Source organism: Sphingobacterium arenae (assembly GCF_014692505.1).
Lineage (GTDB): Bacteria > Bacteroidota > Bacteroidia > Sphingobacteriales > Sphingobacteriaceae > Sphingobacterium > Sphingobacterium arenae.
Window position 1 is genome coordinate 115,343 of record NZ_JACNYK010000005.1, and the last position, 199,851, is coordinate 315,193.

At 41.3% G+C, this 199,851-nt stretch carries 146 protein-coding genes and 5 tRNA genes (1 of these 151 running past the window's edge); 77 read left to right on the forward strand and 74 right to left on the reverse strand.

Going from position 1 to position 199,851, the window contains the following annotated elements; translation table 11 throughout:
• The 3 genes in view from H8B17_RS16275 to H8B17_RS16285 are tightly spaced (at most 27 nt apart) and all read right to left on the reverse strand, a layout consistent with a single transcriptional unit that may run on beyond the window.
• Positions 1-995 carry the 5' portion of a M20 metallopeptidase family protein gene (locus tag H8B17_RS16275; protein ID WP_190310289.1) on the reverse strand. Its footprint begins 211 nt before the window's first position, so only the first 995 of its 1,206 coding nucleotides appear in the window; it begins with the start codon at positions 993-995; its stop codon lies beyond the left edge, outside the window.
• Positions 996-1,022: 27 nt separating this feature from the next.
• Positions 1,023-1,355, reverse strand: a complete 333-nt coding sequence (locus tag H8B17_RS16280; protein WP_190310290.1) for an iron-sulfur cluster assembly protein — start codon at positions 1,353-1,355, stop codon at positions 1,023-1,025.
• Positions 1,352-2,518 carry a glycosyltransferase gene (locus tag H8B17_RS16285; RefSeq protein ID WP_190310291.1) on the reverse strand — a complete coding sequence of 389 codons (1,167 nt, stop codon included), beginning with the start codon at positions 2,516-2,518 and terminating at the stop codon, positions 1,352-1,354. Before H8B17_RS16285 ends, H8B17_RS16280 begins: the two co-directional genes overlap by 4 nt.
• On the opposite strand from H8B17_RS16285, the gene H8B17_RS16290 reads away from it, so the two are divergent.
• Positions 2,498-3,565 carry a polyprenyl synthetase family protein gene (locus tag H8B17_RS16290; RefSeq protein ID WP_223816634.1) on the forward strand — a complete coding sequence of 356 codons (1,068 nt, stop codon included), beginning with the start codon at positions 2,498-2,500 and terminating at the stop codon, positions 3,563-3,565. The two genes, H8B17_RS16285 and H8B17_RS16290, sit on opposite strands and share 21 nt — an antisense overlap.
• Positions 3,566-3,652: 87 nt before the next feature.
• Positions 3,653-4,426 (forward strand): amidohydrolase, encoded by a 774-nt coding sequence (locus H8B17_RS16295; RefSeq protein ID WP_190310433.1) that lies wholly within the window; start codon positions 3,653-3,655, stop codon positions 4,424-4,426.
• A gap of 30 nt (positions 4,427-4,456) precedes the next feature.
• Here H8B17_RS16295 and H8B17_RS16300 read toward each other — a convergent pair whose 3' ends face one another.
• Positions 4,457-4,846, reverse strand: coding sequence for a hypothetical protein (locus H8B17_RS16300; RefSeq protein ID WP_190310292.1), 390 nt, complete (start codon positions 4,844-4,846; stop codon positions 4,457-4,459).
• Between the two features lie 118 nt (positions 4,847-4,964).
• On the opposite strand from H8B17_RS16300, the gene H8B17_RS16305 reads away from it, so the two are divergent.
• A complete protein-coding gene (locus H8B17_RS16305) occupies positions 4,965-5,405 on the forward strand; it encodes a MarR family winged helix-turn-helix transcriptional regulator (protein ID WP_190310293.1) in 441 nt (146 codons plus the stop codon).
• 31 nt (positions 5,406-5,436) lie between these two features.
• Here the strand turns inward: H8B17_RS16305 and H8B17_RS16310 are convergent, their stop codons facing one another.
• The 4 genes from H8B17_RS16310 to H8B17_RS16325 form a co-directional block, all read right to left on the reverse strand.
• Complete coding sequence (locus H8B17_RS16310; protein ID WP_190310294.1) at positions 5,437-6,987, reverse strand: FMN-binding glutamate synthase family protein; 1,551 nt, start codon at positions 6,985-6,987, stop codon at positions 5,437-5,439.
• Positions 6,988-7,157: 170 nt separating this feature from the next.
• Positions 7,158-7,922, reverse strand: a complete 765-nt coding sequence (locus tag H8B17_RS16315; protein ID WP_190310295.1) for a Rossmann-like and DUF2520 domain-containing protein — start codon at positions 7,920-7,922, stop codon at positions 7,158-7,160.
• On the reverse strand, positions 7,922-10,399 hold the full coding sequence (ccsA, locus tag H8B17_RS16320; protein WP_190310296.1) for a cytochrome c biogenesis protein CcsA: 2,478 nt from the start codon (positions 10,397-10,399) through the stop codon (positions 7,922-7,924). Before ccsA ends, H8B17_RS16315 begins: the two co-directional genes overlap by 1 nt.
• A 79-nt stretch (positions 10,400-10,478) precedes the next feature.
• Positions 10,479-10,904, reverse strand: coding sequence for a cytochrome c maturation protein CcmE domain-containing protein (locus H8B17_RS16325; RefSeq protein ID WP_190310297.1), 426 nt, complete (start codon positions 10,902-10,904; stop codon positions 10,479-10,481).
• Positions 10,905-11,213: 309 nt separating this feature from the next.
• On the opposite strand from H8B17_RS16325, the gene mnmD reads away from it, so the two are divergent.
• Complete coding sequence (mnmD, locus tag H8B17_RS16330; RefSeq protein WP_190310298.1) at positions 11,214-11,882, forward strand: tRNA (5-methylaminomethyl-2-thiouridine)(34)-methyltransferase MnmD; 669 nt, start codon at positions 11,214-11,216, stop codon at positions 11,880-11,882.
• 53 nt (positions 11,883-11,935) lie between these two features.
• Here mnmD and H8B17_RS16335 read toward each other — a convergent pair whose 3' ends face one another.
• From H8B17_RS16335 to H8B17_RS16375, 9 genes are all read right to left on the reverse strand, one after another.
• Positions 11,936-12,436 carry an FKBP-type peptidyl-prolyl cis-trans isomerase gene (locus H8B17_RS16335; protein ID WP_190310299.1) on the reverse strand — a complete coding sequence of 167 codons (501 nt, stop codon included), beginning with the start codon at positions 12,434-12,436 and terminating at the stop codon, positions 11,936-11,938.
• A gap of 5 nt (positions 12,437-12,441) precedes the next feature.
• A complete protein-coding gene (locus H8B17_RS16340; protein ID WP_190310300.1) occupies positions 12,442-14,469 on the reverse strand; it encodes a thioredoxin domain-containing protein in 2,028 nt (675 codons plus the stop codon).
• A 47-nt stretch (positions 14,470-14,516) separates the two neighbouring features.
• Positions 14,517-15,017 carry a SixA phosphatase family protein gene (locus H8B17_RS16345; RefSeq protein ID WP_190310301.1) on the reverse strand — a complete coding sequence of 167 codons (501 nt, stop codon included), beginning with the start codon at positions 15,015-15,017 and terminating at the stop codon, positions 14,517-14,519.
• Between the two features lie 12 nt (positions 15,018-15,029).
• Positions 15,030-16,001 (reverse strand): sugar phosphate isomerase/epimerase family protein, encoded by a 972-nt coding sequence (locus H8B17_RS16350; protein WP_190310302.1) that lies wholly within the window; start codon positions 15,999-16,001, stop codon positions 15,030-15,032.
• Positions 16,002-16,140: 139 nt separating this feature from the next.
• Positions 16,141-16,704 (reverse strand): ribosome recycling factor, encoded by a 564-nt coding sequence (gene frr, locus H8B17_RS16355; protein ID WP_190310303.1) that lies wholly within the window; start codon positions 16,702-16,704, stop codon positions 16,141-16,143.
• A 27-nt stretch (positions 16,705-16,731) separates the two neighbouring features.
• Positions 16,732-17,436, reverse strand: coding sequence for a UMP kinase (gene pyrH / locus H8B17_RS16360; RefSeq protein WP_190310304.1), 705 nt, complete (start codon positions 17,434-17,436; stop codon positions 16,732-16,734).
• Between the two features lie 81 nt (positions 17,437-17,517).
• Positions 17,518-18,654, reverse strand: coding sequence for an N-acetyl-alpha-D-glucosaminyl L-malate synthase BshA (bshA, locus tag H8B17_RS16365; protein ID WP_190310305.1), 1,137 nt, complete (start codon positions 18,652-18,654; stop codon positions 17,518-17,520).
• 276 nt (positions 18,655-18,930) lie between these two features.
• Positions 18,931-20,901 (reverse strand): heparin-sulfate lyase HepC, encoded by a 1,971-nt coding sequence (hepC, locus tag H8B17_RS16370; RefSeq protein ID WP_190310306.1) that lies wholly within the window; start codon positions 20,899-20,901, stop codon positions 18,931-18,933.
• Between the two features lie 6 nt (positions 20,902-20,907).
• The gene (locus H8B17_RS16375) at positions 20,908-22,104 is read right to left on the reverse strand and encodes a glycoside hydrolase family 88 protein (protein WP_190310307.1); all 1,197 of its coding nucleotides are present in this window, start codon (positions 22,102-22,104) and stop codon (positions 20,908-20,910) included.
• A gap of 343 nt (positions 22,105-22,447) precedes the next feature.
• Here H8B17_RS16375 and H8B17_RS16380 point away from each other — a divergent pair, with 343 nt between their 5' ends.
• From H8B17_RS16380 to arfB, 13 genes are all read left to right on the forward strand, one after another.
• The gene (locus H8B17_RS16380; protein WP_190310308.1) at positions 22,448-25,045 is read left to right on the forward strand and encodes a DUF4962 domain-containing protein; all 2,598 of its coding nucleotides are present in this window, start codon (positions 22,448-22,450) and stop codon (positions 25,043-25,045) included.
• A gap of 126 nt (positions 25,046-25,171) precedes the next feature.
• Positions 25,172-28,321, forward strand: a complete 3,150-nt coding sequence (locus H8B17_RS16385) for a SusC/RagA family TonB-linked outer membrane protein (protein WP_190310309.1) — start codon at positions 25,172-25,174, stop codon at positions 28,319-28,321.
• A gap of 11 nt (positions 28,322-28,332) precedes the next feature.
• Positions 28,333-30,009, forward strand: a complete 1,677-nt coding sequence (locus H8B17_RS16390; RefSeq protein ID WP_190310310.1) for a RagB/SusD family nutrient uptake outer membrane protein — start codon at positions 28,333-28,335, stop codon at positions 30,007-30,009.
• 27 nt (positions 30,010-30,036) lie between these two features.
• Positions 30,037-31,674, forward strand: coding sequence for a sulfatase family protein (locus tag H8B17_RS16395; RefSeq protein ID WP_190310311.1), 1,638 nt, complete (start codon positions 30,037-30,039; stop codon positions 31,672-31,674).
• A 4-nt stretch (positions 31,675-31,678) separates the two neighbouring features.
• Positions 31,679-33,178: a sulfatase family protein gene (locus H8B17_RS16400; protein ID WP_223816635.1), complete on the forward strand. Its 1,500-nt coding sequence runs from the start codon at positions 31,679-31,681 to the stop codon at positions 33,176-33,178.
• Between the two features lie 19 nt (positions 33,179-33,197).
• The gene (locus H8B17_RS16405; RefSeq protein WP_190310312.1) at positions 33,198-34,562 is read left to right on the forward strand and encodes a sulfatase family protein; all 1,365 of its coding nucleotides are present in this window, start codon (positions 33,198-33,200) and stop codon (positions 34,560-34,562) included.
• Positions 34,563-34,577: 15 nt separating this feature from the next.
• Positions 34,578-38,663 (forward strand): hybrid sensor histidine kinase/response regulator transcription factor, encoded by a 4,086-nt coding sequence (locus H8B17_RS16410; protein ID WP_190310313.1) that lies wholly within the window; start codon positions 34,578-34,580, stop codon positions 38,661-38,663.
• Between the two features lie 195 nt (positions 38,664-38,858).
• On the forward strand, positions 38,859-40,115 hold the full coding sequence (locus H8B17_RS16415; RefSeq protein WP_190310314.1) for an MFS transporter: 1,257 nt from the start codon (positions 38,859-38,861) through the stop codon (positions 40,113-40,115).
• A gap of 20 nt (positions 40,116-40,135) precedes the next feature.
• Complete coding sequence (gene hepC, locus H8B17_RS16420; protein WP_223816636.1) at positions 40,136-42,214, forward strand: heparin-sulfate lyase HepC; 2,079 nt, start codon at positions 40,136-40,138, stop codon at positions 42,212-42,214.
• Between the two features lie 32 nt (positions 42,215-42,246).
• Positions 42,247-44,391, forward strand: a complete 2,145-nt coding sequence (locus H8B17_RS16425; RefSeq protein ID WP_223816637.1) for a surface glycan-binding family protein — start codon at positions 42,247-42,249, stop codon at positions 44,389-44,391.
• Positions 44,392-44,407: 16 nt separating this feature from the next.
• The gene (locus H8B17_RS16430; protein WP_223816638.1) at positions 44,408-47,545 is read left to right on the forward strand and encodes a SusC/RagA family TonB-linked outer membrane protein; all 3,138 of its coding nucleotides are present in this window, start codon (positions 44,408-44,410) and stop codon (positions 47,543-47,545) included.
• Between the two features lie 18 nt (positions 47,546-47,563).
• Entirely contained in the window at positions 47,564-49,258 is a 1,695-nt protein-coding gene (locus H8B17_RS16435; RefSeq protein WP_190310316.1) for a RagB/SusD family nutrient uptake outer membrane protein, read from the forward strand.
• A gap of 104 nt (positions 49,259-49,362) precedes the next feature.
• On the forward strand, positions 49,363-49,770 hold the full coding sequence (arfB, locus tag H8B17_RS16440; RefSeq protein WP_190310317.1) for an alternative ribosome rescue aminoacyl-tRNA hydrolase ArfB: 408 nt from the start codon (positions 49,363-49,365) through the stop codon (positions 49,768-49,770).
• A 16-nt stretch (positions 49,771-49,786) separates the two neighbouring features.
• On the opposite strand, the gene H8B17_RS16445 is transcribed toward arfB, so the two are convergent.
• The 3 genes from H8B17_RS16445 to H8B17_RS16455 form a co-directional block, all read right to left on the reverse strand.
• Positions 49,787-50,062 carry a hypothetical protein gene (locus H8B17_RS16445; RefSeq protein ID WP_190310318.1) on the reverse strand — a complete coding sequence of 92 codons (276 nt, stop codon included), beginning with the start codon at positions 50,060-50,062 and terminating at the stop codon, positions 49,787-49,789.
• 179 nt (positions 50,063-50,241) lie between these two features.
• Positions 50,242-51,000 carry a LytR/AlgR family response regulator transcription factor gene (locus H8B17_RS16450; RefSeq protein ID WP_190310319.1) on the reverse strand — a complete coding sequence of 253 codons (759 nt, stop codon included), beginning with the start codon at positions 50,998-51,000 and terminating at the stop codon, positions 50,242-50,244.
• Positions 50,981-52,042, reverse strand: coding sequence for a sensor histidine kinase (locus tag H8B17_RS16455; RefSeq protein ID WP_190310320.1), 1,062 nt, complete (start codon positions 52,040-52,042; stop codon positions 50,981-50,983). The genes H8B17_RS16450 and H8B17_RS16455 overlap by 20 nt, the downstream gene beginning before the upstream one ends.
• Positions 52,043-52,196: 154 nt before the next feature.
• On the opposite strand from H8B17_RS16455, the gene H8B17_RS16460 reads away from it, so the two are divergent.
• Complete coding sequence (locus H8B17_RS16460; protein WP_190310321.1) at positions 52,197-52,568, forward strand: BlaI/MecI/CopY family transcriptional regulator; 372 nt, start codon at positions 52,197-52,199, stop codon at positions 52,566-52,568.
• Between the two features lie 7 nt (positions 52,569-52,575).
• Entirely contained in the window at positions 52,576-54,135 is a 1,560-nt protein-coding gene (locus tag H8B17_RS16465; RefSeq protein ID WP_190310322.1) for an energy transducer TonB, read from the forward strand.
• A 47-nt stretch (positions 54,136-54,182) separates the two neighbouring features.
• Here H8B17_RS16465 and H8B17_RS16470 read toward each other — a convergent pair whose 3' ends face one another.
• The 18 genes from H8B17_RS16470 to H8B17_RS16555 form a co-directional block, all read right to left on the reverse strand.
• A complete protein-coding gene (locus H8B17_RS16470; RefSeq protein ID WP_190310323.1) occupies positions 54,183-54,866 on the reverse strand; it encodes a phosphoribosylaminoimidazolesuccinocarboxamide synthase in 684 nt (227 codons plus the stop codon).
• Between the two features lie 53 nt (positions 54,867-54,919).
• Positions 54,920-55,201, reverse strand: coding sequence for a chaperone modulator CbpM (locus H8B17_RS16475; RefSeq protein WP_190310324.1), 282 nt, complete (start codon positions 55,199-55,201; stop codon positions 54,920-54,922).
• Between the two features lie 3 nt (positions 55,202-55,204).
• Positions 55,205-56,122, reverse strand: a complete 918-nt coding sequence (locus H8B17_RS16480) for a DnaJ C-terminal domain-containing protein (protein WP_190310325.1) — start codon at positions 56,120-56,122, stop codon at positions 55,205-55,207.
• Between the two features lie 58 nt (positions 56,123-56,180).
• Entirely contained in the window at positions 56,181-56,957 is a 777-nt protein-coding gene (locus tag H8B17_RS16485; protein ID WP_190310326.1) for a hypothetical protein, read from the reverse strand.
• A 2-nt stretch (positions 56,958-56,959) separates the two neighbouring features.
• The gene (locus H8B17_RS16490; RefSeq protein WP_190310327.1) at positions 56,960-57,316 is read right to left on the reverse strand and encodes a GntR family transcriptional regulator; all 357 of its coding nucleotides are present in this window, start codon (positions 57,314-57,316) and stop codon (positions 56,960-56,962) included.
• Positions 57,317-57,318: 2 nt separating this feature from the next.
• A complete protein-coding gene (locus tag H8B17_RS16495) occupies positions 57,319-58,044 on the reverse strand; it encodes a hypothetical protein (RefSeq protein ID WP_223816639.1) in 726 nt (241 codons plus the stop codon).
• 82 nt (positions 58,045-58,126) lie between these two features.
• Positions 58,127-58,969 carry an ABC transporter ATP-binding protein gene (locus H8B17_RS16500; RefSeq protein ID WP_190310329.1) on the reverse strand — a complete coding sequence of 281 codons (843 nt, stop codon included), beginning with the start codon at positions 58,967-58,969 and terminating at the stop codon, positions 58,127-58,129.
• A 127-nt stretch (positions 58,970-59,096) separates the two neighbouring features.
• Positions 59,097-60,086, reverse strand: coding sequence for an aldo/keto reductase (locus tag H8B17_RS16505; RefSeq protein ID WP_190310330.1), 990 nt, complete (start codon positions 60,084-60,086; stop codon positions 59,097-59,099).
• Between the two features lie 15 nt (positions 60,087-60,101).
• Positions 60,102-61,670, reverse strand: coding sequence for a M28 family peptidase (locus H8B17_RS16510; protein ID WP_190310331.1), 1,569 nt, complete (start codon positions 61,668-61,670; stop codon positions 60,102-60,104).
• A 53-nt stretch (positions 61,671-61,723) separates the two neighbouring features.
• Positions 61,724-62,161, reverse strand: a complete 438-nt coding sequence (gene rpiB, locus H8B17_RS16515; RefSeq protein ID WP_190310332.1) for a ribose 5-phosphate isomerase B — start codon at positions 62,159-62,161, stop codon at positions 61,724-61,726.
• An 8-nt stretch (positions 62,162-62,169) separates the two neighbouring features.
• Positions 62,170-63,042, reverse strand: a complete 873-nt coding sequence (tatC, locus tag H8B17_RS16520; protein WP_190310333.1) for a twin-arginine translocase subunit TatC — start codon at positions 63,040-63,042, stop codon at positions 62,170-62,172.
• Between the two features lie 81 nt (positions 63,043-63,123).
• A complete protein-coding gene (gene accC / locus H8B17_RS16525) occupies positions 63,124-64,485 on the reverse strand; it encodes an acetyl-CoA carboxylase biotin carboxylase subunit (RefSeq protein ID WP_190310334.1) in 1,362 nt (453 codons plus the stop codon).
• A 24-nt stretch (positions 64,486-64,509) separates the two neighbouring features.
• A complete protein-coding gene (accB, locus tag H8B17_RS16530; protein ID WP_190310437.1) occupies positions 64,510-65,001 on the reverse strand; it encodes an acetyl-CoA carboxylase biotin carboxyl carrier protein in 492 nt (163 codons plus the stop codon).
• A 259-nt stretch (positions 65,002-65,260) separates the two neighbouring features.
• Positions 65,261-66,259, reverse strand: a complete 999-nt coding sequence (locus tag H8B17_RS16535) for a beta-ketoacyl-ACP synthase III (RefSeq protein WP_190310335.1) — start codon at positions 66,257-66,259, stop codon at positions 65,261-65,263.
• A 6-nt stretch (positions 66,260-66,265) separates the two neighbouring features.
• On the reverse strand, positions 66,266-67,204 hold the full coding sequence (gene plsX / locus H8B17_RS16540; protein ID WP_190310336.1) for a phosphate acyltransferase PlsX: 939 nt from the start codon (positions 67,202-67,204) through the stop codon (positions 66,266-66,268).
• Positions 67,205-67,308: 104 nt separating this feature from the next.
• Positions 67,309-67,500: a 50S ribosomal protein L32 gene (rpmF, locus tag H8B17_RS16545; protein ID WP_148919306.1), complete on the reverse strand. Its 192-nt coding sequence runs from the start codon at positions 67,498-67,500 to the stop codon at positions 67,309-67,311.
• Between the two features lie 14 nt (positions 67,501-67,514).
• The gene (locus H8B17_RS16550; RefSeq protein WP_223816640.1) at positions 67,515-68,057 is read right to left on the reverse strand and encodes a YceD family protein; all 543 of its coding nucleotides are present in this window, start codon (positions 68,055-68,057) and stop codon (positions 67,515-67,517) included.
• Positions 68,058-68,110: 53 nt separating this feature from the next.
• The gene (locus tag H8B17_RS16555; RefSeq protein WP_190310337.1) at positions 68,111-68,773 is read right to left on the reverse strand and encodes an epoxyqueuosine reductase QueH; all 663 of its coding nucleotides are present in this window, start codon (positions 68,771-68,773) and stop codon (positions 68,111-68,113) included.
• A 139-nt stretch (positions 68,774-68,912) separates the two neighbouring features.
• On the opposite strand from H8B17_RS16555, the gene H8B17_RS16560 reads away from it, so the two are divergent.
• Positions 68,913-70,013: a hypothetical protein gene (locus tag H8B17_RS16560; protein ID WP_190310338.1), complete on the forward strand. Its 1,101-nt coding sequence runs from the start codon at positions 68,913-68,915 to the stop codon at positions 70,011-70,013.
• Positions 70,014-70,055: 42 nt separating this feature from the next.
• Entirely contained in the window at positions 70,056-71,180 is a 1,125-nt protein-coding gene (locus H8B17_RS16565) for a hypothetical protein (RefSeq protein ID WP_190310339.1), read from the forward strand.
• Here H8B17_RS16565 and H8B17_RS16570 read toward each other — a convergent pair.
• The 4 genes from H8B17_RS16570 to H8B17_RS16585 form a co-directional block, all read right to left on the reverse strand.
• The gene (locus H8B17_RS16570) at positions 71,164-72,012 is read right to left on the reverse strand and encodes a transglutaminase-like domain-containing protein (protein WP_190310340.1); all 849 of its coding nucleotides are present in this window, start codon (positions 72,010-72,012) and stop codon (positions 71,164-71,166) included. The genes H8B17_RS16565 and H8B17_RS16570 overlap by 17 nt on opposite strands.
• A gap of 332 nt (positions 72,013-72,344) precedes the next feature.
• Positions 72,345-73,004 carry an ABC transporter ATP-binding protein gene (locus H8B17_RS16575; protein ID WP_190310341.1) on the reverse strand — a complete coding sequence of 220 codons (660 nt, stop codon included), beginning with the start codon at positions 73,002-73,004 and terminating at the stop codon, positions 72,345-72,347.
• Between the two features lie 22 nt (positions 73,005-73,026).
• Positions 73,027-75,465, reverse strand: a complete 2,439-nt coding sequence (locus H8B17_RS16580; protein ID WP_190310342.1) for an ABC transporter permease — start codon at positions 75,463-75,465, stop codon at positions 73,027-73,029.
• A gap of 163 nt (positions 75,466-75,628) precedes the next feature.
• Complete coding sequence (locus tag H8B17_RS16585; RefSeq protein ID WP_190310343.1) at positions 75,629-76,792, reverse strand: MalY/PatB family protein; 1,164 nt, start codon at positions 76,790-76,792, stop codon at positions 75,629-75,631.
• A 476-nt stretch (positions 76,793-77,268) separates the two neighbouring features.
• Between H8B17_RS16585 and punC the strand changes: the two genes are divergently transcribed.
• The 7 genes from punC to H8B17_RS16620 all read left to right on the forward strand — a co-directional run bounded on the left by punC (position 77,269) and on the right by H8B17_RS16620 (position 87,776).
• Positions 77,269-78,480, forward strand: coding sequence for a purine nucleoside transporter PunC (gene punC, locus H8B17_RS16590; protein ID WP_190310344.1), 1,212 nt, complete (start codon positions 77,269-77,271; stop codon positions 78,478-78,480).
• Between the two features lie 433 nt (positions 78,481-78,913).
• On the forward strand, positions 78,914-79,459 hold the full coding sequence (locus H8B17_RS16595; protein WP_190310345.1) for an RNA polymerase sigma factor: 546 nt from the start codon (positions 78,914-78,916) through the stop codon (positions 79,457-79,459).
• A 67-nt stretch (positions 79,460-79,526) separates the two neighbouring features.
• Positions 79,527-80,648 (forward strand): FecR family protein, encoded by a 1,122-nt coding sequence (locus H8B17_RS16600; RefSeq protein WP_190310346.1) that lies wholly within the window; start codon positions 79,527-79,529, stop codon positions 80,646-80,648.
• Positions 80,649-80,752: 104 nt separating this feature from the next.
• The gene (locus H8B17_RS16605; protein WP_190310347.1) at positions 80,753-83,974 is read left to right on the forward strand and encodes a TonB-dependent receptor; all 3,222 of its coding nucleotides are present in this window, start codon (positions 80,753-80,755) and stop codon (positions 83,972-83,974) included.
• Between the two features lie 12 nt (positions 83,975-83,986).
• On the forward strand, positions 83,987-85,519 hold the full coding sequence (locus H8B17_RS16610; protein WP_190310348.1) for a RagB/SusD family nutrient uptake outer membrane protein: 1,533 nt from the start codon (positions 83,987-83,989) through the stop codon (positions 85,517-85,519).
• A gap of 26 nt (positions 85,520-85,545) precedes the next feature.
• Positions 85,546-86,262, forward strand: a complete 717-nt coding sequence (locus H8B17_RS16615) for a 3-keto-disaccharide hydrolase (RefSeq protein WP_190310349.1) — start codon at positions 85,546-85,548, stop codon at positions 86,260-86,262.
• 11 nt (positions 86,263-86,273) lie between these two features.
• Complete coding sequence (locus tag H8B17_RS16620) at positions 86,274-87,776, forward strand: Gfo/Idh/MocA family protein (RefSeq protein ID WP_190310350.1); 1,503 nt, start codon at positions 86,274-86,276, stop codon at positions 87,774-87,776.
• An 89-nt stretch (positions 87,777-87,865) separates the two neighbouring features.
• Here the strand turns inward: H8B17_RS16620 and H8B17_RS16625 are convergent, their stop codons facing one another.
• The 5 genes from H8B17_RS16625 to H8B17_RS16645 form a co-directional block, all read right to left on the reverse strand.
• Complete coding sequence (locus H8B17_RS16625; protein WP_190310351.1) at positions 87,866-90,238, reverse strand: ABC transporter permease; 2,373 nt, start codon at positions 90,236-90,238, stop codon at positions 87,866-87,868.
• A 5-nt stretch (positions 90,239-90,243) separates the two neighbouring features.
• Entirely contained in the window at positions 90,244-92,652 is a 2,409-nt protein-coding gene (locus H8B17_RS16630) for an ABC transporter permease (protein ID WP_190310352.1), read from the reverse strand.
• A gap of 11 nt (positions 92,653-92,663) precedes the next feature.
• Positions 92,664-95,078 (reverse strand): ABC transporter permease, encoded by a 2,415-nt coding sequence (locus H8B17_RS16635; RefSeq protein ID WP_190310353.1) that lies wholly within the window; start codon positions 95,076-95,078, stop codon positions 92,664-92,666.
• Positions 95,079-95,101: 23 nt separating this feature from the next.
• Positions 95,102-97,507, reverse strand: coding sequence for an ABC transporter permease (locus H8B17_RS16640; RefSeq protein WP_190310354.1), 2,406 nt, complete (start codon positions 97,505-97,507; stop codon positions 95,102-95,104).
• Between the two features lie 290 nt (positions 97,508-97,797).
• Entirely contained in the window at positions 97,798-98,016 is a 219-nt protein-coding gene (locus H8B17_RS16645; protein WP_190310355.1) for a helix-turn-helix domain-containing protein, read from the reverse strand.
• Between the two features lie 268 nt (positions 98,017-98,284).
• On the opposite strand from H8B17_RS16645, the gene H8B17_RS16650 reads away from it, so the two are divergent.
• On the forward strand, positions 98,285-98,797 hold the full coding sequence (locus H8B17_RS16650; protein ID WP_190310356.1) for a hypothetical protein: 513 nt from the start codon (positions 98,285-98,287) through the stop codon (positions 98,795-98,797).
• Positions 98,798-98,827: 30 nt separating this feature from the next.
• On the opposite strand, the gene H8B17_RS16655 is transcribed toward H8B17_RS16650, so the two are convergent.
• The 6 genes from H8B17_RS16655 to H8B17_RS16680 are packed head-to-tail and all read right to left on the reverse strand — an operon-like array spanning position 98,828 to position 110,441.
• Positions 98,828-101,221: an ABC transporter permease gene (locus H8B17_RS16655; protein WP_190310357.1), complete on the reverse strand. Its 2,394-nt coding sequence runs from the start codon at positions 101,219-101,221 to the stop codon at positions 98,828-98,830.
• 11 nt (positions 101,222-101,232) lie between these two features.
• Positions 101,233-103,602 carry an ABC transporter permease gene (locus tag H8B17_RS16660; RefSeq protein ID WP_190310358.1) on the reverse strand — a complete coding sequence of 790 codons (2,370 nt, stop codon included), beginning with the start codon at positions 103,600-103,602 and terminating at the stop codon, positions 101,233-101,235.
• A 12-nt stretch (positions 103,603-103,614) separates the two neighbouring features.
• A complete protein-coding gene (locus H8B17_RS16665) occupies positions 103,615-105,996 on the reverse strand; it encodes an FtsX-like permease family protein (RefSeq protein WP_190310359.1) in 2,382 nt (793 codons plus the stop codon).
• 46 nt (positions 105,997-106,042) lie between these two features.
• On the reverse strand, positions 106,043-108,469 hold the full coding sequence (locus H8B17_RS16670; RefSeq protein ID WP_190310360.1) for an ABC transporter permease: 2,427 nt from the start codon (positions 108,467-108,469) through the stop codon (positions 106,043-106,045).
• A gap of 26 nt (positions 108,470-108,495) precedes the next feature.
• The gene (locus H8B17_RS16675; protein ID WP_190310361.1) at positions 108,496-109,173 is read right to left on the reverse strand and encodes an ABC transporter ATP-binding protein; all 678 of its coding nucleotides are present in this window, start codon (positions 109,171-109,173) and stop codon (positions 108,496-108,498) included.
• A gap of 17 nt (positions 109,174-109,190) precedes the next feature.
• A complete protein-coding gene (locus H8B17_RS16680) occupies positions 109,191-110,441 on the reverse strand; it encodes an efflux RND transporter periplasmic adaptor subunit (protein ID WP_190310362.1) in 1,251 nt (416 codons plus the stop codon).
• Between the two features lie 890 nt (positions 110,442-111,331).
• On the opposite strand from H8B17_RS16680, the gene H8B17_RS16685 reads away from it, so the two are divergent.
• From H8B17_RS16685 to H8B17_RS16705, 5 genes are all read left to right on the forward strand, one after another.
• Positions 111,332-112,657: a TolC family protein gene (locus tag H8B17_RS16685; protein WP_190310363.1), complete on the forward strand. Its 1,326-nt coding sequence runs from the start codon at positions 111,332-111,334 to the stop codon at positions 112,655-112,657.
• 27 nt (positions 112,658-112,684) lie between these two features.
• Complete coding sequence (locus H8B17_RS16690) at positions 112,685-114,052, forward strand: sigma-54-dependent transcriptional regulator (protein ID WP_190310364.1); 1,368 nt, start codon at positions 112,685-112,687, stop codon at positions 114,050-114,052.
• A 3-nt stretch (positions 114,053-114,055) separates the two neighbouring features.
• Complete coding sequence (locus H8B17_RS16695) at positions 114,056-115,378, forward strand: sensor histidine kinase (protein ID WP_190310365.1); 1,323 nt, start codon at positions 114,056-114,058, stop codon at positions 115,376-115,378.
• Positions 115,379-115,496: 118 nt separating this feature from the next.
• Positions 115,497-116,033, forward strand: a complete 537-nt coding sequence (locus H8B17_RS16700) for a hypothetical protein (protein ID WP_190310366.1) — start codon at positions 115,497-115,499, stop codon at positions 116,031-116,033.
• Positions 116,034-116,063: 30 nt separating this feature from the next.
• Complete coding sequence (locus H8B17_RS16705; protein WP_190310367.1) at positions 116,064-116,543, forward strand: hypothetical protein; 480 nt, start codon at positions 116,064-116,066, stop codon at positions 116,541-116,543.
• A 3-nt stretch (positions 116,544-116,546) separates the two neighbouring features.
• On the opposite strand, the gene H8B17_RS16710 is transcribed toward H8B17_RS16705, so the two are convergent.
• Complete coding sequence (locus H8B17_RS16710) at positions 116,547-117,713, reverse strand: BamA/TamA family outer membrane protein (protein WP_223816641.1); 1,167 nt, start codon at positions 117,711-117,713, stop codon at positions 116,547-116,549.
• A 298-nt stretch (positions 117,714-118,011) separates the two neighbouring features.
• Here H8B17_RS16710 and H8B17_RS16715 point away from each other — a divergent pair.
• The 14 genes from H8B17_RS16715 (at position 118,012) to rpoC (ending at position 131,401) form a co-directional block, all read left to right on the forward strand.
• Positions 118,012-118,084 (forward strand) — tRNA-Thr (locus H8B17_RS16715).
• A gap of 26 nt (positions 118,085-118,110) precedes the next feature.
• Positions 118,111-118,194 (forward strand) — tRNA-Tyr (locus H8B17_RS16720).
• A gap of 65 nt (positions 118,195-118,259) precedes the next feature.
• Positions 118,260-118,332 (forward strand) — tRNA-Gly (locus H8B17_RS16725).
• Between the two features lie 89 nt (positions 118,333-118,421).
• A tRNA-Thr gene (locus tag H8B17_RS16730) sits at positions 118,422-118,493 on the forward strand.
• Positions 118,494-118,569: 76 nt separating this feature from the next.
• A complete protein-coding gene (gene tuf / locus H8B17_RS16735) occupies positions 118,570-119,757 on the forward strand; it encodes an elongation factor Tu (protein WP_190310369.1) in 1,188 nt (395 codons plus the stop codon).
• Positions 119,758-119,920: 163 nt separating this feature from the next.
• Positions 119,921-119,992, forward strand: a tRNA-Trp gene (locus H8B17_RS16740).
• A gap of 25 nt (positions 119,993-120,017) precedes the next feature.
• Positions 120,018-120,212, forward strand: coding sequence for a preprotein translocase subunit SecE (gene secE / locus H8B17_RS16745; RefSeq protein WP_105717076.1), 195 nt, complete (start codon positions 120,018-120,020; stop codon positions 120,210-120,212).
• A gap of 19 nt (positions 120,213-120,231) precedes the next feature.
• Positions 120,232-120,777 carry a transcription termination/antitermination protein NusG gene (gene nusG / locus H8B17_RS16750; protein WP_190310370.1) on the forward strand — a complete coding sequence of 182 codons (546 nt, stop codon included), beginning with the start codon at positions 120,232-120,234 and terminating at the stop codon, positions 120,775-120,777.
• Positions 120,778-120,979: 202 nt separating this feature from the next.
• The gene (rplK, locus tag H8B17_RS16755) at positions 120,980-121,423 is read left to right on the forward strand and encodes a 50S ribosomal protein L11 (RefSeq protein WP_105717079.1); all 444 of its coding nucleotides are present in this window, start codon (positions 120,980-120,982) and stop codon (positions 121,421-121,423) included.
• Between the two features lie 23 nt (positions 121,424-121,446).
• Complete coding sequence (gene rplA, locus H8B17_RS16760) at positions 121,447-122,145, forward strand: 50S ribosomal protein L1 (protein ID WP_190310371.1); 699 nt, start codon at positions 121,447-121,449, stop codon at positions 122,143-122,145.
• Positions 122,146-122,147: 2 nt separating this feature from the next.
• Positions 122,148-122,666 carry a 50S ribosomal protein L10 gene (gene rplJ / locus H8B17_RS16765; RefSeq protein ID WP_190310372.1) on the forward strand — a complete coding sequence of 173 codons (519 nt, stop codon included), beginning with the start codon at positions 122,148-122,150 and terminating at the stop codon, positions 122,664-122,666.
• A 75-nt stretch (positions 122,667-122,741) separates the two neighbouring features.
• Positions 122,742-123,119 (forward strand): 50S ribosomal protein L7/L12, encoded by a 378-nt coding sequence (gene rplL / locus H8B17_RS16770; RefSeq protein ID WP_190310373.1) that lies wholly within the window; start codon positions 122,742-122,744, stop codon positions 123,117-123,119.
• Between the two features lie 163 nt (positions 123,120-123,282).
• Positions 123,283-127,092 carry a DNA-directed RNA polymerase subunit beta gene (rpoB, locus tag H8B17_RS16775; RefSeq protein ID WP_190310374.1) on the forward strand — a complete coding sequence of 1,270 codons (3,810 nt, stop codon included), beginning with the start codon at positions 123,283-123,285 and terminating at the stop codon, positions 127,090-127,092.
• A gap of 31 nt (positions 127,093-127,123) precedes the next feature.
• A complete protein-coding gene (rpoC, locus tag H8B17_RS16780) occupies positions 127,124-131,401 on the forward strand; it encodes a DNA-directed RNA polymerase subunit beta' (RefSeq protein WP_190310375.1) in 4,278 nt (1,425 codons plus the stop codon).
• Positions 131,402-131,472: 71 nt separating this feature from the next.
• Here the strand turns inward: rpoC and H8B17_RS16785 are convergent, their stop codons facing one another.
• Positions 131,473-132,465, reverse strand: coding sequence for a sugar kinase (locus H8B17_RS16785; RefSeq protein WP_190310376.1), 993 nt, complete (start codon positions 132,463-132,465; stop codon positions 131,473-131,475).
• Between the two features lie 218 nt (positions 132,466-132,683).
• Here H8B17_RS16785 and H8B17_RS16790 point away from each other — a divergent pair, with 218 nt between their 5' ends.
• The 6 genes from H8B17_RS16790 to H8B17_RS16815 all read left to right on the forward strand — a co-directional run bounded on the left by H8B17_RS16790 (position 132,684) and on the right by H8B17_RS16815 (position 141,742).
• The gene (locus H8B17_RS16790; RefSeq protein ID WP_190310377.1) at positions 132,684-133,289 is read left to right on the forward strand and encodes an RNA polymerase sigma factor; all 606 of its coding nucleotides are present in this window, start codon (positions 132,684-132,686) and stop codon (positions 133,287-133,289) included.
• A 127-nt stretch (positions 133,290-133,416) separates the two neighbouring features.
• On the forward strand, positions 133,417-134,499 hold the full coding sequence (locus H8B17_RS16795) for a FecR family protein (RefSeq protein ID WP_190310378.1): 1,083 nt from the start codon (positions 133,417-133,419) through the stop codon (positions 134,497-134,499).
• A 96-nt stretch (positions 134,500-134,595) separates the two neighbouring features.
• A complete protein-coding gene (locus H8B17_RS16800; RefSeq protein ID WP_223816642.1) occupies positions 134,596-137,688 on the forward strand; it encodes a SusC/RagA family TonB-linked outer membrane protein in 3,093 nt (1,030 codons plus the stop codon).
• An 11-nt stretch (positions 137,689-137,699) separates the two neighbouring features.
• On the forward strand, positions 137,700-138,965 hold the full coding sequence (locus tag H8B17_RS16805) for a RagB/SusD family nutrient uptake outer membrane protein (RefSeq protein WP_190310380.1): 1,266 nt from the start codon (positions 137,700-137,702) through the stop codon (positions 138,963-138,965).
• 41 nt (positions 138,966-139,006) lie between these two features.
• Positions 139,007-139,945 (forward strand): phosphodiester glycosidase family protein, encoded by a 939-nt coding sequence (locus tag H8B17_RS16810; RefSeq protein ID WP_223816643.1) that lies wholly within the window; start codon positions 139,007-139,009, stop codon positions 139,943-139,945.
• A gap of 21 nt (positions 139,946-139,966) precedes the next feature.
• Positions 139,967-141,742, forward strand: a complete 1,776-nt coding sequence (locus H8B17_RS16815) for a BACON domain-containing protein (protein WP_190310381.1) — start codon at positions 139,967-139,969, stop codon at positions 141,740-141,742.
• A 111-nt stretch (positions 141,743-141,853) separates the two neighbouring features.
• Here the strand turns inward: H8B17_RS16815 and H8B17_RS16820 are convergent, their stop codons facing one another.
• The 13 genes from H8B17_RS16820 to H8B17_RS16880 form a co-directional block, all read right to left on the reverse strand.
• A complete protein-coding gene (locus H8B17_RS16820) occupies positions 141,854-143,206 on the reverse strand; it encodes a polysaccharide lyase 6 family protein (protein WP_190310382.1) in 1,353 nt (450 codons plus the stop codon).
• Complete coding sequence (locus H8B17_RS16825) at positions 143,193-145,382, reverse strand: chondroitinase-B domain-containing protein (RefSeq protein WP_190310383.1); 2,190 nt, start codon at positions 145,380-145,382, stop codon at positions 143,193-143,195. Before H8B17_RS16825 ends, H8B17_RS16820 begins: the two co-directional genes overlap by 14 nt.
• A 27-nt stretch (positions 145,383-145,409) precedes the next feature.
• Complete coding sequence (locus tag H8B17_RS16830) at positions 145,410-146,114, reverse strand: hypothetical protein (RefSeq protein ID WP_190310384.1); 705 nt, start codon at positions 146,112-146,114, stop codon at positions 145,410-145,412.
• Between the two features lie 26 nt (positions 146,115-146,140).
• Positions 146,141-147,427, reverse strand: coding sequence for a hypothetical protein (locus H8B17_RS16835; RefSeq protein WP_190310385.1), 1,287 nt, complete (start codon positions 147,425-147,427; stop codon positions 146,141-146,143).
• A 12-nt stretch (positions 147,428-147,439) separates the two neighbouring features.
• Positions 147,440-149,017, reverse strand: coding sequence for a RagB/SusD family nutrient uptake outer membrane protein (locus H8B17_RS16840; RefSeq protein ID WP_190310386.1), 1,578 nt, complete (start codon positions 149,015-149,017; stop codon positions 147,440-147,442).
• Between the two features lie 12 nt (positions 149,018-149,029).
• Complete coding sequence (locus H8B17_RS16845) at positions 149,030-152,224, reverse strand: SusC/RagA family TonB-linked outer membrane protein (protein WP_190310387.1); 3,195 nt, start codon at positions 152,222-152,224, stop codon at positions 149,030-149,032.
• A 72-nt stretch (positions 152,225-152,296) separates the two neighbouring features.
• Positions 152,297-153,049, reverse strand: a complete 753-nt coding sequence (locus tag H8B17_RS16850; protein WP_190310388.1) for an SDR family NAD(P)-dependent oxidoreductase — start codon at positions 153,047-153,049, stop codon at positions 152,297-152,299.
• A 9-nt stretch (positions 153,050-153,058) separates the two neighbouring features.
• Positions 153,059-154,327 carry an MFS transporter gene (locus H8B17_RS16855; RefSeq protein ID WP_190310389.1) on the reverse strand — a complete coding sequence of 423 codons (1,269 nt, stop codon included), beginning with the start codon at positions 154,325-154,327 and terminating at the stop codon, positions 153,059-153,061.
• 13 nt (positions 154,328-154,340) lie between these two features.
• On the reverse strand, positions 154,341-155,369 hold the full coding sequence (locus H8B17_RS16860) for a chondroitinase-B domain-containing protein (RefSeq protein ID WP_190310390.1): 1,029 nt from the start codon (positions 155,367-155,369) through the stop codon (positions 154,341-154,343).
• A gap of 10 nt (positions 155,370-155,379) precedes the next feature.
• Entirely contained in the window at positions 155,380-156,234 is an 855-nt protein-coding gene (locus H8B17_RS16865) for an alpha/beta hydrolase (protein ID WP_190310391.1), read from the reverse strand.
• Between the two features lie 4 nt (positions 156,235-156,238).
• Positions 156,239-156,583 carry a cupin domain-containing protein gene (locus tag H8B17_RS16870; RefSeq protein WP_190310392.1) on the reverse strand — a complete coding sequence of 115 codons (345 nt, stop codon included), beginning with the start codon at positions 156,581-156,583 and terminating at the stop codon, positions 156,239-156,241.
• Positions 156,580-158,733: a heparinase II/III domain-containing protein gene (locus H8B17_RS16875; protein WP_190310393.1), complete on the reverse strand. Its 2,154-nt coding sequence runs from the start codon at positions 158,731-158,733 to the stop codon at positions 156,580-156,582. Before H8B17_RS16875 ends, H8B17_RS16870 begins: the two co-directional genes overlap by 4 nt.
• Positions 158,734-158,761: 28 nt before the next feature.
• Complete coding sequence (locus tag H8B17_RS16880) at positions 158,762-159,484, reverse strand: FadR/GntR family transcriptional regulator (protein ID WP_190310394.1); 723 nt, start codon at positions 159,482-159,484, stop codon at positions 158,762-158,764.
• Between the two features lie 200 nt (positions 159,485-159,684).
• Between H8B17_RS16880 and H8B17_RS16885 the strand changes: the two genes are divergently transcribed.
• Entirely contained in the window at positions 159,685-160,506 is an 822-nt protein-coding gene (locus tag H8B17_RS16885) for an SDR family oxidoreductase (RefSeq protein WP_190310395.1), read from the forward strand.
• Positions 160,507-160,519: 13 nt separating this feature from the next.
• A complete protein-coding gene (gene uxuA / locus H8B17_RS16890) occupies positions 160,520-161,686 on the forward strand; it encodes a mannonate dehydratase (protein ID WP_190310396.1) in 1,167 nt (388 codons plus the stop codon).
• 6 nt (positions 161,687-161,692) lie between these two features.
• Here uxuA and H8B17_RS16895 read toward each other — a convergent pair whose 3' ends face one another.
• The 4 genes from H8B17_RS16895 to tyrS all read right to left on the reverse strand — a co-directional run bounded on the left by H8B17_RS16895 (position 161,693) and on the right by tyrS (position 167,312).
• On the reverse strand, positions 161,693-162,718 hold the full coding sequence (locus H8B17_RS16895; RefSeq protein WP_190310397.1) for a LacI family DNA-binding transcriptional regulator: 1,026 nt from the start codon (positions 162,716-162,718) through the stop codon (positions 161,693-161,695).
• A gap of 7 nt (positions 162,719-162,725) precedes the next feature.
• Positions 162,726-163,370: a LolA family protein gene (locus tag H8B17_RS16900; protein WP_190310398.1), complete on the reverse strand. Its 645-nt coding sequence runs from the start codon at positions 163,368-163,370 to the stop codon at positions 162,726-162,728.
• 1 nt (position 163,371) lies between these two features.
• Positions 163,372-165,966 (reverse strand): FtsK/SpoIIIE family DNA translocase, encoded by a 2,595-nt coding sequence (locus H8B17_RS16905; RefSeq protein WP_190310399.1) that lies wholly within the window; start codon positions 165,964-165,966, stop codon positions 163,372-163,374.
• A gap of 62 nt (positions 165,967-166,028) precedes the next feature.
• Positions 166,029-167,312: a tyrosine--tRNA ligase gene (gene tyrS, locus H8B17_RS16910; protein ID WP_190310400.1), complete on the reverse strand. Its 1,284-nt coding sequence runs from the start codon at positions 167,310-167,312 to the stop codon at positions 166,029-166,031.
• A gap of 85 nt (positions 167,313-167,397) precedes the next feature.
• Here tyrS and H8B17_RS16915 point away from each other — a divergent pair, with 85 nt between their 5' ends.
• From H8B17_RS16915 to H8B17_RS16975, 13 genes are all read left to right on the forward strand, one after another.
• Positions 167,398-168,072, forward strand: coding sequence for a hypothetical protein (locus H8B17_RS16915; protein ID WP_190310401.1), 675 nt, complete (start codon positions 167,398-167,400; stop codon positions 168,070-168,072).
• A 20-nt stretch (positions 168,073-168,092) separates the two neighbouring features.
• Positions 168,093-169,784, forward strand: a complete 1,692-nt coding sequence (locus tag H8B17_RS16920) for an amino acid permease (RefSeq protein ID WP_190310402.1) — start codon at positions 168,093-168,095, stop codon at positions 169,782-169,784.
• 633 nt (positions 169,785-170,417) lie between these two features.
• A complete protein-coding gene (locus tag H8B17_RS16925; protein WP_190310403.1) occupies positions 170,418-172,199 on the forward strand; it encodes a DUF1800 domain-containing protein in 1,782 nt (593 codons plus the stop codon).
• Positions 172,200-172,201: 2 nt separating this feature from the next.
• Entirely contained in the window at positions 172,202-173,467 is a 1,266-nt protein-coding gene (locus H8B17_RS16930) for a DUF1501 domain-containing protein (RefSeq protein ID WP_190310404.1), read from the forward strand.
• A gap of 207 nt (positions 173,468-173,674) precedes the next feature.
• Positions 173,675-175,516 carry a glutamine--fructose-6-phosphate transaminase (isomerizing) gene (gene glmS, locus H8B17_RS16935; protein WP_190310405.1) on the forward strand — a complete coding sequence of 614 codons (1,842 nt, stop codon included), beginning with the start codon at positions 173,675-173,677 and terminating at the stop codon, positions 175,514-175,516.
• Positions 175,517-175,522: 6 nt separating this feature from the next.
• Entirely contained in the window at positions 175,523-177,712 is a 2,190-nt protein-coding gene (locus H8B17_RS16940) for a DUF4954 family protein (protein ID WP_190310406.1), read from the forward strand.
• A gap of 523 nt (positions 177,713-178,235) precedes the next feature.
• Positions 178,236-179,612 carry an IPT/TIG domain-containing protein gene (locus H8B17_RS16945; protein WP_223816644.1) on the forward strand — a complete coding sequence of 459 codons (1,377 nt, stop codon included), beginning with the start codon at positions 178,236-178,238 and terminating at the stop codon, positions 179,610-179,612.
• A 19-nt stretch (positions 179,613-179,631) separates the two neighbouring features.
• Positions 179,632-182,790: a SusC/RagA family TonB-linked outer membrane protein gene (locus tag H8B17_RS16950; protein ID WP_190310407.1), complete on the forward strand. Its 3,159-nt coding sequence runs from the start codon at positions 179,632-179,634 to the stop codon at positions 182,788-182,790.
• 19 nt (positions 182,791-182,809) lie between these two features.
• Positions 182,810-184,831: a RagB/SusD family nutrient uptake outer membrane protein gene (locus H8B17_RS16955; RefSeq protein ID WP_190310408.1), complete on the forward strand. Its 2,022-nt coding sequence runs from the start codon at positions 182,810-182,812 to the stop codon at positions 184,829-184,831.
• A gap of 23 nt (positions 184,832-184,854) precedes the next feature.
• On the forward strand, positions 184,855-185,763 hold the full coding sequence (locus H8B17_RS16960) for a BT_3044 domain-containing protein (RefSeq protein WP_190310409.1): 909 nt from the start codon (positions 184,855-184,857) through the stop codon (positions 185,761-185,763).
• Positions 185,764-185,766: 3 nt separating this feature from the next.
• Positions 185,767-187,032: a BACON domain-containing protein gene (locus H8B17_RS16965; RefSeq protein WP_190310410.1), complete on the forward strand. Its 1,266-nt coding sequence runs from the start codon at positions 185,767-185,769 to the stop codon at positions 187,030-187,032.
• 84 nt (positions 187,033-187,116) lie between these two features.
• A complete protein-coding gene (locus tag H8B17_RS16970; RefSeq protein ID WP_190310411.1) occupies positions 187,117-189,108 on the forward strand; it encodes a calcineurin-like phosphoesterase C-terminal domain-containing protein in 1,992 nt (663 codons plus the stop codon).
• A 241-nt stretch (positions 189,109-189,349) separates the two neighbouring features.
• Complete coding sequence (locus tag H8B17_RS16975; RefSeq protein ID WP_190310412.1) at positions 189,350-189,973, forward strand: porin family protein; 624 nt, start codon at positions 189,350-189,352, stop codon at positions 189,971-189,973.
• A gap of 359 nt (positions 189,974-190,332) precedes the next feature.
• Here the strand turns inward: H8B17_RS16975 and H8B17_RS16980 are convergent, their stop codons facing one another.
• Positions 190,333-191,184 carry a DUF4886 domain-containing protein gene (locus tag H8B17_RS16980; protein WP_190310413.1) on the reverse strand — a complete coding sequence of 284 codons (852 nt, stop codon included), beginning with the start codon at positions 191,182-191,184 and terminating at the stop codon, positions 190,333-190,335.
• A gap of 243 nt (positions 191,185-191,427) precedes the next feature.
• On the opposite strand from H8B17_RS16980, the gene H8B17_RS16985 reads away from it, so the two are divergent.
• Genes H8B17_RS16985 through H8B17_RS16995 form a run of 3 tightly spaced genes read left to right on the forward strand, consistent with a single transcriptional unit; the run spans position 191,428 to position 194,317 of the window.
• Positions 191,428-192,084 (forward strand): protein-L-isoaspartate(D-aspartate) O-methyltransferase, encoded by a 657-nt coding sequence (locus H8B17_RS16985; protein ID WP_190310414.1) that lies wholly within the window; start codon positions 191,428-191,430, stop codon positions 192,082-192,084.
• A 24-nt stretch (positions 192,085-192,108) separates the two neighbouring features.
• Positions 192,109-193,914, forward strand: a complete 1,806-nt coding sequence (locus H8B17_RS16990; RefSeq protein ID WP_190310415.1) for a MutS-related protein — start codon at positions 192,109-192,111, stop codon at positions 193,912-193,914.
• 19 nt (positions 193,915-193,933) lie between these two features.
• Positions 193,934-194,317: an acyl-CoA thioesterase gene (locus H8B17_RS16995; RefSeq protein ID WP_190310416.1), complete on the forward strand. Its 384-nt coding sequence runs from the start codon at positions 193,934-193,936 to the stop codon at positions 194,315-194,317.
• Positions 194,318-194,408: 91 nt separating this feature from the next.
• Here H8B17_RS16995 and smpB read toward each other — a convergent pair whose 3' ends face one another.
• A complete protein-coding gene (smpB, locus tag H8B17_RS17000; RefSeq protein WP_190310417.1) occupies positions 194,409-194,864 on the reverse strand; it encodes an SsrA-binding protein SmpB in 456 nt (151 codons plus the stop codon).
• Positions 194,865-195,219: 355 nt separating this feature from the next.
• Here smpB and spt point away from each other — a divergent pair, with 355 nt between their 5' ends.
• From spt to H8B17_RS17025, 5 genes are read left to right on the forward strand one after another with little or no spacing between them, the layout of a single operon-like run.
• On the forward strand, positions 195,220-196,428 hold the full coding sequence (gene spt, locus H8B17_RS17005; protein WP_190310418.1) for a serine palmitoyltransferase: 1,209 nt from the start codon (positions 195,220-195,222) through the stop codon (positions 196,426-196,428).
• Between the two features lie 4 nt (positions 196,429-196,432).
• Positions 196,433-197,554, forward strand: a complete 1,122-nt coding sequence (locus tag H8B17_RS17010; protein WP_190310419.1) for a hypothetical protein — start codon at positions 196,433-196,435, stop codon at positions 197,552-197,554.
• 60 nt (positions 197,555-197,614) lie between these two features.
• Positions 197,615-198,607, forward strand: a complete 993-nt coding sequence (locus H8B17_RS17015) for an NAD-dependent epimerase/dehydratase family protein (RefSeq protein WP_190310420.1) — start codon at positions 197,615-197,617, stop codon at positions 198,605-198,607.
• A 10-nt stretch (positions 198,608-198,617) separates the two neighbouring features.
• Entirely contained in the window at positions 198,618-199,316 is a 699-nt protein-coding gene (locus H8B17_RS17020) for a CDP-alcohol phosphatidyltransferase family protein (protein ID WP_190310421.1), read from the forward strand.
• On the forward strand, positions 199,300-199,710 hold the full coding sequence (locus tag H8B17_RS17025) for a GtrA family protein (RefSeq protein ID WP_190310422.1): 411 nt from the start codon (positions 199,300-199,302) through the stop codon (positions 199,708-199,710). Before H8B17_RS17020 ends, H8B17_RS17025 begins: the two co-directional genes overlap by 17 nt.
• The last annotated feature ends 141 nt before the right edge of the window (positions 199,711-199,851 follow it).

Consider the following 199,851-nt stretch of genomic DNA (forward strand, 5'->3'; position numbering starts at 1 on the left):
TCTTTCACGTTCTCTACGGACAGTATTTCTGTCATATAATCACGGATATCCTGCGATAAGGATGGGTTGTTGTATAGAAATGGATAGCCATTTTTGACTGTTAACTCCACTTCAGCGCCAAACGACTTAGGCATCTCCCGGATTAAGTATTCAATTTGCTCAAGAGCTTCTTTTCGCCACTGTTCGTCCATCGTCCGAAAAGTGCCTTCCATATAGACTTCATCCGGAATAACATTAACTGCGCCGTTTCCGATGAAATGACCGAATGTAAGGACAGACGGAACTGCAGGATTCGAACGCCGACTGACAATATGTTGTAAAGACGAAACCAATTGTGTACCGATGTATATTGGATCAATGGCACGATGCGGTTCCGCGGCATGTCCGCCTTTCCCTTTGATACGAACATAAAACTCATCGCTTGATGCCATAAACTTTCCTGGACAAATCCCGACGTCCCCAACATCTAACTGTGGACTGACATGTAATCCCAGCACCGCTTTTATACGATCTCCATATTCATCAAAAATACCCGAACGTAAAACTTCCTGCGCTCCTCCCGGAATACGCTCTTCCGCGGGTTGAAAAAGAAATAGTATCTTGCCGGAAAACAAATGCTCTAGCTCTTGTAATATGGCTGCAACACCTAATAAATTACTTGTGTGGAAGTCGTGTCCACATGCATGCATTACCCCGTCATAATCAGATCTATACGGTACCTCGTTTAATTCCTGTATAGGTAGTGCATCGATATCGGCTCGTAAAACGATGACGTCGTTGGAGCTAGATTTTTTTCCCTCTACCGATGCTACCACACCTGTTTCTGCCACCGAAATATAGGGAATAGCCAACTTATCCAGTACCGCTTTAATGTAGGCCGCTGTTTGATATTCCTGAAAGGATAGCTCCGGATGTTTATGTAACTCCTGCCTTCTTCGTACGGTATCATTAAAATGTAAATCAGCAAGCTTTCTTATGTCATTGACTAGGCTCATAGGGCGATAATTTGCGAGTAAAGCTAATTATAGAAAACCTAATTCGAGCTTCGCCTCTTCACTCATCATATCTTTCGTCCAAGGAGGATCGAATGTAAGTTCTACAAGAGCCTCCTTAACGCCGGAAACATTCGCTACTTTTCTTTGTACCTCCTCCATGATCTCACCCGCTACAGGACATCCCGGCGCAGTCAACGTCATAATAATTTTCGCTGTGCCGTCTTCTTTTGTTATAATTTCGTATACCAGCCCCAAATCAACGATGTTTGCGGGTTTGAGTTCAGGGTCATATACTGTTTCCAATTGTTCCTGTATTGCAGGTGCGAGGTTTAGTTTGTCTATGATGATGATGTTGCTCATTGTTTTTCCTTTCGTTGTTGAATCGCTTCGTAATATATATCCATCAATTTGTCCATATTCTTTTTGACGGTATAATGCTTTTTGTACTCTGTGACACAATTTTCCCGAATTTGTCGTTTAGTCGTTTTATCAAGTTTTTCCCATTGGGTAACTACTCGTCCGATGTCGGCTTCCTCATAGGGATTAAAATGCATCCCTGTATACAAAGGTAATACCATTTTGTTTAAAATGCCAATATTGCTCGCCAGCACAGGAATTCCCTGCGCATACGCTTCGATGATCGTCATGGGCATACCCTCATAGCACACAGATGGTACGATAAGCGCTTCGGCATGCTTTATTGCTTTCGTCAATAAATCCTTAGACTGATACCCAAAATACCGTATGTTTTTATAATGTTTTGCGAAATCTTCTACTATATTTTGTTGTGGTCCTGAACCATAGATAGATAATGGAAATGGTAAAGTAGAGAATGCCTTCAACAAAGGAACAATGCCCTTTTCTTGGGAAAGTCTACCAATGTAAACAAAGCCGCTTCCCGCTGTCCGCACTGTAGGGATGATATCCGTACTGTTTGGTCGCACAATGAACCGTTCTTCCGCAATGGGCAAGGTAGATTCTACAAAGAGCGATTTCGAAAACTGGGAAAGAACGATGAACTTCGATATTTTATTCCATGTGCCCCATTTTCGGTGTATCCAATAAGTAAAAGCTGTGAAAAAGGTTTTTGTAAGTGAGTTATCCAATACCCGTAAGCGAACAGCCGTCCAAGGGAAATCTTGGTATATGCTGTTTGTGAAAATTCTCCCATGACAAAATAAGCTAGCTGAGGGGCAAAGTAAACGAAAATTGTGTAAGGTCATGATGACTGGAATACCTAATTGGTAGGCGCTCCTGATTAACAAAGGACCACTACTATAATGGAGATTATGAATATGTACGATATCCGGTGCAAAGCTCTTGATGATCTTTTTTACTTTCCAAGTGGCACGGATATTCCAAGGGTAAGCCAAATATTGTAATGCTCCCCTCCAGCCTTTTTTGTTTTGAAAGGTTAGCGTCTTTATATCATGTTCTTTTTCCAATTCCTCGACTTCTTGTCGGAAGACAGTGTCTTCTCCACCGGCATGTTGATAGAAATTATGAATAACAAGGATACGCATGTGCTATCGGGTTTCTACAAAGATAGTATTTCCCATTTTATCCTTATCTTCGCGTATCATTTTTTAGCTATGTTCCAAGAGTTAGTACACGCAAAAGCTTTTCAGGATTATTTAGAAACGACCAGTTTTCCTAAAACACCCCAACATTTGTATGATCCGATTCGTTATATATTGTCGTTGGCAGGGAAACGAATACGCCCGTTATTGGTCTTAATGGGAGCGGAACTATTTGATGAATCCACCGTAGAGCATGCTTTACCTGCAAGTGCGGCTATCGAATTTTTTCATAACTTCTCTCTCATTCACGACGATATTATGGATGTTGCTCCTTTACGACGGGGTAAGCCTACGGTTCACCAAAAATGGGACGCGAATGTGGCTATATTGTCGGGTGATGCGCTACTTATTAAAGCCTATCAGGAGTTAGCAAAGTGCCCTATAGATAAAATTCCAGCGTTGTTACAGCTTTTCAACACGACATCGTTAGAGGTCTGTGAAGGACAACAATACGACATGGATTTTGAAGGGCGTGCTCACGTCGGTGAAGCAGAGTATATTGATATGATACGGTTAAAAACATCCGTGTTGCTTGGTTGCGCTTTACAGATGGGCGCAATTATCGCTGGCGCAGAGGAGCCGTCGCAAACGTTACTTTACGACTTTGGCGTAAATCTAGGCGTTGCTTTCCAATTGCAAGATGATATATTGGATGTGTATGGGAACCCTGAAAGCTTTGGCAAGCAGATAGGAGGGGATATCTTATCGAACAAAAAGACAATACTTTTTGTAAAGTTGCAAGAATTGATTTCTCCCGATGATCAAAGCGAATTAACATATCTACTTCGACAGACCATCGATACGGAACCGGAAAAAATTGAGAAAATGATGAATCTATATGCTAAATATGATATTCAGACGTTAGCTATATATCAAAAAGAAAAATTTACCACTATCGCTTACGAAAAACTGGAGAATATTCCCGTGGAGGACTATAAAAAGCAAGCTCTTTTTTCACTTGCAGATGCGTTAATGCACCGTGTGCGGTAGGGGTTTTGCAGTAAAAATTGATAAAACTCTAGTTTTTTAGTAATTTGTCAACACATAAATAAAAATATTAAGTTGCGCATGGCAGATATGGAACCGGTCAAAATAACAACATTTCAAGCATACTTGTTTTGGGAAAATGTGGAAAAGAATTTAAATAATCTATCACTGCGTCTATCTGCATTGAGAGAAAAAACAGATTTAATTCTGCTGCCAGAGATGTTTAATACCGGATTTACAACGAATGTAGAAAAATGTGCGGAGAAGATGGATGGTCCAACCATGCATTGGATGTATGAACATGCAAAAACGTACAGTTGCGTCGTAGCTGGAACGTTAATCATTTCAGAAAATGGACATTATTACAACCGCTTTATATGGATGTCACCCGATGGTAGTTTTGTGCATTACGATAAGCGCCATCTGTTTGGGATGGCGGAAGAAAATAAAGTTTTTACCCCGGGGAATTCCCGTATTATTTTAAATCTTAAAGGGTGGCGAGTGTGTCCGATGATATGTTACGATTTGCGTTTCCCCGTTTGGTCTCGAAACTTGGGGAATTCTTATGATTTACTCGTCTATACTGCTTCGTGGCCAGATAAACGTTCCGCCCACTGGCGTGCACTCATTCCGGCACGTGCTATTGAAAACCAGGCGTATGTAATCGGTGTAAACCGTGTAGGATATGACGGTAATGAGATCTATTATTCAGGTGGTTCGATGTGTATCTCTCCCCATGGGGATGTTGTGTACTATAAGCCCGAAGATGAGGATCTGTATACATTTACGCTAAATCCTGCGGATCTGATTAAAGCTCGGGAACAATTTCCGTTTCTGGCGGATGCAGATGATTTCTCTATGTAAAAAATTCTCTTTTTTAGAAAGGAGAAACCATTATTGGTAGGGCCTGTTCAATATAGCAGCGTTAATAACAGCCTCGCGTAAATCAAAAGAAACTGCATCATTTCTTCCTTCAATTTTTGGTGTAATCTTCTTGAGCAGTTTCTTATCGTCTTTTTCAGTAAACGCTTCACTCGTGGTCACTTTTACTTCGGTCGGTATAACGGGTGCACTTTGTCTTTTTTTGGGAGGAACTGGAATAGGAATCGACATCGTGGGTTCGATTACCGTGCGCTGTGCAGGTTGTTCAGATGGTAGAGGAGGAGCTGGTATAGGTACCTGCGGCATACGTCGACGAGCTTTCTCTTGCTCTTTCTGATATTCAGCGTAGATTTTATAAATCACACCACCTATGATTAATAACGCAGGTAAAAAGTTCTCCATGAAAGTAAATTTAATTAAAATCTGGAGAAAAAAGATGAAATATTAGATTTTATTTGCATTATATTTAGTTTTTTGGTTTGTTTGTCTTTATAATTATTCTAACCCAATATTATCCGACATGAATGACAATTTTGAAGATACCGACGAGTTTTTTTCTTTTTTGACAGGAAAAGCTTATGCTGCCTTAGGAAGGCGTTTACAAAGAAACTTAAAAGAAGAGGGTATAAATATTACCTCGGAGCAGTGGTCCTTACTTTATTATTTATGGATTGAGGAAGGACGGACTCAACAAGAACTCGCTTGTTTAACTTTCCGAGATAAACCAAGTGTATCCCGTTTAATCAACAACCTGGAAAAGTTAAAGCTGGTGATTCGTGTCACAGACAAAGAAGATAAACGCACAAACCTTATTTTTTTGACAAAACAGGGGCGGCAAATGAAAGAGGTTAGTTTGCGTCAAGCAAAAAAAACTATTGATCAAGCCCTAGAGGGTGTAACACGGGAAGATATGATAAAAGCACGTAACACACTGGATGTTCTGTACAGCAATTTATCGTGATTTAAATCGATATGTCCCTTCAGGTCTTAAATTAGATCTCTTGCGTCTCAAATGCACTATGACTATTGACTAACTTACCTGTATCTCTAAAGTAGATTTCTTGAAAGCTCAGGGTGGTGATACTGTCGACTTTACGGAAAAACTTATCTGCTGACACGTCGTCCATTGTTTTAAATCCGCAAGCTTCCATAATTTCTACTGTGGCGCGTAAGGTGTTGCGGTGAAACTGTGCCACGCGTATATATTTGTCTTCTACATCGAGGGCCTTGTATAAATGAGGACGTTGCGTGGCAACGCCTACAGGGCAAACATCTTCGTTACACTTTAATGCCTGGATACAGCCTAAGGCGAACATCATCCCTCTCGCACTATAACATGCGTCTGCTCCCAAAGCCATGACCTTTAATAAGTCAAAACCGGTCACAATACGCCCAGAAACGATCAGTTTTATATGTTTTTTTAGGCCAAATTTAATAAGGGTCGTCGTGATAAAGGATAAAGCATCGTATAAAGGCATGCCGAGATTGTCTGTGAATTCCAGAGGTGCAGCACCTGTCCCTCCTTCTGAGCCGTCGACAGAAATAAAGTCGGGAAATATCTGCGTGGTTAGCATGGCGTGACAGATATCAATAAACTCCTGTTTATCTCCAATACACAACTTGAAGCCTACGGGCTTGTATCCCGATAACTCTCGCAATTTTTGGATAAAATTTACCATGCCTTCGGGAGAGTTAAATGCACTATGGGCCGGTGGCGACATCACATCTGTTCCCGGAATGACATGCCGGATAGCAGCTACTTCCGGTGTATTTTTTGCCGCGGGTAATATTCCTCCGTGGCCTGGTTTTGCACCTTGCGATAACTTGAGCTCAATCATTTTTACGTAAGGACGTGTTGCCTTTTCTGCAAATAACTCCGCGTTAAACATACCCATTTCATCCCGGCAACCGAAATACCCTGTCCCTACCTGCCAAATCAAATCTGCTCCGTTGATATGATATGGGCTAATTCCACCTTCTCCAGTATTATGGGCAAAGTTTTGTAAAGCGGCACCCTTGTTAAGCGCGGTAATTGCTGTTTTGCTTAGTGCGCCATAACTCATCGCAGAAATATTAAATACACTGAGACTGTAAGGTTGTTTGCAAAAATGATTGCCAACGGTCGTTCGTAAATCATGATTTTCAATATGACAAGGGAAAATAGAATGGGCGACCCATTCATTTCCCACAGCCTGCGGATCGGATTGCATCCCGAAAGCGACAGTTTCTCGTTCATTTTTTGAACGTTGGTATACGATAGAACGCTGTCTGCGGTTAAACGGCCGACCGTCTGTATCGGATTCCCAAAAATATTGACGCATTTCCGGCCGGATACTTTCAAAGAAAAATCTGAAATAACCTAAGATAGGATAATTGCGTAAAATCGCGTGTCGACTTTGATAGCTGTTGTAGAAAGCGAGTATCATCAATGGGAATGGAATAGTAAGTAACCAAAACCAGCGCGGTGTGAACACGACACCAAAAGAGAAGATAATGAGATTGATGACAACTATCGTTAATAGAATAAGTTTTCTAACTGCCATAATTTTGTATGATATGTTTTTATATTGCTAACTACCTAATGGCTAGCAAAGTGCGCGCCATTAATAACTATGATCTCACAGTTGTTTTACAAAATTAGGAAGTTATTAAATGAAAGTGAAAAAAGAAGCAGGTTCAAAGAAGATTTACTAGTTTACTAATATTTCCGCCCTTAGCGCTTGTTTCTAGTGATTTCTTCGGTTAGTTGTTGATATATTTTGAGCCAATGTGGGTTTTTGATGAGAAACTGTAAATGCTTTTTGATAGTTTCTGTGTCTCCACGTTCGGCAGGACCCGTTTGTACGTCTTTTGGCGTTCGTGTTTGCACATTTTGTGCGGTCTCCAAAACAATGGGCTTTAGCAAATCAAAAGATAAATTTTGTTCTTGCAGAATCTGATTCGCTACTTGGAAAAGCACATTGCTGAAATTGTTGACAAATACGGCAGCTATATGTAGCGCTAGGCGTTGTTTACTATCACATAAAAAAGATCTAACGGCAATATGCTGCATTAGCCGAAGAAGTGAATCGGAGATTTCCATATTATTACCCTCTATTCCAAATGGGATGTTCTCCAATGAAGTGGGAATATCCTTACGGAGACTTTGCACGGGGTAAACGACGCCGTATAAAGGGAAGCGTGCTAAAACATTGCTGTTTGTCGCACCAGAGCAATGCACGACAATCCCTGTAATAGGTTCAGCAAGTTGGTCAACTACTTGTTCTATGGCTTTGTCGGCAACAGCAATAAGATAGAAGTCGGCTTTGTCGGTGACGTCTGTGATGGTGTCCACGGCATCGGCATTTAAAAGAGAAGCCAATGCTTCAGCATTGGCTTTATCTCTGCTATACACCTGTAAAATTTGGTGACCAAATGTGTGGAACGCTTTTCCTAAATGGGTAGCGACATTTCCACTGCCTAAAATAACAATAGTCATTACGCAGGATTTTGTTTAGATAGCTTCGCGTCTTTTAGGCGGCGATAGATAGCCATAATGAAACCAATGGTCATTATAATTGTACCGGCCCAGAAGAAATTGATATAAGGGAACTTGATCGCTTTAAAAACAATCCATTTTTTCTCAGGTAGCGGCTTTTGATACAACATAATTTCGAGTTTGTCCTCTTTCGGCAAAATGTTGGTGAAACGGAAACGAAGTCCTTGTTCTTCAATATCCTTATTGAAATCATACGAATGCCCATCCTTAATCAGGAAAATGGGCTCCACAGTGTATTCCTTTTCGTCCACTGCAATGACTTTGATTTTCAATCCAACAATAATGTCATCCGCTCCTTTAGGAATGTTATTTAGCGTCGCCTCCTTATTAATTTCTTCAATGGTATAAAATCCATTTCTATAACGCAGGGTATCGCCAATGCTAACTTGATAGGTTGCCGGTTCGTCATAATCTTCATATCCGCTTTGTTCTTCCGACGGGACGTTTTCAGCTTGCTTTTGCGATTCTGCTGCCGCTGCGGTGATCAGCGTATAAATATCGTGCGTCAAGTAGTGTTTTGTGTCCGGTGTGCCGATAAGACCACCCATTTCTGGATTGTTTTGTGCAAATGGGCTCAAAACAAAAGATTCCTTTACGCTTCCGGTTTCCTCATCGATGCGCTCATATAGAATTTTATAATAAACGTTTGGCGGGGCTACACTATCGCCTACATAAGTGATCCGATAGTCACCCATCTGTTTGGGTTCGCCTTCAGTCAAAAATAGGTTTTCACCCGGATCGGAAAACTTATCGCCTTCCTGACCAAAGTTTTGCACCTGTATATAGCGGCTCTCGTTGATGGAGATAACCTCGTTTGTCGCGGCAGCAATGAGTGCTCCCAGTAGTAGCAGGGCGAAACCGATATGGGCAACTGCAGATCCAGCTAATCGCCATTTACCTTTCAATGCATCACCCAAAACACGCATATTTGCCAGTAAGCAAAATATACAAGCTAGCGTCAGCAACATATACATCACATTGGTGTATGTCTTCGTAAAATAAACAATAAGCGCGCTTAATACGATAGCAAATAGAAATGACGCCAAAGTGGATACCCAGAATTTTTTGTGATCTGTTCTTTTATATTTCAAAAATTGCGTGAACGCCGTGACGAGCATAATGACTACGGCAAAAGCTCCTTGCCATTTATTATAATGTGGAATCGGGTCCACGGGAGGTGCCACCTTGGTGCCAAATAATGCGTTGAATACCGGGATGGAAGTCGTCGCTATCATCTGTATACAAGCGACGGTTAATACTAAACCGCCGATAAACATCCAAAATTCGCGCGAATAAATATCTTCTTCTTGCTTAGAAGAGGGCATTTCTTTTCTACGCCATATCAACATAACGACCATCAGTATAAGATAGGCCAAGTTGAAGACGATAAGTTGCCCCGACATCCCTAAACTTGTGAAAGAGTGAACCGAGGTTTCCCCCAGTATACCACTTCTGGTAAGGTAAGAAGCATAAATGACAAGTACAAAACTTATCATTGTCAGGAGCGTCGCGGTAAAAAAACCATGTCCAGAATTACGGTATGCGAGTATGACATGCACCGCCGCAATGAGCGTTAGCCAAGGGATGATCGATACATTTTCCACCGGATCCCATGCCCAGAATCCGCCAAAATTTAGTGCTTCATATGCCCAAAATGATCCCATAATAATACCCGCACCCAAAATCATGACAGCAAAAAGTGCCCACGGTAACCCCGGTTTCATCCATTCTTTATAGCGTTTGAGCCAAAGCCCCGATGCAGCATATGCAAAGGGAACAATCATAGATGCAAAACCTAAAAATAGAGTAGGGGGGTGGATAACCATCCAGTAGTTTTGTAATAACGGATTTAATCCGTTCCCATCAGCGATCATATTCAAATAATCAGGACGACTAAAAATAGGAGCTTGGAGTGCGTCCCGTAGCAGAATAAAGGGCGAACTACCAATGCGCGAACCAAATATCTCCACGCCGATTAACATAGAACCCAAAAATACCTGACACAGCATAACGAATGTCATAACCGGTGCTTCCCAAGTCTTAGCCTTAAACACGAGGACAATGCCTAACACCACCTGCCAGAACATCCAAAGCCAGAAACTTCCTTCCTGTCCTTCCCAAAAGGAAGAAATGATATAGTGCGTTGGTAGCGATTTCGAGGAATGGGCCCAAACATAGTGGTATTCAAAATAATGATTGTAGATGAGATAGAACAGAATGGTTCCAATAGCAACGACGGAGATCAAGTTTGTCCAAAAGCCAATTCGGGCGAGTGTTTTCCAAGACTTAACTTCGGGTTCACGTGTGGCGAAGAAGTAGCTGATAAGAGAAAAAAGGGCTGCACCAAAGGAAAGAATCACAAAAAATTGACCAATTTTCCCGGGTAAAAGATGTTCTCCAACGTAATTAACGTCCATTATTCAAAATAAAATTATCTAACGATATCCACCTTGTTGGCGGTTTTGTTTAAAAGGCCTAACGAAATAACGACTGCCACTATTCCCTACCTAAAAATGCCGTTACAGGCGCTACACTTGTTTCGATGACTTCCACCTCATCTTCGTTATATTTAGAAGGGCATTTCATTAATATCTTACTCGCGTGGAATACATCGCCCTCCATTTTACCCGTCAGTACAATTTGTTCAGATCGTTCGATATCTTGAGGCTTCGATCCTCGGAACACCACTTCGCATTCCGTACTATCATTATCGTACATATAGAAAGAAAAATGATTAGCATCTTTAATCGGGTCATAATACAAATCTTTCTCTTTGTTGAGCACGCCGACCACATAAAGCTCTGTTTCTTTCTGTTTGGCTTCCGTAAACGTAGAATATGTGCTAGAGTCCGTATAAATAACGACAATCATCGCAATCGCCACAGCGATGATAACAATTAAGATAATTGAACTTTTTTTCATCTAATTATATTTTAAATGGCAATGAGAACTTAACGTGAATATTATATTTCCGTATTCCAATATTATTTATGTCTCTGTTTCCCATTGCACTATCTCTATATGAGAGATCTCTGTTGTAAGATACTAACGCAAATGAATATAACCTAGATATTCCATGTGTCCTTTAAAAGACAAATTATATATATAGGAAATACAAAATTACAAAATGCTTTTACAAGATAGGAATTTGCAAAATTTTGCACACTATTTAGAATTATTCTATATAGATATCCCGCTTTTTGTGTTATTTTTGTGGAAAAATACCTTAATATGCAATTTGTAGTAACGGGTGATGGGTCGTTCACCTTGTACCATCCTGAAGTTGGTGAGCATTATCATTCTAAACATGGCGCGGTACAAGAAAGTCAACACGTCTTTCTCCATTCAGGATTGGATTTTTTCATACAAAGAGAGAAAAGTACCGAAGTGGCCGTGTTGGAGGTAGGGTTTGGTACCGGATTGAATTTTTTGTTGACAGCCGACCATGTGGATAACCTGAATCTAAATTTGAGATATGTCGGTATTGAGGCATACCCCTTGGAAGAAGGTGTGATCATTAAAACTGGATATGACAATTTTGTAAAGCCGGTAATTTGGACGAATTTCAAACGTAGTTATGAAACAGCACAAAGACAAGAAGTAGCTTTTACAGACACTGTCAACCTATTTATTGCACATCAAAAAGCATCAGACTTCTACGACACACAAAAATTCGATGTGATCTATTTTGATGCTTTTGCTGCCGTACACCAACCGGAGATGTGGACAACCGAAATATTAGAACATCTCTGTTCTTTTTTACGGGTGGGGGGTGTTTTTGTAACCTATGCTATTACGGGGAATTTAAAGCGGACAATGAAAGCTTTGGGTTTTGCTATTGAAAAGGCACCGGGAGCTCCCGGTAAAAGGGAAATGCTGCGAGCCGTTAAAATGGTGTGATAAAGAGACTATGTGCCAATCCTTTTTTGGATGTACACATAGTCTTTATCTAATTAATGATCTGATTGACCGTCGATGCCATGTGCATGACCATGTGCCAATTCCTCTTCAGTAGCAGGGCGCACGGCTAAAATTTCCACATCAAAATTCAATGTTTTACCAGCCATGGGGTGGTTTAAATCAGCTACAACGGCTTCTGGAGTAACATCGACAACCACAGCACGGAATTGGTTGCCCTCATTATCTTGTAAAGGTAAGACTTCACCAACCGGAGGAAGTCCTGTTTCTTTAAACATATCAGCAGGCAACTGCGCAACGGCACGGTCATCTTTTTCTCCATAAGCATCGTTTGGCTCTAAAATAAAAGAAGTCTTATCGCCGATATTCAACCCCGCGATATTTTCTTCAAATTTGGGTAGCATCATACCTACACCATATAGAAAGGTCAATGGATTCTCTGTTGTGGTCTCTTCTACAAATGCTTTTTCTCCATCTGCTTCTAGAGTTTGAAGCTTGTAATTCAATGCAACGACATTGTTGTTTTCTATTGCCATTTTATTTAATTTATTTGGGACGAATCCCGGTTACCATGTATTAATGCAAGCAGTTCTACCACAGAATTTTGAGGTAAACTACACGCACGATTCTTACAAAGGTAGGATTTTGATTCCATTCCCCCTTTATCTTTTAACAACGATAAATTACTTTTTGTTCCACCCAGTGTTATTTTATTGGGGATATAATGTTTGTCGAGTTGTTTCCGCCAAGCTACTGCGTCCTTGCCGGTTAGTGCTATCGTATTATTCCCATGCACATGTTCCAATAGTTGGATAGCCCAATTGGAATAGGCTGATCCATATTGTTTGATATGCGGAAAGACATTGGCAAATACTTGGTCGGCTACATCTATGTAACCTTGCTTGTCCAGTAACTCGCCTAGTCGATAGAGCACGCGTACGATGACAGATGACGACGCTGGAATAACATTATCCATAATTTCACTTTTGCGGGCAATTAGCTTTTCGGCGTCTTGAGCGGTATAGAAAAATGCTTTTTCTTTGTTGTCATAAAACGTTTCTATAGCCTTCTCAGCTAAACTATGGGCATCGTGCAACCAATGTTCCTCAAACGTGGCCTCATATAATGCGATAAAACCTTCTATTGTAAATGCGTAATCATCTAAAAAGCCATAAATCTGTCGGTTATGGTCGGCGGGTTGGTGAAGTAAATTAGTATCCCAAAAACAATACTGTTTGATGAAATTTGCCGTTTGGATAGCCCTATCAAGATACAACTGTTTATCGAATACCCGGTATGCATCCACTAATCCTTTTAAAAAGAGTGCATTCCACGAGGTGAGTTGCTTATTGTCGAGGCTTGGTCTTATTCGTTTTTCGCGATAAACGCGTAGCTTTTCTTTTATTTCCCGGAGATAGTTTTCCCACTCATCGAGGAGAAAACCACTTTCTAAAGCCACATTGTCTCCATCAATAGCACAATATAGTACATTCGTACCTTCTTCGCTCCAATTTCCAACCTTCGTTACGTGAAAATAATCGATAAAAAGAGAAGCGTCTTCATTCAGTATGTTTTCTAGTTCTTCCTGATGGAACGTATAGAATTTCCCTTCTATGCCTTCACTGTCTGCGTCCAATGCTGAATAAAAACCACCATTTTTCGCAAGCATTTCCCGTAACGCCCAGTCGACAGTTTCTTCAACAACTCTTTCATATAACCGAATAGGGCGTTGCTGATAAGCTTCACTGAATAAAGAAATAAGCTGTCCGTTATCATAAAGCATTTTCTCAAAATGCGGAATATGCCATCGACCGTCTACGGCGTAGCGGGCAAACCCTCCACCTATTTGATCGTAGATACCTCCGTTTGCTATTTTTTGTAAGGTAAAGTGTACATGTTCTAATACCGATTGATCCTTAGCGAGAAATGCGTAGCGCAGAAAAAATAGCCAATTATTCGGTAAGGGAAATTTTGGTTCTCTACTATAGCCACCGTTTATTGTGTCAAATTGTGCTTTCCATGGGGTTACGATATGATGTAAGTCACGCTCTGTATAGGCTTCCGGGATAGGAGCTATAGGCAATCTTTCTGCTTGATGGATGCCTTTTGATAGACGTTCAGCATAGTCGAGAGCGATCTCCGGGGTCTCTTCCCACATCTTCGCTATCTGTAATAATACTTGTTGCCAATCATGAGACTTAAAATAAGTGCCACCGTATATAGGACGTCCGTCGGGAAGGCAGATACAATTCAACGGCCAGCCTCCAGCATTCGTCATTAATTGTACGGCGATCATATAGATTTGGTCAATGTCTGGACGTTCCTCACGATCAATTTTAATAGACACATACAGGGTATTCATCGTCTGCGCAATAGCGTCGTTTTCGAAACTTTCACGCTCCATGACGTGACACCAATGGCAAGCCGAGTAACCGATGCTCACAATAATGAGTTTGTTCTCATCCTTCGCCTTTTGTAATGCCTCTTCACCCCATGGCATCCAATTGACAGGGTTGTGGGCATGTTGTTTTAAATACGGTGAGCTTTCATTTTGAAGTTGATTTGCCATATCTTATACATATTCCGTCTTACAGCGAACGGACACTATTTGTCCTTTCAATAGTCGGTGATGATCTGTTTTAAGGTAGCGGTATTTGCCGATAACATCGAATAATCTATTCCTCGCTCCAATTCCAAATGAGCGGTATGGGCCGTTTTAAGATCGACGAAACGATCGGTGGTATATGCAACAAGATCAGAAATGCCGGGATTGTGACCGAACAGTAAAACGTGATTATACGATGCTGGTACGTCGTTTAAGCACTTCATCAAAAAAAGATAATGTGCTTCATAAACTTTTGGTGTCCACAAAATGAGATCTTCGGAGTAACCTAAAATGTCACAAAAAATTTTTGCTGTTTGTTTCGCGCGATTAGCTGGAGAGGAGATAACCAGTGTCTTGTCATCCACTGTAGGCAGTAGCGTTTTTAGTTTCTCCGCAATAAGTGTGGCACGATTAACACCCTTGGGGAGCAAATCCCTATCGAAGTCGTCCTTTTCAAAAGTAGGGAGCTCAGCCTTTGCATGTCGAATGATATAGAGCGATTTGGTTTCCATATTTACCTTTCCTCATTTTGTTAAATGCTTTTTTACGTAATCGTAACTTCTCTTTATACTTTCGAATTTATTGGGCAAATAAATGTCATCTTGTTCTACGAATGCATACTTTAACCCCGACTTATTCGCATATTCCGCAATTCGGGTGAAATCTATTGCTCCGGTTCCGACTTCGGTATATTTTATTTCCTTCATAATGTCCTCAAAGTCTACATCGTCATAGTCTTCTCCCACAACTGGATTTGTATGCCGTTTGTCCATATCTTTTATATGCCACATCGGAAATCGTCCCGGATATTTATCGAAATAAGATTGCGGGCTAAGACCGGCTTTTTCGATCCAAAAAAGATCGAGCTCAAAATCTACGAGGTCAGGTTCCGTAAAAGCAATAAGAATATCCAATCCTCGTGTGCCATTTCCAAAACGTCTAAATTCCCAGAAATGGTTATGATACCCCACTTTAATACCCGCTTTTTTTGCCATCTCACCAAACTTATTTAACTGTTCTGCGGCATATTGGTAATCTTCGGTTTTTAAATTGTTCAAATCGTCCATGGGCGTAACAGGGGCAACGATATAGGATTGACCTAGATGATGCGCAATCTCAATGTATTTTTCAATGTTTTCGTGTTCCGTTAAGCTTCTGTTCAGGTATTTCGATAGATCATAGTGTCCGCTATGTGTTTTCAAATTATGGTCGTCCAATATTTTTTTTAGTTCTGCAATTGGAAGTTTCCAATACGTACCCGTGACAACATCAACACCAAATGTTTCAACATGTTTGTATCCTATTTTAGCTACTGTACTTATTGTTTCCAAAGGATCTTCAGTCAATAAATCCCGGATGGAATACAATTGAAGACCTAAATTATGAAAAGGACCATTTCCCGATTTGTCGTCTTGACATGAGAATAAGTATGGACTAAGAAAAGCACTGGATATTCCTAAACCAGCCTGCTTTAAAAATCGTCTTCTATTTTGCATACTTTGAAATTTCTTTAAAAAAGCGGTAATCCGAGATGAAAGATATGAAAAAAAGGATTCTACTTTTTATAGAATCCTTTTTTTATTTTCTGTCTTCTCGTTTTTTTGAAGTTCTAAACTAGGAAGAAAAGAATAATGACTAGACTGTCATAACATCTTTTTCTTTCAATTCGGCGAGTTGATCAACTTTCGCAATGAAAGAATCTGTTAGTTTCTGCACTTCACCCTCACCCACTTTGATCTCATCTTCTGAGATACCTTCACCTTTTAATTTCTTAATGGACTCATTTGCATCTTTGCGAATATTCCGAATAGCAACACGACCTTTCTCAGCTTCTTCTTTTACTTTTTTTACTAAGTCGCGGCGGCGTTCTTCTGTCAACGGAGGTACTGCTAAACGAATGATAGCACCGTCATTTTGCGGATTTAATCCGATGTTTGAATCGACAATAGCTTTTTCGATTGTATTGATTAAATTTTTCTCCCATGGTTGGATAACGATCGTTCTAGCATCGGTCGTATTGATATTACTAACCTGGGAAAGTGGGGTCATGGTGCCATAATAGTCGATGGCGATTCCATCAAGCATGGTAGGAGAGGCTTTGCCTGCTCTGATTTTTGTCAGTTCAGATTCTGTATGAGTCACGGCCTTACCCATGTTCTCTTTGCAGTCATCTAATTCTAAGGATATCAGTTCATTCATATCTTTATAAGTTTCTTTTGTAACAAATTAACTAACAACTGTCCCGATATGGTCACCGTTGGCTAACTTCTTCAGGTTTCCTGGCTTGTTCATGTCAAACACAATAATTGGAAGGTTATTTTCCTGGCACAAAGTAAATGCTGTCATATCCATTACATTTAGTCCTTTTTCATAAACTTCATGGAAAGAAATCTTGTCATAACGTTGCGCTGACGGGTCTTTTTCGGGGTCAGCTGTATAGATACCATCTACGCGGGTGCCTTTAAGTACAGCATCAGCATTAATTTCGATGGCACGTAAAGAAGCGGCCGTATCTGTTGTAAAATACGGATTTCCTGTACCTGCACCAAAAATAACAATTCTTCCTTTTTCGAGATGCCGCACCGCCCGTCTACGAATAAATGGCTCACATATCTGCTCCATTTTAATTGCGGTCAGCAAACGAGTCTTTAAGCCAACTTTTTCCAATGCATCCTGTAGAGCCATACTGTTAATGACGGTTGCTAACATGCCCATATAATCAGCTTGCACCCGGTCCATCCCAGCTTTTTCTGCACTTAAACCACGGTAGATATTGCCTCCACCGATAACGATGGCAATCTCTAAACCTTGGCTGTGAATCTCTTTAATGTCGTTTGCATATTGCATCACCCTATTGATGTCGATGCCGTAACTTTGTTCGCCCATTAAGGCTTCTCCGCTGAGTTTGAGTAGGATACGTTTATATTTCATGATCGTTTTTTGGAATATTTCCAAAAGCCAAAGATAAAACTTTTTTCCAAGCCACCCATGATTATATTACCCTTTTTATCATTATCGCGATTTTCCTTCAATTACCTCTCTATAATAGGATTCATAAAGAGGGAGAATCTTGCTTAAATCAAATTCTTTTGCTCGTGCAAATGCCGCATCCTTGAATACCCGTAGCCGCTCACAATCTTCCAGGATATGAATGGAATGTTTTGCCATATCATCGATGTCCCCGATATTGCTAAGGAATCCGCTCACACCGTTCAGGTTCAGCTCAGGCAGACCATCGGCGTTAGAGGAAACAACAGGCACGTGGCATGCCATGGCTTCTAAAGCGGCTAATCCAAAGCTTTCGGAAGAGGAGGGCATCAAGAATAAATCTGAAACCGACAAGATTTCCTCAATAGCTTCCTGTTTCCCTAAAAAACGTACATTTTGGCTTACTTCCAATTGACGAGCTAGCTCCTCTGTATTTCGTCGTTCAGGTCCATCACCAACCATCAAAAGCTTGCTTGGAATAACATCATTTATTTTCTGAAAAATGCGGACGACATCTTGCGTGTTTTTAACCTTTCGGAAATTGGATGTATGGATAACAATACGTTCATTCTCTGGAGCTATAGCCCTTTTGAAATGTTCCCTGTTTTTATTGTGAAAGCGAGAGAAGTCTATAAAATTGGGAATCACACGTATATCGCGGGTAATCTCAAAAGATTCTAATGTTTGTTCTCGTAAATTTTCCGAGACGGCCGTGACACCGTCAGAATGGTTTATCGAAAACGTTACTACCGGATTGAAGCTTTTATCCTTTCCGACCAACGTAATATCTGTTCCGTGTAGGGTTGTTACAACGGGAATATGGATGCCGTAGGATGCTGCTAATATCTGTTTTGCCAAATAGGCAACAGATGCATGCGGAATTGCATAATGTACGTGTAGTAAATCCAGCTTTTCGAATCGGACGACATCGACCAATTTACTTGCTAAAGCAGATTCGTAGGGAGAAAAGTCAAATAATGGGTATTGCGCAACGGCAACTTCGTGATAATAAAGATTCTCTGAAAAAAAATCTAGTCTAGCGGGTTGAGAGTATGTGATGAAGTGGATTTCATGTCCGCTGGAAGCAAGCGCTTTGCCGAGTTCTGTTGCAACTACACCACTCCCTCCAAAAGTAGGATAACATACGATGCCTATTTTCATCTGTATATAATTATTGTTATGCGAATAAATCTCGTCGTGTAAATAAGTTTCATCACACGGCGGTTGTATTTAACTGTATGTAAAAGATACGGGGCAAAGATAAGGATGGTTTTATAATTGCTTTGCAATAATTATACAAAATAGAAAGTTATGCTGTTTTAATGATGTTTAGATAAAGAAAAACGAGCCAGTTTGAGTAGAACGGGCCCGTTTTTCTTAACATTTTAAATTATGTGAACTCGGCTAACAACGAAATAAAAGTATCTAACCGTGTCGTTAAAAATGATGTTGAATGGTTTGTTTTTTTCCATCTATTGAAATGGAGAGATGGATATTTCCGGTCTCCGGTGTATTTCCAGCTTCTTCTTGGAAAACTATTCTTGGTGCAGTTTCTCCTTGATAAGGATAAAGCACCGTAGCAAAGTGAACACTTTTCTGATCGGTTTTATTTTGTTCAAATACAAAAGCAGGACGTTCTACCTCAGTCCGGTAGAAGTAAGAAACTTTTCCCTCTTCTTCTGCTAATTGTGCTTGGTCTTGGTTAAAGTTGCGAATGAATAGGTTATTACCATCTTTAAACCTTGTGGTAACACTATTTTCTTGGTTATTGTATACCGGGTTACTATTCTCAACCAATTGGAAGTGAATACCGACCTTACCGACATCTTTTCCTTCGGCTTTATCTAAGATGATAAAATATTGTTGATCAATAAATAAGACCGTCCGGATATGATTCAATCCTGTATAACTTGGATTTTTATAGACCAGAACATCTAGTTTGTCAGAAGTATGCCAGTTAATGAGCTGCGCATCGTTGATTTCTATGTCTTCATTATTTAAAGTCAACGTCTTGTGGATTTTTGTCTGACGGTACCAATTCCGTAGCTTTAGGATTTCTTCGTCGCCACCATAAACAAATACGCCCGCATCAGGCATAAAGTTTCTACCCTTCACCCATAACTCAAATGTTCCGTTATCCGGTTGACTATGCCAGAAAGCCGGTGGGCTTGCTTTGAGTACCATAGTCGTGGCGTTATCTTTCCAGCTGTTTCGAAAGGTATAAAATCCACCATCTTTCAACCCGTGAGAAAGAAAGGGAAGTATTTCTCCTTTTTTACCGTCTGTAGCATAATAGGTTATTGTTTTGTTTTCTGGAAATACCTGCTGCCAATCCTGAAAGTTTCTAATAGAGACCTTCTTGTCGGCTACCCACGCGTCTCCAAACATTGGAAATGAATAGTCTGGAAAAGAAAAGTTTACTTGTGCCATGATCATTTTTTCTATAATATCTTTATAAGATGGCGGAAACTCATGGTCAATATTAGCCAATTGTGCCATTCGTAGTGCTTTCAAAAAGATATTAATGGCAGCGGTGTGGTAGTTGGGAGATAATTCAAACTGCATACCATCTGGATAGATCTGCTTTTTTATCTCTGTATTTAAGATTTCGATTCCGCTTTTACGCCAAGTAGGTGCATTTTTTAATTCCGGGAAAAACGCACCTGCATAAATCATACGTTGTGCTTCGAAAAGTAAATGGTTACCCTTTTCCGAGTAATTTTCTAATATATGGTTTGCATGCTTATTATAGTTGTTTAAAAACACCATCAGAAATTCGGGCGTGAAATGAGGCGAAGTCAAGAACATATTAAATAAGCCTGTCTGTTCTTGAATACGATGTGATACCTCCAATGGACGCCAAGCAAACCGGTCATTCTCTTTGGAAAGTCCTTTAGGGTTTTTCTTCACCCAGTCCACATATTGTGCGATCCATTCTTTAGCATATTTTTCATCTCCACTTGACCAATAAGCTAAACCCATTGGGGTCCACCAATAATGACGATGGAGTTGCCATCTTACTTCGTTGTCCTTAACAGGCCAGTATTCCCAGTTGATGTCTTTTCCATAGTCAAAGTAACCATAACCTTTATGAACATAAAAGTGATGATCTAGCCCTTTGTCGGCCTTTTCTTGATTATCTTTGGATAATTTCTTGCCCAAAAACCGACCTTTATCCGCAAGATTGTAATCTGGATGTTTAATGTCTGTACGCTTTTTATAATAATTCAACAGCGTTTTGGAAGCCTCCTGGTATTTTTGTTTGGAAACCAGTTGTTTAACTTTTTCTAATCCCGGGTGATCCAGATTAAGAATGGCAAAATCATCCTTAGAAATACTGGATTTCTTTTGCCCGATAACGGACAGTGGGAAAAGTAGGATAAACAGATATAGAAATTTCAATTTCATGGGGTTCTAATTTAAGGTTTTTAAATCTATATTTTTAGCTTTCGCATACCGTACAAGAGCTTCTAAATAATAATAGTCGGCATAGTTTAAAGGTGTATCTATTTCTGAATTATATAAAAATGCCCCTACACTATGTTTTAGGATAAAGTATCCATTGGTATCTTCTCCTGCCAAATATTCCGGAGAGGACAATGATTGTAAAATATCTTCTGCATATTCGAAGTAGGCATTATTCTCCGTAAACTGTGCTAGATCTATTAATCCTGCTGCGATAACGGAAGCTGCAGAGGCATCTTTTGGCGCTCTTTCTCCACCGTTATGAATATCATAATCCCAATAAGGTATTTTGTCTTCGTCCACGTTAGGGTGTTCCATAATGTATTTGGCAATATCGATGGCATGTTTTAAAAAGACGGGATTATTTGTTTCCTTGTATGCCATCGTGTAACCATATAATCCCCAAGCTTGCCCTCTTGCCCAAGCCGACTCATGCGTTAGTCCTTGATGGGTTTCTTTTTGAATAGCTCGTCCAGAAAGTGTATCATAACTAATAACATGATATGAACTGTTGTCGGGCCTGTAGTGATTTTTTAACGTAGTGAGCGAATGCTGCACCGAAGCATCCGCATATTCCGGTTTATTAAATGTTTTACTTGCCCAAAAGAGAAAATCAAGGTTCATCATATTATCTATAATAACAGGGAATTCCCAATGGCCGAAATCCCAAGAGCGGATTGCGCCAACTGTTTTGTTATAACGTTTGTAGAGATTATCAGAACCTTTCTTCAGCGTAGGCAAAAACGCCTTGTCCCTAGTGATTCTATATCCGTTTCCGAATGAACAGTAGATCATAAATCCTAAATCGTGCGTATGGGTGAAATCTTGTAAAGAATCCATAGCCAAGGTAAATTTCCGTGCACTACTGGCTAAAGCCTTATCACCAGATATCTCGTATCCATACCATAGGGAGCCGGGAAAGAAACCAGAAGTCCAGTCTTCTTGGTGTGCCAACCGTACAGAACCATCATGATTAATAGACCGAGGAGAGAATCCAGGGATATACGTGTCAGCAGCTTTTTTTAATTGATGTACAGCACGATGTTTCGCATCTTTAAGCCAATTCAAATCGTCTTGTGCCTGTGCTTGATTCCCTATAAATGATAAGGCAATACAACTCATTAGGAGGCTAGCAATTTTTTTCATCTGTATAATTTTGTTTTTTTTAATGTTGATGAAGCTATCAGATTTATTCATCCCACGATGTGATCTGAAAAATCATGATGGTCTCATAATAATCTTCGCTTTTTATTGAATCATAAAATTAGATAGCTTGTTTGTAATGCTCTTTCAGTTTTAAACAAAATCATTTTGATTTTGATGAATATCAGAAGGTTGGGGTGGTGATTAAGCGTTGCTCAGGCTGCCCTAAAAGACGCATAATTTGGTGTGATTAACCAAAATTAAAAGTATTCTGGATAAAATTTAAATAGCTGAGAAGTGATTACCGTTACTTTTGATGTAGTTATCACAATGTAAATCTAACATCATGAGAAGAATATTTATCCTTGCCATATTGGTGCAATTCTTGTCTTTTAATGAGGTGCTCGGTCAGGCGACGCTACGGCTTAACGATGTGACCTTGATGCACGAGATGCGGGCAACGCCATATCCATTAGACAGAGCCGTTGTAAAAAATAGAAAAGTAGCCTTTATGTGGCCTCTCGAAACAACAAGTAAAGCGCATGCTGCTTTAGATGGGATGGAGGAAGAGCATGGTGACCAAAAACCAGACCCCAATCAAATAAATTACCGACTGCGTATTTCCCAAGATAGTTTGTTCCGGAAAGAGGTGATTGAAGCCGATTGTCCCTGGGCATTCTATAATGCAGCGGAAATATACGAAAATGGGGAGTGGTTTTGGCAATATGGGTATGCAGATGGTGAAAAGACAGATTGGTCGCCGGTGTTGCGGTTTACCGTCATAAATGACGGCTACGTATTTAACCCGCCTACATTTTCTAACCTAATGGCGAAGCTGCCCGCTACGCATCCCAGAATTTGGGTCGAAAAAGACGCATGGGATGCGTTTATTGAAAAAAGCAAAAATAAGGAAGAACGCGATTGGTATATTGCGTATGCCAACAAAGTCGTCGATGAAGAAGTTAAACATTTAGCTGATGTTATCGATACAAGCAAAGTAGCCGAGCTGGATTTGGAAGTAAAGCGTAATGCATTGTTGGTACGCGAAAGTCGGAGAGTCGTTGATAGGGAAGAAGCAAATACCGAAGGCTTAATTCGGGCTTTCCTTTTGACGAAAGATGAGCGTTATTTTAAGGCGGCTATGTATAGGATCGAAGAAATGGTGAGTTGGAGAAATAGCCCTTATCTTAAAGGCGATTTCAATGCCTCTACATTGCTTTCGTTGAGTACGATGGCATATGACTCGTTTTATGATTTACTTTCGAAGGAACAAAAGGCTTTATTGCTTGAAGAAATAAAAGAGCATGGAAGCAATTTCTTTAACCGTTTCCATAATCATTTCGAAGCACATATAGCCGATAATCATTCTGTACAAATGACCTTACGTATCTTTACGATGGCGGCTTTCGCTACCTATGGTGAATTACCGGAAGCAAAGAAATGGGCAGATTATTGTTATAATGTATGGATAGCACGTTTCCCCGGTGTAAATGACGATGGTGGATGGCATAATGGTGATTCTTATTTCCATGTCAACATCCGCACGTTGATAGAAGTACCCTTGCTTTATAGCAAATTAAGTGGTTACGACTTTTTTAAAGATCCTTGGTATAAGGGGTCCGCGATGTATGTCATGTTTCAGCAGCCACCATTCTCCAAATCGGCAGGTAACGGAAGTGCACATCTACGTGTCGCTAAACCAAACGGACAGCGCGTGGGCTATGCGGATGCTTTGGCAAAGTTAACCAATAACAGTTATTTGGCGGATTATGTTCGGACAATCCAAGCGGATGAACCAGATGTCTTGAAAAGAGGCTTTGGAGCCAAACCGGGCGATCTATCCTGGTTCCGACTTCAAAATGATACCCCATTACCGATAGGAAAAGGCTTGGCAGATTTGCCATTATCCTACGTTTTTAGAAACACAGGCATTGCCACCTTTATGTCTAGCTGGAAAAATTTAAAAAGAAATGCTATGGCAACGTTTCGTTCCAGCCCGTACGGTTCTACCTCGCACGCCGTAGCAAATCAAAATGCGTTTAATACCTTTTATGATGGTAAGCCACTTTTTTACAGTAGTGGTCATCATGTCAGTTTTACAGATAAACATGCTGTCTATAGCCATAGAGGCACACGCGCGCATAATGCTATTCTGGTTAATGGCATGGGGCAGCGGATAGGTACGGAAGGTTATGGGTGGATTCCACGGCATTATACCGGTCGTAAAATTGGGTACGTCATTGGCGACGCGTCCAATGCATACGGAAAGGTAATCTCCCCACTCTGGTTAAAAAGAGGTGAGGTGTCTGGTCTTGACTATTCTCCGGAAAACGGTTGGGATGAAAATAAGCTGAAAATATTTAGACGGCATATTGTCCAATTGGGGGGCGCGGACTTGCTGTTTGTTTATGACGAGCTAGAAGCCAGTGAACCGGTAGTGTGGAATTATTTACTACATACCGTAGAAGATTCTATGCAAGTTCATTCGGATGGAAAGGTGATACATGTAAAAGCTACTAATCAACAAGGAGCGTCGGATGCTTATATTTTTGCACCTGAAAAGTTGGATGTTCAACAAACAGACCAATTTTTTGTTCCGGCAGTTAATTGGTTGAGAGCGGACGATAAGGGGCATTTTGCTCCCTATCCAAACCACTGGCATTTTACCGCAACTTCCTCTAAGCAGTCTGTTTATCGCTATGCGACAGTCATTCGTACCCATCATAAGAAAGAGGTGGTATCTGCTCCTCATTGGATAGATGAAAATACAATCGAAGTGGATGATTGGGTGATTCGTGTCAATATAAACGGCACAGGTGTTCCATCTTTTTCTGTACGAAATAAAAAAGGAGATGTTTCGCTCGAATATAATGATGTAACGACAGTTACCGAAAATGGGAAAACAACGGTATTAAAAGATCAACTACCGGATTTGGAAATTTAGAAAATAAGAATATGAAATAACGTTTAATCAAAAACGAAAGTATTTTGGACGATTTTAAAAGTATCCAAAAATCGTCATGACTACATTCGTTTATTCTGAATAGACTACTAATTTAAATCACAATCTATGAGACAGCTACTGTTTATATTATCCTTGCTATACAGTACCATATTGTATGCGCAGAAAATTACCGTGAATGGAGTCGTGACCAGTCAAACCGGAGAGGTGCTGGTGGGTGTTAGTATTAAGGAAAAAGGAACGAATAAAGAGACGACCACAGACGCAAAAGGTGGTTATGCGATGACAACGAGCAGCGCAGATGCGGTATTAATTTATTCGTATATCGGATACACGCCGATAGAAATAAAAGCGGGAGATAATGCCACACGAAGCGTCCAATTATTGGAGGAGACGAAGAGTATGGATGAGGTGGTTGTTATCGGTTATGGTTCCGTGCAACGAAAGGATTTAACAGGCTCGGTGGCTTCTGTTTCGGGCGAGGAATTGAACAAAGTTCCTGTGCCGGATGTGACGATGGCGCTGGCTGGTCGGCTTGCCGGCGTACAGGTATCCGCATCGGAAGGAGCTCCCGGATCGGAAATGTCCATCAAAGTTCGTGGAGGAGGATCTATCACCCAGAGTAACGAACCTTTGTATGTGATTGATGGTGTTCCCCAAACAGAAGGTATAAATTTCTTAGACCCAACCGATATCGAGAGTATCGATGTCTTGAAAGATGCGGCATCGACCGCTATTTACGGTTCCAGAGGGGCGAATGGTGTTATCCTAGTGACCACGAAGAAAAATAAAGCCGGACGGACCAATGTAACCTATGATACCTACATGGGGGGTAAAAGTATAAACAATACATTGCCGGTTTTGAAACCATATGACTATACCGTTTTGCAATATGAAAGAAGTTTGGCCGACGAGTCACGACTGGCAAGATTTGAGCAAACGTATGGTACATTTGATCAACTGGAAGAATTGTATATGAACCGGCCAGGTATAAACTGGCAAGAGCAGGTTTTTGGAGGTACTGCGAATAGTCAGTACCATAAAATAGGTGTAAATGGTGGAAATCAAGCTACGCGGTATAGCCTTTTCTATTCGATGAATAATGATGAAGGAATCATGTTGAATAGTGGGGCAAAAAAGCATGTGGCAAAACTCGCTCTAAACCATCAAGCCAATGAGCGGTTGAGTTTAAATGGAAGTGTTAACTATTCGGAGCAGAAAGTATACGGGTTAGGAACGAACGAAGGAAACACCTATCTCAATCAGCTACAGAATATCTTAACGTATAGACCGCTCTATGGGTTGGCGGGAACCGATGAAGATTTCCTAAACATGGAAGAAGATCCGGCACTGGAAGATGTACAAGGTAACACGTTGCAAAACCCTTTAGTCAATGCAGAATCGCAACACCGAGATATTCTGGGAAGGTTTCTTTATTTAAATACCGACGTACAATATAAACTAACAGACCATATCACTTATCGAGGTCTGGTGAATTACAGAAACATCTCGACAAAGACGGATTTGTTCTACGATAGACGTTCGATGATGGCAAAACGAAATAATGGTCCACAAGGCTCTATGGCAGATCAGGTACGAAGTGGTTGGAGTTATTCCAACACACTTATGTATGAAAATACATTCAATCAAGACCACAAATTTGATGTTTTACTAGGGCAAGAGCAGAACTACCTCTTGACCAAGTATAACAGAGTTACAGCAACGGGTTTTCCTGACGAGACATTGGGCTTGGATAATCTGTATGAAGCATCCACTTTTCTAGGTGAATCCAATAACCAAGATGAGCGGATGATATCGTTCTTTGCGAGAGCAAATTACAATTACAAAAGTAAATATTTGGTGTCTGCGAGTTTACGATCTGATGGATCTTCAAAGTTTGGCCCCAACAATAAATTTGGATACTTTCCTGCGGCATCTTTCGCTTGGCGAATCATTGAGGAGGATTTTATGAAAAACCAAGGTGTTCTTTCCGACTTAAAACTTCGTTTTTCTATCGGTACATCGGGTAATAACCGGATTGCAAACTATACTTCCCTTGCCTTATTGTCTACAGGTACTTACCCATTAAACGACCGAATTAATGTGACCGTATTTCCGAATACGTTGCCCAATCCGGATCTGAAATGGGAAGCTACAAGAGCAGAGAATTTAGGATTGGATATGGCATTTTTTAATCAGCGTATACAATTGACAGCTGAACTTTACCGAAATACTACAAAAGACCTTTTGCTGCAAGCGGAAGTACCGATGAGTTCGGGCTACTCGACAATGCTGATTAATGCAGGATCGACACAGAATAGCGGTGTGGAATTAAGTATAAACACAACCAATATCAATACGCCAAACTTTAAATGGACAACCGATTTTAACTGGGCATTTAATAGAAATAAGGTATTGGCATTAACGGATGGAGAATCGTTTAGGAATGTGTTTTCGGACTGGGGAGTATTGACCGAAAGCGATTATATCATCCAAGTAGGACAGGCATTAGGACAAATGTATGGATACAAGACAGATGGTTTATACCAAGTCGATGATTTTAATTTTGACTCCAATACCCAAACCTATACGTTAAAAGATGGAATACCATATGATAATAACAATATACCACAGCCCGGTTTTTTAAAGTTTGTTGACACGGATGGAAATGGAACAATTAATCCTGACGATAGAGCGGTTATTGGAAACGCAATACCCAAAGGTATGGGCGGGCTTAATAACACATTTTCGTATAAGGGGATTGATTTGAGCATTTTCCTCAATTGGGCTTATGGAAATGATGTGTACAATGCCAATAAGTTATATAGCAGTCAAACACAATTGGATTATCGCAGTACACTTTCTTATTTCGCTGATAGATGGATGTCTATCGATGCAAGTGGTAATAGAGTAACCGACCCTGCAGCCTTGGCAGCGATGAACGAAGGAAAAACCGTACCGGTTTATAACAGCAATACAGCACTACGTTTTTATGATTATGTGGTTGAAAATGGTTCTTTTTTACGAATCAATAATATCAGTATAGGTTATACAATTCCAAAGAGTTTCCTTTCTAGATTTAAAATTAATGGACTAAGGGTGTATGCAACAGCCTATAATCTGGGAACCATTGCAGGCTACTCAGGCTATGATCCCGAAGTGAGTTCGAGAAACAGTACCGGTTTAACACCGGGGATTGATTTTGGAGCTTACCCACGCGCTAAATCCTTTGTGGCAGGCATTAATTTATCACTATAAAAATGAAAATTATGAAAAATAAGAAATTAATCTTTATAGAGAACAATGTTGCGAGGTATGTCGTTTGGTGTGCTTTTGCAGTTTCAACCTGGACGCTAACTTCCTGTTCAAAATGGTTGGAAGAAGACCCTTATTCGTTATATGCGGCAGAGACTTATTTTGACAATACTGACGATGCAAAAAAAGCAGTACTGGGTGTATATGAAATTATGGCGAGTCAAAATACCTACGGATTTTATATGTCTTTGGTATTTGATATCGATTCGGACCTGGCTTATATGGAAGGAACAGGTTTCTCAAACGACAATAGAACATTGGCACATTATAACTTTGCTACAGGTCATAATTATATCACCGAAGCATGGCGGGCACTCTATGACGGAATCAATAGAGCGAACCTCGTGATCGCAAACATACCTCAAATGGATATGTTTGCGAACGGAAGTGAAACAGAGAAAGCTGAATTAAGAAGATGTCTGGCAGAAGCTAAATTTTTACGTGGACTCTACTATTTTGATCTGGTTCGGCTATATGGGGATGTTCCATTAAAAACAGAGTATACAAAAGCCACAGATGATATGAAATCGGCGCGAACGGATAAAGAAGAAATCTACGATCAGATTATTCAAGATATGACAGAGGCAATTCCCGATATTCCAGAAGCATCCGAAAAATCACTTGACGAACGCATAAGTAGGGGAGCAGCAAAAGGAATTTTGGCGAGAGTATATCTAGGACGAGGTGGATATTCGTTAAGACAGAACGGACAGATGGAGCGCCCCTCCAATTATTTGACATACTATGAAGAGGCGCGACGACTCACAAAAGAGATTATTGATGGTGGGCATCACGAATTGAATACAAGCTATGAAGCGATATTTAAAAATTATTGTGAATTGAAACTTGAGCCTAAAGAAAGTATGTTTGAGACCGCATTTTTTAATCCATCGGGTGCACGTCCATACAGTGGCTATATTGGTACATGGAATAGTCCACGTACGGCGGCGGGGGCTGTGTATGGAAGAGCTAATGCATTCTTTCGGATTATCCCGATGCTATATGACAAATATGAGCCCGCCGATCAACGGAAAGATATCGCCATTGCGCGATATGAAATTGATCGTAACAGCCAGAAAGTAGATCTCTCTGACCCTATTTTAGCGAACGTGCGATTATGGACACCCGGAAAATGGAGAAGGGATTGGCAAGGTACCGAACCGAAAGATTTAAATAATACCGATATCAACTGGGTGTTATTACGCTATTCGGATGTTTTGTTAATGTATGCCGAGGCCGAGAACGAAATAAATGGCCCGGGAGCAAACTCGGTGGGTAGTGCCTATTGGTCTCTGAACATGGTAAGAAGACGTGGATTTGGCATGCCTGTAGATCAGCCTTCGGCTACAGCCGATTTACCAAGCGGGCTTAGCAAAGAAGAATTTTTTGAGAAGGTCATGGAAGAACGTGCACTAGAGCTCTGTTATGAAGGGTTTCGAAAATTTGATTTGATTAGATGGAATAGATTAGGTACATCCTTGCGAGCGACGCAAGAGGACCTAAATGCGATATATGGAAACTTCCCGTATATAGCTGGAGATTATTTTACCGATAATAAGCACGAGCTATACCCTATCCCCCAAAAAGAAAGAGACATTAATCAAAATCTTACTCAAAATCCGAATTATTAACACATAGGGGTTACGCGAAATAAAAAAATGATAACGATAAGAAATAAGATCGGCCGTTTGTTTGCCCTTGCATTGCTTGTAGGAGCAACGGCGTGCTCATCTCCTCAGAACGAAGAGCAGAAGAAGTTGAACATCGTGTTCATCATGACCGATGACCATACCACACAAGCGCTGAGTGCCTACGACAAGCGCTTTATCTCCACGCCTAATCTAGACCGGTTAGCAGATGAAGGGATAAAGTTTAACAATTGTTTCGTCACGAATGCGGTGTGCGGTCCTTCTAGAGCGGTTATCCTAACAGGGAAACATAGTCACATCAACGGTTTTAAAGATAACCATAGTGTGTTTGACAGTACGCAGGTTATCTATCCACAACTATTGAAAGAAGCGGGCTATCAAACCGCGATGATTGGGAAGTGGCATTTGGGAACAATGCCTGTGGGTTTTGATTTTTATAGTATTCTCCCTAATCAAGGAGAGTACTATCAACCGGAATTTATAGAAAATGGGAAAAAAGTAGCGGAGAAAGGCTACGTGACCGATGTGATTACAGATAAAGCAATCCATTTTCTAAATGATAGAGATAAAGAGAAACCTTTTTTATTGATTTATCAGCATAAGGCGCCTCATCGAAATTGGCTTCCTGCACCGCGACACTTGGGTATGTTTGATAATACCACTTTTGAGGAACCTGCAAACTTGTTAGACGATTTTAGTAATAGAGGAAGAGCTGCGAAAGAGCAATTGATGAATATATCCTCCGACATGTGGGACGCATGGGATTTGAAACTGGCATCAGCAGCAGATTTAGATTCTCTAGCTGAAATTCCAAAAGAAACGATTGGTGATACAAAAGAAGACGATTTTACCCAAGCGAATAATAAATCAGTAGATAAGCAACGCTTTTTTCAAGTGTTTGATCGGATGACTGAAGAAGAGAAGAAAGCCTGGACGGATGTGTATGATAAACGCGTAGCAGAATATAGACGCTTAAACTTGAAGGGGGATGACCTGGTGCGCTGGAAGTATCAACAATACATGAAAGATTATTTGGCTTGTGTGGCTGCGGTGGACGAAAACGTAGGTCGATTGCTCGATTATCTGGAGCAAGAAGGGGAGTTAGACAATACGATTATTGTGTATACCTCCGATCAAGGGTTCTTTTTAGGCGAACATGGTTTCTTCGATAAACGTATGATGTATGAAGAGTGTTTGCGCACACCCTTGTTAGTACGATATCCAAAAGGAATTAAGAAAGGTCTTGTTTCAGATGCTTTAGCAATGAACCTTGATTTTGCACCTACCTTATTGGATTATGCAGGTGTCGAAATCCCCGCAGATATGCAAGGTCAGTCGTTAAAGCCGGTGATTGATAACGGCGGGAAAGAAGTAGAAAATTGGCGCGATGCCGTCTATTATCATTATTACGAGTATCCGAGTTGGCATATGGTCAAAAGACATTATGGCGTTCGGACAGACAGGTATAAGCTGATTCACTTTTATAATGATATTGATGAATGGGAGCTGTATGATCTTGAAAAAGACCCAAAAGAAATGAACAATGTGTATCAATCCGCAGCGTATGCTGATGTAGCGCAGCAGATGCATCGTAAACTGAAACAATTACAAGAACAATATCAAGATACAAACCCAACCGAAAAATAAAAAGATGATGAATACGATAACCCGTATAAAATGCTGTTGTTTATTGGCAATAGCTTTTTGCCTATCCTGTACCTCCGAAAAAGAACAGGATAGACCCAATATTTTATTGTTGATGTCTGACAATCAATCGTGGAATCACGTAGGAGTATATGGTGATTCCGTAGTGAAGACACCAAACATGGACAAAATTGCCGCTGAAGGGGTGCGTTTTACGCATGCTTTCTGTAATTCACCGTCCTGTACACCTGCGAGAGCTGCGTTACTAACTGGTCAAGATATTTGGCGTATAGAAGAAGGTGCGAACCTATGGGGAACGCTACCAACAAAATTCGAAGTTTTCCCCGAATTATTGGAAAAAGCCGGCTACCGCGTAGGGTATGATGGAAAAGGCTGGGGGCCCGGTAGCTATGAGGCCAACGGTAGAACACGAAACCCGGGAGGCGACCAATACCGGAACTTTGCAGATTTCATTAAAAATGCAAAAAAAGGCGAGCCATGGAGTTATTGGTTTAATAGCTTACATCCGCATCGACCTTATGAAGTTGGTTCTGGGCAAAAGGCAGGAATTGACATCCATAAAATCAACGTACCGGCTTATTTACCAGATACCGAAGATGTACGAATAGATATTGCGGATTACTACGCCGCTATACAAACGTTTGATACAGAAGTAGGAGAGATTATGCAGCAATTGGAAGAAAGCGGTCATTTAGAAAACACAATCGTATTGATTTGTAGCGATAACGGATGGCAGATGCCGAGAGGTCTTGCTAATCTTTACGATTTTGGTACAAGGGTGCCGTTGATTGTTTCTTGGCCAGAGAAATTTAAGACAGATGCTGTTACCGAGGACTTAGTCACATTACTTGATCTGGCACCAACTTTCCTCACACTGGCGAAAGCAGAGGTGCCCGATTACATGACCGGAAAAAGTTTGCTGCCGATATTGGAGAAAGATGGGGAAATAGCGGACGCCCGAGAATTTGTCGTCATAGGAAGAGAAAGACATGCTTTTGTAAGGCAGCATGGATTAGGTTATCCGGGGAGAGCTATTCGCACGAAAGAATATTTATATATTAAAAATTATGAGGCGGATAGATGGCCTGCAGGTGATCCGCCATTATATGGCGATGTCGACCCGTATATGTTAAACTACCCGGGACCGGCGAAATTTTTTATGTTGGAGCATAAAGATGAACCGATAGCAAAGCAAGCGTTTGAGTTGGCATTTGCAAAACGTCCGTCGGAAGAACTGTATCATATTGTAAATGATCCAGATCAATTGCATAATTTAGCCGACGATGCGGATTATCAAGCGATCAAGCAAGAATTGTCGTCTAAAATGATTGCCCATTTAAAAGAAACAAAAGACCCGAGAGAAACAGGTGGAGAGATTATATGGGATAGCACCGATTACTTTAGTGAGATAGACAAAACGCCGGTGCCAAGCAAAGAAGCCATAGAGAAATTTAATCTTGATACGATGTACAATTATCTGAAATAGATTAAAGCAAAAAAGTAACATGAAAATATGCATTTCATTTTTTATCGTATTTCTCTGGTGTGCTGTATTAAGTGCACAGACAGATCGTTCAGATCGTCCTAATATATTGATTATTATGACCGATCAGCAAACAGCTGAGGCGATGAGTTGTGCCGGAAACCAAGATTTGCACACGCCAGCCATGGATTTCTTGGCGTCGAACGGTACGCGGTTTACGGAGGCCTATTGTGCACAACCCTTGTGTACGCCATCACGTTCGTCGATGTTTAGTGGCGTTATGCCCAGTGAGAACGGCTTTATTGGGAATTATCCAGAAGAAGATGGACAATGGCCAGATTCCTTATTGTTTATGGGTAAAATATTTAAAGACGCGGGTTATAATACAGGTTACGTAGGCAAATGGCACATACCATTGCCGGCATCCAATATCGCTCAACATGGATTCGAATATATTGAAAATACCTGGACAGGTGATTTCATGGATGCTGCAATTCCTGCTTACAGTGCGCGGTTCATGAAAGAAAACAAAGACCATCCTTTTTTGTTAGTGGCTTCGTTTCTCAATCCGCATGATATTTGTGAATGGGCACGAGACGACTATTTAAAAATGGATTTTATAGACAACCCTCCGCCTCCGGAAGAATGCCCGGAGTTACCTTACAATTGGAAGATATCACCTCTTGAACCTCCGATTATACGTGAACAACAAAAAGTAAACCTGCGCACCTATCCGTCAATAGATTGGGGGGAAGGAAGATGGAGACAATATCGTTGGGCATATAATAGATTGGTAGAGCAAGTTGATGGATATGTGCAGATGATTTTAGACGGGCTTAAAAAATATGGTCTGGAAGACAATACGATTATTATCTTTACCAGCGATCATGGTGATGGATATGCTGCTCATCAATGGAACCAAAAACAGGTATTGTATCAAGAATCGATCAAAGTACCTTTTATTATTTCTAAGATTGGCGATTTTCAACCAGAAGTCAATGATCGACTTATTTGTAACGGGACGGATATCATGACGACTGCTTGTTCTTATGCCGGGATTGAAGGACCCTCTTACCTAAAAGGTAGAGATATCAGTCAAATTATGCATGGTAAACAGAGCGAATGGAGAGATACATTGGTCGTAGAGACCGATTTTGCGGATAATACCGTTTTGCTGGATATCAAAGGTCGAGCCGTTATTACATCGCAATATAAATATATTATTTACAGTAAAGGAGAAAGAAGAGAACAGCTGTTTGATTTAAAATCCGATCCGGGAGAAACAAAAAATTTAGTATACGATAAGCGTTATCAAACAACCCTCGCTGATATGCGAAATTACTTGAAAAACTATTCGGATACAGAAAGAGAAATATTTGGTTTGTAAATTTGAGCCATTCAAATGAAATTACACCTATTGAAAATATTCTTTCTGGCCTATGTGGTCTGTCCCTTGTGTGTATGCGCACAATGGACACAAGACACTAAACGGCAATTCAGAACGATTTCAATAGAACAAGGGCTTTCGCAAAGCACCGTCTATACCATTGTGCAGGATAGTTTGGGCTTTATGTGGTTGGGTACTCAAGACGGCCTTAATCGTTATGATGGAAACTCTTTCCAAGTATTTAGACCGGACAAAACGGATACCACCACCATTTCCTCCTCTTATATTCGAAGTTTGTATGTAGATAGTAAAGGAAAATTGTGGGTTGGTGGAAATAAAGGGGTTAGTTCCTTTGATTACGTTACCGAATCCTTTCATAATTACGATCTCGAAATTAAGGCAGGAGAGTGGTTTGTAACTGCTTTAGGTCAAGATATGGATGGTAAGTTATGGATGGCAACAAATGGCGGTGACCTGTATCAATTGGATGTGGTAGCCGACAGTTTTCACAAGGTTGATCTAGGCGATTTTGCTACTGAAGTTAACAGTATTTCGAGTATTGCCAGAATGGACCATTTGCTTTTGCTGAGTACCGATATAGGTATTTTGCAATTGGACAGCAATCAAAAGAAGGTCAGTAAATTTGCGTTGGATGCAAGACTAAATGTAAACTACATTGTTGTAGATAGTACATACGTGTGGATAGGCACGGAAGGAGATGGGCTTTTTGAATATACCCGTGTTACTCGTGGAATAAAACAATATAAACATAGGATTGGTTCGATCTATTCCAGTCTGGCGGATGATGATGTGCGGAGTCTCGCCAAAGATGAGGAAGGCAATTTATGGGTTGGAACATTTAAAGGATTGAGCATACTCGATGTAAAAACCAAGGTCATACAAAACTACTTTCAGCAACCGTCCGTTCCGCATACATTAAGCCAAAATTCCGTTCGATATATTTATCGGGATAAGCAAAATGGTATGTGGATGGGGACCTTTTATGGCGGTGTTTCCTACTTCCACAACGATGATATCCGGTTTAGCTTTTTGAATAGAAATACAGGTAATCTCTCTCTAAATGACAATGTCGTAAACGTTATTAAAGAAGATGCAGCCCAAAATATTTGGATAGGAACAAATGATAAAGGGTTGAATTTTTGGAATCGGAAAGAAAATATAGTTCAATTCTATTCACATAGCGAAGAAGACGCGACGTCACTTGCCTCTAATAATATCAAAGCTATCGCTTTTGATAATCAAGGGAATGTACTTGTCGGTACACACAATGCAGGTATGGGGATATTTAACCCTAAAACCGGAAAAACGGTTGTTTTTCGACATAATCCGGAGGATGGAACGTCTATTGCGGGCGACATGGTGTATGCGCTTTTAAAAGACAAAACGGGACGTATTTGGGTAGGGACAAGATCTGGTCTCGATCGATTTAATGAATCGAATCAGAATTTTTCCCATATCTATCTGGACAAAAAAGGAACTCGGCTTTCAGCTGATGAAATTACAACCATGGTGGAAGACAGTAAAGGAAGGATATGGATAGGAACGACCAATGGTATCAATATTCTATATCCCGACCAACTTGTTTTTGAGGTTTTCCCCGGATCAAATCTGAGTAGTGACGTTATTACAGCTGTTGTAGAAGATAAAAATCAGACAATTTGGGTAGCCACTCGAGATGGTCTGAATTACTACGATGAACAAAGTAAATCTTTTAAAATATTTGAAAACGGAAAGCGAATAGAAGGCATCATCTATGGGATGCTATGCGATAATGATGGAAATTTGTGGCTTACAACCGCCAAAAATTTATTGCGGCTTGATCCACAAAATGGCGAATACTTATTGTTTGACAATCGAGACGGTTTACAGATCAGTCAGTTTAACCTCTCTGCTACAGAGAAAACGTCTGATGGTATATTGCTTTTTGGGGGCATCAATGGTCTCACGTATTTCAAACCCGAGGAAGCCGTTCCCAAGAAACTCCAGCTTCGTATTATGTTCACCAGATTGGAAGTGTTGAATAGACCTGTATTTGCAGGAGATCACCATCAGATTTTAGACCAGCATATTGATAAACAATCTTCATTTGAGCTGAATCATGACCATAAGCAATTTACTATCTATTTTAATACATTCGATTATATCGCTCCCAGCAAGATTAGATATCGCTACCGGTTAGAAGGCTTTGATGAGGACTGGGTGGAGCGCACGGACGTATCAAGTGCCACATATACGAATTTAAAGGCGGGTACGTATAAGTTTGAAGTTGAGGCTGTTGGTCCCTTGGGAGAATTCAGCACCATGCGTAGTATAAAAATTAAAATATTGCCGCCATGGTGGAAAAGCAATTTATTTTATATCATTATATCGGTGTTTGGGCTAGCTATTGCTTATGTCGCTTATTCTGTTGTCACAGAACGTATGCGGACACTTCACCAACTCAAAATGGAACGTCTGCAACGTGAGTTTGCAAGTAGTAAGCTGCGATTAGAGAGGATAGAACATGAAAAAGTGGACACCATCAATAAGATGAAAACCAACTTTTTTACCAATATTTCACACGAATTTAGGACACCATTGACATTGATTATATCGCCATTGGAAGAACTCCTAAATAATAAAGATATAGATTCGACCATAAAAAAATATCTTGAATTGATGTTATTGAATGTCAAAAGATTATATCAGTTGGTGGATCAGCTATTGGAGTTTAGGAAGGTAGAAGCAGATACGAAAAGACTGAAGGTTGCGGAGATTGATATCGTACGTTTTGTGAAAGAAATCTACGAATCATTCAGTACGATGGCAGAAAAGAATAATATAGGCTATACATTTATATGTCCCGAAGAAAAGATGATCGGATTTTTTGATCGGGATGCGATAGAACGCGTATGTTTCAATCTACTATCCAATGCTTTTAAATATACCAAAGAAGGAGGGGAGATTAGTATCCGTCTTCAGAAAAAAGAGGAGTTACTCGTCATCAGCGTTTTGGATACCGGAATCGGTATTCCTTCGGAAGAGCAATCACAAATCTTCGAACGGTTTTATCAAGTAGATTCCCGCGAAATGAACCTAGGTTCGGGAATAGGGTTAGCTTTCACCAAGAAGTTAGTGGAATTGCATCACGGTAGTATTAATGTAGAAAGTGAAATAGGGAAGGGGAGTGTGTTTACCGTCCAAATTCCTTACGACGAAAAATATTATGCCCCAGAGGAACGGGTGGATTATGACGCCATTATTGGAAAAGAAGAGATACCAGATGCCGCTGATGCTCATCTGACCAGCCATTCTGAAGAAGTTGATGCATCCATGCAGGAGCGCGAAACCTTATTGATTGTGGATGATAATCGAGAGATTGTAGAATATCTAAATCATTATTTCGGAAAACGTTACGAAACAAGGGTTGCTTATAATGGACGGGAAGCGTTAGATATATTGACAAAAGAGGCGTTCGATTTGGTTATCTCCGATGTGATGATGCCGGAAGTTGACGGTATTCAACTGTGTAAAAAAATAAAACAGAATATCAATACATGCCATATTCCGGTTATCCTATTAACGGCAAAAACTGAAACAGGTGATCAAATACAAGGATTGGCCGTCGGGGCGGATGATTATATTGCTAAACCGTTTTCCGTAGCCATATTGGATGCTAAAATTCAGAATATTCTAAGAACCAGAAAACGACTAAAAGAATACTATTCTTCTAGCAACGAGATTATTCCGGAAAATATCGCTTTTAATGCTATGGATGAAGAGTTCTTGCGTCAGGCTATTACCATCATCGAATCCAATACGAGTGATTCTGGCTTTTCTGTAGATAAATTTAGTAAAGAAATAGGGATGAGCCGTTCCAACCTGTATCTCAAATTGAAAGCAATTACAGGAGAATCTGCAACAGATTTTATTAAACGTATCCGCTTTAAAAAAGCAGTGGATTTATTGAAACAAAAACAATATACCGTAGCACAGATCGCATATATGTGTGGTTTTAATTCCCCATCCTATTTTTCTACGGCTTTCAAGCAATATTATGGATTTATGCCTAGCGAATATTTAGAAAAAAATGTGCCCTAAGCTGTTTTTAAGGGGAAAATGAATCGATTTAACCAATATTGAAACATTAATAATCAAAATTGAAATGGGTCAATCTTCATCAAGTTTAATTTTGATGAAGTGTTAAGGTATTTAGCTTTCGTACAGCGGAAATGAATACCTTAAACATGAAAAGAGAAAAACCTAAAATTTTCACAGTCATAATCGTTTTTAAAGATGCAAAGAAGTAAGTTTTTAGTCGCGATCATTTTGGTTATTTGGTTTGTGATTTCTTTTGTCACCAATATCATAGGTCCGTTGATTCCGATTGTTATCGAGACTTATCAATTAAGTCTTACAATGGCTGCATTTTTACCTTTTTCTTTCTTCCTTGCTTATGGCGTAATGTCCATCCCGGCGGGAATGATGGTGGAGCGATTAGGCGAAAAAAAATCCATGCTTATTGCTTTTACGCTTAACTTTTTAGGATCTATCGCCATTGCCGTTTATCCAGTTTATGCCATCGCGTTAGGTTCCTTGTTTACGATTGGCATTGGAATGGCGATGTTGCAGGTTATTATCAATCCGCTAATGCGGGTTGCAGGAGGAGAAGAGAATTTTGCATTCTACTCCGTATTGGGGCAATTGGTTTTTGGTTTAGGCTCTTTTGTTGGCCCATTCGTCTTTACTTATTTAATGCAAGAAATCGCACAACCGGCATCCGCAGATGGGATAGCAAAATTTTTGTTCTCATTGATTAGAGGAGAGATGAACTGGACGGTGCTATATTGGTTGTTTAGTTTGATATTCATCGTGGTATTCTTAACCGTTGCCCTTATCAACATACCAAAAGTGAACCGAAAACAAGACGAAAAAGCTGGAACACTATCGCTGTATGCAGAATTGTTAAAAGATAAAAAAGTTATTTTGTTCTTTCTAGGAATTGTGGCTTACGTAGGTACAGAGCAAGCACTGGCAAACTGGATGTCTGAATTTTTAAAGCAGTATCATGGGGTCGATCCTACTACAGAAGGAGCTAGAGTGATTGCTTGGTTCTGGGGATTAATGTCTATCGGGTGTTTTGTAGGTTTAGGACTGCTAAGAATATCTGATTCAAGATTGATTCTTAAGATAGCCTCCGCCATTACGTTAGTGATGATAACGTTCGCGTTGTTTGGCGTGAAGGGAATATCGTACCATGCCTTTATGGCGTGCGGATTCTCCATATCGGTGATGTTTTCCATTATCTTTTCTCTGGCACTCAATTCCGTATTAAAGCATCATGGTTCATTCTCGGGAATACTGTGTTCCGGTATTTTCGGGGGGGCATTAATGCCTTTGATCGTGGGATCTTTGGGCGATTATATTGGGTTACGGTACGCCATGACCGTTCTGTACCTAACAATCGGTTATATTTTATTTCTAGCTTATTATGCTAAACCACTAATACCCAATAAAACCGTGGAAATAAAAGAATTATTTCGACCTAATTAATGAATAAAAATTTAACCAATATGATGATAACCTTAAAACACCTCGTTATATATTTTATGGCGTTGGTTTTTCTTGCTTGCACGAAAGAGCACCTCAAGAATCCAGGTTCAACAGCTGACGATGAAGAACAGAATAACTGGAATTTGGCGATAGATTCTCAAATATTTGAAGTAATCAATCTAGATTATCCGGGACTGGAAAATGCGAAGACATTCTATGAATCGGAAGCGTATGGACGTGCTGCACAAGCTATCCTAGCGTACTATCGGTCGCGAACCGGTATCGTGAATCCGGTAATTTCACTTATCAATCCATCGGCTAGTGAAGATGATAAACTCAAAGCGAGTTTTGCACTAGATAGTTATCGCTTTTTTGTGAACAATTATTTTGAAGATGCCCATGCTAAAATGCCTTACTCGTTAAATGATGGAGGTACAATTAATTGGGCGTTCGAGCCAGTAGGAGCAGATAACGAGTACCAACGGCAACTGCATAGGCATCAGTGGTTCGTGCCACAGGCTAAGGTATATCGTGTAACTAAGGATGAAAAGCACATTCAGTCTTGGATTAGTGTATATGGCGATTGGTTGGAAAATAATCCAAAACCAGCATCCGGAACGAACAATACGACTTGGTGGCAACTTCAAGTAGCGGAGCGGACATTGGGGCAAACGCAATTATTTGAGTATTATAAAAATTCGACAAATTTCACACCGGAATGGTTTACCAAATTTATGGTGCATTTTGCCGAGCACGCTGATTTTCTAGTGGAATACCCTTATGATAGTGGTAATATCTTAATATCACAGGCAAGCGCGTTGGTGTCAGCTGGCGTTTTGTTCCCCGAATTCAAACAAGCAGCGAGCTGGAGGAATACAGGTTTCCAGATTTTGGATACGGAAGTGAAAAACCAGTTTTTGGAAGACGGGATGCATTATGAATTGGATTTCAGTTACCATATCAGTGCCATAGCCGATTTTTATGAAATCATGAAATTGGCAGAAGCAAATAAAAAAATAGTCGGTGATGCAGCGGCAAATTTCAATCAATATTTGCATAAAGCAGCACAAGTGGTCATGCACTTCACATACCCTAATTATTTTTTGAACCCTCCGGGAGGTCAGCTTGTTCCGGGCTTCAATGATACACGGCAGAGCTCTTGGACGAGATCAGTACTTAATCGAAACTTCTCAAGATATAACGAGATGTTTCCGCAAGACAATGAACTGTTGTATATGAGTACATATGGTCAACGTGGAACGCAGCCCTCTACCGAACCCCAAGCATTCATATCTTCTGGTTACTATATGTTGCGTAACGGGTGGGATCGTTCTTCCACGATGTTGATTCATAGCAATAATTATGCAGAAGGACCCATTCAGGTATGGAGCCATAACCAGCCTGATAACGGAACGTTTGAGCTCTATCACAATGGACGGAATTTCTTTCCGGATGCTGGTGTATATGCGTATATGAGTGGTGGCGACAATAGCGCCAGGATATGGTACCGTCAGACGAGAGTACATAATACCATGACGCTTAATGAGCAAAATATTGTTAATGCAAGAGGTAAATCACTCGGGGTGTTTTCGAACGGCCAGCAGGAGGTTGTGGTAACGGAAAATCAAGGCTATAATAACTTAAAACATCGTCGTTATATCTTCTTTGTAGAAAAGAAATTCTTTGTATTGGTGGATGAAGGTATTGGGAACGCGGCAGGAACGGTTAACCTGAACTTCCACCTGTGCGAAGGGGAAGATGAAGTCGTGTTATCGACGGCACAGCATGGTGCACATACTCATTTTGCTGACGGAAATAATATCATCGCCAGAACATTTGGAAACGAAACGTTGACAACGACTCCGTTCGAAGGACGGGTTTCCTATGCTCCGGGCGTCATGACTAACCGCAAGGCCTATACGATCAATATGGAAAAAGGAGAAAATCAAACCGCCCGTTATATTACCGTGTTATATCCCGCTAACCAAGCAGCTTCCGTACAAATTAATGCAGCGTTTAAAGCGTCTTATCGAGATTCTGGAGTGAGCGTTGACGTTGTTGTGAATGGAAAAACATATAATTTAAATTGTAATCTCTAACATACACTATTATGAACCATATAAATATAAAAATGAAGTGGAAACAATACCTTATTATACTATGGGTATCCTTGTTTGTGACGACAGCGTGTGAAAAAACGGAGGTTGTTGACAGTACAGATTTTACATTATACTATACTGGGATGACGGATATAGGTCCGTCTATGACGGGGGTTATTAATCCGCCTTCATACATCGGAGCCGCACCAACAGATTTTAAGATTGCACATGTCATGCTAGACGATGTGACACATTCCGTAAATAACTTCGAAATCGATTCGGAAACAGGTAGTATTAGCATCAAAGAGACATCGGATATGCCCGTGGGGGTATATAAGCTTACCATTAGTTGTTCTTCGAATGGAACACGATATGAGTTTAAAGATGCGTTAGCAATCAATATGATGAAGCCGGTTCCCGATGGGATTACTGTCACGCCGAACAAGCTGACAGTGAGCTGGGCGGATGTCGTGGATGCATCCAGTCCGATTGAATTGCCTACAGCTCAGGTAACAACAGATGACGACCACGTTTCTATTACTAAATATGAAATAGCACGAAGTGATTTTTCTAAGTATTTTGCGATCTCTTCTTCCGGTTTGATATCCATTGTGCGGGGAGATGCAAGCCTATCTCCGGGCAAATATGTACTGGCTCTAAAATTGACAACTGGTGCGTCAAAAGAGGATGAAGGGATATTTGAAAATGCAATTGAAATTGATGTAACCTCCGAACCTTTAGCACTAACGTATACGCCTGCTCAGGGAAAATTAGAAGAAGAATCAGAGTTGAGTGGAAAAACAACGTTTCGTAGTAATACACCTGCGTTAAAAGGTTCGACTGAGGGAGTGCAATATGCCATCAAAAATATCCTGCCAGCAACAGATAAAATAATAATCAACCCACAAACGGGCGTCATTTCGGTCGCAGAGAACCATGGTCTTACAGCAGGGCAAAAATACACGGTGACTGTGAATGTGAAGAATGCCTATGCTACAGAAGGGGTCGATTTTGAAGATGTGTTTGAGTTAGACGTGGTAGAGTATATAGAACCAATAGCTAATTTTACTTACCAAAATGTAGATGCCATACAGGCGGTTGCTTTTGATATAAGTCTGGATGACGATTTCAAAGGGGATGAGGTGCGCTTTGAATTCCTTGATTTGCCATCTCCACTGCAAGGTAATATAACACTTGATCACGTGGGTAATATCAGTTCACCTAAGGGGAATACGATTCCTATCGGAAACTATACCATTAAGGTAAAAGCAACAAATCCGAAAAGTGAAGAAGCCAATCCGACGATTGCCTCTTTCACCTTGACCGTGCGTGCTAACCCGAATTACTTTACCTATGTAAGATATGGAAATAATTTAGGGCTATCGCCGGCTGAAAATTATGCAAACCAGTTTCGTATTGCAGTAGGCGCGCCGCTTTCTTCGGTTAGCCCAACGCCGACAACGGATGCAAAGGTATCAGTGACTTACGAAATTCAAGGCATTCATCAGGGCTCAGGAACAACAATAGATATAAACACCGGCAAAATTACCCTAGGAAATATTGCTGCCAGAAATTGTGGTGTCTTCATGGTGACGGCTACTGCAGGAAAAGGCACGCCATCGGAGTATTCCATACAAACACCAGTATTCTTCCATAATTCAGAAGCCTTGGCCTCGCCGAGCAACGCTTCTGAAATGGTTGTTGTTGAATATTCACCATTTGTTTTCCAAGTGAATCCCGGTGCAGGTGGACGTTCCATCCAGCCTAATATCAATGGTGCGAATAATATGAGCAGGTTCACATTGGATTACAGGCGGAACTTCAATTACTATAATTTCTTCGGAACGCACGGAAGCGGGCAACCAAATGGTGCGAATACATTCTTACAGAATCTTTGGAACACCTACGCACAAAATAGAGGAATAAATCCAAATTATGGGTCAAGAGATCCATTGTCTTATTTCGGAAATGTTAGCAGTAACACACATCATCAGACATTGGCGTATATAGATCCCAATACCTTTCAAGTAATCGTGAATCCGAATAAATGGACGTATAACGGAGAAGCTGCTAATGGTGTTATGGTGGGACAGGTCACTTTTGAAACCAATGGCAATGACCCTGCAAGTGGCGGACAGATATTTCCGATTGTTTTATGGTTTGACTCAAAATTTTAAGAAGAATATGTATAATATGATAATAAGGAAAGTATTGGACAAGAGGCTCATCATGTCCATTATCGCATTGTTGTTGTCCGTTGCGCTGTATGCACAACGTGTCACACTGAAAGGAACTGTGCTTGATGAATCTGAAACGCCTCTAAAAGGAGCGACGGTGGCGGTGGTTGGACAACCCGGAAGCACATCAACGGATGATAACGGTACGTTTTCTATACGGGTGAACCAAGGACAGACATTACAAATCAGTTATGTAGGATACATCGACCAGGCACTGCGAATCAGCGGACAGAATAACTTAGTTATTAGACTAGCACCTTCAGCTTCGGCGTTGGAAGAAGTTGTTGTCGTCGGATATGGAGAAGTAAAGCGTGGTGATTTGACCGGTTCAGTAGCATCGGTAGGAGCAAAGGATATCGAAGAGTTTAGAACAAGTTCTGTTTTGGGTGCTTTAGGTGGACAGGTAGCTGGTGTGCAGATTACGCAGGCTGACGGTGAGCCAGGTTCGGGTTTTAGCGTGAATATCCGTGGAGTGGGGACATTAACCGGAGATGCCTCGCCACTTTATATCGTAGATGGCTTCGAGGTGAGTAACCTGGATTTTTTAGCTAATACGGATATTGAATCAATTGATGTCTTAAAGGATGCCTCGGCTTCCGCGATATACGGAGCACGAGCGGCAAATGGCGTGGTGTTGGTAACGACAAAGCAAGGTAAAATAGGGAAACCAAGGATAACCTATACCGGAGCAACCAGCCACCGCGAGATATATAAGCACTTGGAACTGTTGTCGCCGTATGAATTTGTGAAGTTGCAAGCAGATGTAAACGATCGTTATGCCTCGACTTATTATAGGGAGGGAGAAGATGATGACGGTGTTCCGTTCAAATACCAATCGGCAGAGGATTACATTGGCGTTCCAGGTATTAACTGGCAGTCAGAAACATTTCGTCCTACTTGGTCGCAAGACCATAATGTATCGGTCAATGGAGGTGTTGAAGCAACACGGTATAACTTTTCCTTCAACCGATACAAGGAAGATGGGATATTCAATAACAGCGGATTTGGTCGGACAACAGCTAATATGCGGATCAATCAGAAACTGACCAATTCCATTACATTGGATGCGCGCGTTAATTATGCGATGGTCAATAGAGCGGGGGTGGGTACGACAGAAGATGCTGGACGATTTAATATGCTCGCACAAATTTTCAGTGCACGTCCTACTGGTGGATTACGTGTAGATGATCGAACACTTTTGGAATCTGCAATAGACCCGGAGATGTTGGAAGAAGGTCAAAGTCTAGCACAGGTGAACCCCGTCTTGCAAACCGAGTCGGTTACAAATGACAGGAGACAAGAGTTATGGGGAACAAATCTCTCTGTTACTTGGCAGATATTGAAAGGATTGACATTCCGATCGGCCGGAACATACAATACCACAAATTATCGAAATGATGTTTTTTACAAGCAAGATTCCAGACAAGCTTATCGTAACGGACAGAAACCATACGAGCAAACGCAAGCTGGAAAAAATCTAAGATGGGTGAACTACAATAACCTGACATGGAAACAGCAGATAGATGACAAACACAGCTATGATGTCATGGTGGGACAGGAGGCTTCTTTCCGAAGCACAGAATACCTATTAGGGCAAGCGATGGATTTTCCATTTGATAATCTTGGAAATAATAATCTTGGTGTAGGGGCTACACCTAGCCGAGTTACAACAGACTTTTTTGACCAAAAGCTCTTATCATTTTTTGCTCGTGCAAATTACAATTATGGTGATCGGTATTTATTAACAGCTACTATGCGTGCCGATGGTTCTACTGTTTTTTCTAGTAAGAATAAATGGGGTTATTTTCCATCCTTTGCGGCGGCTTGGCGTATTTCGGAAGAATCCTTCCTAAAAGATGTCAGCGTATTATCCAACCTAAAACTCCGTGCAGGTTGGGGGATAGTTGGAAATGATAGAATACCGAATTATCTTTCTTTGGATTTATATGAGTTGAGTAGATATGGTATCGGCACCACTACACATACCGTACTGACCCCAAAACATCTTCGAAATGAAAACTTGAAATGGGAGGGAGCTTCTACGATAAATCTTGGACTTGACTGGGGCTTTTTCAACAATCGATTGACAATGGTTACCGATTTGTTCGTAAAGGATACCAGGGATTTACTGCTAGCACAATCACTTGCGCATGTAACGGGTTTTGATGCGCAGTACCAGAATATCGGTAAAATTCGTAACAAGGGATTTGAGTGGACGGTTGTCGGCAGACCTATCCAAAAGAAAGACTTCACTTGGGAGTCGAGTTTTAACATCTCTTTTATCCGAAATGAATTGAGGGCTTTACAAGACGGTGTGGAAGCCATGTTTTCCCGCTCGAATTTTGATAGCAACTTTACGGAATACGATTATGTTGCGTACGTTGGGCAATCGTTAGGACTGATGTATGGTTATGAATTTGATGGAATCTATCAATACAGTGATTTTAATACAACGCCGGACGGACGATTACGATTGAAAGAAGGCGTTACAGACAACCGGCGGATGTCGAATCTGGCGCCGGGTATGGTAAAATATAAAGATCAAACCGGTGATGGTATCATTACGACAGATGATCGTACGGTTATCGGAAATGCTATTCCTAAATGGTTTGGCGGGTTTACGAATAGCTTTCAGTATAAAGGAATCGATTTAAGCTTTCTGTTCCAGTTTAATTATGGCAACGATGTTTATAATGCGACCCGTTTGTATTCAACACAATCCCGCAGCGGTCGCCGGAATATGTTAGCGGAGGTAGCCGATCGTTGGACGCCTACAAACGCTTCTAATAAAGTACCGTCTACGAATGGGTATGTGACGAACGATGTGTATTCCCGCTTTATCGAAGATGGTTCCTTTCTGCGGTTAAAAAATTTGGCGGTTGGCTATAATTTACCCATTACATGGATCAGCAAGGCAAAATTGTCTCGTGCTCGCGTGTATGCGGTAGGGCAAAATTTATGGACACTAACGGGATATAGTGGGTATGACCCGGAGGTGAGTGTAAACGCGAGTAATCCTATGACACCTGGACTTGATTGGGGAGCTTACCCAAGGAGTAAGGTGTTTACATTTGGATTGGAAGTGCAGTTTTAACGAAATACTTTAAGAAAGATGAAAAGAGTAATATATTATATCCTGACAGGCGTTTTATTAATGTTTAATACAGCTTGTTCAGACTATCTATCGGAAGAATCGTATACGGATATCGACAAAAATAATTACATGACGAATGCGGCAGAAGCACAAAATGTACTGTTGGGAGTATATCGTAACATGGTTGTAGACGCAGTGTATGGTTATCATTTATCTATTTTGTTTCCGCTGGGGACTGATATTTCCCAAGTGGAAGGTAATTCTAATGAGAACTTTCGGATTATACCAACCAATTCCTTTTCGGCAAATCAAGCTGAAATACAACGGACGTGGGCCGCATTATACAATGGTATATATAATGCCAATGATTTTATGGAAGGTATTGAGGAAAAGATGGAAAACTATTCCAATGAGGATCGGGAATTGGCAACTATATATATCGCGGAAGCTAGAAGTTTGAGAGCATTGTTTTACTTTGAGTTGTTGCGTCGATATGGCCACATCGCATTAATAACGAATACGGCAATGTCTAATCAACATCCGTCTACTTTTGTGCAAGAAGAGCCTGTTAAAGTGTACGAGTTTATTGAACAAGACTTACAGTATGCGGTAGAAAATCTGCCTTACGCAGTTGATGACACCAAAAGAAGTGATAATAGTTTCCGATTTTCGAAAGGTGCAGCTCTAGGATTATTGGCAAAAGTATATGCGACTTGGGCTGGATATCCTGTTAGAGATGAATCAAAATGGGAATTGGCAGCCAATACCGCGGAAATTTTAATAACCTCCAATAAACATGGTTTGCTCTCCGGTTACGAGCAATTGTGGGAAAATGCTGGCTCCGGTATCTGGAACCCGGCAGAGAGTTTGATCGAAGCTTCTTTCTATTCACCTACCGCAGTAAACGGGGCACAAGATCCCATTGGCCGGATAGGAAAATGGAATGGTGTCCGTGCAACAGAAATAGCGGGTCAACGAGGAAGAAACGCAGGAAACGTGCGTGTTGTACATACTTTTGTGCTTGATTGGCGAACGTATCCTGAAGACTTGCGTCGAGATATCGCGATTGCTAATTATCAATATAACCCGGCAAAAGTACTATGGGTAAAAGGAGCGAATGATACCGACGAACAAGCAAAAGCGGACGATGCTGATCCGACTAGAAAACAACCGCAAAAACAAAATTACACACCAGGCAAATGGGATACGGAGAAATATGTACCCCAAAGTAATGCGCTCATCAATAACGATATGTCAAATATCAATTGGTATGTTTTAAGATATGCCGATGTGCTATTATTGTACGCGGAAGCAGTAAATGAATGGAAGCAAGGACCTACGGCAGATGCTTATTCGGCTGTCAACATGGTGCGTAGAAGAGGGTATGGATTGCCAATGGAAGCAAGCAGTAATTTGGCCGATTTACCGTCTGGTTTAGATGTTAGTGGATTTCGGGACGCTGTTCGAAAAGAACGTGCATTTGAATTGGCCTTTGAAGGGCACCGTAAACTTGATCTTATCCGTTGGGGGATCTATTATGAAACCGTGCGGGCTACAGCAGTAAACTTAGGATTATGGTGGCAATCTGCTAATTCGCCGAATTATGTAGTTGGGCAACCAGGGTATACAACACAAGGTAAACATGAATTGTATCCTATCCCGCAACGGGATATGGACTTAATGCAGCAATTTGAACAAAATCCTGGTTGGTAGAGAAGAGATAAAAACAGTATATCAATGTTTTATTGCTCCACATAAGCTATATGATCTTGTGTGGAGTTTTTTATTTAACTGAGAAAAATACTTAAATTTAAATTATGAACAATGAATTGTTACAAAAAGAGCTTGCGTACAAAACCTCCCGTTCCGGTGGCGCAGGAGGGCAGCATGTAAACAAGGTGGAATCAAAGGTAACACTTATCTGGAATGTCAATGAATCAGAAAGTATGACAGAAGATGAGAAAATACGTGTTCGCCAAAAATTAGCCAACCGATTGAATAAAGACGGTCTGTTGCAAATGGAGGCTTCGACAGAAAGAAGCCAAGTCAAGAATAAGGAGATTGTCACGGTACGTTTCTTTAATCTTCTCCATCAGACATTAAAACTAGAAAAGAAACGAATTGCAACAAAAACGCCCAAGTCTCAAGTTCTCGATCGATTAGATCGAAAGAAAAAGCAATCCCAAAAGAAACAGAATCGTAAAAAGAATTTCAACTGGGAATAGTAATAGAAGCCAGTTTCTATTCTTGAAAATGGCTAACTACCAAAGGCCTTCCTTGTTCATCTTTTTCAAAAGCCGCTAAAAAGGCCACTTTATGTCCTTCTAAAAATAAAAATCTCGAAATAAAATCTTCATTGCGCTGCGTAGACTCAATGCGCAATATAAAGTCTTCGTCGTCCAGATCAATCGTTGCAAATTTGATGTCCTTTGATACTTGGTAAAGTTTTGAGATAAGATGAGACCGTTGTAAAATGGTTCGAATCGAGGTTTTAAAGATCAGTACATACTTTTTCATCAGGGTATACTATTTATCTAAATATTATTGTTTGTTAGATCACCTAGGATGGTAACCTAAAACAAATATGCAGGAAAAGTGGATGAATCTTTAAGGGAAATCGGCTGAAGCGGACAAAATATCGGTTGAACCGTCCGTTTTATCGGTGAACCGTTTTCTTTTCAAGGTAGTGTCTTAGGTTATCCTTCTAACCACTGGATAAAAATTTGGTACTTTTCTTTACTGACTGAAATTTTAGCTGGATGGTCAACACGTAAATTGAGAATAAGTTTACGAGATAAACCCAGATTTGCAAAAGCAATTGCGCTACGATTTAGAATATGTTGTCGGTTCACCCGAAAGAAATCATCCCCAAGAAGATACTCCATTTCCTCCAAACTTTTATTAATAAGATATTCTTTCCCAGTGTGCGTTTTTACAAAAACATTGTCGAATTCAATATAACAAAGAGCAATATCTGCTATTTGGACGGGGATAATTTTATCACCGTGTATTACAACCAAGGATTTTTTTGTTCTTTCCGTTATTTTATTGTTATTGCTAACCGAATGAACCATATCCAGCGCAGTGGAGTTAAAAGCCTGTTGTAAAAGATGATATTTTTCTAAGGTTTTTCGGATACTCTCATCCGAAAAGGGCTTTAAAATGTAATCAAGCCCAAAATGCTGAAACGCTTCCATCATATACTGGTTATAGGCGGTGCAAAATACTACCGGAGCTTTTGGCGGTATTGTTTTAAAAATATCGAAAGATTCGCCGTCACCCAGTTGAATATCACTAAAAATAAGATCGACAGTTTGCGCTGTCCTAAAATAGGAAATAGCCTCCCGTACGCTTGTTAAACGGGCACAGAGCTGTATATTGGGCTCTAATCGTTTCAGTGTTAAGCATAAGTCTTCGGCCGTTAAATCTTCGTCTTCAATGATGATTATTTTCATGTTGGATAAGTTTAAGCCGTACCTCAAAAGTCGTCTCATTCTCATAGATGATTACGCTGTCCTGCAGATAGTAGCTGAATCGTTCTTTAAGATTATTAAGGCCATAGTTGTTGTTGTCCGCCATAGAGGGCTTGCGTAAACATACGTTATTGCTGACTACCACCCACCCTAATTGTTCACGAATGGTGATGATTAGGGGATGATCAATTGTATAAAAATTATGTTTCAACGCATTATCTACCAATGGTTGTAAGGAGAAGATAGGGAGTAAATCCTGGTGTACACTTTCAGAAACCTGAATCTCAAACTGTATCGCTTCATTAAACCGCAGCTTTTGCATAGAAAGATAATCTTCACAAAGTCTGAGTTCTTGTTTGACCGATGCAAGCCCATCATCTGAGGTCATAAAACTCCCCCGTAAATAATCAGACAGTTGAAGCAAGTACGATTCCGCTTTGATGCTATCTTTTTTTATCAGCGATTTCAAACTCGAAAGAGCATTAAAGAGAAAATGCGGTTGTACTTGCTGCCTTAACATTTGATTCACCGCCCGTTCTTTTAATTTATCTAGTTTCGACCGTTCTAATTCTAATTGGTTTTTAAAATAATCGGTCATTAAGAAATACAACCATAAAAGCACAATAAAATTTAAAATAGCAGCTCGAAAACCAGCTAGAAGTAGTAGGTTAAAGATAGAACCTGTGATAATCTTATCTTCTTGAGGAGTGAGGATGCCCAAATAGGAAAAGGCAAGAAGGAGGCCTAAGCTGATGCTAAATGTCAACATAAAACTAAGCATCTTCACTTTTATAGGAGATTTGATCGGATCCTTCACATCAAAGTGGACATGAAGGGCGAGATTGGAAACTATAATTCCAAAGAACGCAAAAAATCCTGCGCACGTGTTGAACCAAAAATTTGCTTGATCTCTATATAGCAAGGCATCGATAATTGATATGGACACGATACACAGCGAGAATATCACACTGCGTTGCACCCAACACGTTAACGGATAGCGATGCCGGTTACGTATAAATCCCATTTATATTTTTTTTACAAAGATAACGGAATAATTTTTATGTAAAGGTAAAGGAAATTGCAATAAACTAATTTTTTAGTTGTATAACTAAAAAATTAGTTATACATTTGTTCTTACAATCAATTGCAGGCAATATTGTCTTTTAATAAATAGCGTTATGGACGAAATAAAAGAACTTACAAAGGCGGAGGAACAGATCATGCAAGAACTGTGGAACATAGGGGGAGGATTCGTGAAAGAAATCATAGTCCAACTGCCCGACCCGAAGCCGGCTTATAATACAGTATCTACCATTATTCGTATTCTAGAAACCAAGGGTTTCGTAGAACACGAGTCTTTTGGCAAAAGCCATCGCTACTTGCCTAAGATTAGCAAAGAAGAATATAAGAAGTTAATTACCGGAAAACTCTTGCAGAATTATTTCGATAATTCCACGTCGAGTATGTTATCTTTTTTCTTAGAAGAAAGGAAAATGGACGTAAAGGAATTGGATGAAATTATGCAAATTATCCAACGGAATAAAAAATAAAGAAGCTATGACCTACTTGATTTTAGCAAACATATCGTTGATTCTGTTCTTTGTAATATACGTACTGGTGTTGAAGCCTCTAACGTTTTTTCAGTGGAATAGGGGTTACTTACTCAGCTCAATTGTCATTTCGTTTGCCGTTCCGCTATTACAGTTTATCGATTTGAGCCAACACAAGGAAGTGTACCAGCCATTGGCTATAATCGATTTTGTAGAAATGGAATCTGTGCACATGACACAGACGGTATCGGGCAACTACTGGTCAGCTATGGATTGGGTTCGACTTGTCTATCTCGCTGTAGTGGGACTGATGTTATTTTGGTTAGGCCTCCGGCTATACCGTGTGTTTAAAAACTTTGAAGATACCGGTACCGGGCAAAGGAACTTTTCTTTCCTGAATCGAGTGCTGATTGCAGAAGGAATCCATCATCGCGATGTAATTGCTGCGCATGAACAGATTCATATAAAGCAAGGTCATAGCTACGACATCCTATTTGTAGAGGTTTTGCGTGCATTCAATTGGTTTAACCCGATTTTTTATTTCTACTTGAAAGAACTCAAATTTCAGCACGAATGTATTGCGGATAAGGTGTGTTCGGAAGACAAAGTGCAATATGCGGAATTACTGGTTGCACATGCATTGGGGGTTTCGCATAACGTATTGGCGCATGAGTTTTCTAATCAATCATTTTTAAAACAGCGTATTATGATGTTATTCAAAAATAAATCAAAGAAAATAAACCGAACGAAATATATATTAATGATTCCTGTAGCGCTATCAGTTTCAACATTTGCTTTAGCCTTTAATAGTTCAATTAAGGATGCTGTCGATAATCAAGTGCAGCGTCTGGAAAACATGGATATTTCGCTAATAGCAGTACAAGGAAAACGTGTTAGGCCAGAACCGGAAGACGGCAGGGAAATGTTTATGAAATGGTTTGTCGACAATTACAAGGTGCCGGAAACCATTGATCCTACGGATAATGACCCTTTTATAGGTATCGTATTTAATGTCAGCAAAACGGGGGATCTGAGTGATTTTACATTGAGAGAGGGAACACAGTTTAATAAAGCATTTTTTGATGAGGCTGTTCGATTGATTTCCCAAAGCAAATGGAAGCCCGCTGAACGGGATGGGGCGGCTATTGATAGTAGAGGTTGGGTCGGTTTCAAGTTTGATTCTTCCAGTAAGATAATTGAAAATCATACGCGCGTCGATGTCGCTCCTGAACCGAAGGGTGGACTAAACGAATGGAGAAGATACATTGGCAAATGGTATAACTTCCCGAAAAAGTTTGCAGATGAAAAAGGTTCGGGAGAGGTTGTCGTCAGCTTTGTCGTAGGCAAATCTGGAGAAATTAGAGATTTGAAAACCCTGAAAGAACCGGTTACGGGGGCCGGTAAAAGAGCACACGATGCAATTGCAAAGTTTGGTGCATGGAAGCCAGGCATCTTGGATGGACAAGCGGTAGAATACCGCTACGAACTTCCAATTAAATTAAGCGCACCAAATGCGTTAGGCGTTACCGAAGTGGGCTATTTGAGCAGCAGTAGAATAAAGGAGTAGTAATAATTTAGTGAAAATCGAATTAAGGTGGCATGCCACCTTAATTCTTAACTTAAAAATGCTTTTTCGAGTTCCAAAGGAACGATATAGGTGCCATTTTTATAAACACGCATATTCCCTCCGGAAATCTCATCAATCAGAATAAGCTGGTTATTGGAAATATCATGGCCAAATTCCAATTTAATATCATAAAGGTCCAATCCCTTTTTAGCCAGTTCAGCTTTTACGATATCGCAAATTTTACGGGTGAGGTCCGTCAGTTCATCGTATTGTGCTGCGGTCAAAATACCCAACATAGCTAAAGCCTCTTGCGAAATAACTGGGTCGCCCCGTTCGTCATCTTTAATCGTCACTTCAACAAAGCGATCCAGATCTTGCCCCTCTTGACAATATGCAGCGTACCGTCTGTAGAAACTTCCTACCGCTTTATAGCGACAGATTACTTCGAGTCCTTTACCTATAACTTGTGCATTTTTTACAATCATAGATACATCATCTATATCCGCAGAAACGTAATGTGTAGGGACTTGTAGATTGTTCAATAGTTCGAAAAAATATGTTGTCATTTTCAACCCTGATTTTCCTGCTCCGTCGATAGTCAGTCCTACGGTATTGGCTCCCGGATCGAAAATGCCGTTTTCGCCTGTTACATCGTCTTTAAATTTTAATAGAATACGGTCGTTGTCCAATTGATAAACATCCTTTGTTTTACCTTGATATATAAGCTGCATGGTGTTGATTTTATGATGTGCAAAATACGAAAATTCCATTAATTGTTGGCGACTTATTCTCGTATTTCAATGCGTAACAACCTAATTTCGTCTTGCAGTTGTTCTATTTTATGTAAAAGATGCTTTGCGACCTCAATGCCTTGCAGATTGATTTCTAGATCATAATGCCACGTAGCAAATTGTTCCAGCGCTTTCAGTTCTTCTTCTTTTACGAATTCCTCTTCGTCCTGCACCACCACTTCAATCAAACCATTACTCGAAAGATTTCTTATAAATTGTCGTTCTATCTTGTGTGATTGGCAAACGTCTATTATGCGGATTAAAGTCCTTTCCATCGTTTATTTCTTTAGATTAGCCAATTGTTGAAACAGTTCTTTCTCTTTATCGCTAAGACTAGTAGGGAGCTTCACGTGCAACGTTACATGCAAATCCCCAAACTGTCCGTCTTTCTTGTACACGGGAAAACCTTTTCCCTTGAGACGAATTTTAGTCTCATTTTGTGTTTCCGGCTTGATCTTCACTTTGATTTTTCCCGAAAATGTATCAACGACGGTCTCTCCACCTAAGAGTGCTGTATATAAGTCAATATCCTGTACCATATAAAGGTTATTTCCTTTACGTTGAAATCGAGGGTCGGGTAAAATATTGAACTCAATATAAAGATCGCCTTTCGGACCACCATTTACCCCCTCGCCCCCTTGTCCACTAAGTTTGATTTTTTGACCATTTTCTACACCTGCGGGAATCGTAATCCGAATATTCTTGCCGTTCACTGTAAACGTCTGTTGATGCGTATTATAGGCTTGCTGTAGGGTCAGTTCCAATATCGAATGATAGTCGTTCCCTCTAAACTTGGTTTGTCTGCCGCCGCCACGTCGGCTACCAAACATTTGTTCGAAAAAGTCCGAAAACTCACCGGTATCATAATTTCCCGAATAATCGAAATCAAAACCTTCAAAAGGATTCCCCCCAGTTTCTTGATTGGCGCCACGGCTACGCTGTTGCTGCTGTGCCTGTTCATAAGCGTCACCATGCTTCCAGTGCTCCCCATACTGATCATATTTTTTCCGTTTTTCCGAATCGGTTAATACCTCATTGGCTTCGTTAATTTCTTGAAACCTCTTTTTTGCGTCTTCATCATTTGGATTCAGATCGGGATGGTATTTTCTGGCGAGCTTTCGATACGCTTTCTTAATATCATCTTGGGAAGCATTTTTCTCTACCCCCAACACTTTATAATAATCTACAAAAGCCATACACTTATCATGTTGTCATTACCATAACAAGATAGGGGATTTTTTGTTTTTTTTACGGCTATGGCCGGATCGTGACAGTCACATTTTTTCCAGCGAATTTTTTCTGGAAATATTGCTCGTTACCCGAAACGATAAGGTGGTTTACCTGATTGATAACATCTCGGTTCTGAGAAATAACGGTACTTCTTTCTGTTAAAGCGACCATGAAGGAGTCTGCTTCGACAGTTGCATCATAATTTAATACCGCATTTTTCAATTTTACGGTCGCCGTTTTTATTTTTAATTTATGCAGATTGACATTGGAACGATCCGATGCTTGCAAATCAAGATGAGCGATAGTATCTGTTTTTTTGCGGTTATACCAGTTATTACCTAAGGTTAAACGACTGCCTCTTTGTACATCTACAGTAAGGTTTTCTTGATTAATACCTACAATGGATGCATTTCCTTCACGTAAAGTTATCTGTTCAATCGGAGTCTGTTGTCTGAGGTAAATGCTGTTGTAACTATCCGTTGCATAGATGAATAGCGTGTCGTTTTTTATTTCATGCGTAAAATTTTGTGGGCTCATACTAAAAAGACTTGGCTGTTCTGTCTTTTGGATATATAGATGCGTTTGGGATGCCCTATTGTTACCGATAACTTTTAAGTATTTGACAGACTGAGGAAGTTCGTGAGTAACTTTCAAATCGTATTGGTTCATCCACCATGCTGATAAGGTATTGACAGGTTGATTCTCGTGTGTCATTTTTGCATTTCCAATAGTGGTATGAAAGATAGCACTAAGTGTAGCCATTAGTATCGTGGAGGCAAATAATATATGTGATGTTTTCATATTTATTTCTGTTTTTGGTAATACGAATTGATTTCTTCCATCGATATATCCAACAACTCGATTGTTTTAAAGAATTGTGGTAAATCGATTTCGATAAATTGTTTTTTCTTTAAAGAAGTGATGGATTTTTTTGCATCTTTTGATACAAAAAAGCCGAGTCCCCGCTTGTTATAAATAATATCCTGATGCTGCAGTATATCATACGCTCGCATCACGGTATTGGGGTTTACCTCTAGCTCGCCCCCCAGGTCGCGTACAGAAGGGATTTTTTGGTCAGCGGACCATGCCGCTTTTAAAATTTTTTCCATTACAAACTCTGTGATTTGTATATATATAGCTTTTTCGCTTTTGAATTGCATGGTTAAATTTCTTTTTCTTTGAGTTTATGATAAAAAGTAGCCATCGCTAAATACCAGTAGCCTACTACAAGGAGAATATTTAACGTTAATGGAAAAAAACCTTTTATCGGAATAGAAATGCTGGAGGTTTCTTGAACTAATAACCAGCGAAGAAAGAATACAAGCGTTATGATGATAAGGACGAGCAGGCCTAGAAATAATATAAAGCTGTTTTTTCTAAAAAAGACCAAGGATAGGAAATAAAGCGGTAAGAACAGTATAATCATCATGAAGGCTACACCCAAAATATTCGTTGAGATCGGATACAGCGCCGTCCGATCACTGATCTTGGGATAAAGGTTGCCATGTGCCTCCAGATACCGAATGGCCTCCTCGTAATATAGATTGTTGAACCAAGCAGCTATCACGTGATCATAAAGTATAAAACAAGCAAAGGCGAGGCAAGTGAAACCAATGGCAAATAAGGTCAATCCAAACGTCCTTTCCAAACGGGTGATCGGTGTTAAATTTGTCCGCTCGGATTTGTTTAGTTTATCGAGAGTTGGTTTCGTGCAAATAACCAAATAAATCGGTATAACAAATAAGATGAGTACCCGTTGTGTGGTATGGGTAGTCAATAAGGCATTTAACCACGCATCCTGTGAAGAAAATGTATCGGGATTAACCCACTTTTCATAGAATATACCGCCTGGCCATAAATAGAATATAGCAATGCATAAAAGTATCATCAGAGGAAAAGAAAAAACCAGCATGCGATTGGAAATCCAAAACTCTTTTAAAGTTATAGCTAGGCGTTTTATACGCAGATATTTATTCATGGTTTTGGAGACTTGAGTTAGCTAATTTTGTTAATAGATCGGGATGAGTGGAAATCGCGTTAAAGAACAGTTCTATATTGAAGAGAGACTCTTCTCCATCTATATTGGAGCGTATATTGTTATTGCCGTTTAAGCCGATCTCTGAATACAGAGCATCCGCATACGTTCCCTGTTGGAATTTAAGTTTTCTCCCAAGCTCATATAAAGACTCGTCCAGTACTAATTTTGAATCCTGTAAAATCAGAAGATGATCAATGAGCTGATGAATATCCCGAATCTGATGTGTCGATATAATAATTGTCTTGTCGGGAGACACATGTCGCGCCATCAACTTTCGGAATTGTGTTTTGGATGGGATATCCAACCCATTGGTGGGTTCGTCCATTAAGAGGAAATTTGCATTGGTTGCTAAGGCAAAAGTAATGTTGACTTTTTTACGTTGCCCATAAGACAATGATTTTATTTTTTCGCTCCGATCTACCTGAAATGCAGCTAAAATATCGTCGAAATAGGATGCGTCGAAATTAGGGTACAACGGAGCATAAATATCGAGAAAATTAGCGATAGTCCATGGTGGTAAATCGACTTCATCCGTTACGAAATAGATGTCCGACAAGAATGTGACTTCACGATTTGAAGGTGTGAAATCATTTATTTTTACTGTCCCCGTTTTTGGAAACAGCAACCCGCAGATAAGTTTGAGGAATGTTGTTTTTCCTACACCGTTTAGACCTAATAGACCGTAAATGTGGCCGGGTGAAAGCGCCGCATTGATATTATCAAAAATGGTAATATCTTTTTTGTAATGGAAAGAGAGATTGTTAATTGCTATCATAACATAAAGTTTAGTGTATTAGTATATTAATACACTACAAATATAAGAGAGAGAATTGAAATTACAAGAAATAATTAAAAAAAGTCTCATAGTTTGGCTATGAGACTTTTTTTAATGTAAAGATTATTTAAAAACTATCCACCAACTGATTTATGGTTTCGATTTCTTCTGCCGTCAACTGCATGTCTATACTCTTGGCATTTTGAATTGCTTGTTGGGCGTTCCGAGCGCCGGCCAACGCTATGGTAATACCCGCCCGTTCGATTGTCCATCGCAGTACCAATTGCCCTAAGGAAGCATTTTTGCTATCGGCGATAGGTTTTACCTTTTCTAATAGCACATTTGTTTTGTCGATAAATTCAGGCTGGAAATGTGGTGAAGATACGCGATGATCACCCTCCTGAAAGGTGTAACCTGAATGGATTTTACCAGTTAATAGTCCGCGTTGAAGCGGACTATACGCTAAAATGGATTTGTTATGTTCTATACAGTATGGGACCGTTTCCACTTCAATACCGCGGTTAACCATACTAAAAGGAACTTGATTGGAAACGAGATTTACTATTTGCTGTGCTTCCGCCATTTGTGTACTGGAATAATTGCATACACCAGCATAACGAACCTTTCCCTGTTCTATTAACCGAGAGACAGCTTCGAAAGTTTCCGAAATAGGGCTAGTCGAATCCGGCCAGTGGATTTGATACAGATCGATGTAGTCTGTTCCCAAACGTTTCAAGCTTTGCTCACATTCGTATATAACACTCTCCTTTCCGGTATATCGGTAAACGTCCAACGCTTTTCCGTTATTGTCTTTTGTATGCATGGCGAAATCACCTTTTGCGGAATCTAAATCCCAACGCATACCAAATTTGGTCAAGAGCTGTACCTTATCTCGCGAAATACCTCGTATGGCTTCACCGACGATTTCCTCGCTTGTCCCCTGGCCATATATTGGAGCCGTGTCAATAGAAGTTACGCCGACATCATAGGAAGCCTGAATAGCCTCAATAGCTTCTTTTCGATCAGTGGAGCCCCACATCCAACCGCCTGCCGCCCAAGCACCGAAGGTAATGACAGATACTTCCAATTCGCTATTGCCTAATTTTCTATATTCCATGTCTGTTTGTTTTTCCTACTCCTTATTTGAATCCACAGGCAATCGTTTGTCGCGATTGGCAATTTCCCATGCAACATGGAAGATCAATTTTGCCCGTTTTACCATCATGGGGAAGTCGATTTTGTCAACCGTATCTTCCGGCGTGTGGTAGTGTGGGTGCAACCCCGAGAAAAAGAACGCGGACGGAATACCCTTTTCAGCAAAGTTGTAATGATCTGAACGGTAATATAAGCGCATCGGATCGTTCGGATCATCATACATATAGTCCAATTCCATTTGGGTGTACGTATTGTTTGCGCCTTCCGTAATCTGTTTTAATTCAGAGCTCAATTTATCCAACCCGATGGCGTGGATATAATTGTGGTTTCCTTTCAAATGCTTGTCGTCTATACGCCCAATCATGTCCATGTTGATACATGCAACCGTATTTTCAAGTGGGAAGACCGGGTTTTCTACATAAAACTTCGAACCTAAGAGCCCTTTTTCTTCCGCTGCTAAACCAATAAATAGCAAACTTCTGCGAGGGCCTCTACCTTCTTTCTTCGCTTGCGCGAAGACACGGGCAAGTTCCATCACGCCTACGGTGCCAGAACCATTATCATCCGCTCCTGGGAAAAATGTACCATCGGGTAATATCCCATCATGATCGTAATGGCCTACGATCACAACAATTTCCTCTTTTAAGTCTGATCCTTCCAATAAACCGAGTACATTAGGGTCTGCTAATTTCTCTTTTGTAATACCCATTTCGGCATCTACTTTTGTGGGAATGATGAAAGTAGATGGATTGTTTTTTTGCTGTTCAAGATTAGTTTGATGGGAAGCCAAGAGCTCATTTGCCAATTTTGTAGAAATATTGACTACCGGTGATTTGGTCGTGCCAGAAATCTTATTATTTCCGTCATCCAAAGCAAATCGACCGCCCGTCACACGTTTTCCAAATCGCTCCATATTTTGGTCGACATAGTCGCCTGTCGCCAAAACCATCTTTGGATTTTTTTTGAGAAGTTCCTGTACGCGCTTAAACCGACTACTGGCCCATTCAGACATTTTCTTATTTCCAGTGATAATGGAATTGCCGTTCGCATCTTTTGGTTCCCCTTCGTTAATAACCAAAACAACTTTATCTTGGATATCTATATCCGCTAAATCGTTATGTTTTTTGTCTTGAATGCCGTATCCAACAAACACGATATCATCAGCCCGATAGACAGTTTGTTTGTTATCACCTTGTATAAAGAAATCTATACCATTTTTATAAGCAAGGCCGTTAATCGAAAACTGTTGCACCTGATAAGAAACTTTTACCAAGTTTACCGGTTGGAAATAACTCCCGTTCACCGGTGCTTTCAAGCCGTAGGAAGCAAATTGTTCCGCAAGATAATGAGCTGTCTTTTCGCCCCCTTGCTGACCTGTTCCCCGTCCTTCGAATTCCGGTGAAGCCAATAGCGTCAAATGTTCCCTAGCGACTTCTTCGGTCAGAAGGTCCGCATATTTCAGCTGTACCGGATCTTGTTGTTGTGCTGTGGCACAACTATGCAGTGTAGGGATAAGTAGGCATGTTGTTATCCAATTTTTTATCATAATCAAACCTTAAAATCTGTGTCTAGTATCTGTTTTTACGTACTAGAATCAGGCTACGTACAAGCAATCTTATTCACACGGGTGCCGTGTCTCCCCCCTTCAAAATCCGTAGTCAAAAATGTTTTTACAATTTTTTTTGCGAGTTCGATATCAATAAATCGGGCGGGAATACAAACGATATTCGCATCATTATGTTGCCTTGCTAAGGCTGATATTTCGTTCTGCCAAGCAATAGCGGCCCGGATACCTTGATGTTTATTAGCTGTAATAGCAACGCCATTGGCACTGCCACAGATCAATACACCCAATTCATTTTGACCATTTTCAATGCTTGTCGCTACCGGATGAGCAAAATCAGGATAATCTACCGAATCTCCTGTTGCTGGACCGAAATCGTCGACGGTGTATCCCTCTTCTTTGAGGAATTCGAGTAGAATAGCTTTATATTCAAAACCAGCGTGGTCACTTCCTATTGCAATTTTTTTAGACATGATCGTATTTATTTTTGATTATAAAATTCTTTTTCTTTTTCCAATTTTCGCTTGTATACATTTGCAGAGACCATGATACTTAACTCATAAAGTAAGAACATCGGTGCGCTGACTGTTAATAACGTAATGATATCGGCTGTTGGTGTAATGATTGCCGCGATGATCAAAATAATAACAATAGCATATCGTCTGCTCGCCCGCATAAAGGCTGGTGTCATCAGACCGAGCTTAGACAATATAAATATCACGATAGGTAGTAAAAAGACAACGCCACAACCCAACGTTAAAGTCGCTATAAGCGATAAATAGGAGTCGATGGTGATCTGGTTGGTGATCTCTTCACTTAAAGATACATTGGCTAGAAAATTGACAGAAAGTGGAACAACAATGTAATAGCCAAATAATGCGCCAATAACGAATAGAACGGTTGCGTAAAAAACAAATCCACGTGCCGAACTCTTTTCAATTTCTGTTAACGCGGGTTTTATAAAAAGCCAGATTTCGAAAAGTAAATAAGGGAAGCCCAGTGCCACGGCCATCAATAAACAAGAATTTATCTGCAACATAAATTGTCCAGCCATCTCTGTATTAATGATATTAAAGGGGATGCGTTTTACACAAAAGCCATCCAAACTGAGCAAATCGCCTACTTTGCACATCATCCTATAGGTCCAGAAATCGAGATTTTTCGGTCCCATAATAATCTGATTAAACACAAAGTCATAAAAGGTGAAGGAGAGGATTGCAAATACCGCAATCGCGATCACGGAACGAATAATATGCCACCTCAGTACCTCCAAATGTTCGAAGAATGACATTTCTCCCTCGAGATTTTTTCCTTTTTGTTTTATAGCGTTGATTAACTCTTTTGATGTAGACATGCCAAATGTTCTAAAATAAAACAAACAAAAATACCATTCTTATTTAGAAGAATGGTATTTTAACCGTATGTAAAGGAAATTTTATTCAACCTCTTCGTCCGGATATTCCGTAAGGTCAAACGTTTCCATGAATTTTGTTGTAAAATTACCTGCTCTAAAATTTGGGTCGCGCATTAAGCGTATATGAAGTGGAATAGTGGTTTTTACACCCTCAATAACAAACTCACGCAATGCGCGCTCCATGGTGTTGATTGCTTCTTCACGCGTTTGTGCGACACATATTAATTTCGCGATCATTGAATCATAATTCGGTGGGATCGTATATCCGGCATATACATGTGTGTCCACGCGTACGCCATGCCCACCTGGTGAATGAAAATTCGTAATTCTACCGGGTGAGGGGCGGAAGTTATTAAATGGGTCTTCTGCATTGATTCGACACTCAATGGCGTGCATCGTCGGCTCGTAGCTTTTTCCTGAAATTGGGATACCTGCAGCCACCTTAATCTGTTCTTTGATCAAGTCAAAATTGATAACCTCTTCTGTAACGGGGTGCTCAACTTGGATACGTGTATTCATTTCCATAAAATAGAAGTTACGGTGTTTATCGACCAAAAATTCAATCGTACCGGCTCCTTCGTAATTTACTGCTTGCGCACCTTTAATAGCTGCTGCACCCATTTTTGACCGTAGTTCCGGTGTAATAAATGGAGAAGGCGCTTCTTCCACCAATTTTTGGTGGCGTCGTTGTATCGAACAATCGCGCTCCGACAAATGACAAACTTTGCCATATTGATCTCCAATCACCTGGATTTCGATGTGACGAGGATCTTCGACAAATTTTTCTAAATAGATTCCATCATTACCGAATGCAGCCCCGGCTTCCTGACGAGCAGAATCCCACGCGGGTTGAAATTCATCATCATTCCACACAATCCGCATTCCACGACCACCTCCACCGGCAGTAGCTTTTAAGATAACCGGGTAACCAATTTCATTGGCAAGTTTAACGCCTGTTTTTACGTCAGGGACTAAGCCATCAGAACCGGGTACAGTAGGCACACCTGCCTGTTTCATCGTTTCTTTTGCGGAGGCTTTGTCACCCATCTTCTCTATTTGTAGAGCTGTGGCGCCAATGAATTTAATTCCATATTCGGCACAGATGGCCGAGAATTTCGCGTTTTCAGACAAAAAACCATATCCGGGATGGATAGCGTCAGCATTTGTTAATTCGGCTGCTGCGATAATATTGGGGATACTTAAATAAGAATCTTTACTTGCAGGGGGGCCGATACAAACCGCTTCGTCAGCGAAGCGTACATGTAGGCTGTCGCGATCTGCTGTTGAATAAACGGCGACACTCTTAATACCCATTTCGCGACAAGTGCGAATGATACGAAGTGCAATCTCCCCTCTATTTGCTATTAATATTTTTTTAAACATCTTTTATTATACCTCACATCTAAACTAGGATGGATCAACTAAAAATAAAGGTTGATCAAATTCAACAGGTTCCGCATCGTTCACCAAGATTTTTACAATCTTGCCTGAAACCTCTGATTCAATTTCATTAAAAAGCTTCATAGCTTCTACGATACATAAGACTTTACCTGGTGTTATTTCATCACCTACGTTTACAAACAACGGTTTGTCTGGTCCCGAAGCACGGTAAAACGTTCCGATCATAGGCGATTTTACAGTGATGAGGTTTGACGACTCTGCTGCCGGTGTAGTCGGTGTCGACGCGACAGGAGTCACACTTGCCTGAGCAGCGACGGGAGCTGATGTCGCGGGTTGCTGAGGTATTGCTACCGAAGGAACAGTCGCGGTGACATAGGTTGGCTCCTGATTTGTTTTGATGGTGATTTTAAAGTCTTTTTCTTCGATGGCGACTTCGTTTACACCCGATTTAGCAACAAATTTGATCAGGTCTTGAATCTGTTTAATATCCATACTCATATTTCTAGTAGGTTTCATGTGTAAATATTTTTTTTTAAAGGCCACATGGAATATCCAGGTCTTTCATTTCGTGTTCGTATGTTGTCAACGTGGATAATTCATGTGTAAATAACTTTTTTAAGGTTCCATGGAATATCCAGATCTTTTATTCGTGTTTGCATGCTATAATCCAGATATTTTAATATATAAACCTCTTATAATAAACTTTAAAACCAGATTTAGGGATAATCCAAAACTGGGATAAAGTTAACTAATATTTTTATGCTTTTGTATAAGCCCATTTGAGATATACAGCTCCCCAAGTAAAACCGCCCCCAAAAGCAGCTAATATCAAGTTGTCCCCTTTTTTTAACTGGTTTTCCCACTCCCATAAACAAAGGGGGATGGTGCCACTGGTGGTATTACCGTATTTATGGATGTTCACCATAACCTTATCTTCGGAAAGTCCCGCCCGCTCAGCTGTGGCATCGATTATCCGCTTATTTGCCTGATGGGGTACAAGCCAATCCACGTCATCTGATGTCAGATGATTTCTTTCCATCACCTCTACGGCCACTTCAGCCATGTTGGTGACGGCAAATTTAAATACGGTACGTCCTTCTTGGTACGCGTAGTGAAGACCAGCCTCCACGGTCTGATGTGTTGCCGGGTTTAAGGAACCACCACCTTTTATATTTAAATAGGGCCCTCCTGAACCATCCGTCTTCAAAACGGCGTCTATAATGCCATTATCTTCATTGTTTGGTTCTAACAATACGCATCCACATCCATCACCAAATAGAATACACGTATTACGGTCTGTGTAATTGACTACGGACGACATCTTGTCGGCCCCAACAACCAAGACCTTTTTGTGTTTACCCGATTCTATAAATTGAGCACCTGTCGTTAAACCAAATAAAAAACCAGAGCAGGCTGCCTGAAGGTCATATCCCCAAGCTTTCGTTGCACCAATCTTATCTGCTAAGATGTTTGCTGTTGCAGGGAACAGCATATCCGGTGTGCTGGTACAAAAGATAATCAATTCAATTTCGTCGGCGGAAATACCACGCTTTTCTAATAATCCCTTAACAGCCGGAACAGCCAAGTCTGATGTAGCTTTCCCTTCTCCTTTAAGGATTCTCCTTTCTTTAATCCCTGTCCTTGTTACAATCCACTCATCGTTCGTATCAACGATTTTTTCCAATTCCTGATTAGTGAGGACGTAGTCGGGAACATACCCATTTACTGCGGTAATTGCAGCGTGTATTTTTGACATATATCATTAATTGAAAGCAGACCTGATTTTATCGATGATTTTCGATTCAATCATGTCTTTTGATAGTAAAACCATGTTCTTGATAGCTTCGGGAGTTGAAATACCATGCCCGATGATAACGGGTGCATTTACCCCCAAAATAGGGCTTCCGCCGTATCGCTCGTAATTGAACCTATCAAAAAAATCATCCTTCATTCCTTTTTTTAAGGTGACTATATAAAAAGATTCGGCAAGTTTCAATACTACATTCCCTGTAAAACCGTCACATACATACACATCGGCAGCGTCCGTGAAAAGATCACGCCCTTCGGTATTACCGATAAAATTTATCTTTTTATTCTGCTGAAGCAGGGGATAAGTTGATATGGTTAAATTGTTTCCCTTCTCCTCCTCTTCACCAATATTTAGCAAGCCAACTTTAGGGTTTTTTACACCATAGATGTATTCCATATATAGGCTACCTAACGTCGCAAATTGAGATAGCATTTCGGGCTTACAGTCCGCATTTGCTCCTACATCCAATAAAATACCATAGCCACTTTTAATCTTCGGCACGTTCGTTGCAATCGCTGGGCGGAGAACGCCGGGTATTGCTTTTACACTAAATACAGCTCCAACAAGCATGGCGCCGGTATTGCCAGCGGAAGCAAAGGAGTCAATTTCGCCGTTTTTTAACAGTTCAAATCCTTTGGCAATACTTGAATTGGGTTTTTGGGTAATGGCTTTGGTCGGGTGTTCATGCATGCTTATATTTTCCGGAGCATGTATGTAATCAAATTTTTCTGGATTCGCTCCAGCTTGTTTTAACCGTTCTATGGTGTCATATTGATCACCAATCAGGACAAGACGTTGTCCCTCCTGCAATACTCTTTGGGCTTCAATAGCTCCATTTATGGTGGAGTCGGGGGCGTAGTCCCCGCCTAAAACGTCTAAACCGATTTTCATTCGTTATTATTTATCATCAATAATACGCAAAAACATCCCAAATTAAAGTATAAAAATTGAACTTTACACCTATTTGGGATGTTTAATTTCGTCGAATGATCTCGTTAGACGGCAGCGGTGTTTTCAATAATCAATTTTCCGTTGTAATATAAATTACCGTCTACTGTATATGCACGATGTGGTGTATGTACTGCACCTGTTTCCTTGCATACAGTTAACGTAGGGCTTTCCGCCTTATAGTGTGTTCTTCTTTTGTCCCTTCTTGATTTAGAAGTTTTACGTTTTGGATGTGCCATCTCGTATTTTTGTTTTAGTTATTTTTAATTTTCTTTAATATATCCCAGCGTGGGTCTGTCTTTTCCCCTGTCTCTGTATCTAATTCTGATGAGTCGCTCAACTTTTCCAACATCTCCGGGTCACAACTTGTATTTGTACCCTGTTCCGAACATTTACTGTAATAAGGGACACGGACATTGATGTATTCATAAAGCAATCCGGCGATATCCAGTTCGTAATCAGTTTTGGATAATACCAGCACTTCCTCCGTTTCCTGATTCCAATCGTCGTCTGTAAACTTGACCAGCACTCTCTCTTGAAAATCTTGTGGTGCGTCAAATTCGGATAAGCAAACATCGCATTCCAATCGGATCGTGCCCCGGATATGGAAGTTGACAATCAGCATGTTTTCTTGCTTTTGTAATTCTACATCCGCTTTGAGTTGCCCCATTTTTACCAGCGAGTGTTCATAACAATCAAAGAACTTGTCATCGACCTCAAACTCGAAATTGTGCTTTCCAGTCGTTAATCCTGAAAAAGGAATTCTATAATATTTTAGATGTTTCACAATCTGCATTCGAGCGTGCAAAATTAATTATTTTTTCAGTAAAAAGGAAACTTTTTGCAAAATTATTGTTCGTCGTCTCCGTAATAATATTTACCCAGTTCTATTTTCTGTCGACCGTTTGCCATCCGCCAACGATTGGTATCACGCAATGAATAAGCACAACCGCAATACTCCTGCATATAAAATTTTTCGCGTTTACTAATCTCTAACATACGTGCCGAGCCACCTTTTTTTCGCCAATTGAGTGTCCAGTACGCCATATCTGGATGACGAGATGCTGCCCGTAGTCCACAATCATTGATTTGTTCCATGTTTTTCCAACGTGAAATGCCTAAGGAGCTTGATATAACGTCAAACCCGTGTTTTGCTGCATATTCTGCCGTTTTTTCAAAGCGCATATCGAAACACATCGTACAGCGAATACCACGTTCCGGTTCATTTTCCATTCCTTTTGCCAATTCGAACCAGTGATCCACGTCGTAATCTGCATCAACAAATGGAATACCGTGCTTTTCCGCGAAACGGATATTTTCTTCTTTACGTAAATCATATTCGTTGCGTGGATGGATGTTCGGGTTGTAAAAATAAATCGTGAAGTCAATGTCCGAAGCAATCAACGCTTCCATCACCTCGCCCGAACAAGGAGCGCAGCAAGAATGTAACAATAATTTCTTACCCTCGTTCGGCAGATTTAATTTCTCGCGTTCAAATTCCTTGTTGTTCATGATACCAGCGTATTTAATATTATGATGCAATTTTACGGAAAACCACCAGATTTTACAAAAGTTCCTTAACGGTTGTCGCGGGTTTACCGATATACCCGTTTATTTTTTACTTTTGTAACAGATGATACAATAAATCTCTATGTCTAAAATCTCACCCATATACTATATGTTCGCCATGCTGGCGATTATCCTTGGATTTTATGCCTGTGAACGAGACGATGCGGAACCCGATTTGGAGATGAGGAAATTTACCCGTTTATACGTTTCTTTTGAGGAATATACACCGACAAAAAACCCACCGGACACCAATATTCGGGTTATTTATCCCGCGGATTCGTCTGTTTTTTCGTTTAATGGGCGACATGTGTCGCAAGTGCAGGGTGGTGGACCGATTTATTTTGAACCTAGCCTGAACGCTATATTTCAGGCCAGTGTTAACCGTGCTGGTACCAACGATACATCGATTGCTGTGCTTAACATGGGCTCGTCGGGATCCCTGAATAACGTAGGGCTCGCGAAAAGTAGGTATTACACGAATGTGCGCGGTATGGTATATCACCATCGGACAAATGTGCTCTTTATTGTTAACGGTGCAGGATCCGATGCGGGGGTATATGTTATGGAACGCCCAAGATATGCAAACCGTGAAAGCCAACCCGTTAAGAAATTAAGGAACAGTAGTTTAGCGATGTGGGGTGCAGCCTATCAAAATGAAAAGCTTTTTACCACGAAAACGAGCTCAACAACAAGCTCCCCTGCGGGGATTTATGTTTTTGAGGGTATTGCGACTAAAGAAGTAAATCCGCAGGATTCCATCGGTCGACTGGAACCGACCCATCTATTAGAAATAGATGGTGCATCGAATCTACGCGGCTTATTCTACGATACTGTCAAAAATGTCATGGCTGTTGCGCAAATGGGCGAGCCAGGGACCTCCGGAAGTGGACGTATCCTTATTTTCGAAAACTTTTCTGAACTGTTAGCAGAACAGACTATCACACCGACGCGGGTGATTACGGGCGCTAAGACCGGGTTAGTCTCACCAGTTGATGTCGTCATCGATACGAGGGAGGAGGGGGGCTATTTATATGTTGCCGATCGCACCGAGCGAAAAATATCGCGCTTCCGATATACAGACGATGGGGACGTGGAACCGGACAAAGTGATTGATACTTCCACTTTAAAAGATGGCAGGACACCAGTTAGTCTGACCTTGGATACCCGGGAAGGTGAGCCGTGAAGATTCGCAGTCATTTGATAATTTATATATTATATACTTTTTATGTCTAAAATCTCCCCTATTATATACTACGTACTCGCGGCATTGGCGCTTGTCCTTGGATTTTACGCCTGTGAAGAGGATGATGATGTAGGACCAGGCCTGGAAATTTCAGAGATTTCCCGTCTTTATGTTTCGTTTGAAGAATACGGCACAACCGATGAACGGGCGGATACAAATATCCGTATCATCCAACCGGCGGATTCCACTGTTTTCACCTTTAGAGAAAGCCATGTGTCACAGGCGCAAGGAGGAGGACCTATTTATTTCAATCCATACGTGAAAACGATTTTTCAGGCAAGTGCTAACCGTGAAGAGGTTACTAACGGGCTTGATACGGTGATTTCTGCGGTGGAGGTGCAACAAACCGGAAGATTGAATAATGTGGGAAACGGTATTCGAAGCAGATACTATAGTCAGGTTAAGGGATTTGTGTATCACGCTGCTACGCGATCTCTTCTGGCCGTGAATGGTGAAGGGACAGATGCAGGAATATATGTAGTGGATAACCCCAGATCCACAGGGAATCAGAAACAACCGTATAAAAAGTTAGTAAACGAAAATTTGAACATGTGGGGAGCTGCCTATGAAAGTGATCGGCTTTTTACCTCTAAAATAAGTGCGCCGGCAGGTATTTATATGTTTCAGAATTTAACCACCATGCCGGTAAGGGCAAGTGACTCTGTTGCCACATTGAATCCTGTACGTACATTTCGAATTGAAGGTGCTTCGGAAAAGCTCCGTGGCCTATCTTACGACACCATTAAGAACGTAATGGCCATTGCCGAAATGGGGGACGGAACAACGGTAGGAAGCGGACGCATCCTTATTTTTGATGATTTTTCCAGTCTGATAGAGGGAAATACGGATGTTATCAAACCATCGCGTGTGATTACCGGACCCAACACCGGATTAATCTCACCCGTAGATGTGGCGATTGACATGCGAGCGAGCGGTGTATATTTATATGTGGCCGACCGTGAAGCCAAGAAAGTATCTCGTTTTAGATATAGGGATGAGGGTAATGTGGAACCTGCGGATGTAATCGATACTTCGGGCTTGCTATACGGCAGAACACCGGTGGGCTTGGCATTGGACGCGCGGGACGATTCTACGTTGGATCGATGAGGGTTAATAACAATTGGACTTCTTCCCGCTTTTCGAGATTGTCTACGTGCTCATAAGCAGCAATAAGATTGCGTAATACGCGTTTGATAATCTCCAAGTTACTGCAGGGCTTTATGTAATCATCTATAGGAGGGAGGTTTAATTGCTGAAGAAAGGCTGTGATGTCCACTTCCCGCATAATCTGCCCGCGGTTGAATACATTGATATAGAAAAGAACCTCGTCGGGTTTTTCTTCGTTCATGTAAGCTAAAACAAAGTGTTTCGGCAAATTAACGCCATAAATAGGAATGTCTAATCGTTGGGCGACGATGCTATAAATGCAGGCTAATGAAATCGGATTTCCTTTTTTAGATTCCAGTACCTTGTTGATAAAGGAATTTTGGGATGCATGAAAATCGGATGTGTTACCCGATAAACCAAACTCACGGAATAGAATATTATTCAGTAATTTTACTTTTTCGATCGGACTCATGTCATACATCAGATGATACCAAGCATTGCGACGCAGTTCAGCAAGTTTTCCATATACTTCGTCTTCGCCTAAATTGGGGTATTGGTAGCGGTTTACGATAAGAAGACCCTCCAGTAAATCTTCTTGGTTACTTAGCTTCCACAATTGCAGGTCGTTTTTTACTTGGTTGAACTGTATCTTGTGGATAATTTGCTCGACCCGTTCTTGTAAAAGAACATCAAAAGACTGTTCCCAAGATTCTTCCAATAAAGGTATCACCTCCGGTCCACAAGTAATCAGCTTGTCCTCCAACACCTGATAGATTTCCGCATCTGGATCGTCCAAGAGCGAAATTAATGCCTTTAACTCCTGCTCATTCATCTGTACTAATATACGGAATTTTTGTGTTCTTTTTTCCCTCAAAAAAGAACCAAAAAAATCGTCGCTTCAAATCTTTAAGGAAAGGGATAGTACTAAGGGTGGGTTTCTACAACCTCAAAAATTTGTACGCGACTTTATTGGTTAAAGAAGGGATAGTACAATTGTATTGTCCCATCCTTAAACGCTAATGCCACATGTAAAATTTTGAAATATGTAGAAATTTGATAGTTGCATTATCCCTCTTTCCAAAATTTTAAAGTGGCGAGTTTTTTTGCATACTTTTTTTGAGGTAAAAAAAGTATGAGCCCTGTCACGGCTTGAGTGGCATTTTACTATTTCACTTGCCCATCCAACAAATTAATCACCCGTTTCCCATATTCCGCATTTTTTTCCGAATGAGTGACCTGTATAATGGTCATGCCCTCTTCATTGAGTTGCTTGAAAAGAGCCATGATTTCCTCGCCCTGTTTAGAATTAAGGTTGCCTGTTGGTTCGTCTGCTAGCAATAATTTAGGTGAAGCAGCCAACGCACGTGCAATACCAACAATCTGCTGTTGCCCGCCGGATAGCTGCGCCGGAAATAAATCTTTCTTTCCTACAATTCCGAAGCGGTCCAGCATGTCACCGACGATGGCTTTTCTTTCCTTACCGGATAGATTCTTGTAAATCAGGGGTGTTTCGATATTTTCGTATACGGTGAGCTCGTCTATCAGATGGTAAGACTGAAACACATAGCCGATATGCGATTGGAATAATGTTATTCGCTTCTTTGGTTTTAAAGCCAGTACGTCCTCGCCCATGAAATAATAATGCCCTTCGCTGGGCTCATCGAGTAAACCGATGATATTCAGAAGCGTAGATTTTCCCGAACCTGAGGGGCCCATGATGGAAATAAAATCGCCCTGTTCAATCTCCAGATTGATATCTTTAATTACAAAAGACCGCGTCCCACCTATATTATACCATTTAAAAATATGTTCTAGTTTTATCATCTTTCTTCTTTATTTATCATTATTATTCATTTCTTAAACTATCAACAGGATTAGTACGAGCTGCTCGTATGGCTTGCGTGCTGACGGTGAACAGCGCAATAACAGTAGCAATTAAGCCGGTCAGTACAAATATCCACCAGGATATCTCTATGCGATAGGTGAAATCCTCAAGCCACTTGTTCATGCCCCACCAAGAAATCGGAGCAGCAATCAAAAGGGCGATAAGAACCAACTTGACGAAATCTCTACAAAGCATGACGACTATTCCTACCACGGAGGAGCCCAGCACTTTTCGTACGCCGATCTCCTTGCTACGCTGTTCGGCCATAAATGCGGCAAGTCCGAATAACCCGAGACAGGCAATACCAGTTGCTAACGCAGCAAAAGTCAAACTTAATCTGCTTATGCGGCGTTCCGCTCTGTACATGTTATCAAATGCGTCGTCCATAAAACGATAAGAGAAAGCGTATCCCGGCGCGAACTTATTCCAAGAATTCTCCATACGAGCAAGTAATGTTGGAATGTCTGCTGTTTCTATCTTAAACGCTGCCTCTACAGGATGGTTGCCTAAAAAAAAGCCCAGCGGAGTAACGGGATCGCGGAGTGACTCAAAATTAAAATCCTTGACCACACCGATAACGTCATACGCCATCATATTTTTATCCAATTGAAAATAGATTTTCTTGCCAATAGCCTCTTTTTCTGAACCAAACTCAAAATGTTTTACGGCGGTTTCGTTCAGGATGACCGAAGTCGAATCTGCCAAACGGCTGGAAGAAAAGTTGCGGCCCACTGTCAGTTCCAAATCAAATGTCGGCAGATACTGATCATCGACATACCAAGTCTGCATCGATACGGAATTTCGAGTCGACATAACCGTTTCTTTCGAGTAAGGGTTGTCGTTTCTACTGGAGCTCGACACGGGTAAATAACCGCTGACAGTGCCCATTTTGATGCCGGATAGATTCAAAACCTCGTCGCGGAAAGCCCTTGCTTGGTCTCCCAGAACATGATAATCACTTACTAAGAGAATATTATCCCGTTCATAGCCTATTTTTTTATGTTGAATATACTGCAATTGTGTCGTTATAATGAAGGTGCCAACAATCAATATGATGGATATCGCGAATTGAAAAATCACCAAACTGCTTCGAAAGAAGCTTTTCCCCGAAGTGATGACGGACCGTGATTTTATGACCTGCAGCGGCCGGAATGAGGAAAGGTAAGCGGCTGGATAATAGCCTGCTATCAGTCCGACGAAGAGTGTTAGAAGACCGATGAAGGGCAGTGACTTCCTGTTTATCAAATCATATATCATGAAGGTTTTTCCCGACAGATCGTTAAATAGCGGTAAGGCCGTTATAACAATGACGATTGCTAGGCAAATCCCTCCGAAAGACAACAGGAGGGATTCCGTTAGAAAATGACCGGCGACACCACTCCTCGATGAACCTAGTAGTTTATGTACTCCGACATCCTTCGCCCGGCTCGCGGACCGTGCGGTTGCCAAGTTGATAAAATTGACACAGGCGATAAGCAATATAAACAAGGAAATAGCACTAAAAATATAAACATATTGTATGTTGCCGTTAGGCTGAAGTTCACCCATCAAATTGGAGTGCAGGTGGATGTCCCTGATAGGGGTAATATCGTAATAGAATACATTTCCTTGTGTTCTAAACTCTTCCATGCTAGAGATGTCCATGAACTGTTTAGCCGCTGGAAGACAGTGTTTGTGCACATATTCATCGAGATGGGATGTTAACAGTGTTCGATCCGTTGGATCTCGCAGTAATATGTAGGTGGTGAAGTTGTGGGAAAGCAGTGCACCCCAATTTTCATAAGGTGCGTTTTCCATAGCAAACAGAAAGTCATAGTTGAAATGGCTGTTTTTCGGCATATCTTCTATTACGGCTGTAATCTGATAAACCGTGTTTCCAGCATCGTTCGTTTCTAACGTCCTACCCACGACGTCCGTCGTGTTAAAATAGCGTTCGGCGGCCGATCGGCTTAATACAACGGTATTTGGTGCTGCCAATGCATGGTGGAGATTCCCGTGTAGTCTCTGGTAGGAAAATAGGCGAAAAAAAGAAGAGTCGGTGTGTGCTACACGGGCTTCTTTAATCCAGCGATTACCATTTTTTACCAATTTCGCTCCGCTCGATATGTATAATCGCGTGTAGTCTTCTACCTCTGTATATTCATCCCGAAGTATCGGCCCCATCATGTCACTTGTTCGTGCCATATCCAGTTTGCTTTCGCCCATATGTATATGTGTATTGAGGCGAACAATACGATCTGCATTGGTCTGGAAGCGGTCATAACTAAGTTCATCAACTACATAAGTGGCAATAAACATAAATCCGGCGAGTCCGAAAGAAAGTCCCACAATGTTGAGCAGCGAGAACATTCGGTTCTTTGCCAGATTACGAAAAGCAATTTTAAAATAATTTTTGATCATCTTATATATTTCATTCCTGTTTTTATCGAGAACAATTGATGAGCCGAGAATGTATATTTCTTGTTTTTAGATGTTTATGTTTGTTTTGACGAAATTGAATTGTCCGATATCGGACAGTGGTTGTTCAATGCTGAACAGGTAGAAAATGAGATAAAATTGTGAATCAACTATTCAATAACCGTTTAGATTCTCGGGCTAAGCGCGTTAAACCTTCCTCTAACAGGTGTCTCGGACACGCAATATTGATGCGTAGAAATTGATCACCGGGCAAACCATATTTTATCCCTGCCTGCAACCATAAGTTTTCATGCTCCAGCATCTTGTCCGCGATGGTGGAAGAAGGCATCTCTAATGCCGTACAGTCTAACCAGACTAAATACGTAGACTCTAAGGGAATAACGGGGAAGTCGGGTAGGTGCTGGCTACAGAAGTCGGCTAAGTATTGATAATTAGCATAAAGATATGTTTTTAAGCTTTCCAGCCAAGGCTCTCCTTTTTCGTAGGCTGCAATTAGACTGTCAATAGCGAAGACGTTCAAGGCCGTCATTTCCCATTTTGTCAATATTTCCCTTACCATCTTCCGGAAAGCCTCGTTTTCGGTAAAGAAATAGGCAACCTGTAAACCGGCTAAGTTAAAGGTTTTGGAAGGGGAGGAGAACGTCATGGAGTTTCTGGCGTAAGCTTCCCCTAAAGAAGCAAACGGGACATGTTTGAAATCTCCATACACCAAATCCGAATGGATTTCGTCTGACAACACGACGACGTTATGACGAATACATATTTCGCCAAGCCGTTGCAGTTCCGCTTTACGCCATACCCGCCCTGCCGGATTATGTGGATTACTAAACAAGAGTAATTTTACGGCAGGATCGGCAGCTTTTCGTTCTAAATCTTCAAAATCGATTTGATAACTTCCGTTGTCATACAGCAGGTTATTCTCGACGAGTTCACAATGGCTTTGCTTTACAGTCATGAAGAAGTGGTTGTACACCGGAGGTTGTACGATTATTTTATCTCCTTCAGCGGTTAGTGCGTCTACGGCTGCTGCGAGGGCGGGCATGACGCCGGGTGTGGCTACAATCCAATCCTTTTCCAGACGGAAGGTATGCCTTTTCATCCACCAGCGTTGAATAGCATCATAAAAAGAATCTGATATTTCACTGTAGCCAAATATACCCTGCGAGGCACGGCTTATTAAAGCTTCCGTCACCTCAGGAACTGTTTTGAAGTCCATATCGGCTACCCACATGGGGAGCACATCGGGCTTCGACCATTTAACGCTTCCTGTATTCGATCGATCGATTAATTCGTCAAAGTTGTATTTCATCGTATAGTTTCCCTTATCGTTTTGTGTTATACAAACTTAAGGAATTACTCTTCTTCATTTTTCCCTTGATGAAAAAACGAAGCAAAAAAAACATTGCCTTACCCACGCGTCACCAATGCTTCACCCATAATAGGAGGTGCGCGGGTCATGCTAGGGAAATCTATCCACCTTATTACGTGCTGTACATGGACTCAAGGTGGACTCAAGATGGAGAGAACATGGACTCACATGCCCTCATTATTTAAGCATGTGCGAATCACCTGTGAATCGTTGCTGATGTATAGCCGCATCGTCTTCGATCGTTGCCCGTATCAAGAATGGATAAATAATTTTTTATCTTTGCGGCATCTGACAAAGGTGCGAAATGCACGACCGCGCTTAGGAGATCTTGTAGCAGATAAAGAATAGAAGTCTCTCCATTCCGTCACTTAAAATGCAAATCGGAAGGGCTTATTAATGTTAGGGAAACAAGTAGCATGAAGGTTAAAAATTCGGGAAAGACTGTTGTAGCCGATCAACAGAAAAATAGCTTTTTATTTTTAGCTTATTTAGCGGGGCTAAGTATTATAGGTTTTTTGGCTACGGATATGTATCTACCCGCATTCGACGTTATGCGTGTCGATTTAGATACATCCAAAAGCAATATCAGTGCCTCGCTTAGCCTTTTTTTGGGCGGATATGCTATCGCGCAGATCGTATGGGGACCGATATCAGATAAATTTGGAAGGCCTAAGGCCATTATATCCGGGCTGCTTATTTTTATAGTAGCTTCTATTGGTATTTACTTTACGAAAGAGGTCAATACACTGTTGACATTAAGGTTGATTCAGGCGGTAGGCGTTTGTGCGGCGGCTGTGAATTGGCAAGCTTTGGTGATGGAGCGTTACGCGAGTGCCGATGTAAATAAAGTATTGGCAAGTATTATGCCTTTAGTAGCACTTTCACCTGCATTGGCGCCGTTAGTCGGGGTGGCATTACTTGATTATTTTTCTTGGCGTGCTATATTTATTGTTCTGGCTTTGCTCGCTGTACTTTTGTTGATCTATACATTCACTTTAAAACAAAGCAATCGGATCAGTGTAGAAAAAAAGCCGCTTTCTAAAGAAAAAAAATCATATAGAGATATGCTCCGGTCGAAAAGATATGTAGGCAATGTATTGATCTACGCCGTATGTTCAGGCGCTTTCTTTGCTTGGCTGACCGGATCCCCATTCTTTTTAAAAGAACTGGGGTATAATGAAAGTCAGATCGGCTTTAGCTTTGTACCGCAGACCATAGCCTTTATGGCAGGCGGATACGGCTATCGATTAGTGTCGAACCGTATTGCAGGAGGTAGGTTAGTGCCCTTGCTATTGACGGGGTATGCTATCAGTTTAGTTGCGGTATTTTTAATAACGATTACCCTACAACCGACTTTGACCTTATTACTGATACCTTTCTGTATCATGGCATTTTGTAACGGCGCTTGCTATCCGATTGTCGTCGCACAAGCATTGAAGGTGTTTCCGAATAACGCCGGTAAAGCAGCAGCTTTGCAGAATACCATTCAGCTTGGTATTTGTTTTTTAGCAAGCGCTGTGGTATCTTTTTTTGCTCAAACACCTTTATTGACGACAAGTATCGTTATGCTCTGCACGATCCCTTTCGCATTGTTAGGTTATAAGTTAAGTTTAAAAAGTGGGATATAGGATCATTGTCTTCAACAGTGACCCATACTTTTCGGTAAATAGGTATTTTGCTGTAAAGCAGTTCTTTGAGCTTTGATGGTTGGCGTATTCTTCTTATATTAGCATGACCAATGATGTGTTAATGAATAGATAACGATGAGCACAACATGAGGTATTCAGATGAATTAATAGAGAGGCAATGATGCTAACAAATGCGAAGACCAAGAACAAATGATTTAATTCGTTGAGCCATAGATATGACTTTTTAAGGCTCGGCCAGTTAAAGACTGCAAGCAAAACATTTAATCCCGGATGAGGTTAAAAAAACTCATGAAGTAAATAGGGAAAAGTAATTTTGCAGTAGGGTATATGATAATTGTATCGATCGGAATAATTCTTCTTGTTTTAATGGTTGCATTGACAATGCAATTCAAGATCCAACGTATAGACTTAAATGATAGTATCTGATCAAGATTTATTTAATTCGATAAAGACTGACAATCAGCGAGCTTTAAAAGAGCTCATGGATCGATATTGGCGATCTATGTTTCTTATGGCTGCCTCTGTTCTAAAAGATCGTAGTTTGAGTGAAGAAATTGTGCAGGAAGTATTTATAAATATCTGGAATAAAAGAGCATCAATCGAAATTACCCATTCAGTTAAAATATATCTCTTCGCTTGTACGCGATATCAAATATATAAGCAAGTAAAACAAAAGAAGCTTGTCCAAATCGATATCAATCAATTTCACGAACTTATCCCGGATCCATACACTCCTCAACATACCTTGGAATATCGTGATCTTTTAGATAGACTGGAAATATTAATAAATAAACTACCTCCTCGATGTCGAGAAATTTATCAAATGAGGCGCGACGAAAACTTATCTCAAAACGAGATTGCAGAAAAGCTGCAAATTTCAAGAAAGTCTGTAGAGAATCAGATGACTATAGCACTGAAGAAACTAAAAGCAGGGTTGAGTAGATTTATGTTTTTTTGATTTTTTTTTTTAATGCTCTTGGGGGATAACCAACTATTCACACTCTATATCTATACACTGACACGATATGGAGCCGTCAATTATAAAAACAATCATAGAAATCCTTTCTCGTAGATCGGGCAAGAAAGATCAACACGAGGTCGATCAATATCTAGCCGAAGCATTCGAAAAAAACAAATGGAGTGATGAGTATGGTGATCCAGAAGAAGTAAAATCAGAAATTTCAAACGTTGTCACCAATAACATTAATCCTCAAACCCGTGTAAATAGAAAAGTATATTCCATGCTCTGGAAAGCTGCTGCAGCTCTTATATTAGTAGGATTTGTCGGATATTATATTTCTAAAGTCGATCGTGTAAGCAGATCGATTCCTGTAAGATTGTTAACATTTTCATCCAAAACGCCTGGACTCAGCACCTCTGAAGGTGATTTTAAACAGATAAGCGAAATGAAAATTGGTCAGATATATCAAACATCGTTATTTTCTATCGAAAGGTTATCGCAACGACAATTTCGCTACCTATCAAAAGTAAACATAGGTTCCAAAACCCTCATACGATTTGCAACAGATGCCAATGAGAGCTATCAAATTGAACTTGCTGATAAATCAAAAATTACGCTTGATTCAAATAGCGAGCTCATATTTCCGAGTGAATTTTCGGGAAATAGTCGGGAATTGGGAGCGTCTGGCAAGCTATTCTTTGATGTTGCCAAAGATAAGGCTCGTCCATTTTCTGTTAGTTCAGAAACCATCACCGCATTAGTCAAAGGAACGTCATTTGTTTTTCGTGCAGACGGCAGCAAAGAAAATTCCTTTGTTGCGTTGATTGAGGGCAGTTTAGAAATGAAAACTCCAAATTCACAGATACTTTTGAAACCTGGACAGAAAGGCCTTATTAAAAAGAACCGTTTATCTGTTGATAAATTCAACTTGGATGAAATGATAGCATTCGAAAGAAATGAGTTTTTTTTCGAAAACCAACCGATTAGCTATATCATGAATGAAATCGCTCGTTGGTATAAAATGGATTTGGAGCTTATCAGCTTTGATAAAGATCCCCATACACTTACCGTAAAAATAAACCGAAGTAAACCGCTTAATGAAGTCTTAGATATACTCGAATCAACTGGATCACTTAATATCAGCATGGAAGAAAGGAGGATTATAGTCAGAAAAGTAGAAAAATAACCCGATGGCTTAAAATGTCGGAATGCTGCAAACATCCCGACAATAAATTTAGGTCCTTAGCGAATATAGCAATCTAATTTATTTACTAAAAACCAAGTAAAACTATGAAAATTCCATGGAAAAGAGAACAATTTCTGTTCTTTTTAAAGACCATTATTATGATGAAAATCTTGCTTTTAATTAGTGCATTTACCTTCTTACATGCTAAGAACATCTTAGGTCAACAAATAAACTTCCGAATGAAAAACGCGAGTTTCGACCAGGTGCTTATTAGAATAAGTAAAGAGGTTAACTACGACTTAGCATTTGACCCGAAATTATTCGTCGATCAAAAGAAGTTTGATATCGATTTCAAAACAACAACAGTCAAAAATGCATTGAATCAGCTGTTTAATAATACCCCGTTTACTTACAAAGTGGTAAATGAAGTAATTGTGATACGAAAAGAAGAAGTTGAAAAGGAGGCGGATGCTCATTTAGGTAAACAGCAAAGAATTATAAAAGGACGAGTTTCAGACGCTGCTGGCAATCCGTTGTCAGCCGTTACAGTGACAGTAAAACACAGTCAAGTTGCTAGCTTGTCCGATAATCAAGGTGATTTCGAAATTGAAATTCCACCGAATAGTTCTACGCTCGTATTTTCGTTAGTTGGATATTTGAAACAAGAGATTATGCTACAACAACAAACGACAATTAACGTCCAACTTCAATCTTCAATTAATAATTTAGATGAGGTTGTCGTTGTGGGGTATGGCACGCAAAACAAAAGACTTATATCCGGATCAATAAGCAATTTAAAAGAAGAAGAGTTTAATAAAGGTGTTAATCGAAATGCTGTTGATTTACTACGAGGAAAGGTCGCTGGCTTAACGATTACGTCCGGGTCGGGTGATGTAAGCAAAGGTGAAACCATTCGGTTGCGCGGCACTTCATCCCTTACAGGAAGCTCCGCACCTTTTGTTGTTATTGATGGAGTCCCTGGGATGAATATTAATTCCGTTGCTCCTCAAGATATTGAGTCAATAAGCGTGTTAAAAGATGCTTCTGCCGCAGCAATCTACGGATCAAGATCCGCGGGTGGGGTTATCTTAATCACAACAAAAAAAGGTAAAGCAAATAATCCAATAATAAACTACGAAGGTTATGCAGGTGTCGACAAAGTGAGTAATAAACCAAAAATGCTAAGTGCTGATGGTTGGCGTCAATACGTAAAGGATAATAACCTAAATGTTTCTGGTCTCGATAAAGGGGCAAACACAGATTGGTTCGATGAAATATTAAGAACAGGGGTGTCTCAAAATCATAGTCTTTCTGTATCAGGCGGAAATGACAATAGTGTTTATAGAGGCTCGATAAATTACCTAGATCGGCAAGGGCTAGCGATTGGAAACGATTTAAAAATGTTAAATGGTCGCTTGGCATTTACTCAAAAAGCGATGGACAATAAGCTTGAGATTTCTTTAATCGGTGGAATTACACAGCGTGATTATAGTCCTACAAACGATCGGAATTTTGTTCTTGCATATAATATGCTTCCAGTTTATCCAGTAAAAAATGAAGATGGAAGCTGGTTTGATAGTCGTGGATACGATGAAGGGAATCCAGTTAGAAATCTAACGTACAATAGTATTGATAACAAAGAGAGTCGCTATTTCCTAAACGCACAGGGAAAGATCAATATTTTTTCAAATTTGATTGGACGCGTGAATCTCCTTAGAGAAAGGGGGGCTAACGATTATGGTTTATATAACCACTCAGAGACAGAAAGTGGAAGAGATGATGGTGGCTTTGCATCACGTCAATCTTGGACGAATGATAGAAATTTACTGGAAACAACCTTAGAGTATATTTTAGAAGATCAGTCTTTGCACAACCTTTCTATACTAGCGGGTTATTCATATGAAGATAATTACTATCAAGATGCAGGGGCTCAATCAAGACAGTTTGTTACTGACTTTTTCGAATACAACAATTTATCTGCTGGTGAAGTTCTTCGTGCTGGCGATGTTTGGTCAGGGGCGAATATGAATAAGTTAATTTCTTTTTTTGGTCGTGCAAATTATTCCTTCGATGAAAGGTATGTTTTAAGTGCATCATTGCGTCGCGATGGTTCGTCGAAATTCGGTAGAAATCACAAATGGGGACTTTTCCCGTCTGTTTCGGCTGCATGGAATATTTTGAGAGAATCATTCATTCAACAAAATGTATTTGATGATCTAAAATTAAGAGCAGGTTATGGGGTTATTGGAAATCAGGACGGCCTAAATCCATATCAAACATTAGAGTTATATGCCGCAAGTGGTAGATACTACGATAATGGAAGTTGGTATCAAGCTTACCAAATTGGGCAGAATGCAAATCCAGATCTTAAATGGGAAGAAACAGCGATGTTTAACGTCGGAATTGATTTCGCAATGCTAAAGGGTCGATTGAGCGGAACAGTAGAATACTATGATAAACAAACTAACGACCTGTTATATATGTATCAAGTTCCTGTTCCTCCTTTTTTATACCCTTCGATGATTGCAAACGTAGGATCAATGTCGAATCGTGGAGTTGAATTTTTATTAAACGGAACACCTGTGCAGAAAGACAATTTTACTTGGAATGTCTCTTTAAATTTTGCCCACAACAAAAATGAAGTGACGAAATTATCCAATGCGAACTTTTCAACTTCGTCCATTAAATTAGGGTCGGCTGCCGTAAGAGGTGCCGCACATACAACTACACACATTCTGGAAGAGGGACGCGAAGTAGGTACTTTCTTTGGTTGGAAATCATTGGGGCTTGATGCTGAAGGAAAATATATCTTCGATGATATGATAGACGGAAAGGCTGGCTTAACGGATGATGATAGAACTTACATCGGCTCTGCTCAACCGAAGTTCACATATGGAATCAACAATTCATTTAATTATCAAAATTTCGATCTATCCTTTTTTCTTCGTGGAGTCTATGGAAATGATGTTCTAAACTTTTCTAGAATGGCATATGCGACTACACTTTGGCTTCCGGGCGGAAATGTTCTTGAGGAAGCCCTCACCAACGGTCTAACAGACAATCCGAAATACAGCAGCTTTAATATTGAAAAAGGATCATTCTTACGTCTTGACAATGCCACCATTGGCTATAGTTTTCCAGCAAATTCTATCAAATATGTAAAAGGGTTACGGTTATTCCTAAATGGACAAAACCTCTTTTTGATTACAAATTATAAGGGAATGGACCCTGAAGTTGAAATGGGAGGACTAGCACCCGGCATGGAAGGACGAAATTATTATCCAAAAGCTAAAACCGTATCATTCGGACTTAATCTAACACTCTAGCACTTGATGAGCATGAAAAAGTTATTAAAATATGGGTTAGCAACACTGTTAACAATTCATATATGTGCGTGTACAAACTTAGACGAAGACTTGTACGACAAACTCCCTGCCGACAAATTCGGACAGAAAGAAAAAGAAATAAATGCTTTAATAGCACCGATTTATAGAACTTTAAAGCCTATTTGGAGTCCGGCATATTTTTGCATGGTAGACGGTTCTTCCGACATGGCTATTACCCCAACCCGTAAGGGAGGTGATGGATGGGAAGGTGGTTTATTTAAAGAATTTAGATTCGGAACCTGGACATCTGGAAACCGATATGTTACAGACTCCTATAACGGAATGATGCGCGGCGTTTCAACCTGTAATCAAATTTATCATATGGTAAATTCAAACCCCTCGGTTATCAATAAGGAACAAATACTAGCCGAAATCCGGGCAGTACGGGCGTTATGGTATTATTATCTAATCGATAATTACGGAAATGTTCCGATCGTTACGGATTTTACGGTTACCGAAAAGCCGAAAACATCGAGCAGAAAAGAAGTTTATGAATTCATCCTTGCTGAGCTGAACGAGGTGAAAGATCTGTTAAGAGCTGATGTAACCAGTAGTAGCTATGGAAAGATGACCCAAGGCGCAGCATATACGCTATTAGCAAAGATGTATCTCAATGCAAACATTTGGAATCCTACTGGTGGGACCAAATGGGACGAAGTTATTGCTAGTTGTGACAAGGTGCTTGAACTTGGTTACACTTTGGAATCCGATTGGAAAGCTAGTTTTGCGGTCAATAATCAAAATTCTAAAGAAATCATTTTCCCAATTGTGTTTAGTACGGTCGATGGTGGTAACATCATGCTACAACATACGCTCCATTATCTAAGTAATACTGCTTTGGGATTAAGTACTACGGGGTTTAATGGTATTAATGCCATGCCAGGCTATGTTCATGAATTTGATACCGACGATAGTCGCTTTGCAGGCTCCTTCCTTATTGGAGAAATGAGAGATCCTGCAACTGGAGAACTCTTAATTACAGCTCATGGACGTCCATTGATTCACCACATCGATTTTACATTCAAATACAGCGTAGACGCTGATGGCTGGGGCCAGGTAGAACAAGAAGACGGCGCACGTTGCTACAAATGGGAATTTCAAAAAGGCGTAAACGGAAATATGGAGAATGACTATGCCATTTTCCGATTAGCAGATGTTTACTTGATGAAAGCCGAAGCATTAGTGCGTTCAGGATTATCGAATGCTACGGCAACTGAACTCGTGAATGCGATAAGAAAGAGAGCTTTCACGGATCCTTCTAAATTACTTAACCAGGTAACATTGGATGATATCTATAAAGAGAGGCGTTTCGAGTTCGCTTGGGAATTAGTTAGCCGTCAAGATATGATCAGGTTTGGAACTTTTTTAAATCCAATCCCTGGGCCTGTTGGTAGAGGGGCAATTGACGCCACGCGATTGATATACCCTATCCCGCGGACGGCCATTGACGCCAATCCCGGCTTAACACAAAACCCCGGATATTAGTATTTTTTAAACCTAACATATCACGCATGACAAACTCAATTTTAATAAGCAGCACTATCTTCGCATTGTTCTCCGTTGGTATACACGAATCCCCTCAGGTCGTTCATAACATTCCGATGACCTACAGCATTGATTTGCAGCAAAAGGGACAGTGGATCGATCTATTAGCGAATAATTCGTTAGATGCTTGGCATCAGTATAATGGAACCGGAGTTAAGGGATGGAAAGTCGAAGAAGGTGTTTTATCCACGTCTGGGAAAAACGGTGATATCGTCACAAACCAAGAATTTGAAAATTTCGAATTAGAGATAGAATGGAAAATTGAAAAAGGAGGTAACAGCGGTATTTTCATCTATGTCGTTGAACATCCAGATAACAAGTACATGTATCAGACTGGACCGGAATTTCAGATAATTGATAATGAAAATTATCCGCAAAAACTCACCGAGCAACAAAAGACAGGATCAATGTCCGATGTAATCGCCCCTACGCGATCTGCTATGAATCCAGCAGGTCAGTGGAACAAAACCCGTATTTTATCTAAAAATGGTAGGGTACAACATTGGTTAAATAAAAAACTTATTCTGGAATACCAAATGGGCTCCGATGAATTAAAAGAGCAGATTGCGACAAGTAAGTTTGCGACGTTCCCCTATGCTAAAGTCTCAAAAGGAAAAATCGGCATCCAAGATCACGGAGACCCTGTGTATTTTAAAAATATCCGAATAAGCGAAATAAACTAAAACCAAATAACATGGAAAATAATTCAAGAAGAGAGTTTATCAAAAATGCTAGCTTACTAACTGGCTTTACAATTGTATCGAATACAGTCCTTGGCAAAAAGTTTGGGCACATTGCCCCTAGTGACAAGTTGAATATTGCTGGAATCGGTGTTGGAGGTATCGGTAGCAGAAATCTCAACAATATGAAAACAGAGAATATCGTGGCACTTTGTGACGTTGATTGGAAATACGCAGGCAAAACGTTCAATACGTATCCAAAGGCACAGCGCTTCAAAGACTGGCGGAAGATGTTCGATGAAATTGGCAACAGCATTGACGCTGTAATGGTAGCGACTCCGGACCATACCCATGCGGGCGTAACGGCACACGCTATTACCCTGGGAAAGCACACCTATACACAGAAACCTTTAACCCACAATGTATATGAGTCCAGATTGTTAACCAAATTGGCTAAACAATATGGCGTAGCGACCCAGATGGGTAATCAGGGTAATTCTTTTGACTGGTGTCGCGAAATTGCCGAATGGATCCAATCAGATGCCATTGGCGAAGTCTATGAAGTTCACTGCTGGACCAACCGTCCTATTTGGCCGCAAGGTTTGATGAAGCCAAAAGAAGGCATGTCAATTCCAAAAGACTTGGATTGGAACCTCTTCTTAGGGCCTGCTGAGCATCGCGAATACAACTCTGTTTATACGCCCTGGAATTGGAGAGGTTGGTATGATTTCGGAACCGGCGCTTTAGGTGATATGGCCTGTCATATTATGGATCCGATTTACTGGGCATTGAACTTAAAATACCCGACTAAAGTAAATGGCAGTTCAACATTAAGTAACCTATACTCACCTCCTCATGCAGAAATTGTGAAATACACTTTCCCGGCACGTCCTGAAACAGGCAAAGTCAAAATGCCGGAAGTAGATGTCTATTGGTATGATGGAGGGTTACTGCCAGACCGTCCGGAAGAACTTGCTCCTGGAACGATGATGGGGGATCCGGATGGTGGCATTATCTTCATCGGTAAAAAAGGCAAAATCATGACGGGCTGTTATGGCATGAATGCAACCTTGCTCCCGGTTGAAAATATGAAGGATTTCAAGAAACCTACCCCATGGATTCCTCGTGTTAAAGGTGGAAACGGTGATATCTGGAAAACCGATGCACACGAACAGGACTGGATTAGAGCCGCCAAAGAATCCACAGAAAACCGTACGGAAACTAGCTCGAACTTTCAATTCTCCGGTCCTTTCAATGAAATGGTTGTCATGGGCGTTCTTGCTGTACGGCTACAAGGTCTAAATAGAGAATTGCTTTGGGATGGTGAAAACATGCGTTTTACCAACATCAATCCGAATGATGAAATTAAAGTCGTTACTGTAGATGAGTTTCACGTAACGGATGGTCATCCGAAATTTAATCGTCAATCCATAACGCTGAATGCCGAGCAAGCCGCGAAAGAATGGATAAATAAGCCTTATAAAAATGGTTTTTCATTACCAGAAATGCCAAAATAAGCATTAACGAGTACTGGCAATGATATAATTAGCGTGTAGAGGCTGTCTTTTTGAGACGGCCTCTTTTTACTTTTATAAAAAGTATGAATTTACTCATCCCTTAAACTATCCACCGGATTGGTTTTTGCCGCTCGGATGGTTTGAACACTGATGGTTATCAACGTAATGAATAGACCGATCAAGCCAGCGAGTGCAAACATCCACCACCGCAATTCAATTCGGTAAACGAAATCATCCAACCATCTAGCCAAGAGATACCATCCTATGGGAATAGCAAAAAGAAATGCTAAGCCAACCCAGCTGATGAATTCCTTTGATAATAAAAGGGTAATACCCCTTATGCTGGCACCTAATACTTTTCGGATACCGATTTCTTTGGTGCGTTTAACCACCATAATGGATAATAACCCTAGAAAGCCTAAAGAACTTATTATTATGGAAATAGCCGCCGAGATCCATATCAATTTTTCCAACAGGGCTTCTTTTTGGTATAGACTGCCAATCTGTTCATCATAAAATCTATAATCGAAAAGTTCGTTTGGATACCATTGTTTCCATTCTTTTTCCAAATCTTTGAGCAATTGACTTGGATGGTTCCCTCGATATTTTATCGCTAGGTTTTTGATGCGCACTTTATTATATCCGATAACAGTAGGTGATATACCTTCTTTTAAAGAATTGGTGGTGAAATCGCGAACTACACCAACAATTTTTCCTTGATATTTGTCATTTAACCCGCCGGCATGTAAATCTTTTCCGATGATCTCGTGATAATTCTGGTAGCCTAGGTTTTTGGCCATCTTTTCGTTTATCAAAAACTCGGGATGTTGTTCATCGTCTTTGAAATTATGACCTGCCAGCAATTGTATACCAAACGTTTTTATGTAAGCGGAATCTCCGATGGCGTAACGTGGCGCCCAAGTTTCCCATTCTGCTCTGTTATCAAACTTAAAAGTCCCTCCCCAGACTTTATCATATGATGGAGGATTATCACAAAAAGTGAAAGCTAAAATATCACTACGATGCATTAGAAAGGCAGTTATCTTTTCGACATTGTCCCGCATGTCATGCTTTAAGGGAAAGACAAACACCGTTTCTCTATCAAAGCCCATGTCGGTATTTTTAAGATAACGAACTTGGCTAACGATAACAATAGTGGAGGCGATTAAGATTAACGCAAGCACATTTTGAAAGACAATCAATGCTTTTCGCCCTAATCCCCAGTTGCCAGCAACCTGTTTCTTTAACGCAACCTGAATCCTCGTTTTGTTAAGAAAATAGGCGGGAAATATGCTTGTTGTTACGCAGATGGAGAACCAAATGACTAGGGAAAGAAAAAATAATTTCCGGATCGATAATACCTGTAACGGTTCGTTGACGAACAGATAATAATTGCTCCAGTCAATGGCTGTCCATAGAAATAACCAGGCCAATAACAAAGCAAAGAAAGAAATCAATAACGACTCTATTAGAAACTGGAGGAACAATTGTCGTTTTGAACTTCCCAGCACCTTTCGTACCCCCATTTCTGTACTTCTATAGAGTTGTTGAGCAGAAACTATATTCGTATAATTTATGGCTGCCATAAACAGGATACCTAAAGCGACAACAGTCAGAATCCCTAAAAGTGACAATTGCGTAGCCTTGCCATAATCCATATCGAAATGGAAGGCCGTCAAAGGAAGTAGTTTATAGGTATAGTATTCCAGTACATCTTTATGCCAGTGTTTCGCTATCAGTTGTCGGATACTATCTTCTATACCGACTTTGTCCTCGGCATGGCGTAAGGTCAGCAGGATATTATTGGCTGAGTTGGTGTAACCCCAATTATGAAAGAAGGCGCTTTCTCGGAATTCATTTGCAGAGGCGAGTGAAAAATATATCTCTGACCGAAAATCGGAGTTCTTCCGGCTATCGTCGATAATACCGACGACCGTCGCAGGAAATTTGCTTTCTACCCATATGGTTTGTCCGATGGCTTCCTCGTCGCCAAAGAAATTTTTTGCCATGGTCTTTGTTAAAGCTACTGTTGCCGGCTCGTCCAACCGCTGCGGACTTCCGGCTAACCATGGGAAATCCATGATTTCAAAATAATCGGATGAGGTAAAACACGCTTTGCCTTCTGTTTTTCGAAGTTTATCGCCAATTTTTAGCGTAAAATCCTGTTTGTCTATATACAGCGCAGCTTTTTCGACCTGTGGTAATTCTTGTCGGATAGCGTTGTACATCGCATAAGAACCACCCTTATTATGTTCTGTCTGGTCGAGGTGTAAATCTTCTACGACGATGAAGGTGCGTTCAGCATGGGGATGAAAACGGTCGAAACTCAGTTGGTACGTATTGAACGCATAGATAAATAAACAAGTAGCAATAGCCAGACCAAGACCCACTACATTGAGTATGGAATGAAACCGATATTTCACTATTTGACGGAGCGCGGTTTTTATATAGTTCTTTAACATAATAACTACTCGTCCCTTAAACTGTTCACTGGATTGGCGCGAGCGGCCTGTGCAGCTTTGAAACTAACCGTAAGCAATGCGGTAATAGCTGTTGCGACGCCAGCTAACGCAAACATCCACCAAGCCAAATCGATACGGTACGCGAAATTCCGAAGCCATTCGTTCATCATCCACCAAGAGAGCGGCGCAGCGAGCACGAAAGCCAGTCCAACTAATTTTACGAAATCTTTCGAAAGCAGCATAACAATACCCGATACGGAAGAACCGAGTACCTTGCGGATGCCGATTTCTTTTACACGTTGGTTAATTGTTAGCAGCGCTAAAGCAAAAAGTCCTAAACAGGATATGGCAATGGCTACCGAAGCACCGCCAATAATGACCTTTGCAAAACGCTTTTCATCCTTATACATGTTTTGCGTATTCTCGTCGAGGTACGATGCTGCGATGTCTGCTTTGGGGTTCACTTCCTTCCAAGCATTTTCCACCTGTGTCAGTGTTTCATGTAAATTGCTTGTCTTCACACGCACAAAAATATACTCCAGCGTGAAGATACGCGGATTGATCGATAGTGTCAATGGCGCTATTTTACTGCGTAGATCCTGGAAGTTAAAGTCATCGATGATGCCAATAACTTGGGGGTTCCCATCTATCGATAAGGTTTTCCCTAGTGCCTTTTCCGGATCACCGAGTTGGACCGCCATCTGTTTGTTGATTAATACAGCTGCGGTATCATCTGAAGAGAATGAACGATCGAAATCACGACCAGCAATTAATTTAATATGCAGCGTTTTTAGATAATCGTAATCCACCCGCATGAAATTCGTCGATATCTGCTTTCCTTCGTAATCAAAACCAAACCTGCTATTCGCTTTATTGCCATCCCGACCGATACCCATATTCATATCCGAAGCACTCACGCCTTGCACCCAAGGTTGCGACGCTAGTTTGGCGCGCATTTTCTGCAAGGTCGACTCCGGATCGACACCGTCGCCGATCGGAATACTGATTACTTCAGATTTGTTGAAACCTAACGGACGTTCGCTGATATAGTGTAATTGCGTACTGATGACGATGGTCGCTGTAATCAATACAATGGCGATTGCAAACTGCACCACGGTCAAACTATTACGCAAACCACCAGCTTTGATGGTGGCTGTACCTTTCAAGCTATGGATAATATTCGTGCGGGCTAAACGCCATGCTGGATATCCGCCGGCAAAAAGGGTGAGCATTACGAACATGAGTAGGAAAAAGAGCAAGTTGATTGGAGAGAACAACTGCAATAGGCTAAGCTGAGCATGCATAGCAGCATTGTATTCGGGTAGGAGCACAGCGGCTAGCCCAAGACCAATGATCAGGGCAATGACGCAAAGTACCAACGACTCTGTCCACAATTGTCCGGTGAGTTGAGCAGTAGAGCCGCCCAGTGTTTTCCGTGTACCGATCACCTTGGTGCGGGTAATGGAATTTGCCAGCGACAGGTTGATAAAATTGGAGCAGGCGATAAACAGTATCAGCGCGGCGATTATTAACAATATCCAAGGAAATAGCGCTGATTTTGCTTGTCCCACTCCCAGATCATTCCGGTTGTACTGATCCATAGGCAACAGATGCAAGGAAATGTAGGCGCCATTTTTATCGGCTTTCGCCCCGTCTCGTTTCAGCATATTGCTGTTGTCTTTATAATACAGATCGATGAACGATTTTGTCTGCTGCGTAAAAGCAGCATCGTTTATTTTGTTAGTCATTTTAACGAAAACGGAATGATCCTCGTGTTCCCAGTCGTCGATGTGATTTTGGTAATCCGTCTTTTGTTCAAAACGCTGTAAACTGGTGAAAGTCAGGCTAGAATTCGATGGAAGAGGTTCGGCCACCGCTGTAATGGTTCGGAGTATCCATCTCTCTCCCCGAGAAATCTCCACTTGTTCGCCCACTACATCGGTTGTCCCGAAAAGGTTATTGGCTATGGTGCCGTCTAGCACGATTCCATTTAGGTCTTCCAGTGCTTTTGAATTCCCCTGGAGTAAGGGAAAGCTGAATATGGAAAGAAAGTCGGCATCGACGTATTTATTATTGGATGCAATTTGTTTGTCGCCGTGACGCAGGATAACGCTGGTGTTGTAATAGCGACTGATAAGTTCTATACCCGGCAATTCTGATTTCAACGCTGTAGCAAAAGGGGCTGGCATGGTCGCACTATGCGTTATCCCTTCTTGCGGCTCGCTTGTGGTATAAGCCAAACCGATACGCTCGCGATCGGGGTAAAAATTGTCAAACGACAGTTCGAACATGGCCGTGAGATAGAGCAATGTCGCCGTAGCGATGGCGAAGGACAATCCAAAAATATGGATTCCGCTTAATACTTTACTTTTCCGAATATTTCGCCAAGCGATTTTTATATGGTTCTTGATCATGTTTTTAGATTTTACTCATCCCTTAAACTATCTACAGGATTGGCACTCGCCGCCCGAAAGGCTTGTGTACATATGGTGAGAATAGCAATAGTAAAAGCGATGCCGGCTGCTAACGCAAACATCCACCACGCCAAATCGATGCGGTAAGCAAAATTATCGAGCCAGTTATTCGTTGCCCACCACGCGACAGGAAATGCAATAACGGCGGCAATTAAGATGGGTTTCAGAAAATCGTTGGTTAACATTTGCATAACGCCTATTGCAGAGGCTCCTAATACTTTTCGTATCCCGATTTCTTTGGTGCGTTGTTCTGCAGTATGGGTGGCTAAGCCGAATAGGCCAAGACAGGCAACAAATATGGTAAGTGCGCTGAAAATCTGAAGGATAACGGATGTTTTTTGCTCTGAGGTATAAGTCTTGGTGAAAAGATCATCCATAAAGGCATATGTAAAGGGTTCCTCCGTTTGATAACTGTCCCAATGTTCTTTCATGGTTGATAGTAGACCCGCAACGTCTGTTGTTTCTATCTTAAACATTAATCCCCCCTCGGGTTGTAGCGTCATGTACAAAGGGCTGATCGTTTCGTGTAACGATTTGAAATTGAAATTCTTTACAACGGCAATAACATGAAAAGGGACATGATCACCTTTGGCACTGTTTTGCCTTACAACCACTTTGCCTACTGCCGTTGAGGCATTCCAGCCAAACGCTTGGGCTGCCGTTTCGTTTAAAATAATAGCAGTAGAGTCCGTTGCAAAATCTTTCAAAAAATTCCTGCCGCTAACGATGTGCATGCCCATGGTCGGTATATAATCTTCATCCACGTGGTAATCCACGCCGTTTACAACATTTTTATCGTTGCCTTGTGTATAGGCTAAGGCATTATTGTAGTGACTTGGTCCTGCAGGTCTGTACCAGGAGGCCGTTGCACTGACAATTCTTGAATCTTGCAACAGTTGCTGCTTAAACACTTGCTCATTCCTACCTAATACGTACGAATTCGGAATTGTGATGAGCTGCTCCTTATCAAATCCGAGATCTTTGTTTTGTATATATTTCATCTGCTGATAGACGACAATCGTACCAATAATTAACACCACAGAGATGGTAAACTGGAAAACAACCAAGCGGCTTCGTAAACTGAAATTTTTGAAACGGGTTGTGTGTTTCCCTTTTAGAACGGCGATTGGTTTGAAGGAGGATAGGTAAAAAGCGGGATATATACCGGCGACAATGCCGACGAGCATGCCTAAACCCATAAAGGCAAAAATAGGTTTCGCGTCAAAGCTTAAATCTTTTGATGCGATATTGTTAAATATCGGTAAAGCCAGTTGTATCCAGATAAACGCAATGAACAGCGATAAAGATGTAATGAAGATAGATTCTGATAAAAATTGTTTGACGAGCTGAAATTTTCCTGAGCCGACGACTTTTCTGATGCCTACCTCTTTCGCCCTTTTCGATGCATTAGCGGTCGAAAGATTAACAAAATTGACACAGGCGACTACGACCATAAAAAGGGCGATCCCTCCAAAGATATACACATACATTTTATTGCCTCCCGGCTCAAGTTCGGTCGTTGTGAAGGCGTTGAGATGAATGTCGGTTAGTGGTTGCAGGGTGAATCCAAGCCTATTGCCTTTCGTCGTGAATTGTTCCAAGCTCAATCCCATCTGCTGTTGTATTTGTGGTCCCATGTACTTTTTTACCATTTCTGGGAACTTGGCTTCCATCTTTTCTATTTCACTTCCTGGTTTTAAAAGGAGATAGGTGTGAAACCCGCCATACATCCACGAATCGGATGTAGCGCCTGCAAAACCCGTCATGGAGCCAAATAGGTCAAAATGAAAATGTGAATTGGAAGGTATGTCTTTTATAACACCCGTTACTCGATAGGGTTGGCCTTGGTCTGCGGTCAATAAAATAGTTTTTCCTAGCGCATCTTCCTTTCCAAAATATTTCTTCGCAGTCGATTGGGTAATAACGACAGTGTGGGGTTCGCGTAAAGCGGTTGCCGGATTTCCCGCTATCATGGACAACGTGAAGATGTCAAAGATGTTGGGATCAGCGAAAGCAAACCGAAGATCTTTGAATACGTTGTTTTCGTAAGATATTTTTGGATGACCATAGTCGAGTAACCGTGTTGCGTCTTCGACCTCCGGGAAATCATTTTTCAAGGTCTGCGCGACCGGCGCCATCGTTACACTCTCGTTTATTTTGCCGCCATTTATATTTGCCTGAAACACCACCCTGACTATATTCGTCGCGTTCTGATGAAACTTGTCGTAGCTCAGCTCGTCTTGAACATACAGCATCATGATGAAACATGTCGATACACCGAGTGATAAGCCCAAAATGTTAATCAATGAAAACAACTTGTGCCTTTTGAGGTTTCGCCAAGCGATTTTTATATAATTCCGTATCATCTTTTTAACCTAAGTGTCCCATACTACTCATCTCTTAAACTATCCACCGGATTGGCCTTTACAGCGCTAACTATGATCGCGCCGGTGATGAAAAACAAGAGCAATATCAATCCCATTAGCGGAACTATAAACATACTCATGTTCAATTCTATTCGTGATGCATAGTTTGCCAACCACTTATTCATGACGATGTAAACCACGGGGCAGCCCACCAGCACGGCGAAGAAAAATGTGATATAAAACTCCTTGCTGAATAGCATGATAATTTGCCGTAAAGAGGCGCCTAGCACCTTTCGGATGCCGACTTCTTTTAAACGCAGATTAATGGCTAAAGCGGTTAACCCAATAAGGCCCAAAGCGATAATAATGACAGAAATAACGGTAGCGACTTGCGCAGCACGCTGCAGCTGTAGTTCGACGGTATACATGTTTTTAATCGTATCATCCATAAATCGAAACTCGAAAGGGGCCTCTGGCATAAGCTGTTTCCATTTTCTTTCCAGCGTGTTTAACGCATCAATCGTAGAGCCTGCTTTAAGCCGAATGGATAGAAAACGGTACTGATTATTGTTTTTGACTGAAAACCATATTACCGGCGGAGATATGCTGTGCATCGAATTCGCGTAAAAGTCTTCGGTTACACCGGAAATAGTTCCTGTAAATCGCCCGTTGAATAAACTGACTTGTTGTCCTATGGCTTCTGCTGCTGTTGGGTACCCCAATGCTTTTGCTGCTTTATCGTTAACGACCAATTTCGAATTGTCTGTGGTAGGCTCCTCCGGATCGTTAAAAAACTGACCAGCTAACAAAGGAATGTTGTAGGCATCCGAAAAGTATGGGTCGGAAGTAATCATCAGTGCGTCGACTTCGTCTTGGCTACCTATTTTTTTTACCTGTTGTATGCCATCTGCAAATGCACCGGGTATACCATACGAAAGACTGATATTTTCGACGTGCGGTAAGCCGCGTAATTCGTCACGTATCATCTCCATTTTATGCAAACCTGTTTCCGACCAGTCCCGTGGCGCTTGTACGGTAAGGAGAAAGTCCTTGTCATAGCCTAAATCACCTTTCATGAAGATATCAACTTGTCGGGAAATAACAACGGCGGCAATCAGAACAACGATAGTAACCGTGAACTGTGTGAATAACAATATGCGGCGGATAAGATGCTTTTGCTGTATGTTCGTCAGCTGGTTCTTCAGTGATTCCAATAGGTGGTTTTGGGACAGCTTCATGGCCGGATACAAACCGGAGAGCATACCTAAAAATAATACAGCAAGCACGAAATAGAGGAAGAAGGATGCGGGAAGCGTGGAGATGCCGGGCAACGTTGTGAGCATGATGGATTCGAACAAGGGCGCTAATACGGGATATAAGCCTAAAGCGCCCAAACCGGCGATCCATACCAACAGCATGTATTCGGTGGTCAATTGTAGTATCAATTGGAATCTGTTGCTTCCCATCATTTTTCGAACGCCAATTTCCTTTAGCCGTGTAAAGCTTTGGCTCACCGTAAAATTGATGAAATTGACCACAGCCATGAAGAGAAGAAATCCTGCGATGAGTACTAACACATGTGTTAGTTGCCTTATAGCGCCTTTATTATCGTCCAGATAGTAGGAGGAGAGTGGCTTGAGTTGCGGCATAAGATTGGCAGCAACTTGCTCGTCGGCGTGTTGCTTTAATAAGTCTTGTATTGGGATAGTTAATTGTTCCGGTCGTACGTTTTCCTGCAGTTCAATGAAACCCGCAATCCATAGATTGTTCCAATTGTCCACGTTTCTGCCGAAATACTGTTCGCTCGCCATGGGAAGGAATATCGAGCTGCTCAGGGCAGCATTCAATTCCATAACAGAATTTTGTACGGTAGGCTTCAATACGCCTGTAACAATGAAGTCCTGTTTTTCGCCTGCAAAATTCCGAATAGTTAGGTTTTCCCCGAGAACTTCTTTCTTGCCAAAATACTTCATCGCTGCCGGCTCTGTCAGGACAACCGAGAATGGAGCGGTGAGGGCTGTACTTGGGTTTCCTGCATAAAGCTCAAAACCGAACATATCGAGTAGTGTGGAATCTCCTAAAGAAACAGACTCCTCGTGTACAACCGTTCCATTGGATATGATACACGTTAAACCATCGATGCGGTAGTAATTTGCGACAAGGTGGGGGTATTCTTCCCGCAATGCCTTTGGAAGGGCACCAACGGTCGTGAGTTCCAAACCGATCCCCGTTTTTTTATATTCGCTTTGCAATAGATACTGTCGATCTTGATGACGAAGGCCGCTATTTACTTGATACGTTTGCCATACATAAGCAGCGATCAATAACACAAAAGCCATGCTCGAAACTAAACCGATAATATTGATGATCGCGTGAAATTTTCTTTTCCGGATATTCCGCCAGGCTGTTTTTATATGGTTTTTGATCATCTTATTGTTGCTTAGTCGTTTATTTGAACATCTGCGAATCTATCGTCTGCTGTATCTTGTCTAATTTTAGCTCACCGAATCTTTAACATGGTATCCATTACTGATCCGAAAAATTATACAGCTGTATATTAGGTTGTTATGTTTAATTTTTTAGGCTAAGGGTGTTCGGAATCGAACACTGATTGTTCGATGACGAACAATTTGGAGATAACTTTTGAGTAGCTTAATTACCGTAAAACGATGTTACTTCGCTTTGCTGTGATGTCGATTTGATTTGTGAACGTTATACGCTATTCCTCCGCTAACCGGAGGTCTTGACATAAAGTTTTCATCATTTCGCAAGGATCCGTATCAATAGCCAGCGCAATGAGATACATTTCATCCAAGCGTAACTTCGAAGTGGTGGTCATGGTCAGTTCATTTATTCTTGCCTTACTGAGCCCTGTCTTGCGTGCTACCATTGATTTATTTACTGATTTTTTTGCTAAATATTCTCCAAGATTAGTCATGCTTTTTTAGTTTATCTGTCGATTTGTATAGATAAATGTAGTAAATGTGACTATTAGTTTAACAAATGTTTTGAATACTGATTGTTTTTCTGTTCTTTTGTATAGATAAACTATATAAAAATAAATTTTGATTATGAGAAAAAAGAAAAATGAACCGAAAGTAAAGGTGTATTCACGTAAATGTTCACCGCTCAGTATTGCGATTTATTATCGTATGTTATTGCATAGGATTTCTCAGAATTTATCACCAAAAGAAATATCGTTTTTGATGGGAAAGCACCTAGATTTCATGGATAAAATGGAACGTTTTAAGTTGATCAAATGGTATATTTCTGATTTTTTTAGGGCAAAAGCTGCATTTGGGTTAGAAAATGTGGGCTTTCTGTTTCCCCACGTGAAAACTGATACTGAAGAAGCCGCCCTTTATCAGGTTTCTATTAAGACTTTTGATAGTTGGGTAGTCTATGATATGAAAAGATGGGATTCGGAGATTAATATGTTTGTCGATGAATTCCAGTTGGTAGACAAAAGGCACGACATAGACCTATACAAAGAATCGACCGAATCAGAACAAAAGGAAATAAGAGATTGGTTAAGAAAGTTGATCGAAGAATCGTACTTCACGGAAAATAGAGACCCAGATGAAATTTGTGAAAAATGTTGTGCTGACTTAGGTCATTATATAGAACCTAAAAACCTCTTTACAGTACTACACGAAGAAGTTCCTCCCATAATTAAGAGAATAGAACATAAGAACGGGGCATACTATATTGCCGTATAGTTGTTACTAGTAACTCCATAGTCAATGCCCTCACTCATTCCTCAAACTATCCACCGGATTGGCTCGTGCGGCTTTCCAAGCTTGATAACTTGTGGTCACCATAGCGGTCGATATCGCAACAATCGCGGCTAGGATGAATATGCTCCAATGCATATTTATCCTGTAGGCGAAAGAAGCAAGCCAGGCATTTCCGGCGTACCAGGACAGAGGTAAGGCGATACCAATAGCTATAGCTACTAGAATCAGAAAGCTTTTCGACAACAAATAGAAAATGCGACCAGTAGAAGAACCTAATATTTTACGTATACCTATTTCTTTGGTTCGCCTTTCAGCAATAAAGGAAGATAACCCGTATAGACCGAGGCAGGAAACGAAAATTGCCAAAACGGCAAAGAAATTAAACAAGTTGCTCAAACGCTCCTCTCCATGATAGAGCTTTTCCAAATCCTGATCCACAAAGCCATAAGAAAAGGGAAAGTTGGGGTTAAACTTTGCATGAACTTTTTCCAGTAAACGCAGTGTGGCGTCCAACTGAGCGATTTGCGCTTTGACGACCACCATACCGCCCCAGTCATTGTATTGCATGACAAGGGGTTCGATAGCTTGACTGGCTGGTTTGAAGTTGAAATCTTTCACCACACCGATGATGGTTCCTTTTTTGCTCCAAAGGATAAAGGGTTTACCGATCGCTTCCTCGGGTGATACACCCATGACTTTTGTCAGAGTCTCGTTCACGACAAAATTACTCGAATCACTTCCGAATTGAGGAGAGAAACTACGCCCGGCAATCATTTGCATATCGAATACTTCGAAAAAATGCTCATCTACATCCATCATCGGTAAGATAAGGGAAGAGTTAGGCGTTTTACCATCGAAATAGTAATCGATGGTGCCGCTACGTAGGTTGGTAGGGACATCATCTGTAACAGTGAAGTTAGCGGTCAGCGGATTACTACGGAGCGCATTCCGATAAGCTTGTTGCTGTCCCCAGATATCGCCGACCATTGGAATGTATAGCAGTCCCGATTGATCGAACCCAAGATTTCTGTTTTTAAGGTAGTTCAGTTGTTGATAAGCCACAAAAGTACCTACTAAGAGTGTGATCGAAATGACAAACTGCAGCACGACAAGCGTATTTCGAAACAGTAGATTTCCATTCCGCGCTGTTGAGAATATGCCTTTCAACACCTTTACTGGCGCGAATCCGGATAAGTATATTGCTGGATATATACCCGCTAGCAGTCCTGTCAAGGTTGCGATGGCAAGTGCCATCAAGAGAAAATCAACCTGGAAGAAAATAGTGTGGAAGCTGTTGTTCGCGAGTTGATTGAATAGGGGTAAGGCGATCCAGGCCAAGCCTATTGCCAGAAAGAACGAAAGATAAGCAATCAACAAAGCTTCGCTTAGAAATTGAATAACGAGCTGCGCACGATGGGCGCCGACGACTTTCCGGAGACCGACTTCCTTTGCCCGTCGTGCTGATCGGGCGGTTGCCAGATTCATAAAATTTATACAGGCTACTAAGAGGATGAAAATGGACACAAAGAACATCGTATCAACGTACTGGTGGTTACCATGGTCGGCAAGGTCAACCTGCAGATTTTGGGAGTGGAGATGGATATCCTTCAATGGTTGTAGGAGGAACGACGTTTTTTGCAGGGCACTGTTGGCATGTGCTCGATAAATCGTATTGATATGTTCTTCCAGTTTTTGACGCTTGACTGGATCGGCGGCTACATCCGGCTGAAATTGTATATAACTGTAGTGTTTAAAATCCCCCCAATCGTCCGGACTATTACCAGGATAGAGGTAATCACTTTTATTCAAAAAATCAAAGGGGATAAGAAAATCGATTTGCAGGTGTGAGTTTGAAGGGATATCGGCCATGACGGCGGTAACGGTTAGTGGTCGTGCCTGATCCATCTTTAATACTTTACCTACAGGGTCTTGCTGGTCAAAATATTTTCTAGCTGCACGTTCTGTAATAACAACACCGTCTGGACGTTGTAGCACGTTTGATAAATCGCCGGCAATAAGTTGGAAACTGAATACATCGAAAAAATTGGTGTCTGCATAGAATACTGCCTTTTCCTCAAATCGCTTCTCATCGTATTCGAAATAATGTGTTCGAGGAAGCGTGATGCGGGTAAAGTCAACTACCTCTGGCATTTTTTCCTTAAGTTCGGGGAGAAGCGGTGGCGGCGCAATGGCCGCTGTGAAATCTTCCCCGTCTAGTTTGGACAGGACACGATATATTTGTTTCCCGTTTTCGTGAAAGCTGTCGAAACTGCGCTCATGCTGTACCCAAGATAATATGAGTATGCTGGCAGCTAGGCCAACAGCAAGACCTGCAATGTTTAATAAAGCAAAAGATCTGTGGCGTATTATATTACGCCATGCTATTTTGATATAGTTCCTGATCATGGTTTTAGCTGTTATTCATCCCTCAAGCTATCTACGGGATTGGCAAGAGCAGCTCGTATAGCCTGTCCGCTTATAGTCAATAATGCAATTGCTATTGCTGTCACACCTGCTAAGGCGAACACCCACCATGAAATCGCTGTTCGATAAGAAAAATTTTCAAGCCACTTGTTCATAATCCACCAGGCAATAGGAGTGGCGAGGAGTAGTGATATCACGACCAGTTTGATAAAATCTCTCGATAGCATCGTGCTTATGCCTATTATCGAGGCGCCCAATACTTTACGGATACCGATTTCTTTGATGCGGGTCTCTGCGATATATGAAGCTAGTCCAAACAATCCTAAAGCGGATATGAAAATCGCCAGCATGGAAAATATAAATGCCAACATTCCCATTTGTTTCTGATCATGGAATTTTTGCGCATACTGCTCATCAACAAATTTATAGCTGAATGGATAATCAGGATTAAACTTTTTGACGATCTTTTCGATGCCTTGTATATTCTGCGACATGGAAAGCTGCGGGTTAGAACGAATCACTATATTATGTAGATACTGATTGTCTGCTAGAACGAGTAGCGGACCCACGTCTTCATACGGAGAATTGAAAATATAATCTTCAACAACACCTACAATAGTATAGAGGTTATCACCCCATTTCAAATATTTCCCCACCGGATTCTCCAACCCCATGTGTTTTATAGCGGTCTCGTTTAACAATACCGAAGCGCTGTCAGCAGGAACACGGGCGTAATCGATATCGCGTCCATCCGAAAGTGTTAGACCTAATGTTTTCGCAAAATCACTTTCTGTACGAAGCATATAGAAGAAACTGTTATCTATCTGTTCAGGTGTAGCGCCATCCCAAGAGAAGTTCATAGCCGTTGAAGAATAGCCGCCTGCAACTGTCCATCCGCTTGTTCGTGTAACATGTGTGGCTAACCGATTGCTTATCAGTTCGCCTTTAAGTGCATCGAAGTCATTGTCAATCTCTCCTTCGGCGGCTATCTCGATCAATTGGGCGGTCTGATAGCCGGCTTCCCGTTCTCCCGCAAATTTAACCTGTAGATGGATAACCAAGGTGGCTACAATAAGAAAAACAGCAATAGCGAATTGAACGACCACCAGTCCCGCGCGGAAGTTGAATGGACGATGTGATATGCTGACTATTCCTTTTAAAGTTTTGATAGGTCGAAAGGAAGACAATACGAATGCAGGATAGACTCCGGCGAGCAGCCCTGTGATTAGCATAAAAGTGACACCTGTACCCCATATCATGGGGTTTGCCCAATCCACTACTAAAGGCTTGTCGAGGAGCCTATTGAACAGAGGAAGGGAAATCAGGGTCAACACCACCGAAATAAGACCGGCAATAAAGGCTATTAAAATGGATTCTGACAAAAACTGACTGACCAATGTTTTCTTCGTTGCACCAATCACCTTGCGCACACCAACCTCTTTGCTTCGTTTTTGGCTGCGGGCGGTACTGAGATTTATAAAATTGATGCAGGCGATCAGTAAGATTAAGAAACCGATTCCCGCTACTAAACGGACTTGTTCTATTTTTCCACCAACAGGTATTCCGTTTTCAAAGCGGGAATAAAGATGTGTTTTGGAGATAGGATAGAGGAAAATGGATGTCCATTCTAAATAGGAAGCATTTTCCCTAATTAAAGGCTTTATCTTTTCATTAAAGGTGTGTACTTCTGCATTTTCTCTTAACGTGACGTAGGTTCTCAGGGAATAGTTATTCCAGTTGTTTAAAGATTTTTGTGCGCGTTCCGGACTCAGGGGCATCAGGTATTTAAAGTCAAAATCAGTATACGTCGGCAAATCTTTAAGAACCCCCGTTACTTTGTACGGAACGTTGTCTTCTAACGTAATGGTTTTATTTATTGGGTTCTCATAGCCAAAAAGACTTGCGGCGAAGCTCGCTGTCAAAACAATACTGTTGGGCTCATCCAACATGCTGTTTTTCATGCCGTATAGTACAGGGAAATCAAAGATATCCAAAAAGTCGGCATCCACCTCGAAGCCTCTAGACTTAATGCTTTTACCTTCATATAGAAAGAGATGTTCGTCCGTCCACGATACTCGTGCGGCAAATTCTACTTCGGGGTATTGTTGTTGCAACGCAGGCGCTGCCGCTGGCATCGTATAACCGTGTATATTGACATTTCCATCTTTATCTGTACGATTCATGAGTTGATAGATATGTGCTTTATTCGCATAGAAGTTGTCGTAAAGGAATTGGTTCTGCACCCAGATTGCTATCAAAAGGACAGCAGTCAAGCCGATCGCAAGCCCTGTGATATTAATGGCGGAAAAACTCTTGTTTTTCAATAAACTACGCCGCGCTATTTTCAAATGGTTCTTGATCATAATTTTAGTGTTTTACTCATCCCTTAAACTATCTACCGGATTCGCTCGTGCGGCCTTAATCGCTAACGCACTTACTGTAAGCAAAGCAATTAAAATAGCGAGCAGACCAGCGAAGAAGAATGTCCACCACTGTATATCAATCCGATAAACAAAATCCTGCAGCCATTTGTGCATAACCCACCAGGCAATAGGAGTGGCGACGACAATGGCTAGGACAACCAATTTTAGAAAATCTTTTGACAGCATCGCGGCAATTGTGGCAACTGAAGCGCCCAATACTTTTCGAATACCAATCTCTTTTTGTCTTTGTATCGTCGCAAAAGAAACTAATCCGAACAGCCCCAAACACGCGATAAAAATAGCTAATCCCGAAAATAGAGCTGTTAAGGTCGCGGTACGCTTCTGTTGGACAAATTTTAATGCATAGGCTTCATCAGCAAAATGAATGTCTGCTGGATAATCGGGATTATATTTTTTCAATATCGTTTGGAGTTGATCCATATTGGACAATAAACTGTTCGCGGTATTTAATCGGATATGTAGATAATTAAAATAACTGGCGGGACCTTTTACCATCATCGGTTCAATATTTTGATAGGGCGATTGCAGTATGAAATCGGCTATGATACCGACCACGTTCCAAGTTGTCTCGTATATAGTACCTTTGCCTTCTATAATAGATATGCCCAGCGGATTGGTAAGTTGCATACGCTTGACAGCTGCTTCGTTTAATAAGACAGCATTGGAGTCAGAAGGGTGCTTGTAAATATCAATATCCCTGCCGGCCAGTAACTTAATCCCCATTGTCTGTGTGAAACTGGCATCTGTACTCATGGTGTTGAACGTTACATCGTAGTCTTCTGGTCGCGCATTTGGCCAATGATAACCCCAGCTATTGCTATTATAAGAGGTAATACGCCCTGCGGATTTAACGACGCTGCTGGCAATCCCCTGTTGTAGAAGTTCCTGGCGTACAACCTCATAATTTTGTCCTAAACCTCCCTCCAAAGCGGTGTAAACGAGATTGTTTTGATCATAGCCACTTGCGCGATTCTGCCCATAATGTATCTGCTGGCCGATAATAATGGTGCAGATGCCTAAACAGATAGAGACGGTAAACTGTAATGTCACTAATACTTTCCGGGGTTTGAAATTTCCTTTCGGAGATAATAGATTACTCTTTAGACTTCTAATTGGTTCGAAAGCTGATAGTACGAAAGCAGGGTATACACCAGCGCCAAGCGTGGCGACAGCTATAACCGCGATCAAGAGCCCCCAAAATACAAAGGGCTGATCGCCGATACTGATGTTGCTATTGGTTAGGCTATTGAAGAAGGGAAGTCCGATAACGGTGAGCAACCATGCCATGATACCTGCAATACCTGTTATGAGAAACGATTCCAATAAAAATTGCTGAATTAGTGTTTTCTTGGGGGCGCCGACAACTTTACGTACACCGACTTCTTTAGCTCTTCTTTCCGCTCCTGCGGTACTTAGGTTGATGAAGTTAATACACGCGATAAGGAGAATAAAGAATCCGATCAAGGCGAACATACGCAGGGTGGTAATATTGCCAGCAACCATCTTCCCATTCTCTGATTTATTGTACAAATGCCAACGAGTTGCCGGATAAAGATAAATGCTCGCTTTTACCTGATTGTTGGTGTGGTTCTTGACAAGATTCGCGATATGTTGATTGGCAGCAGCTAGGGAAGTTCCCTCTTTCAATAAGGCATACGTTTGATGATTGTAGCTGGTCCAAGAATCATTGAAGGTCCAGCCTGCTGTTTTTAGAAAATCCCATGAACAAAAAAAATCATTGCTATGAAAGGTAGAATTACGGGGAATGTCCTGGATAACGCCTTGGACGGACATGGAAGCGAATGTCTCTATTTTCAATGTCCGGCCTATCACATCTGTGTGTCCAAACAACTTCTTGGCGAACGATTCGGTCAAGACGATAGCATCCGGTTTGGTGAGCGCATTTTCCGGATTGCCTGCTAAAAAGGCGAAATCAAATAATTTGAAAAATCCAGGATCACTAACGGTCCCCGAGGCTTTAAAGCGTTTTTCTCCGTCATGTAGGAGATGGTTGACATCTGCCGTTCTAACCACTTCCTCGATTTCCGGACGTTCCTCTTTTAGTATGGGACCCAAAATTGCAGGTGTACTTCCCCATGTATGGGATTTTCCCTCAAAGGTATCCAGTGTGTACACTTGCGTTATGCGGTCAGTTTTGGAATAAAAACGATCGTATTTTACTTCCGAGTTGATCCATAATCCTATAATGAGCGCTATGCTCATACCCAACGCTAAACCGAGAATATTGATCGTGGAGTTTCCTTTGTTTTTCAAAAGGTTTCGCCAAGCTATTTTTATGTGGTTCTTGATCATCTTATTCGTTTCCTTACATTATTATCAATTCATCCTTCAAGCTATTTTATTCATCCCTTAAACTGTCTACTGGGTTAGCCCTTGCGGCTTTAATTGCCCGGTAGCTCACCGTGAGCAACGCAACGATTACGGCCAGCAGACCTGCCAGCGCAAACATCCACCATTGGATAGCAATGCGGTAGGCAAAATCGGCCAACCAATTGTTCATCGCATACCAGGCGATGGGCGATGCGATAACAATGGCGATAACCACCAGCTGGACAAAGTCTTTGGACAACAAGCCTACAATGCCCGTCACCGAAGCGCCCAGCACTTTACGGATACCGATTTCCTTGGTACGTTGAAATGCGGTAAGTGTCGCTAGACCAAACAAACCGAGGCAACTGATAAAAATCGTAACCCCGGTAGCCAGATCAATCAGCTTCGCGGTGCGGTGTTCGGTTTCATAGAGGGTCTTTATCTTTTCGTCGGCAAACTTGTACTCGAACGGTGCATTCGGATAAAAGGTTTTCCATTCTTTTTCCATCGTCGCCAGCGTCTTTTTCCATTGTCTTCGGTCATTCGGCATTTTGATGTGGAATATTTGGAGTTCCCCTGGATCTTGGGAAGAACCTAATAGCAAAGGCTCTATTTCGGTGCGCAAGGATTTTTGATGGAAATCCTTGAACACACCTACCACGCGGAGACTGGCGCCTTCGTGCTGTATAAGGTGCTGCCCGATGATCTGTTCCGGCGATGACAAGCCCAGTACTTTAAGAGCAGTCTCGTTGACCATGACATTGCGCATGGTATCGGTCTGTTGGATATTGCGTCCCGCCAACAACTCGATTTGGTAAAGATTGAGGTAATCGTTGTCGATGTATTTTCGTGGGATATGCAATTGGATACGCCCAGTGTCTGCTGTGTAATAATACAAATTGCCCCAATGATTATCGCTCTGCGGTTCGTGTCCCATGGCGATACCCGCTATTTCGGGATATTTCTTCAGGGCCTGTTTGTACAGAAAAGGATCGACATCGTTATTTTGATACGATTTATAAGGCATCCGGATATTCACAATGGCATCATGTACAAATCCCAGGTCCGACCTTAACGTGTAATCCAATTGTTGCTCGATGATCAACGCACTCACGATAAAAAACTGTGCAATGATAAACTGAAACACAATCAAGGATCTGCGCAAGGTAAGACGGGTTCCCTTGATTTTCGTCTCTACCCTACCTTTTAAGGTTTCTATCGAACGTACCTTGTTGATCAGATAGGCGGGGTAGAGACCGGCGAAAAATGAAATTAATAGGATCAGTCCGAAAAGGAATATCCCCACTGGAAGACTGTTGTCGAAGTGCTCTATTCCGTTGGGCATGAGCTCCGGAAATACCCGTTGAAAAAAGAGTACTAATGGTCCCGACAGCAACAAGGCGCAAAATGTTATGCACAGGGTCTCTACTATAAAATTTGCCGTTAGCGAAACCGGTCTTGCGCCCAATGTTTTGCGAATGCCGATTTCCTTGGCACGTTGTGGCACCTGTGCGGTGCTGAGGTTGATGTAATTGATACACGCCAGAATAAGTAGGAATCCGCCAATGGCGATAAGGCCGTAAATCACCTTTTTGTCGGCGCTGATTCCCTCGGGATCGTATTGCCTTTCAAAGTGTTTGTCCACTAATGGGAATGCCCCGAATTGTATTTTAACGCCCAATGTAGCATGCTCTTCGTATGCCGTTTCCTTATAGCGTTTATGCACCACATCCAATAAGCGCTGGAGGGATGCTTGGTTTTTCGCTTTCACATAGAGAGTATGATTGGAATTCATCCCCAACCAGTCGTGGTTGCTCCATTCTTTTTCGGGAATGGGCATAAAGACCTGAGCGTTAAAACTACTAGGAAAAGGAAGACTTTTGACCACGCCAGATACAACCAATTGTGTAGTATCACGCATGATTACCTTGCCAATAAGTTCGGTCGGATGGCTTTTGGGGAAATACAGCTTTGCTCTGTCGGTCGTCAGCACGATATTGTTGGGTGCAGCAAAAGCTGTTTTGGTGTTGCCAGCAAGCCACTCATAAGGAAGCAGGTCAAAATAAGTTGTCCGCGTACCTATAATTCCGGTTTGCTCTTCCAGTAGCAAAGGCTCTTCTTCGCCCTCTTGCTGTATAGATAAACGCTCGATATATTGGCTATAAATTGGTACGACCAATGTGCCATCCAGGGATTCATCCGCCAATAGAGGTGCCATGCCCAAGGGGATGCCCGCGAAGCCACCTTTTTTGCCCTCAAATTCATTTTCGGATACGATTTGATAAATATCTATTGCATCCGGTATATCCTTATCGAAGTTAAATTCGTAATGCACGATGCTGAATACCATCCAGCAAGCACTAATACCTATGGAAAGCCCGACGATATTCAAGACGGTGAAGAGCTTGTTGCGCCAAAGATATCGAAGTGTTGTTTTAATGTTGTTCTTGATCATGTTTTTCGTATTTTCTACAACATTGCTCAAACATGCTCTGTCTCCATAATGACCTGCCCGTCCAGCATCCGTATAACACGGTCTGCGAATTTAGCATCATGTTCACTGTGTGTCACCATGACGATAGTCGTGCCGGCCTCATTCAGTTCGGTCAATAGCTGCATGACTTCGTTACCGTTGTTTGAGTCAAGATTACCAGTCGGTTCATCGGCTAAGATGAGTTTCGGATTGTTGACAACTGCCCGCGCAACGGCGACACGTTGCTGTTGACCTCCTGATAACTGTTGTGGAAAGTGGTTGCGTCGGTGCATGATCTGTACCTTTTCCAATACCTCTTCCACACGACGTTTGCGCTCTGCGGCGGGTACTTTTGTGTACACCAAAGGCAGTTCCACATTTTCGAATACGGTCAGTTCATCGATCAGATTGAAACTCTGGAATACAAAACCAATATTATGTTTACGCAGATTAGAACGATTGCTTTCTTTGAATTTCGCCACCTCTGTACCGTTGAATAGATAGCTGCCTTCGTCTAAATCGTCTAATAATCCGACGATATTTAATAACGTGGATTTGCCACAACCGGAGGGTCCCATGACAGCAACAAATTCACCTTCTTTTACGTGAATATTGACGTTGTTTAATGCAACTGTTTCGACCTCTTCGGTGCGGTAATATTTCTGCAGGTTTGTTATTTTTATCATGATTTATAATACTAGTTCTATCGAACATTCAATTCCTGTATCTTATCGTATGTTTCATAGCTCGACACGATAACTTTATCGCCAGGCTGTAAACCTCCGATTACTTCATAATATTCGGGATTCTGGCGCCCGAGCTGTATATCTGCCCGATAGGCAGTACTTCCATTTTTGTCCAATTTAAAGATCCAATTACCGCCCGTTTGTTGATAGAAACCTCCTTTTGCGAGCAGCAATGCTTTTGTTTCATCGCTCAAGGCCAAACGGATTTGTAATGTTTGGCCACGACGGACACTGGAAGGCGTCTCGCCTTCAAACTCCATATCGACTTGAAAACGGCCGTTGGTTACTTGAGTGTACACTTTTTTTATTTTCAGCTTATAGACTTTCCCACTCAACGTGAATTCACCGATCTGCTCGGTAAATATACGATTGATGTAATGTTCATCAATATCAGCACGTACTTTAAAACCCGTCAGGACATCAATTTGCCCAAGCCGTTCCCCCACATTTTTATTTTGGCCGATTTCTGCATCAAAAGATGTTAGCTGCCCGTCAACCGGTGCACGTACAATAAGATCGTCTACTTTCTTGCGCATCAGGTTTAGCGCACTTTGTGTACGTTCGTATGTCTTTTGGTCCTGAAGAGCTTTTTGATTATTGGAAATGGAATCTTGGCGGAGGATTTGCTTGGTCAACGCCACACGTTGCTTTTGATAGTTATATTCGTTGACCGATTTTTCGAATTCCTGCGAACCGATAGCTTTCTCCTTATATAACTTCTGATTTAAATTATATACCCGTTCCGCTTCACGGAATGCCTGTTGCACATCCGCCATCTGGTTACGGTTATTAACGGACATTTGCTCGGCATTGGTGCGGGCGATTTGTGCTTGCGTTAACAAATTAAGAACCTGCGTTTCTTGTTGTACCAAGCTCAATTCCTGATCGGTATTTGCCAACCGCATGATCGCATCTCCTTTTTTTAATACCGTTCCATCTTCCACATATTTTTCTTCTACGCGCCCCCCGACAGAAGCATCTAAATAGATACTGCTAATGGGAAGGACCGTTCCATTAATTGGAATAAATTCTTGAAAGGTGCCTTCTTTAACCTCCACAATACTGATGCGGTCATTGTCGACATTCAAACTGCTGTTCCCACTCGTAAAATAATAACTTGCACCTATCAGAGCGATGATTCCGACAATACCGGCAAGCGTTAAAATCCGCCTGCTGTTCCATTTCTTCTGCTGTATTGGTCTGTCCATTAAAAAGTAAAAAAGTTTATGCTTCTATACTTTTGCCTATACAATGTTATGCCAATATTGTAAGTTGCTTATATATAGGTTTTTATTTTTAATGATTGCATGGTGGTGTTCGTATTCGGACAGTATGTTGTTCATTGCTGGACAGGAATAGAAAGAATGCGAGCAAAGTAAATTTCTACGGCTCCCATGCTAATTGAGGAGAGCACAGAAGCCAGTAGAAATAGAGAGAGAAATAGAAAAGTATATTTTTAAATGACTATTTAGAATTATTTTAAACTGATGTAAAGATGAGAGTTATTTAGAAAGATTCCAAACAAAATGTAACGCAAAAGGAAATTGTTGTTTAAGAATTGGAAATAATGAAGTTTTTGTCCTTTTTTTAGAAAAAAGAACCAAAAAGCTCGTCGCTTCGGATGTTTGACAGGGAGGGAAAGTGCAAGGAGAGGATTTTTACAGTTGTCAAAAATCCGGATGCGACATTTAGGGTTAAGGAGGGGATAGTGCATTGCGTAGATGAACGCGTTCAATAATTGATACCGATGCCGCGGGGTAAAACGACCTAGCATTGTTCCGCGGCCAGCTTTACGCAGGCTATTCCGTTAAAACAGCATGTTGTTTGACCGAAGGGAGTTTCATGCTGTTTAGGAATAGGCAAGTAAAGGTAGCGTAACCATGCAAGTCTTGACTTTTTTTTGCTTCGTTTTTTTGTGTCAAGACAAAAAAATGAAGGACTCGGTTCATGTTCGTTGATGAACAGCAACTGTTCGATATTGGACAGCGTGCTGTTTATCTCTTTTGTATTTTATTCTATTATAGGTTGTTATATTTTTGGCACGTGCTATGGAAAGGATGATAAAAAGATTGTGGATGAAGTTGTCAGATTTATACGGATGAGAAATTTGGTTGTCGTTACGATGATATTTGTAATCAGTTATAGTAATATAAGTTCGCTGATCGGACAAACTTCTGCACGTTTGTCTCTAACCGAATGTGTGCGATTAGCGGTTGAACATAACCCAATTTTAAAGCAAACGGAATTGAACGTATATCGGAATCAGGTAAATTATAAGCAGGCGCACTATAACCGGCTACCCTCTTTGGAAGGAAATATCGAACATGGATATAATGAAGGGCGTAGCGTGAATGCCACGACCAATCAATTTGTGAATACGAGTTACTATTCGGGTGGACAGTCTCTTTATTTCAGTGCACCGATATTCAATGGATTCCAAGTTTTGCATGACATCCGGCGGAGAGCGAGTGCGCGGGAAGCCGGAAAGTTTGAGTTCGAGGGGGCTGTGAATGAATTGAAGCTGGATGTGATGGAAGCTTATGTAATGGTATTAACAGCACAGGATATGTTGCAACAGATGGAAGGACAATTGGCCGTAACGCAGGAAAATGTAGGCCGGATGGAGATCATGCAGCGGGAGGGAGCGGCAGATCCGGGAGATTTCTATGATCTAAAAGGGCAATTGCGGACCGATCAAAATCTGTTGGAAACAAACAAACAGGTGTTATACAATCGACGATTACGTTTAGCCGCGTTATTAAATATCGCCATCAATGAGTTGCCCGAACTCGAACCATTGCCATTCTCGATTGATCAGAATCGTTATTCCGAAATGGATCTATATTATACAGCGATGGAAGTCTTGCCCCAATTTAAGGCTTTGGATTGGCGGGTGGAGGAAGCCCAGCAACAAGTAAAGGTGATGAAAGCTGATTATTACCCATCTTTGTCATTGTCTGCTTCCATACAATCGCGTTTTTCAAGTATTGATGAGTCCGGGTTTACTTATTGGCAACAGTTTAAAAACTATCCTGCAAAAGGTGTCTCACTAAACTTACGTATCCCTATTTTCAATAAAATGAAGGTAAGGACGCAAGTGAAACTGGCAAAGTTAGACCTCGATGAGGTAAGTTGGGAGCGGAAGATCCTGGAAAATAGGGTACGGGAAGAAACTGCGAAAGCGGTGTTTAGCATGAAAACACTTCAGGAAAATGTCAATAACTTGCGTGAACAGGAACAGAGCTACCAAGAAGCTTTCCGCATTGCGCAGGTGCATTTTGATGCTGGAAACAGCAATTCTGTGTTATTTCTGACGGCAAAGAATAAATTGGATAACACCAGAAACGCGTTGGTGATCAAACAGTACGAGTGGATAATGCAAAAATATATCAATGATTATTACGCGGGAACATTAGATTTTTAACGCGAAAAAAAGTTACCTTAGTTTGTAATGAAAAAAGCCTCTATTTTAGTAGTTGATGATGACCAGGATTTGTTGACAGCTGTTCGGATACTGTTGAGACCGAAAGTAAAACAGATCATCGTGGAACCTAATCCTGAAAATATTCTTCGTACGTTGGAACGGAATACGATCGACATTGTACTGTTGGATATGAATTTCAAGAGTGCAATCAATACAGGTAACGAAGGATTATTTTGGTTGGGGGAAATCAAAAGTCAATATCCACATATTCAGGTGGTCATGATTACGGCCTATGGTGCGGTGGATCTCGCTGTACGTTCACTTAAGCAAGGGGCTTCTGATTTTATTGTAAAGCCTTGGCAGAATGAATACTTATTGCAAACATTGAAGACCGTTTTCGAAGAAGCCACGCAAACAAAAGGGCGAAATAAATCAATCGCACCGGTACTTCGTCAAGAAAACGATTTAATCGGCCGTTCGGCGATTATGGAAGATCTACAATATAAAATAGATAAGGTAGCACCGACGGAGGCAAATATTTTAATACTGGGCGAGAACGGTACAGGAAAAGACTTGATTGCGCATGCTTTGCATCGGCGTTCGTTGCGAGCAAAGCAAGCTTATATCAAAGTCGACGTAGGGGCATTGACGGAAACACTTTTCGAAAGCGAGCTATTTGGTTACAAGAAAGGAGCGTTTACCGACGCCAGGGAAGATAGACAGGGGCGTTTTGAGGCAGCAAACGGAGGTACGTTATTTTTAGACGAAATAGGGAATGTCGGTTTGCAGCAGCAAGCCAAATTATTAAGTGTCCTACAAAACCGACAAGTCGTCCCGCTAGGCTCCTATCAGCCTGTCTCGGTGGATATTCGATTGCTGAGTGCGACTAATGTGCCGTTAAAAGCGCTGGCTGATGAGAGTAGATTTCGTAAAGATTTGATATATCGTATCAATACCGTAGAGATACAGGTGCCCCCTTTACGAGAAAGGGGGGAGGATATTGTGCTCTTGGCAAACCATTTTTTAGCGTTTTACAACCAGAAGTACCATAAGCGTATAGAGGGATTTGAGCGTGATGCTATTCAAAAGTTAAACGCCTATCATTTTCCGGGTAATGTTCGCGAGCTTCAATACAGTGTGGAGCGTGCGGTTATTATGGCAGAACAACAAAGTATAGGGGATAGCGATATCCTGTTTTCTCCAATTGAACAAGCGATCCAGGAGAGCAGTAAGTTAAGTGAACCTACACACGCCAATCAGAGCTTAGAAGAAATGGAACGTCATGCTGTTCAATCGGCGATCGAACGTTATAATGGCAATATTAGCAAAGCTGCTAGGGAATTGGGGTTGACGCGCGCTGCACTATATAGACGCATGGAGAAATATAATATTTGATAGATGGGGCGACTCCTGGATTTTTTCTTCTGGAAATTATTGCTCATACTGGTAATCACGGTAGGCATAGCCTATTTATTCTTTCAAAAATGGTACTTGCCTGCAATCCTAACTTTTATCGTGCTTTTTGTACTCGCCTATCGATTGTTAGGCCAGCAACGGAAATTAGTTAAAGAAGTACTCGATTTTTCGGAAGCTGTACGTTACAGGGATTTTACGCGACGGTTTGTCATTAGGCGTCCGAAATCTGTTGAAGGCAAATTGTTTTTGGCGTTCAACGATATTAACGAGGTGTATAAGCGTATCAGTATGGACAAGGAAATCCAACATCAATACCTCAATAAGGTTCTCAATATGTTGGATTCCGCGATTATTTTTTACCAAGAGGATACGGGAAAAGTAATGTGGATTAATGATGCATTTAAACGACTTTTTCGAACACCGCATATCGGAAATATTCGTGGTTTGATGAAACGAAATCCCGAATTGTATGAAAAAACAATTCATATGAAACTTGGTAAACAGCAGGTGGAATCGGTGAGCCTAGCGATGGGGAAAATGAAATTACTCATGCATGGTTCCACGTTTTCAACGCAAGATGGAGCATTTCGGATTGTCGTTTACCAGAATATAAGCGAAGCCATAGATGAAACGGAAACGAAGGCTTGGCATAAGCTACTACGGGTACTGACGCACGAAATTATGAACTCTATTGCGCCGATCAGTTCACTGGCAGAGACGCTACATGCGCGGTTGGAACAGGGAAAGGGTGGAGAAGAAGATATAGAAGATCTTAAGGTTGGCATCTATACGATAAAGCGACGTAGTGAGGGACTTCTACAGTTCGCCAAGAGTTACCGGTTGATTAATAAAGTAGATCAACCTAATTTTGTAGAAATACCATTGAGGATGCTTTTTGAAAGCGTCTATCAATTACTCGAACCTACACTGTTACAGAAAAATATCGATTTGGATATTATTTTGAAAGATACACGTCTAGTTCTTCGCGCGGACGTTAATCTGGTGGAGCAGGCTTTGATTAATCTTTTACTGAACGCAATGGAAGCTGTCAAGGATTGTGCTCAACCTTATATCAGTATAGCGGGGTTGAAAAGAGAGGACCATGTGGTTATTAAAATCCAAGATAATGGAAGGGGGATGTCTCCAGATATTCAAGAACAGATTTTTACACCATTTTTCACGACGAAGAAATCGGGCAGCGGGGTAGGACTGACCCTTAGTAAGCAAATTATGCTTTTGCACAAAGGTAACCTCTTTGTGGAAAGCGAAGAGAGGGAGGGAAGTACGTTCACGTTACAATTTTAATTCTAAAATTGTAACGCCAATCACAACATATACCCGAATTTTACTGATGTATGTAGCATGAATCATATTTTTATCGTTTTTTTGAAAAGCGTTTAAATTATTATATTAAACTTGAATAATGAAGAAAAGACTAATCGTTCCGTTTCTTAGTGTGTCGTTTTTGTTCCTGCTATCCTGTAGTAGTATAGATCCTGCACCTCCCAAGCCGATCATTGATCCTATTGTCTATGTAGAATTTCCTTGTCCGCAAAAGGATAATATTTACAAAATATGGCCAGACACGATCTTGCTCAACAATAAAGGCGAGTTTTATGGCAAGCTGGGAGACGATATATTTGATTTAAAATATGAATATACTGAATTTGCATTGGGTACATGCGAAGGAAAGCTGGATTTGCGAAATAAAGCAATTAATAGCCCGCTTGCTTGGTCGGTAAAAACAGATGAGGGCGGGAAAAGAGAGCATATTCCAACACGATCTGGCGTTCTTTACGTCAAAGAAGTTTTCTTACAGAAAGATATCGATCGAATTTTGAAGTTTAAAAGCGAGGAGGAAGTTGATTTTGAAGTTGCTTTGTTGAACTTTAACCAGGATACGATACAGCATAGTACGATTAAACTTATCTACAATCCAGATTTCAAAAAAGAAGAATAGTCGCTCATTCTTAATGATTATCTTTGTGATATGCGCTACTACTGGGATCTGATAAAACATTTTTTTGTATCTAATAGCCGGCATGGTACGCATTCTCCGTTTGTTTACGATTTGGCGGTAAATGCAATTTATACGGTTTCACGTGTGCATATGTGCCATATCAATGTCCCTTTAGGTTTTAAACCACGTTATAAAAAGTTGTTGTTGCGCATCTTGGCACGTATGGAGAAGGAGGAGGTTGCCTATTTCGAACAAACAACGGATGCCAATGTGTTTTGGATAGAATTGAAAGAAACACCCCTTCGGGACATCATCGAAGCGGTGCGTCAGGGGAAGCTCATTGTTGTACATGAACCTTTTCAAACTCGCAAAACAAAACGGATATGGCAGCAACTGGTGCAAAGTGCAGACGTTGTAGTATCGATCAATCTATTTCATTTTGGCATATTAATTTACCGCAAAGAACAACGAAAAGAAAATTTTCAGCTACGTTATCCGTTTTGGAGGTGAACGTTAAAAAGCTTCGCTGATACTTAAATAAAATCCTGATTGTCTCTTCTCGCCTGGTCTTTTTTCTCCAAACGCATAGTCAAAACGGACAGTGCTGTTGTGCTCTAAGCTAAAGAAATAACGGATGCCACCGCCAAAACTAGGTACGAAGCGTAAATTATGCTGTTGGGAGAAGGTGCTGCCTGTTCCACCAAAGCCGACAATGCCCAAACGGGGGATGAACCGATATCGCAATTCCAATTGTGCCGCGGCATAATTCTTATCTTTGTATCGACCAAGGTAGTAACCGCGCATCGTCATGTCGCCGCCCAGATCGCGATAGGTATAAAAAGGAACATTTTTCCCGAAGGTGCCACGATAAAGCGCCTGCCCGGCAAGGGTTATCTGTGACGAAAGAGGATGAAACCCTCTGACATCAGCTTCCAATTGACTTCCTGTGAAATTATCTCCGCCCCAGAAATTAGGAGCATAGGCATATTTTAGTCGGGAATAGAAACCGCGGGTTGTATAGGTCGTATTATTTCGGGTATCATAAAGAGACGACACGCCCAGGGCCAAGTATTGCCCACCTGTTTTTCCGAATACGTCGGGCTGTTCAAAAATCCCACCAGATTCACGGTCTTCAAACTTGAAATATTCATAATTCGCGTTTATACCAGCATACCATCTAGGAGCTATTTTCTTCTCTACGTCTGCTTTTGCCCGTACGAGTTGTTGTTCTAAAAAATCTTCATCGGTGAGCCACGTGTTTGATCCTAGCCCATAGAAGTTAAAAGGCCAGTCTCGGTAACGTAGTTCGGATAGGATGTGATAAGCGTTATCTTGTGTCCATATATCGGTTAGCAATTTTATGTTTTTCTGCTTTTTCGTGGTGAGTGTCCCCATAAGCGTTATATTGGAGGTCCGACTATTTGGGTCGGTTTTATCTAAATAGAAATTGTATGTTCCAGCAATGCCGTACTCTACGCCGGTCTCTTGGGCATATCCCAGAGCTGGCAAAACAATCAGGCTGGCTCCCCGGGTCGAATCTTTTTCTGAAGAAAAGAACTTTTTAATCGTTCTTTTTATAAATGTTTGTTCCTGAGCATAAGTAGGGGAGAAAAATGACATTATTAACAATGAAGTCAATAGCAATATATTTCCGAAAAGCCCTTTTCGTTTTATGAGCATAAGTAACTGTCTTGAAAAATCCGGTGCAAGATGTAAATTATTTCGTTGCGTATCAAGTATATGGTGCAAACGGCCGTTTTTTTTTGTGAAATATTTTTGTAGTTTCGATGTAGTCGCTATCTTTGCCTCATCAAAATCGAATGACAATTAAAAGTTGTTTGAAGGAGATCATTAGCGTTCTTTAACACAAGAAAAAAGTTTTTAAAAAACTTGCAAATATCAAAATTAAGTTGGATTTTTGCACTCGCTATCTAAAAAGGTAGATGTTCTTTGGAGAGTTTTTTAAAATTAAAATATTGCCTCTTTAGCTCAGCTGGTAGAGCAACTGACTTGTAATCAGTAGGTCATTGGTTCGATCCCGATAAGAGGCTCTAAATGCAAATTATTTTGCAGGTATGGAGGGGTTCCAGAGCGGTCAAATGGGACGGACTGTAAATCCGTTGCTTCGGCTTCGAAGGTTCGAATCCTTCTCCCTCCACCATTTCGATTTTAGCATGATGGATGTTATTTCATAAAAAGATTGACATTTTCATATAAAATCATTCAGCGGAAGTAGCTCAATTGGTAGAGCGATAGCCTTCCAAGCTATAGGTTGCGGGTTCGAGGCCCGTCTTCCGCTCATTTTTAAAGTTTGATTTTAAGTCTCTGTCTTTTTGATGAAACGTCCAAATAGGTAGAGGCTATTATCTGTAGATAAGCTTTTTATAAGCCGAAGTAGCTCAGGGGTAGAGCACTTCCTTGGTAAGGAAGAGGTCGTGGGTTCAAATCCCATCTTTGGCTCGAGAAATATGAAAGTTTATTACTTTTGTAAAGGATTTAATAAAGAAACATTTTATAATTACTAATTCGCATAAACATGGCAAAAGAGAAATTTGACCGGAGTAAACCGCACTTAAATATCGGTACAATCGGTCACGTTGACCACGGTAAAACAACTACTACAGCCGCTATCACTAAAGTATTAGCTGATAAAGGTTTTTCAGAAGCGCGTTCATTTGATTCAATTGACTCTGCTCCTGAAGAAAAAGAGCGTGGTATCACAATTAACACGTCACACGTAGAATACCAAACAGCGAACCGTCACTATGCGCACGTTGACTGTCCAGGTCACGCTGACTATGTAAAAAACATGGTTACTGGTGCTGCACAAATGGATGGTGCTATCATCGTAGTTGCTGCGACAGATGGTCCTATGCCTCAAACTCGTGAGCACATCTTGTTGGCTCGCCAGGTAGGTGTTCCTGCGTTAGTAGTATTTTTGAACAAAGTTGATTTAGTTGACGACGAAGAGTTGTTAGAGCTTGTTGAAATGGAAGTTCGTGAATTGTTGTCATTCTACGAATTCCCAGGTGATGATATTCCTGTAGTTAAAGGATCTGCTTTAGGTGCATTGAATGGTGAAGAGCAATGGGTTGATAAAATCATGGAATTAATGGATGCTGTAGATAACTACATTCCAATTCCTCCACGTTTGACTGAGCTTCCTTTCTTGATGCCGATCGAGGATGTATTCTCTATCACAGGTCGTGGTACAGTTGCTACTGGTCGTATCGAAAGAGGTGTAATCAACTCTGGTGATGCAGTTGATATCTTAGGTATGGGTGCTGAGAACTTGAAATCTACAGTAACAGGCGTAGAGATGTTCCGCAAGATTTTGGATTACGGTGAAGCTGGTGACAACGTAGGTTTGTTGTTACGTGGTATTGAAAAAACAGATATTCGTCGTGGTATGGTAATCTGTAAACCAGGCACAGTAACTCCTCATACAGACTTCAAAGCTGAGGTATATGTATTGTCAAAAGCAGAAGGTGGTCGTCATACACCATTCTTTAACAAATACCGCCCTCAATTCTATTTCCGTACGACTGACGTAACAGGAGAGATCTCCTTGCCAGAAGGTACTGAAATGGTTATGCCTGGTGATAACGTAACAATTTCAGTAAAATTGATTAACGCAATCGCTATGGAAAAAGGTCTACGTTTCGCTATCCGTGAAGGTGGTCGTACCGTAGGAGCTGGTCAGGTAACTGAAATCGTAGCGTAATCTTTTTTTAAGATTATCCTAACATCATAAAAACAAGCTAATTGGCTTAGGCTAGTTAGCTTGTTTTTTCTATTTTCCAAATAAACATTCGTAAAGTAGAAAAAAAGTAAATAATATTTGCGCTAATAGCGTTGAAACGCTATATTTGCGTCATCAAAAACCAAGGGGTATAGTATAATGGTTAGTATAGCGGTCTCCAAAACCGTTGGTCTGGGTTCGAATCCTGGTACCCCTGCTAAAATAATTTAGGTAAACTAAAAATGGCTAAAGTACTTGATTTTTTAAAAAGCTCCTATGTCGAGGTTACAGAAAAAGTAACTTGGCCTACTTGGGCGCAATTACAAAACTCGGCGGTAGTGGTACTTGTAGCTTCTGTCATTATTGCGCTGTTGATATTTGTGATGGATAAAGCTTCAAGTAATCTGTTGGAGTTGTTGTACGGAATTACTTCCTAAATTTATCATTAAAAATTTTATGGCAGATCAAACGTTAAAATGGTATGTAGTTCGTGCCGTTAGTGGAAAAGAGAAAAAGGTGAAGCAATATGTCGAGGCTGAAGTGAACCGTATGGGAATTCAACACTTGGTACCTCAAGTATTGATTCCAATGGAAAAATATTATCAAATGCGTGATGGGAAGAAAGTGGCAAAAGAGCGTAACTACTACCCTGGGTATGTTTTGATAGAAGCAGCATTGGACGGAGAGATTGAGCATGCAATCAAGAACTTGAATAGTGTTATTGGGTTTCTTGGTGATAAAGCTGGTAATGCTATCCCTTTACGCCCTGCTGAAGTAAACCGCATTTTAGGTAAGGTGGACGAGATGGCTGAGCAAGGCGAAAGCATGAATGTTCCGTATTATGTTGGTGAAACAGTGAAAGTAAACGACGGACCGTTTAACGGATTTACTGGAGAAATCGAAGAGGTGCATGAAGACAAGAAGAAACTGACCGTTATGGTGAAAGTCTTTGGGCGGAAAACTCCATTAGAGTTGAACTACATGCAGGTAGAAAAAGAATAAATTAAAATTTGTATAGGAAAAGGGGGATCCATATGGTTGCCCCTTTTTATTTTGTGTTTTACTTTTTTTATTTCAGAAAATCTTATTATCTTTGCACCTCGTTTGGTCATATTATTTTATGTGGCTTTCGAAAAACAATAAATGTTACGTTATAATGCTTCCACCTTACTAACAAACATTTAACAATTAAATTCAAAACAAAATGGCAAAAGAAGTCAGTGCGTTAGTAAAATTACAAGTAAAGGGCGGTGCTGCGAATCCATCTCCTCCTGTAGGCCCTGCATTGGGTGCTAAAGGGGTGAATATCATGGACTTCTGTAAGCAATTTAACGCTCGTACGCAAGACAAACCAGGTCAAGTACTACCTGTTGTCATTACAGTTTACAGCGACAAATCATTCGATTTTATCATTAAGACGCCACCGGTAGCTGTTCAGTTAAAAGATGCAGCTAAACTGAAAAGTGGGTCAGGTGAACCTAACCGTAAAAAAGTGGCTTCCATTACGTGGGAGCAGGTTGAGGTAATTGCCAAAGATAAAATGCCTGATTTGAATGCATTTACTGTAGAGTCTGCCATGAAAATGGTGGCTGGAACAGCACGGAGTATGGGCATTACCGTTTCTGGTAGCGCTCCTTGGAACAATTAATTTAACGAAATCAGTTTAAGAAAGTGGCTAGATTAACAAAAAATCAAAAAGCGGCACTATCCAAAATTGAAGCTGGTAAGGCGTATTCTTTACAAGAAGCAGCAGCTTTGGTTAAAGAGATTACGGCGACGAAATTTGATGCTTCTGTGGATATCGACGTTCGTTTAGGCGTGGATCCTCGTAAGGCAAACCAAATGGTTCGCGGTATCGCTACATTACCTCACGGAACCGGTAAAACCGTGCGTGTTTTAGTATTGTGTACTCCTGATAAGGAGGAAGAAGCTAAGGCAGCGGGTGCGGAATACGTGGGGCTTGATGACTATATCAGCAAGATCGAAGGTGGTTGGACTGATGTTGATATCATTATTACTATGCCTAGTGTTATGGCTAAAGTGGGTAAATTAGGACGTATTTTAGGTCCTAGAAACTTGATGCCTAACCCGAAAACTGGTACAGTGACTACGGAAGTAGGCAAGGCTGTAACGGAAGTTAAAGGTGGTAAAATTGATTTCAAAGTCGACAAAACCGGTATCATTCATACTTCAGTGGGTAAGGCGTCGTTCGAAGCAGACAAGATTTATGACAATGCATTAGAGGTATTACAAACTATTGCGCGTCTTAAACCTACTGCCGCTAAAGGAACATACTTTAGAAGTATTCACATCTCTTCAACGATGAGTCCTAGTATTCATGTGGAGACTAAATCAGTAGCAGGAATTTAATCATGAGAAAAGAAGAAAAACAAGCAATTGTTCAAGCTTTGGCCGAACAGATTAAATCTTACGGTAATTTCTATATTACTGACACTGCTGATTTAACTGTGGAGAAAGTAAATAACATTCGCCGTAAGGGTTATGAGCAAGGTATAGCAATTCAGGTTGCTAAAAACTCCTTGATCGAGAAGGCTCTTACAGAAGCGGGAATTGATTCGGAAGAATTGCGTAGTGTACTTAAAGGTGCTTCTACGTTGATGTTCTCTGAAACAGGAAATGCGCCAGCAAAATTGATCAAACAATTACGTAAGGAAGGTGATAAGCCCGTTTTAAAAGCGGCTTACATCCAAGAAACGGCTTTTGTTGGTGATGATCAATTGAATGCTTTAGTTTCTCTTAAATCTAAGGAAGAACTTATTGCAGACGTTATCGCATTGCTTCAATCTCCTGCGAAAAATGTTATTTCTGCACTTCAATCAGGTGGAAATACAATTTCAGGTTTGGTAAAAGCTTTAGAAGAAAGAGGTTAACGAGCACCTCGTAAGAAACGTTCGTGTATTTTTATTAACAATCTTTATTAAGTACATTCAAAAATTCAAAATAAAATGGCAGATTTAAAACAACTTGCTGAACAGTTGGTTAACTTAACAGTAAAAGAAGTTAAAGAGTTAGCTGATATCTTAAAAGACGAGTACGGTATCGAACCTGCTGCTGCAGCTGTTGCAGTTGCTGGACCTGCTGCTGGTGGCGAAGCTGCTGCTGCTGAAGAGAAAACTTCATTTGACGTGATCTTGAAAGAAGCTGGTGGCCAGAAATTAGCAGTAGTTAAATTGGTTAAAGACTTAGCTGGTTTAGGCTTGAAAGAAGCTAAAGATTTAGTAGACGGTGCTCCTAAGGAATTGAAAACTGGTGTTTCAAAAGACGAAGCTGAAGCGTTGAAAAAACAATTAGAAGAAGCTGGAGCTGTTGTTGAGGTCAAGTAATCTCACCATAGAAACGCACCTTAACGGTTTAGACTCTGGCAACATACTGCTAGAGTCTATTCCTGTTTATATTATTACGTGTACCAAATGGATGCTGACATTTGGTGAAAACATGATTACAGCATAATTGGCTCAGTTTTTTTAAACTAAAATACTTATTCCCTTGGCAAACAATAATATTCAAAAAGAAAGAGTAAATTTTGCTATAAGTAAGAAGGTTATTGATTATCCCGATTTCTTAAATGTGCAATTGCAATCTTTCATGGAGTTTTTTCAACTGGAAACTACTTCTGACAACCGCCATCAGGAAGGGCTGTTCAAGGTTTTCTCGGAAAACTTCCCTATTTCTGATTCAAGAAACATCTTTGTACTGGAGTTTTTGGATTATTTTATCGATCCGCCTCGTTATGATATACAGGAATGTATTGAGCGTGGGTTGACCTATAGTGTTCCGCTCAAGGCAAAATTGAAGTTATCTTGTAATGATGAGGAGCATGAGGATTTCGAAACTATTGTACAGGATGTATATTTGGGAACGATTCCTTATATGACGCCAAAAGGTACCTTTGTTATCAATGGTGCTGAACGTGTCATCGTCTCCCAGTTGCACCGTTCTCCTGGTGTGTTTTTTGGTCAGAGTAGACACACAAATGGTACGAAACTTTATTCGGCAAGGGTAATTCCTTTTAAAGGTTCTTGGATCGAGTTTGCGACGGACGTGAATAACGTCATGTACGCGTATATCGATCGTAAGAAAAAATTCCCGGTTACTACTTTATTGCGTGCGATTGGTTACGATTCAGATAAAGATATCTTAGAGTTATTTGATCTTGCAGATGAGGTTAAGGTAAGTAAATCGGGTCTTAAAAAATATGTTGGTCGTCGATTGGCCGCCAGGGTATTGAAAAAATGGATCGAAGACTTTGTTGACGAGGATACAGGTGAGGTCGTGTCTATCGATCGTAATGAGATTATCTTAGAACGTGAAACTGTTTTAGAGGAAGACCACATTGAAATGATCATCGACGCCGGGGTAAAATCTATTATCTTGGCTAAGGAAGATGGTGCGAACAATGCGGACTACTCCATTATATATAATACTTTACAGAAAGATACCTCAAACTCTGAAAAAGAGGCTGTAGAACACATCTATCGTCAGTTGCGTAACGCGGAACCACCAGATGAGGAAACAGCGCGTGGTATTATCGATCGTTTGTTCTTTTCGGATAAACGCTATGACTTGGGTGATGTGGGACGTTACCGCATCAACCGCAAGTTGAAATTGGATACGGCCGACGATACGAAAGTATTGACGCGCGAAGATATTATCGCCATTGTAAAGTATCTCATTAATTTGATTAACTCCAAGGCAGAAGTGGATGATATCGACCACTTATCCAATCGTCGTGTACGTACGGTAGGTGAGCAGTTGTATGCGCAATTTGGAGTCGGTCTTTCGCGTATGGCACGTACCATCCGCGAACGCATGAATATCCGGGACAACGAGGTATTCACACCAACGGATTTGATTAATGCACGTACATTGTCGTCCGTGATCAATTCGTTCTTCGGAACGAACCAGTTGTCGCAATTTATGGATCAAACTAACCCATTGGCCGAGATTACGCACAAGCGTCGTTTATCAGCCTTAGGGCCGGGGGGGCTTTCACGCGAGCGCGCAGGCTTTGAAGTACGTGACGTTCACTATACGCACTATGGTCGTTTATGTACTATTGAGACACCTGAGGGACCAAATATTGGTTTGATTTCTTCTTTAGCGGTACACGCTAAAATCAATAATCTTGGTTTTATCGAAACGCCTTATCGTCAGGTAAGAGACGGTAAAGTCGTTGTTGATGAACCTGTGGTGTACCTGTCTGCGGAGGATGAAGATGATAAGACAATTGCGCAGGCTAATGCGCAATATGATGATAAGGGTAACTTTGAAGATCCGAAAGTAAAGGCAAGATATGAAGGTGACTTCCCGATTATCGAGCCGGAGAAATTGGATTATATGGATGTTGCGCCAAACCAGATTACCTCGATTGCGGCGTCGTTGATTCCGTTTCTAGAACATGACGATGCCAACCGGGCGTTGATGGGATCGAATATGCAACGTCAAGCTGTTCCTTTATTGAAACCACAAGCTCCTATTGTGGGTACAGGATTGGAAGCTCGTGTGGCCTCCGATTCCCGTACATTGATCAATGCAGAAGGTGAAGGTGTGGTAGAGTATGTGGACGCAAACGAGATTAAAATTCGTTATGAGCGTACCGATGATGACCGTTTGGTTTCGTTTGATAACGATGTGAAAACATATACACTCACGAAGTTTAAGAAAACCAACCAGAATACCTGTATCAACTTGAAACCAATCGTTACGAAAGGTCAGAAGGTAACCAAAGGGCAGGTATTATGTGAAGGTTATGCGACAGAAAACGGTGAGTTGGCGCTAGGTCGTAACTTGAAAGTGGCTTTCATGCCTTGGCAAGGATATAACTTTGAGGATGCGATCGTAATTTCTGAACGTGTGGTTTCGCAAGACTTATTCACATCCTTGCATATTGAGGAGTTTGAACTGGAAGTGCGCGATACGAAACGTGGGGAGGAAGAATTGACATCCGATATTCCGAACGTTTCGGAAGAAGCAACTAAAGATTTAGATGAGAATGGTATTATCCGTGTCGGCGCCGAGGTGAACGGAGGTGATATATTGATAGGTAAGATCACACCTAAAGGTGAATCCGATCCGTCACCGGAAGAGAAATTACTTCGCGCTATCTTTGGAGATAAAGCGGGTGATGTAAAAGATGCTTCATTGAAAGCGTCACCGTCTCTGAAAGGTGTTGTTATCGATACGAAGCTATTCTCCCGTGCGAAAAAAATGTCTAAAGATGTAGAAAGAAAAGCTTTAGATAAATTGGAAGTCGGACACGATAAAGCGGTGAAGGTATTGAAAGACCGTTTAGTGGAGAAACTCTTTACTGTCGTGAACGGTAAAACTAGTCAGGGGGTATATAATGTGTATAGAGAACTGCTTGTACCGAAAGGTGCTAAATTCACACAGAAAATCCTGATGGATTTGGACTATGCACACATCAATCCCACCGGCTGGACGACCGATGAAGATAAGAACGAGTTGATTAAGTTAGCCCTTCATTTCTATAATATTAAAATTAACGAAGAGCTGGGTGCGTTTAAAAGAGAGAAGTTTGCTATTTCCGTCGGAGACGAACTCCCATCGGGTATCGTTCAGATGGCGAAAGTGTACGTGGCTAAGAAACGTAAGCTGAAAGTAGGAGATAAGATGGCGGGACGTCACGGTAACAAAGGTATCGTTGCCCGTATCGTTCGTGATGAAGATATGCCGTTCTTGGAAGATGGTACACCCGTAGACATCGTGTTGAACCCATTAGGGGTACCGTCGCGGATGAACTTAGGACAGATTTACGAAACTGTTTTGGGATGGGCAGGTCAGAAGCTTGGAACCAAATTTGCAACGCCAATCTTTGACGGAGCAGAAATGGATGAGGTGGAAGAGTGGATCGCTAAGGCCGGTTTACCGATGTCTGGTAGAACATACCTATACAATGGTCTAACAGGTGAGCGTTTTGACCAACCGACTACAGTAGGTGTTATTTACATGTTGAAATTAGGTCATATGGTGGATGATAAAATGCACGCGCGTTCTATCGGACCGTACTCGCTGATTACACAACAGCCACTGGGTGGTAAAGCACAATTTGGTGGTCAGCGTTTCGGTGAGATGGAGGTATGGGCATTGGAAGCATTTGGTGCATCAAATATCTTACAGGAGATCTTAACTGTGAAATCAGATGATGTTGTCGGTCGTGCGAAAACCTACGAAGCTATCGTTAAAGGGAATAACCTACCAACTCCATCTGTACCGGAATCGTTCAATGTACTGGTACATGAGCTACGCGGTTTAGGATTAGATATCACATTAGATTAATCAAGCATACAGCTTTAACTTTTTATAAAGTATGTCTTACAAAAAAGATAATAAAATTAAAAGTAACTTCACATCGATTACGATCAGCTTGGCTTCTCCGGAAACGATCTTGGAGCGGTCTAGCGGAGAGGTTACAAAGCCAGAGACGATTAACTATCGTACGTACAAACCTGAGCGTGATGGTTTATTCTGTGAGCGTATTTTTGGTCCGGTAAAGGACTACGAATGTCACTGTGGTAAATACAAACGTATTCGTTATAAGGGCATCGTATGTGACCGTTGTGGTGTAGAAGTAACAGAGAAAAAAGTACGTCGTGAGCGTATGGGGCACATCAACTTGGTTGTACCTGTAGCACACATTTGGTATTTCCGTTCCCTTCCTAATAAAATTGGTTATTTATTAGGTCTGCCAACCAAAAAGTTGGATATGATCATCTACTATGAAAGGTATGTGGTTATTCAGGCAGGTATCAAAGAAGATGATGGTATTTCCTATATGGATTTCTTGACGGAAGAAGAGTATTTAGATATTTTAGATACTTTACCAAAAGAGAATCAATATTTGGAGGATACCGATCCGCAGAAATTTATCGCCAAGATGGGAGCTGAGGCGATGGAAGAACTTTTGAAACGTATCAACTTAGATCAATTATCGTACGACTTACGTCACCAGGCAGCTAACGAAACTTCGCAACAACGTAAAAATGAAGCATTGAAACGTCTTCATGTTGTGGAAGCTTTCCGTGGTGCAAATACCCGGATCGAAAACCGTCCGGAATGGATGATTGTAAAAATTGTGCCGATTATTCCACCGGAATTACGTCCATTGGTACCATTGGATGGCGGTCGTTTTGCAACATCCGATTTGAACGATTTATACCGTCGCGTGATTATCCGCAACAACCGTCTAAAACGTTTGATCGAGATCAAAGCTCCTGAGGTTATTTTACGTAACGAAAAACGGATGTTGCAGGAAGCTGTGGACTCTTTATTCGATAACTCGCGTAAAGTCAATGCGGTGAAAACCGAAGGTAACCGTGCATTGAAATCTTTGTCTGATATTTTAAAGGGTAAGCAAGGTCGTTTTCGTCAGAACCTGTTGGGTAAACGTGTTGACTACTCGGCTCGTTCGGTAATCGTCGTAGGCCCAAATCTGAAATTACACGAATGTGGTCTGCCTAAAGATATGGCTGCGGAGCTTTATAAGCCATTCATCATTCGCAAGATGATTGAAAGAGGTATTGTAAAGACGGTTAAATCGGCAAAGAAAATCGTTGATCGGAAGGATCCGGTGGTATGGGATATCCTGGAAAATGTATTGAAAGGACACCCTGTATTACTCAACCGTGCTCCGACGCTTCACCGTTTGGGTATCCAAGCTTTTCAACCTACGTTGGTAGAGGGTAAAGCCATTCAATTACACCCGTTGGTGTGTACCGCATTCAACGCGGATTTTGACGGTGACCAAATGGCTGTTCACTTACCTTTAGGTAATGCTGCTATCTTGGAAGCCCAAATCTTAATGTTGGCTTCACATAACATCCTTAACCCGGCGAATGGTTCTCCTGTAACAGTACCGTCTCAGGACATGGTATTGGGACTTTATTATATTACAAAGGGACGTAAATCTACGAAGGATCATATAGTACGAGGGGAAGGGATGACATTTTATTCTCCCGAAGAGGTTATTATTGCCTTGAACGAGAATAAAATTGATTTGCACGCTTTTATTAAGGTAAAAACAAAAAATAGAAATAGAGAAGGGCAGATCTCCGAAGGTATTATCGAAACTACCGTTGGTCGGGTTATCTTTAACCAGATCGTACCCGATGAGATGGGCTATGTCAACGAGTTATTGACCAAGAAATCTTTACGTAATATTATTGGAGATATTGTGAAGAGTACGGGTATGGGCCGTGCAGCACAGTTCTTGGATGATATGAAGGAGTTAGGTTTCCAAACGGCTTTCAAAGGTGGTTTGTCATTCAACTTGCAAGACTTGAATATTCCGGCTGCTAAAGCTGATTTGATTGAACAAGCGACAAATGAGGTTGACGAAGTAATGAATAACTATAACATGGGGTTCATTACGAATAACGAACGTTATAATCAGATTATTGACATTTGGACGCGTATCAATAATAGGTTGACGGCATACGTGATGGATATCCTTTCGAACGACAACCAAGGATTCAACTCGGTTTATATGATGTTGGATTCGGGTGCTCGTGGTTCCAAAGAACAGATCCGTCAGTTGTGTGGTATGCGTGGTTTGATGGCAAAACCACAGAAATCGGGTACTTCAGGGGGAGAGATTATTGAAAACCCGATTCTGTCGAATTTCAAGGAAGGTTTATCGGTATTGGAGTACTTTATTTCTACCCACGGTGCACGTAAAGGTCTTGCCGATACGGCGTTGAAAACGGCTGATGCGGGATACTTAACTCGTCGTCTGCACGACGTTGCGCAAGATATGATCGTCGTGGAAGAAGATTGTAATACATTACGTGGTCTATACAAAACAGCACTTAAAGAAAATGATGATATTGTAGAGCCATTATACGATCGTATCCTAGGGCGTACACCGCTAAATGACGTTTACCATCCGGAAACAGGAGAATTGCTAGTTGCTGCAAACGAAGATATTACAGAGGAAGTTGCAACAGCGATAGAAGAGGCAGGTATAGAGGGTATTGAAATCCGTTCGGTACTGACATGTGAAGCAAAACGTGGTGTTTGTACAGCTTGTTATGGACGTAACCTCGCATCGGGTAAGCGTGTTCAAATGGGCGAGGCCGTTGGTGTTATTGCGGCACAGTCTGTGGGTGAACCAGGTACCCAGTTGACACTACGTACATTCCACGTGGGGGGTACGGCGTCGAATATCGCGGCAGAATCTAGTATTGTTGCAAAATACGACGGCAAGATAGAATTTGAAAATGTTCGTTCTGTAGCCAAAGAAGGCGAGGAAGGACCATATCAAATAGCAATCGGTCGTTCGGGAGAACTTCGCATTGTAAGCGAAGATAGAAAAGTACTATACACCCAGATTATTCCTTACGGTGCTAATGTATACGTGAATGAAGGTGATAAGGTAGAAAAAGGTAGGGTATTGGCAGACTGGGATCCATATAACGCTGTAATCATCTCTGAATTTCCAGGTAAGATTGAATTCGAAGCTATTATTGAAGGGGTTACTTTCCGTGATGAGTCGGATGAACAAACCGGACACAAAGAGAAGGTCATTATCGAGACACGGGATAAAACGAAAAACCCGACGATCAAGATCGCGGATTTGACTGGTGATACGTTACGTTCATACAACATTCCAGTAGGAGCGCACGTCTCTGTTCAAGATGGACAAAAAATAAAAGAAGGGACGATCTTAGCAAAGATCCCGCGTGCGACAGGTAAGACACGTGATATCACGGGAGGTCTTCCTCGTGTAACCGAATTGTTTGAAGCACGTAATCCGTCGAACCCGGCTGTTGTTACGGAAATTGATGGTGTTGTTACATTGGGCGGTGTAAAACGTGGTAACCGCGAGATTTCGATTGAATCCAGAGATGGACAGATCAAGAAATACTTGGTTCCGCTTTCTAAACACATTCTAGTTCAGGATAATGACTTTGTAAAAGCAGGTATGCCATTGTCAGATGGTTCTATCTCTCCGGCGGATATTCTTTCTATCAAAGGTCCTGCGGCTGTTCAAGAATATATCGTGAATGGTATCCAAGAAGTTTACCGCTTACAAGGGGTGAAAATCAACGATAAGCACTTCGAGACTATCGTTCATCAAATGATGCAGAAAGTGAATATTGAAGATCCGGGCGATACCCGCTTCTTGGAAAAAGAGGCCGCTAACAAATGGGACTTCATGGAAGAAAACGATTCGTTGTTTGATAAGAAAGTTGTCGTGGATGCGGGAGATTCGAAAGAGTTGAAAGCTGGTCAAATTGTAACGATGCGTAGACTTCGTGAAGAGAACTCTATCTTACGTCGTCAAGATTTGAAAACAGTGGAAATTCGCGATGCTATTCCAGCAACTTCAAGTCCTTTATTGCAGGGGATTACCCGTGCATCATTGGGTACGAAATCGTTCATCTCGGCGGCATCGTTCCAAGAGACGACAAAAGTCTTGAACGAGGCTGCTATTGCAGGTAAACGTGACGATTTGTTAGGTTTGAAGGAAAACGTCATTGTAGGTCACTTGATTCCATCAGGAACGGGTTTACGCGAGTACAGCAATATTATTGTTGGTTCGCGTGAGGAATATGATCAGTTACTAGCTTCGAAAGAAGAGGATTAGTTGGTCTACAACCAAATAAAAAAGGGCAGCAATTAACTTTTGCTGCCTTTTTTATTATCTTATTTTTCCGTTTAATTTATCTTTCCGTTGCCAAAATCTCCTTTGACAAATAGCTTTTGAAATCCTGCGCCCGTTGCTGTATCAATAATATCCTGTGCAGACATATTTTTGACCAAGCCGTGGATGTATCCTGCCATAAATGCATCTCCACTTCCGATGCGATCAATGACTTCGTTAGTTTCCATAACCTCCGAGTTGACATTTTCTGTAGGCGTATGATATGTTCCATAAAACAGGTTGTGATTTGGGCTATCCATAAAGCGGAACGTGTAAGCCACGTGTTTACACTTGGGATATTTTTCGAAAATTTCTTTAGCAGATTTCTGTGCAGCAGCAAGATATGTTTCTTGGAGTGTATCTCTATTTAAAGACTCGTCGACCGTGGTGCCAAGCATCTTGTTCGCAGCCCAGATATTCCCCATAACAACATCGCAATGAGCAACTAATTGGGGCATGATGTCTATCGGTTCTTGGCCATATTGCCATAATCGATTTCTATAATTTAAGTCTACAGAAATGGTAATATTTCGGTTGGAAGCTTCTTGAAGCAAAACCCCTGTGAGGTCGGCCATCTTTTTGTTAAGGGCGGGCGTAAGGGCTGTCCAATGAAACCAGGAAACGCCTTCGAAGAACTTGTCTATATCCATATCTTCGATAGTTAACTGGCTGAAGCTAGAATATTTTCGATCATAAATAACCTCGCCTTTAGAAAGGCCGTTGGCAGACATTAAGATATAAGTACCAAGTCGGTCGCCCGTACGGAGTGCCTTTTTGGTATGCACGCCTAAATCATTGAGAATTTCTACTATTTCATCGGATAGCGCATTTTGTGGTAAGGCACTGCAATACGCCACGCTGTCGCCCATTTGGGCCAACGATGCTGCCACGTTGGCTTCTGAGCCTCCTGGAAAAATCTCTAAACGATTGTTGTTTTTGTCGAAGAATGTGTTCCCGAGACTCTGTTGCCGAATCAATATCTCGCCAAAGGATAATATAAGGTCCATGAATAATTTATTTTGGTCGTTAAATTAGGGTTATTTTTTTAAACTTTATAGTGTTGTTTGCGAAATCGTTGCCATTCCTTGATTGTATAAGAGGGTACGCTGTCTGTGAAAATTCATAATTTCATAACATCATTTTTGTCTGAAACGCGCGGTCTTTTAAATACTTTTGTCCCTGTTGTTGGATTTTGTACATTTGTTTAGTACACCAGTTAACTTTTATGATGTATTCGAAGCTGTCTGATAAGAATTTGGCCAATGCCCTTATGGAGGGTTCAACGGGTGCGTTTCGTTCTCTATACGATCGATATAACCGGCCGGTTTATGCCAATATTCTAAAAATAGTAAGACAACCAGAATATGCAGAAGATATTCTGCAGGAAGTATTTGTTGCTTTATGGGAATATCGGGTTAAAATCAAACCAGACCAATCGTTGGGGGGGTGGCTGTTTGTCGTCAGCTTTAATAAGGCCACCACTTTCTTAAAAAAGAAGCTGAGGGAATCGCTTGAGTACGTCGAAGAATACACGGACTATGAACATATATTCCCCGAAGAGACTATTAATGAAGACGAATATCTTTCTCAATGGACAATTGTTGAGGAGGCGATCAATGCGCTACCTGCTCGAAAGAAGGAGGTGTTTAAACTTTGTCGTTTTGAAGGAAAAGCGAAGGAGGAAGTCGCGTCCATGATGGGCATATCGCCCGTCTCTGTAAAGGATTACCTCAAACAATCCAATCGTGCTATCAAAGATTATATCTCCCTGAAATACCCACATCTTTATACGGCTATCTTAATTACAGGTGCTTTTTCAGACAAATTTTAACTTTTCTCAAAAAAACTATCCCCTTTTAGCCAAATCGGAGTATTTATAATAAAGAGCTGGATAAACGTCGTTCTTTCGTAGCAACGTGCACTTTTTGTAGTGGATTGTTGTGTTTAAGTAGAGGTCAATGGATAGGATTACATATTTGATTGAGAAATTTTGGGAGGGGAAGGCAACTGAAGAAGAAAAGAAAGAAGTCCTTCAGTATCTGGAACGACATCATCCTGAACAACAGGTACGTATGGAGCAGGAGTTTTGGGCAAACGAGTCTTCTGAAGACGACATAGAGATAGCGCGTGCTGAGGATATTTTTTCGCAGATACAATCGGTTACAGGTGCGGGTAACGCTGCACATCGTTTGTCGACAAGTTATATCCGGACTTTTGCACGACTCGTAGCTGCAGCCGTGATATTAGTCTTCTTAGGTTGGGGGCTGTCGCTTTATTTGATAAGAGATAGTGAACCGATACCTAGGACGGCCTCCACCCATTTGTGGGCGCCCGACACAATTTTACATGAAAATATACACCAAGAGAATCTTATTGTTCTATTGGACGATGGTTCCAAAGTGTCGCTGGCATCCGGAAGTTCTATTCGATATCTTTCTCATTTTGAGAAAGATAAACGGGACGTCTTTTTGGAAGGAAAAGCCACATTTGAAGTGACGAAGGATACGTTAAGGCCTTTTACTGTTTGGGCAGCAGGTTATTCTACAACAGCTTTAGGTACGACTTTTTCAGTTGCTGCGCGCCCCAAGGAGGTCTTTAAGGTAAATCTCGTTTCCGGTAAAGTCGTTGTGCGGTCGTCAACTCAAAGTTCGGTAGCATTGTCTGATGTTTATTTGGAACCGGGCGAAGAGCTTCGTGTCAATTCACGCAGCGGTCTCTGGGCAGTTTCGAATCGACTTAACCAACCTATTTCTGTTTCTAAAAAGAAGGTACGAAGCAAGAAGATAGAAAAGATATCCGAAGAGGAGGGAAGTGATTTACTGCGTTTTGATAAAGCCCCGCTAGATGAAGTATTTCGTTGTATTGCAAGGGAATTTGATGTAAATATCGATGTCTTAGCGCGGGAGGTACACCAATTGTCGTTTACAGGCGAATTTCAGCCTACGGATTCTTTGGAAGTGGTACTGAACATTATATGTAATATGAACGATTTGATTTATCATAAAGAAGAACGTACAATCCGAATAGAGAAAAACAATTAAAAAATGATGATATGAATAAAAAGTATGAGTCGACCGGAGTAGGTCGGAAAGAACCGTTTTGTCCAATTTTTAATGTTTAAAAATGAACTAGATGTTATGAAGCAGAAGAACAAAGTATTGTTTATGATGGGGAAATATGCGGTGATGCTATGGTTAATGGTACCCCTGATGTCTTTCGCACAACAGTCTACTATCATCCGGGGAACCGTTATGGATAACAGTGGGCAGCCGCTGGCGGGCGTTACGGTGGAAGTCGTGGATAGTTTACAAAGTCGGCGTTTTCAAGCCTCTACAAACGACAAAGGTATCTTTTCTCTGGCGGGTTTAACGGCTGGAAATTCTTACCAGGTAGCGTTCAATAGAATAGGATATGAGCGGTACCTCGAGCGCAACTTTTTGGTGCGGGCTGGCGATAATAATTCTTTGCTTGTCCGGATGTCAGAAGTTAGTGAAAAAGTAGAGGAGGTCGTGGTCGTTGGGTATGGTACACAGCGAAGAGCATTGGTTACGAGTGCTATTAGTAAAATGGATGTAGATGAATCTACGATGCGTCCTGTAAATAGCCCTGCTCAATTGTTGGATGGTCGAATCGCTGGGGTTTCTACGGCAACAGGATCAGGAAATTTAGGGAGCGGAGAGCGGGTCAGTATACGAGGGATATCCTCGCTGAGTGCAAGTAATGAGCCGCTGTATGTCATTGATGGCGTGCCGATTACCAATACGAATAGTAACCTGTATGATTTTGGTGAATCTATGAGTTCTTTGGCTACGTTGAACATAGCCGATATCGAGTCGATCGAGATATTGAAGGATGCTGCTTCGGCCGCCATCTACGGCTCCAGGGGAACCAATGGGGTTGTGGTGATTACGACGCGTTCGGGAAAGGAGGGGCGTGCAGATATACGTCTCAATGTGAATGGCGGTATGACACAATTCCCTTATTTGAATAAAATTAAAATGGCGGATTCCGAACTGTATGTAAAAAGTATGAATGAAGGGATTGCCAATTACAATGAACAGTACGGGCTACAGATCGGTAACTCTGGATACAAATTACCTATTTCTAATCCATTTGGCAACCTACCTGACACGGATTGGATGGATGTTATTACGCAAACAGGTTCTTTTTTTACAGTAGATGCAGCGGTTTCGGGCGGAACACAGAAGATGAAAAACTACTTCGCCGCAGCGTATACCACACAGGAGGGCGTTATCAAGACCAACTCCATGGACAAAATCAACCTACGAGGGAAGATGAGTTATGAAGTAGCACCTTGGTTGGAAATTGGAACGAATAATTCAGCGAATTATGTGCGGAATAATCAAATTCCCGGAGCTTCTCTTGGAACGACTATTATAGGTCGATCTATACAACAGCGCCCGTTTGACAGACCTTACAAACCAAATGGCGATTATTACGTTGGCGGTACGAACGAGCTGGTATATCACAATCCGATGCAGATCCTTAACGAGCAAACAGTATATATCGAAGATTTACGCTATTTGGGGAATTTCTATACCACATTGAAATGGAAAGATAAGCTGTCTTGGAAATCGTCGTTTAATGCGGATGTGACACAGACCTACGACCATACCTATTACAACGAGAACCACCCTTATGGTATGGGAGTGGGAAGATTGTTGGACCGTAACAGACTGATTCGAAACTATTTGTTTGAGAATGTTTTGACTTACAATGATAAATTTGGTGATTTTTCGCTGAATGCTATTGCGGGGCATTCTTTCCAGAAAATTGATACGCGTACCACCTATATCGATGCCCGAGGATTTCCTTCTCCGTCTTTCGTCGTAGCGAGTGCCGCTGCAGAGACGATATCTTCTTCCGGACGTGGTATTTATACCCTGGAATCTTATTTTGGTCGCGCGACGCTTTCGTACTTGGATCGTTATATATTGACAGGTACGTTGCGAACCGACGGGTCTTCTCGTTTTCATCGGGACAATCGCTGGGGCTGGTTTCCGTCGATATCTGCGGGATGGAATATTTCGGAAGAAGAATTTATGCAGGGAAGTGGTACAGATCTTAAGTTCAGAATGAGTTACGGTCGTACCGGTAATCAAGACGGCTTAGGCAGCTACGTTTACCAAGCCTTAATGCAGGGTGGGTATAATTATCTTGGTAACAGCGGTATTGCCGTCAATACTTTTGGAAACGAAACATTGACATGGGAGAAGGCCGGACAGTATGATGTCGGGTTTGATCTCGGACTGTTGAACGGTAAAATAAACGTCATGGTCGATTGGTATCAGAAGAATACAACCGATCTGATCTACTCTATGCCAGTACATGCAACGACAGGTGTTACTTCCATTACGTCCAATATTGGGTCGATGCGAAATCGCGGTGCTGAATTCACAGTTAATACACATTTTAATTTCGGTCAGTTCCAATGGCTGTCCCAATTTAATATTGCAACGAACAAAAATAAGATCACCGCACTTATTGGGGATGATGAGCCGATTAGTATCGGGGGTAATAGGGCATTGCAGGTCGGCAAAGAGATTGGTGCGTACTACCTGTTCAAAATGGAAGGAATCTATCAATATGATGGAGAGGTCCCAAAATCGCAATACGATATTGGCATACGGGCCGGCGATGTCAAGTGGCAGGATGTGGATGGCAATGGTATTATCAATGACAACGATCGAGTGGTCATGGGATCATCTAACCCGGATTTTTCCGGGGGATGGAATAATACCTTCCGGTATAAAGGATTTTCCTTAGATGTGTTTTTGTCTTATGTCTATGGCAATGATGTCTTTGCACAATGGCAGGGCGAGGTGGCGCGATTAGGCCATAATAGTGCAGTTATGGCAGAACATGCTGAAAACCGATGGACTGGCCCAGGTTCTACGAATAAATATCCACGCGCATTGAACGGCGACATCAATAATACACGTAACTCCGACCGTTGGTTGGAAGACGGGTCTTTTATACGGTTGAGAACGCTTATGTTAAGCTATAATTTTCCAACACCTACATTGAACAAATATCACATCAAAGGCTTGCGGACTTTCCTCCAAGCAGACAATCTGTTTCTGATTACCAATTATCCGGGATGGGATCCACAGGTTAGTAACAATATGGACCCACGTTTCTTTAGTGTGGATACGTTTAATGTACCCCAACCTCGAACATTTACGGTAGGACTCAATGCAAACTTTTAAAGATGAAAGTGATGAAAAAATATTTCATAGCCATGATGGCAATAGTACTATTTGGATCTTGTGCTGACCAGTTAGAGCAGTTTTCGTTCTCGGCGATTTCGCCGGATGCGGTAGATATACGCGATGTCCCTGCGGTACGGAATGGTATGTACAATAGCGTGCAAAATGACCCGACTGTTCGCTCATTTATCCTGTTTGATATGCTCGGTGGAACGATACAGACTAATTCGGGCACCTCTAGAGATTTGATTAACGCGACATTGAGTCCGTTGAACGCTACTGTCGGGGCAAGCTGGAACGGTTACTTTAGCGCGCTGTATCAAGTGAATAATATGCTTGCGGTGGCGGAGCGTTTCCCGGAAGCGGAATTGGCATCCTTATCTAAAGGAGAGGCTCATTATTTTCGGGCGTACATCTATTTTTGCTTAGCAACTCGATGGGGCGATGTGCCGATTTTACGGAACAATACGATGGAACGTGTTCATCGGGACCCTATAGCGAATGTCTGGGCGTTTATCGAAGAAGAATTAGATGCAGCGGCGGCGTTGCTCGGTAGTTCTTCAAGTTACTACTACGTTTCCCGCGGTGCGGCGATTGCCCTAAAAGCACGGGTAATGCTCAGCCAAGGGAAAATGGAACAAGCGGCTACCTTGGCTGAAAGCTTAATTACCGATGGAGCCTATCGGTTGGATACCTTTGAACGTATTTTCCGTGATGCCAGCGATACAGAAACCATTTTTGCGTTCGCGAACCGTACGGAAGAATCAAGTATCAATATCAGTGATCTATTCTATACTTATGGGCACCCGAACAGAGGGCAGGGCGCTTATAAGCCTACACCGGAAACCATCGCATTGTTTGCTGATGACGATAAGAGAAAAGCTATTTCATTGATCAATATCGCTGGTACGGAATGTATCAATAAGTACCCCAGTGGACAAACCGGCCGCGACCCTTTTATCGTTTCTAGAATAGCCGAAATGTACCTCATTAGTGCAGAAGCACAAGGAAGATCGTTAGGCGTTGAACGGCTGAATGAGCTGCGTCGATTCAGAGGTTTAGGGGATATCTTTCCTGCTAATGATAATGAATACCTGACAGCTATATTAAGCGAGAGAAAACGCGAATTGTTGGGAGAAAACTTTATGTATCACGATCTGGTAAGAACAGAACGGGCGAAGGAGGAATTGCAGTTACTCGATCATCAGCACGTGTTGCCTATTCCCGGTAGAGAGTTACAGCTCAACCCTAATCTCGTGCCTAACCCAGGTTATTAATGTGTATAAGTTTGATTGGAAATCAAATAAAATATAAGCAGATGAATAAGATTAAAAATATATGCTGGATGATGATAGCGTTGTCGTTTGTCGTCGTTCAATATGGTTGTGATAAGAACGAGTATCATTTCGAATATAAGGCCGAGCCTAAAACGGAATTTGGTAAAAAACTGGTAGAAGGAACGGACCTTTTTGCCCAGATATTTACAGATACTTTGTATACGGTGACGGATGGTGTTATCGCTAGTGAAATAGAATATCTATCGCAGAAAGGATTAGCCATGAAGATGTTTGTTTTTGAAGTTGATCTTAGCCATCCGGATATCGATATCGTCGCTTCTTCCCCAAATGATGCGAATACCTTTGGCATGCAACGCATGACCGTACAGGCAACGCATGTAGATTCCGAAGCTAAACGTGTGTGGGCAGGGGTTAACGGAGATTTTTACAATATGGATAACGGTACGCCGCGGGGTGTGTTTTATAAGCAGGGCGTTGCGCTACGGACAACGTTCGATAGTGGGGAACGAAGCTTTTTTGCTATTGGTCACGACGGAAACGCGTTCGTGGCTACCCGAGATGAGTATCCTAGTATCGCTGCGACCGGTGTGATCAAAGAAGCTGTCGGCGGTAGCGTAACGCTGGTGCGCGATGGAGCTGTGCTTACACACATGGATACTACGGTGGAGCCTCGTACCTGTATCGGCGTTTCTGCCGACGGTCAGAAGGTATTCATATTGGCCGTTGACGGCAGAAATTTCTGGTATTCCAATGGCATGTTGTTCGAAGAGTTGGGACATTGTTTGAAGGCATTGGGAGCGGAAAATGGGATTAATCTCGATGGGGGAGGTTCTACCACATTCTTCATCCGCAATACGCCCGATTTTTCTGCGGATCGTTTTGAAATACGCAACTGGCCGACAGATAATGGCGGTCAGGAGCGTTCTGTGGCCAACGGTTTATTAATCACTTCTGAATAAGGACATTTTAAAGAAAATAATATGAACAGATATTTGAATCAGTGGACTGGCATACTCTTCGTGTTACTACTTGGTGTTTGCTTTTCCTGTTCGAAAATTGATGATTTAGGTAGTTTTACGCCGCAAGAACCAGCGTTTTCATTGGAGACCGATGCTATCGAAGTGAGTAAAGAAGGTGGAGAATTTACAATCAATGTAGAATCGAATTTACCTTGGCGTGTAAAAAGTAATGCAGACTGGGTTAGTTTTTCTTCTGAAAATGCTTTGGCAGATGGAAAGATTACATTTAGTATCGCTCGCAATAGAAGTACCAATCCAAGGAATGCGGAATTGACCGTTTGGATTACGAAAGATAATGAAAAGAAAATACAGGTTATCCAAGCAGCTGCAGAACCAAGTGATTTAGTTACACATTTCTATGTGAAAACTACGGGAACTGAAGAAAATTCGGGCCTTTCGTGGAATGAGGCTACTACTTTAGACAAAGCATTGGATGCGGTAGTGCCTGGGGATGTTATCCATATTGCGGCTGGTACGTATATACCAACAAAAGTTCTTACAGGTGGGAGTGCTAGTAACGCCGCTGATAGGACATTTGAGATACATAGTAATATAGGTCTAATAGGTGGATATCCGAATGATGCGGTGGAAGGAGCCGTATCTGATCCTACCTCGTATGAAACTATTCTGAGTGGCAATACGTCTTCAGGAAAGGTCTATCACACCGTGGCTATTACTGCGCCACCTCAGAATGGACAGAAAGTTGTTTTGCAAGGTCTTTCAATTAAGCACGGACAGGCGGCTAACAGCGGAACAGGACATATCACGCTAAACGGCGCCCAATATTATCGTTTCTATGGAGGTGGATTGATCGTGGCCCGCTCGACCGTAGATATTTTTGATTGTGAGATATCCGAAAATACAACGGGCTTTCATGCCGCGGGCGTGTTCGCCTTTTCGGGGGCTACGGTGCGATTTGAACGAAGCACAATCAAAGAGAATAAGGGAACACATAATGGCGGTAATGGAGGAGGTATCTTTAACGAGGCAGCGACGGTTTATTTTAATGATTGCGAGATATCAAATAATACCATCAGCGGTGTAGGTGCGGGAATTTATGCTTTTAGCGGCTCGCAGCCCACTTATACTTATATTTATAACAGTACTATCGCATATAACAATAACAACGGCGCCGGTTTAAGTGAAACTCGTCGTGGAGGCGGTTTTTATGGAAGGGAACGTTCGGTAACGGTGATCGTAAACTCTACTTTCTACGAAAATATTGGTGGCCATGGAGCGGGTATTAGTCTCTATGGAACAGCAGCGGCTCCCTCTCGGTTAGATGTGATCAGCACATCTATTACTGGAAATAAGGGCTATAACAATGGAGGAGGCATTGAACTAACATCCAATACCACACTCCGTATCTATAATTCCATTTTATCAGGTAATACGGCTGTTAGTGGTGGGGATATATTTACTGGCTCAGGTGCCAATCCGGTATTTTCGTCAAGTGTCCGCGGCAATCAATTGTTGGATGGAAACGGTGACATCATCTCCGGTCAATCATTTGATGCGGAAACGATGCTAAGCAGATTTGCTAACTATGGAGGGTATGGGCGGACTTTACCGCTATCGGCTGGTTCACCTGCTTCGACACAGGGGATGTCGGCCAGTCAGTTGGAAAATTTGGGTACGACCTATACCCCTGCAATTCCAACCGACGTTATCACCAATGACCAGAATGGAAAATCGCGTCAAAATATTGCAGCTATGGGGGCGAGTATTTCGCAATAAAAGTTGTTTTGCGAAACGATATCATATCGTTTTATTAGAGAAGTTGGGTGTAAAATCCCCTGTGCATCGTGCACAGGGGATTTATTTTAGAGATTTGTACGGAGTACTTATTTATTTACCTACTAGTTTGGTTTGATTTAGATTTATCCACTCTGGACCTATTTTATTGCTCTTGTCTAGCCAAAAAACAGGCATATTGGTATATATACCGTATTCGTTGACCTTCAATAAGTCATTTAGTTTCAAAAAGCCGTTTTCTGATATAGAAGTATTTGTTTGGTTATTATTAATGCTTATCCCAATTGGCTTTGCTTCATATTTGATGACGGTAGAAACATCTTGGAAAATATTATCGTGTATCGTAATATTTTGGGGAACGACAGTACGGGTGGTATTGGCACCAGCACCGATAACGATACCTTCTGTACATCCGATAACGATATTGTTCTTGATTTGTGCGTCCTGTACTTGAAAATATTCATTAAGCTCGGGACTTTCTACAGCATTCATAATCGATAAGGCAGCTCGCAAAGATTTTCCTTTTAATTTGTGTAGGTAATTACCTTCTACAAGATGACGTTCACCGATGACACGTATTCCGCCAGAGTTGACTTTTTCGTTACCGATAAAGAAGTTATTTCGGATGATATTATCATTTCCATGACGAAGCGTTAATGTTCCCGAGCATTCATAGAAAAGATTATTCTCGATGATATTATGACATGACTTGACAGAAATGATCTCGATTTCACCATCACAATTGTCGAAGATATTATTGGTGACAAGTGTGCTGGATGTATGCATAGACCAATGACTTGTTCCTATTCGTATGGTCTCCCCTCCATTTGTTCCCAGTTCAGGACGATGACCAAAATAATTTCGGGTAATAATATGATGATTGGGATTTTCTGCTAACCATACCACGAGGGTCGTTCCTGAATGGTTTTTACCTGTAAATTCACAGTTTGCTACCGTATTATGTGTGCCGTAGAGAGAAACCCATTTGTAATCGATATCCTTGTTGTTCGGATTGTAATGTAGAATAGCTGAATTTACCAAGGTACAATGTGACGATTTTTTGGAAAATGTGATTACGTCCTTACCGGTCGAAAATCCGTCCTTGAATACAAACCCATCTGCTATAATCCATTTTCCATCTATCGTCAAATTGGATTTTTCGGAAAAGTGTGTGTTTTTTGGATCAGCTACCCGAAAAACAATTGGTTGATCTGCTGTTCCGCTACCTTTCAGTGTTATCTGACTGTTTTCCCATTGGTTGTCCACAAGATATACGGTATCTCCGGGGCTGGGACGTAAGGCATGAAGTTCATCAACGTTTTTAACTTCGATTCTTATAGCTCGATCGAGTTTAAGATCAGCTTCAGGGATATCGATGGTCGCCGAACAGTTGCTATAGAACAAAATGAAGGTTAAAAATATAATGGTGTTTTTATATAAGTTCATGGCTGCCTATTATTTGATTGATTTTAAAAGATTTTGGGAGCTGCTTGTTTAACGCTTTGAACTCCATGAGAATTGGTTTTTCTCCACTGTTTCCCCCACTATTTTGTGGATAAAAAGTTTCGATTTTTCCAGATTCGAAAAAATTTGAATTTTCGATAAGAATATCATGATATCGAAATTCACGGCATTCAATACTTCGTCCTCCTTGGCCGGACTGGTATACGTTATTGTTCTGAAAGCGAATATATTGCGGGCCTATTAACCTGATGGCTGCTCCCTGTTCTTTATTATCGACTTCATTGAATGTACAATGGTATATCTCCACAAAAGGGCCGGTGGTACTTTCGTCATTTCCACCTCTATAGATATCAATAGCACTATTTAAAATATTCGAAAATATACAATCTTTAATCCATACATTTTCAACATTGTAGATACCTTTGTCTTCACGTTCAGCGTTATACGCTATGCCGGTACCCGATATGTTATAAAACACACAGTTTTCTATTTGAAGTGAATCAGCAAAAGAAGCTTTCTCCGCCTTTATTCCTGCAAAGGTACTTTCGTTAAAATCCGTAAATGTACAGTTTTTGACTTTTAAGGTGTAGCGCTGTAATACACCGTCTATATCTGTATTGATTCCCGAACGAACATTTCCGTAGCTTTCATATGTGCCTAAAAAATAAATATTTTCTACATGAAGAGAGCCGTTGTTGGCGATAACAATAAATGCCGGCAGTGTCTTGTCTGCGTTACTGACAAAGGTATATTTTTGATTACCGGTAATGATCAATGGTTTGGTAATAAGGAGTGGTTTTTCCAAACCGAAGATCAGTTGGTCGGATTGAAGGAAAAGCGTATCGTATGCATGTGCATGTTGAATAGCGTCATATAGTTCTTCTGTGTTTCGGATGATATGCTTCGTAGAAGCATAAGCGTCTGCTTGTACATTTTTGGAAACTAAAGTGGAACCAAAGCTATCACTGTTCACTTGTACATCCTGAAAAATATCGGATGTGTCGTTGTTTGCAAGTAGTATTCCTTTTTCATTGTTGTTCAGGTACCATTTGTTGCCGTATTGAGCGAAGGTGTTGTTCTCAAAACGGATGTTTTCAGGTGCGACAGTCCGTTCATTGTCTTTTCCCCCACCAAATACCAGACTTTCAGAATTTACGAATGTATTGTGATCGATCTTGACATCCTTCACCGGCATGTAACGGTTTATCAGTGAATTAGGAACGCCATTCATAATCGTTAATGGTGATCTGAATCCCTTACCACGAAGATTTTTAAACATGTTGTTTTTGATGACATGGCCGGAATTAACCATTCGGACGCCTCCGGTTTCCTTTTGGAAGTTACCATCAAATATATTCCCGTCTACGACATTATTGTCACCATGACGCAATACCAAAGAACCTTCGCATTCGAAAAAATAATTTCCTGCTATGTAATTGGTGCCAGATTTTATCGAGACAATTTCCGTTTCTCCTGAGCAATGTTCAAAAAAATTGTTGGTCAATTGCGTATTGGAATCATGCATGGAGTAGCGGGAAACGCCTATTCGTATTGTTTCTCCTCCATTGGATCCTAAACGATACCGGTTTTTAAAATGATTTTTCTCGATAAGATGAAAATTCTTTTGGCTTCTTTCATCATTTAACTCGACAATAAGTACTGGACCTGCATTTATTTTTCCGTCAAAAGTACAGCCGGCAATACGATTATGCCGTCCCCAGAGCACAACCCAATTATCATTATCGAAGCGATTCGGCTTGTTGTAATGGTCAATAACAAAATTTTCAATCGTACAATGGTTGGCCAAATCATCACTTATTCGAAATGTAATCACGGAGTTTTTAGCCGCATGCCCTTTCCGGAAGTAGAAGTTTTTGAGGTGGAGATGTTCACCGGCTATGGACAGCGACGATTTATTCTCTATGAATAAAGGGGCGTCATCGTTGGTGGTGATAACGATGGGTTGCTGTGCTGTTCCACGTCCACGTATCTTCAAGCTGACATCTTTCCATATACCAGCATTCGTAATGGTGATCCTGTCGCCAGGATTTGCTTTCTTTACTGCCTGCTCAAGCTCCTGCGGTGTTGCTACGGATATATCGTTACCGAAGATAACTAACGGTAGCAGGAGTAAGATGCTGCCAATTATTTTTTTCATGTTTTTCTCTTATTACTCCCTAATAAATTAACCTTTTGATACAGCCAAATCAAACTTTAAAGCCGACAAATTCGCGTTTTCTGTCACTTCTCTCATGCGTATCAAGACGTTCATACTTCCTCGCTCTGTAGGAATTTTTGCCCAAATTAGATAGGTATCTATCGTATTGAAAACATTGGATGCAGGTGTTTCGGTTGCTGAATATCGTATTGCCGAACTCGACGGTTCTGGGATTCCCTTGAAGAGGTCGTCGGAAAGCTGGGTGATATCTCCGGAATTAAATGCTTCATAAATGGCGCGCTGTCTTTTGTTCGATGGAAGCAGCACCCGAAAACGGGTCGCTGTCCACTCAGCAGGTGCCACTAGTGCTTCGTATGAAACTCCATTGCACCTGTAATTTTTGATGATATTCGTTGCGTTATTGGGCGAATAAATAGATACACCTTTGCTTGTATAGTAGGCGAGCAGTGCTATTTTCTTTTCATTATTGTTCAAAGCACACGGACCGATCAACTGGAACTCCGGCAATATAAGCGCATTATTGTCGAAAGTAGTTTTACTGTTGCCTTGTGTATTCATCGTGATATCTTGGTGAATTTCATAACCTTTGGCATGCACCACCTCTTCTACTATCTCTTTTGTATTAAATACATCGGATATGGAAGTAAGCACGCCTCCGTGGAATGACAATAGAGGCAATGTAATCAGTAAGCTATTCATGAATGTTTTCATACTATTTTTGTTTAATATGTCTATACTTAATTTTTGGGCACCAAAAGATCAAACCGTATCGAAGATTCATTGCCATTTTCTATCACTTCGCGGATACGTAGCAAAACATTGATGGTGCCTTGAGGATTTGGTATGGTTGCCCAAATCAAATAAGCCTCTTGGGTGAATATACTCGCCGATGCTTCCGCTGTAGACGAATACCGCGGAGCAGAGCTGGAAGGAGCTGAGATACCATCAAAGAAATCATCCGATAAATCGGGGATACTGTTGGTATTGTAGGCATCATATACCTCTTGTTGCCTTGAATTTGATGGCAGCAATACGCGGAAACGTGTCGCGATCCAGTTCGACGGAGATGTAATAGGTGTGTACGGTGAGCCGTTGCATCGGTAATTTCCAATAATATTTGTGGTGTTGGTAGGCGCATATAAGGATACACCGCTGCTGGTAGCATACATAAAGAAAGATATAGCTTCCTCTTTATTAACGAAATTACAAGGGCCTGTCAACTCAAAACTAGGTAATAGTAAGGCGCTATTATTAAAGGTTACCGCATTAGTACCTTGTGCGCTCATGGTTACATTGGTGTATATCTCGTAGGGAAGGACAGGAATGGCTATTGAGGCTTCTGATGACAGCCCATAGGCGTCGTACATGATGAGTTTTAGATTTGCTGCATTTGGTCTATATGTATAAGCGTAATCAAAAGTGTGTGTTGTTTCCCCATTTAAATCCATTTCGTGCACTTTTACAAAAGCCCCTTGATAATCATCATACAGTTCAATTTTCGTAATTCCGTTTTCCGATTTCGCGGTGGCGGTAACTTGGATTACGTTTGCATCATCAGGCACCAATGATTCGGGGACGTTCTCCCAAAAAGGAAGCGGGGGCGTAAAGCTTTGGATGTTGATAACAGCTTCGTCGGAGCTATTATCTGTTCGTTTAATCATCAGTTTTAATCCGGAAACATCCTGCATGGGTATATGCTCAAATAAATCAGCTTCCATCACAAATTGGATACTTCGTTTGCTGTCGAGGTCTTGTGTATAGGTGATATCTACTAATGAATCACTCACGCCTTCTCTGATAAGATAGGTATATATAAAGTTGATATCTTTTTGGGAAGTAATTTGTGCTTCAATATTATTCTGGGGCGTAAATGTTTTCGTTGCGGTGTTAAAAGTATAATCTTGTGCTTCGACAACATCTTTTGCTCCCTTATCGTTGAGAATCACGTCCTCACTTTTTTTAGAACAAGCCAGTATGCCGAAAATACATACGGTTATGGCTATGATATGAATTATAGTTTTCATCACGTTTATGGTTTAATATCCAGTATTTTGTTCAAGTTCTAATTCATTGTTTGTGGTAATCTCCCGAAGCGGGATAGGCAAAAGCAATCGCTGCTCCGTCACTTTTGCTTTTAAATCTTCCAGGGAAATTGCTGGAACAATTCGGCTGTAATGCTCGGGATATTCGTTCTCGAAATGTTGTTTCAAAGTTTCTATCGCTTTGCCAAATCGTACAAGATCGAAGAAACGTTGGTTTTCAAATGCCAATTCTAACTTGCGTTCGTTCAGCAAAGCGTCGATAAATCGCGACTCGCTATCGATACTGTTTGTACCTGTGGTCGGGTAGGTGAAGAATTGGGCGGAAAAAGCAGAAGAACCATCGTATTCTACGGCGCCTGCTCTTTCTCGAACGGTGTTGATGAGCTGTACAGACTCTCCATTTGGCCCGTCATACCCAAGTGCTTCGGCTTTCATAAGCAATATATCTGCATATCGTAGAACAGGAAAATCGTTTTCCGCGTCATAACGTGTCATTATAGGCGAAACGTACTTCTTTACATAAGGCTTCGTAGGGCTATAAATGGCGAGATTGGCAGCATATCGGGTATCCTTGTTGGTTGCATGTGAAGTATAATACATGGACATGGCTTCATAGGTCGGGAAATTTAGACCATCACCATCATTGTTTACAACAGCCGATCCTGAGCCAGTGGGAGCGAAAAGATTAGCAAATGGAGAGCCCAAACCAAAACCGCCGGCCTTGTATCGAACGGCGAATAGGATTTCTGCATTCGTTTCATTTCCAATCGAGAAAACATCGCTATAACTCGTTGCTAATTCATGTCCGCTTTTGCTGATTATTTCATTCAATTCTGATAAGGCATCGTTTTTTCTGTCGAGTGTCAGGAATACCTTAGCTAACATTGCTCGAGAAGCCCAGTGGGTGACGCGCCCTAAATCGTCCGACGGAATGTTCTGATATTGTATTGCAGGAAGAACTTCGATGGACCTTTGTAAGTCAGCGATGATTAAATTATAGACATCTTCTTTGGTATCGTAATTTTTTGATTTTGATGTGTTGGGGTTTACGGGTTCTGTTACCATAAAGATATTCCCAAATAACCTGACCATATTAAAATAGTGATAAGCCCGAATGAACAATGCCTCTCCCACAATATGTTGCCATTCCGTTTCCGTCATATTGGCATTTCGTTGGATTTGGTGATCGCCGTCTATATACTGAACACCCATATTGTTTAATAGGTAGTTTACTGCACGGATGTTTCGGTATGTACTTATCCAGTAATCATACACTTGGAGATGATCGGCATTTAGGGTGAACATATCCAATTCGTTTTGTTCTATTCTAGGTGCAGCACTGCTATTTGCCACGCCTTGTAAGGAGAGATCAGAACGTAACTCCGTCATCATCCACTCATTATATAGTGGTGCATGCATCCCATTGTAGCAACCCGTAAGTGCCGTATTAGCTTCTTTGTAGTCACGATAGAATGCACCAACGCCGACATTGGATATAGGGTCTATATCAATTATTCGTTCGCAAGAACTTAGCGCAACGACTAACATGCTGTATAACAATATTCTTTTCATGATTTTGTCAGTTTAAAAATTGAAATCTAGACCAAACGTGTATGTACGCATCAGGGGGAAGGCACCACGTTGATAGCCATTTACTAATGGATTATTATAGTTACCCGAGGTGGTACGGGCTTCTGGATTAATACCCCTGTAGTTGTTACCCATAAAATAAAGTAGGTTTTCTCCGGAGGCGTACAGTCGTAGCGCTTTGACCCCGAGCTTGTTTAGTATTTTTTGTTTGAATGTGTAACCGAATATAACGGATCGTAGGGAAGCATAAGAGGCACTTTCCACAACATAGTCCGTTAACATCCAATTGACGCCGTTGGTAAGATAAGGCGTTTTGCCATCGCCGGGATACATTTCACTTATCCATCTGTTTTCGACTACGTTGCGGTTAAAACGTTTAGACTCATTATAGTTATGATCGCCATTGACTAGCTGGCCACCTTGTACCCCTTGTACCAAAAAACTCAGATCTAAATCTTTGTATTTAAACGTGTTTGTGATGCCCCAAGTGAAATCAGGGAAAGGAGAGCCGATAACCGTACGGTCATTTTGATCGATCATATTGTCATTGTTCACATCCACGATTTTAAGTCCGCCGGCCATGAGATAATTACTGATGTTGGTTGTCAATCCATTAGCCACCGCTTCGTCTATTTGAGATTGTGAAAGCCAAACGCCATCTGTTTTGTAACCGAAGAACTGAATAGAAGGTTGACCTATAGTGGCCGCATAAACCTCATTTCTTTCCCCAAAACTATATTGGAAAGGCTCACCGCCTAAATCAATCAGCGTATTTTTATTGTGACTGATGTTTAAATTAGTTGTCCATTCAAAATGAGGTTTTGTCATATTTTTGGTCGTCAATTCGATCTCTATACCTTTATTTTGAACTTTTCCGGCATTATTAATATATTCATCTGAACCACTAAATGCCATAGTGGCTTGATTGTAAAGTAGCCGATCCGTTTTTGAATTGTAATATTCAACCGTTAGCGCGATACGGTTCTTTAAAAAAGCGACGTCAAGACCGGTGTTGGATTCAAATGTTCTTTCCCAGGTGATATTCGGATTTGCCAACAATGCTCCATTGGGAGAGAGACCTAAATTTATATTGCCTGTACCCGAACCAAAAGCATAGTTTGCGGGATACATTAGATCTTGGAAGGCAAAACTATTAATCCGGTTATTTCCTGTGGCACCGTAGCTTGAACGAACTTTTAATGAGCTCAGCCATGATATGTCCTTCATAAAGTTTTCTTCCGAAAGCATCCATCCTACGGAGATGGACGGAAAACTACCGTATTTGTTTCCTTTAGCAAAATAGGAGCTGCCGTCAATACGATAAGATGCTGCCAACATATATTTATTATCAAAATCGTATGTAATCCGGCCGAGATAGGATATCAATCCAATTTGATCTTTCAGCGTATTTGTTAAACTTTGATCGATCTGTCCTGCTTGATTTAATGTTTTAAAATCTTCGGTTGGGAAATCTCTACCGACCATATTGGCATCATCGATCCAAGTTTGTTGTGTCGTGAAGCCCAATAGGCCTGTGAAGTTGTGTTTTTGAATATTCTTTGTATAGTTTAGGGTGTTTTCCCACAGCAAGTCCTTGTAGTGGCGAGTAAAAAGTGTCGCTTGATTAACTGCACCGTCTTGTCTGGCATCACTCTGTGTAAATACCTGGTGTTGGTCAATGTTATAATATCCACCCACAGAGGTTTTGAAGATTAGATTTTTGATGATTTCATAATTGAGATCCATGCTTCCAAGCAAACGATACCGGATACGGGAATCATCTACGCGATCGGCAATCGAAAGTGGCGTGTTGTTGGCCGTATTCCAAGGATCTAAAGTGCCTGAACTCGTCCATAAAGTGCCATCAGGCATATGACCCGAATACCGTAAACTATTAAAATGTCTTGCTTGCGCATAGTCTCCGGCTTTTATATTTGCCCATTGCGAATTCTGGTTTACATATGCTGCTGAAAATTCAGTGTGATAAGCTGGAACGGAAGAGTACCAGCGGTAATAATCTGTGTAATTTACACCTGGTCTTTGTGTTTTATTGTAAGATGGATTGATGTTAAAGTTTAGTTTCAGTTTTGGGCTAAGTGTCGCATTAATCTTGGCACGTATTGACATGCGGTCATTTTCATTGTAACGCATTGCCCCTTGATCTTTCTGTGCGTTGGCAGTCAAGAAGTACTTTATTTCTTTTTTACCTCCCGAAAGACCAACCTGTAGATTGCTGATGGTAGCCGGTTGTAAAGCAAGTTCCTGCCAGTTTGTTGATTGTCCAATGATTTGATTTTCGATAACGTACTGCGCTCGCTCATTATTATTGATTAAATTTCTTCTATTTTCCGGTACGGAGGGATCGTTTTCGCGCAGCGCGGCTTCATCGTATAGTTTGGTGACATATTCAGACATGGTCATAATGGGATGCAGCTCCAAGGTATTCCGTACACCTGTGTATGCTTTTACGGAGTATTGCGGACGATCTGCCACACCTTCTTTTGTGGTAATTAAAATAACGCCATTCGCGGCCCTCGAACCGTAAATGGCAGCAGATGCAGCATCTTTTAATACTTCTATGGACTCTACATCTTGTGGATTCACAAAGGATAGACCGTCGGGTACAGGGTAGCCATCTACGACGACCAAAGGCGAGGTGTTTGAACTGATAGAATTAAATCCTCGTACACGTACGACGGGTTCCGCGCCGACCTCCGAAGAAACGTTTTGGATCGAAACACCCGCTATTTTCCCGATTAGCGCATTATCTAGGCGAGAGGAGGGCATTTCGTCGAGATTGGTATTGACCAGTTTGCTGACGGAGCCTGTTACGGAGGATTTCTTTTGTATACCATAGCCGATTACGACGACTTCTTCAATTTCTTTTTCTTCAGGATCCAAAGATATTTTTAGATTTTCTGTGTCGTTAATCTGTTTTGCATAACGCTGATACCCTATTGCAGATATGAGTAATATTCCCCCTTTTTCTACTCTTATTTCAAATTTACCCTGTTCATCTGTTTTTGTTGCTTGCTTGCTGTTCTGTACAGAAATGCTTGCTCCCGATATAGGAGATCCTAACGCATCTCTTACTTCTCCAGTGACTTTTACCCTCGTTTGTCCATAAAGGTTTCCAGATGATATGGAAAATAAGAAGGTGAATAACATGATGTAAATCGATGTTTTCATGATCATATGGTTTATAATGTATTTGAATAGCAAATGGACACACATGGGTTAGATGTCCATTTGCTTGTCTATTTATGAGAAACTTAATCCTCCGTTGATATCCACGTTCGTTCCGCTCACAAAGCTCGATTCTTCTGATACCAAATATGCAACTAGATCGGCTACTTCCGATGCTTGCCCTTCGCGTCTGAGCGGAGTAGCATTCGCTGTATTTTGACGTGCTTCCGGTTTTGTAAACGTATCATGAAAAGTTGTAGCAATCATGCCCGGAGCGACGCCATTTACGCGAATGCCTTTGGGGCCTAATTCTTTTGCTAAGGAACGGGTATAGGTCATCAATGCTCCCTTTGAAGTAGCATACGCACTTGCTCCTGGACCACCGCCATCTCGTCCGGCAAGCGAGGTAAAGTTGACTATTGCACCTCCTTGAGGCATATAGGGTAGCGCGTTTTTTACAGCAAGGAAAACACTCTTTAAGTTTAGGTTGAGTACATAGTCCCAAAATTCCTCATCCATTTCTTCGGTTGTTTTCCTAGCGACCAGTCCGCCAGCTACATTCACCAAAATGTTGATTTCATTGCCATATTTGTCAGCAGCAGTCTGCACGATCTTTTCGATATCTTCGGGTTTCGTCACATCAGCGTAGACTAACGTTGCTTCTCCACCAAACGCTTGAATTAGTTCCAGGGTTTCTTTTGCTTTTTCTTCATTACCGAAATAGTTTATAACGACTTTTGCGCCTTCTTTTGCTAATTTGATAGATACTTCTCTACCGATGTCTCTTCCTCCTCCTGTCACAATGGCGACTTTGTTTTTTAATTTCATATCTGTTTTTTATTTTTTTGAGTAAATATATTTTATGCTAATCCATGATAGGGGTACCAGAGCGGCAGCTAATGCGAAAAACGATATATAGCTTGTCTGTGTGATAATGGGCACAGCCCAGGTTGTAATAAGCGTTCCTAATACAGCCGCAGTTCCTCCCATTCCCGATACGGTACCTACATTTTTTCCATTGAAATAATCACTAGGTAATGTTTGGATGTTGTTGATTAAAAACTGAAAGCCAAACAAGGTCATCCCGATGAGGCACATGGCGAGGATGGGGGACTCCCGTAGATTATCCAAACGTAGTAATATGATGATTAATGAAATTATCATAATGACTGCGCCGATGGTTACCGCTTCTTTTCTTGCTTCTACAGCCGGTAAATTTTGCCGGATGCGGTAAGAAGAATAATAACCTCCGCTCAGGGAACCCAAAGCCGCAAATAAATAGGGAACCCATGCAAAAGCTCCGATTTGCTTGATGTCAAAATGGAATTGTTCCTTTAAAAATGTGGGAAGCCATGTGACGAACAGCCACCATACGGGATCAATAAAAAAACGTGAGAGTATAATTCCCCAGGTGTTTTTGATTTTCAATAATGCTTTCCAATGTAGTTTCTCTACTGTTGGTGATACTACATTATCTTGAACCTGCACAATGTGCTGTTTCTCTTCTTCTGTAATAAACGGATGCTTTTCGGGTACGTTTCGATTGAAGTAAAGCCAAGGTATGAGCCAAATTATACCTAAAAAACCAATAAGGACAAATGTTGCTTTCCAACCAAAAGCAAGGTATAATAAAACGATAATTGGGGCTGAAATCACGGATCCTAAGCTTGCGCCTGCGCCAAAAATCCCTTGGGCGATTGCCCGTTCTTTAGGAGGAAACCATTCCGCATTGCTTTTTGTTGCACCCGGCCAATTACCGGCCTCAAAAAATCCCAGAAAAAGTCGGAAAATGCTAAAACTCATGATAGATCTGGCGAACGCATGTAATGCTATGGATAAGCTCCATCCCAGTATGGAAATGGTCATTCCCAAACGTGTACCGATCGCGTCCATCATTTTGCCAGTAGCCGTTTGACCGATGGCGTAGGAGATCATAAAGAATGTCGTAATAGCCGCTAGCGCATTTTTCGAATCAGCGGCATCAATTCCAAAATCTTCGTGTATATAGGGCCAAAGGATATTAATAGCACTCCTATCGATGTAGTTGATAACCGTCGCAATCGCGATTAACGTGATGATATACCATCTTAAACCTTTTATTTTCATTTGAATATTTTGTTTATTTATTCGTTATGGTAATGTTGGTTAAGCCTTTTTGGGCACCTTCCTGTTCGTTTGTATCGTCAATAATATTACCCACTGCTTCGCCCTTACTGCTTTTGAGCCGTACGTTGATGGCATAACCTGCTGCATTAACTTGAAAGCTGTTGTTGCTGAATATGTTATAGCTGCCCCAACCCTCATAAGCGCAATTAACCTGTATGCCGTCCAGAAAGTTTGTGTTAGAACCGTCGTGATACCCTTGGTTGTTCTCTATCTGGTAGCTGTTTCCTTTAACATCTAACCAGCTATCTGCACTGTTTTCACCAGAAATTCCATCGGCGTAAAACGCATTATGCGCAATCAAACCATAGGACGTGCCTTCTTTTATATCGATACATTCCGCTGTGATACCCGGTCCGATTTTATTGTGTATAACCGTGTTGTGATCACATTTGTCCGGTTCTCCATCCGTGTATCTTGCCCAATTGCTATTCGCCGTTCCGATATAGATGCCTTCGCCGTAGCCTGGTCTTTTTAGGCCAGTAGCCGAGACATCGCAATGTTGTACCACATTATGGCTACTGAACTTCCGTAGATGTATAGCTTCCTCGCCGATTTTTTTGACAGTAAGGTAGGCTAGGGTATTGAAAGAAGCATTATCAGCCATGAAACCTTTTAACCCATTTTGTAACGTCATCTTTCTAATTTTACAATGGTTACCTTGTAAATGAAATACATATCCGGTATGGGTATCACCTGCATCTAAAATAGTCGCTGTCCCGGCACCCTCTACCACGATAGGCTGTGTTTCGGTTCCACTTTTTGAAAGTATAAATTTACCCTCGTATCTGCCTGGAGCAATTACAATAGAATCTCCCGGCTGTGCCTCCGCCAATGCCTTTTTCAGCTGAGCAGTACTTTCTACTTTAATGAGTGTATAAACGTGGGGATTTTGAGGTTGACTTTCGTCTGTCGGCAGTGGAACCAGCGATGTTGCCCCACAGGAAACACCTGTTAAGAAAATCAAAAAGATGAGCTGTTTCATACGGATAGATTTAAATAATGTTGAGTTTCTTTATAAATAGTATAATTCGTTTGCTGATCTCCCGATTCTCCTCTTGCGGAAATTTACCATGGAGGCCGTCTTTAACGATATATAGCTCATGGTATACTCTTGCTTTGTCCAATTTCTTTTGTAGATCGTAAGACATTTCGATCGGGACAATGGGATCTGCGTCTCCATGAACAATAAAGGTAGGAGGGGAGTTTTCGCTGACATAACTGACGGGAGCGACGGACGCGATAAATTTATTGTTATGGTGATTTTCGCCCAACCATTGCTGCGCAGATTTACTTTTCCATGCTTTCACTTCGGTGATACCATACTTGTCTATAATAGCTGCCACGCGCATGTCCTCAACAGGAAGACAGTTTTTGTCAAATCTCTTGTCATTGCCCAATAAGCCGCCCATTAGTGCTAGATGTCCACCAGCTGAGCCGCCCATAATGATAACCTTGTTAGGGTCGATGTTCAGTTCTTTGGCGTGGTACTTTACATAGGCGATGACGGCGCGGACATCCTCAATGGCTGCGGGCGCTGATGCAGTTTGGGATAAACGATAACCCATATTGGCGACGGCAATATCGTTTTTGAACCAAGACCCAAACCCACGTTGTGTTTCTTTAGAGCCTTTGTTCCAACCGCCACCGTGGATATTGATAACGATAGGTGTGGGCGTTGGATTTGTCGTATTAAAATAGATGTCGACTAATCCAACCCAATCATTGACTTTAGCATATTCTACATTAAGTTTCTTGGAAAAACTTGCAGGATGAGTGACCGTATCCATCTGGGCGTTACTATATGACCAAGAAATTATGAATAATAGTATAAAAGCAATCTTTTTCATCTTGTTATTTCTTGGGTAAAAAGTCCTCCCGTAATGGCGAGAATACGTCGATTAGCATTCCTGGTTCGATACAAACACATCCGTGTGTGGCATGTGGTGGTACGTAATAACCATCTCCCTTGCTTATGATTTTTTCTTCATCGTCTATGGTCATTTTGAAGAGACCACTTTCTACATAAGTAACTTGTGCGTGAAAGTGACTGTGCAGTTCGCCTATGGCTCCCGCCTCAAATTGTGCTTTTACAAGCATAATGGTGTCATCGTAACCGTACACCTGACGTTTTATTCCATTTCCAAGGTCTTCCCACTGGATGTTGTCGTTGAATTGAAAGTTTTCGCTCTGTATCATAATTGTTCTATTTTTATGTTGGAAATTATATTATCTGTTAAATCGGTTTCCAATTGAAATACGCGCGCACCAACTTCAAAACTTATATTGAAGTTGTTTTTTTCTGCCGGCGTGATTTTGAAGTTTTTTACAGCAGGATTTGCATCACTGATCGTTTCGTCTGTTGGGTTAATATCGCCGTATGTTTCTATTAATTGTGCAAATACAGCCTCATGTAAATTTTCTTGTCTTAATACGATCCCCCGTGTCGGTATGAGATTGAGCTGTGGATCATCGGCACCTAGATGCACGTGATTTAGTATGTTATGTGGACTTTGGCTGGCAAAATGGACTTTATAAAATTTATAATTGCTCAGTAATGTAATATAATCACCGTGGGATTGAAGAGCATACGAGCTATTAAGCCATAAATGTTGGTAACCGTTTTTCTCACCAAAAGCGTGTAACGAAACCTTTGCTTCTACATCTTTTTTACGTTGATCGACAACTTGTCCGATATAATAATAAGGGAGATCAACCGTTTTTAGTGCATTGTCACTGTGTATATAGCTGACATCGACAATAAGTGGTTTCTTTAATTCATTTATTTGGATCGTTATAAGAGCGCGTGAAATTTTCGTCTGTGGGTAAGAATGGCTTTCAGAAGCAATAACGTATTTCAATGTATCGTGATCGTATAACGTTATATGCGTAGGGGCAAAGTGTTCCGCTCGATCTACATTTCCGTCAAACTGCGAAGCCTCATTGATAACAATCGTATTATGCGCGATGCTTTGTTTTGCCCACGTATTGTTTTCTTTTAAATAATGACCACCAGATTTGCTTTCGATATTTAAGAAGCGCGCTGCGCCATAATCAGGAAATACTTCGAAGCCATTGTCATAGAGAAGGAAGTTCAGGCGATCAAAATGCCCATGCCCCATTCCGTGTGTCGTGTTTTTAAGAACCAGTGTCTGTTGTGTATCTTCGTCTCCATGACGGAGAATACCTATCCCCCCCTCTTTTCCATCCTTACCGTCTCTTATAAGCGTAGTTTTGTAATCGAAGTTCTTTGATTTACCCAAAAATATATCCCGTGCTACCTTTAATCCTGCATCGGAGATAATTACTTTGTTTTGCCTTTTAGCCATTCCTAACAGCGTAGGATTCGTGTCAATATCGCTATAAGCAATGTTGTTGGCCAATATTAACTCGTTACTCTTTATAGACTTATCCTTGATAGCATCATTTAATGGAAAAAGAAGACCATTGGTATAGCTGGTCTGAAATACGGTTTCTATGGCTTTAGCAAGAAGACGATTCCGATATTCGAATATGTGGAGTTCGGGTTTATAGTTATGCAATGCTTTAGCAAATAAAACGAAGGGCGACAGCGCATACCGTTGATAATAGGGGCCTTCCGCATAGTATCCGTCAGGTGAGAATAATTCGTCAAGCTGTTTCAGAAAACCTGTCTGTTTGTCCAGTGCACTGCCGTATAGGGACTTGTTAACCCATTCCGGCTTATTTAATATTAGACCTGTGATGCCCACGGCGGCAATGCTCCACGTACCATGATTATGGATTTTATCGAATACCGCTTTGTGCGAAATCATCAGGTATTCTGCCATAGGAATAAAAAGATCTTTTTCAATAATCTCCCGTTCTTGTGAGGAGAGTTCTGAAACAATTAGATCGTACGCTTGAATGGCATTTACGAGCCATACACAGTCATTTAGATTCTGCCAAAAGATACGTCCACTGGGATGATTCTCTTTTCTTTTAGGGTGTTCCGGCCAGTCCTGATACTTTTCGGCGTAGGCTGTCAATATATTTTTGCTCAGATTAAGGTATTTGACGTCCTGCGTCACCTGAAAACAAATTGCGCTATTTAGGAGTAGTTGGTAATTTTTTTTGTGTAATTCGTGTGTATAACCGCCACCTGCATCTTGGGGTGTTGGAACGAGTAACTCGTTAATTAATTCATCATCTACAGATTGCTGGATATCCAAAAAGCTATTTTTTAGCAACGGGAATTCTTTCACACCTTCTCTTAATGCAGGGAGATTCGCTTTTGTCACCAACAAGCTAGGGTGCTCCTGTGCAGAAATAATCAGCGGAAAAAATAGAGCAAAAAATATCCTGACCACATGTTTTATGTAGTTTTTCATGGTTTATTTGGATTATGAAATTAAATTACTATCTGTTTTTTATCTCTCGTTGGCTTAGCTCCCAGATATCGTTCAAGTGCTTCCGCATTGCTTCTTTTGCAAGGTTTGGATTCTGTTGTTCGATAGCTTCATATATAGCGCGATGTTCGTCGATCGCTTTATATACTTGATTTTCTCCACACACTTTCTTCTCGGTAATGTTTTTCACTAAATCTGGTATGAGATGAAGAATCATGGACGATATAACATTGTTTTGTGTCGCTTGTGCAATTTTGGTATGAAAAAGCATGTCTTCTTCGACGCTCGATTGATTGTTTTTCGTTTTTATCTCGAAACTTAGCATCGTTTCCTTTAAGACTTTTAGATCTTCTTCGGTGCGTCGAATAGCTGCCAATTGTACCGCGGTAATTTCTAGATGAAAACGTGCTTCAATTAAGGCATAGAAATCATCTTGATTAAAGTTAATGAGATCACCTATCATACTATCAATGATGTTAATACCCAGACCCGCTACATACGTTCCACTTTGTGGGTTTGTTTTTAGTAGTCCGTAGAATTGTAATTTTAGGATGGCTTCTCTCACATAGCTTCTGCTCGTTTGAAATCTCTCACTCAATATGCGTTCAGAAGGTAGCTTATCGCCAGGTTTCAATTGTCCTGAAACAATGAGATTCCTCATTTGGTGAATGATAATGTCCACCGGGGATTGCCTTTGTATGGCAGAAAGACTTTCAATAATACTGTTGTTCATATAACATCTGACTAAATTGGTAAACCAGTTATTGGTTGACCAATTTAGAGATAAATATGATATAAACAAAAAAAAAGTAAATATTTATTTTGCAAGTAGGCATATACGAAATCGTTATCGTGAATAAAACTATGGTAAATACTTGAGAATGACTAAAAAATGGCTATCATTGAATGTTATAAACTTACGACTATAATAACATGAATATTTTAGAGAGATTCTCATTAAAAGGAAAAGTTATCGTGGTAACCGGCGGTACAGGTATTTTGGGAAAAGCGTTTGTCAAAGCATTAGCGGAAGCAGGTGCTAAAATCTGTATTATCGGACGAAGCCAAGAAAAAGCAGACGAGCGGGTAAAAATGGTGGAAACATTGGGCGGTGAGGCGTTAGCCGTTGTTGCGGATGTCATGGATGAAAATTCTGTTAGAATTGCTAAAGAGCAGATTTTAAATAAATGGAATACGATAGACGGCTTGGTGAATGCAGCGGGCGGAAATATTCCTGGCGCTACTATCGGACCGGACGATAATTTGTTTGATAACAAAATAGGAGATACGATTAAGGCCATCGAATTGAATCTATATGGTACGATTATACCAACACTTGTCTTTGGGGAGGTTATTGCCAAGCAGGGAAAAGGTTCTATTATCAATATATCATCCTTAGCAGCAAGTTTACCTATTACACGTGTTTTAGGATATACCGTGGCGAAGCACGGTGTAGATGGCTTTACGAAATGGATGGCAACAGAATTGGCCTTGCGATATGGCGATAAGGTACGTGTAAACGCAATAGCACCGGGTGTATTTCTTACGGAACAAAATCGTGCTTTGTTAACCAATCCTGACGGCAGTTATACGGATCGAGCAGGTAAATTTGTGCAAGGAACACCTTTTTCTCGGTTGGGAGATCCGTCTGAGTTGGAGGGGACACTGGTGTATCTATTAAGCGATGCCTCTGCTTTTGTGTCCGGGGAAACCATCTTTGTTGATGGAGGTTTTAATAGTTGGTGTGGCGTTTAGTTTTTTATATAATATGGATAAGCGATTTTTAGAACAGACGTGGCGTTGGTACGGACCCAATGACCCGGTATCCTTGCAGGATGTAAAGCAGGCTGGAGCGACAGGTATCGTATCGGCATTACACCATATACCACATGGTGACGTATGGCCGAAGGAGGATATTTTGGAGCGGAAGAGAATAATAGAAGAAGCCGGATTGGTGTGGTCGGTTGTGGAAAGTGTAACCGTTCACGAAGCCATAAAGACACGTTCAGAGCAGGTTGATTTTTATTTAGAGAATTATCGTCAAACACTGACGAACTTGGCAGCGTGCGGAATAAAAACAGTTTGTTATAATTTTATGCCGGTACTCGACTGGACTCGTACGCAATTAGATAAGGTGATGCGAGATGGGTCTAAAGCACTTTATTTTGATTGGATTGATCTGGCCATCTTTGATATCTTTATTTTGGAACGCCCTGATGCGAGAACATCGTATGCTAAAGAAATTGTGGAACAAGCGGAGAGCCGTTATGCCACTTTTGATGAAGAGGATAAGAAATTTTTACTATCCAATGTGTTAATGGGAATTCCCGGTGAGAAGGACCCTTCATTGGAAGATCTGCAACGGAGTATTGATGTTTATGGGGAGATTGGATTTGACGGTTTACGGGATAATCTGACTTATTTTCTTTCTTCGATTGCGGATGTCTGCGAAAGAAATGGTATAAAAATGACGATCCATCCGGATGATCCTCCATATCCTATTTTAGGACTTCCGAGAATTGCCGGAAATGTGGCTGATTTTGAGTATATCATCAACACGGTCGATAAACCGTTTAATGGGGTTTGTTTTTGCACGGGGTCACTCGGTGCTGGGCCTGATAACGATTTGGTTCAAATATTTAAGAAAGTACAGCATCGCGTGAATTTTGTGCATTTACGTAACGTAAAGAAAGACGCCTTAGGAAGTTTCTATGAAGCAGACCATCTGGATGGTGATGTGGACATGTATGCCGTTATGAAAGAGCTGGCCGCTGAAAACCAAAAACGGGAGATTCCCATTCCGTTTAGACCAGATCACGGACATCAAATGTTGGACGATTTGAATAAAGTTACGAATCCTGGATATTCTGCAATAGGTCGGCTGCGAGGACTGGCTGAGTTGCGAGGGTTGGAGTTAGGTATTCTAGGGAGTTGATAGTTACTATCCTAATGTAGAGCGTCGAAGCTGGATAGAGGTGGGGAGTTTAATATCCTCCCACTCGATTTGGCTTCGATTCTTTTTTTGCATAATCTCCACCAACTTATTAACGGAGATTTCCCCTATTTCGGTCGTAGGTTGCCTAACGGTGCTTAAGGATGGATTTAGCGAAAGAACCAGATCGGTGTTTGCAAAGCCGATGACTGCAAGGGTTTCTGGTACTTTTATCTCCAATTTAGCTAAAATGCCCAATAGATGTGTGGTGATTGTATCGGCAACGCCAACAATGGCATTTGGAGGCTTAGGCAATTGCAAGAGACTTTTAACATGTTTTTCCATGTCATCTTGTAAATCTGCTAGACTTTTCACATTGCAATGTACGATATATTCCGGCGTGACAGGTATTTGAAAATCGTGATGAGCTTCCATGTATCCTGACAGTCGTTTGGTTGTGATGCCCTGGTGCGCTCCACAAAATATAGCAATTTTCCGCCGGTCGATATCAATGAGATGTTTGCATGCATTATACATCCCTTCCGCATTAAGCACACCTACTTTATGAGTTTCTACCGGATAATGTGTTCGGTCAAAGATAACAATAGGTGTTGTTTTAAGGATTTGCCTGGCCAGATCTGTATTTGATTCTTCATGAATAGGGCAGAAAAGAATACCGTCTACTGATTTGTCTAGCATGGACTGAAGAGCTAGTTTCTCTAAATCTTCATTTTCCATGGTGTTCATGATGATCGTTCTGTAATGATGCGCCGTAGCGGCTTTCTGCATGCCTGCAATAATTTGCGCTTCGAAGGATCCGGTCATTTTGGGGAGAACAACCCCAATCGTATTTGTTTTTCCTGTCTTCAGAAATTTCGCGTGAACGTTGGGTTGGTAGTTATGCTTTTTTGCAAACTCCTGTACGGTTTTTTTTGTTACCTCACTAATTTCATAACTATCATTCAACGCTTTTGATACCGTGGAAACAGACATATTTAGTGCCTGGGCTAAACTTTTAAGTGTTATCTTCGCCATCGTTATCTTATCTAAGGTCGACTATCTCATAACGGGGATAATCTGCTGCTTTGAATGTAAATGTTGCAGTCGGAATTTGATGATTGACATATAAGGTATTCATGGTGTAGGTATATTTTGTTCCCGACTTGTCGACTACCACAACATCATGAATATGCCTGTTTTTATTTATCCGTAGGGTGATTTTTGCATAGTTTGTTTTCGTATCTATAGGCTTTAACTCGATGACATGCAAAATGTCATTGCCTAATGGTTCGTCCTTAGAACGGATATAGGTGAACCCCCTTTTGTAGAATGTAAAGAGATTGTTTGGGCCGATGCTTTCCGAATTTTTTTCTGCGTCGCTTACTTGTACCTCTTCGTCTTCTTTGAGGATAGACCAAGTGCTTTTGCCGTCATTTATGATATCTTGCTCGCTCAACACTATGCGGAACTGACTTTTTGGTTTGTTCAGGAACAGCGTGCCCTTATCCGCATGGTTCCCTCCTTGTGCTTGCTGTACGGAAAAACTAAAGTCCGACTGTATGGTCTGATACGCATCATATTTTGCAGATACTTCTTCCAATAACTTTTTTGCTTTGGTATCCGTTTGTGTGAATGCTATTAGTGACGTACAAATGAAAGCCGTCAGAACTATTATTTTCTTCTCCATCTTATTCGTTGTTTCTTAACGTTTCCAAATACTGTTCTAGCGAATATTCGTCGGGATAAAGTACTTCGCGTGCCTTACTTCCCTCGAAAGGACCTACAATACCGGCAGCCTCCAATTGATCGATGATTCGTCCGGCTCTGTTGTAGCCTAGCTTTAATTTACGTTGAATCAATGACGTTGAACCTTGTTGATGCATGACAATCAGTCGCGCAGCCTCTTCGAAAAGTTGATCGCGATCACTCGAATCAAATTCCAGGCCGCCGCTTCCATCTCCATTTTCATCAACGTATTCGGGCAGCATAAAAGCAGATGGATAACCACGTTGACTTCCGATAAACTCCGATATTTGCTCTACTTCCGGCGTGTCTACAAAAGCACATTGGATACGTGTTAAATCACTTCCTGTTGCCAAGAGCATGTCCCCACGACCGATCAGTTGGTCAGCACCCCCCGCATCCAGAATGGTGCGGGAGTCGACTTTCGACAATACCCGGAAGGCTAAGCGTGCAGGAAAGTTCGCTTTGATCGTACCTGTAATTATATTTACAGACGGTCTTTGGGTGGCAATAACCAAATGTATTCCCACGGCCCTTGCCAATTGGGCGAGACGCGCAATCGGCGTTTCCACCTCTTTTCCTGCGGTCATCATTAAATCCGCAAACTCATCCACTACCAGAACGATATAAGGTAAGAATCGATGTCCCTCTTCAGGGTTTAATCGGCGATTCACAAATTTTACGTTATACTCTTTTAAATTACGTACGGCTGCATTCTTTAACAGGTCGTAACGTTGATCCATTTCAATACAGAGCGAGTTTAGCGTGTTGATTACTTTTTTTGTGTCGGTAATAATGGCTTCATCTTCATTCGGCAATTTTGCCAAAAAATGACGTTCTATCGTTTTGAAAAGCGAAAGTTCCACCTTTTTGGGGTCAACCATAACGAATTTGAGTTCGGCAGGATGCTTCTTGTATAGTAAAGATGTTAGAATCGCATTGATACCGACTGATTTACCCTGACCTGTGGCACCGGCTACCAGCAAATGAGGCATTTTAGCCAAATCCGCTATATAAACCTCATTTGATATCGTTTTACCCAATGCAATAGGTAAATCCATATCCGTTTTTTGGAACTTCTCTGTTGCTAGAACAGAACGCATGGATACCATTTCTGGCGAACTATTAGGTACCTCAATACCAATAGTTCCTTTGCCAGGCATCGGTGCGATGATGCGTATGCCTAATGCTGCAAGGCTCAATGCAATGTCATCTTCCAGATTTTTGATTTTGGAGATGCGTACACCTGGTTTGGGTATGATTTCATATAATGTTACCGTTGGGCCGATTGTAGCTTTAATGTGTTCAATTTCAATACTGTAGTTGCGCAACGTTTCCACGATACGGTTTTTGTTGGCTTCCAATTCCTGCTGGTTGATAGTGATCTTGCCGCTTCCGTATTCTTTTAGCAAATCGAGCGTTGGATACTGATAGCCCGACAAGTCCAACTTGGGATCATATTCACCGAACTCGGCAACAAGGTCGTTGGCTGTAATCGCTTTTTCTTCCACCACTTTCTCCACACTAAGTACAGGACCGTTAGTAACCGGCTCTTGTTTGCTATCTACCGGTCTATCAATAATCTCCGGTGTATCTACCGTAAATGTAATTTCATGTTCATTATTCCGCTGTGGTTCATCCGGTATATTCTGTACTAAAGGAGCCTGCGATTGCGATTCAAAGCTCTCATTTAACAAGGATTCGTCTTCTATAGCAGTTTCTATGGGACGATGAGCCGTGTTACGTGCAACATTCGAAATAGTGTTTGATTTGTTGGCGAAAGTATCAAAATTATCTTCTTCGTCTGCCACCTCTTCATCTTCATCGGTTTTTTTAGACGCCCAAGTCCATTTCAAATCTAAGTTATAAATAAGGATGAGGATCGCTAAGTACGCAAAAGCGAGGAGGGCAGCAATTCCTGTACTACCTATCTGAATTTTTAGCAACTGATTTGTCCAATAACCAAACTTCCCTTCCAATATATGAGGTGAATCGGTGAGAAAATCCTGTAAAAAACCAAGTGTTACGGATAAATAAATGATCGCCGTTGCGGAATAAATGATGGTTTTCCATACGGGTAAAAGAGATTTCCGATAAAGAAATTTATACCCTACAATAAAAAGGATAAAGGTGAAAAGGAAGGAAGCTATACCAAACCATTTGTAAATAAACTGATTGGCAAGCAATGCCCCCAGTTTTCCCAGCTTATTTTCAACAATGGGAAGTTCGATGGCGTCATCAGCCATTTCATCCGTACTTCGAAATAGCGTGGACCACCCACCATTTGTTTCCGTTATATAACTTTGGTCTTGTTTCCATGTAAAAAGATAGGAAACAAACGAAACAGCCATGATGAATGAAGCGAATAGCAAGAAGATGCCCAATATTTTCAGAGCCTTGCGCTGTCCGTCCGAAAAATTAATGCTTTCAAACGAATTAAACCGTTTTTTCTTGCTATATGATACTTTCCCTGTGGTACGTGCAGCACGTTTAGTGCCTGCACTACCGGAATTTTTAAATGTATTTCCTTTGTTTGACATGAAAATCAGCTACCTTTCCTAGCTACAAACTTAGGAAAAATAAAGGAAATGCTATCGTCCTCTTACTTTACAAAAACTAAAAAATAGTTTTTCTTGCCGCGTTGCGCAACAATGTATTTATCATTAATCAAGTGTGTGGTATCAATCGTTAACTCCATGTTATTGATTTTCTCTTTGTTGATCGCTACGCCACCTCCCTGCAACATTTTTCGTGCCTCGCCTTTTGACGGAAAAACGGATGTGTTTACGGCTAGAAAATCCAGTATATTGATGCCCGGTGTAAGTTGACCTCTATCGATTTCAAACTGCGGGACCCCATCGAAAACCTCAAGCACGCTATCGTGCGTTAATTCGGTCAAAAACTCAAGAGAACCGTTGCCGAATAGAAATTCTGACGTTTTTAGAGCCGTTTCATAATCCCTTTCTGAGTGTGTGCGTATGGTGATATCTCTTGCCAATGCTTTTTGTACCGCTCGGGTATGAGGAGCAGCATCGTGTTCTGTAATGATGGCGTCGATCTCTTCTTTTGTCTTTAGTGTGAAAATTTTAATCCAATTTTTCGCGTCATCATCGGTGGTATTCAGCCAAAATTGATAAAATTTGTAAGGAGAAGTTTTCTTTGGATCTAACCAAACTGCTCCTGACTCGGTTTTGCCAAACTTCTGCCCATCTGCTTTTTTGATCAATTGTGTCGTGATCGCATAAGCTGTTCCTTGGTCTTGACGACGAATCATCTCACTACCTGTTACAATATTTCCCCATTGGTCTGATCCCCCCATTTGAACCTTACAATCGTGATGTTTCCACAAATAATAAAAATCGTAACCTTGTATCAGTTGATAGGTAAATTCCGTAAAGGAAAGACCACTGTCGCCTTCCAGACGTTTTTTGACGGAGTCCTTTGCCATCATATAGTTAACGGTAATCAGCTTACCAACGTCGCGAATAAAATCCAGGAATTTAAAATCTTTGAACCAGTCGTAGTTATTGACCATCTTGGCATCGGTCTCACCGTCTCCGAAATGCAAAAATTTGGCAAGCTGTGATTTTAAGCTAGCAACATTGTGTTGTAACGTGGCTTCATCTAACAGATTTCGTTCGGCAGACTTAAACGAGGGGTCGCCAATCATCCCCGTAGCTCCGCCCACTAATGCAACTGGTTTATGTCCCGCGTTTTGAAAATGGATGAGGGTCATGATTTGTGTTAAATGGCCCACATGCAGTGAATCTCCTGTTGGGTCGAAACCAATATAGCCGGAAACGTTTTCTTTATTCAGTAATTCTTCTGTTCCGGGCATGATATCTTGTAACATCCCTCTCCAACGCAGTTCTTCTACAAAGCTCATCTTTTTGTGGTTAAATTTTTTTCAATAAGATTGCAAAGATACGAGATTAAGCCGTATCTTACGATAAATAAAGAAGTTTGGGCTCGTGAATTTTTTGTCGCATTATTATTTTGAACGCTATAGCCCGCATTCCGAACGAATACTAGGTGCACTGCTCCCAGATTTACTTAAGAATGTGGATAAGGGTTACAATTTTCACCCTCAGCGATTTGAAGAGGTGCTTTTTGCCCACCCAAAAACGATGTGGATATCAGAAGGGTGGTACAGACATGTCGAGGTTGATAAGCTTTTTCATTCCTCTAGTTTTTTCTTGGACCATACGCATGCGTTGCGACGTAAATTGGATCCGGTCGTGGAGCATCTCCCCATACGGGCGTCTTTTTTAGCCCATATCTCGATTGAACTTTTGTTAGATCATCTGCTAATAGAACATGTGCTCATCAATCCTGTCAGGTTGTACGAACATTTGGAACAAGTCCAGACAGCAACGATTGAAAAATATCTACGGGCTATTGGAGACGTGGATGTAGCGCGTTTTCTGACCTTTTATGACCGCTTTGTGACTTCTCGCTATGTTTTGGATTATGCAGACCTGGGCAATCTTTCTTATGCACTTTTCAATATATGTAAGCGTGTTTGGACATTTGAGAATAATGCCGAAGATTATGAAAGGTTAACAGCTTCCCTGCGATTATACAAAGAACATTCTCTTGTGAATTACATGGATATATTTCAGCAGATACAAGATAAAATCGTCTAGTTTGGGTTACTTTTGCATATATGATAAATAAACTTTTCCGAAAGAAGAGTGTCGACCAGATCGTTGCAGATGCTCAACAGGGGACGGGACTTGCTAAAGTTTTAGGTGTTCGTGATCTCGTGTCATTGGGAATTGCGGCAATAGTGGGTGCTGGAATATTTAGTACCATTGGTCTAGCGAGTTATGAGGGAGGTCCCGCTATCTCTTTACTTTTTATTTTTGTAGCCTTCGCTTGCGTATTCACCGCGCTGGCCTATGCACAATTTGCCAGTACTGTTCCGGTGTCTGGCAGCGCTTATACATATGCTTACGTCACCTTTGGAGAACTCTTTGCTTGGATTATTGGTTGGGCTCTCGTTTTAGAATATGCCGTTTCTAATACGGTCGTCGCGATTTCTTGGTCTCAATATTTTGTGTCCATGTTAGAAGGTTTTGGAGTGTATATTCCAAAGTGGTTGACGATGGCTCCTGGATATGCCACGGATGCGTATGAAAAGTTTCTTTCGCAAGGGATGAATGCGCTCAGTGCGTCGGATAAGGTGGGGCTCCACGCCTATATGTCTGCGCCACGGGTGGGGAGTATTCCGATTATTTTTGATTTACCTGCGGGTTTAATAACGGTGCTTGTTACCTGGTTGGTATATATTGGCATTAGAGAATCGCAGCGGGCAAGTAATATTATGGTTGCTGTTAAAGTTGGGATTATCTTATTGGTTATTGCCGGAGGGGTTTTCTTTGTTAAACCTGAGAATTGGACACCCTTTATGCCTAATGGTATTCCGGGTGTGATGGGGTCTGTCGCAGCGGTATTCTTTGCTTTTATTGGCTTTGATTCTATATCCACGACGGCAGAGGAATGTAAAAATCCACAACGTGATTTGCCTCGTGCGATGATAATATGTTTGGTGATATGCACCCTGTTATATGTCGCCATTGCCTTGGTTTTGACAGGTATGGTAAACTATACAGAGCTGAATGTGAAAGATCCCTTGGCGTTTGTTTTTAAGTACGTAGGCTTCGATCATATGGCGGGTATTGTGTCGGTTACCTCTGTTGTAGCTATAACAAGTGCTTTGGTCGTGTATCAATTGGCACAACCGCGAATCTGGATGACAATGAGCCGCGACGGTTTGCTATGGAAAAAATTTGCTCGAGTACACCCAAAATACAAGACACCGTCTTTTGCAACTATTGTAACTGGCGTTGTAGTGGCAGTTCCATCGTTGTTTTTTAAAATGGACTTTTTTGTCGATTTGACGAGTGTCGGAACATTTTTCGCTTTCATCTTGGTATGTGCTGGTGTACTGTACATGGATTATACCGGGTTATCGGCGAAATCTAAATTCAGAGTGCCTTATATAAATGGTAAATACTTAATCGGGCTGGGATTTGTTGTCGCTTGGATTTTCCTATATCGTTATGGGCAGGATGCGATACAGGAATGGAGAGAGATGCCTTGGCTGGAGATAGCAGAGCACAAATCCCTCATCTTGATTTTTTGGTTGGTTTGGGTAATACTCGCTGTGATGGGATATAAATATAAATTTTCCTTGTTGCCTGTTACAGGGATTTTAATTAATCTTTACCTAATGAGTCAGCTCGGAGCAAGCAATTGGATTATATTTTTGGTATGGTTGGCCGTGGGGCTGGTACTCTATTTTATATACGGGTATAAACACTCGAGATTGAACGTTAGGGAAAATAAAAAGTAAATATACAACACGTGCTTCCTTAATTTGGGGACTCTCCGCGCCAATTTTTCCGCAGCGGTGTACTTTTTGTTGACCGTTTTAGTCACCTTTGCCTAAAATTGGATAAAAACATTGGTTTAACGCGGCTAAAGGCTCTTTTTGTGGTGAGTATATACTTACCGAAAGGTATACGTAATGAGCCAAATGTTATACCTGATGAGCCAACGTGTGTACCTGACGTAACGAACGGTATACCGGATGAGCCCAAACGAATACCTTATATGCTAAAATGTAAACGTGATGTAACAACCCGTATACCGAATGCGTCAAAAATAATACATTCGGCGGTAAAGGGTATACTGGCTGAGTCAACTCGTATAGCAGATGAACCAAAACGGATACCATACATGTCAAAACCAATACCTTACGCGCTCAAGTGTATACGTGATAAGGTAAATAGTATACTGTAGAGGCCACAAGTAATACGTTATGTGAAAAAGTGTATACGGGATGGCACGACAGCATAGCGAATTTGTCAAAAATAAAAACGGATTACTATTCCTAATTTTAAAAAAAACACTAACTTTAATACAATATAGGAGGTTGAATGCTAGGTTGTTGGGTGGATTTCTCTATAAACGGGCAAATGATGTTATGTTATATCAAGGAAAAAAAATAAGCGTATTTTTTCTATTCTTTTTAGGATTGTGTTTTTCTTATGCGCAAAAAAATCCGGAGGTTTTTCCATATAAGGCAGCGGGCTTAAGTGAAGAGGAAGCGGCGATACACCTGCTAAGCAGATTTACCTATGGCTATAATGTCAACGACGTACGGCAAATTCAAAAGGAGGGATTGGAAAGATGGTTTTTTAGGCAATTGCGGGGAAAAGCAACGGATAAGGAATTAGTTGAAATGCTGGAACCGTATGCAGACGCGATGTTGGATAATAAAACACTGGCTGAGAAGTATCCTCGAAATACGCGCGTCAGAAGAATGATGATTAATGAGGGATATATTCCGAAAGATTCGGTCCTTAATGGAAGTGCCTTTTTTAAAGAAGCATATAAAAATTATCTAGCGGAAAAAGGGTTTAAACCGGAGCAAGAACTCTATAGAAAATTTATTGCTGCAAAAGTACTTCGAGCAGCATTCTCTGCTAATCAATTGCAAGAAGTCATGACAGATTTCTGGTTCAACCATTTCAATGTATCGTTTACCAAGCCGCAATCAGCCCCTTTTATCCCTTCCTATGAGAATCATGTTATTCGTCCGAGGGCTTTGGGTAAATTTGATGAACTTTTGTTGGCAACAGCTAAATCACCAGCGATGCTGCTTTACTTAGACAATGCCTCTAGTGTAGCCGAACGGCCTAATGCAAAAAATAAAATAGGGATTAATGAAAACTATGCGCGGGAACTTCTGGAGTTACATACATTGGGCGTAGACGGTGGTTATACACAAAAAGATGTTTCGGAAGCAGCGCGTATATTGACGGGCTGGACCATCTATCCCTTGAATGGATATGGAAATCAAAACTTGATTAAGCAAATCACCAAGGGAAATGAAGTACAACGTCAAAGTTTAATTGAAGAGGATTTTGTCTTTGCAGCAAATAGGCACGATAAGCGACAGAAAACGGTGCTGGGAAAAGATTTTGAAAACAACGGGTATGAAGAGGGCGTTGAGCTGATCTTCTATCTGTCTTCTAGACCACAGACCGCCCGTTTTGTTTCCAAGAAGATAGCCGTTCGTTTTGTCAGCGATACACCCCAAGAAGCTTTGATAGAGAACATGGCGAATGCTTTTTTAGCATCTGAAGGCGATATTAAGAAAATTTTGACGGCAATGGTTTATTCCCCGGCGTTTTGGCATCGGGATAATGTATATAGTAAGGTGAAAACCCCTTTTGAATTGGCCATTAGCAGCGTTAGGGCTTTAGATGCTCAAGTCGAAAATCCCAATCGTTTGATTAACTGGGTTACGAGGATGGGGGAAAAGAAATACTATTATATCGCCCCTACAGGTTTTCCTGATAAGTCAAGTTATTGGATCAATACGGGCTCGCTATTGAACAGAATGAATTTTGGATTGTCCTTTGCTTCCAATAAAGCGTCAGGTATAAATATAGACCTTTTGGAACTGACAAGGCATCATGAACCGGAAAGCCCGGAACACGCATTGGATGTCTATGCAAAGCTACTGTTGCCCACAACAGATATTATCACATTGAAAAATAGACTTTCGCCGCTTTTGACGACGCAAAATTTGCAGAAAAAAGTAGCAAAGTCGTCTGGTGGTGATCGTCATGGACAAGACGAGGACATGCTGGCTGTCAACACCAGGAAAATAAACAACAGAAACAGTAAATCAAACAATGCGATGCTGGCACAGGTGGTTGGTCTCATTATTGGGTCTCCGGAGTTTCAAAGACGTTAACGATGTATACACGCAGAGCATTTTTAAAATCTTCCGGATTAGGCTTGTTGGGAATAGGTCTGATGGGTGGAGTTCCTGCTTTTGTAGCGGAGGCGGTGGCAAGGGAAAAGAATAATCCACTTTATAGCAAAAGACGGGTGATTGTCTGTATATTCCAACGAGGAGCGATGGATGGTTTAATGGCTGTGAGTCCTTTTGAAGATGTCTACTTTAGAGAAGCTCGACCTACGTTGTTTATGGACGTGGTACAAAAAGCATCGGAGAATCCATTGATAGATTTAGATGGACGCTTCGGTTTACATCCGAGCATGAAAGCGTTTGAACCGGTGTTTAGAGATAAACGATTGGCTATTGTCCATGGAATTGGATCTCCCAATACAACAAGATCTCATTTCGATGCGCAAGACTATATGGAATCGGGTACACCCTTTCAGAAAAATACAAGTAGCGGTTGGTTAAATCGAGCGGTGGGGTTGCTAGGACACGACAATATCAGAACACCGTTTTCCGCCGTAAGCGTAACACCAGCACTTCCCCGATCGTTGTATGGAGAACAAGAAGCGTTAGCCATCAGTGACTTAAAAACATTTAAAATCCAAGGAAACACCGCCTTAGTCAATCAAAATGCCAAGAGTTTTGAAGACCTGTATGACAAAGCGACCAATGACTTATTGCGTGATACAGGAAAAGAAAGTTTTGAAGCGATGAAGCTATTGCAAAGTAATCTGGCTAAGCATTACAAACCCGCTAATGATGCAGTGTATCCGACTAGTGGTTTGGGAAATTCACTGAAACAGATAGCCCAACTTATTAAGATGGATGTCGGATTGGAAGTTGCCTTCACAGAATCTAATGGATGGGACACACATTTTAATCAAGGTAAGGAAACAGGGATATTTGCCCGGAATGTAGGAGACTTGTCTCATGCTATTATGGCTTTTTGGAACGATATAGAAGCCTATCAAGATGATGTATTGGTGATGACCATGACGGAATTTGGTCGGACGGTACATCAAAATGGTACCAATGGTACAGATCATGGAAGAGCATCCTGCAATTTTATCTTAGGCAATCATGTAGATGGAGGTAAAGTGCATGGTATAGTTGACGCTTTGGCAAAAGAGAATTTGGAAGATGGACGGGATTTACCTGTTACGACAGACTTTAGAACGGTGTTTTCGGAAGTTGCCGATAAACATCTTCGGATAAAAAATAAAAATGAACTTTTCCCAGATTGGAATGGTGAGGGAATGGGTGTTTTGCGGTAAATATGGAAGTGGTAATGCTACGTTTTGTATATTTTCCTGTTAAAAAATCGTTAATCAATCGATTGCGTTTCTAATTTTTTTATATTTACGACCGATTTAAATTAAAACTATGGAAACCTGGATGGGGTTGTCTATATTCTGCTGTGAATGTGAACAATCCATGCAAGCTTCATCGCCATTAAAAGGAAATTAAAAAAATAAAAAATTATGTGTGGAATCGTTGGTTACGTAGGTAGCAACCTAGCATATCCGGTACTTATTGACGGATTAAAAAAATTGGAATACAGAGGTTACGATAGCGCAGGTGTAGCGTTACATACCGGGAATTCAATTGAAGTTTATAAAAAAGAAGGTAAGGTATCTGCGTTGGAGGGGTCGGTTTACGGAAAGAATATTCAGGCGACTATAGGTATTGGACATACACGGTGGGCGACGCACGGCGAACCCTCTGATAGAAATGCCCATCCTCATTCTTCTAACTCAGGAGATATTGCCATGATACACAATGGTATCATTGAAAACTATGCGCAGCTAAAAAATGAACTTCTTCAAAAGGGGTATACATTTAAGAGCGATACGGATTCTGAAGTACTTGTTAATTTTATTGAAGATATTAAAATTAACAACGAATGTTCGTTGGAAGAAGCCGTCAGAATCGCGTTGAAGAGAGTCGTAGGAGCGTATGTGATTTTATTGTTGGACAAAGATTTGCCAGATACCATTATTGCTGCTCGAAAAGGAAGTCCGCTGGTTATTGGTATCGGTGATAATGCGCATTATCTAGGATCTGATGCTTCACCTATGTTGGCTTATACGAAAGAGGTTGTCTATATTAATGATTACGAGCTAGCGATTGTACGTCCGGATGAACTGGTCCTAAAAAATCTCGGAAACGAACGCATAACGCCCTTTGTGCAGAAACTGGACATCGAATTGGCATCAATTGAAAAAGGTGGTTTCGACCATTTTATGCTGAAAGAAATATTTGAACAACCGCAAACTATTTTTGATTCTTTGCGCGGTCGTATGGATGCCGAACAACAATCTATTACATTAAGTGGCGTGGATAAAATTGCCGACAAGTTATTGAAAGCAAACCGCGTCATAATTGTCGCATGTGGAACAAGCTGGCACGCTGGTCTATTGGCCGAATACGTAATAGAAGAATTATGTCGCATCAATGTCGAGGTGGAATATGCTTCGGAGTTCCGGTATAGAAATCCCATCATAACAGATCAAGATGTGATCATCGCTATTTCTCAAAGTGGTGAAACAGCGGACACCTTAGTTGCATTGGAAAATGCAAAAAAACAAGGGGCTACGATTTTCGGCCTAGTGAATGTGGTTGGGTCGTCTATCGCTCGAATCGCTGATGCAGGTGCTTACACCCACGCCGGGCCAGAGATAGGTGTGGCGAGTACCAAAGCATTTACGGCGCAGTTGGCTGTACTTTATTTAATCGCATTGAAAGTTGCGCAATTGAAAGGAACAATCGAGGCAACGTTATTTAATAAGTTACTTGCAGATTTGGCGAAAGTTCCAGAGCATGTAAAGGAAATTTTGGAAGATCAGGATGCTATTATTCAGGAGATTGCAAGGAAATATAGCGATGCAAGAGATTTTCTTTATTTGGGTAGGGGCTATAATTTTCCAATTGCATTGGAAGGTGCTTTAAAATTGAAGGAAGTCTCCTATATTCATGCTGAGGGATACCCGGCGGCAGAAATGAAACACGGGCCTATTGCATTGGTAGACGATCAACTGCCGGTTGTTTTCGTTGCGACGAAAGACAGTTATCATGAAAAAATTATCAGCAATATTCAGGAAATAAAGGCGAGAAAAGGTAAAGTCATTGCCGTGGTTTCGCACGGTGATGAGGTTGCGGCGGACCTAGCGGATGATGTGATGTTTGTTCCACAAGTCCATGAAATAATTGCGCCAATTTTATCTGTTATTCCATTACAGCTCTTGTCCTATCACATCGGTGTAAATAGAGGATTGGATGTGGATAAACCAAGAAATTTAGCGAAATCGGTAACTGTTGAATAGGAAGGCATGTCAAAGATAATAAAAGAAAAGCTGGCGGACTTGGGGTATCATTTTATTCCCCCAGCCTACCTGCAAAATGATGACGAGTACTTTTACCGTAATCAGCAGTTCTGCTTCGATAGGAAATTTAGAAATTTAACGCAAGAAGAGATTAAGATCTTAATCAAAAATGATAACCATTCCCATAATTGGGATGATGTGTTGGTCACGGATAAGTTTCTTCCTGAACAGATTCAGCATTCCAAATTTTACGGACTTGTACGTATTGGTGATATGGACGATGTTTATCTTAATTTCCGGGATCTTCGTCTGCCTTGTGGCATATACAACTCCACCATTATCAGCAGTGATTTTGGAAGTACGGTGGCTATTCACAATGTGCGGTATATGGCCCATTTTATTATTGGTGATGAAGTGATGTTGGCGAATATTAATGAAATGGAAACCAGTAGCAGTGCCAAATTTGGGAACGGCATTCTTAAAACCGATGATGTCGAGGAACGTCGAATTCGCCTCGAACTCTGTAATGAAAATGGAGGCCGTTCCGTATTACCTTTTGATGGTATGCAGGCGGGGGATGTTTACCTATGGTCTCGCTACAGAAATGATCAGGAATTGCAAACTCGTTTTCAAGAAATGATGGAAGCACAATTCTCACCTCATCATGGTTTTTATAGTGAGATTGGTCATCATTCTGTAGTCAAAAATACCCATACTATTAAAGATATAAAAATGGGTTCACATGCTTATGTAAAGGGAGTAAATAAGCTGAAAAACCTAACCATTAATTCGTCGGCGGAGTCGTATACACAAATTGGAGAGGGATGTGAGCTGGTCAATGGGATTATAGGATATGGATGTCGTATTTTCTATGGAGTAAAAGCCGTCCGCTTTATCTTGTCTTCAAATTCCCAACTGAAATATGGCGCAAGATTGATTAACTCGTTTTTAGGAGATAACTCCACTATTTCCTGCTGTGAGGTTCTAAATTCATTGATTTTTCCCGCACACGAACAACATCATAATAATTCTTTTCTTTGTGCAGCACTTGTGAAGGGGCAGAGTAATATGGCGGCGGGGGCCACGGTGGGATCTAACCATAACTCGCGGGCAGCAGATGGCGAAATCATTGCCGGGCGTGGGTTTTGGCCAGGTTTATGCGTAAGTCTTAAGCACAATTCCCGCTTTGCATCGTATACGCTTATTGTGAAAGGAGACTTTTTGCATGAATTGAATATACGGTTTCCTTTCTGTTTGGTAAGCAATGAAGCGGCTACTAATCGTTTGATTGTATTGCCGGCATACTGGTTTTTATATAATATGTATGCCATGATGCGCAATACATCGAAGTTCCAATCGCGTGACAAACGGAAATTCAAGAACCAATATATTGAGTATGATGTATTGGCGCCAGATACCGTGAATGAGATGTTCGTGGCTTTAGCCGAGATCGAGAAAGCAGTTGGTAAAGCCTATCGTGATGAAAACACGGAGACGGAAATACAAGCTTTGGGAAGAAGTATTTTATTGTCTGAGGAGCGTCTTGCTGGAAAAGATGTTTTATTAGACAATGTCGAGTTTTCTAGACGGAAGGTGGTGTTGGCTAAGCCTAAAGAAGCGTACACGACGTACCAGCGGATGATTCGCTATTATGCGGTGACGCAGCTTATCGAGTCCATGGAAAGTAAATCGTTTACCGATTTGTACACGCTTGTTGGTTCCTTTCCGACAACACGTAGTCAATTTGAAAATATCGGAGGTCAATTGGTGCCACAAGCAAAATTGGATAGCTTGTTAACAGATATTCGCGACCGTAATGTTTTATCCTGGAAGGATGCACACACGTGTTATCATACTTGGAGCGAACAATATTTAGATGACAAATTTAAGCATGCAATTGCTTCTTTGGCCGAGGTGACAGGTCGAATACCGTCGTCTTGGGATGAGCAATTTATGAAAGAACTCCTGGAGGAGGGGTTGGAAACCCGTCGTTGGATTTTTGCAGAGATTGAAGGGTCACGTTCTAAGGATTATCAAAATCCATTTAAACAGATGGTCTATGATTCTTATGAGGAAATGGAAGAAGTCGTGGGCCACCTGAAAGATAACGACTTTATTAATAAGGAGCGCGAGGGGCTTATTGATTTTGAAAGATCGGTGAAAAAGATCCTGACTTCCTTATCTTTTGTTTATTAATCTTTTAAAGAGACGCATATTGCGTCTCTTTTCGTTTTGCTTTATCTAGTTTTGAAAATCTATCGTTAAAAACTTACGTTGTTAAAAAAATAAACGAGGATATGATGATAGAGCTCTTCAAGTTCGTAGAATTTTTTATTAACCTTCTCTATGGGTGGAGGCTTTCTTAAGCATCCTTTTACGTCCCTTAAACTGTAATTTCGTTTATATTCCTTTTTTATTTTGTTTTTTTTGACATTCTGTTACAAAAAAATACTAAAACTTTAACGTGTTGTTTTGAATATAACGAAGCAAAATGGCTGCTTAAGGCTTCGTTTGTGAGATTGATGTATTCGAAAATTTATTTTTTATTTCTTTTTGTTTCGTTTTGTGAAAAAGATTCCTATTTTTACCTTGTTCTTGTAAAGAAGCAAAAGCTAACTAATCGTTGATGTAGCGTTAATCTTAAGTTAACAACATCGCTCTACTTTTGCACGGAAGAAAATTATAGAGTATATAAATACTGACAAATTAAATTGATGTTATGAAAATTATGAAAGGATGCTCTTTACCAAGAGTAGGAATTTTAAGCTTCCTAATTCCACTAATTCTGTTTTCCTCCTCCTGTAAAGACGAAGATAAAGCTTCGGTAGGTAAGGACTATGATCCGTCTAGACCAATTACTTTAACTTCTTTTTATCCATTGGAAGGTGGCGCGCGTGATAAAATTCTGCTAGACGGAGAGAATTTTGGAACGGATGCTTCCAAAATCAAGGTTTATTTCAATAACGCTCGGGCTTCGGTCGTTTCTTCCAGTGGGGAACGAATCTATGCTATTATCCCACGTTTACCAGGAGACGATCCGCGTATTTCTGTCGTTATCGGAGAAGACTCCGTGATTTACGACAATTCGTTTACATACCACGTCCAAGCACAGGTGAGTACAGTCACGGGAAATGGTGAGCCTGCTTTTCAGTCCGGTACGCTTAGTGCGGCCCAGGTTAGTGCTAAATATTTAGAGCTGGATGCTGAAGGCAATATCTTTATGTCTTGGCGGGATGGTGGTTCATTTGGTGTGGCACGGGTTAACGAGCAGCAAAATATCGTTACGCCGCTTTATTATGTAGAAAATACGGCTGATCGTGTCTTATATGCCAATGGTCTCACTGTAGACCGTGCGACTGGTGTGCTAACCGCTTCTCACGAATCCGTTGTAGATGTGTTTTTCTCCTTTGATCCGCGGGAGGCTTGGTATCCTCGTCAGCGTAACACACAATTCGCAACGCCCCATGGTATTCCAAATGGTGATCAATATATGAACTTTGTCTCTTTCTCTCCGTATGATGGTATGCTCTATACTCGATCTCGCGATGGAAGTGTGGTCAAAATTCATCCCGATACATACGAAGCGTCCGTTGTACATAATGGATCCAGAGATGCCGGATCAAAATGGCCGTACGGATCACAATATGGGCAGGCGATCAATCCAGCCAGGCCGTGGGAGCTTTGGATGACACTCCATTCAAATGCCGTTCCGAATGAATATAGACAAGGTCTCATGATGTTGGATCTGCGGCCGGAGCATATAAATGAAGGTTTCAAACGGGTTAATGCTGTTGGGGGATCCGCTTTTCGAGATGGTTCGCTGTCAGAAGCCCTGTTTAACTTACCGAAAGATATCAAATTTGACAATGACGGAAACCTGTTTATCGCGGACTTTGGTAACCATTGTATTCGTATGGTATCACCAGATGGTATCGTCACGACCGTAGCGGGACAGCCAGGCAACGCCGGCTACAGAGATGGCGGGCCCGTAGAGTCTCAGTTCAGAGAACCTTGGGGGGTGGCCGTCAACGAGCAAGGCGATATCTATATCGCTGACTTTGGTAATAAACGTATACGTAAACTAGTTATTGAATAATAAAGTAAACCTATTTATAATGAAGATCATTCAGATTTTGTGCATGTTGCCGCTTCTATGGCTTACGACAGCATTTGCACAGCAAACGAAAGAAGTGACGATTGCCGGAACCGCGGTTAATGAAAATGGCGAACCTTTATCCAGTGTATCAATTTATGTCAAAGACAAACCTACTGCCGGTACATCTACCGATAACGATGGAAAGTTTAGTATTAATGCAATTTATGGCGATAGGGTTGTATTCAGTTATGTAGGATACGAACCTGTAGAACATTTGGCCATTGAAACGAATATCAATTTAACCATTTCTTTTACGCAAAAAAGTGACGCTATAGAAGAAGTCGTTGTGGTCGGTTTGGGTGCCGCACAACGGAAGATCAGTTCAGTGGGTGCGATTACGACTGTCGATGTGAAGGATCTGCAATCTCCGGCTCCATCTATTGCCAATCTATTGGGAGGCAGGGCCGCGGGGGTTATTTCCTTGCAAAGCAGCGGTGAACCGGGACAGAATCTTGCGGAGTTCTGGGTGCGTGGTATTGGGACATTCGGTGCCAACAGCAGTGCCTTGGTGCTTATCGATGGACTGGAAGGCGACTTGAATACCATCGATCCGGCGGATGTCGAGAGCTTCTCGATACTGAAAGATGCGTCGGCTACCGCCGTATACGGGGTGCGTGGTGCGAATGGTGTGGTATTAGTGACGACCAAGAGAGGTCTCGTAGACCGTATCCAGATAACCGGACGTGCAAATTCAACCTTATCCCACCTCAATCGATTACCTGAATATTTACGTGCATATGATTATGCGCAATTAGCTAACGAGGCGAATATTGTCCGAGGTGCCGGACCGCTGTACGATCAAACCGAGATGGGGATTATCCGGGACGGTCTGGATCCGGATATGTATCCAGACGTAAGTTGGCAGGACGAGATCCTCAATAAAAATTTCTGGCGCCAAAGTTATTATGTTAGTGGTCGTGGGGGATCTGATATTGCCCGCTATTTTCTAAGTTTGGGTGGTAAAAGTGAAACGGCTGCCTACAAGGTGGACGAAAGTAGCGTGTATAGCTCGAATGTGGGCTTTAACACCTACAATTATCGGGTCAACTTAGATCTCAACCTGACCCCTACAACGAATGTCTTTCTGGGATCAGATGGTTTTTTATCCGAGTTGGCTCAGCCTGGCGTCGCCAATACGGATTATATTTGGGGAGCACAATCACGGCTCTCTCCGTTGGCCATTCCTACGCAATACTCCAATGGTCTGTTACCCGGTCGGGGAGGAGACGATCGATCATCGCCTTACGTGATGATCAACCGCACAGGGCAAGCCTCTGAACAAATATACAAGGGCAAAGTGACCCTTGCGCTCAACCAGAATTTGTCAAGTGTGCTGGACGGACTGAAGTTCCGCGTGCAGGGCGCTTATGATATCCATAGTTATTTTAAAGAACGAAGATCGGTGCAACCGGCGCTTTATTATGCCATGGGCAGAAATTACAACGGTGATCTCATGATGCAGGAAGTCGTGCAGGAACGGGCGGCATGGTATGAACAGCGAACACGCCAGTACCGCAAATTTTTTATGGAGTCTGTTGTCAACTACGATCAGGTTTTCAATGAAGATCACCGGACATCGGCGTTGCTATATTATTACGTCCAAGATGCGAAAGATACCAAAGACGCTACGAACAACCTATCCGCTATTCCTTTACGTTATCAAGGGGTGTCTAGCCGGTTTACTTATGGTTTCCGTGATACCTACTTGCTGGATGTGAATTTTGGATATACCGGTTCCGAGAACTTTCAACCGGGTAGACAGTACGGTTTCTTTCCGTCGGTCGCGTTGGGTTGGGTACCGTCGAGCTATAAATCAGTCCAAGAGAAAATGCCTTGGCTTAACTATTTCAAGATCAGAGGATCTTATGGAACGGTGGGTAATGACAGAATCACCAACGCCGTTCGGTTTCCTTACTTGACGAAAGTTGACCAAGGTACTGGAAGCGCCTGGGGTGTAGGCGGTATTGAAACGATTACGGAAACCCGTATTGGGGCGGATAATCTCGCATGGGAACGCGCCATAAAATCGAACATTGGTATAGAGGGAAGGCTCTTTGACGATAAGATAGATTTTGTGATCGACTTTTTTGAGGACCAGCGAAACGGAATCTTCCAACAACGGGTACAGGTGCCGGGTTACGTGGGGGTAATCACGAATCCCTTTGCCAATGTAGGACGTATGAAAAGCTCGGGGGCTGATGGAAATATCAGCTATAACAAGCAGCTTACACCCGACTTCGGTTTTACATTGCGGGGTAACTTCACCTACTCCAAAAACGTAGTTCAGAACTGGGAACAAGCTTATCTAGAATACCCTTATTTGGAATTTAACGGTTATCCACACAATTCTATCCGCGGCTATCAAGCTGTAGGACTGTTTAAAGACGAAAACGATATTCGATACAGTCCGCAGCAAACTTTTGGTGTGGTTATGCCTGGTGACATCAAATATAAGGATGTAAACGGGGACGGTATTATTGATCAGTTGGATAAAGTACCGTTGACGCACAGCAACTACCCCCTAACGATGTATGGTTTCGGCGGTGAATTCCGATACAAAAACCTAAGTTTAGGGGTGTTGTTTAAAGGGACCGGAAAGACATCCTTTTTCTATGTAGGACAGTCTATAAAGCATAGAGATAGAAGTGACTGGGCTCCTTGGGATGGTGTTGAACGAGACATCACGAACGGAATGGGCTATATGCCATTTTTTGAAGGCGAGCTTGGTAACGTGCTGACGACGGTAGCCGATCCGAAAAACCGCTGGATTCCTAGGGATTATGCCGTGGAACATGGTATTGATCTGTCTTTGGCGGAGAATCCTGATGCCCGTTTTCCGCGCCTGCAATATGGTAACAACCTCAATAATTCCCAGTTATCCACATTTTGGGAAGGAGATGCGCGCTATATACGGTTGCAGGAAGTAACTTTAAGTTACCATGTAAGTCCAGCATTTCTCCGAAGATATGGTCTTAAATCTATGGATCTTCAATTTATAGGCAATAATCTCTACATCTGGGATAATGTGAAGATTTTTGATCCAGAACAAGCCGCCTGGAACGGTCGTAAATACCCGATACCATCCACCTATTCACTGCAAGTGTATGTCAACTTTTAATACAGATAGAATGAAGGATATGAGAACATCAATCATAAAAAAAATAACGAGAGCAGCGATTATTGTCCAGCTGATTGTCATGGCGTCATCCTGCAAGGATTATCTGAATATTGATGATTACTTTGACGATGAATTTAATATCGACGAGGTATTTAACAATGTTCGGTATATGGAAGCCTATATGTGGGGAGCTGCGGGGATGTTTCCTGACGAGTCAAACACCATTCGCTTGGGCTATACGCCTGGACCTATGGCTACCGATGAGGCTATTAACGGACTCACAGGAGGCGGTTCAAATAATGTCTATTATGGAATGGACTTTGCTAGCGGACGTATCACACCGGACTTTTTCGGAGATTCCAACCCCAACCTTAACCAATGGGACAATTACTATAAGATTATCCGAAAGTGCAACCTCATCCTAGAAAATTTGGAACGCCCGGAAGACATGACCAATATGGATCGGATCCGGATTGAAGGCTACACACGTTTTATCCGCGCGTATGCTTACTACAATATATTGGTCGATTACGGTCCTGCCATCTTACTGGGCGATGAAGTGGTCAACACCAACGAACCCATTGAATACTATGATCGTCCGAGAGGTACCTACGACGAAACCATGGAATACACCTGTGAGGAGCTGGAAAAAGCAGCGCAGCTGCTTCCGGTTGAAGGTAATATCCTAGATTTCGGACGCCCCACTCAAGGTGCCGCCTATGGACTGATAGCCCGTTTACGATTGATACATGCCAGCCCGCTGTTCAATGGCGGACCAGTCGCCGCATCCTACTTTGGAAATTGGAGACGGAAAACGGATAATGTACATTATGTATCTCAACAATATGATGAAAGACGGTGGGCAGTGGCAGCAGCAGCAGCTAAAAGAGTGATCGATATGGGACGGTACAGGCTCTATACGGTACTAGCGGATGATAGGACGCCGGTTCTTCCTTCGGGCGTAACGTCGGACCCTAATTTTTATAATCCCTATCCGAATGGCGCTGGCGGCATTGACGCGTTTAGATCCTATTCGGATGTATTTACTGGAGAAGCAGTACCTGCTGTGAATCCGGAGCTTATCTGGGGTAGAAATACATCTTATATGGTCACTGCCATTAGCCGTGGGTCTATGCCACCTTCGCTTGGTGGTTGGGGACGTTTTAGCGTTACCCAGAAAGTCGTGGATGCCTACCTGATGGACGATGGCCGTACCAAAGAAGAGGCGGCCAATGATGGCTATTATTCCGAATCGGGTTTTACAACGGCGCCTCGAAACTTTTCGGGATATCCACTCAATTCTGGCGTGTATAATATGTATGCTAATCGTGAAATGCGGTTTTACGCATCCATCGGTTTCAACGAAGCGGTGTGGCAGGCTGGATCCAGCCAGTCACCTAATAATCATACGGCTAAATACTACTACCAGGATTTGGATGGAAGGGGTGGTGTTACGGCTACTTCTCCGAATTATCCGCTTACCGGATACGTGATCAAGAAATTCAACCATTATATGGATGCGTTCAATGGTACCGGTGCCCGACATTTGGATAAAGCTTACCCCATCATCCGTTATGCCGAAATCCTCTTGTCTTATGCGGAAGCACTTAATAATTTGACCGGTAGCCATACGGTGCAGCTCGGTAATACACAGTATACCCTTAGTCGAGACATAGAAGAGATTAAAGCGTCGTTCAACCTCGTGCGTTACCGTGCAGGACTACCCGGATTAACAGCCAACCAGCTCAACAGTACGACAGAGATGCAAAAACAGATTGAACGGGAACGCATGGTTGAATTTCTGTATGAAAACAGACGTTTCTACGATGTGCGCCGCTGGGGGATTTATGAGGAAACCGAGCGTGAGCCAATACGCGGTATGAACCCAGATGGAGCTACCAGAGAGACATACTACCAGCGCGTCATCCCTGGTACTTCCTCTTTCCTCACGAGGTTAGTCAATAAACGGTCTGTTTGGGTACCGATACCACGTGCAGAAATGAGAAGATTGCCCTCCCTCGATCAGAATCCGGGCTACTAGGTTAAACCATAAAGAAGAAAAAAATGAAAAGGAGTTATATAGCGATGCTTGCTCTTTGTACGGTGCTCTCGTCGTGCAAAGACAACGAATTGTTTGAAAAAGAAATGTACAAAAATGAGGTTGCTTTAATTAGTAGTGACTATCATAATACGTTTGCGGAAATTGTCTCGTTGACAGGCGAAGAGGTGATCGGATATATCGCTGCTTCTGCCGGAGGAACGCATGCTACGGGAAGCAATCTGGTTATCGGGCTGGAAGAAGATCCCGAACCGTTGCAGAACTACAACTGGGCACTTTTTGATGCGGATGAAAGCTTATATGCGAGGGCGTTGTCTACGGACAGATATGAGATTCCAGAATACAAAATCCAGATTAATGCAGGAGAACGTACTGGGCGTACGATGGTGAGGCTGCGCCCCGATGGCTTGTCGCCAGATTCGACTTATTTTATCGGATTAAAAGCAACCGATCTCTCGTCCGGCGTTGAAATTAACCCGAAAAAAAATACCATTCTGTATCAGGTCATTCTTAAGAATGATTATGCCACGCAGGCAAATGAAAATACCTACGCCATGATCGGAACGGCAGACGGTATGCCGGCTGCAGCAAACAAAAGATTGTTCCCGCTTTCTCGCAACAGCGTGCGGGTAATAGCTGGTACGGAAACATTCGAGTCCGAAGTGGAAGATATCAGCAAAACAGCGATCATACTGGAGGTTAGCGATGACAATTCTGTGTTAATAAAACCCTATAAGGATATCCAGGTTAATCAACTAGATAACGATCCGACTTACCCTAATCTATTCAGAACAGAGACAATTTTTGGCAGAACATACAATGTCTTTTTGCTTTCTTATGCGTATACTATAAACGGAACCACTCGGGTGATGAAAGAAGAATTACGAATAGAGACTCACGATTTAGATAATTAAGTTATGAAAACGAACAATTATAAACCAGTGGCGCTGTCGAATGTTATTTATGCCTTTTGCCTGCTTTTTGTGACATTATTTTTGTCATGCGACAAAGATAATGATGAAAAAGGTGGTTATTTTGAACTGACAGATAGCGCTTCGGAGCTGGAAGCTTCTGCGCAAGGAGCATCCGAAACTTACAATTTCAGATCCAGTGGGAATTGGAAAATTGAAGCCCTGCGCAAGGAGAAATGGGTGAAGATCAGTCCTGAGGAGGGTTCCGGAGACGGAACGTTTACGCTGACCGTCGCTAGGAATATCACACCGGAAGACCGTTCGGTCGTGTTGACTTTTATGGTGGATGGAAGGTTGCAAAGCAACGTGTTCAAAATCGAACAAAAGTCAAGTACAAGTAATGGAGAGGAAAAAGATCCCTATCTTATGCTGGACGATTTGACGAGCTTGGAAATTCCGGAGACCGGTGCCACGTCACGCCATACCATACGTTCTACAGGGGCATGGAAGGTTGCGCTCTCGGATCAAGAAGCCGATTGGGTCACGATGGAACCCATGGAAGGAACAGGCGATACACCTGTTGTACTGACCGTCGGTAAGAATTCGAGTGCTGCCCGAAGCGTTAATTTAAATTTTTATCTGGACGACGTATTGCAAGCAAATGTGTTGCCCATTAATCAGGCGGAAGCACGTGCAATTCTTAATGAAGATTTTAGCTGGTTGACCTATGGAAGTCCTATTTTTTATACTACAGATGATGAGGCAAGAATAGACAATTGGACTACCGAAGAAAAAGCAAAAGGCTGGACAAGTACAATTAATATGGTGGACAAAAGTGGTGAAACACCTTTGGTATATGCACGCTCAGGTTTTGTGAAACTAGGCAAAACAAGTTACGGAGGAGATTTAATTTCGCCTAAGTTGACTGCGGTGCAAGGGGTTGATAATCTATTGGTTAAGTTTAAGGCTGTTCCTTACCAAACAAAAGCCGGAACACGAGATGATACTTTACTTAAAGTAGAAGTAATAGGACCGGGCGAGGTTAGTGTGAAAGAATTTAATATCACTAATTGGCCGGACTACGATGCTGACCCAACCTGTACAGCTATATGGGAAGCTGCGGAAACAGAACGTTCCTTTGTCATCACAGGAGCTACTGCCGAAACACAGATTAGGTTTCTGGGAAACGATTTTGATTTACGTTCGAACGTCGTACCTATTAATAAAAATCGGATATTCTTGGATGACATCGTTGTCACCGTGCAAAAATAACCTAACATTAAATAATCTGACCTCTCCCGGTTTAAATCGGGAGAGGTCAGATTATGCATTTATAAATCTATTATAATCCTTAAAATGAAAGTGAACCGCCATTACACTCGACGAGATTTCATTCAAAACTCCTTTATTACGGGTCTTGGATTAACATTTAGCTTATATAGTTGTTCAAAATCTTCGCCGCAACCCGATCCGCAACCAACTCCCGATCCAGGTGGAGAAGATGATGGAAAGCTGGCTATTATCGGTGCTATTATACCTTCGCGTATTGATACCAATAAGGGAGCGGATCTGATTATTCAGGGCAAGGGATTCATGGCTGGAGATCAGATCATACTCGAATACTTGGCCAACAGATATACTGTTGATGCTAAGGCGGTCACGGATAATAATATTACTATTGTCTTGCCAGAAGATTTAATATCGGGCAGCACGTATAGGCTGACTGTAAAGCGCGGTATACAGTTATCCATGTTGGGCTCGACGGTGATTAATATATATTTCAATGCCCATATTCCAGACAGAGAAGGAATGACCATAAAAGGCTCTGTATACGCAGCTGGTGTCGGTCTAGCGAATGTCGTCGTGTCGGATGGTTTTGAAGTAACGAAAACCGACGAAAACGGTATTTACTATCTGCCTTCGACCAAAAAAGGCAAATATGTTTTCGTGTCTATTCCGGGTAACTATGAGGTAGCCACAATCGGAAAAGCACCTCAGTTTTTCCAGCGGCTCGGCCAAGCGGCGAATGTGGTAGAAATCAAAGATTTTGAGTTGACAGCCGTTAACAACGACAAGCATGTCGTTATGGTATTGGGTGATATGCACTTGGCCAATCGCAACGGTGATATTAACCAGTTTCAACAAGGTTTTTTAGCAGATGTCAACCAATCCATCCAAACCCATAAAAATGCTGGCACAAAGGTATATGCCTTGACCTTAGGCGACATGACCTGGGAGACCTACTGGTATCAAAACAATTATGGTCTTCCACAATACCTTACGGAGATGAATAAGATTGACGCTATGGTATTCCATACGATGGGTAATCATGATAATGACCCCAACTTTGTCGCCGATTGGGGTGCCGAAGATAGATTCCGAGATGTCATCGGACCTACTTATTATTCGTTTAATATCGGAAAAGTACGCTATATCGTGCTGGATAACATCGAATATCTCAATACCAACAACAGAAACTACAATGCCAAGATCGTTGCCGATCAAATTGCCTGGTTAAAAAAAGATTTAGCGACGATAACAGACAAGAATGCACCATTGGTGATTTCTATGCACATACAGCTTCATACAAATCCGGGATTGTCTGGTGGAAACGAGACGACGGGCTACCGCCTTAGCAATGCGCAGGAATTTATTGATGCACTGAACGGATTTACAAAAGTACACCTGCTGACCGGGCATACCCATATCAATTATAATGTCGAACGGGATGCTACCCCCGCTATCATGGAACATAATACGGCAGCGGTCTGTGCGACATGGTGGTGGACAGGACACCCTAGTTATGCAGCCCAAAATCACATCTGCAAAGATGGCGCACCGGGAGGATATGCCATATGGGAGATGGATGGAAGTGATTTAAAATGGACATACAAGGGCATTGGTCACGATACAGATTATCAATTCAGAGCGTATGATCTAAATACGGTGCACCTTACAAAAGGGGCGTTTGCACCAAATTATACAGGCTCCGCATGGAATACCTACGCGGTGGAATATGCCAACGCGAATTCAAACAACGAAGTGTTAATCAATGTCTGGAATTACGACACTAAATGGAAGGTAGAAGTGACGGAAAATGGAACGTCTTTAGTCGTCAACCGTGTAAGTGTATTGGATCCATTACATATTGTATCTTATTCTGCCCAAAGGCTTAACGTGAATGCTGTACCAACAGCTGATTTTGTGACCAGTAAGACAGCCCATATGTTTAAAGTGAAAGCATCGTCTCCCACTAGTACGTTGGAGATAAAAGTTACCGACCGTTTCGGTAAGGTTTATCGGGAAACGATGGTTAGACCGAAAGCATTCGGATATCAGATGTCATAGAATAGTGGTGATTTGAAAATTGAAAAATGATAAATAGTGTTTAAATAAGGATCCGGCACCTCTCTATAAATAATCAAAATCGCTATTGGCAGAACTTTTATAAAAGTATGTTAATTCAAAAAAATGATTAGAGTGAATCTATTATAAAACTATAGTATTATGACAAAATCTAATCATGGTTGTTTTGCAACTTTAATTTGCGTTCTATTTTAAATAAATGGTCATTAAATATTTAGATTATATGAAAAAGAAGTTTCTCTCAATAGGCGTCATATTATTGTCCTTTTTTAGTGTTCAGGCACAGACCGAGTTTGGGCTGAAAGCCGGTGTTAATTTCGCGTCATACAGTTATGGCGACACTGAGCAGCTTGTAGATGCGAAACCTAGGGCAAGCTTTTATCTGGCCGGATATCTCGATGCGCCGATTGCCAAGAACATTTATATTCAACCTGAATTCTCTTTGCAAGGGAAAGGAGCCAAACTCATCGAGGACATCAATTCGGGGGGCGGCGAAATTAACCAACGTGTCATGTGGCTAGACGTCGCGGTTAATCTTTTAGGGAAGATGCCGTTAGACAATTTCGGTAATGTTTTTGTAGGAGCGGGACCTTATATGGGATTCGCCATCAACGGAGAAAATGACTATGCGAGTGGCACGACGACTTCCGTCATCATATATCAAGATAACGCACTCAAAAGTGTTGACTATGGACTCAATTTTTCGACCGGCATGAAATTCGGGAAGAGACTCTTTTTTAACGTGAACTACCGGATGGGGCTCGCCAATATTGCCAATAAGAACTATAAATGGTCGGACACGATCAAAAATCGGGTTTTCTCGGTCGGAGTTGGTGTCGTGCTTTAATTGAGATGATAAATATAGACCCTCAGCAAAGTATTAGAATCTTCATATAAATTTGAATTCAATCTCGATGGCGTTTTTTACGAATGTACCCCAAAGATAAAATAGGTTACCTTGTTCGAGAAAACCACTATTTGAACGATTTCAGAATAAGTTATTTGGATTATCATATATATATATATGATAATTGGGACGAGGAGCTTCTGGCGATGGACAATATCTTTCCTGTTTTCCCCGCTGGTTCACCCAAGATTAATTTCAAACATTTCCAGTAGCAAATGATATAATTTTGGTGATTCGTAACCAGTGATGGGTTCCCAAAGGGCGCCGCTAAGGAATGCGGCGCCCCATAATATTACGGATTACCATTTAACCTTAGAAACACTATACGGTTTTTTAACGGCCTTATGGGCTGCTTCTTTCGCTATTTTTGCCTGGAGTTCCGTTACCTTCTCCGGTTTATAGGAATTTTTACGTACATCCTCTCCAAAGATCTTCTCATACCAAGTACAAGCTGCCGTAAAACGACCGTAGTCTAATTGTAAATGATAACCATCTCGGGTAAAGGTGTCGCCCATGGAGCTGGTCCGTGCATTCTGGATCGCCGTACCGGCAGGAATAATATATTTAAAATCACCTAGTTTAGACACTTTCTTTGAGACATCAGCAATCGCCTTATACATTGTCAACTGGTCACGATTATAGTTTGCGAAACCCTTATGGTTTGAATCATGTTGATAAGCCCATGTCTGGTGGTAAACAAATTGTGCTTCGGGATTTACCTTTCCACGTACGTAACTGACGAGTTTCGGTAGGCTTTCGATGACCACATCGAACTTTCCTGATAGCGGACTCGCTTGTTGGAAGCTTATGTAATCCCAATTTTCATTGCTTAATGCTTGTGAAATACGGACATCTTTAGTCGTTATCTTCTTCCCATCGAGACCAATTTTTCTATACTGGTATTTTGCAGCATCTTCGTTCGCATTCTTTACATGCAAGGATAAAGGTGCGCCGCCAATATAAAGATTGCCAATAATCATCTTTTTTCCGTTAGCTGTTCCTAATTCGTGAAGGTAATTTTCAATGCCATCTTCCGAGAAGCTATTGCCTATCGCTAAAATTTTGATAACCCCATCATCTTTCGGTGACACTTGGGCAAAAGCAATTAGATGTGTGAAGATGACGAATAATAGAAGTATGGATTTTCTCATGGTCTTTAATTTTATGTGTTCGTTGTAACTTATTGATATATAGAAACGGTTATGTCGCGAATATAACGAAACTACATTTTTTTATCGTATTGAAATTAAACATTTTATATTTTAATACAAGAAACCGAGATGTGAATAAACATTGATACGCTTGGGAATGGTGCTTTACTTGGGCTCTCATCAGTCATAAAAAGAAAAATAAATAGATGAAATGTCTACTAACAATGGTATTTTTGGAATATAATGGCTTATAAGTTTGTAGACAACTACCGGGAAAGAGGCGCAAGGAAGCAGCTCGTAAACCAACTGAAAAAACGAGGGATAGAGGATAAGCGTGTGTTGCAGGCGATCGGAAAAGTACCTCGTCATTTTTTCTTTGATGAAACCTTCTGGAATCAAGCGTATCGGGATATCGCGTTTCCTATTGGTGACGGCCAGACCATCTCCCAACCCTATACCGTTGCTTATCAATCCGAGCTTCTCCATATAAAAAAAGGAGACAAGGTATTGGAGATCGGTACGGGATCGGGGTATCAAACTTGTATTTTAATGGAATTGGGCGCAGATGTATTCACTATCGAACGGCAAGAGAACTTATACAATCGGACAATACAGGTGCTACCGTATATGGGATATAGACCACATTTTTTCTTGGGAGATGGTTCAAGAGGAATCGTTGAACATGCACCCTATGATAAAATTATTGTCACAGCCGGAGCCCCATTTGTACCCGAAGTCATGTTGAAACAATTGAAATACGGAGGGCTTTTGGTTATTCCAGTAGGGGATGAGAAGTCCCAGAAAATGGTGACTATCTTGCGTGTAGGTGAAAATGACTTTGAACGTATAGAACTGGACACATTCCGTTTTGTTCCGTTAGTAGGGGATCAAGCTTGGTAAAATGGTAAGAAGTATTAATGAAGAATGATCTATAATAAATATCAAGAACGTATTCAAAGGACAAAAGAAGAAATTCAAGGTCTGCATAAGTCGATAAATAAAAATAGTTTTGCCCGTTTATTTGTCATAATCGGTGGAGGTGCTTTATTATTCTATCTGGTTCAGAAGGAGAACCTATTGTTTTTATTATTAGCTGTTTTGACCATTGTATTCCTATTTGCATTTCTAATACGAAGACAGAGTAAATTGGAAAAGCAGCGTGCTGAGGCGGAGGCTTTTTTAAAGGTCAATGAAAACGAAATTACACTGCGAGATACCCGTCGAACACTCTATAATGAGGGGGCAAATTTTGAAGACGATCGCCATCCTTATACATCTGATTTAGATATTTTTGGCCAATTTTCCTTGTTTTCGCTGCTTAACCGTTGTGCAACAACGCTTGGAATTGCGAAATTGGCAGATTGGCTGCAACGCGCCGCCACCAAACAGGAGATAGAAGAAAGGCAAAGAGCGATAGCGGAGATAGCCGAGGATTTAGATTGGAGTCAAAACCTCCAGTCAAGACTCTTGTTTAATGTCCATCAGAAAATAGAAGTCAAAACCTTCTTGTTACGCTATTTTGAGGGGTCTAGTTTGGCGTTTGGTAATGCATTTATGCGCTTTTATGTCCCCGCTGCTCCTTTTATTTTACTTATAGGCTTGTTGTTTTCATTGTTTGTGACCCCTATATGGACGGGCTTGTTGTTATTGGGATTAATACATTTGTTCTGGACGTTAGGATTGGCAGGCAAAGTAGGTTTGTTTTCCAGCAGAATAGATAAAGTTGGGAAAATTTTGGCGGCCTATGCGGAAGGACTGACTTTGGTAGAAAGGAAGGCATTTGCGGAGTCAGAAAATAAACGTTTACAACAACAATTAGGTATTGAAGGAAAGCCATTGTCTGGTGCCTTTCGAGAACTGTCAAAACTCATCAATAATCTTGATGCAAGAAATAATATGCTCATGGGCGCTATTCTCAATATTATTTTGCTGTGGGATTTTAAATATGTGATGAAGATTGTACATTGGAAATCGAAGTACGAAGCAGATATTCTGGAAGCCTTTGATGTTATTGCAGAGTTCGAAGCACTAAATTCATTGGCGATATTAAAACGCAACCATCCTTCTTGGACGATTCCTGAATTGTTAGGCAGTACAACGGATGATAGCGTTTTAGCCGTGGAAATTGCGCATCCGTTAATTCCTGTAGCGCAATCTGTCGCGAACGATTATTGCAATGCGCATCATCAAATTGCGTTAATAACTGGGTCGAATATGGCAGGTAAGAGTACGTTTCTTCGAACCATCGGTATTAACTCGGTTTTGGCTTATGCCGGAGCAGTAACATGCGCTGCTACATTTAAATTGCCTATATATAACCTCATCTCGTACATGCGGATTAGAGATTCTTTAAATGAAAGTACATCTACTTTTAAAGCAGAATTGGATCGTATGAAGTTTATATTAGATACGGTAAAACAGGATAAAGATAGTTTTTTTCTTATTGATGAGATGTTGCGTGGAACCAATTCGGTAGATAAATATTTAGGATCTCGAGCCATTATTCGTAAACTGATTGCAATGAAAGGTAAAGGAATGGTGGCTACGCATGATTTGCAACTGGCTTCACTTGAGGAGGAAAATGTAGGTAAGGTGCAGAATTATCATTTTGATATCCGAGTAGAAGAGGGAGAAATGCTTTTTGATTATAAATTGAAACATGGCCGCTGTACCATCTTCAATGCATCACTATTATTAAAAGGTATAGGAATTGACGTAGAAACGACTTGATAATCATCATCATTTAAAAATGACACTAGAAGAAAGAATAGAGGCTTCGGAGACGCGTGTATGTACCACCGTTTTTCCGTTTCTGACTAATCATCACGACACATTATTTGGTGGAAAAGCGATGGCCATTATGGATGAGGTCTCGTTTATGGCGGCTACACGCTTTTGTCGAAAGCAGCTGGTGACCGTTTCTACTGATCGGATTGACTTTGAGAAAGCTATTCCTTCGGGAAGCATTATCGAAGCTGTGGCGCGGGTGCACAGCGTCGGACGGACGAGCGTCAAAGTGAAAGTCGAAGTTTTCTTAGAGAAAATGTATGAAGAAGGACGGGAATTGGCTATTCAAGGCATGTTTACGTTTGTTGCCTTAGGACAAGATAAGAATCCCATCCCGGTATTATAGAAACAGTTGTTATTTTATACGCCTGTTTAAACAACGGGAGGTCACGACACCTAGACAATATATAATATAAGCTATTATAGAAGGATAGCCATCATCTCTTCATGACGCGGTCGAGTTCCCTTTTGCTTTCCCGTTCCTTGATTGTTTCTCGTTTATCGAAATCCTTTTTGCCTTGCGCTAACGCAATTTCTATCTTAGCATAGCCCCGCTCATTGATAAATATACGCAGCGGAACGATAGTGAAACCTTTCTCTTCACCCTTTTCCCTCAATTTTTTCAATTCCTTTTTTGTAAGAAGGAGTTGACGATCTCTTTTAGACTCGTGGTTATAGAAAGAACCAAATGAATATTCAGCAATGTGCATGTTTCGAATATACAGACCATCTTCGAAAAAAGAACAGAAACTATCGTTGATATTGGCTTTCCCTTCCCTGATAGATTTAATTTCTGTACCCAATAAACATATTCCTGCTACATATTTGTCTAATAAATGATACTCGAAAGATGCACGTTTATTTTTAATATTTATATTTGCCGATATTGCCATTCCAAATTGATTTAAACGCAAAAATAATGATTTTATAGGTTTATCGAAGTTTTCGTGAGAAACTGTTGGTAATATCTTAACAATAATTTAATTTTATGATATTTATATGGTTTTTCGATGGGAGGGAATCGGGAGAATTTTGTATGTTTGCTCCGATTTTTTTGGACGAAAAGTATGCAGAAAATATTCTGAAAGAGGACGCCAATTAATAACATGGTGGTTAACAGCTTGATTGGGAAGGAAATTGTATATTTTCGTTTTTTTAGTTTATTTTTGACGATTAAATACGGATAGTCAAAAGGTAAGTTAGGTTGGATTAAGAAATTATGTCACATACAATACAAACACCTACAACATGAGTAAGGGAAAGTTAAGTGAAAGAACATCTAAGTTCCTACAAAGTGAACTGGAGCCTATTAAGTCTAATAACCTTTACGCTTATTTTAGACCAATTCAATCAAAACAGGATACGGAGGTTTTGATTGATGGGAAACGTGTGTTGATGTTCGGCTCAAACTCTTATTTAGGGTTGACAACAGATACAAGGATCATAGAGGCCGCGCAGGATGCGTTGGAAAAATATGGTACAGGTTGTGCTGGATCCCGTTTTTTAAATGGAACGTTGGATATCCACGTGGAATTGGAGGCAAGGCTGGCAAACTATGTAGGTAAGGAGGCAGCTATATTATTTAGCACTGGTTTTCAATCTAATTTAGGACCGCTGTCTTGTCTGACGGGCCGGAATGACTATATATTGTTGGATGACAGAGATCACGCTTCCATTATCGATGGCAGTAGGTTGTCATTTTCTAAAGTGATCAAATACGCGCATAACGACATGGATGATTTGCGTAGTAAAATAGCACGACTTCCAGAGGACAGTTTCAAGTTGATCGCTACGGATGGTATCTTCAGTATGGAGGGAGATATTGTAAAGCTTCCCGAGTTAGTCGCTGTGGCCGATGAGTTTGATGCGGCTATTTTATGTGATGACGCTCATAGCTTAGGGGTGATAGGGGATCGAGGAGCAGGTACCGCGTCTCATTTTGGTCTGACAGATAAGGTCGATCTGATTATGGGTACATTTAGTAAATCCTTAGCATCGTTGGGCGGTTTTGTAGCGGCAGATACAGATACTATTGAATATTTAAAACATCGTGCACGTTCGTTAATGTTCAGTGCGAGCATGACTCCGGCTTCTGTCGCCTCTACATTAAAAGCTTTGGAAATTATAGAGACAGAACCTGAACATATCGAAAGATTATGGGCAAATACGGAATACGCAAAGCGACTTTTGCTTGAGGAGGGTTTTGATCTTGGGCAGACGGAAAGCCCGATTTTGCCGATCTTTATCCGCAACAACGATAAAACGTATTATGTGACTAAATTGCTTCAGGATAACGGAGTCTTTGTGAATCCAGTCGTTGCGCCGGCCGTGCCGGCTGAGGAGTCACTTATTCGTTTCTCATTGATGGCAACGCATACTTTTGATCAAATTGATGAAGCTGTGGATAAGATGTCTAAAGTTTTTAAGACGTTAGAGGTTGAGTCTTTCATAAGCTAACGAGATGATAGAGATAGTTCTTGTCCAATCGAAAAAACAAATCACGCAATTTATCGACTTGCCGCATGATTTGTATGCGAATGATCCCAACTACGTACCTGAGTTGTTTTTAGGACAACAGGACTTACTCTCGCCACATAAGCATCCATTCTATAGACATTCGTCGGCACAAGCCTTTCTTGCTTATCAGGACGGGCGTATCGTAGGACGTGTGTTGGCTGTTTGGAATACCAATCACAATACGTTTAACCATGTATCTGAAGGTCAGTTTGGTTTATTTGAATGTATTAATGATCAATCGGTCGCAAATAAATTGCTGGACACGGCTGCTGAATGGGTGAAATCCAAAGGAGGAACGCGTATCGTAGGGCCTATTAATCTCACAACGAATGACACTTGTGGGCTTTTGGTGGACGGATTTGATAGGCCGCCTATGGTCATGATGCCGTATAACCCTCCTTATTATTTAGAGCTTATTGAGCATGCGGGTTACATTAAGAAAGTAGATTTACGTGCCTATCTCGTAAAGACCGAGACTGCCAATCGACGTTCTGTGCTATTATTAGAGAGATTAACAGAAAGGTTGCGGAGATCGGGTATCGTCCTACGTCAGATCAATTTAAAAGATTTTGCAAACGAAGCGAAGAAAATAAAAGCGGTGTATAATAAAGCTTGGGACAAAAATCTAGGCTTTGTTCCGATGACGGATGAAGAGTTTGACTATACCGCCAAAGAATTGAAAATGATTGTGGATCCCAAATATTGTATTGTGGCTGAGCGAGGAGAGGAGATTGTAGGTTTTGCCTTGGGGATTCCGAATATTAACGAAATTTTAATTCATATAAAAAAAGGCAGACTATTGCCATTTGGTATATTCAAATTGCTTTTTGGCTTAAAAAAGATCAAGATGATTCGGGTTTTGATGTTGGGGGTGTTGGAAGAATATCGAAAATTAGGTATAGAGGCTTGTCTGTACGGTCTTATCATAAAAAATGCAATTCCGTCGGGAATTGAGGGTGCAGAATGTTCCTGGATGTTGGATGATAATTATATGATGAACCACGCGATTGAACAAATTAATGCAGAACTCTATAAGCGCTACCGTCTTTACGAAAAATCGATATAGAGATGCTAATTTCTAAATACTTGGAAAAGCACCTATTGGCCGATAGAAGAAAATAAGGGAATGAAAAAGATTCTAGTGACTGGAGCAAGTGGTTTTGTCGGATTTCATTTAGTGTCGGCAGCTCATGAAGCAGGTTATGAAGTTCATGCTGCGGTGCGTAAAACAAGTCAAGTTTCCGATATTGAGTCTTTTGTTGATAAGTTCGTCTACCCCGATTTTAATCAGTTAAACTCATTGGCGACATTATTTACTTCTGAAAAGTATGATTATATTATTCATGCAGCAGCAATGACAAAGGCAAAATCAGAAGATGAAATGATGGATGCGAATGTTCGCGTAACGGAACGACTAACGCAAGCTGCCTTCGAATCACCCAACCCACCTCAACGGTTGGTGTACGTGAGTAGTTTGGCCGCTATTGGCCCGTTATCTTATCTCGACGGACCGATAACAGAATTCACACCTTATCATCCGGTGACGATGTATGGTCGTAGTAAGCGGGAGGCGGAAAAAATGATCTGTGCGAATTTTGCAGATAAGCCAATTTCCATTATTCGCCCTACTGCAGTATATGGCCCACGAGAGAGGGATTTGTTTATTTTGTTTCATACGATGAATAAAGGGATTGATGCCTATGTGGGGAGGGCACCTCAAAAACTTTCGTTTGTTTACGTAAAAGATCTGGTAGAAGCTTTGTTGCAAGCGTGTGTGTCTCCTCAAGAAAGACTGGATATTTTTAATATTTCTGATGGAGGTGTTTATTCCCGTTACGAAATGGCTGAAATATTTAAGCGAACGTTTCGTAAAAAGCTTATGCGTATCCACGTGCCTTATGCGATAGTCAAGAGCGTAGCACGTGTGTCCCAATGGTTATATAGCAATTCTGCCAAAACGCCGGTAATTTACCCAGAGCGGTTGGAGGAATTGACGGCGGAGAATTGGGAATGTGATATCAGTCATGCACAAATAGTGCTAGGGTACAGGCCTTCATATAATTTGGATAAGGGCTTGACAGATAGTTTACAGTGGTACCAGAAAAACAATTGGTTTTAAAGACTATAAGATGAGTCAAAAAATAAATAAAAAACTTTTCCAAGATCGGAAGAGGACAAATGTTTTAAGTTCTTCAGAGCAGAAATTGATTTCTTATTTTGTTCCGCGTGTGCCGAATTGGATTTCGTCAGACGGTTTAACGGCTATCGGACTTTTTGGGTCCTTCATGATACTGGGGAGTTTTTTATTAGCTGAATATGTCGCTCGTCCTTGGTTGTTGTTGGGAATTGTTGGTTTTTTTGTGCAATGGTTCGGAGACTCTTTGGACGGACGTATCGCATACTATCGAAATAAATCACGTAAATGGTACGGTTTTGCACTAGATATCGTCATGGATTGGATTAGTACGGTCATGATAGGGTTGGGATATGTGTTTTACGCTCCTGATGATTTTAAGTATTCTGGCTTTGCGCTCGTCGCGTTATATGGTTGGGCGATGATTATTTCGCAACTACGGTATCGCATAACAGATAAATATACTATTGACGCCGGATTATTGGGCCCGACGGAGATTCGAATAATTATTTGTGCTGTGTTGATGAGCGAAGTTCTTTTTGTAGGAAGTATTAATTACCTCGTAATCGTAATTTGCATTGCGCTTTTTGTTATAAATTGCGTTGATACCAAAAAACTGCTTAATATGGGGGATGAACGAGATTGGGCGGAAAAAAAGAATAGGGAGGCGTCCTTAAATGAGGAGAAAGCGTAAGACGAAAATACGCGACTTTTTTCTTTCCTTTGGGAAAGCGCAGTTGTCTGCTTTTCTGGGGGGACTATTCGACTTTGCTGTTTATTCAGTTGGTATACAAGTATTAGGTTTTACAGCATGTATATCAAACATCATTAGCGGCTCGTTGGGAGCCGTTGTTAATTTTACCATTAATCGGTATTGGACTTTTGATAGCACGAGCACGCCTGTTGGCCAGCAATTGGGAAAGTTTGTTGTCGTTGTTATAGGTAGCATATTTTTGAAATCATTGGGTATATTCCTTTTAGTCGACCATCTTTTAATGAACCCATATTATTCGAAAATCATAATTGAAATTCTTGTTTCACTGGGTTTTAATTTTTTAATGCAGAAATATTGGGTGTTTAGAAAATAGTTGATCAATTCTCCAACGAATTGTATATTGAAAAAATATCTTTCAGACTTCCAGTCAATTGTGTTTTTTGTTTAGGAAAAGGTTCCGAAACTGTTGGAGCATAAGGTTAAAGTTTCTACCTTTGCACCACTCCGCGAGGGA

Excerpts from the sequence above, each read along its gene's own strand:
- H8B17_RS16485 (WP_190310326.1), bottom strand. The coding sequence starts at position 56,957 with ATGAAAACATCACATATATTATTTGCCTCCACGATACTAATGGCTACA.
- H8B17_RS16300 (WP_190310292.1), bottom strand. The coding sequence starts at position 4,846 with ATGGAGAACTTTTTACCTGCGTTATTAATCATAGGTGGTGTGATTTAT.
- H8B17_RS16535 (WP_190310335.1), bottom strand. The coding sequence starts at position 66,259 with ATGTCAAAAATACACGCTGCAATTACCGCAGTAAATGGGTATGTTCCC.
- H8B17_RS16795 (WP_190310378.1), top strand. The coding sequence starts at position 133,417 with ATGGATAGGATTACATATTTGATTGAGAAATTTTGGGAGGGGAAGGCA.
- H8B17_RS16805 (WP_190310380.1), top strand. The coding sequence starts at position 137,700 with ATGAAAAAATATTTCATAGCCATGATGGCAATAGTACTATTTGGATCT.
- H8B17_RS16640 (WP_190310354.1), bottom strand. The coding sequence starts at position 97,507 with ATGATCAAAAACCATATAAAAACAGCCTGGCGGAATATCCGGAAAAGA.
- H8B17_RS16920 (WP_190310402.1), top strand. The coding sequence starts at position 168,093 with ATGATAAATAAACTTTTCCGAAAGAAGAGTGTCGACCAGATCGTTGCA.
- H8B17_RS16670 (WP_190310360.1), bottom strand. The coding sequence starts at position 108,469 with ATGATCAAGAACAACATTAAAACAACACTTCGATATCTTTGGCGCAAC.
- H8B17_RS16375 (WP_190310307.1), bottom strand. The coding sequence starts at position 22,104 with ATGAAAAAAATTGCTAGCCTCCTAATGAGTTGTATTGCCTTATCATTT.
- H8B17_RS16690 (WP_190310364.1), top strand. The coding sequence starts at position 112,685 with ATGAAAAAAGCCTCTATTTTAGTAGTTGATGATGACCAGGATTTGTTG.
- H8B17_RS16620 (WP_190310350.1), top strand. The coding sequence starts at position 86,274 with ATGGAAAATAATTCAAGAAGAGAGTTTATCAAAAATGCTAGCTTACTA.
- plsX (WP_190310336.1), bottom strand. The coding sequence starts at position 67,204 with ATGAAAATCGGTTTAGACGTTTTAGGCGGGGACTACGCCCCCGACTCC.
- accB (WP_190310437.1), bottom strand. The coding sequence starts at position 65,001 with ATGAGTATGGATATTAAACAGATTCAAGACCTGATCAAATTTGTTGCT.
- H8B17_RS16290 (WP_223816634.1), top strand. The coding sequence starts at position 2,498 with ATGAATAACAAGGATACGCATGTGCTATCGGGTTTCTACAAAGATAGT.
- secE (WP_105717076.1), top strand. The coding sequence starts at position 120,018 with ATGGCTAAAGTACTTGATTTTTTAAAAAGCTCCTATGTCGAGGTTACA.
- H8B17_RS16450 (WP_190310319.1), bottom strand. The coding sequence starts at position 51,000 with ATGAAAATAATCATCATTGAAGACGAAGATTTAACGGCCGAAGACTTA.
- H8B17_RS16665 (WP_190310359.1), bottom strand. The coding sequence starts at position 105,996 with ATGATCAAGAACCACATAAAAATAGCTTGGCGAAACCTTTTGAAAAAC.
- hepC (WP_190310306.1), bottom strand. The coding sequence starts at position 20,901 with ATGAAATTGAAATTTCTATATCTGTTTATCCTACTTTTCCCACTGTCC.
- H8B17_RS16850 (WP_190310388.1), bottom strand. The coding sequence starts at position 153,049 with ATGAAATTAAAAAACAAAGTCGCCATTGTGACAGGAGGAGGAAGAGAC.
- H8B17_RS16825 (WP_190310383.1), bottom strand. The coding sequence starts at position 145,382 with ATGAAAAAAATAATTGGCAGCATCTTACTCCTGCTACCGTTAGTTATC.
- H8B17_RS16350 (WP_190310302.1), bottom strand. The coding sequence starts at position 16,001 with ATGCAAAATAGAAGACGATTTTTAAAGCAGGCTGGTTTAGGAATATCC.
- rpoC (WP_190310375.1), top strand. The coding sequence starts at position 127,124 with ATGTCTTACAAAAAAGATAATAAAATTAAAAGTAACTTCACATCGATT.
- H8B17_RS16340 (WP_190310300.1), bottom strand. The coding sequence starts at position 14,469 with ATGGCAAATCAACTTCAAAATGAAAGCTCACCGTATTTAAAACAACAT.
- H8B17_RS16630 (WP_190310352.1), bottom strand. The coding sequence starts at position 92,652 with ATGATCAAGAACCATATAAAAATCGCTTGGCGAAATATTCGGAAAAGT.
- H8B17_RS16815 (WP_190310381.1), top strand. The coding sequence starts at position 139,967 with ATGAACAGATATTTGAATCAGTGGACTGGCATACTCTTCGTGTTACTA.
- H8B17_RS16680 (WP_190310362.1), bottom strand. The coding sequence starts at position 110,441 with ATGGACAGACCAATACAGCAGAAGAAATGGAACAGCAGGCGGATTTTA.
- H8B17_RS16585 (WP_190310343.1), bottom strand. The coding sequence starts at position 76,792 with ATGAAATACAACTTTGACGAATTAATCGATCGATCGAATACAGGAAGC.
- H8B17_RS16785 (WP_190310376.1), bottom strand. The coding sequence starts at position 132,465 with ATGGACCTTATATTATCCTTTGGCGAGATATTGATTCGGCAACAGAGT.
- H8B17_RS16385 (WP_190310309.1), top strand. The coding sequence starts at position 25,172 with ATGAGACAGCTACTGTTTATATTATCCTTGCTATACAGTACCATATTG.
- H8B17_RS16830 (WP_190310384.1), bottom strand. The coding sequence starts at position 146,114 with ATGAAAACATTCATGAATAGCTTACTGATTACATTGCCTCTATTGTCA.
- H8B17_RS16470 (WP_190310323.1), bottom strand. The coding sequence starts at position 54,866 with ATGCAGCTTATATATCAAGGTAAAACAAAGGATGTTTATCAATTGGAC.
- H8B17_RS16510 (WP_190310331.1), bottom strand. The coding sequence starts at position 61,670 with ATGATAAAAAATTGGATAACAACATGCCTACTTATCCCTACACTGCAT.
- H8B17_RS16835 (WP_190310385.1), bottom strand. The coding sequence starts at position 147,427 with ATGAAAACTATAATTCATATCATAGCCATAACCGTATGTATTTTCGGC.
- H8B17_RS16840 (WP_190310386.1), bottom strand. The coding sequence starts at position 149,017 with ATGAAAAGAATATTGTTATACAGCATGTTAGTCGTTGCGCTAAGTTCT.
- smpB (WP_190310417.1), bottom strand. The coding sequence starts at position 194,864 with ATGGCAATATCGGCAAATATAAATATTAAAAATAAACGTGCATCTTTC.
- glmS (WP_190310405.1), top strand. The coding sequence starts at position 173,675 with ATGTGTGGAATCGTTGGTTACGTAGGTAGCAACCTAGCATATCCGGTA.
- H8B17_RS16980 (WP_190310413.1), bottom strand. The coding sequence starts at position 191,184 with ATGAGAAAATCCATACTTCTATTATTCGTCATCTTCACACATCTAATT.
- H8B17_RS16685 (WP_190310363.1), top strand. The coding sequence starts at position 111,332 with ATGAGAAATTTGGTTGTCGTTACGATGATATTTGTAATCAGTTATAGT.
- H8B17_RS16925 (WP_190310403.1), top strand. The coding sequence starts at position 170,418 with ATGTTATATCAAGGAAAAAAAATAAGCGTATTTTTTCTATTCTTTTTA.
- H8B17_RS16645 (WP_190310355.1), bottom strand. The coding sequence starts at position 98,016 with ATGACTAATCTTGGAGAATATTTAGCAAAAAAATCAGTAAATAAATCA.
- H8B17_RS17020 (WP_190310421.1), top strand. The coding sequence starts at position 198,618 with ATGAGTCAAAAAATAAATAAAAAACTTTTCCAAGATCGGAAGAGGACA.
- pyrH (WP_190310304.1), bottom strand. The coding sequence starts at position 17,436 with ATGAAATATAAACGTATCCTACTCAAACTCAGCGGAGAAGCCTTAATG.
- spt (WP_190310418.1), top strand. The coding sequence starts at position 195,220 with ATGAGTAAGGGAAAGTTAAGTGAAAGAACATCTAAGTTCCTACAAAGT.
- H8B17_RS16595 (WP_190310345.1), top strand. The coding sequence starts at position 78,914 with ATGATAGTATCTGATCAAGATTTATTTAATTCGATAAAGACTGACAAT.
- H8B17_RS17015 (WP_190310420.1), top strand. The coding sequence starts at position 197,615 with ATGAAAAAGATTCTAGTGACTGGAGCAAGTGGTTTTGTCGGATTTCAT.
- H8B17_RS16380 (WP_190310308.1), top strand. The coding sequence starts at position 22,448 with ATGAGAAGAATATTTATCCTTGCCATATTGGTGCAATTCTTGTCTTTT.
- frr (WP_190310303.1), bottom strand. The coding sequence starts at position 16,704 with ATGAATGAACTGATATCCTTAGAATTAGATGACTGCAAAGAGAACATG.
- H8B17_RS16305 (WP_190310293.1), top strand. The coding sequence starts at position 4,965 with ATGAATGACAATTTTGAAGATACCGACGAGTTTTTTTCTTTTTTGACA.
- H8B17_RS16880 (WP_190310394.1), bottom strand. The coding sequence starts at position 159,484 with ATGAACAACAGTATTATTGAAAGTCTTTCTGCCATACAAAGGCAATCC.
- H8B17_RS16310 (WP_190310294.1), bottom strand. The coding sequence starts at position 6,987 with ATGGCAGTTAGAAAACTTATTCTATTAACGATAGTTGTCATCAATCTC.
- punC (WP_190310344.1), top strand. The coding sequence starts at position 77,269 with ATGAAGGTTAAAAATTCGGGAAAGACTGTTGTAGCCGATCAACAGAAA.
- bshA (WP_190310305.1), bottom strand. The coding sequence starts at position 18,654 with ATGAAAATAGGCATCGTATGTTATCCTACTTTTGGAGGGAGTGGTGTA.
- H8B17_RS16990 (WP_190310415.1), top strand. The coding sequence starts at position 192,109 with ATGATCTATAATAAATATCAAGAACGTATTCAAAGGACAAAAGAAGAA.
- H8B17_RS16885 (WP_190310395.1), top strand. The coding sequence starts at position 159,685 with ATGAATATTTTAGAGAGATTCTCATTAAAAGGAAAAGTTATCGTGGTA.
- H8B17_RS16445 (WP_190310318.1), bottom strand. The coding sequence starts at position 50,062 with ATGAAAAAGTATGTACTGATCTTTAAAACCTCGATTCGAACCATTTTA.
- H8B17_RS16790 (WP_190310377.1), top strand. The coding sequence starts at position 132,684 with ATGATGTATTCGAAGCTGTCTGATAAGAATTTGGCCAATGCCCTTATG.
- H8B17_RS16650 (WP_190310356.1), top strand. The coding sequence starts at position 98,285 with ATGGGAAAGCACCTAGATTTCATGGATAAAATGGAACGTTTTAAGTTG.
- mnmD (WP_190310298.1), top strand. The coding sequence starts at position 11,214 with ATGCAATTTGTAGTAACGGGTGATGGGTCGTTCACCTTGTACCATCCT.
- ccsA (WP_190310296.1), bottom strand. The coding sequence starts at position 10,399 with ATGGACGTTAATTACGTTGGAGAACATCTTTTACCCGGGAAAATTGGT.
- H8B17_RS16860 (WP_190310390.1), bottom strand. The coding sequence starts at position 155,369 with ATGAAACAGCTCATCTTTTTGATTTTCTTAACAGGTGTTTCCTGTGGG.
- H8B17_RS16410 (WP_190310313.1), top strand. The coding sequence starts at position 34,578 with ATGAAATTACACCTATTGAAAATATTCTTTCTGGCCTATGTGGTCTGT.
- H8B17_RS16325 (WP_190310297.1), bottom strand. The coding sequence starts at position 10,904 with ATGAAAAAAAGTTCAATTATCTTAATTGTTATCATCGCTGTGGCGATT.
- H8B17_RS16875 (WP_190310393.1), bottom strand. The coding sequence starts at position 158,733 with ATGAAAAACTACATAAAACATGTGGTCAGGATATTTTTTGCTCTATTT.
- H8B17_RS16845 (WP_190310387.1), bottom strand. The coding sequence starts at position 152,224 with ATGAAAACATCGATTTACATCATGTTATTCACCTTCTTATTTTCCATA.
- H8B17_RS16635 (WP_190310353.1), bottom strand. The coding sequence starts at position 95,078 with ATGATACGGAATTATATAAAAATCGCTTGGCGAAACCTCAAAAGGCAC.
- H8B17_RS16570 (WP_190310340.1), bottom strand. The coding sequence starts at position 72,012 with ATGAATGAGCAGGAGTTAAAGGCATTAATTTCGCTCTTGGACGATCCA.
- H8B17_RS16700 (WP_190310366.1), top strand. The coding sequence starts at position 115,497 with ATGAAGAAAAGACTAATCGTTCCGTTTCTTAGTGTGTCGTTTTTGTTC.
- H8B17_RS16575 (WP_190310341.1), bottom strand. The coding sequence starts at position 73,004 with ATGATAAAACTAGAACATATTTTTAAATGGTATAATATAGGTGGGACG.
- H8B17_RS16550 (WP_223816640.1), bottom strand. The coding sequence starts at position 68,057 with ATGCAGATTGTGAAACATCTAAAATATTATAGAATTCCTTTTTCAGGA.
- H8B17_RS16705 (WP_190310367.1), top strand. The coding sequence starts at position 116,064 with ATGCGCTACTACTGGGATCTGATAAAACATTTTTTTGTATCTAATAGC.
- rplK (WP_105717079.1), top strand. The coding sequence starts at position 120,980 with ATGGCAAAAGAAGTCAGTGCGTTAGTAAAATTACAAGTAAAGGGCGGT.
- H8B17_RS16855 (WP_190310389.1), bottom strand. The coding sequence starts at position 154,327 with ATGAAAATAAAAGGTTTAAGATGGTATATCATCACGTTAATCGCGATT.
- uxuA (WP_190310396.1), top strand. The coding sequence starts at position 160,520 with ATGGATAAGCGATTTTTAGAACAGACGTGGCGTTGGTACGGACCCAAT.
- H8B17_RS16605 (WP_190310347.1), top strand. The coding sequence starts at position 80,753 with ATGAAAATTCCATGGAAAAGAGAACAATTTCTGTTCTTTTTAAAGACC.
- hepC (WP_223816636.1), top strand. The coding sequence starts at position 40,136 with ATGATGATAACCTTAAAACACCTCGTTATATATTTTATGGCGTTGGTT.
- H8B17_RS16565 (WP_190310339.1), top strand. The coding sequence starts at position 70,056 with ATGTCTAAAATCTCCCCTATTATATACTACGTACTCGCGGCATTGGCG.
- H8B17_RS16390 (WP_190310310.1), top strand. The coding sequence starts at position 28,333 with ATGAAAAATAAGAAATTAATCTTTATAGAGAACAATGTTGCGAGGTAT.
- H8B17_RS16625 (WP_190310351.1), bottom strand. The coding sequence starts at position 90,238 with ATGTTAAAGAACTATATAAAAACCGCGCTCCGTCAAATAGTGAAATAT.
- H8B17_RS16345 (WP_190310301.1), bottom strand. The coding sequence starts at position 15,017 with ATGGAAACCAAATCGCTCTATATCATTCGACATGCAAAGGCTGAGCTC.
- H8B17_RS16490 (WP_190310327.1), bottom strand. The coding sequence starts at position 57,316 with ATGCAATTCAAAAGCGAAAAAGCTATATATATACAAATCACAGAGTTT.
- H8B17_RS16615 (WP_190310349.1), top strand. The coding sequence starts at position 85,546 with ATGACAAACTCAATTTTAATAAGCAGCACTATCTTCGCATTGTTCTCC.
- H8B17_RS16295 (WP_190310433.1), top strand. The coding sequence starts at position 3,653 with ATGGAACCGGTCAAAATAACAACATTTCAAGCATACTTGTTTTGGGAA.
- H8B17_RS16955 (WP_190310408.1), top strand. The coding sequence starts at position 182,810 with ATGAGAACATCAATCATAAAAAAAATAACGAGAGCAGCGATTATTGTC.
- H8B17_RS16865 (WP_190310391.1), bottom strand. The coding sequence starts at position 156,234 with ATGAAAAAGATTGCTTTTATACTATTATTCATAATTTCTTGGTCATAT.
- H8B17_RS16940 (WP_190310406.1), top strand. The coding sequence starts at position 175,523 with ATGTCAAAGATAATAAAAGAAAAGCTGGCGGACTTGGGGTATCATTTT.
- rplJ (WP_190310372.1), top strand. The coding sequence starts at position 122,148 with ATGAGAAAAGAAGAAAAACAAGCAATTGTTCAAGCTTTGGCCGAACAG.
- H8B17_RS16555 (WP_190310337.1), bottom strand. The coding sequence starts at position 68,773 with ATGAACAACAAGGAATTTGAACGCGAGAAATTAAATCTGCCGAACGAG.
- H8B17_RS16945 (WP_223816644.1), top strand. The coding sequence starts at position 178,236 with ATGAAAATTATGAAAGGATGCTCTTTACCAAGAGTAGGAATTTTAAGC.
- H8B17_RS16810 (WP_223816643.1), top strand. The coding sequence starts at position 139,007 with ATGAATAAGATTAAAAATATATGCTGGATGATGATAGCGTTGTCGTTT.
- nusG (WP_190310370.1), top strand. The coding sequence starts at position 120,232 with ATGGCAGATCAAACGTTAAAATGGTATGTAGTTCGTGCCGTTAGTGGA.
- H8B17_RS16985 (WP_190310414.1), top strand. The coding sequence starts at position 191,428 with ATGGCTTATAAGTTTGTAGACAACTACCGGGAAAGAGGCGCAAGGAAG.
- H8B17_RS16820 (WP_190310382.1), bottom strand. The coding sequence starts at position 143,206 with ATGAACTTATATAAAAACACCATTATATTTTTAACCTTCATTTTGTTC.
- H8B17_RS16405 (WP_190310312.1), top strand. The coding sequence starts at position 33,198 with ATGAAAATATGCATTTCATTTTTTATCGTATTTCTCTGGTGTGCTGTA.
- accC (WP_190310334.1), bottom strand. The coding sequence starts at position 64,485 with ATGTTTAAAAAAATATTAATAGCAAATAGAGGGGAGATTGCACTTCGT.
- H8B17_RS16460 (WP_190310321.1), top strand. The coding sequence starts at position 52,197 with ATGGACGAAATAAAAGAACTTACAAAGGCGGAGGAACAGATCATGCAA.
- H8B17_RS16900 (WP_190310398.1), bottom strand. The coding sequence starts at position 163,370 with ATGGAGAAGAAAATAATAGTTCTGACGGCTTTCATTTGTACGTCACTA.
- H8B17_RS16430 (WP_223816638.1), top strand. The coding sequence starts at position 44,408 with ATGATAATAAGGAAAGTATTGGACAAGAGGCTCATCATGTCCATTATC.
- tatC (WP_190310333.1), bottom strand. The coding sequence starts at position 63,042 with ATGTCTACATCAAAAGAGTTAATCAACGCTATAAAACAAAAAGGAAAA.
- H8B17_RS16930 (WP_190310404.1), top strand. The coding sequence starts at position 172,202 with ATGTATACACGCAGAGCATTTTTAAAATCTTCCGGATTAGGCTTGTTG.
- H8B17_RS16395 (WP_190310311.1), top strand. The coding sequence starts at position 30,037 with ATGATAACGATAAGAAATAAGATCGGCCGTTTGTTTGCCCTTGCATTG.
- H8B17_RS16600 (WP_190310346.1), top strand. The coding sequence starts at position 79,527 with ATGGAGCCGTCAATTATAAAAACAATCATAGAAATCCTTTCTCGTAGA.
- H8B17_RS16580 (WP_190310342.1), bottom strand. The coding sequence starts at position 75,465 with ATGATCAAAAATTATTTTAAAATTGCTTTTCGTAATCTGGCAAAGAAC.
- H8B17_RS16415 (WP_190310314.1), top strand. The coding sequence starts at position 38,859 with ATGCAAAGAAGTAAGTTTTTAGTCGCGATCATTTTGGTTATTTGGTTT.
- H8B17_RS16285 (WP_190310291.1), bottom strand. The coding sequence starts at position 2,518 with ATGCGTATCCTTGTTATTCATAATTTCTATCAACATGCCGGTGGAGAA.
- H8B17_RS16435 (WP_190310316.1), top strand. The coding sequence starts at position 47,564 with ATGAAAAGAGTAATATATTATATCCTGACAGGCGTTTTATTAATGTTT.
- H8B17_RS16315 (WP_190310295.1), bottom strand. The coding sequence starts at position 7,922 with ATGACTATTGTTATTTTAGGCAGTGGAAATGTCGCTACCCATTTAGGA.
- tuf (WP_190310369.1), top strand. The coding sequence starts at position 118,570 with ATGGCAAAAGAGAAATTTGACCGGAGTAAACCGCACTTAAATATCGGT.
- H8B17_RS16455 (WP_190310320.1), bottom strand. The coding sequence starts at position 52,042 with ATGGGATTTATACGTAACCGGCATCGCTATCCGTTAACGTGTTGGGTG.
- H8B17_RS16870 (WP_190310392.1), bottom strand. The coding sequence starts at position 156,583 with ATGATACAGAGCGAAAACTTTCAATTCAACGACAACATCCAGTGGGAA.
- rpmF (WP_148919306.1), bottom strand. The coding sequence starts at position 67,500 with ATGGCACATCCAAAACGTAAAACTTCTAAATCAAGAAGGGACAAAAGA.
- H8B17_RS16960 (WP_190310409.1), top strand. The coding sequence starts at position 184,855 with ATGAAAAGGAGTTATATAGCGATGCTTGCTCTTTGTACGGTGCTCTCG.
- H8B17_RS16400 (WP_223816635.1), top strand. The coding sequence starts at position 31,679 with ATGATGAATACGATAACCCGTATAAAATGCTGTTGTTTATTGGCAATA.
- H8B17_RS16280 (WP_190310290.1), bottom strand. The coding sequence starts at position 1,355 with ATGAGCAACATCATCATCATAGACAAACTAAACCTCGCACCTGCAATA.
- H8B17_RS16895 (WP_190310397.1), bottom strand. The coding sequence starts at position 162,718 with ATGGCGAAGATAACACTTAAAAGTTTAGCCCAGGCACTAAATATGTCT.
- H8B17_RS16465 (WP_190310322.1), top strand. The coding sequence starts at position 52,576 with ATGACCTACTTGATTTTAGCAAACATATCGTTGATTCTGTTCTTTGTA.
- H8B17_RS17025 (WP_190310422.1), top strand. The coding sequence starts at position 199,300 with ATGAGGAGAAAGCGTAAGACGAAAATACGCGACTTTTTTCTTTCCTTT.
- H8B17_RS16965 (WP_190310410.1), top strand. The coding sequence starts at position 185,767 with ATGAAAACGAACAATTATAAACCAGTGGCGCTGTCGAATGTTATTTAT.
- H8B17_RS16480 (WP_190310325.1), bottom strand. The coding sequence starts at position 56,122 with ATGGCTTTTGTAGATTATTATAAAGTGTTGGGGGTAGAGAAAAATGCT.
- tyrS (WP_190310400.1), bottom strand. The coding sequence starts at position 167,312 with ATGAGCTTTGTAGAAGAACTGCGTTGGAGAGGGATGTTACAAGATATC.
- H8B17_RS16800 (WP_223816642.1), top strand. The coding sequence starts at position 134,596 with ATGAAGCAGAAGAACAAAGTATTGTTTATGATGGGGAAATATGCGGTG.
- H8B17_RS16425 (WP_223816637.1), top strand. The coding sequence starts at position 42,247 with ATGAAGTGGAAACAATACCTTATTATACTATGGGTATCCTTGTTTGTG.
- H8B17_RS16610 (WP_190310348.1), top strand. The coding sequence starts at position 83,987 with ATGAAAAAGTTATTAAAATATGGGTTAGCAACACTGTTAACAATTCAT.
- H8B17_RS16710 (WP_223816641.1), bottom strand. The coding sequence starts at position 117,713 with ATGCTCATAAAACGAAAAGGGCTTTTCGGAAATATATTGCTATTGACT.
- H8B17_RS16995 (WP_190310416.1), top strand. The coding sequence starts at position 193,934 with ATGACACTAGAAGAAAGAATAGAGGCTTCGGAGACGCGTGTATGTACC.
- H8B17_RS16335 (WP_190310299.1), bottom strand. The coding sequence starts at position 12,436 with ATGGCAATAGAAAACAACAATGTCGTTGCATTGAATTACAAGCTTCAA.
- H8B17_RS16500 (WP_190310329.1), bottom strand. The coding sequence starts at position 58,969 with ATGATAGCAATTAACAATCTCTCTTTCCATTACAAAAAAGATATTACC.
- H8B17_RS16975 (WP_190310412.1), top strand. The coding sequence starts at position 189,350 with ATGAAAAAGAAGTTTCTCTCAATAGGCGTCATATTATTGTCCTTTTTT.
- H8B17_RS16970 (WP_190310411.1), top strand. The coding sequence starts at position 187,117 with ATGAAAGTGAACCGCCATTACACTCGACGAGATTTCATTCAAAACTCC.
- H8B17_RS16505 (WP_190310330.1), bottom strand. The coding sequence starts at position 60,086 with ATGGAATATAGAAAATTAGGCAATAGCGAATTGGAAGTATCTGTCATT.
- H8B17_RS17010 (WP_190310419.1), top strand. The coding sequence starts at position 196,433 with ATGATAGAGATAGTTCTTGTCCAATCGAAAAAACAAATCACGCAATTT.
- H8B17_RS16660 (WP_190310358.1), bottom strand. The coding sequence starts at position 103,602 with ATGATCAAGAACCATTTGAAAATAGCGCGGCGTAGTTTATTGAAAAAC.
- H8B17_RS16495 (WP_223816639.1), bottom strand. The coding sequence starts at position 58,044 with ATGATACTTTTATGCATTGCTATATTCTATTTATGGCCAGGCGGTATA.
- H8B17_RS16475 (WP_190310324.1), bottom strand. The coding sequence starts at position 55,201 with ATGGAAAGGACTTTAATCCGCATAATAGACGTTTGCCAATCACACAAG.
- H8B17_RS16695 (WP_190310365.1), top strand. The coding sequence starts at position 114,056 with ATGGGGCGACTCCTGGATTTTTTCTTCTGGAAATTATTGCTCATACTG.
- H8B17_RS16905 (WP_190310399.1), bottom strand. The coding sequence starts at position 165,966 with ATGTCAAACAAAGGAAATACATTTAAAAATTCCGGTAGTGCAGGCACT.
- H8B17_RS16675 (WP_190310361.1), bottom strand. The coding sequence starts at position 109,173 with ATGATAAAAATAACAAACCTGCAGAAATATTACCGCACCGAAGAGGTC.
- rpiB (WP_190310332.1), bottom strand. The coding sequence starts at position 62,161 with ATGTCTAAAAAAATTGCAATAGGAAGTGACCACGCTGGTTTTGAATAT.
- arfB (WP_190310317.1), top strand. The coding sequence starts at position 49,363 with ATGAACAATGAATTGTTACAAAAAGAGCTTGCGTACAAAACCTCCCGT.
- H8B17_RS16560 (WP_190310338.1), top strand. The coding sequence starts at position 68,913 with ATGTCTAAAATCTCACCCATATACTATATGTTCGCCATGCTGGCGATT.
- H8B17_RS16655 (WP_190310357.1), bottom strand. The coding sequence starts at position 101,221 with ATGATCAGGAACTATATCAAAATAGCATGGCGTAATATAATACGCCAC.
- H8B17_RS16950 (WP_190310407.1), top strand. The coding sequence starts at position 179,632 with ATGAAGATCATTCAGATTTTGTGCATGTTGCCGCTTCTATGGCTTACG.
- rplL (WP_190310373.1), top strand. The coding sequence starts at position 122,742 with ATGGCAGATTTAAAACAACTTGCTGAACAGTTGGTTAACTTAACAGTA.